Genomic DNA, 225190 nt, shown 5'->3' on the forward strand with positions numbered 1-225190 from the left:
GGTTTCCAGGTGGGTGTAGAGCTTGACCTTCCAGGTCCAGCGCACCACTTCGCCGAGCCATTTGTCGGCAGGGCGGTTCTGGTTCTGGATGCCGAACTGCTGGCCGATCATGCCTTCGCAGGGGTGCATGGTACCCGGCAGCTCGTCACCGACTTTCAGCGCGGAGCTGAGAATGCCTTCGTTGCGGCCGCGGAAAATCGCCAGGGCGCGGTGCGACGGCATGCTTTTCAGCGGTTCGTCGTGTTCGAAGTAGTCGCGGAACTTGGCGCCTTCCTCTTCCTTGCCGGCAATCACCCGGGCACTGAGGGTGGCTTCCTGCTTCAGGTAGTTGCGCAGCTTGTCCAGCAGGCTGGCGTCTTCGGCGAAGCGCTCCATGAGGATGTACTTGGCGCCTTCCAGGGCGGCCTTGACGTCGGCCACGCCTTTCTCGGCGTCGACAAAACGCGCGGCTTCGCTTTCCGGGGCCAGGCTCGGGTCGTTGAACAGGCCGTCCGCCAGTTCGCCGAGGCCGGCTTCCAGGGCGATCTGGCCCTTGGTGCGGCGCTTCTGCTTATAAGGCAGGTAAAGGTCTTCGAGGCGGGTCTTGGTGTCGGCCAGCTTGATCTCGCGGGCCAGCTCCGGGGTCAGCTTGCCCTGCTCCTCGATGCTGGCGAGGATGCTGATCCGCCGTTCGTCGAGTTCTCGCAGGTAGCGCAGGCGCTCTTCCAGATGACGCAGCTGGGTGTCATCGAGGCTGCCGGTGACCTCTTTCCGGTAACGGGCGATGAAGGGCACGGTGGAGCCTTCATCCAATAGAGCGACGGCCGCTTCGACCTGTTGTGGGCGTACACCGAGTTCCTCGGCAATGCGGCTGTTGATGCTGTCCATAAAACCACCTGACAAATTGTGAAAGCAGGCCCGCGGGGGCATGAATAAGGCCCGGCGAGTCTGGTTGAGCGGCCTGGCCCGCGCCGCCACCTGGATCAAAAGGCTGCCTGTTGACCCGTGAAATCGAAAAAATACTGCCGGCCGAGGCAAATAAATAAACCGGCCGCTGTCGTACTGATCAGATATTGCCCAACACAAAAGGCGGCGCATTATACCCAGCGTTAGTCGTTGCGGGGTGATCGCCAGCCTCAGGCCGACAGCGGGTTTGCTGGCGATAGAGGAAAAATCTGCTAACAATGCACACGGTGCGTATAACGGCAGCTACGCCATAATGCGCACCGAGATTAGAGGAGCATCCAATGAGCAGCACTGCACAAACTGCTGAAGGCGAAAAAATTCTTATTGTTGACGACGATCCGGGGCTGAGCAGCCTGCTGGAGCGCTTTTTCGTCAGCAAGGGCTACCGTGCCCGCGCAGTCCCGAACACCGAGCAAATGGACCGCCTGCTGGGTCGCGAAGTGTTCAACCTGGTGGTCCTCGACCTGATGCTGCCCGGCGAAGACGGCCTGACCGCCTGCCGCCGCCTGCGCAGCGCCAACAACCAGATCCCGATCATCATGCTCACCGCCAAGGGCGACGAACTGAGCCGGATCAAGGGCCTGGAACTGGGCGCCGACGACTACCTGGCCAAGCCGTTCAACCCCGATGAGCTGATGGCCCGGGTCAAGGCCGTGCTGCGTCGCCAGTCGGCTCCGGTGCCCGGGGCTCCCGGCAGCGAAGACGAAAGCGTGACCTTCGGTGACTACGAGCTGTCCCTGGCCACCCGCGAGCTCAAGCGCGGCGCCGAGGTGCACATGCTCACCACTGGCGAGTTCGCGGTGCTCAAGGCCCTGGTGATGAATGCCCGCCAGCCGCTGACCCGGGACAAGCTGATGAACCTGGCCCGTGGTCGCGAGTGGGACGCCCTGGAGCGTTCCATCGACGTGCAGATCTCCCGCCTGCGCCGGATGATCGAGCCCGACCCTTCCAAGCCGCGTTATATCCAGACCGTCTGGGGCGTGGGTTATGTATTCGTGCCGGATGGCACTGCGACCAAGTGATCAGTGATGTGTAGGAGCGAACGCCCGGGCCGGTAACGACCCGGGCGTTCGCATTCCACAACGCTGCGAGTGCGACTCGCTCCTGCAAAGTGTGTATTGGCTGTCATGAAAACCCCGCTGTGGTTCCCCCAGAGTTTCTTCTCCCGCACCCTGTGGCTGGTGCTGATCGTGGTGCTGTTTTCCAAGGCGCTGACCCTGGTTTATCTGCTGATGAACGAGGACGTGCTGGTGGACCGGCAATACAGTCACGGCGTGGCCCTGACCCTGCGCGCCTACTGGGCCGCCGATGAGTCCAACCGCGACCAGATCGCCGAGGCCGCCGGCCTGATCAAGGTGGTGGGCAGCGGTGTGCCGGCCGGCGAGCAGCACTGGCCCTACAGCGAGATCTACCAGCGCCAGATGCAGGCCGAGCTGGGGGCCGACACCGAAGTGCGTCTGCGCATGCACGCGCCGCCAGCGCTCTGGGTGCGAGCGCCGAGCCTGGGGGATGGCTGGCTCAAGGTGCCGCTGTACCCCCATCCGCTGCGGGGGCAGAAAATCTGGAGCGTGCTCGGCTGGTTCCTGGCCATCGGCCTGCTGTCCACCGCCTCGGCGTGGATCTTCGTCAGCCAGCTCAACCAGCCCCTCAAGCGCCTGGTGTATGCCGCCCGGCAACTGGGCCAGGGGCGCAGCGTGCGCCTGCCCATCAGCGATACCCCGAGCGAGATGACCGAGGTCTACCGCGCCTTCAACCAGATGGCCGAGGACGTCGAGCAGGCCGGGCGCGAGCGCGAACTGATGCTGGCCGGGGTGTCCCACGACCTGCGCACGCCCTTGACCCGCCTGCGCCTGTCCCTGGAATTGATGGGCGATCACACTGACCTGACCGACGACATGGTGCGCGACATCGAGGACATGGACGCGATCCTCGATCAGTTCCTGGCGTTTATCCGTGACGGTCGCGACGAATCGGTGGAAGAGGTCGACCTCAGCGACCTGGTGCGCGAAGTTGCGGCGCCCTACAACCAGAACGAGGAGCGGGTGCACCTGCGCCTGGAGCCGATCCAGCCGTTCCCGCTGCGTCGGGTGTCGATGAAGCGCCTGCTCAACAACCTGATTGGCAACGCCCTGAATCATGCGGGGACCGAAGTCGAGGTGGCGGCCTACCTGTCCGGTGACACCAATGCGCCGTATGTGGTGTTGAGCGTGATGGACCGTGGCGCCGGGATCGACCCTTCGGAACTGGAGGCGATCTTCAACCCCTTCACCCGAGGCGATCGTGCTCGGGGCGGCAAGGGCACCGGCCTGGGGCTGGCCATCGTCAAGCGGATTGCCGCCATGCATGGCGGCAACGTCGAACTGCGCAACCGCCCCGACGGCGGCCTGGAAGCGCGGGTGCGCCTGCCCCTGGGCCTGCTGCTGCCCCGCGATGCGGATTGATGAGGGCTGCGCTCCTGCAGGCAGCACATAGCCCGTAGGAGCTGGCTTGCCAGCGAAAGGCCGGCAACGCGGTCCCTAGCCTTTGCCTTTGGTCCGGGTCATGTTCGGCCCGCCATTCTTCTCGATGTGCTCGATGATGATCCCCGCCACGTTCTTGCCGGTGGTGGTCTCGATGCCTTCCAGGCCCGGCGAGGAATTGACTTCCATCACCAGCGGCCCGTGATTGGAGCGCAGGATGTCCACGCCGGCCACGCTCAGGCCCATGACCTTGGCCGCCCGCAGCGCGGTCATGCGTTCTTCCGGGGTGATCTTGATCAGGCTGGCGCTGCCGCCGCGATGCAGGTTGGAGCGGAACTCTCCGGGCTTGGCCTGGCGTTTCATTGCTGCGATCACCTTGTCCCCCACCACGAAGCAGCGAATGTCGGCGCCGCCGGCTTCCTTGATGTACTCCTGGACCATGATGTTCTGCTTCAGGCCCATGAACGCCTCGATCACCGATTCCGCCGCGGTGGCGGTTTCGCACAGCACCACGCCGATGCCCTGGGTGCCTTCCAGCACCTTGATCACCAGCGGCGCACCGTTGACCATTTCGATCAGGTCGGGAATGTCGTCCGGGGAATGGGCGAAGCCGGTTACCGGCAGGCCGATGCCGCGCCGCGACAGCAGCTGCAGCGAGCGCAGCTTGTCCCGGGAGCGGGCGATGGCCACCGATTCGTTGAGGGGAAACACCCCCATCATCTCGAATTGGCGCAGCACCGCGCAGCCATAGAAAGTCACCGAGGCACCGATCCGCGGGATCACCGCATCGAAGCCCTCCAGGGGCTTGCCGCGGTAGTGGATCTGCGGCTTGTGACTGGCGATGTTCATGTAGGCGCGCAAGGTATCGACCACTACCATTTCATGGCCACGCTCGGTGCCGGCTTCGACCAGACGACGAGTGGAATACAGACGCGGGTTACGCGACAGCACAGCGATCTTCATGCAACACCTGTGGCAGAGGTAGTGGATACCGGGAACACCGGTTTGTCTTGAACGTACTTGATACCCGGATTGACCACCAACTGGCCGTCGATCAGGGCCTTGGAACCCAGCAGCAGGCGATAACGCATGGCCTTGCGGCAGGCGAGGGTGAATTCCACCCGCCACACGCGATCGCCCAGGGCCAGGGTGGTGCTGATCACGTAGCGCACCTGGGCCTGGCCGTTGGAACTCTTGATGGTCTTCATCGCCACCAGCGGCGCTTCGCAGTGCCGGTGGCGCAACTGCACCACGCTGCCCAAGTGGGCATTGAAGCGCACCCACTGCTCGCCGTCGCGCTCGAAGGGCTCGATCTCGGTGGCATGCAGGCTGGAGGTACTGGCCCCGGTGTCGATCTTGGCACGCAGGCCGGCCACCCCCAGATCGGGGAGCGCCACCCACTCGCGCAGACCGACAACGGTCAAATGGTCAAATGTCTTCAAATAGGCAAACTCGTAATCAACCTTTCCAGGCCGTGGCGGGAACCTCGGCCAAGGCTTTGAATGCAGGCTTGGCGAACCAGAAACCTTGCATCAGATATATTCCACTGTCGGCGAGAAAGTCCCGTTCGCCGGCACTTTCAATGCCTTCGGCAATGACTGTAACGTTCAACTCCGCACAGATTGTGACAATCCCGCGGATGATTGCCTGGCGCACACGATCCTGATCGACATCACGCACCAGCGCCATGTCGAGCTTGATCAGATCGGGTTGGAAATCCGCCAGCAGATTCAGCCCCGAGTACCCCGAACCGAAGTCGTCGATGGCGGTCTTGAAGCCGAATTCGCGGTATTCACGCAGAATATGGGTCAAATGGCGATAGTTATCTGCGTGCTGGCTTTCCAGGGTTTCGAAAATCAGCCGGTCCAGGGGGAAACGCTGCTCGCGGGCGCTTTCCAAGGTGCTGCGAATGCACAGTTCCGGCCGGTACACGGCATTGGGCATGAAGTTGATCGACAGATGGCTTTGCATCCCCAATTGCGCTGCGATGGTGATGGCCTGGGTGCGGCAGCGCTGGTCGAAACGATAGCGGTTGTGGTCGTCGACCTGCTTCAGCACCGTGTCTGCGCCTTCGCCGTTGATCCCGCGGACCAGGGCTTCGTGGGCGAAGATCGAGCGGTCCCGCAAGTCGACTATGGGTTGGTAGGCAAAGGCGAAATCAAAGCCCAGTGGCTGGCTCTGCTGGCAACCCTCGCAGCGCATTCCGGGCGAGGTCAATGAAGTGGGGAAGTCAGTCACGGGGACTCCTCGCGTGTCAGGGCGCAACCTGGGTTATTTTAGGTGAGCGGCAGGGTTTATGAGAGCCCGTTTGCGGGCTGTTCAGTTGCGACATTTTTCAGCAAGAGGAATTCCAGTGGCGCACAAGCAGGAAGAAGAGGACAAGGTTCGTCTGGATAAATGGCTGTGGGCGGCGCGCTTCTACAAGACCCGCGCCCTGGCCAAGGCGGCCATCGAAAGCGGCAAGGTGCATCACCGTGGCGAGCGCTGCAAGCCGGGCAAGGAACCGCGGGTGGGTGACGAGTATGAGATCCGTGCCGGCTTCGATGCGCGCACGGTGGTGGTCCAGGCGTTGTCCATCGTGCGTCGTGGCGCTCCCGAAGCGCAGACGCTCTACGCGGAAACCGAAGCCAGCATTGCCAAGCGCGAAGCCGCTGCGGCAATGCGCAAGGCCGGGGCCCTTGGGATCAGCACCGACGGCAAGCCAAGCAAGAAGCAGCGCCGTGATCTGTTCAAGTTCCACGGCAGCAGCCACGAGTGAAACCGTAGGAGCCGGCTTGCCGGCGAAGGCGCCTTCAAGGCCCATTCGCCGGCAAGCCGGCTCCTACAGGTCTGCTCAGCGCAGCAGGCTGCTGGCGCGCACCACGCTCATGCGCGATAGCAGCGGCATCCGGCTCAACAGGTTGAACAGCGGATGGGTCAGGCGCAGCAGGAAGTTCGACATCCGCGCCGCATACGGCGTGTAGAAGCCCCAGCCGAGGGCCAGCACTGCCAGCAGCACGCCGCCAATGTAGTCGTCCTGGCCCCAGTGCGCGCCTGCCACCAGGCGCGGCATCATGAACAGCAGGGTCAGGCCCCAGACCACCAGGAACTGGCCGACGCTGCGGCTGAAGATACCCATGAACAGGCCCCAGATCAGCAGCACCGAGGCGTGGTCCCCAGGGAAGCTCTGGCTGGAACGGTCCTTGAGCTCCCAGGTTTTTTCCAGGCCGGGGAAGTAGTCGCTCATGTGCACCGCGCCGTCGATCACCATCGAGGGGCTGTTGTGCTGCCAGCCCATGATCGCCACCAGCTTGGAAAACAGCGCGCGAATCACCACCATAAGAATCAGGATCGAGAGAAAGCCGAAAAACGCTCGGCGCACGTCTGCCGCCTTGAACACCCAGTCACCACGAATCAACAGGCCGAGCATGATCAGGCCGACCACAATGTCGAAGGGCCGCAAGCTGGCCACGGCCCAGATGTGCAGCCACGTGGAGTTCGTGGCAAGGGGAGCGTTGAGGTGGTTGAACAGCCACTCGTCGAAGATCATGCAGAACATTTGTCCGGTCGGCCACAACCAGAATCCCAGCAGGGCCAAAGGGAGTAAATTGCACAGAACCAGCTTGCCGAGGTTCCACCTTGCTTGGAACAAACCCGGATTGTTCATAAAATATCTCCAATCACCGTAAAAACTGCACCTTCATGGTGCAAAAAAGCTAATTTTCGGTGCTTGTCACCTTTTTGTCATCATTCAGATACCCAGACCTATGACTGATTTGCCGGATACCGACTTCACCCAACGCTTCATCTTTGATGAGAGCGACGCCCGTGGCGAACTGGTGGCGCTGGAGCGCAGTTACGCTGAAGTCCTTGCCAAACACCCCTATCCCGAGCCGGTTGCGCAATTGCTCGGCGAGCTGATGGCGGCGGCGTCGTTGCTGGTCGGCACTTTGAAGTTCGATGGCTTGCTGATTCTCCAGGCGCGCTCCGAAGGCCCGGTGCCGCTGCTGATGATCGAGTGCTCCAGCGACCGTGAGATCCGCGGCCTGGCTCGCTACGACGCGTCGCAGATCGCCCCCGACGCGACCCTCGCCGACCTGATGCCCAACGGCGTCCTGGCCCTGACCGTGGACCCGGCCCAGGGCCAGCGCTACCAGGGCATCGTCGACCTCGACGGCGCCACCCTGGCGGAATGCTTCACCAATTATTTCGTCATGTCGCAGCAGACCGGCACTCGCTTCTGGCTCTACGCCGACGGCCGCAGCGCCCGTGGCCTGCTGCTGCAACAGCTGCCTGCCGACCGCCTGCGCGACCCGCAAGAGCGCGAGGACAACTGGCAGCACCTCACCGCACTGGCCAGCACCCTGAGCGCCGATGAACTGCTGAGCCTGGACAACGAAACCGTGCTCCACCGCCTGTACCACGAAGAGGCCGTGCGCCTGTTCGATGTACAGCCGCTGCGCTTTCGCTGCAGCTGCTCGCGGGAGCGCTCGGGCAATGCGCTGGTCAGCCTGGGCCTGGAAGATGCCCAGGAGCTGGTGGTGGAGCATGGTGGCCGCATCGAGATCGATTGCCAGTTCTGCAACGAGCGCTACCTGTTCGATGCCGCTGATATTGCGCAATTGTTCGCCGGAGCGGGTGTCGACACACCGTCAGATACTCGTCACTAAAACGATTCAGCGCAGGTAAATCACCTGGCAAACGCCGGAATTACGCCGTGCTGACGGGAGGGCCCTACTATTTTCGGGCTTTTCTGGCATAATCCGGCGCACTTTTTTCGCGGTAGTAGTGCGCGAGTTTCTACTACAAAACGTTTGGAGCACTCGGCCAGTGGCCGATGGGGAACCTCATGACGCAAGCCAATAACGCCGTGTACACCGATCTGAGTGTGGATGATCTGGTCAAAGAAGCCCTGAACCGTGGTGAGGGCGAGCTGGCCGATACCGGCGCTCTAGTGGTTCGCACCGGTCACCGCACCGGCCGTTCGCCGGTGGATCGTTTCATCGTTGAAGAGCCCAGCACCCAGGACGCTATCGCCTGGGGCCCGATCAACCGCAAGTTCCCGGCGGCCAAGTTCGACGCCCTGTGGGACCGCGTTGAAGCCTACCTGGGCGAGCGCGAGCGTTTTGTTTCCCACGTGCATGTAGGTTCCGATCCGGCCCACTACCTGCCGGTGAAAATGACCACCGAGACTGCCTGGCACAACCTGTTCGGCCGTTGCCTGTTCATCAACCCGGAGCAGTACAACGCCGGTGGCAAGGACGAGTGGCAGATCCTCAACGCGCCGAACTTCGTCTGCGAGCCTGAGCGTGATGGCACCAATTCCGACGGCACCGTGATCCTCAACTTCGCGGCCAAGAAAGTGCTGATCGCTGGCATGCGCTACGCCGGCGAAATGAAGAAAGCCCTGTTCTCCGTACAGAACTTCCTGTTGCCTGCTGTGGACGTGCTGCCGATGCACTGCGCGGCCAACATGGGTGAAGACGGCGACGTGACCCTGTTCTTCGGCCTGTCGGGCACCGGCAAGACCACCCTGTCGGCCGACGAAAGCCGTTACCTGATCGGTGACGACGAACACGGCTGGGGCGTGGGCGTGGTGTTCAACATCGAAGGCGGTTGCTATGCCAAGTGCATCGACCTGTCGGAGAAGAACGAGCCGGTGATCTGGAAAGCCATCCAGCACGGCGCGGTCCTGGAAAACGTCGTACTCGATGCCAACAAGAAGGCCGACTACGCCGACGACAGCCTGACCCAGAACAGCCGTGCGGCCTACCCGCGCGAGCTGATCGAAAAACGCGCACCGAAGAACCTCGGTGGCGAGCCTAACGCGGTGATCTTCCTGACCTGCGACCTGACCGGCGTACTGCCACCGGTGTCGATCCTCAGCGAAGAACAAGCCGCCTACCACTTCCTGTCCGGCTACACCGCTCTGGTGGGCTCGACTGAAATGGGTTCGGGCTCGGGCATCAAGTCGACCTTCTCCACTTGCTTCGGCGCACCGTTCTTCCCGCGTCCGGCGGGCGAATACGCCGAGCTGCTGATCAAGCGCATCCGCGGCTTTGGCTCCAAGGTCTACCTGGTCAACACCGGCTGGACCGGCGGTGGCTACGGCGTTGGCAAACGCTTCAACATCCCCACCACCCGTGGCGTGATTGCAGCGATCCAGAGCGGCGCGCTGATCGGTGCCGAGACCGAGCACCTGGACATCGTCAACCTGGACGTGCCAAAAGCCGTGCCAGGCGTCGAAACCGGCCTGCTCAACCCACGCAACACCTGGGCTGACCAAGCCGCCTACGATGAAGCCGCCAAGGCATTGGCCGGCCTGTTCACCGAGAACTTCAAGAAGTTCGACGTGAGCGACGCGATCAAGGCTGCCGGTCCGAAGGCGTAAGCCTCGACCCGCAATGAAAAAGCCGCCCTTTGGGGCGGCTTTTTTGTGCGCGGCGGTTTTGCCGGTGCATCGGGCGTTGCGCCTGATCGGCAGCTGCTCCAGATCACCGCGGGGCCTTCCTCGGCCGTATATGCCGGCGCCGCCTGGGCTGCACGTGGCTCAACCCTGCAAGTGCAGGAGCAGCGCCCCGAGCAGTACCAGCACCCCCCCCGTCACCTGCAGCGGCGACAGGCGCTCCTTGAAGAACAGATAGCCCAGTACCGCGGCGATGCCGCCGGACAAGGTACTGATCACCGTCACCACCGACACCGAGCCGTTCATGGCGCCCCAGGAAAAGGCGAAGAAGGCGCTGAGGTTCATCAGGCTGGTGGACGCCAGCAGGCCGCAGTTTTTCAGCGGCGGGATCTTCAATCCGTCCGCAATCTTCAACACCATCAGCAGCATCACGCCGCTGCCCACCCCATAGCCCAGCCAGAGCATGCCGATCGGCCCCAGTTGCGGCAGGGTGTAGCGCCCCTGCAGCCAGAAGCTGGTGCCATACAGGGTCGCCGACAGCAGGGCGTAGAAGATCGAGCGGCCGGCGTCGGTGCTGTGGGGCAGCTTGGGGCCGGAGTGGATGCCGGAAAGGATCACCCCGATCACGCACAGCAGGATGCACAGCAGCTGGATCAGGCTGATCTGTTCACCGCTGGCCCAGGACAGCAGGGTGGTGACCACGCCGTAGGAGGTCACCAACGGCGCGACGATGGAGGCTTTGCCCAGGGCAAAGGCCTTGCCCAGGGCCAGGGCGCCGGAAACGATGAAGGCCGCGGCGACCACGCCCATCAGCCAGACCTCCAGAGGGGCGGTCATGGCCTTGAAGAGGAAGGCGGGGAAGACCGTCAGCAGCAGGCACATCAGGGCAAAACCCAGGGCCTGGCTGAAGAACACCGCACGCTTCACGCCCACGGCGCGGACGTTGATGCCCACGAGAAAATCGGTGACGCCCCAGAGCAGGGCGGCAAGCAAACCCATCAATACGTCCACGGCCTGTCCTTGCGTGTTGCCGTGAACCCTAGAGGCCTTCCAGCGCCTGCGTGTCCCAGCGTTGATCCTTGATTGCCCGATACAGCATGCCGATGGTCAGTGGGACCTTGTCGCCCCGGCCCTTGGCTCGGCGCTTGAGGAACACATCGTAGCCTTCGGGCTGGAAGTAGCGATAGCTGTCGAAGTCGACAAAATCGATCACGAATTGCTCTTCCAGGGTCTGCAGCAAATGCCGGGCATCGGCGCCATCACAGCCCAGGTCGAAGTTGATCGCAGTGCTCAGGCGCAGGGTCTTGCGCTCGGGCAGGCCGATTTCCTCATGCAGCAACTGCATCAGCTGGCGCATGGCGGCATCGTCGGGAAAGTCGGGGGCGAGGTGCATGCTTGAGGTTCACTGTCTGCTCATGAGGGCTGCAGTGTACGGTGATTCAGTGAGCGGACTTCAACTGGCGAAGAAGATGAGCCCAGCATCTGCCGGGCACTTTGTGCCTCTGCCTGGGGTCTGTGTTTTGGACAGCGTCGCCCTGCATTTTCAAGGCCCGGGCCGAGCATTGGCGGGCAAAACTGTGTATGGTTCGCGGCTGGCGGAGGGACGGGCTCCGAGCTCGGGCCCTCTTCATTTACAGGGATTTTGTTATGGCAGTTTTACGCCTGGTGGCGTTGTTGTGGCTGGGGATGCTGGCGAGTGCGGTGCAGGCCGGGTCCTTGTCGATCGAGGTGCTGGACGCGGTGGTCAAGGGCGCTGTGCTCGCCGATGCCGAGGTGACGGTGCAGCAAGGCACACTCAAGAGCACGGGGCGTACCGACACCCAGGGGCGGTTGACCCTGGCCACCGAGGCCGTCGATAGCGCCGTCAGCGAGTTGCTGATCCGCAAGCTCGGCTACGCCGACCTGCGTACCCAGTGCCCTTGCCAGGGCCTGAGCTATGCCCTGAGCCCGGTGCTGCAGGATCCCGACAGCCTGCGAGTGGTATTGAGCTGGAGTGCACCGGGGGAGGACCTCGATGCCTATCTGGACTATCCCCACAAGCTGTTGTACTTCGCCACCGGCAAGGGCCCGGGAGCCCGGCTGGATGTTGAAAGCAGCGACAGTCATGGCCCGGAAACCATCACCCTGGAAAAGCCGCAGGCCAACGACAACTACCTCTTTGCCGTGCATGACTTCACCAATGGCAACAACCCCGATTCCCTGCGCCTGGGCCGTAGCCAGGCGCGAGTCTACGTCTATCGGGGGCCGACGCTGATGCGCAGCTATCAGGTGCCGCAGAACCGCCGGGGCAATCTGTGGGCGGTGTTTCGCCTGACCGCCGATGGCCGCCTGCAGGACATCGACCGGCTGCTGCAGAGCAACCTGGAACCGGGTTCGGTGATGAGCGACCTGGAGCCCTTGCTCGATCCGGCCAGGACGATTGCCGAGGTGGTGCCCAAGGACACCGGGCCAGTGGATGCCAGGAGCCTCAACCAGATCGGTGAGGAGCGCTACCGCAAGGGCGACTTCGGGGGCTCGACCATCTACTACCGCGAGGCCATCGAGATGGACCCCGGCTACGCCCAGGCCTACAGCAACCTGGCCCTGGCCCTGCGCAAGAACAGCCGGCCCGACGAGGCCATTCTCGCCGACCGTCAGGCCATCGCTCTGGCCAGTGGCCCAACGGCGCCGACGGTGCGTGCCAGCGCCTATTACGACATGGGGCGGGTCTATGAAGACGCCGGCCTGTTGCCTCTGGCCCTGGAGCACTATCAGAAGGCCCGGGAACAAAAAGCCAACGCCGTCTATGACAAGGCGGTGGAGCGGCTGCAGAGCCGCTGATCACACAGGCAAGAGTTATCTCCACAACGCGCCGGCAGTGGCGCGTTGTGTATTTATGGAGGTTGATATGCGAATTCGTCTTTTCCCCTGGTTGCTGGCGCTGTGCCTGGCCACGGGAGTGGCCCAGGCCGCTGGCCCATTGGCCTTTGCCACCATCGACCGTAGCGGCTGGCCGACCCCGCTGATCAATGCAGCGGATTTCGATACCGCCTCGCGGGCTGAGATCCTGATGTTCGGCAAGGCCCTGCTGGCCAGCGAGGCGCTGGACGAAAAGGCCTTGAAGCAGCGGCTCGGGGTCAAGCAGCTGGACCTCAAGTCGATCGATCAGGTACGCCAGCGTTTCTGGAGGTTGCTGCTGAACAACTATCAGTTGGCCAGCCGTGACTGTGAGGGCGAGGCGTTCTGCCTGGCAGTGCGCAACCTCGCGCAGTTGCGCCAGCTGGCGGCCAGCTTCACGGGACGCAGCAAATCCACCTACGGCCCCTGGGCCGAAGCCAGTGCCCGGTTCCATCAGCAATACCTGAACGAGCAACTGCGGCTGGCGGCGTTGTTTCCCACCGTGAGCAGTGAAATCCAACGTATCGATCCGGCCGAAATGCTGGGAGATGAACTGGAAGACCGGCAGTTCCTGCTGACCTTCGATGATGGCCCGAGCCCACGCGGCGGGCGCACGGATGAGTTGCTGGAAGTACTGCGGGCCTACGACCTGCATAGCCTGTTCTTTGTCCTGGGGGACTCGTTTCAGGCGCGCTTGAGCCAGTCTTCGGCGGGGCAGATGCGTGAGTTGTATGACAACCAGTGTGTTGGCGTACACGGTTGGGAGCACAAGTCCCATTCCTCGTGGGGAGCCTGGCAGAACTCGGTGATCCACAGTGCCAACCTGGCCAATCGCACCCTGGCGGACGAATACCAGCCGCGGTTTCGCCCGCCCTACGGGCAGCGTCGCAGCGACAGCGCCGGGTTCTTCAAGGCCCAGGGCCTGCAACTGATGTTGTGGAACATCGATTCCCAGGACTGGAGCAGGAAGGTCAGTGCCCAGGACGCCATCCAGCGGGTCCAGACGCTGATGCTGCTCTGGCGGCGCGGCATCATTCTGTTCCATGACACCCATGCCAAGGCGGCCCAGGCCGTGCCGGCGCTGTTCGAAGCCAATCAGCACAATGGCGTGCAGTGGCTGGATTGCCGGAGCCTGCGCTAGGTTTTCGACCCTGCACCCGTTGCTGCCGCAGCACCCGTCCGTTCATGCAGGAAGCGCGGGTGCAGGAGACGGCCGGCCGGTTGAATCTTTTGCGTCCGGTATCATCCGGTAGCCCTTTTCCCGCTACCTTTACTCGACCCGCTGGCCCGTCACGCTAGTCTTCAGTGACAGGTCAGCGGTCAACGGAGTGACCCTCATGCACAGCACCCTCGAACAGGTCTTCGGTTATCCACGGTTCCGTCCGGGCCAGGAGGCTGCGGTCAGCGCGGTGCTGGCCGGGCGCTCGGCGGCGGCGATCTTTCCCACTGGCTCGGGCAAGTCCCTGTGCTATCAATTGCCGGCCTTGCTGTTGCCACACCTGACCCTGGTGGTCTCGCCCCTGCTGGCACTGATGCAGGACCAGCTGGCCTTCCTTCAACGCCATGGCATTGCCGCGGCCAGCATCGATTCGGCGCAGAGTCGCGATGAGGCCAATGAGGTCATGGCCCGGGCCCGCTCCGGTGAACTGAAGATCCTGATGATCTCCGTGGAACGCCTGAAGAACGAGCGCTTTCGCAACTTTCTGCAGCAGGTGCCGATCTCGCTGCTGGTGGTGGACGAGGCCCACTGCATCTCTGAATGGGGTCACAACTTCCGCCCCGACTACCTGAAGCTGCCGGACTACCAGCGCCAGTTCAACATTCCCCAGGCCCTGCTGCTGACGGCCACGGCGACCCCCAAGGTGATCGCCGACATGCAGGCCAAGTTCGCCATCGCCCCAGACGATGTGGTGACCACCGGTTTCTACCGACCCAACCTCAACCTGCTGGTGGAACCGGTACGTGGCGCGGACAAGCGCCGGCGGCTGGTGCAGTGGATGAGCGAGCGAGCCGGACAGGCGAGCATTGTCTACGTGACGCTGCAGAAGACCGCCGAGCAGATCGCCGAGCACCTGAGCCAGCAGGGCATCGCCGCCGAGGCCTACCACGCCGGCTTGCCCCATGAGCAGCGCGAGTCGATCCAGCGGCGCTTCATGGCAGGACGCAGCCTGTGCATCGTCGCCACCATCGCCTTCGGCATGGGCATCGACAAGAGCGACATCCGCAACGTGGTGCATTTCGACTTGCCCAAGTCCATCGAGAACTACAGCCAGGAAATCGGGCGTGCCGGCCGTGATGGCCAGCCGTCGGATTGCCTGGTGCTGGCCAACCGCGACAGCCTCAACGTGCTGGAGAACTTCGTCTATGGCGATACCCCGGAGTTGAGCGGCATTCGTTGTGTGCTCGACGAGCTGCAGGCCTCGGCGCCGGACGGCCAGTGGGAGTTCCTGCTCGGGCCCCTGGCGGACCAGAGCAACATCCGCCAGCTGCCGCTCAAGACCTTGCTGGTGCAGTTGGAGCTGCGCGGCCTGATCGCGCCGCGCTACGCCTATTTCGCCGAGTACCGTTTCAAGTTCCTCCTGGAAACCCAGGACCTGCTGGCGCGTTTCGAGGGCGAGCGCCGGAACTTCGTCGAAGCCATCATCCACACCTCAAGCCGTGCCCGGACCTGGGCCACGGTGAATTTCGACGCGCTCTATGACCAGTACCAGGCGCCACGCAACCGAGTGGTCAAGGCCTTGGACTACTTCCAGGAAAAGGGCTGGGTGGAGCTGGAAAGCAAACAGATGACCGAGGTCTACAGCCTGCTGCAGACGGACTTCGATGCCGCCGCCTTGAGCGCAGACCTGCACGGCTATTTCACGCGTCATGAGGCCAGCGAGATCGCGCGGATCCACGCCATGCTCGATCTGTTCGCCACCGAGCAGTGCCTGGGGCATCGCCTGGCGCAGTATTTCGGTGACGAGCAGGCGCCCCGGCGCTGCGGGCACTGCTCAGTCTGCCATGGCCAGGTGGCGCACTTGCCAGAGCCTCCGGCCCTGTCGGCACTTGTGGATAAGAACTTCGACGGGCTGTGTGCCGACTTTATCCACAGGCATCAGCAGCACAGCGGCGCTGTGCCCGGGGCGGAGCGGCTGACGCGTTTTCTCTGTGGTATCAGCGTGCCGCTGTTCACCAAGCTCAAGGCCCGGGGCATTCCCGGCTTCGCGGCGCTGGAGAATTACCCCTATGCCGCGGTGCGCGAGTGGTGCGAGTCCCATTTGCCCGGCTGACAACGGGATAAAAAACTCTCCGGCCGCCTGTGGCGAGGAAACGTGCTTGCGCTTGGCCGGTCGTCTTACTGAGGTGCAGTGGGGGTAAAACCCTCTTCTGATTCCCGTACCGAGCGAGTGCTGCAGGCCATCCAGGCGCCTGCGCCAGCGCGAACCAAGGTGGTCAGAACCTGGTCTTTCGCGAGCAAAGCGTGGCTGGCATTCTTCCGCAAAATCCATTCGCTGAATGCTGCTCATCACAGGAATAAATTTCAAAAATGATACTCGCCTGACTATGGTGGTGGCTGTCTTCGAATTGCCTACAAGAGAGCCAGCATGAGCCAGACAGCATTCGACATTCAGCGCGCCGCAGTGATCGGCGCCGGCACCATGGGCCGCGGTATCGTCATGTGCCTGGCCAACGCCGGCCTGCCGGTACTCTGGCTGGACAACAATGCGCAGATGCTTGAGCAAGCATTGCAGGCGGTGGCCGAGACCTACGCCCACAACCTGCGTCAGGGGCGGATCGATCAGGCCGAGGCCGATGCGCGCCTGGCACGAATCAAGCCCGTGGCGGATTATCCACAGCTTGCCGAGGTGGACCTGGTGATCGAGGCGGTCTACGAGAACCTCGAACTCAAACAGCAGATCTTTCGCCAGCTGGACGCCACCCTCAAGCCCGGGGCGATCTTGGCCAGCAATACTTCGGCCCTGGATATCGACGCGATTGCCGCTGTTACCCAGCGGCAATCCCTGGTGCTGGGGCTGCACTTCTTCAGCCCGGCACACATCATGAAACTGCTGGAAGTGGTGCGCGGCGCCAAGACCGCGCCGGCGGTGCTCGAAGCGGCCCTGGCCCTGGGCGAGCGGATGGGCAAGGTCAGCGTGGTGGCCGGCAACTGCTTCGGCTTCATTGGCAATCGCATGCTCAATACCTATGTGCTGGAGGCCCGCAAGATGCTCCTGGAAGGGGCCTTCCCCTATCAGGTGGATGCGGCGCTGCAGGGCTTCGGTTTCGCCATGGGGCCGTTTCGCATGTATGACGTGGTCGGCATCGACCTGGGCTGGCGTGCCCGGCAACTGGATGGCGTCGGCCAGGCTGCGCCTGAAGTGCAGGTCGACAACCGCCTGTGCGAGCTGGGGCGTTTCGGCCAGAAGAGCGGCGACGGCTACTACCACTACGAACCGGGCAGTCGCCAGGCCGAACATGATCTGCAGGTCGATGCCCTGGTGCAGCAGGTCAGCGAAGGCCTGGGGTATCAGCGTCGGGACATCGGCCCTGAGGAAATCCTCGAGCGCTGCCTGCTGGCGCTGGTCAATGAAGGCGCAAAGATCCTCCAGGAAGGCATTGCCCGCTCGGCCCATGACGTCGATCGGGTGTACCTCAACGGCTACGGCTTTCCCCGGGAGCGGGGTGGCCCGATGAGCTGGGCGAATACTCAGGGGCTTGGGCGGATTCGCCAGCGCCTGTTGCACCTGCAGGCCGAGCACGGCGCGCATTGGCGCCCGGCGCAACTGATCGACGAGTTGGCGGCGGCAGGAAAAGGGTTTGCCCAGGCGTAGCTGCTTGGGGTGAAATGCCGGGCGATCAATCGATCGCCCGGTATCGAGTCGATGGGAGAAACCTGCATGACCGAGTCCATGCCGCAACGCGGCGGCTACCGCCATTTCCAGCCGATCATCACCCGCTGGCATGACAACGACGTCTATGGCCATGTGAACAACGTCACCTACTACAGCTTCTTCGACACGGCAGTGAACACCTACCTGATCGAACAGGGGGGGCTGGACATCCATGATGGCGAGGTGGTGGGGCTGGTGGTCAGTTCGGCTTGCGACTACTTCGCGTCCATCGCCTTTCCCGAGCGTATCGAGATCGGCCTGCGAGTCGGCAAGCTGGGCAACAGCTCGGTGCAATATGAGCTGGCGGTGTTCAAGGCGGGAGAAGCGGATGCCTGTGCGGCGGGGCGTTTCGTCCATGTGTTCGTGGACCGGGCCTCGAACCAGCCCGTGCCGATTCCGCCCGCATTGCGCGTGGCCCTGGAGCAGCTGCTACCCGCCTGAATGCAGGTAGCCGCTGTCTTCAATCTGGGTCATTGCCCCTGGTTGTGAAGGGCGAGGTCGCAGCCCTGAAGGCCGGTATCGGCCATGAGGTTGCCGGCCTGGGTCCTGCTGCGCCGCCACCTGCTACTGAGGCCGCGGCGCGGTCCGGGTGATCAGTCGCGATAGTGACGGTGCTTGCGATGCCCATAGGCATGGCCCCGGCCACGGTGGCCATCGCGGTAGTAGCGGCGGTCGTCGCGGCCACGGTAGTTGCGATCTTCCCGGGCACTTTCATTGCCCATGTAGTTACCCAGCGCGCCGCCGGCGCCACCGCCTGCTGCTGCGCCGATCAGGCTGCCGGTGTTGCCCCCCATGCTGCGCCCGACGACGTTGCCGCCGGCAGCACCCAGGGCACCGCCAATGGCTGCCTGGCCACGGCTGCGCTTGTCGGCACCCACCGCACTGCCGCCCGCGCCGCCCAGGGCTGCGCCGATGGCCGAGCCGGTATTACCGCCGATCTGCTGACCGACCACCGAGCCTAGAACCCCGCCCAATGCGCCGCCCACACCTGCTTCGGTGGTGCCGCCGGCAGAGGCTGCGCCACTGATCAGGCCAAGGGACAACAAGAGAATCGAGGAGAACTTCATAGAGGAGCCTCAAAGGGATGACGGCGCGATCCTGAGGCTGTATCACCACGCTTACAAACGAAATCCGACGAATAGCACGAGTTGTACACAATCTCGTAACTTACTGTTTTTATTGCGGAACTTAAGTGATTTTTGCGGGTCTTTAGCTACTTCGGAACGGCCGCTTTTATGCAAAAGCGGCCTTTTTTGTGCCCGCGATTCAAGACCGCGAAGAGGCGCTCGCCAGCTTACCTGTCAAGCGTAGGAGCTGGCTTGCCAGCGAAGAGGCCCTCAAGTCAGGCATCAGGCCGAGCGGGCCATGATCAGGCCGCTGTCGCTGGCCGCCTCCAGGCGGATGGCGATGAACTTCGACGTCGGGGTGTGGCTGCCGTCACCGGTACTTTCCAATGGCACCAGCGGGTTCACCTCCGGGTAGTAGGCCGCAGCCTGGCCCGCCGGAATATCGAACGCCAGCAGGGTGAAGCCCTTGACCCGACGCTCGCGACCGTCATCCCAGAGCGACACGATATCGGCCTTCTGCCCCGGCTTGAAGCCCAGGCGGATGATGTCCGCCTCGTTGGCGAACAGCACGTCGCGCTGGCCCTTGACCCCACGATAACGGTCATCGAGGCCGTAGATGGTGGTGTTGTACTGGTCATGGGAGCGCATCGACTGCAGGATCAGGTCCGGCAGTTGGCCGGTGGCCCGGGTGCGTTCGTGGATCAGGTCCTTGGGCAAGGCATTGGCGCGGAAGTTGGCGCGCCCCGAGGGGGTGTTCCACTGCCGCGCCCCGGCGCTGTTGCCCAGGTAGAAACCACCCGGGTGCTTGAGCCGCTCGTTGAAGTCCTTGAAGCCGGGAATGGTGTCGGCGATCAGGTCGCGGATGCGCCCGTAGTCCGCCGCCAGCCAGTTCCAGTCCACCGGGCGGCTGCCCAGCGTCGCGGCGGCGATACCGGCGAGGATCCATGGCTCGGAGCGCATGTGCGCCGACAATGGCTGCAACTGGCCGTTGGAGGCGTGGACCATGCTGAAGGAGTCTTCCACGGTCACGGCCTGCGGGCCGCCTGCCTGCTGGTCGATGTCGGTGCGGCCCAGGCACGGCAGGATCAGCGCCTGCTTGCCGTGGGCCAGGTGGCTGCGGTTGAGCTTGGTACTGATCTGCACGGTTAGGTCGCAGTTGCTCAGGGCCTGGAAGGTCCGTGGGCTGTCCGGGGTGGCTTGGGCGAAGTTGCCCCCCAGGCCGATGAACACCTTGGAGCGGCCTTCGAGCATGGCGTGAATCGCCTCGACCACGTTGTGGCCGTTCTCCCGAGGGACCTTGAACTGGAAACGCCGCTCCAGGGAATCGAGGAAGGCCACCGGCGGGCGTTCGTTGATGCCCATGGTGCGGTCGCCCTGCACGTTGCTGTGGCCGCGTACCGGGCACAGGCCGGCGCCGGGCTTGCCGATATTGCCCCGCAGCAGCATCAGGCTGGCGATTTCCTGGATGGTCGGTACCGAGTGGCGGTGCTGGGTGATGCCCATGGCCCAGCACATGATCACGTTCTTGCCCTTGGCGTACATGCGCGCCGCTTGTTCGATTTCCACCAGGGTCAGGCCTGATTGCTCGACGATCTGTTCCCAGGGGGTGTCGTCGACCATGCCCAGGTAGTCGAGCACGTTGGCGGTGTGCTCATTGAGGAAAGCATGGTCGAACACCGCCGGGGCGCCGAGTTTCTGCGCGTCGCGCTCCCACTGCAGGAGGAACTTGGCCATGCCCCGCAGCAGCGCCATGTCGCCGCCCAGGGCCGGGCGGAAGTAGGCGGTGTTGGTTGGGCGGTTGCCGTTGGTGAGCATCTCGATCGGGCTTTGCGGGTGCTGGAAACGTTCCAGGCCGCGCTCCTTGAGCGGGTTGATGCACACCACCTGGGCCCCGCGCTTCACTGCTTCGCGCAGCGGCTCGAGCATTCGCGGGTGGTTGGTGCCGGGGTTCTGGCCCCAGACGAAAATCGCGTCCGCGTGTTCGAAGTCATCGAAGGTCACGGTGCCCTTGCCGACCCCGACGCTTTGCGCCAGGGCCACGCCGCTGGCCTCGTGGCACATGTTCGAGCAGTCGGGGAAGTTGTTGGTGCCATAGGCGCGCACGAACAGCTGGTACAGATAGGCCGCTTCGTTGCTGGCCCGGCCCGAGGTGTAGAACTCGGCCATGTCCGGGTTGGGCAGGTTGTGCAGGTGCTTGGCGATCAGGCTGAAGGCGTTCTCCCAGCTGATGGGCTGGTAGCGGTCGGTCTCGGCGTTGTAGCTCATGGGCTCGGTCAGCCGGCCCTGGTACTCCAGCCAGTAGTCGCTCTGCTCCAGCAGCGAAGTGACGCTGTGCTTGGCGAAGAAGGCCGCGTCCACCCGGCGCTTGGTGGCTTCCCAGTTGACCGCCTTGGCGCCGTTTTCGCAGAACTTGACCATGCCGCTTTCCGGCGAGTCGCCCCAGGCGCAGCCCGGACAGTCGAAACCGCCGTTCTGGTTGGTCTTGAGCATCATGCGGATATTCTTCAGGGCGTTGTCGCTGGTCAGCCAGGCCTGGGCCACGCTGATCAGGGCACCCCAGCCACCGGCCGGGCCCTTGTAGGGCTTGTAGCGGGCCACCGGCTTCTGATCGGCTTGATGATGTGTACTCACGGGCGACTCTCCATCGCGGGCTGTCGACCCGCGGCGCACTTCACGGCGGCAGGTGGACAAGGTTGAGGCGCTGATCACGCGACCATCGCCTGGCCAGGCTGGTGGCTTCCGCTTGCGAGCGCTTGAGGGGGCTGTGGGTCTGGCGGGCGGCAAACGCCTGGCGGCGTTGCGGGGGCGGGAGCCATGCAGGCCGGGCACTAGCGTTCGTTAAGGGACCAGCGGCGTAGTGGGGCCAAGACTAAGCGCGGCAATCTGTCGCGTCTAATTGCTAGTACTGATCCCTTGATAGATGGCGTCGATCAAGCCTCGTTGAACGATTCCTGATAAAGCGCGAAGCAGGCTTGCGCCAGGGCGGAGCGCGGCGCGCTGCGTCGCATGATCAAGCCCAGGCGGGCCAGGGTCTGGGCATTTTCGATGGGTTGCAGGCGCAGGTGTTCGGTGAGGGCTTCCAGGCCGCTGTCCAGGGGCATCACCGCGCAACACAGGCCGCCGTGGACCATCTGCACCAACTGATGGACGGCATCGGTCTGCAGCACTGGCTGTGGATGCAGGCCGCGGATGTGGAAGTTGTGGTCGATGGATTGGCGAAAGTGCATGCCGCTGGTGAGCAGGCCCAGGGGCAGTTCGATCAAGGACTCCCAGCTCAGGGGCTGCTCGCCGAAGCTGAAATGCCGCTGGTCGTACAACAGCCCCATGCGGGTCTGGCCCAGGGCCAGCGAGTCGAAGTGCTCGCTGTCCAGGCGCTCCAGGTAAGACACGCCGAGGTCCAGGCGGTTGCTCGCCAGCTGTTCGAGAATCTGCTCGGAACTCAGGGACGAGAGCTCGAAGCGCAGGTTCGGGTGTTCACTGTGCAAGCGTTGCATCAAGGGCAAGGGATCGAAGCTCGACAAGGGCACCACGCCCAGTCGCAAGGTGCCCACCAGGCTGCCCCGGCACGCGGCGGCTTCGGCCAGCAGGCCGTCGTAGGCCGTGATCACGGTACGAGCCCAGGCCAGGACCCGCTCGCCGGGAGCGGTAAAGCCTTCAAAGCGCTGGCCACGGTTGACCAGGGGCAGGTCGAGCTCTGCCTCGAGGCTGCGCAGCCGCATGGACAGGGTCGGCTGGGTGATATGGCAGCGGGCCGCGGCCTGGCCGAAGTGACGGGTTTCGTCGAGGGCGATGAGGAATTTCAGCTGCTTGATGTCCATCGTCGCTCCGGGGCGGCAAAAGGTCGGGATTCTACCGCGCGGGCGCGACCTTGGGTCACTGGTCGCCCGGGAACCTCACCCGGTCAGGCTGGTCTAGTCTTTCGCGTCTGGATCTATCAACCAAGGAGTGTGCGACATGAGCATTTTCAGCTTTGTGAAAGAAGCCGGTGAAAAACTGATCGACTTGCTGACCCCGGGTAACGCCAATGCCAGCGAGCAACTCAAGGAGCACATCGCCAAGGTCGGCCTGGGCAATCCCAATGTCCAGGCCACCGTGGAAGGCGACAAGGTCATCGTGAGCGGCGAAGTAGCGAGCCAGGAAGAGAAGGAAAAGATCCTTCTGGCCCTGGGCAATATCGCCGGTGTCGGCAGTGTCGAGGACCAGATCACCGTGACCGGTCCGGTCGTGGTGTCGGCGGTGTTCGTGACCGTGAAGAAGGGCGACACCCTGAGCGCCATCGCCAAGGTGCAATACGGCGATGCCAACAAGTACAACAAGATTTTCGAGGCCAACAAGCCGCTGCTGTCCCACCCGGACAAGATCTATCCGGGGCAGGTCCTGCGTATTCCCGAGTGATCGGTTAGCCGCGCGTGCGGGCAAGCCTGCTCCACTGGAGCAGGCTTGCCCGCAAAGGCATTCACAGCCCTGCGATCAGTTCCCGATAGTCTCCCAGCGCCGCGAATTCCGCGGTGTCCTTCGGCCCTTTGCGGCTGTCTGGCTGGCTCACCGCCAGTAACTGCGCCACGCCAAAGTCCCGCGCACTGCGCAGGATCGGCAAGGTGTCGTCGATGAACAGGCTGCGGGCCGGGTCGAACTGGATATCGGCCTGCAGGGCGTCCCAGAACTGCGGGTTTTCCTTGGGGAAGCCGTAGTCATGGGAGCTGATCAAGCGCTCGAAGTAGGGCGCCAGCTCGATCCGTTCCAACTTCAGCGACAGGGAATCACGGTGGGCATTGGTGATCAGTATCACTCGCTTGCCGGCCTGCCTGAGCGCGGCAAGAAAGGTATCGGCATCCGGGCGCAGGGCGATCAGGTGGGCGGTTTCCAGCTTCAGTTCGCGCACCGAGAGTTTCAGCTCGGCGCTCCAGAAGTCCAGGCAATACCACTGCAACTGCCCGGCGTTACGCTCGAACAAGGGCTGCAACTCCAGCTCGGCCATGGCCCGACTGACCCCGTGCAACTCGGCATAGCGCTGGGGCAGGTGCTCCATCCAGAAGTGGTTGTCGTAGTGCAGGTCCAGCAGGGTGCCGTCCATGTCCAGCAGGACGGTATCGATTTCATGCCAGGGCAGTAAGGCCATCGAACACTTCTCCAGCAATCAGAAAACAGCCGACCGCCAGGGTCGACAAGGCTAGGGGGGCAAGGGAAATCCACTGACCGCAAGGATAGAGAAAATACCCTGGCGGCAACGGTCACACGCAGTAAACAATCCGTCCCGGGGCCTGGGGGCAGGCACGCAATCTGCAACCCAGTCACTTTAAAACAGGCTGTATAGTAACCCGCTATCGCCAAGGAGCCCGTTATGCGCCAGAAACCCACCGTACTCGCCCGCGAGATCGTCGCCACCAGTCGTCTGTTCTGTGTCGAAGAGGTGCAGTTGCGGTTCTCCAATGGCGCCGAGCGCACCTATGAGCGCCTGGTGGGCAAGGGCGCCGGCTATGGCGCAGTGATGATCGTGGCGATGCTCGATGCGGAGCACGCGGTGCTGGTGGAGGAATACTGCGGCGGCACCGACGCCTACGAGCTGTCCTTGCCCAAGGGCCTGATCGAGCCGGGCGAGGACGTCCTGGCGGCGGCCGAGCGCGAGCTCAAGGAGGAGGCCGGGTTTGGCGCGCGGCAACTGGAGCACCTGACCGAGCTGTCGTTGTCCCCGGGCTACATGAGCCAGAAGATCCAGGTGGTGCTGGCCACCGACCTGTACGAAGAGCGCCTGGAGGGCGACGAGCCGGAGCCGATGCGGGTCGACAAAGTCAACCTGCGAGAGCTGGCCAGCCTGGTGCAGAATCCGCAATTCAGTGAAGGCCGGGCCCTGGCCGCGCTGTACCTGACCCGCGACTTGCTGAGCCAGCGCGGAGTCTTTCAAGCATGAGCGAGATCAGCATGAACCTGCCCCACCCTCTGCTGGCACCGGTGATCGACCTGGCGCTGCGCGCCGGCGAGGCGATCCTGCCGTTCTGGCGCGCCGATGTGGCGGTCAATCACAAGGCCGACGAGTCCCCGGTGACTGCCGCGGACCTGGCCGCCCACCACTTGATCGTGGCCGGCCTGACCGCGCTGGCTCCGGACATCCCGATACTCTCCGAGGAAGATGCCGACATCCCCCAGGCGACCCGGGCCGGCTGGCAGCGCTGGTGGCTGGTGGACCCGCTGGACGGCACCAAGGAGTTCATTTCCGGCAGTGAGGAGTTCACCGTCAACATCGCCCTGATCGAACAGGGACGGGTGGTGTTCGGCGTGGTGTCGATGCCCACCAATGGGCGTTGCTACTTTGGTGGCGCAGGCCTGGGGGCTTGGCGGGCGGATCGGGGGCAGTCGCCCCAGGCGATCCAGGTGCGCGAACAGCCAGGTGCGGGGGAAGCCTTTACCGTGGTGGCCAGCCGTCGTCATTCGAGCCCGGAGCAGGAACGGTTGCTCAGTGGCCTGGGGGCGGCCCTGGGCGAGCTGCAACTGGCCAATATCGGCAGTTCGCTGAAGTTCTGCCTGCTGGCCGAAGGGGCGGCGGATTGCTATCCGCGCCTGGCGCCCACTTCGCAGTGGGATACCGCGGCGGCCCAGGGCGTGCTGGAAGGCGCCGGGGGCGAGGTGCTGGACATGACCGGTGTGCCGTTCTGCTACCCGCCCCGGGAGTCGTTGCTCAATGGCTTTTTCCTGGCGTTGCCGGCCAAGGCCACCTGGCGGGCGAAGCTGTTGGCGCTGTGTGATTGCAACGGGGCTGCACAGGCGCAGTAAAGCGGCTTTCCAGGTCTTTCCGGAGAGTCCCGGCGTCAGGGTCTGGGGCCGCTTTGCGGCCCAGCGGAAGCAGGCTCCCCCCGCCACAGTGTGGCGTCAGCGATGCAGGACGTACTGGCCACTGAAACGCACGGCATCTGCGTCCTGGCCGGCGTTGACCACGCGGGTGTCCAGGGTCAGTCGGGCCCGGCCGTAGCGCTGGTACATGGCAAGGAATTTCTTCCAGACCTTTTCATCCGGTGCGCCGCAGATCGCCACCGCATCGCCGGTGACCGGCAGCGGGTAGCTGATCTGCCCTTCCTGAATGACGATGTGCCCATCCTCGATCCCGACTTCCTTGAGCCGCAGGTGCAGCCAGCCCCAACCGGCCAGGACCGCGCCGCAGTACAGGCTGCCGCCGAACATGGTGCTCTTGTGGTTGACGTTGGCCTCCAGGGGCAGGTGCAGGCGCAACTCTAGTGCCTGCCAGTCGAGGACCTTGAGCCCCATGTCCCGGGTCAGGGGAATGTCGTGATGGAGGATGGATTCCAGGTATCGACTGTCGCGGTTCATGCACGGGCCTCAAGGGTCAAGGGAGTAACGGTGGGGCTCATTCGGATTCGTCGCCGGGCTGGCTGGCGCCACCGTCGGCGAAGTTCAAGCCATGCTTGCGCAGTTTGTCGTGCAGGGTCTTGCGGGGAATGCCCAGGGCTTCGGCAAGGCTGCGCATCGAGCTGTGGGGCTGGGCCAGTTCGGCGGCGATCAGGCTCTTCTCGAAGTGTTCCACCTGCTCGCTCAGGCCGCCTGCGATCACCTTGGGAGCGACAGCGGCGCCGTGCGGCGGGTCGTTGTGGTCCAGGGCCAGCTCCAGGCCCAGGGCAAAACGCTCGGCGGCGTTCTGCAGTTCGCGCACGTTGCCCGGCCAGTCGTGGCGCAGCAGCAGGGCACGATGCCCGGGCTGCAGCTCCTGGGGCGGCAGGCCGTGGCGGGCACTGGCTTCGTCGGCGAAATGCTGGAACAGCATCAGTGCGTCTTCACCCCGTTCACGCAGGGACGGAATGCGCAGCGGGGCGACATTCAGGCGGTAGTAGAGGTCGGCGCGAAAGCGTCCCTGGTCCGCGGCCTGGCGCAGGTCTTCCTTGGTCGCGGCGATGATGCGGATATCCAGGGGGATCAGCTGGTTGCCCCCCAGGCGCTCCACCACCCGCTCCTGAAGCAGGCGCAGCAGCTTGACCTGGACATCCAGGCTCATGCTTTCGATTTCATCGAGAAACAGAGTGCCGCCATTGGCGAATTCGAACTTGCCGATGCGGCGTTTCTGCGCGCCGGTGAAGGCCCCCGGCTCGTGGCCGAACAGTTCGCTTTCCACCACCGACTCCGCCAGGGCACCGGCGTTGATCGCCACGAACGGACCGTTGCGCCGCCCCGACAGGTCATGCAGGGCGCGGGCCACCACCTCCTTGCCGGCTCCGGTCTCGCCAAGGATCAGCACGTCTGCCCGGGTCGCCGCCAGGGCGCCGATCTGCTGGCGCAGGCGCAGCATCGGCGCCGACTGGCCCACCAACCGCGCACTCAGCTCCTGACGGTCGCTGAGGGCCAGGCGCAGGCTGCGGTTGTCGAGCACCAGGCGGCGCCAGTCCAGGGCCCGGCGCACGCTGTCCAGCAGGGCATCGCTGGCGAAGGGTTTTTCCAGAAAGTCATAGGCACCGGCGCGCATCGCCTGCACCGCCAGGGGCACATCGCCGTGCCCGGTGATCAGCAGCACCGGCAGTTCCGGATCCTGGGCATGCAGTTGGTTGAGCAGCTCCAGGCCGTCCATGCCGGGCATGCGGATATCGCTGACCACGACCCCCGGCCAGTCCCGCTCCAGGCGCGGGGCCAGGCCCTGGGCCTCGGCCAGGGACAGCACCTTGAGTCCGGCCAGGTCCAGGGTCTGGCTCAAGGCCTGGCGCAGATGGGGATCGTCATCGATCAGTACCACCTGCAGCTGGGGATCGAGGGAGTCGGGGCGGGTCATCGGTCACTTTCCAGGTCGTGTCATGGCCGGCAACGCCAGGCCGGGCGGTGAGGTGGATAGCTTATGGCAAAGCCTGTCGGGGTGCTTCATACCCCGCGATCCTCGGAGGGTTGCAGGTTTACCCCCGGTGCCCCGGCGCGCAGGCGCAGGGTGATCAGGGCGCCGCCCTCGGGGTGATTGGCGAACGACAGTTCGCCGCCAAAGGCACGCATCAGGGTGTCGCAGATCGCCAGGCCCAGTCCCAGTCCCTGGGTGCGCGTCTTGGTGGTATAGAACGGCTCGCCGGCGCGCCCCAGGGCCTCCAGGCAAAAGCCCGGGCCATTGTCACGGATGCACAGGTTGACGCCCGCGGCGGTGGATTCGGCACTCAGCCAGAGTTTGCGCGGCGGGCCCTTTTCGGTCAGGGCGTCCAGGGCATTGGCCAGCAGGTTGCCGAGTACCTGGCGCAGGCGGGTTTCCCCGGCTTCGACCCACAGCGTGGCGGCCGGCAGGTCGCGGATCAGTTCCACCTCCATGGCCCGGCGGCGCTTGGCCAGCAGGGCCAGGGCATCGTCCAGGGCTGGCTGCAGGGCGACGCTTTCCGGGGCGTGGTGGTCGCGCCGGGCGAAGGCCCGCAGGTGGGTGATGATCGAGGCCATGCGCCCGGTCAGCTCGCTGATCAGCTTGAGGTTGCCCCGGGCTTCATCGGTGCGCTGGTGGTCCAGCAGCACTTCGGCGTTCTCCGCGTAGCTGCGGATCGCTGCCAGGGGCTGGTTGAGCTCGTGGCTGATACTCGCGGACATGGTGCCCAGGGCCGAGAGCTTGCCGGCCTGGACCAGATTGTCCTGGGCGCGGACCAGTTCCTGCTGGGCGGTCTCACGCTCCAGCACTTCTTGTTTCAGGCGTCGATTGAGGCTCTCCAGGTCACTGGTGCGCTCGGCCACACGCATCTCCAGCTCCCGTCGGGCCTTGGCTTCGAAGGCGATCCGCTCCAGGTAGTGGCGACGACGCTGCATCATCAGGCCCAGCAGCAGCATCAGTACCAGCAGCGCAGCGGCGCCCACCGCGACCACGGTGCGCACCGGACGATCGATCAGGGTGCGCGGGGCGAGGATGCTGACGCTCCAGCCGGTTTCCTCGATCTGCTGGGTCTGGGTCAGCCAGGCAGCGGGGTTGAGATTCAATGGCCGTGGGGCGCGGGTCGGGTAGGGCTGGATGGCGACGATGGCCTGGCTCTCCTCGGCGCTCAACGGCCGGGTCGAGCGAAAGCGCCATTCCGGGCGCGAGGTGAGGATCACCACGCCGTTGTGGTCGGTCATCAGCAACTGTTCCGGGGTTTTGCCCCACAGGCTCTCGGTGTGATCCAGATCGACCTTGACCACCAGCACGCCAAGAACTCGCTCGCCATCGCGCACGGCCGCGGCGAAGAAATAGCCCCGCTTGGCCGAGGTGGTGCCCAGGCCGAAGAAGCGCCCGAGGCGTCCGGCCATGGCTTCGCTGAAGTAGGGACGAAAGGCGAAATTGCGCCCGACGAAACTGTCGTGCTTGTCCCAGTTGGACGCTGCCAGGGTGTTGCCCCGGGTGTCCATCAGGTACATGACCTCGGCCCCGGTCTGGGCACTGATGTTTTTCAGCAGGCGATTGGCATTGCCTTGGGTCACGCTATCGTCCGGTGCGCCCAGTACCGAGCGCAGTGCCGGCAGGTCGCCGAGAATCTGCGGAAGCACTTCGTAGCGGTGCAGGGTGCCCAGCAGGTTGGCCACGTAGAGGTCGAGGGTCTGGCGATTCTGGCTGGCCAGTTCGTTGCGGTAATAGCGTTCGGCCAGGTGCTCCAGTGGCCACAGCAACGGCGCCAGGCACAGGGCCAGTAGCGCCAGGCTGCGCCAGCGGGGACGACGGGGAAGGGGTGCAGTCATGGGAAGGGCGCCTGTGGATACAGGCGCATTATGCCTAGCCCTGCTCGGCAAGACACTCGCGCAATGCGGTGTGCCAGTCCGGTTGGATCACTCCCCACTGCTGCGCCAGCCGACTGCAGTCCAGCCGCGAGTTCAGTGGCCGGGGTGCCGGTGTCGGGTAGGCGCTGGAGGGGATGGCTTCCAGTACCGCGCAGGGTTTGCCCATGGCCAGCAGCTGCTCGCCAATGGCCTGGGCGAAGCCGAACCAGGACGTCTCGCCATGGGCGGTGAGGTGGTAGGTGCCCCAGGCTCCGGGGTTGCCGGCCTGCCAGCGTTCGATCAGGGCGCGGGTGCTGTTGGCGATGGTACCGGCCCAGGTCGGAGCACCGATCTGGTCGGCGACGATGCGCAGCTCCGGTTTTTCCTGCAGCAGGCGTTGCATGGTCAGCAGGAAGTTCTTGCCGTGGCTGGAATAGACCCAGCTGGTGCGCAGGATCAGGTGCTGGCCCTGGACCAGATTGATCGCTCGCTCGCCGGCCAGCTTGCTCTCGCCATAGACACTCAGCGGATTGGGCTCGTCGTCTTCCACGTAGGGCGCGTCCTTGCTGCCATCGAACACGTAGTCGGTGGAGTAGTGAATCAGCGGGACGCCCAGTGCCTGGGCCTCCTGGGCGAAGATTCCGGGGGCGGTGGCGTTGATCGCGAAGGCCAGGTCCGCTTCGCTCTGGGCCTGGTCGACGGCGGTGTGGGCGGCGGCGTTGATGATCAGGTCGGGACGGATCGCCCGGACCTGCTGGCGAATCTGCTCCGGGTGAGTCAGGTCCAGTTGGTCACGGCCCAGGACCACCAGTTGGCCCAAATCGCCGAGGCGCTGTTGCAGCTCGCGGGACACCTGGCCGTGCTGGCCGCTGATCAGGATTTTCAGGGGAGTGCTCATGGGAACAGGTCGGCCTCAGTCAGCAGGGTTCCTGCCTGATCCTTGGCGGACAGTTGCGGGGGGGCGCTGAGCTCCCAGTCGATGGCGAGTGTCGGATCGTCCCAACGGATACAGCGCTCGGCAGAGGGAGTGTAGTAGTCGGTGGTCTTGTAGAGGAACTCGGCGAAGTCGCTGAGCACCACGAAACCATGGGCGAAGCCTTCGGGAACCCAGAGCTGGCGATGATTCTGGGCCGACAGGCGCACCGCCACCCACTGGCCGAAGTGCGGCGAGCTGCGACGGATGTCCACGGCCACGTCGAGTACTTCGCCCTGGGTCACGCGCACCAGTTTTCCCTGGGTGTTCTGCAACTGGTAGTGCAGCCCGCGCAGCACGCCCTGCTGCGAGCGTGAGTGGTTGTCCTGGACGAATTGAGTATCGAGGCCCGTGGCTTCGGCAAATGCCTTGGCATTGAAGCTTTCGTAGAAAAAACCACGCTCGTCGCCAAACACCTTGGGCTCGATAATGAGCACGCCCGGGAGTTCAGTCTGAATGACATTCATTGATTTTCCCCGGCCAAGGTGAACAGGTACTGGCCGTAGCCGGTCTTGCCGAAATAGGCGGCGCGCTCCAGCAGGTGCTCACGGCTGATCCAGCGGTTCTCGTAGGCGATCTCTTCCAGGCAGGCGACCTTCAGGCCCTGGCGGTGCTCGATGGTCTGCACGTATTGGGAGGCCTCCAGCAGGCTGTCGTGGGTGCCGGTGTCGAGCCAGGCGAAGCCCCGACCGAAACGCTCCACATGCAGGTCGCCACGCTTGAGGTAGGCGTTGTTGACGTCGGTGATCTCCAGTTCGCCACGGGGCGAAGGCTTGACCGCCTTGGCGATCTGCACCACGTCGTTGTCGTAGAAATACAGGCCGGTGACGGCGTAGCTGGATTTCGGCTGCTTGGGTTTCTCTTCGATGGACAGGGCGCGGCCCTCGCTGTCGAAGTCGATGACCCCGAAACGCTCCGGGTCCTTGACCCAATAGCCGAATACGGTGGCGCCGCCAGGACGCTGGGCGGCATTGCGCAGTTGTTCGCCGAAGTACTGGCCGTGGAAGATGTTGTCGCCGAGGATCAGGCACACCGGATCATTGCCGATGAACGCCTCGCCGATCAGGAAGGCCTGGGCCAGTCCATCCGGCGACGGCTGCTCGGCATAGCTGAAACGCACGCCGAACTGGCTGCCGTCACCCAGCAGGTTGCGGTATTGCGGCAGGTCATGGGGGGTGGAAATGATCAGGATGTCCTGGATGCCGGCCAGCATCAGCACCGAGATCGGGTAGTAGATCATTGGTTTGTCGTAGATCGGCAATAGCTGCTTGGAAACGCCGAGGGTGATGGGGTGCAGGCGGGTACCGGACCCGCCCGCCAGAACAATGCCCTTGATCATGCAATCAGATCCTTGATGTCGGTGGAGCCCAGGCGTTCGCCCTGATAACTGCCGTCCTGTACCCGGCGGCACCACTCGAGGTTGTCCAGGTACCACTGCACGGTCTTGCGCAGGCCACTGTTGAAGGTTTCTTCCGGGACCCAGCCCAGTTCGCGCTCGATCTTGCCGGCGTCGATGGCGTAGCGCAGATCGTGGCCGGGACGGTCCTGAACGAAGGTGATCAGGTCGGCGTAGTGGGCCAGGCCCTGGGGTTTTTCCGGGGCCAGCTCTTCCAGCAGGCTGCAGATGCCACGCACCACGTCGATGTTCTTCTGTTCGTTGTGGCCGCCGATGTTGTAGGTCTCGCCCACCACGCCTTCGGTCACTACCTTGAACAGAGCCCGGGCGTGATCTTCGACATACAGCCAGTCACGCACTTGCAGGCCATTGCCATAGACCGGCAGTGGCTTGCCTGCCAGGGCATTGAGGATCACCAGTGGAATCAGCTTCTCGGGGAAGTGGAACGGGCCGTAGTTGTTGGAGCAGTTGGTGATCAGCACCGGCAGGCCATAGGTACGCTGCCAGGCGCGGACCAGGTGGTCGGACGCGGCCTTGCTGGCGGAGTAGGGCGAGCTGGGGGCGTAGGGCGTGGTTTCGGTGAACAGGTCATCGACGCCATGCAGGTCGCCGTAGACCTCATCGGTGGAAATATGGTGGAAACGGAAGGCGGCTTTTTCCGCTTCGGGCAACTGCTGCCAGTAGGCGCGTGTCGCTTCCAGCAGGCTGTAGGTCCCGACGATATTGGTCTGGATGAAATCCGAGGGGCCGTCGATGGAGCGGTCGACATGGGATTCGGCCGCCAGGTGCATGATCGCGTGGGGTTGGAAGCGTGATAGCACAGCGCTGACGGTGGCCTGGTCGACGATATCTGCCTTGACGAATTCGTAGCGGCTGTTGCTGGCGATGCTCTCAAGCGACTCCAGGTTGCCGGCGTAGGTCAATTTGTCCAGATTCAGCACTTCGTGTTCCGTGTGTTGAATCAGATGGCGGATCAGGGCCGAACCGATAAAACCGGCTCCGCCGGTGACAAGAATGCGCATGTGAAGTGGCCTGTATCCTTAAAAGATCATGTGCTGCAGAAATGCAGCATAGCTTGTCGACACAACGCCTGTGGCGCAATAGGCGCAGCCCACCGATTGCATTCCGGGCGGGCGAAATCCGATCAAAACCAGGCATGCGACCGTCAGGGGCATCGTGCGTTCAGCGTTTTTGGGGGTTGCGCAACGCCTTGGGCAGTGGCGATATAAGCGGCTGACAATAATTCCAGGGGACGTTGTATGTTGCTCGCCACTTTGATCCACCGCGCCAGCCTGCCCAGCCCGCGAGTGACTGCACAGCAAGCGCTGGAACTGCTGCAAACCCATTACGGCCTGCACGGCACCTTGCAGACCCTGGGCAGCCAGCAGGACCTCAACTACCGCGTCGACAGCCCGCAAGGCCGCTTTGTCCTGAAAATCTGCCGCGGCGACTACGCCGCCCTGGAACTGCAGGCGCAGCACGCCGGCCTCAAGCATCTGCAACAGCTCCCGGGGCTGCGGGTGCCTCGGGTCATTGCAGCAAAAGACGGCGCCGAGCTGCTGTCCCTGGAGATTGCCGGGCAAGCACTGCATGTGCGATTGCTCGACTATATAGACGGCCGCTCCCTGACCCATCTGCCGCACCTGGGCCGTGAACTGGTAGCGGGCCTCGGGCGGCTCTGTGGCCAGATGGACCTGGCCCTGGCGGATTTTCAGCATCCGGGCCTCGAGCGCACCCTGCAGTGGGATGCCCGACACGCCCAGGCGCTGATCGGCCACCTGTTACCGATCATCACCGAGCCGCAGCAGCAGGCTCGCATTCGCGAAGCCGCGCAGCGCGCCGAGCGCCGCCTGCAGCCACTGCTGGAGCAGTTGCCGGTGCAGGCGATCCACATGGACATCACCGACGACAACGTGGTCTGGCAGCGGGATGCGGCGCGGCATTGGCAGTTGCAGGGGGTGATCGACTTCGGTGACCTGATCCGCACCTGGCGCATCACCGATTTGTCGGTGACCTGTGCAGCGCTGCTGCATCACGCCGAGGGCGATCCGCTGCGCATCCTGCCGGCGATCCAGGCCTATCACCAGGTCAACCCGCTGCAACGGGCTGAGTTGCTGGCACTCTGGCCGCTGATCGTGGCCCGGGCCGCGGTGCTGGTGCTCAGTGGCGAGCAGCAGGTCAGCATCGATCCCGGCAATGCGTATTCACGCGCCAACCTGGCCCACGAATGGGAAATCTTCGAGGTCGCCAGTTCGGTGTCGTTCGAGCTGATGGAAGCGGCGATCCTCACGGCTGTCGGCCAGACGTTGCCGGCCATCGGCAGCGAAGGCTTTGCCCCGCTGCTGCCGAGCCTGGTGGGCCGCGAGTTCGCCCTGATCGACCTGGGAGTGCTCAGCCCGCATTTCGAGGCCGGCAACTGGGAGCAGCCGGGAGTCGACGACCGCCTGCTGGCGGAAGCGGGCGCCGCCCATGGCCTGGCGGCCAGCCGCTATGGGCAGTACCGCCTGTCGCGCACCCGCCATGACTGTGCACTGGAACCGCAGACCTGCCCATTGCATGTGCAGTTGCAGGTTCCAGGGGGCACGGCGGTGGAGGCGCCATTCGCCGGTGTCCTGCATCGCGCCGAAGAGGGGCTGTGGCGCCTGGATGGCCCGACCCTGAGCGTGCACCTGTGGGGCGTCGAGCCTTCGCTGCATTCGGGAGCTGCCCTGGTCAAGGGCCAGGTGCTCGGGGCAGTGGGCAGCGAGGGGCGGCTCAAAGTGCAGCTGTGTCGCGCCGCCGAGTTGCATCCGCCACTGTTCTGCACGCCCTCCCGGGCCCCGGCCTGGCAGGCGCTGTGCCCCTCTCCGGCGGCGCTGCTGGGCCTGGCCTGTGACGCCGAGCCGGAACTGGACCCGCAGCGCCTGCTGGCCCGCCGCGATGCCAGTTTTGCTCGCTCGCAAAAGCATTACTACGTCGATCCGCCGCGCATCGAGCGGGGCTGGCGCAACCACCTGATCGACATGCAGGGACGCTCCTACCTGGACATGCTCAACAACGTCGCGGTGCTTGGTCACGGTCATCCACGGATGGCCAGCGAAGCGGCGCGACAATGGTCGCTGCTCAACACCAATTCACGCTTTCACTATGCCGCGATTGCCGAGTTCTCCGAGCGTCTGCTGGCCCTGGCGCCCGACTCCATGGACCGGGTGTTCCTGGTCAACAGCGGCACCGAGGCCAATGACCTGGCGATCCGCCTGGCCTGGGCCTACAGCGGCGGGCGCGACATGCTCAGCGTGCTGGAGGCCTACCACGGCTGGTCGGTGGCGGCGGACGCGGTATCGACCTCGATCGCTGACAACCCCCAGGCCCTCACCAGCCGCCCGGACTGGGTGCACCCGGTGACGGCGCCCAACACCTATCGCGGCGAATTCCGTGGCCAGGACAGCACCCCGCAGTACCTGCGCAGCGTGGATCAGCAACTTGACCAGCTGGACGCACAGAAGCGCCAGCTGGCCGGGTTCATCTGTGAGCCGGTGTATGGCAACGCCGGGGGCATTTCGTTGCCGCCTGGCTACCTGAGCGAGGTGTATGAGCGGGTCCGTGCCCGAGGCGGGGTGTGCATCGCCGATGAGATCCAGGTGGGCTACGGGCGCATGGGCCGGTTCTTCTGGGGCTTTGAAGAACAGGGCGTGGTGCCGGACATCATCACCATGGCCAAGGGCATGGGCAACGGCCAACCCCTGGGGGCGGTGATTACCCGGCGCGAGATTGCCGAGGCGCTGGAAGCCGAGGGTTACTTCTTTTCTTCATCCGGCGGCAGCCCGGTCAGTTGCCGCATCGGCATCGCCGTGCTGGATGTGATGCAGGAGGAAGGTCTCTGGGAGAACGCCCGGGTGGTCGGCGAGCACTTCAGGCAGCGGCTGGAAGCCTTGAAGGATGTGCATCCGCTGGTGGGGGCGGTGCATGGCTCGGGTTTCTACCTGGGGTTGGAACTGATCCGCAATCACCAGACCCTGGAGCCAGCCACCGAGGAAACCACCTTGCTCTGCGAGCGCCTGCGGGAGCTGGGCGTGTTCATGCAGCCCACCGGCGATCACCTGAACATTCTCAAGATCAAGCCGCCGATGGTCACCACCCGGCAGAGTGTGGATTTCTTCGTCGACATGCTGTCCAAGGTACTGGGCGAAGAGCTCTAGAGGCGAGCGTTGCAGGCCCGCCCATCGGCAGACGATAGGCGGGCTGATAGAAAACCCGATTGTTATCGGGTTTTTGTTGCGTATTTTTCTGGTTTCATATTTTTCTAGCTTTTAAAGTCGATATTTATCGGATATAAAGTGGCCGTAGTCGGGCGCGAACTTTCCCTGCCCGAGTCTTTTCCATGGCTGTCATCCACCGCCTCGTATTCGCCCAGGAGTTGATCCATGAGCCGTATCGTTACCGTCGCCGCTACCCAGATGGCTTGTTCCTGGGACCTTGAGGCCAACCTCGAAACCGCTGAACGGCTGGTGCGTGAAGCTGCCGCCAAGGGCGCGCAGATCATCCTGCTCCAGGAGTTGTTCGAAGCCCCGTACTTCTGCCAGAAGCCCAACCCGGACTACCTGCAGCTGGCCACCACCGTCGAGGCCAACGTGGCCATCGCGCATTTCCAGAAAGTCGCCAGGGAGCTGCAAGTGGTGCTGCCCATCAGCTTCTACGAGCTGGCCGGGCGGGCGCGTTTCAACAGCATCGCGATCATTGACGCCGATGGCAGCAACCTCGGGATTTATCGGAAAAGCCACATTCCGGATGGCCCTGGCTACCACGAGAAGTACTACTTCAACCCGGGGGATACCGGCTTCAAGGTGTGGAACACCCGCTACGCGAAGATCGGCGTGGGCATCTGCTGGGACCAGTGGTTCCCCGAATGCGCCCGCAGCATGGCGCTGCAAGGGGCGCAGATCCTCTTCTACCCCACCGCCATCGGCAGCGAGCCTCACGACAAGAGCATTTCCTCGCGCGATCACTGGCAGCGCGTGCAGCAAGGCCATGCTGGGGCCAACCTGATGCCGCTGATTGCCAGCAACCGCATCGGCAACGAAGAGCAGGACGGCTACGACATCACCTTCTACGGTTCGTCCTTCATCGCCAACCAGTTCGGCGAGAAGGTTCAAGAGCTCAACCAAACCGAAGAAGGTATCCTTGTGCACAGCTTCGACCTCGACGAGCTCGAGCACATCCGCAGCGCCTGGGGCAGTTTCCGTGACCGTCGTCCGAACCTCTATGGCGCGCTGAAAACCCTCGACGGTTCCCTGGAGTCCTGAACACTATGAGCACTTTGCACAGCACGCCGCGCGCCGACGGTTTCCATATGCCGGCCGAATGGGCGACCCAGACCCAGACCTGGATGATCTGGCCCGAGCGTCCGGACAACTGGCGCCTGGGCGGCAAGCCGGCCCAGGCCGCCCATGCGGCGGTGGCCAAGGCCATCGCGCGTTTCGAACCGGTGACCGTGGCGGTCTCGGCGGCCCAGTACGAAAACGCCCGGGCGCGCCTCGACGTCCCCAACATCCGTGTGGTGGAGATGTCCAGCGACGACGCCTGGGTACGCGACACCGGCCCGACCTTCGTCATCAATGACAGCGGCGAAGTGCGCGGCGTGCACTGGGGGTTCAACTCCTGGGGCGGCTTCGAGGGCGGCCTGTATTCACCGTGGAACCGCGATGAACAGGTGGCCAGCAAGGTGCTGGAGATCGAACGTTGCCAGGAGTATCGCACCGAGGGTTTCGTGCTCGAAGGCGGCTCGATTCATGTCGATGGCGAAGGCACCCTGATCACCACCGAGGAATGCCTGCTCAATCACAACCGCAACCCGCACCTGTCCCGCGAAGAGATCGAGGCGGTGCTGCGCGAGCACCTGGCGGTGGAGCAGATCGTCTGGTTGCCGGACGGCCTGTACAACGACGAAACCGATGGCCATGTGGATAACTTCTGTTGCTACGTGCGTCCGGGCGAAGTGTTGCTGGCCTGGACCGACGACCCCCAGGACCCGAACTATCCCCGTTGCCAGGCGGCCATGCAGGTGCTGGAAAACAGCCGCGATGCCAAGGGGCGCTCCTTCAAGGTGCACAAGATGCCGATTCCCGGGCCGTTGTATGCCACCGAGGAAGAATGTGCCGGCGTCGATGCGGTGGACGGCACCCAGGAGCGCAACCCTTCGGTCCGTCTGGCGGGCTCCTATGTGAACTTCCTGATCGTCAACGGCGGGATCATCGCGCCAAGCTTCGACGACCCGATGGACGCCCAGGCCAAGGCCATCCTGCAGAACCTGTTCCCCGAACATGAAGTGGTGATGGTGCCGGGGCGCGAACTGTTACTGGGGGGCGGCAACATTCACTGCCTTACCCAACAGCAGCCGGCGCCACAGCGGGTTTGAGTGCCGTTGTAACAGCGTTTGTCGATGGTCTGACGGCATTGGCTCCGGCCCGTGCCTGAGGCTTTCCAGCAAGCCCGCAGCCCAGATGGGTTGCGGGCTTTTTCATGGGCCGCCTGTCGGCGTGCCGGACACATTGGCACAGCTCTTGTATCCGCCCAATGGTCATTCTGAGACGGGTGGAACTCTGTTGTTCTGTCATAAACCTTGGATAAGTTAAGCCGCTCAGGAACCAGGAGAGAGCGCTGGAATGAATATGGTCAGCGAGCGGGCGTCCCATCCCTTGGCAATGAATAACGAGTCGTTGCAGGCTCTGGTGCAATGGTTGAAGTCCAATGGAACGCGTCAGATCAGGGAACCTGATCCGCGCCGGATCATCATTGAACGCTACCCCGCTGGATTGCTCAGCGAGGCGGAACTGCAAGCGCTGTGGGATGTGGTGAAAGGATAGAAAGACAGCGGATTGTCAAAAGGCGCTGCCGGGAGGGCGGCGCTTTTTTTTGCCTGTCGGTTACTGGCGGGAAGCGCCCTGGTGTTACCCAGGGTTGGGCTCGGCCAGGGTGCCCGGTACGTGGGGGCGCTGCTCTCGAGCATCGTGCAAAGACCCCGCGGCAGGGCCGCAGGGCGAGGGCGGATGTCAGAAGCGATAGTTGCCGGTGACCACCAGGCTGCGAGGGTCGCCGGGTTGAATCTGGAACGCACTGGTGGCGGAGCTGTAGTACTCGCGGTCGGCGATATTGTTCAGCGCCGCGCGTACGTCCCAGTCTTTGTGCCGGTAACCGGCCAGGGCGTCCCAGCGACCATAACCGGGCAGTACCACGGTGTTGGTGCTGTCGGCGAAGCGGTCGCCCACCAGGGTCAGGCCGGTCTCGGCGTACCAGCCCAGCTCCGGTTTCCAGGTGATGAACAGGCTGCCGTTACGCTTGGCCACGTTGTTGACGCGCTTGTCCTCGAAACCGTTGTTGTCCTTGACCACCACCGCGTCCTGCAGGCCGATGCCGCCGCGCAGGTACCAGTTGCCGACGAGCTTGCCGTTGGCGGTCAGTTCGATTCCCCGGGAGCGTTGCAGGCCGGTGAGCAGGGTGATGTTGCGGTCGATCGGGTCGGTGGTGCGGCGGTTGTAGAGCTCCAGCTCATACACCGCCAGGGTGGTGCTCAAGCGTTCGTCGAGCCAGTCGCTTTTGACCCCGACTTCCTTCTGCCGGGTCAGCTCCGGGCTCAGGTCGTTGCCGTTGCCGGCAGCATTCGGGGTGATGCCGATCAGGCCCCCACCCACAGGTGCGAACGACTTGCTCCACGAGGCATAGAACGAGTGGTGTTCCAGCGGGGTCCAGACCACCCCCAGGCGCGGACTGACGCTGTGGCTGTCGCGGCTGTCGGAGAGCCCGTTCTTGCAGTTGGTGGTCTCGACCTCGAAGTTGTCGTAGCGCAGGCCAGCGAGCAATTGCCATTGATCGTTGAGGCGCAGTTGGTCCTGCACATAGAGCGCCCGGCTTTGCACTTCAGTGTGGTTGTTGCTGGATACCTGCATCCGGCCCGTGTGGCTCTGGTAGGGATTGGGCGCGTACAGGTCCACCGAGGGCACGGCCTGGCTGCCGGGGCCGGAGGTGGCGGCGTTGTAGAGGATCGGATCACGGCGCTGGCTGCCGATCTCGATGCCGGTGAGCAGGCGATGCTCCAGGCCGAAGGTGTCGAAACGGCCTTCCACTTCGCTGTTGTTGAAGATGTTGCGGGTCTTGAGGTCCTGTTGCCAGCGCTGGCGCAGCACCTGTGCGGTTTTTGCGTTGTAGCCATATTGGTAGGTGTTGTCGAAATCGCTGTCGAGCTTGAACACCCCCAGGGTATGGCGCAGTTGCCAGCTGTCGTTGAGCTCGTAGGTCAGCTTGGAGCGCAGGGACTGGGACTTGTCATCGATATAGTCGCGGTGGTCACCGTAGGTAGTGTCGCGGCTGACGTCCGCCGGGCGCCCATTGACTCCGGGAATGCCACGGTCCGGCGTGCGGTTGTAGCGGCTGTATTCGTATTGCACCAGCCAGTTCAGCTCGGGTGTCAGCTGCCAGCTCATGGAGGGCGCGAACAACTGCCGGTTGCCACTCACGCCGTCGCGGAAGCTGTTCCGGTCCTCGTTGCCCAGGTTCAGGCGCAGGCTGATGTTCTCTGCCGGGTCGGCGCTGAGGTCGGCGTACAGGCTGCGCAGGTCCTGGCTGCCGCCCTGGACTTCGACGCTGGAGCGCCGGCCGAACTCCGGCAACTTGCTCACCCGGTTGATGATCCCGCCCTGGCTGCCGCGACCGTAGAGCACTGCCGCCGGGCCCTTGAGCACTTCGATGCGTTCGATGTTGTGCAGGTCGCGCACGTATTGGCTGTCGTCGCGAATACCGTCCAGATAGAAGTCGTTGCTGGCGTCGAAACCGCGGATTCGCAGGCTGTCAAAGCGTGTGTCGGAGCCGCTGCTGACGTTGGGGATGCCGCTCAGGGCTCTGCCCAGATCATTGACGCCGTAGTCCAGCACGTTGGCGGTCTTGATCGTGTCAATGGCCTGGGGCACGTAGCGTGCTGGCGTCGAGGTACGGGTCGCGGTACTGATTTCCTTGACCCGTGGATCATCGGGGTCGGCCTCGGCTTCGGCGCTGATGGAAGTCGTCGGCAGGGTGGTACTGGTGGCGCAGGCAAAACCTGCGGTCAGCAGGGTACAAAGACCCAGAGACAGGGGGGTGAGGCGGAAATGGGCAGGCATCTGAAGCGCATCCGAGAGGAGGGAAATCTAGAGGGTGCGAATGATAATGATTGATATTCGCTCATGTTGATTATTCGGTATAAGTTCCCTTGCGCAATTGTTGCGAATTGTTTCTCTCTGGTAATTGCCCGCATACGGGAGCCAGGCCCCCCGATTCGACCGGTTACAGAAACAGACTAAAAGTCATATCGAGGTTTTTCCCGTGGCATCCGCGGCCTAGTCTTGGCCTCACCGAATTTCAAGATCCTGCTGGAGCCCTGTATGTCCTCGGCCACTCTTCACTACATCTACGATCCTCTTTGCGGCTGGTGCTATGGCGCCAAGCCGCTGGTGCAGGCCGCCCAGGCGGTGGTACCGGTGGTGGCGCACGCCGGCGGCATGATGACCGGGCGCAATCGTCAGTCGGTGTCGCCGCAGTTGCGTGATTACGTCATGCCCCATGATCGGCGGATTGCCGAATACACCGGGCAGCCCTTCGGCCAGGCCTATTTCGAAGGCCTGCTGCGCGATCATTCGGCAGTCTTCGATTCGGCGCCGCCGATTGCTGCGGTGCTGGCGGCCCAAGCCCTGTCCGGCCGTGGCCTGGAACTGCTGGGGCGCTTGCAGACTGCGCATTACCTGGAAGGCCGGCGGATTGCCGACCGCGAAGTGCTGCTGGAACTGGCTCAGGAGCTGGGGTTTGCGCCCGAGGCGTTCGCGCAAGCGTTCGATCAGGCTGGAGCCCGGGATCTGGACGAGCATATAAAGGCCAGCCGGGCGCTGCTGGCAAAAGTGGGCGGCCAAGGCTTCCCGACCCTGGCTCTGGAGCAGGACGGGCGCTTCCAACTGCTCGACATCAGCCCCTGGCTGGGTAAACCCGAGGCGTTTGCCCAGTGGCTGAAGACCTCCCTGGGCGCGGACTCGAGCCCTCACGATGGCGTGGTCCAGGCTTGTGGCCTGGAAGGTTGTGCACTTTGAACTCACCTGACCTGCGAGGAATCACCCATGGATAACCTAGCGTTGATCAAAAGCACCTACGAAGGTGCCAACTCCCAGGAAAATGCGCGAAACACCGCGGCCGCCCTGGCCCCTGATGCCCGCTGGACCGAGGCGGCGGGTTTTCCCTATGCCGGCACCTATGTCGGTTTCGAGGCGGTGCTGGAGCATGTCTTCAAGCGCCTGGGTTCGGAATGGCAGGATTTCACCTTCAAGGTCGAAAATTACGTGGCTCAGGGCGACAAGGTGTTCGCCTATGGCAATTACCAGGGCATCTATAACGCCTCGGGCAAGCCGATCGATGTGCGCGTGGCCCATCTGTGGACGCTGAAAGACGGCAAGGTCACCCACTTCGAACAATTCGTCGACAGCCACAGTGTGCAGTTGGCAATGCTCTAGCCTGCGGTTCTTAGAATATTTTCAGCTATTCAAAGACGATTCACGAAATTGACACCTTGTTAAGGGCGCAGATAGGATTCGCCCCAACGCCTGTGGCCAGGAGCCATATTTCAGAATAATAAAAGGCCCGTCGCGATCACCCGCGGACGGGCTTTTTTGTTTCGACGGTAGAAGAGCGCTCAAGCGCCATAACCACAAGGGCCCACAGCGCGTCATCAAACCGTAATAAGGAAAATAAAATGTTGAAACAGCGGATCTGCTTGGTTGCACTGGGGATTTTGAGCGCTACACAGGCCATGGCTGAAGGCCAGGCCGACGCCAAGGGTTTTGTTGAAGACAGCAGCCTGAAAGTGCTGTTGCGCAACGCCTACATCAATCGTGACTACAAAGATGGCAACCCGGACAAGGCTGAATGGGGCCAGGGTTTCATCGGCACCTTCTCCTCGGGCTTCACCCAAGGCACCGTGGGCGTGGGCGTTGACGCCTTCGGCCTGTACGCACTGCGCCTGGACGGCGGCAAGGGTCGCAGCGGTGCCGGCGGCATCGACTTCTTCAAGCAGGGTGACAGCGGTAGCGCTGCAGATGATCTGGCCAAGGCCGGTGCTGCAGTCAAGTTCCGTTTCTCCAACACTGTGCTGACCTACGGTGACCAGATGCCGGCCCTGCCGGTGCTGAACTACGACAACTCGCGCCTGCTGCCGGAAAGCTACACCGGTACCCTGATCACCTCCAAGGAGATCAAGGGCCTGGAGCTGAACGCAGGTCACTTCACCGCCGAGTCGCGTAAAAGTGCCGAAGGCCGTGACAGTGGTGGCCTGAAGTCGATCAACGTATTGGGCGGTAGCTACCAGTTCACCGAGCAGTTCAAGGGCGCGCTGTACGCTTCCGACGTCGAAGACGTGCTGAAGAAGCAATACATCAACCTGAACTACGTATTCCCGCTGGCCACTGACCAGTCCCTGACCCTGGACTTCAACGGCTACCGTACCGAGCTGGACAAGTCCTACGCGCAGAAGGCTAAAGCAGGCGGCGAAGACAACAAGATCTGGAGCCTGGCGGCCACCTACGCCATGGGCCCGCACTCCTTCACCCTGGCGCACCAGCGCAGCACCGGTGACAGCAACCTGGGCTATGCCTACGGTGGCTACCAGCGTGGTCAGAACCGCGTGGGCGATGGCGGCAACACCATCTACCTGGCCAACTCCTACTGGTCCGACTTCAACGCTGAAGACGAGCGCAGCTGGCAGCTGGGCTACGGTCTGGACTTCGGCGCCTTCGGCGTACCGGGCCTGACCTATAACGTGGCCTACGTACGTGGCGACAACATCACCACCTCGACCTCCACCGGCGGCAGCGAGCGGGAAATCTTCAACCAGTTCAAGTACGTAGTACAGAGCGGCCCGGCCAAAGACCTGAGCGTGAAAGTACGCAGCTCGGTACTGCGCGTTTCGCAGAAGTCTTCCGAGTACAACGTGGGCGGCAACGAGCTGCGTGTGTTCGTCGACTACCCGATCAACGTGTTCTGATCAGCGTTTGATCGCGACCTGAGCGCAGGTTGCTGCAACGAAAAAGCCCCGACTGGTTCGGGGCTTTTTTATGCCTGGGTTTTGCATTTTTTGATTGCCGCCTGAGAGGGCAGGTAAGTGTCTTCGTACCACTGCCTTTTCAAGACGTCGCCTTGATGTTTGTAGGCAATCATCTCCTTCCAGTGATCGTTGGCCAGCTCGAGGACTTTGCGCGCAATGGCCTGCACCGAGAAGACCAGGTACTGGTTGTAGTCAGGGCCCAGAAGACTCATCAGCTTGTCGAGTTGGATTGTTTGCGCCTGGCTGGAATGGTCGGCCAGTAGCCTGTTCAAGATGATGGTCGGGATAACCAGAATGACGCACCCGTTGATGCCGTCGAAGTCAGGGTATCCGTCATGCAGTTGATAAAGGATATAGACATAGATGTCCGCCCAGCGCCGTGTGACGTGGTCACAGCGGTACTCCTGAGCGTCCCAGGTTTTCATCCAGGCGCTCTTGGGTGCCAGGGGAAGCTGGGTTTTCAGCTCTGCGCGGCGAGCGAGCAGGGACAGCCTTTGCGCAGTGCTAGGTACCTGCTTGCTTTTTACTTCCACCCCCCAGCCGTTCCTGAAACTCTGACAAAACAGCTCCTTGTTCTCGGCCACAGGGGTTTGAATGTTCGGGTATCGATCAAGCACCGGCTGGGGATAGCCGAGGAAGATATCCGCCACATCATTCTCGCCATTGTCCTCGCTGGCCGGATCGAACAACACGTTGCTTCGGTAGTTGCTGGGTCTTTGAGTGGGGCTGTAATTGAGCTTGCCGAGCGGTGGATTCTCTTGTTCGAACTGCTTGATCGCCGAAATGATGCACGACTCATAGACACGCCCGATCCAACTGGGATTGTTCTTGAGGATCTTGAGCAGTCTTTGTGGCAGTTCCATGGTCATGGCGGTCCCGAAGGGTGAGGCGAGGTCGGGATTTTCGGCGACTGGTTGGCTGATATCAATCTTGTTACAGTCCGCCGGCCCTTTTCTTTTCACGGATGATTTCGATGTTCCGTACCCTGTTATCCGGCCTGTGCCTGCTGGGCGTCGCCAGCATTGCCCATGGCCAGCAGGCAACCTCGCCCGAGCAGTTGCTGACCCAGTTCTCCCGCTGCGACGGGCAATTCTTCCAGGCCCTGAACACCGTCCAGCCGCCGCCCGCAACCCTGAGCCTGGTCAAGTACGGTCCGGTTAGTGCGCCCAAGGTACTCAACCCCTTGCAGGAAGGCGGTCGCTACCAGGCCTTTGAACAGCCGCTGGTGATCAAGGGGGTGCGCCTGGTGGGTTACTACAACGAGGCCCAATCATTGAAGTCGGTGGGCAACCTGCTGTTCTGGGGCTTTGTCGCCGAAGGCGAACCCAAGGACGTGACCGCAGCGCTCAAGCCGCTGCTGGTGGACAGCGTGCGCCTGAGGGCGGATCGCAGTGCAATGACCCGCGTGGAAATCCGCCGTGTCGGCGACCCGATCCAGCAGTGGCGCACCGAAGGCCTGGCCGGCGGTGGCGTGGCTACGCCATTCGGTTTCGTCGAGCGGGTATTGAGCATCGACAAAGGCACTGCCAGCGCGCCGATCTCTGGCCGCACCACGATCTTCTGCAGCCTGCAGGGCACGGTTACCGCGCCGCTGCTGCAGGTGTATCGCCCAGACCTCAACGCCCATCTGCTGGATTGAAAACCATGCCTTCATTGTCTGTTCGCGGGTTGAGCCTGCTCCTGTGTTCCCTGGTCATGGCCGGCTGCGCCAGCCTGCAGAGCCAGGACCAGATCAACTACGCCCATTGCCGTCTGGTCGGGCAGGCCTCCAAGGCCGAGAAATTTGACGTGGTGCTGCAAGAGGCCGACCTGTGCCTTGAGAAGAACCAGCTGAGCAAGCCCATGCAGAGCCTGGTGTACTGGCTAAAGTCCGATGCCTACGCCAGCTTCAAGCGGTATCCGGAAGCCATCAGTGCCAAGGAGAAATCCATCGAGCTGGGGCCCCAGCCCGATGCCCGCGCCGTGCTCGATCTGAGCCGCCTGTACCGCGAGGCGGGCAACCCGCAAAAGGCCCTGGAACTGGTGCAGTCCAACCTCGACGCCAACCTGGGCGAGGCGGGCAAGGGCGCCGGTTTCAACATGCCGACCTACTATCACCTGGGCCAGGCACTCTACGATTTGGGGCAGTATCGCGAGGCTGCCGAAGCCTACAGCGCCGGCCTGCTGAAACAGCCGGACTATGCCTGGGCCTTCTACCACCGGGGCCTGGCCTACGACAAACTCGGCCTGACCGATGATGCCCGCAGCGACTTCGCCACGTTCGCCAAACTGGTGAACCAGAAGTACGTCGAGCCTCAGCACCAGGCCAAGCTGGCCGAGTACAAGATCAGCCTGCCGTGAGTCGTGCCTTGATCGGGTAAACGCCCGGGCTCGGCGGTTCGCGAGCCCTGGCGTTTGGCGCCCGTGGCCTTCAGTCGTCGGGATTGAGGGCGAATTTCAACTGGTTGCCCTCCAGGTACACCACCGCCTCACGGCCATGGATATCCACCGGCCGTGCCGAGATCGCCTCATGTTCCGGGACGATCTTGGACAGCAGCTTGCGCTGCACATCCACCCGCCAGATACAGGCCCTGGGCCCCTCGTTGTCGAAGTACATCACCGGGCGGGTTTCGCTCCAGGTCGGGTTGACAATGCTCCAGCCCGACTCGACGTCGTTGTGCTCGGTGACGTTCTCCGAATAGGTGCCGTTGCTCTGCTGGTCGTAGTCCAGGGACAGGCTGTAGTTTTCTTCATTGAGGCTCTGCGCCACCCGCGCCCAAGCGTGGCGCTGAGTGTTGGAGAGCGACTGGAACAGCCGTTGGCTGGCTTCGGGGGCACTGCGCGAGCCCAGGCGATAACTCATGCCCTGCTGCAGTTCGTCGCCGATGCGCTGGCGATAGTAGAACACCCCGTCGACTATCCCGGCGTAGCGCGGCCCCTGGTCGTTGGACCCCGGCAGGGCCCAGCCGACAAAGCGCACATCCCGGGCGATGGGATGCAGGCCGGGCTGGTCGTCGACGTACTCGTACAGGGTGCCGACATAGCCGCTCAGCCCCTGTTGATACTGGCCGACAAACAGCACCACATGCAGTACCCCGCCCATCACCTGGGCATCGACAATCTGCTGGTCCCCTTGCGGTGGCGCGGCGCTGAAGGTGGCGAGGGTATAGCGCTGCCAGCCGTCGGGATCCAGCAGGCTGTACTGACTGGTGGGCGGCTGCGGCAGCAACTGGCCCTTGGCCGGGGCTGGCGGGATCGGCAACGGTTGCGGCGCGAGCATCTTCAACTGGGCCCGGTAGGCCGCTGCCAGGCAATCGCTGGAGTCGCAGGTGTCGCGCACTTCCTGCAGCCAGCGCGCCTGCAACAGGCGAAACACCTTCAAGTGCTTCAGTGCCTTGTAGCGGCTGTTCAGCTCATCGTCGCTGGCGGACAGGCTCGGAGTGTCGCAGACCGTCTTTTCCATCAGGGTCGAGGCCTTGTTGCAGTCGAAACCGGCGGCGTCGACAGCGGGCACGAACACCGCCAGGGACAGGCCCATGACTGCCAGGGACAGCAGGGGTAACTTCATCGAAACATCCTTGTGGGGAAGCGCGGAGAGGGTCAGGGAGACTGGAACGTTTGCAGGTAGGCCAGCAGATTATCGATCTTTTCCTCATCGCTCAGGCCCCAGAAAATCATCCGGGTGCCGGGCACCACGGCTTTCGGGTCTTCGAGGTACTGGATGAGTTTTTCCCGGGTCCAGACGATGCCCGAGGATTTCATCGCCGTCGAGTACTGGTAGTCCGCGGCGCTGCCTGCGCTACGGCCGATGATGCCGTTGAGCTGCGGTCCGAACGAACTGCGCACCGAGGGCCCGATATTGTGGCAGCCGCTGCACAGCCGCTTGAACAGCTTACCGCCGGTTTCAGCGTCGCCGGCCAGGGCCGGGGCGCTGAACAGCATGGAGTGGAGCGACAGGGTCAGGATCGATACGACGATGGGCTTCATGGGCGGCCTGCATGCAACGGGAGTCGGCGGCTATTGGATCATGAAGCGCATGCCTGGTGGGAGCCTTGCCATGCAAGGCTCAGAAGCGCCCGCTGATCCCCAGCAGTGGCCCCTTCTGGACAATATCGTAGACAAACCCGTCATGGCGATAATTGACCCCCATGGCCCGGTAGCCGGCCACTGCCGAAAAGCCCGGCAGGAACTCCCAGCCCGCCAGTGCTGCCAGGTCCCAGTCTTCCCGCGACTGGCCGGCGCCCACCATGCCCCAGGACGACAACCAGAACCGCTCATTCACCGCGTAGTGCCCGCGCAGGCCGGCCATCGCGTCGGCCCAGGTGGCCTGGTCGGAGCCCGACAGGCCGCTGGCCGGTCCACCGTGCAGGGTGATGCGGGTGCTGCTGTACCAGATGCGCACGCCACCGGCGATGTCCAACCGATGGTCGTTATCCCCCAGCACCTGGTAGCCACCCCCCAGGAAACCCGAGGCGGTCTTGCTTTGCACTTCGAGCTTGGAGGCATGGACGCTCGCGGGCAGCCGGTTGCGGGTGTCGGTGTCGATGTACATCAGGTCGGCGAGCACGCTGTAGGGGCCGCGCCGTGCCTCGCCCATCAGCATCACCGACATGTCGACACTGCGCGCGATGTCCGAGAAGTCGGACTTTATGAATTGGCTCCCGGTGTTGCGGTGGCCGACGTGCCCGCGGATCCCGGCGCCCCACACGTAAGGGCCGCCGTTGAATCGCCAGCCATCGTCGTCTGCTGCCTTGGCCACGAGCGGCAGGCCGGCTCCGGCGGCCGTCAAGGCAGCGAGCAGCAGTGCCAGGCAGGTGTGCCGATGGGGCAACGCTGAAGGCCGGTGGTCACGGTGGATCATGCTGTTTCTCCGATCAGTGCTGGGTCAGCTCAAGAGCCACGCTTTCTGCCGCGCAGTCCTCGGCAGGCTTCAGACCGGCCTGTTGCGCCGCCTTGACCTCCTCCTTCGCGGCCGCCAGGTCTGCCAGGAACGCCGGATTGCCATGCAGGCTGGCCACCGTGGCAGCCCCCATGATGCGGCCAGCGTCCACGTCGCTCTGCCAGTGGGCATCGCAGATGACCCGGCTCTGGCCGTATGACAGGCCGCGGGTCATCAGTTCGGTGGCGCGAGCCGGGTTGATCTCGGCCAGGACCAGGCCCCAGGCCCAGCCTGCGGCGGAGTGGCCGGAGGGCCAGGAACCGTCCGTGCGCAGCAGGGGCTCCATGTCCTTGCGGCACGTCCCTTCGTCATGCACCACGAAGGGGCGGGTGCGGTTGTAGGCATTCTTGCCGGCGTAGGTGGAACCACCCGCATCCGTCAGGGTGCGCTGCATCAAGGTATAGAGATGGGGTGTGCTGTTTTCGCTGATCGGCGTGCCCATTGCGCAAGAGAAGGTTTTCGCCGGGCCGGGGAATGACAGCTCCGCATCGTTTGCCGCCAGCTTCTCGCGGCTTGTGCCACGCAGCGCCAGCGCCGCACGCCGTGCTTCTTCATCCCGCGCCAGTGCTGCAGAGCCCGGTTTTGGCGGGGCCCCGAGCAGGGCCAGGCGCACGGGCAAGTCAGCGGGGTCAAGGTAGCCTGGTGCCAGCTTGAAGTGAGGGTCGGTGACTTTCGTGGCAGCCTCCTCGGCCGGCGCCCATCCCGACCACAGCAAGCCGGCCAGAGACAGCGTCACCGCCAACGGTTGAGGTGTTTTTTTCATCGCTCGCTTCCTTCTCTGTCCATGACCACGGCTATCAAAACTGGTACAAGGCGTTCAGGTAGGCCCCGGCCCCGACCTTGTCACCGGTCAGCGGGCTGTCGCGGGCGTCGGAGACCAGGGCGTAGGTCTTGATGCCGCCCTCCAGCGCCAGCTGTGGTTGCCATTGCCAGGTGAGGCCCAGCTTCAGGGTCACGTCCCGCATTCCGCCCCCCGGGTGGTACTCATCGAACCGGGTGCGTGCGGCTTGCTGGGCCGTGACGCCGAAGCGCGCCATCATGTCGTTCTCGTTGCTCCAGGTGCCGTAAAGCGTCGAGTCCAGGGTCAAGGTCGAAGACAGCGGGTAGGTGGTGGCGACCCCGGCTTCCAGGTACGCCGTGCGCCCCAGGCTTTCGCCACCGTAGTTGCGGTCCTGGGTCGATTGCAGGCCGCGCACGAACAGTCGGCCGGCCGGCAGGATCCAGTACGCTTCCGCCCCCACCAGGGCGGTGCTGTCCAGGTTGCCCATTCCTTTCAAGTAGTCATCCCGGCCGTCCAGGGTATGGATTCGCTCCTTGCGTCCCTGGTCATAACCGATCAGCAGCGCCACCCCGAAAGGCGCCAGCCCTGGCAAGTCCCAGCGCAGGCCCTCGGGGAACGCCGCGGTAAAGGTGCCCCAGTCCTGGGTGGGCATGAGCGCCTTGAGTTTCAGTGAAGGGAAGGCCGCGTAGTGGGAGGAGCCTTGGTACAGCGGGCCAACAGCCAAGCCACCGCCTACCGTCACGGATGGTGCACCGGCTGAATCGTCCGGGGCCGCGTGGGCAGGCGGCACCAGCATCAATGCAAGGGCTGCACTTAGGGAGAACAACACGGGAGACCTGAAAGAATGTGAATGATCTTTGAGTGTCATTGTTCATTTCCTTGGGTGTGAACTCTGTAGTGCAGAGCCATTCCTGAGTTGATAAGTACTCTTCAACTTGGAAGTGCTGGTATCTGAGGCGAATGCAGGCCTGTAAAGCCGCGACGCAAGACGCTGGCCTGATTGATCACCACAGGGCGTTTACAAGTGTCGAGGGCAGTAGTCCGTCATTCCGACAAACCTGCACTTGCTCGAATAATCGAATCTATAAAGCGACCGGCTCTGGCTGGGGAAAGCGCCATTGGCCACTGAGTATTTCGTTGCTCGGTCGATAGAGCCTGACCGTATAGTTCCAGCCAGGTGTCGTAACCAGACAATTAACGGTCTTTGCGTCGCAACCACCGAACTGGATGACAATTGAACCGTCAGCACTTTTCTTGGCAGTGAGGTTGTTCAACGAATAGGCGTCATAGGGGTTTTTCTGAAAGTACCCCTCTGCGTTGTAAACACTCACAGACCAGAAACTCTTGACCGGCACCTGTTCAACCTTGAGGCGGTAGACGGTTTTCCCATCGTTGTGCGGCAATACTGCTCCGAGGTAGATGGCGTCCCTGCTCGGGTTGCCGCCCCAGCCCGTAGCGGTTCCAATCAAGTGCCGGATCGGATCGACCCTGCCTTTGGGACCAAAGGACTGGTTGTAGTCGGGAAGGGTCGAACCCAGGACAGCCAGGGCATCACGCATTTTTTTCTGGCTCACCTGATCCCACTTCGGAACCATGAACTCCCCCGGCCTGGCCTGGCTGACCTGGATTGCGTCCTGCAGTGCATGCACCTGCTCAAGGTCGTTGCGATCCGAGGGGTCGAAGAACAGTCGGATCGCGACAAATACATAGCGTGTGCCGATCTCCTCTTTCGCCAACGTATGGCGGCCGGGCCCGTAAATGACGGCCGGCACAAAGTGATCTTCGTTGACCACTTGCATCGACATGAACCTCTTACCGGCTTCAGGCAATGTGACGGTCACCGGGCCAGCATCGAGATCGAACACCGCTGACGAATACAGCGTGTCCCTGTTCATTCGGATGACATCCTGAGCATCGATGGCAACCGGTTCGCGGCTATGAACAAACCGGCCCAAGCCTCCACTCTTCACACTCTTGCCCATATAGAGATCGGACTCGGCACGTGCAAAGTTATCGACACTTACCGGTATCGTCGTGTCAGCGAATGACTGCGCATTTGCACTGGCAAAAGTGGCCAGCGTCAGGGCGACGATGCAGGCCGTGGATGAATCGGGCATGTAAACCTCTAGCTCTTTTAAGTGGGCATTACCTTTTCAGACTGTATAAGAACACCCCGTTGGAAACTTGCCATTTGGTGCCAAAAGTACCGCGAGCAAGTGCTGCGAAGGCCGCCACTGAAAGGCGCCCAATAGTGGGGCGGGAGGGTCAGGCGAAGAGCTTAGCGATCATCTTTCAAGAGGGTGCGGTAGCGCGACGGCGAGCTTCCGGTCCAGCGCTTGAAGGCTCGGGTAAAGTGCGCCTGATCACTGTAGCCAACCATGTAGGCAATTTCGGTTGCGCTGTACTTACCACAGGCAATCAGTTGTAGCGCTTCGCTACGACGGGTCTCGTCCCGCAGGTCTTCGAAGTCGATGCCGCAGTATTTGAGACGCCGCTGTAGGGTTCGCGAAGACAAGCCGATGTTGCTTGAAATAGCGGTAAGTTTGGATCGATCCTGATCCCCGATCCGCTCGATCAGCACGCCGGCGGCTTGCGCGGTCGACTTCAAGGCCTCGGTGACTTTCCAGGCCTCATCCCGGCTGGGTTGCAGCGGTGTGTCGAGCAATTCACGGTCGAACTCGATCATGTTGTGCTGCGCGTTCATGTGCAGATTCGGCCCCAGGTATTCCTCCAGCGCCTCATCTCCTCGTTGCCTCGGGTTTTGCAGGTGCACACGGATGGCGCATGGCTCACCGGACATGAGCGGTACTTTTCTCAGCAGCGCCAGAGTGCCGAGAATGACCTGCTGCGGATCTGCCCCGTGCTGTCCGGTGAACTGCTGGATCAGTTTCGTCGTACGGCCTTCGGTGACGATTCTTACGTCGCTTCCTTGATGCAGTAAGTCTGTATGGATCGCCGCCACTGCGCACGCCTGAGCCAGAGTGGACGAGCCCAGGATCAACTCGCCCCAGGCGCCGAGTGAGCGTACTTCGATCAGGTGCCCCACCGTTGCACCGGCGAAAGGGTCCTGTGCGACCGCGGCCATTTCATTGGCTATATGAAAGCAGGTCGCCCGTGGCACCCAGGCATCCGGGTATTGAAAAACCTGAGGGGAAATACCGTACCGCCGGAAGAACTCCAGTGGCGACACCCCACGCATGCTCAGGTAGGGCGCTATTTGCTGAAGCGTGCTGAGTTTGATGGAGGGCGTTGCATGGGTCATGAGCGTTTGCACCTGGTTTGAAGGCAATGCACGTGAATACCGTCCGGGTCCGCAGGGAAACACTAGCGCAAAACCTTTGCCACAGTCGTGCCGACGACCGTGCAGTAAACACAAGGGGCGAATCAGCGACAACATCGGCGTTTCCCGACCTGCTGACCGCACCTTGTACAGAGGGGGGCAGGCAGGGCACGGCTGCAACAAGGATGAGGCCATTGTGCCAATTCAGCTGAAGCCAGGGGCTGTCAGTGGGTTGAGCGCGTGCCCGTGGCCTGCGAAGGGCGAACCAAGGTTCCTGAGGGGGAGCCTGTGTTCGTTGGGTGAGGGAGGGGCTGGTGGGGGAGTCTGAAGCTCTCCGATACCGGAATCAAAAACGCAGCTGAAGGCGTTGGCGCAGTTTTTTTGATCCCGGAAACAACAAAGCCCTCGCATCGCTGCGAGGGCTTTGTTTTGTATGGTGCCGGCACCAGGAGTCGAACCCGGGACCTACTGATTACAAGGAAGGTGCTTTAAACAACAGAAACAAGGAGTTAACGCTGTTTCTGTTACGTGAGAGGGTGGTGCATACCGCATGTTCAAGGGGGGTAGATGATGCTTGTTACGTGGAATCGATCCCCGAATCATCGGTGTTTCACACGCTAGCAGCAGGTGGTGCTTCGCCAGCACGTCTTCTGCGCATACTCTTTTGCGCGTCAATCACAACGTCGGAGAACGGTCGATCTGTGCGGTCTGTTACGGCCAAGCCAAAGCCAAACATACTAGGGGGCGGGTCCTCCTTTTTCAGCGACTTGTATGCCTTTTCCTGATGAGACAGTGTCTGGGTGACGACGGCGTCCTTAGAGCACTCGTCCAGGCGCGAGACTTCGTCCAAAATCAGTCTAAAAACTACCTCGCCGAACTCGAATGCTTCGTCGAAGTCAGGGAAGTAACCCTTGTGAATAACTCGATTGCGGAACTCAGACTGGGAGGGAGAAAGCACCGTCGGCGGCTGACCCTCCTTCAAGGTTCTCATGCCAATGTACATTCCAAGCTGTCGCTCTGACTGTGAGGCGACGGCTTTCCACATCGTCTCCAAATCGTTGGAGTTTACATTCGCGGCTGTCAATTGGACTCGAATAGAAAATTCATACAACCGCTCCAGTGCTGCGGCAAAGCTACTCACAGACTCTCGTAGATAACCGTCCGATAGAGCCTCTAAACCACTTTGGAAAAGCAGCTCAAAAGGAAGGTTGCTGAGAATTGCCACAAGCTGATGCCCCTCTGGGCAAGTGGCTCGATACAGATTTTTGTCCTGAACGAGCACAGATCTAGTCCGAACCAACATGCCCTCAGGTCCAAAGCCACCATCTGTCATAGAGGCAGCTAGCGCGCACTGAACGCAGGGAATTATGAGTTCCAAATTTTTTCTCCGTTATTGGCGGGTAGGGCAAACTGGTGGCTGAACCCTCTTATCTCATCTATTCAGCGGAAGGCGAAACGATTGGAGTACTGTAATCGTAGACGTCCATCATCTTCGGGTCACGATGGCCGCTGGCTTCCTGCTTGTCCGCTCTGTTACCTACGGTGTCAGTGATGCCGCGTCGTTTCAGATCGTGCAGCGCAAACCGTTGTTCCGGCGTAATGAAGTCGTCTACGAGTGCCAGGGTGATAAAGCGCTGCCAGGCAGTATCTAGGCTAGTTTTGCGCAGTGGCCCGCCATGGCTGGCCACGATGATGTGCCGGCGCGATGGAATGATCGGGATCGCGGTTTTGCGTTTGGCCCATATCTTGGCTCGATAGGCCTTCGCGTTTTCCCAGGCTGTACGCAGTCGTGGCGTCCAACGAACGATATTATTTCGGCTGCCCTTGCGGCGATTGGTCAGAATCCCGCTCTCCAGCTCGTTTTCGTCAGTGAGGGTCACGACCTCGATGCCGCGCAACCTGCAGAGGTATGCCAGTTCCATGACGTAGCCCAGGTATTCGGGACAGCCGCCTTTCTCATTGCGTTGCAGCAACCCCCTGGCGATCGCCCGGTCGATAAGGGCGTCCATGACCTGGTGGTTGGGGAGACGGCGCTGCTTGCGCTCTACGGGCGCCTCAATACCTAGGGCTGGGTTCACTTCCAGAAAGCCACGATTGCGACCCCACTGCAGCACACGGCGCAGATAGCGGAGCGCATGTGCGGCTTTCGATGGCGTGCCTTCGTCCGCGAGTCGGTCAACGATTCTTTGTACCAGGGCAGAAGTGAATTTCCGAACGGCCAGATCCCCCAACGGTTTTCCCAGCTTGGTGGGAATAGTCAGGAGAACGTCGCGGGAGTAGCAATAATCTTCATGGGTTTTCGAACTGAGCTTCTTGTACCGATCGCTTTCGTGGAACTGCGCACAAACGTAGTGGAGCGTTCCCCGGTCGACGTTGGAAGCCTCGTCCATGATTTGGTGTAGCTCTGCCAGCGAAACGATAGCCGGCGCTATGTTGCGCCGGCGCTGCGTGCTCGTCTCGTCACGATGAAGGGTGTACCAAACCCCTTCGTTTCGCTGATCAAAGTAAACGGCCGCTGGGAGAGCGGCCTGATCGATGTGGGAGGGGATGTGCGGATTGTGCTTCCGCTTCCTTGCTTTCCTCATAGGATGTCGGCGTCGTATCGCTCTGCAGCAGGCCTAAAGCACTTATCTCCCTCCCGCCGACGGGCTCTGCGTCCGTTTTTTGTGCAAGGTCAGGTGGTGGTGCAAACCATGCCCCCGCCCAGGCCCGCTGCGGGCTTTGTGGAGCGTTTGGTGATTGCACAAAGTGAAAGGTATTGCTGAGAAATGTCACACGTTTGCACGGCGTGCCATGACGTCTCAGATGATGAGGAAATTCTGAAGGCCCCGGCCTGTCTGGCCGCATGCCTAAAAGATCAGCCAAAACCGCTGTTTTCAGTTTCAGCGCAGCTCAAAAACCACGAGTTCTGTGCTCTGCGAAACGCCGGAGGGGAAAGCGCTGTAATCCCCTCCTGGCGGGGGCCGTATCGGGTTTACTGCGTTTCAGAGGCTTTCACTGCGTCTTTCTCGGCCTGGAATCGAACATGAGGGAGATCAGCCTCATTCAGCAACCGGCGATGTTCTTCCTCAACCACGGGGTGCAATAGGCCTTTAAGCAGTTGGGCAAGCTTCAACGCCGTTGCCTCGTCCACCCTCCTCACCGTGCCGGTGCGGGCCGAGGGTCGGCATAGCTCGCCTGCCGAGAGGCCAAGGGTCGCCAGGATGCCGCAAACATACCCGTCCAAGAACTCCGCTCTCTTGGTAAGAATTCGACTTTCTGGAGCTTCCTGATAGTCCCAATCTACACGCCAATGTCGATCGTCTTTAACGGCGCTGATCTTCGGTAGTGCTGCTTGGGGGGTGGGCTTACGCATTGCTGTTCTCCGGGTCGATCAAAGGACTGAGCGTGGTTTTCAGCATACCTTCGATGTTCCCGGAAAAACATTTTCTGGGTCACCCCGTCCTGACACGTAAGTGGCGTCTGCAGGTGACAAAAAGCCCTGGAACCCGCGTATTCCGTGGGGAGCGTCGCTTACAGTTGTGCCGTCTAAAAGCGTCAGCTGAGAGCGAATAGAAAAAATATCGTTATAAATCAATTGGTTATTAAGATGCTCGCTTACAGTACCAAACTGTGCGGCTCAGACGGTGATTCTACAGTCGACTTACGATTTTGATATCAGCTCAAGCCATTGATTTGTAAGGGTTTTAAGAGATTCTAAAATCTCACTTACACTTCTTACGCACTTTTGATGGGTGCACCGGAAAAAAATTCCCGTGTGTAGAGGGAGTGACACTCGACGTGTACAGACACTGCAGTGGCGCTGAATTTGCGGGGCTATTGGCTATCCTATGCTTGTCGATCGAAGCCTACTGCCAGACTCCAAGTAAACCTGAACTGCGTGCTGGAAAAACAGATTCAGCACCAGGTGCAGGTGAGTGCCCTTATGGTTACTCAAGAGCTTCGGTGTGGAGGCTCTTTGGATATTTGCGCCTAGTCCAGAATTTGTTGTTGAGCCACATACCCACGAATGCGCCTAGAAACGAATAGAAGAACAGTCCGGTGTCTGGATTGGTAGGGAAAAATGGTGGTCGCGGTCCATAGACCGCGGCGAGAAAGCCCCCTACGACCATAACAGCCGGAGACAGACTCCAGGCAAGCGAACGCAATTTCCCCGGCTTTATCTTTTGAGGTTTGGGGCGCGTGAACTGGCCAAGGTTTCGAAAACCCTGTGGAAGGCCTTTTAGGGTGCCCTTGATCCTGGGCTTTCGATCAGTACTGGTATGCAGAATTTCCACCACAACCCCATCGTTTTCATCGAGGAAATTGAAAGTGAATCCAATCTCATTAAGGTTGTGATCTGGAAGTGCGCGGAATGAGAAATCGTTTACCGCACGACTGGACTTAAGTACCGAGATGGATAGGATTTGACCGTCGTCTCCTACGTGGAACCGGAGGGGATCCTTATCAACGATGTCTTCACCGCTAACGGTGTTCTCGCCGCTGTTCCAGAAAATCAGTATGGATTTGGTTAGGCGGGGAATGCTGATGCCGTCGTATTGAACGACTATCTCTGGTGGTAGCGCATCTGAGGCGCTTCCCAGGAGATGCTCTCCTAGGTACACATAGGCCAAGCTGGTTCGTCTGCGAGTCCACAGGTATGTAAGGACCGCGAAGACGATACCTGCAATCCCAAGCAACGTGCCAAGCCAGCTTTTGTCCAGGAGGCCCTGCGCATAGTCGATCCACGACATTACCGTATCCCTACAGATGATGAGGAAGCGAAAACTGGTTGCTTGTTACGTGCCTTGTTACGTACGACGCAAAAAACAAAGGCCTGCATCGCTGCAAGCCTTTGATTTTAAATGGTGCCGGCACCAGGAGTCGAACCCGGGACCTACTGATTACAAGTCAGTTGCTCTACCAACTGAGCTATACCGGCGTGTTAGGGCGACGATTATAGCGATTGGCGAGGTTCTGTAAACCCCTGAAATCTGACTATTTTTGCAGGCCCCCGGGTTTTCGTCCGCCAGCTAAGGATTGGGTGACAGCTGCTGGTTCGAGGGTGACCCCGCGGGGTTTATTCGCTCATCCGCCTGGCGGGCCCCGGCTATGCCACAGGCAGCCACCTCCTCTGAGGTTATACAGGCAGTGTTCCAACCTGTTGCTCTGGCAGCTGGAGCTTTTATCTGTTCTTGCGCTTAATTGGTTTTTAAATATTATTTTTTAAATGAAGTGCGACCGTATGTCCCAAAGAGTGGAATTAAAAAACAACTGGTCTAAGTTTGATGGCAGGCCTTTGGGGAAACAGATATTTCCGAAGGTTTATAGGAGTTATGTCAATTAAATGGAGATCGTCATGTCGAAGGAAGCTATCAAGCACCACCATCTCACGGCTATCCAGCACCACGAAGCGGCAAAGAAGCATGAGGAGGCGGCCATCCACCACAAACACCTGGCAGAGCGCCACCAGTCGGCGGTCCACGCCCATGAGCACTCGCGGGATGGGGTGATTTCCAAGCTCAAGGGCGACTGGCGCAAGCACTTGGATGAATCCAAGAAGAAAGTTGATTCCGCCTACAAGACATCCGCACGGGCGCACAAGAAAACCAAGGAAGTTGCCAAGTAACAGCGCTCTTGGAATATCAGGCTGAAATTTGAACTTATTTAAATAATGCTTTGGGTTTTAGCCTGTTTCAAATGGACGCTGTATATCTGTACCTCCCTCCGATTTCCCATGCGAGACATGAAACACGGTTATCAGAGGGAGGTTTGACTCCCATAGGCCCGGGTATGTCTGCCGGGTTCCTTGGGTATTTGTATTGCCGCCGCTACGGCTTTCCTGCGCTCCCTTGCGCCACCGACTCGGCCAGGATGCACAGCAACTCGAACATCAATGTCGCCCCCACCAGGGCGGTGGCGCCGCCGAGGTCGAAGGGTGGCGAGACTTCCACCACGTCGGCGCCAATCAGGTTCAGGCCGCGCAGGCCGCGGATCAGTTGCTGGGCCTGGAGGGTGGTGATGCCGCCGATTTCCGGGGTGCCGGTGCCGGGGGCAAAGCACGGGTCGAGGGCGTCGACATCGAAGCTGATGTAGGTCGGGCCATCGCCCACCACGCGCCGGGCTTCGGCCAGGGTGGCTTCGACGCCGATGTCGGCGAACTCTTCCATGTGGATCACGCGAATCCCGCAGTCCTTGGCAAAGTCTTCGTCGTCGGCGGAGTAGATCGAGCCGCGGATGCCGATCTGCACTGTGCGTTTCGGGTCCAGCAGGCCTTCTTCGATGGCACGGCGAAACGGCGTGCCGTGGGTGTAGGGGTTGTCGCCGAAGTAGCGGTCGTTGGTATCGGAATGGGCATCGAAATGCACCATGCCGATGGGCCGGTGGCGAGCCAGGGCGCGGAAGATCGGCAGGGTCACCAGGTGGTCGCCGCCTACGGCCAGGGGCACTGCACCGGCTTCCTGGAGCTGGCTGAAAAAGCCTTCGATCTGTTTCAGCGAGTCCAGCAGGTCGATGGGGTTGACCGGCGCATCCCCAAGATCGCCGACCCGCACCAGGTCATACGGCGCGATGCGGCTGACGTGGTGCACCTTGCGCATCATGCTCGACTGGTTGCGCACCTCCCGTGGGCCATGCCGGGCGCCGGCGCGGTTGGTGGTGCCGCCGTCCCAGGGCACGCCCACCAGGGCGATCTGGACCTGCGCCGGGTCATCGAACAGCGGCAGGCGCATGAAGCTCGGGATACCGGCGAAGCGCGGCACCAGGGCGGCGTCCACGGGTTGGGGAAAGGGCTTGGACATGGGGTGACTCCTTGTTCGCAGTGAAGGGCTTATTCGGTGGCGCTGCGCAGTGCCGGTGCCGCCGGGCTCAGCAGGCTGACGCCGACAAAGGTCAGCAGGCTGACCCCCAGGCCGTAGTAGATCGGGGTGTTGGCCAGGATGCCGTCGTGGGCCATGAAGCCGATCACCGTCAGGCTGCCGGTGACCATGCAGGCGATGGCGCCCCTGGCCGATGCGCGCTGCCACAGCAGGGCACCCATGATGGGGACCAGCAGGCCGCCCACCAGCAGGTTGTAGGCGATGCTCAGGCCGGCAATCACGTCGTTGACCAGGCAGGCCATGACCAGCATCGCCAGACCCAGGCCGAGGGTGATCCAGCGGCTGCTGGCCAGGTGGTTTTCCCGGCCCTGGGTCAGGAAGCGGCTGTAGATGTCTTCCTTGAGCACCGTGGCCGAAGCCAGCAGGCAGGCGCTGGCGGTGGACATGATGGCGGCCAGGGCTGCGGCGACCACCAGCCCGCGCAGGCCGGCGGGAAGCACGCTGCGGGTGACTTCGGCGAAGGCGTTTTCCGCCACCGCCAGGTCCGGCAGCAACAGCTTGGCAGCGGCCCCCACCAGGGCACAGGCGGCCCCGTAGAACATGCAGTAGACACCGGCGCCGAGGCCGGCGTAGCGCACCACGTTTTCACTGCGGGCGGTGAACAGACGCTGCCAGATGTCCTGGCCGATCAGGGCGCCGAAGAAGTACAGCAGGAAGTAGGTGAGGATGGTGTCCAGGCCGATGTTGCCCAGCTCGAAGAAGCCCGCCGGCAGGTTGGCCTGCAGAGCTTCCAGGCCGCCGGCCTGGCCGACGCTCATGGGCAGCAGGACAAAGAAGATGCCCAGGGTCATGATCACGAACTGGATGATGTCGGTGAGGGTCAGCGACCACATGCCGCCGATCACCGAATAGAAGATCACCAGGCCACCACCGCAGAGGATTGCCGGGATGCGTGGAATGTCGAACACCACTTCGGTGATCGATCCGATGGCGATGGTGGCGGTAACTGCCACCATCAGATCGTAGGCGACCATCACGCAGCCGCCGATCAACCGCGAGGAGGCCTGGTAGCGTTGTTCGAGAATCTGGGTCACGGTGAACACCCGCAACTGGGCGATCTGCCGGGAGAACACCAGGCTCAGGATGATGATCCCCAGGCCCAGCATGAATACCAGCCACAGGCCGGAAATGCCGAAGCTGTAGCCCAGGCGTACCGAGCCGAGGGTGGAGGCGCCGCCGAGCATCACCGCCGACAGCGTGCCCAGGTACAGGGCCGGCCCGAGACGGCGCCCGGCCACCAGGAAGTCGTCCTGGCTCTTCACTTTGCGCATGCCCCACCAGCCGAGGCCGGCCATCAGCAGGACGTAAACCAACATGACTGCATAATCGAGTGTCATTACGGATGCTCCCTGGTTGTTTTTGTTGTTTCAGGCAGATCGGCCAAGAGTAGGCTGGACGCTTTGCGCCTTACATCTCCAGGGACACAAGCCGGCTTGCGTTTTGGAGCAAGTGGCGAGGCGGCATTTCTCTCTTGGTGGTGAGTGTGTGGGCGGGTGGCCGATAGCCTGCCCAGATCAGAAGCCAGGTTCAGTCAAAGGAAGAGTCAGCGATGGATGTCGGAAAATTTACCCTGGTGGCCGCGCTGGGGATGCTCGGTGCCTGCAGCGTGAAACCGGTGGTGCCCTATTCGGAGCCGCCCCTGGGAGTGCCGGTGGCGCAACTGCGGGTGATCACCAACGGTGAGGTGCGGGGCGACGTCTATGCCGGCTGCCAGGGTGATAGCCGGCGTCTGGCCAAGGCCGGGCGGTTCCTCAGTGATCACCAGCCGAACGTCAACGACCCGCAGTTCCCCCAGGTTCCCAGGCAGATCGACATGCTGCCCCGGTTCGCGCCAAAACTGCCGAGTTATGTAGGCGCAATCCGCATGGGCGAGGGGGCCTACAACGAAATTGCCACCGAGTACCGGGTACCGGCGGGACGGCCTTTCCTGCTGGAGGGCGGGGGCGTGGCGGCGGGCGGATATGGCAGCACCTATCGCAGCTGCCCCGAGGTGAAGAAGGTGGTGCTGTTCGAGCCGGGCAAGAGCTACGAAGCCTTCGTCGGCTTGAACTACGTTCCGGTGGCGGGCGGCGAGGTGCAGGCGCTGTGCGCGTTCGCCGTCTATCAGTTGCTGCCGTTGAGCAAACCGGGGGCGACCCTGCCGCTGGCGGTGCAATCCCGGCCGCCGGCGGAGCGCCGTTGCCCCGATCAGTGAGTGGTTGCGAGGTTGTCCCTGGCCTGTTGCAACAGGCCAGGGCGTGGTTTGCCTAGGCCTCCCAGCCGGCTTCGCTGACAGCTTTCTGCACCAGGGGATGCAGTTCGGCGCCTTGCTGCTGTGTCTGCCAGGCCAGCAGTTCCTTGCGCATGCCCGGGGTCCAGAACATCTGCATGTGGTTGCGCACGCTGAGCACCGCCTGCACCTGGTCCGGTTCATTGGCGAAGTACGAGGCAATCTGGTTGGCCATCTTGATCAGGCTGGCGGTACTCATCGGCGCACCTGTGCCTTGTCGCCACGGGAGCGGCGGCGTTCATCCAGCAGACGATGCTGTTCATCACTGAAGGCCTGGTAGCGTTTCTGCCATTCGGACGGGTGATAGACCCGGCTGACCTCCACCGCCGTGACCTTGTACTCCGGACAGTTGGTGGCCCAGTCGGAGTTGTCGGTGGTGATCACGTTGGCCCCCGACTCGGGGAAGTGGAAGGTGGTGTAGACCACCCCCGGCGCTACCCGCTCGGTGACCCGGGCCCGCAGCACGGTCTGCCCGGCGCGGCTGCCGATACCCACCCAGTCGCCTTCGTTGATGCCCCGGCTTTCGGCGTCGGTGGGGTGGATTTCCAGGCGGTCTTCGGCGTGCCAGGCAACGTTGTCGGTGCGTCGGGTCTGGGCGCCGACGTTGTACTGGCTGAGGATCCGGCCGGTGGTCAGCAGCAATGGATAGCGGCCGTTGACCTTCTCGTCGGTGGGCACGTAGCCAGTGAGCATGAAGCGCCCCTTGCCACGTACGAACTCATCGATGTGCATGGTCGGCGTGCCGTCCGGCGCGGCGTCGTTGCACGGCCATTGCAGGCTGCCGTGACGGTCCAGGCTGGCGTAGCTGACACCGCTGAAGGTCGGGGTCAGGCGGGCAATCTCGTCCATGATTTGCGAAGGATGGTGGTAGCTCATCGGATAGCCCAGGGCTGCGGCCAGGGCCAGGGTGCCTTCCCAGTCGGCCTTGCCGCCCAGGGGCTCCATGACCTTGCGCACCCGGGAGATCCGGCGCTCGGCGTTGGTGAAGGTACCGTCCTTTTCCAGGAACGAGGAGCCCGGCAGGAACACATGGGCGAACTTGGCGGTTTCGTTGAGGAAGATGTCCTGCACCACCACGCATTCCATGGCCGAGAGGGCAGCGGTCACGTGCTGGGTGTTGGGGTCGCTCTGGGCGATGTCCTCGCCCTGGCAGTACAGGCCCTTGAAGCTGCCCCCCAGGGCCGCCTCGAACATGTTGGGAATGCGCAGCCCGGGATCGGCCTGCAGGGTGACGTTCCAGGCCTGCTCGAACTGCTGGCGCACCGTCTGGTTGGAGATATGCCGGTAGCCCGGCAGCTCGTGGGGGAAGGAGCCCATGTCGCAGGAGCCCTGGACGTTGTTCTGGCCCCGCAGCGGGTTCACCCCCACGCCTTCGCGGCCGATGTTGCCGGTGGCCATGGCCAGGTTGGCGATGCCCATCACCGAGGTGCTGCCCTGGCTGTGCTCGGTCACGCCCAGGCCGTAGTAGATCGCGGCATTGCCGCCGGTGGCGTACAGACGCGCGGCGGCGCGGATATCCGCGGCAGGCACGCCGCAGATGGCCCCCAGGACTTCCGGCGAGTTGTCGGCACGGCTGACGAAGTCGCTCCACAGGGCGAAGGCCTCGGGCTCGCAGCGGGCGCTGACGAACTCCTGGTTGACCAGCCCTTCAGTGACGATCACATGAGCCAGGGCATTGAGCATGGCCACGTTGGTACCCGGGCGCAGGGCCAGGTGCAGCTCGGCGCGGGCGTGTACCGAGTCCACCAGGTCGATGCGTCGCGGATCGATGACGATCAGCTTGGCCCCTTCACGCAGGCGGCGCTTGAGCTGTGAGCCGAACACCGGGTGGGCATCACTGGGGTTGGCGCCCATCACCAGGATCACGTCGGCCTGCATCACCGAGTCGAAGCTCTGGGTCCCGGCAGATTCCCCCAGGGTTTGCTTGAGGCCATAGCCGGTGGGCGAGTGGCAGACCCGGGCGCAGGTGTCGACGTTGTTGTTGCCGAAGGCCGCCCGCACCAGTTTCTGCACCAGGTAGGTTTCTTCGTTGGTGCAGCGGCTGGAGGTGATGCCGCCAATGGAATCGCGGCCATATTTGAACTGGATGCGCCGCAGTTCGCTGGCGGCGTAGGTCACCGCTTCGTCCCAGCTGACCTCCTGCCACGGGTCGCTGATGTGCTTGCGGATCATCGGCTTGGTGATGCGGTCCGGGTGGGTGGCGTAGCCCCAGGCGAAGCGGCCCTTGACGCAGGAGTGGCCATGGTTGGCCTGGCCATTCTTGTCCGGAACCATGCGCACCAGCTGGTCGCCCTTCATCTCGGCACGGAACGAACAACCCACGCCGCAGTAGGCGCAGGTGGTGATTACCGCCCGCTCCGGCTGGCCCATTTGCACCACGCTCTTTTCCATCAGGGTCGCGGTCGGGCAGGCCTGCACGCAGGCGCCGCAGGACACGCATTCGGAGTCCAGGAAGTTGTCGCCACCGGCCGCCGCGACCCGGGATTCGAAGCCCCGGCCGCTGATGGTCAGGGCGAAGGTGCCCTGGGTTTCTTCGCAGGCGCGCACGCAGCGGTTGCAGACGATGCACTTGCTCGGGTCGTAGTCGAAGTAGGGGTTGGAGGTGTCTTTCTGATCCTGCAGGTGGTTGGCACCGTCGTAGCCGTAGCGCACTTCCCGCAGGCCCACCTGGCCGGCCACGGTCTGCAGTTCGCAGTTGCCGTTGGCCGAACAGGTCAGGCAGTCCAGCGGGTGGTCGGAGATGTACAGCTCCATCACGTTGCGGCGCAGGGTCGCAAGTTTCGGCGTTTGCGTATGCACCACCATGCCTTCGCTGACCGGGGTGGTGCAGGAGGCCGGGTAGCCGCGCATGCCGTCGATCTCCACCAGGCACATGCGGCAGGAGCCGAAGGCTTCCAGGCTGTCGGTGGCGCAGAGTTTCGGGATGCTGGTGCCCATCAGCGCGGCGGCGCGCATCACCGAGGTGCCCTGGGGCACGCTGATGCTGCGACCGTCGATGTTCAGGCTGATCTGCACCTGGCTGTCCCGGGCCGGGGTGCCAAGGTCAACGGCGTTGAGGTCGATGTCTGTGGCGGGGTCGAAAAGAGTGATCATTGCTCGGCCTCCGAGGGCTGCAGACCGAAGTCGGCGGGAAAGTGCTTCAGGGCGCTGGCCACCGGGTAGGACGTCATCCCGCCCAGGGCGCACAGCGAGCCGTATTGCAGGGTGTCGCACAGGTCCTTGAGGATCAGCGCCTGGTGTTCGCGCTCCTCGGCCTGGGGGGCGGCCAGCAGGCGATCGATGACCTCCACGCCGCGGGTCGAGCCGATGCGGCACGGGGTGCATTTGCCGCAGGATTCCTCGGCGCAGAACTGCAGGGCGAAGCGCGCCATGCGGGCCAGGTCGAGGCTGTCGTCGGCCACCACCACGCCGCCATGGCCGAGCATCGCGCCCATGGCGGCGAAGGCTTCGTAATCCAGTGGCGTATCGAACTGCGCAGGCGGCACCCAGGCGCCCAGGGGGCCGCCCACTTGCGCGGCCTTGAGTGGCCGGCCACTGGCAGTGCCACCGCCGTAGCCTTCCACCAGCTCGCGCAGGGTCAGGCCAAAGGCCCGTTCCACCAGGCCACCGTGGCGCACATTGCCCGCCAGCTGGAAGGGCATGGTGCCCAGGGAGCGGCCCATGCCGTAGTCGCGATAGAACGGCGCGCCCTTGGCCAGGATCAGCGGCACCGAGGCCAGGGTCAGCACGTTGTGCACCAGGGTCGGTTGGCCGAACAGGCCTTGCAGGGCCGGGATCGGCGGCTTGGCGCGAACCAGGCCGCGCTTGCCCTCCAGAGAATCCAGCAGGGCGGTTTCCTCGCCGCAGATATAGGCCCCGGCACCGACCCGCACCTCCAGGTCGAAGGCCTGGCCGCTGCCGCCGGCATTGGCTCCCAGGTAACCGGCATCCCGGGCGATTTCCATGGCTTCGCGCAGGGTCGCCACCGCCTGTGGATATTCCGAACGCACGTAGATGTAACCGTAGCTGGCGCCGACCGCGAGGCCGGCAATGGCCATGCCCTCGATCAGCAGGAACGGGTCGCCTTCCATCAGCATGCGGTCGGCGAAGGTGCCGGAGTCGCCTTCGTCGGCGTTGCACACCACGTACTTTTGCTGCGGCGGCGTGTCACGCACGGTGCGCCACTTGATCCCGGCAGGAAAGGCCGCGCCACCGCGACCGCGCAAGCCGGAGTCGAGCACGGCGGTCACGGTCTGGTCGCCCCCCAGGGCGATGGATTGGGCCAGCCCCTCGAAGCCGCCGTGGGCCCGGTAGTCCGCCAGGGACAGTGGCCGGGTGATGCCCGCGCGGGCGAACAGCAGGCGTTGCTGGCTCTTCAGATAGGGCAGGTCTTCCACCCGGCCCAGGGCCAGGGGGTGGTTGCTGGCATCACCTTGCAGGGCATCGAGCAGCGAGGGGACATCGGCGGCAGTCAGCGGGCCGAAGCCCAGGCGGCCGTCCGGGGTGTCGACTTCCAGCAGCGGCTCCAGCCAGTACAGGCCGCGGGAGCTGGTGCGTTGCAGTTGCAGGTTGCGCGGTTCGGCCTGGGTGGCGATGGCTGCGGCCACTTGGTCGGCGCCCACGGCCCGGGCCAGGGAATCACAGGACAGGTAGAGGCTGGGCATCACGCATCCTCCAGGCAACGCTCGAGCAGCGCGTCGAGGCGCTCGGCACTGACCCGCGCATGCATCTGGCCGTCCAGTTCCAGGGCCGGTGAGCAGGCGCAGGCGCCCAGGCAATACACCGGCCGCAGGCTGATGCTGCCATCGCTGCTGCTGCCGTGGTCGTCCAGTTGCAGGCGCTCGCGCAATTGCGCGGCCAACTGTTCGGCGCCGCGGCTCTGGCAGGATTCGGCGCGACACAGGCGCAGGATGTGCCGTGCCGGTGGGGTGGTCCGAAAGTCGTGGTAGAAGCTGATCACCCCGCGTACTTCCGCTTGGCTCTGGTTGAGGGCGTGGGCGATTTCGGGGATGGCGAGATCGGGGATATAGCCGAGCTCTTCCTGGAGGGCGTGGAGGATCGGCAACAGCGCACCCGGGACGCCCTTGTGGCGTTCCAGCAAGGTGTGGATCACAGGCAGGTGCAGCGTTTCATCAGGCATACAGCAATCCTCACGGTCACGGACACACCTGGTGGTTGTCGGCGGTCCGAAAGTGTCGGCTGCGGCACTTGTTGCCACGTCACGGTAGCGCGGCGGTTCAGGCCGGTGGCCATGCACCCTGAATGGGCATCTTGTTGTACCCGGCGCGGTCGTTGCCGCACCTGTTCAGGGCATAAAGGGCAGCTTGACACGCTGCCTTTGAATCATCCGCACGAAAGCGACTTGCTCAGTTCCAAATACGACTACCCGTTGAGTCTAGAAGAGCCTGGACAAGCCGGCGCGCGGAGCCGCCGACTATCGGATAAACGCCGGCGCTGAGTGCTGACTTCGGTCAGTTGCGCGATGAATAGACAGGCACGAAGGGAGGGCGGGCCAAGAGGCTGTTATGGCGAGGGTGCTTGCTCCTGCTCGGGCGCGCAGCGGCCGTAGCGCCTGCGTCCGCGGTTCGTCGGCAGCAACCGCGACGCAGGCATTGGGCTGGCTTTGCCAGCCAGCGCGAGCAAGCGCCCTCGCCACAGGGGGCGCTAGGGGCGAGCGCGGCGCTGGGCGGCGTACTGCAAGGCCAGGCGGCCCATGAGCACCAGCAGGGTCAGGCCGATCAGCAGCACGGAGATCGCAGCCACGCTCGGATCGACGTTATCCCGCAGCCCGCTCCAGATCCGCCGGGGCAGGGTGTTGACGTCAACGCTGGTGATGAACAGGGTCACCGCCACCTCTTCCCAGGACAGGGCGAAGCTCAGCAGCGCAGTGGAGAAGATCCCCAGCTTGAGGTTGGGCAGCATCACCAGGAAGGTGGTCTGCATCAGGCTGGCGCCGAGGTTGCGCGAGGCCAGTTCGATGCGCCGATCGACCTGGCTCAGGGCCACGAGCATGGTCACCACTCCGTAAGGCACCACCATCACCACGTGGGCGATCACCACCCCCGGCAGGGTGTCGTAGCCCCAGCCCGGGGCAATGCGCCCGAGGTTGGTTTCCATGAAATACAGCACCAGCGCCGAGATCACCGGTGGAATGGCCATGGGCAGCAATACCAGGCCGATCAGCAGGGTCGCCAGGCGCGAGCGCAGGTACCAGATGCCGAGGCTGAAGCTCACCGCCAGCAAGGTCGCGATAACGCTGGTGGCGCTGGCGATCGCCAGGCTCTGGCCGATGCTCGACAGCCAGTCGGGATTGCTCAGCAGCGCCTCGTAGTGACGCAGCGACCAATTGCCGTCGGGCATCGACAGGTAGCGCTTGGCGGTGAAGGAAACCGGGATCACCGTCAGCAGCGGGAACAGCATGAAGGCCATGGCGACCACGGCGATCAGTCGGGTACTCAGGGCAGTGCGATGTGTATTCATAGTGACCTCAACCCACCAGTCGATTGACACGGGTGATGCGCATCAGCAGCCAGATCAGCGCGCTGACCAGGGTCAGCAGCACCAGGCTCAGGGCGGCGCCCAGGCCCCAGTTGCTGGTCTGGAACATCTGCAGGAACACGTACTCGGCGATCATCACCGTCTGCCCGCCCCCCAGCAGCACCGGCGTAATGAAGAAGCCCAGGCAGAACACGAAGACCATGATGAAGGCCCCCAGCAACCCCGGCAGGGTCTGCGGTAGCAGCACTTGCCAGAAGGTGCGCAGGGCGCCGGCCCCCAGGCCGCGCGAGGCCAGCAGCACGCGCTGGTCCAGCTGGCGCATGCTCGACAGCAGGGGGAACAGCGCATAGGGGATCATGAAGTGCAGCATGCCGATCACCACCCCCAGTTCGTTGCGGGTCAGTTGCAGGGGATGATCGATCCAGCCCATGGACAGCAGGCTGTCGTTGACCACGCCGTTGCTGCGCAGGGCGATCAGCCAGCCGAAGGCGCGCACCAGTACCGAGATCCAGAACGGGATGAACACGCAGATCTCCACCATGCGCTGCCAGAACGGCGGGCTGAACACCCAGCAGTAGGCCAGCAGGTAGCCGATCACCAGGGCCAGCAGGCTCACGGTCAGGCACAGGCGCAGGGTGCGCAGGAGCATGTCGTGGATCGCCGGGTCAGTGGCAATGCGCTGGTACTGCTCGATCCCGGGCTCGGGCAGGGTGAAGCTCCAGCTCACCACGCCGAAGAACGGCAACAGGTAGAACACCACCAGCAGCAGCGGCAGGGGAAACAGCAGCAGGCTGCGTTCCAGGCGCGCGGTTCGGGTTGTACTCATGGTCGACGGCTCACTTGGACAGGTGGGTCAGGTACTGCTCCAGGGTGCTGGAGTAGTGGTCGGCGTACCACTGGGTGTCGAGGAAGATCTGCTTCTTCATGTTGGCTTCGGAGGCGCAGTTGATCTCCCGCTGTTCGGCGCTCATCAGTTGCTGGGTGGCGGCGTTGGACGGACCGTTGCCCAGGGCCTCGAACAGCTTGAGCTGGCCGGCCGGTTGCAGGGCGTGCTGGATGAACTGCATGGCCGGGGCCTTGCCCGCCGGGTTGTCCTTGAGCACGCCCCAACTGCTGGCATTGAGGAAGGCGTTATCGAAACCCCACTTGATGCGCCCTTCGCTGTCTTCGTGCAACAGGGTGGCGCGGGTGTGCCAGATGGCGCCCATGGAGGCTTCGCCCTCGATCATCAGTTGCTGGCTCTCGGCGCCCGAGCCCCAGAACGACAGGACATGGGGCTTGAGCTCGTCGATCTTGCGCAGGGCCCGGGGCACGTCCAGCGGGTACAGCTGGTCGGCCGGGACGCCGTCGGCCAGCAGCGCCGCTTCGAGCATGCCGTTCATCCACTTGTAGAGGGTGCGCTTGCCGGGGAATTTCTCCACGTTCCAGAAATCCGCCCAGTTCTTTGGACCGTTGTCGCCGTACTTCTGGCTGTCCCAGGCGATCACGTAGCTGAACAGGTAGCCGGCGATGCCGTGCTCGTGGGACAGCGAAGGCGCCACCAGGTCGCGCTGCACCATGCTGTAGTCCAGGGGCTGCAACACCTGGTCGCGGCCCAGGGTCATGGCGCTGTAGCTGTCCACATCGACCACGTCCCAGCTTGGGCGGCCGCTGGCCAGTTGCGAGCGGATGGCGCCTTCGGTGGGGCCGGCGCCGTCGATGCGCACCGGAATCCCGGTGCTCTTGGTGAAGCTGTCGGTCCAGGCGCTGCGAAAGGCGTTCAGCGCATCGCCGCCCCAGTTGACCACCACCAGGGGCTTGTCCGCCGCCCAGCTGATGCCGCTGCGCAGCGCCAGGGGCACGGCCGCCAGCAGGCCCATGGCCTGGATGAAAGTGCGGCGGCTGACCTGTCCGCCACGGGCTTTTTCGATGAGGATTTCAATGCAGTCGCGTTGATGGTGCTGGCTCATGGGGCAAGTCCTCGCGAGGCCGACGCACTGCGCGACGGCCGATTATTGTTGGTTTTTTACGAAAACCCTGGGCAGAAGCTTGGGGGGTGGGCGCGCCGGCTCAGGCTTCCAGCAGGAAGCTGTTGCGCACCGGCCAGCTGAGCCACACCGGGGTGCCGCTGGGCAGGCGGGCACCGGGGTGGTCGCCGGGCACCGAGAGGTTCACCGGTGCCAGTTCCGGGCTGATGTTCAGCGCCAGATGAGTGCTGGAACCCTGGTAGACCCGCTCGCCGAGGCACGCCGGCAGCACATTGTGATCCCCCAGCTGCGGACGCTCGGTGTGCAGCATCATGTGTTCCGGGCGCACGGCCAGCAGTTGTGGCTGGTTGCTGATTTCACCCGAGGTTGCGGCGTGCAGCGGGTTGTCGCCGCAGCGGCCGCTGGCCTGGTTGCCATTGCGGGAAATGCCCTGCAGGGGGAACAGGTTCATCTTGCCGAGGAACTCGGCGACGAAGCGGCTGTTGGGGCGGTCATAGATGCCTTGCGGGGTATCGACCTGGGACAGCCGGCCCTGGTTGAAGATGGCGATGCGGGTCGACAGCGCCAGGGCTTCTCCCTGGTCATGGGTGACGAACACGAAGCTGGTGCCCACCTGGCGGTGGATGCGCTGCAACTCGGTCTGCAGCTGCTCGCGCAGGTTCTTGTCCAGGGCCGACAGCGGCTCGTCGAGCAGCAGCATGTCCGGTTCGAACACCAGGGCCCGGGCAATGGCCACTCGTTGTTGCTGGCCGCCGGACAGTTCGGAAGGTTTCTTGTGCAGGTGGGCGCCCAGGCCCACCACTTCGAGGATGTGCTTGACCCGACGCTGGCGCTCCTCGGCCTTGATCCCGCGGATCCGCAGCGGGTAGGCGACGTTGTCGGCAACGCTCATGTGCGGGAACAGCGCATACCCCTGGAACACCATGCCGTAGTTGCGCTTTTCCGCCGGGCGGCGGCTGATGTCGACCCCGTGCTCCAGCAACTTGCCGGCGCTGGGGCTGAGGAAGCCCGCGAGGATCATCAACAGGGTGGTCTTGCCTGAGCCGGAGGGGCCCAGAAGGGTCAGGAACTCGCCTTGGCGAACGTCGAGATCGATGCCATCCAGGGCGGTGAAGTTGCCGTAGTACTGGCAGATTCCTTGGGCGCTGAGTTGAGTCGAAGGACTACTGGACACTGCAGTGTTCTCCCAGATAACCGGCCTGAAAGATGAAGTTTTTATTGTGGTCGAAGCAGGCGGTGAGCTCATTATTGTGAAAAGCAACGCGACATCAATGGATTAATTTTTGTCTCATTGGTGAGTGAAATTATCCAGTCGCCGAAGCCTTCACGGCTCCAGCGGCGCCGTGTCGGTGATGCCCTGGGCGCTGGTCTGCAACTGGTTTTTCAGCCAGGCACTGAAGGCCTGGACCACCGCTCGCTCGGCCTTGGCCGGGTCGATCACCAGGAAGTAGCCACGCAGGGCACTGATGGCGATATCGAACGGGCGCACCAGCAGCCCGCGGGCCAGGGCATCGCCACTGAGCAGGTTGTCGCCAATGGCCACGCCCTGGGCGGCAATGCAGGCCGACTGCGCGCAATGGGCATCGGAGAAGGTGATGCCGCTGTCGGCATTGACCTGGGTAGCGCCTGCGGCCGCCAGCCAGACTCGCCAGTCGGTGGGGTCGCTCATGTGGATCAACGGGAAGTTGCTCAGGTCCTGAGGGCTGTTCAGGCCGCCGATGGCGTTGATCAGGCGCGGGCTGCACACCGGGGAGAAGCGCAGGGTGACGATCTGTTCCACCATCAGCCCCGGCCAGTCGCCGATGCCGTAGGCGATGAACAGGTCCGCCTCGGCGTCGCTGGTGTCGTCCTGGGTGCGGGGGCTGACCACCTGCAATTGCACCTGGGGGTATTGGCGCAGGAAGCCGTTGATGTGATTGCACAGCCAGAAACTGGCGAACCCCGGGTTGCAGCTGATGCGCAATTTGCCGGACACCTGCTGGCCGTCGAAGCGCCGGCCGGCGTCCTGGATATCGGCCAGGATGCGCCGCACTTCGCGGGCATAGCATTGGCCCTGGTAGGTCAGGCCGATGCCGCGTCCGACCCGTTCGGTGAGGGCGAAACCCAGGCTCTGTTCCAGGCTGATGATCTGGTGGCTGATGGCGCTGCGGGTCAGGCTCAGCTGCTGGGCCGCGGCAGTCACGCTGCCCAGGCGGGCTACCGCGTCGAGGGCGCGCAGGGCGGTGATCGAGGGATAACGCATGCTACCTCCGGGTCGGGGGAAACCTGTCTTCGACGGCGTCCGGTCGGCCTGCGCGGCGGTGCCGGGGCGAGGCGCGGGGGCCGAGGATGCCGGCCGCAGTATGGGCCGCGGCGCTGCAGAAATGGTCAATTTTCTTTGACATTGATGGCGAAAAAATTCGATTGATGTAATCCGCGCTTCACCAATACTGAGCCTCGATCCGGCCCCCAGCCGACCGGACAACCCCCATAACAACAAGAGGTCCCGTCGGCCTGGAGCGGGCGCTGCTGTGCCCCGCCGCCAGCCGGCAGGAACCTGGATAACCAGGAGTGCCGCGGATGTCACGCTACAAGGAATTCGCTCTCGATTGGGTCGAGCGCCATCGCCAGCAACTGTCGGACTGGCACCAGATCATCTGGCATTACGCGGAGCCTGCGTTTCGCGAATACAAGTCCTGCGCCTGGTATGTCCAGTTGCTGGAGGCCGAGGGGTTCACTGTCGAGCGCGCCAGTGGCGGCATGCCCACGGCCTTCTGCGCCACCTTCACCCAGGGCCAAGGGCCGGTGCTGGCAACCTACGGCGAGTACGACGCGGTGCCCGGCAACTGCCAGGCTGCGACCACGCGCAAGATGCCTCGTGATGGCTTGTCGCGCTTCGCTCCGGGCCACACCGACCCGCACTCGGCCCTGGGCATCAGCGCCCTGGGCGGGGCCCTGGCGGCGAAGGCGACCATGGTCGAGTTCGGCCTCCAGGGCAGCATCCGCTTCTTCGGCGAGCCGGCGGAAAAGCTGCGGGCCTCCAAGCCGGTGCACGCGGCCAAGGGCTATTACAACGACCTGGACGCGGCCATCAGCTTTCACCCCACCTACATGCTGCCGCTGAACAACACCACCACCTGGGACACCCACTGCGGTATCGCCTACGCCTACATCTACAGCTTCACCTGCGTCGATCCGGAAAACTGGATCGCCGCTGACCGCTACAGCCCGATTCCGCAGAATCACCTGGCGGCCCGTGCCCCGGGGGCCAACGACGCTCTGGTGCATTTCTACACCCTCAACGAAAGCCTGCGCCGCTCGACGCTGCCGTTCACTGGCCTGTGGAGCTACAACGAAGCGATCCTCACGGCGGGCCAGGCCACGGCCGACAACCTGCCGCCGCACCTGTCGCAGATCCAGTACCTGCTGCGCTGCGACTCCATCGAGCAGGCCGAGACCATCTCCCAGGTCATGGACAACAACGCCGCCGCGGCGGCCATGGCCACCGGCTGCCAATGGAAAAAGACCTGGGTGTGCAAGTCCCGCGGCGGCCTGCCCAATCACGTCATGGCCCAGGCCACCTACGACAACCTGGCGGCGGTGGGCGCTCCGCAGTGGGACGAAGAAGCCCGGGAGATCGCCCGCGAGATCCAGCGCAACCTCGGCCTTGAGGCGATGGACAAGCCTTTCCTGCCCGCCACTGAAGCGCTGATCGAGCCTCAGGAATGCGAGCGGCAAATGCGCCTGCAGATGCCCGCCTGGCAGAACTACCTGACCTCCGACGACTACCCGGAATACACATGGCATTGCCCCACCGTGCGCCTGCTGGTGGCCCGGCCGATGCTCAGCGCGCCGCCCGGGACGGTGTATCCGGACTGGGTGTCCAACGCCCTGGGCGGCATTCGCCAGACCATCGACCCGATGATCGAGGTCGCCGCCAAGACCATTGCCGGCACCCTGGTGGACCTGCTCACCGATGAGGCGTTGCTCAGCGCGGCCAAGGCCGAGTTCGTCGAGCGCACCGGTGGCGGGATTGGTGGCAGTCGCTGGCAGGCGCCGCTGTTGCCCAAGGACTTCCAGGTGCCCCACGATTTCCGCTGGCCGGAATACATCAGCACGGCCCGAGGCGAAGAGTGGTGGATTCCGGCACGGGCCGATGAGTAGGAAGCGGCATCGGGCCCTTGCCTGAGGTCGTTCCCTGGCACCTGAGCGAAGGTCGTTATGCCCATTCGCTCAGGTGTTTATGCACAACGGATGGGTTGCCAGGGCCGGGAGCTGTCGGATTTGTGGAGCCGTTCTCACCTTTATGCAACTGGCTGTTTTTTCGGGCTTTTATTTTGTGAACAAAAAATGACCAATCGCTGATTGGCCTGCAATGCCCTGCATTTGTGGGCTTTGCCAGGATTCCATCAACAGACTTATCCACAGGTCGCGACAGCCTGTCGCAGAGGCGCACAGCATGCTCATCAAGCCAATGGCGTACGGCTACCGGGAGGCTGGAACGAGCACACTGCGGTTATACCCCTGTGGTGTGTCCGGGCCGGAACCTATTGGGTCGTTGTGGCCGGGATGGACAGTTCATGACGAAACAGGTTGTTGGGGTCTATTGAGGCCTTCAGGTTGCAAAGGGTGTTGATCAGTTCCGTATTCCAGCCGTAGTACAGGTTCAACCAGTCGGGGTCTACAGCGCCTGTATCGGTGTACTTCATGTCGACATCGGGGTAGTTGATATAGCAGCCATCGTAGGCGGGTCTTTTCGGCTTGCCGCCGTGTACGGCATTGAAGATGTTGCGAATCCAGGCTATTTGCACCCTGTCCTCGGCAGCATGGGTCCAGTACGTCTGGTATTGGGTTTTAAGCAGTGAGCTTCGTTGAGGAACTGCGGTCGTTCCCATGCCGTTTTTATTGATCGCCCCGCCGTAGGAATCGATCTGTACCAGTGACTGGCTGAAGCGTTTGTCTGGCGTAGCTTCGGTCAAGTGCGTCAGCAACGCGTTGCAGGCCTGATCGGAGAACTGTTCGACCTGATAGTCGGACTTGTATTTGCCCCGCTGATTGTTGCCCGAGCCGTTAATCATTTGAGTGACGTACAGCCAATCCATTGCCGTGTGTTCCGCTACCGCCCCGCTGAATTTTCTGCCGGCAAGCGGGTGTCGCAGCGGTGCAATGTTGGGGGCGATGAAACCGTCATGGAGGGTCGGCGTGATGCCCGCCGCGGCATTCATCTTGCTGATGAAGTCATTGAGCGGGATATCGTTTGCGCCGCCGACCAGGCCATTGGGACCGGTGTATTGGATCGCCAGCACTACATGGTCGGAGGTATCCACATGGTTCAGTTTCAGCAGGGTGAACAAGCCACCATTGCCAATCCCTTCCACTGGGCTGGTCGCGGCGGCGTCGTTGTCCGAGAACCATTGCCAATAGGCTTTCAGGAAGTTCGAGAAGTTGGGAATCAGCTCTTTCCACGGGTAGGCCAGGGGAATCCAGTAGGCTTTTTGCGGGGCTTGGGGAAGTTGGTCGAAGTAGTAGCCGATGATGATGCCGAAGTTGCCACCGCCGGCGCCGCAACAGGCGGTGAACAAGGCCCTGTCGTTGTTCGATGGGCTGTCTGCGCGAACATGCCGGAACTCCAGTTGCCGCGAGTTTTCCACAGGCACAAGAATGTCGACGCCGGTAACCCAGTCCACGGTCAGGCCCTGAAGGCGCGATAACAACCCGTAACCGCCGCCGCTGATGTGCCCGCCGACACCGACTGAATAGCATGAGCCGCCAGGAATGGTGCGCCCGGCCTGCTTGTACAGCGACAGGTAGCCGTCCCAGTTCTGATTGCCGGTCAAAGCCATGAAGCGATACTTCCTGTTCTGGCTGTCCCAGGGAGACGTGATGGATTGGCCTTCGTCGTACTTCAGGCCTTTCATTTCACCAATGTCGATAATTGCCAGGCTTTCTGTCTCGCCGCGCAACTTGTTGGAAACAAAACCCTCGTAGCAGTGGCCACCGCTGCGCACCGTGATGCGATAGCCGTCACGCAGTGCGGTATTGGCTGCCGCCAGAACTTCATCGGGCGTTGTACATACATAAATCCGCTGTGCGCCCTGTTCGATACTGGGCGGCCAGCGCAAGTTGAAACCCTTTTGCAGGGTTTCGTAGGTGTGTGCCTGATGGTCGATGACGTTCATGGTTAACTCCCTGTAGGTGATGGTGAACTTGGCGACTTCCTGTCGAAAAATGACCGCTTTCGTTGCGCCCGAGCTGTTGCCTGAGTGCTGCCTGTTTCTGCACGCCTTAGAGACTAGTAGGCGTAATCGGCTTGGTTTTTTTCTTTCGTGACCTTGAGGACCATTCCTCGGCTTGATCGGCAACGTTCAATGGGTTGTCCGAGGTCCGTTTGTGAGGTCACTGGTCGCAGGGGGCAGGCACCACGCGCATCGGCCAGAGCCGGCGCGGCGGGAGGTTAGGGGCGTTGTGCCAGCAGTAGCAGATTGCGCGGGGTCAGGGGGGCCTCGCAGAAGGTTCCGAGGCGCACGGCATAGCCCTGCTCCTGCAGGAACAGCCCACGGTCCAGCACCAGCCACAGTTCCAGGGGGCGGCGGAACAGGCCGCGCAACAGTTCCAGGTTGCGCACCTGGGCCAGGCGCTGCCAGCCGGCGGCTTCGAGGGCGGCCCAATCCTGGCAATCGACTGTGGATAAGTCCTTGAGGGCGGCGAGATCGCGGCAGTAGGCGGCGAAAGGTTTGTCCAGCCAATGGCTGGGCAGGGAAGGGGTCGGCAGGTATTCGTCGATGCCACGCACTTGCCGTTGCAGCAGGTCGAATGCCAGGCGCCGGGCCATGGACGTGTCGCGCTGGCGCCGGACCCGGGCGCCGGCCGTGACGGTTTCGCTCATGGGCAGGGCCAGGTCTTCCAGGGACAGTTCCAGGCTGGACGCCAGGGCGGCTGTGGATAAGCCCAGGTAGCGGCTGGCGCGGGTGCGGTTGTAGCAGCAGGGGGCGATGGCCAGCTGTGGACAACCCTGCTGGCTGGCCAACTGGATCAAGCGCACATGCAGATCGCCGCACGCGTGCAGGGCCACCGGACTGTGTTCGGCGCCCAGGTGCCGGGCCGTGTCATCGGCCAGCACGTCCTGTTGCCGATGGTGGGCGGGCAACCCGTGGTGCCGGCTCAGTTGCTCGCCGCTCTGGATCAGCGCCGGGTCGTATTCCAGGCAGGTCAGTTGCTGCCCGGGTTGCAGCAGGCGCCTGCCGAGGTGGCCCTTGCCGGAGCACCAGTCGAGCCAGTGAGTTGGCTCGCGGTCGAATTGCAGGCAGGCGGCGAAGGCTTCGATCTGCTGCCATTTGCGTCCGGGCACGTCGACGTTGAGGCGTGGGTGGTGCGCGGGCAGTGCCTGCATGGGGAGTTCGCCCACTGCGCCGAGTGCTCGGGCCTGCTCCGCCAGTTGGACAAAGGGGGCCGGTGCCTGGAGTTGCTGCGGGTGGTTGTGGGCCGCCTCGGCATCGTCCAGGGAGCGCTGGCGCAGCCAGTGGGCGAGCTCGGGATGCCGGGCCTCCCAGGGCAGGTACGGGTGGTTGAACGGGCGCGGACGCCAGAGCGCCTGGTGCTCAAGCAGGAAATCCCCGAGGGCCTGGAAGCGAGTCAGCAGCGCGGGGCCTTGGAGGATCGGGGGCATGGGCGTTGGGTCCGGGCAGGCCCGCTCCCTGGCGGGAGCGGGAGAAGGTCAGCGTCCCTGGCAGGCGTCGACCCGCAGCCAGCGTTCCAGTTGGCGGAAGGCCTGGACCAGGATGAACGACATCAACAGGTAGAACACCCCGGCGGTAAAGAACATGTCCACCGTCAGGTAGTTGCGGGCAATGATGGTGCGGGTCATGCCGGTCAGTTCCAGCAGCGTCACGGTGCTGGCCAGGGAGCTGGCCTTGAGCATCAGGATCACTTCGTTGCTGTAGGCCGGCAGGCCGATGCGCGCCGCCCGCGGCAGGATGATGTAGAACAGTGCCTTGGGCTTGGACATGCCCAGGGCCCGTGCGGCTTCGATCTCGCCGGGCGGAATGGCCTGGATCGCGCCCCGCAGGATCTCGGCGATGTAGGCCGCGGTGTGCAGGGTCATGGTGGCGGTGGCGCACCAGAACGGGTCACGCAGGTAGGGCCACATGAAGCTCTCGCGCACCGCATCGAACTGCGCCAGGCCGTAGTACACCAGGAACAGCTGCACCAGCAGCGGCGTGCCGCGAAAGAAGAAGATGTAGGCGTAGGGCAGGGCGCGCACGTACCACAGCTTGGACGAGCGGGCGATGCCCAGCGGAATGGCCAGCAGCAGGCCGAGGATCACCGCGATGCCTACCAGCTCCAGGGTCAGCGTCGCGCCCTGGATGAATTTCGGCAGCCATTTGTAGATGACTTCCCATTCCATTACGTCGTCCTCACAAAGCCGCGGGCGGCGCGTTTTTCCAGGAAGTGCATGCCGGTCATGGCCAGTACGGTCAGGCCCAGGTACATGAAGGCCGCGACCATGAAGAAGGTGAAGGGATGCTTGGCGAAGGTCACGGCGTTCTGCGCGTGGCGCATGATTTCCTCAAGACCGATCACCGACACCAGGGCGGTGTCCTTCATCAGGATCATGAACAGGTTGCCCAGGCCCGGCAGGGCGATGCGCCACATCTGCGGCAGGATCAGGCGGGTGAAAATCCGCCATTTGGACAGGCCCAGCGCGGTGCCGGCCTCGCGATGGCCCTTGGGGATGGCCAGGATCGCGCCGCGGAACACTTCCGTGGCATAGGCGCCAAAGCACAGGCCGAGGGCAATCACCCCGGCGAGAAACGGGCTGAGGGCCAGGTCGGGGTTGCCGAAATACTCCCCCAGCGCGCTCATCATGTTCACCGTGCCGTAGTAGATCAGCAGCACCCACAGCAGCTCCGGGACGCCGCGCACGATGGTCGAGTAGGTTTCGCCAAGCCAGCGCAGCGGCTTGTACGGGGAAGTCTTGGCCAAGGCGCCGAGCAGACCGAGCACCAGCCCCAGGCATAACGCCGAGAGGGCCAGCTTGACGGTCATCAGCGCGCCGGCGGCGAGCGCCGGGCCGAATCCGTAGAGATCGATATTCATGGGGTCTGGATGGCTTTGCTAAGGACCGGCGCCCAGGGGGGAGCGCCGGTCAGGCAAGTCAGTATCAATAGATGCTGAACGGGAAGTACTTGTCGTTGATCTTCTTGTAAGTGCCGTCGGCGACGATTTCCTTCAGGGCAGCGTTGAGCTTCTCGCGCAGTGGATCTTTCTTGCGTACGGCAATCCCGATCTTGTCGCTTTCCACCATAGGTTCGCCCTTGAACTCATAAGGCTTGCCGGCATCGCTCTTGAGCCACTCGTAGTTGACGTACTTGTCGGCCAGGATCGCGTCGAGGCGGCCGGACGTCAGGTCCAGGTAGGCGTTTTCCTGGGTGTCGTAGAGCTTGATGGTGATGTCGTCGCCCAGGTTGTCTTCCAGCCAGGTGCCGGCCAGGGTCGCCCGTTGTGCGCCGATGATCTTGCCCTTGAGCGAGGCCTTGTCGGTCTTGAACTCGGTCTTGGCTTTAGGCGCGATGAACTGCAGCTTGTTGGAGTAGTACGGGTCGGTGAAATCCACCGCCTGCTTGCGCTCGTCGGTGATCGACAGCGAAGAGATCAGGAAGTCGAACTTCTTCGCGTTCAGGGCCGGGATGATGCCGTCCCAGTCGGAGGTGACCACGGTGCACTCGACCTTCATCTTGGCGCACAGGGCGTCGCCGATGTCTTTGTCGAAGCCCACGACCTGGCCGCTGGCATCCTTGTTGTTGAACGGCGGGTAGGCCGCCTCGATGCCCATCTTCAGGGTCTCGGCGGCAGCGCTGGCGCTGAAGGCCAGGGTGACGGCAGCGGCCAGGAGGATTTTCTTATAGCTCTGCATGCGTGTAGCTCCGTTAGCGGTTGCTGGACATGAATTGTTTGCAGCGTGCCGAAAGCGGGTTCTCGAAGACCTGCTGTGGCGATCCCTGTTCTTCTACCAGACCCTGGTGCAGAAACACCACTTCGCTGGAGACCTGGCGGGCAAAGCTCATTTCGTGGGTGACCAGCAGCATGGTACGGCCTTCTTCGGCCAGGGCGCGGATCACGTTGAGCACTTCCTGGACCATTTCCGGGTCCAGGGCCGAGGTCGGCTCGTCGAACAGGATGACCTTGGGTTGCATCGCCAGGGTGCGGGCGATGGCGGCGCGCTGCTGCTGGCCACCGGACAGCTGGGCGGGGTAGGCATGGCGCTTGTCGGCGATGCCGACCTTGGCCAGCAGGGCCTCGGCCACTTCGATGGCCTCGGCCTTGCTCTGGCCCAGCACCCGGCGCGGTGCCTCGATGATGTTGTCGAGCACGCTCATGTGCGGCCAGAGATTGAAATTCTGGAAGACGAAACCGATTTCGCTGCGCAGGCGGTTGATCTGCTTGCCGTCGGCGGCCACCAGCTCGCCGTTTTTCGCGGCCTTGAGCTTGAGCTCTTCGCCGGCCACCAGGATCTGGCCCTGGTGCGGGTTTTCCAGCAGGTTGATGCAACGCAGGAAAGTGGACTTGCCGGAGCCGGAGGAACCCAGGATCGATATCACGTCACCGTCGCGTGCGGTCAGCGAGATACCCTTGAGTACCTCCTGAGTGCCGTAGCGTTTGTGCAAGTTGCGGATTTCAAGCGCGGGCGTGGCCTCAGCCATGTGCGGTCCTCATAGAGTTCATTGTGCTCCTGCTGTTGGCGGCCTTCCTGGCGAGGCGCCAAGCTAGCATAGGGTTCAAAGCGCAGCCAACAGCGCTACCGGAGGTAAACAGACGGTGTGTGGCAGGTTGTCGCATCAGCACAGGAGACTGTCGCCCCATCAACAACCGAACGCCCGTTTGAACCCTGAATCCGCCTGAAATCCGATAGGTGTCGCGTAAAAAAAGGCGCGATGGTGCCAGCTTTGGCCGGGTGTTGGAAGGGTTAACGGGCCAAAGGTCATGGATCTGCACTCTAATCGCTCATCACCTGCTTTTCGGGTGTGTTTTTGGTGCACGGTTTCGTCCTGTAAGTTGAGTCGCCCGGTAACGAAATGGCGAAATGCCATTGTTCTCAATGACTTGGGATTTCCATCGGTCGGCTCGCCAACCCCGCTTGGCCGGGACCCTGTAACATTTTGGCGCAATTCTTGCGTGCGAAATAAAGAACGCCCTGTTGATTTCTTTTTACGAGAACGAATGCGGACTGGGTGGAGTTACTCTTTATTTCGTTGCAAAGGTGCTTTTATGAGCGGTACGCAACTCTCCAATGACCTCGAACAGGGGCTCAAACCGCGGCATGTGACCATGCTGTCGATTGCCGGCGTGATCGGCGCGGGCCTCTTCGTCGGTTCCGGCCATGCCATCGCCGAGGCCGGTCCGGCCGTACTGCTGGCCTATGCCGCCGCTGGCACCCTGGTGGTGCTGGTCATGCGCATGCTGGCGGAAATGGCCGTGGCCTCGCCGGACACCGGGTCGTTCTCGACCTACGCCGATCGTGCTATTGGCCATTGGGCCGGCTTCACCATCGGCTGGCTGTACTGGTGGTTCTGGGTGCTGGTAATCCCGCTGGAAGCCAACGCCGCCGCCACTATCCTGCATGCCTGGTTCCCCAATGTGGCGATCTGGGTCTTTACCCTGGTGATCACCCTGCTGCTGACCGCCACCAACCTGTTCAGCGTGAAGAACTATGGCGAGTTCGAGTTCTGGTTCGCCCTGATCAAGGTGGTGGCCATCATCGGCTTCGTGATCCTCGGCCTCGCCGCCATCTGCGGCTTGCTGCCCAACAGCCAGGTCAGCGGTGTGTCGCATCTGGTGGACACCCAGGGCTTCATGCCCAACGGCATGGGCGCGGTACTGGCCGCGATGCTGACCACCATGTTCTCTTTCATGGGCACCGAGATCGTCACCATCGCCGCGGCGGAATCCCATAACCCGGGCAAGCAGATCTCCAAGGCCACCAACTCGGTGATCTGGCGGATCGGCCTGTTCTACCTGGTGTCGATCTTCATCGTCGTGGCCCTGGTGCCATGGAATGACCCGAGCCTGGCCCAGGTCGGCTCCTACCAGACCGTGCTCGATCGCATGGGCATTCCCAATGCCAAGCTGATCGTTGACCTGGTGGTGCTGGTGGCCGTGACCAGTTGCCTGAACTCGGCGCTCTACACCGCCTCGCGCATGCTCTTCTCCCTGGGCAAGCGTGGCGACGCCCCGGCTGCGGCCAAGCGCACCAATGCCAGCGGCACCCCTTACTGGGCGGTGATCCTGTCTACCGCGGCGGCCTTCCTCGCGGTGTTCGCCAACTATGTGGCCCCGGCTGCGGTGTTCGAGTTCCTGCTGGCCAGCTCCGGCGCCATTGCTCTGCTGGTGTACCTGGTGATTGCCGTGTCGCAACTGCGCATGCGCCACAAGCGCATGGCCGCCGGCGAGAAGATCGCCTTCCGCATGTGGCTGTTCCCGGGCCTGACTTACGCGGTGATCGTGTTCATCGTCGCGGTGCTGGGCATCATGCTGTTCCAGGAAGAGCACCGGGTGGAGATCCTCGCCACTGGCCTGCTGAGTGTCATCGTCATCGCTGCCGGCCTGTTGGTGGCTCGTCGGCGCAAGGCCGAGCGCAACGGTGCCCTGGCACTGAACTGACGCTTTGCCCCGCTGTTGGTGAAAAAGGCCGCGCTCAGAAATGACCGCGGCCTTTTTCATCTGCGAATGCAGCTTGGCGGTTCTGCTGGCGGCGGGCCGAGGCTCACTCGCGGCCTGGCAACGGGGCGCTTTACCCACCCGGGGCGCCTGCTGATAATCCGCCACTCGGTTAGCTTGGGATGCAGCGATGAACGACCTGGATATGGATCATGCCGAGTGGGAACTGCTCGACCTTGAATGGCATCAAGGGTTCGCCTTCGTGGACGGGGCGCTGTTGGTGGAGGAGCGAGCCCGGGACGTGTACCTCCTGCTGCAGCGTGAAGGGCGGACCCCGGCTGAGCAGGCTTGCCAGGCGGCGACCGAGCAATTCCCGGCTTCCCCCCTGGTACAAGGCGAGCCGCTGTGGCGACATCGTGTTCATCGGCACCTGCTGCGTGATGCGCGAGCCGATTATTATGCGTTGCCCCGCTACTTCGCGCGTTATGGCTACCACCCGTTGCAGGTGTTGCCGGTGCGCGTGTGTCGGGGCTTGCAGAGCCTGGGCCATGACCATTGGCGTGATCAGGGTCGTGCCTATTTCTGTCACGACTACGGGCAGGAAGTGATCGAGGGCGCGCAGCCTGAGCGCCTGGCGCTTGTGCACCCGGTGCCAGAAAACTGGCCCGCGGGCTCGGTGCTGTTCAGTGATGGGGCCAAGGTCTTCCTCGGCGCCCGGGCGATCGCCAGCGCGGAGCAGCAGATACGCGGTACCAACCATCCGGCTTATCAAGTGATCAGCGGCCAGGTCTGCCGGGGCGGCGCTGTGCTGCATCAGAAGGACGGTTCGCCATTGCCGATTGCCAATCCCGATGGCTTCCAGATGCTGGCCAGGCGCTGGGGGACGGATGGGCATTCGGTGATCGTCCAGGCGCAGCAGGGCTCGAGCATTGCCTACGAGTATTTCTACCGCATCGACAACGTCGATCTGGCGACTTTCAGCGTGCTCAACGAGCGCTACGCCAAGGACGCACAGCGGGCTTACTACCTGACCGGAAAAACCCTGCGCTATGTCGGTGACTTCCGCCTGCTGAACCGTGTTCAGTCGCTGTTCGACGCCGGTGGCCGGATCTTGAGCCAGAGCGAAACGGCGGACCCGTACTTTGCCGTGGACGATCAGTTCGTCTACTGCAATGGCACCCGCCTGCGTGGTGCCGATGGCCCGAGCTTTCGCCACCTGGGATTCGATTACTACGCTGACCGGCATCGCGTCTACCGGCGCAGCAAGCCGCTGGACGTGGATGTAGAGAGCTTTGTGGTGGTCCAGCTGGAGCGTGGCGAATACAACTATTCGCCGTTGCTGGTGGGTGACAGGCACGGCCCGCTGGGTTCGGACGGGGTGATCGATGGCACCATGCTGCAAGAGTGGTCGGCGTACTTCGAGGCGCATCCGCAGGTGCAAGGCTATTGGTGGCATCGCTTGCAGGCGCCATCGGCGTCAGCAGCCCAGGCCTTGCGTGCCATCGGCGCCGGGTTCGAGCTGGGGAGCCAGGTGCACTTCCATGGCCGCCCCATCAATGGTCTGGATGCCGGCAGTTTCAAGTTGCTGGACACACACCTGTGTGGCGACGCCAACGGCCTGTATCTGATCCCCTTTCATCGCGCCGAGACCCAGGTGCCGGAACGATTCTCTTCGGCCTGCGCCGATCAGTACCGTGCCCTGGGCGGCCCGTACCTGACAGATGGCCAGAGGGTTTTTTGCCACAGTGTGTTTTATCAGGTGCCTGAGCCGATGGCCAAAGCGGATCTGGCCAGCTTCGAGTCATGCGGGCAGGGCTGGGCCCGAGACAAGGCGGCGGTGTATTACTACGGCACAAGAAAGAAGCCCCTCGACCCGGCGCACACTCGCTTCATGGGCAGCTACGCCTTCACCGCGACACTGATGTTTGCTGCCGGCAAACCGCTGGACGTGGCATTCAGCCCGGAAGAAGTGACGGTTCCACATCCGGACTTTCTGCAATTGGGCACGCGCAAGCTGTTCTGTGGTCGGCGGCCGGTGAGTGCCAAGCGCATCGACCTGGCCAGCCTGGAGTTTGTTGCCCAGCGCTATGCCCGGGACAAACAGCGCTTCTACCTCTACGACGGGTACGCGACCCTCAGCGAAATCAGTGCCGAGCAGTACCACCAGGCACTGACGAAGGCTCCGGCAGGGGATGCCGGTTTTGAGAGTTTGGCGTTCTGAAAGGCAAAAAAGGCTGCCTTCAACATTGACGGCGGCCTTTTTACTGGATTTGTGACTTGTTACATGGCGTTTCATGGACAGCCCGCTGGCGAAATAGTAGCCTGCGCGCTCTTCGATAAGAGCTCTTGCGTGCCAGCGTGAGAGGAGCTAAGGAATAGCGCTGTAGTACAAGGGAATGAACGCTTGTCGGGATTCTAAGTCCGCCTTCTGTTTCTGCCCCCCTTGATCCGCGTGTGCCACCCCTGCTCCTGTATTGTCCGTGCCTGCTTGTGCTGTGGCCGACAGTCCCGCTCGAAGAATGAGCATTCAGGGTTCAATGGTGATCGCCCGGCCATTGCTCCCTCAAAAAAGGGCGGCAAGGAGACGCGCATGGCGTTCACTAAAATCATCTTCAAAAACCCGAACACCGGAGCCATCAAGGAAGCGCCAGTTGGTTTCTCCTGGACCGTGTTCTTCTTCGGCTTCATCCCGGCGCTGTTTCGCGCTGACTGGAAATGGGCTGCCATCATGTTCCTGCTGGCCATGTTCACCTTCGGCCTGAGCAACCTGGTGTTCATGTTCATCTACAACAAGCTGTATGTGCGTGACCTGATCGGCTCGGGCTTCAAGGCCCAGTCCATCGCCAGCGGCGACCTGAACTTCGCCAGCTCGCGCATCGGCATGGAAATCCCTCGGCTGGAAGCGGCCTGAGCATCAGGCCGGCTCTCGAGCTGAAACAGAAAAGGGCGCATTCATTGCTGAATGCGCCCTTTTTTCATGCCTGAATCCAGGCAAGCCTCAAGCCTCAAGCCTTGAGCTTCAGGCTTCAGGTTTTGCGTTTTGCTCTTCAGGGCTGAACAGGGCCTGGGAGGCGGCGAGGTAGTCGGCCTGGAAGGCTTCGGATTCGATCCAGGCCAGGGCCGTGGCTTCGTCGGCTTCGGTGGACCAGTTGCGGTACTCGATCAGGGCCGCAAGGATGAAATCCGTCGCGCCTTGTTCACCTTCCTGCTCATACACCAACTCCAGCAGCGGGTCCGCGAGGAAGGCTTCGCACAGGGCTTGCTGGCTGGTCTTCTCGGCATTGCGCATTTTCACGAACAGCTCGGTCAGGTCCACCGACTCGAAATCCAGGCGCTGGTCATTGGGGTCCAGGTCGGCTTCCGAGGTCGGAGCGGTGCGCTTGGCGCGGTTCTGCTTGGCCTTGGCTTTGGCCCGGGCGGCACGTTTGTGTTGTTTGTCCAGAGAGGCCATCGGCGTCTTACCTTGTTGCGAAGAAGTTCAGCGCGGGCCTGGCGGCAGGCTCGCGGCATGTCAGGCGGGCAAGGATGCCAGTAAATCCGCGATCCGGCATCTGCCGCCGAGCCGCAGCCAGGAACTGCAGGCTGGATGAATAGCCCGCGGGTGCCCGGGTGCTGGGTCTTTTGTCGGGTTTTTCCCATTCAGTGGGAATCCGATTTCATTCACCGGGAAACTCCATGCACCATGGCCGCAAGAGGCCGCTATGAACTACAACACGCCGACTGACCGCTTACTGCAAATTCTCGTGGCCCTGGGGCAATCCCCCGAGGCGATGTCCGCCAAGGCCTTGTCGCAGGATCTGCAGCAGCCCTTGAGCAGCACCTACCGTCACCTCAAGACCCTGTTGCGCTGGGGGCTGGCCGAAGACAACGGCCAGGGCCGTTATGTGCCCGGGCCGACCTGCCTGCAACTGGCGAAGAAATTCGACCGTGAAGGCTTGCTGGTGACCCTGGCCAAGCCGGAGCTGAAGCGCCTGGCCGAACTCAGCCAGGAAAGCGTGGCGCTGATGGTGCCGAGCAACGGGCAGGCGATCTGCATCGAGCTGGTGGACAGCCCCCAGCCCCTGCGCTGCTGCTATCAGAAGGGCTTGGCCCAGCCATTGCTGCTGGGGGCTTCGGCCCGAGTCCTGCTGGCCTACATGGAGCCTGAGCGCAGCCTGCCGATCCTGCAGCAGCAGGGCATCGAGCAAGCCGAGTATCCGCGCTACCTGGAAGGGTTCGCGGCGATCCGCCAGGCCGGCCATGCGGTCAGCCTGAGCGAGATCGATGAAGGGATCTGGGGTGTCAGCGCGCCCTTGCTCGACAGTCGCGAGCGCTTGCAGGGCGCCATCAGCCTCATGGCGCCGGCCTTTCGTGCCGAGCAGAACCGCGAGCGGCTGATCCGCTGGACCCGTGAAGCGGCGCAGCGCCTGAGCGCCCGGCTTGATTGAATTGACTGGAGCAACCCGATGACGATCCACATTCCCATGCACCTGTGGCAGGGCCGCACCGACCTGGCCGAAGGCGCTGCTGCGCGGCGCTGGCACCAATGGGTGCAGCCCGAGGCGCCCGGGCAGGCCGCCGGTGTCGCCTTGCTAGGGCTGGCCTGTGATGAAGGGGTCAAGCGCAACCAGGGGCGCCGTGGTGCCCGCCAGGGGCCTGAGGCCCTGCGCGTGGCCCTGGCCAACCTGGCCTGGCACGGCAGCTGCGGCTTGTACGATGCCGGTGATGTGAGCTGCCAGGGCACCGAGCTGGAAGCGGCGCAGCGGGATTACGCCCAGCGCCTCAGCCAGTTGCTGGATCAAGGGCATCTGCCTCTGGGGCTCGGTGGCGGCCATGAAATCGCGTTCGCCAGTTTCAGCGGCCTGGCCCGGCACCTGGAGCGCCAGGCGCTTCGTCCGCGGATCGGGATTCTCAATTTCGATGCGCACTTCGACCTGCGCCATGCAGCCCAGAGCAGTTCGGGAACCCCGTTCCGGCAGATCGCCGAGTACTGCCAGGCGGCGGACCTGCCCTTCAACTATTGCTGCCTGGGGGTCAGTGAGCTGAGCAATACCCAGGCGTTGTTCGACCAGGCACGGCAGCTCAAGGTGCGCTACCTGCTGGACCGCCAGATGCAGGGCTGGAACATGCCGGCGATCGAGGCCTTCCTCGATGGGTTTCTCGACGGTATCGATGTGCTCTACATGACCTTGTGCCTGGACGTACTGCCCGCCAGCCAGGCTCCCGGGGTCAGTGCCCCGTCGGCCCACGGCGTCGATGTCCAGGTGGTCGAACACCTGGCCCGGCGCGCCCAGGCCAGCGGTAAGCTGCGGGTCGCCGATATTGCCGAACTCAATCCCGGGCTGGATCACGACCAGCGTACGGCTCGCGTGGCCGCGCGCCTGCTGGCCAGCCTGATTCACTGACGGGGCACAGAACCCCGCTGACCGACACCCCAACGACAAGAAGAAGAGATACCAAGCATGCTGACTTTTGAACTGGACGCGCTGACCACGCTGGCGCTGGCCCTGATCCTGCTGGGGGTGGGCGCGCAGCTGAAAAAACGCAGTCGCTGGCTGACCCAGCTCTGTGTGCCGTCACCGGTGATCGGTGGTTTCGGCTTTGCCCTGATCGTCTGGTTGCTGCGGGACCAGCAACTGCTGGCCATCAAGCTCGACACGGCGATCCAGACGCCCTTGATGGTGGCCTTCTTCACCACGGTCGGCCTGGGCGGCAGCCTCGGCCTGCTGCGCCGGGGCGGCAAGATCCTGTTCGTCTACCTGGGGGCCTGCTGGTCCCTGGCGCTGCTGCAGAACCTGGTAGGGGTCGGCACGGCCAAGGCGCTGGGCATTGATCCGCTGCTGGGCATCATGGCCGGGGCGGTGTCCCTGGAAGGCGGTTTCGGTGCTGCCGCGGCCTTTGGTCCCATCGCCGAGAACCTCGGTGCGGTCGGCGCCACCACCGCGGCGCTGGCAGCGGCAACCTTCGGCATGGTGGCTGGCGGCCTGCTGGGCAGTCCCTTGGCGCGCTGGTTGATCGAGCGCAACAAGCTGGTGATCCAGGCCGACCAGGTCAGCAGCCTGCAGCACCTGGAAAGCGCTGCGAGCACGCCGGTCGCTCCGCTGGATGCGCCGACGCTGTTGCGCCTGCTGACCTGCATCCTGGTGATCATGGTGCTGGGCTTCTGGATGGGCAGCGCCCTCAATCAGCACCTGGGGATTGTCCTGCCCAGCTATGTCGGCGCGATGTTCGTGGCGATCATCCTGCGCAACCTCAATGACCGCGCCCAGGTCGTCGAGATTCCCGACAGCGCCGTGAGCACCGTGGGCGATGTGTGCCTGGGAGTGTTCCTGACCATGGCCATGATGAGCCTGAAGTTCTGGGAGCTGGAGCAACTGGGGCTGCCGTTGCTGGTGATCCTGGTGGTGCAGGTGCTGATCATGGTCCTGCTCTGCGTGTTCGTGCTGTTTCGCCTGTTCGGCGGTAACTACGACGCCGCGGTGCTGTGTGCCGGGTTCATGGGCCATGGCCTGGGCGCGACGCCCAATGCGGTGGCCAACATGGGAGCGATCTGCGACCACTACAAAGTGTTTTCCTACAAGGCCTTCATCATCGTGCCGCTGTGTGGTGCGGTGCTGATCGACATCGTGGCGATCCCGATCATCACCTGGTTCATCAACGCCTTTGCCTGAATCCAGGTTCAGCGAGGGCGTGGCACCTGGCGCCCGGGGCTCTGGCGATCCAGCTCGCCGTGGCGCAGCCAGGCCAGGGCCAGGGGCCAGAGCCGGGTCTGGAAGCGGCTGTGGAAGAAGGCGAAATGGCCGATCTCGGTTTCGCCGATGTCTGCAGGGTCGATGCGCAGGTGAGTGCATGGGCTGTTGCGGTAGTAGCCCAGCAGGCGTTCGATGGCCGGGATGGTGCCGAAGGGGTCGTCGCTGACGCTGATGGCCAGCATTGGCGCCGTGACTCGACTGAACGGCAGTGAGTCCTCGTGGCCCTGGAGGGTTCTGCCACTGGGGCGGCCCTCGTAGCGCGAGTGCGGAGTGCACCAGTCACTGACCACTCCGGCCGGGGTGTCTTCCATCCAGCCCAGGCGCTTGCCGGGAAAGTAGCCGTAGAACCAGGTCAGCAGGGGCATCAGCAGGTGCCACTTGCCGAGCATGCGCCAGCGCAGCTTCGGGGCGTAGTCGCGCCAGTAGGCGAACTGCGCGCCCATGGTCACCACCCGCCGGACCACCCCCGAAGAGGCGCCAAGGCCCACTGCGCAGCCGCCAAAGCTGTGGCCGACCACATCGATTGGCTGGCCGGGAAACTCGCGCTGAGCGCGCTTGAGGATGGCCTCGTAATCCAGCGTGCCCCAGTCCGACCAGGAAGCCTTGAAGCCCTTGAGCGAGGCTGGGCGCGATTCGCCGATGCCGCGGTAGTCGTAGGTCATGACATCGAAGCCATGGGCGAACAGATAGTCGGCAAAGCGAAAGTAATAGCGGCAGCGCACCGAGGTGGCGGCATTGATGATCACCACGGCACGGCCAGGGTCCGGCTGGGCATGGCGCCAGGTAAAGCCGCCCAGCATCACGCCGTCCTGCGCAGGCTCACTGAAGGTTTCACTGGGGCCGCTCACAGGTTCGATGACGGCAGGGCGGGTGGCTGGCAGGTCGGTTGGGGGCAGCAGGGACATGGGCGGTTGTTCCTGGGTGGCTGGAGCGGGGCGGGGCCGCGACCGCGCTCAGCGACGGTTTTTTTGTGCGTTCATTAATACCCGGCCGATCCACAGCGCGGCAACTGCCAGTGCTCCCAGCAGCAGGGTGGAGGTGCCTTGCCAGAGCAGCTCGAAGTAGAACTTGGTGGGCTGCAGCGCCTGGCTGTAGGCGAGCTTCGGGCCGGCGCGGTTGCTGGTGACGATCTGGCCGTCGATCAGTGCGCTGATCAGTGTCCAGCCCAGCAACCCGGTGAGCGCCAGCAGCACGCAGCCGATCAGCAGGAACAGCCAGGCTCCACTGCGGGTTGTTTCGCGCTTGGGGTGGGGCTGGGGGACTCGGGTCTTCTTCTGGCTCACGGCAGGCAGGTCCTTTGCGGCATCAGGGGCGCGGTGCCTGCAACTTTACTCCCAGGCGGGCCCATGGGAATAATCCGGGCCCGGTTGGGTCCGGGTGTCCCTATTGGTCGATGGAGCCTTGAGCATGGAAGTGAAGAATCAAATGAGCCCGGAGCAATGCCAGGGCATGGACGATATCCGCCGGGAAATCGATGCCCTGGATCGGGCCGTCATTGCCTTGCTGGGCGCGCGCTTCCAGTACGTGCTGGCGGCTTCGAAGTTCAAGACCTCGGCGGCTTCGGTGCGTGCCGAGGAGCGTTTCAACGCCATGCTCGCTACCCGCCGCGAGTGGGCGCGGGTTGAAGGCTTGAATCCGGACGCCATCGAGAAAATGTACAGCGACCTGGTCAAGCACTTCATCGAGCAGGAGCTGCGCCATTGGCAGGCCGCCCAGCCATCAGCCTGAGCTGGTGAGGCTGGGCTGTCGCCGTCCAGGCGTTTGCCGCGCACAACCGGAGGTTGGGTCGAGCAGGAACAGTTCCAGCGGACGGCTCGCTGCGATGAGCATGAGGCGCGGCTTTCATGGCCAGATGATGGAGGCTGTCTAGTACTATGGCCGTCCCTTTTCCAGCGGTCGATTCCCCCCATGCCTGAGTACCAGCCAACTGCTGACAATGGGCGCATCCAACTGTTTGCCACCCACCTCAGCCTGTGGGCTGACGGCGTGGAGCTGGCGACCCTGGCCACGCCCGAGAGGAAGCCCTTTCGGGTGTTGCGCTATGGCTGGGTGCTGCTGGTTGCAGGCTTGCTTGGCGCGGTGGCGCTGGGCAACCAGGCGCTGGCGCTTGGCTTTGGCGCCTTGATCCTGTTTGTGCCGCTGATGGTCCTGGGGATCGCCGGACGGCTGTACCCGCCGGCTCGTGCCGATGCCTGGTTCGATGCCCACGGCCTGCACCTGGTGTGCGGCACACGGCAAGCCCCGGGCAGCGTTTATCAGTACTTCATTCCCTTTGCCGACATTTCCCGTGTGGCGACCCTGGATCAGTCCATCGATCTCGGTTGGCGAGGGCAGGTGCAGTACCGCACCTATCTTGTCGAGAGCCAGCAGGTCTTCGCCGGGCCGACAAGCATCCACATCAGTACCCAGGGCAGTCTGGGCGCGCTGCGTGCGGTGCTCGAGCGTCTTCAGCGGTTGCCCGCGGCGGCACACATTGTCGTGCCGCCGACCAGGCATTACCCGGTGCCGTCCAGCTCGTAACCCGTCTGAGCGCCATTGCGCAACGTCAACCAGATCGAGCGGTTGCGGATCGCCAGGGCTGCGGTGCCGGATCTGCGTGGTGGGGGGTAATGGCTGGAGGATGGGCCTGAATTACAGGCAACAAAAAACCCGCACTAGGCGGGTTTTTTGGTTGCTTTCACGTGGTGTAGAACACCACCTGAAAACTGAAGGTGGTGCCCAGAGACGGAATCGAACCGCCGACACGGGGATTTTCAATCCCCTGCTCTACCGACTGAGCTATCTGGGCAACGGGGCGCATTAAACGGGTTTTTCGGGGGGGCGTCAAGCAAGTTTTGAAAAAAAGTTTAATTATTACCGCCGCTTACGGCCCGACCCCGATTTTCCGCGGGTTTACTCCGCTGGCGGCACGTAGCCTTCGGCCTTGGCGTATTCCTCGCCGGAGAAGTACTTGTCCATTTCCGCCTGGAGGAATTTGCGGTCCTCGGCGTTCATCATGTTCAGGCGCTTTTCGTTGATCAGCAGGGTCTGGTGTTTCTGCCAGTCGGCCCAGGCCTTGGCCGAGACATGTTCGAAAATATCCTGGCCCTTGGCGCCGGGGTACGGAGGGCGTTCCAAACCTGGCAGTTGTTCTTGGTACTTGCGGCACATTACGGTGCGGGTCATGACAACTCTCCTGCATTCAAGACTTCGGCCGCGCGCTTGAGCAGCTTCTTCACCGGGGCGGCAAGGCCCAGGCGCGGCGGGGTGGCGAGGTTATACCAGAGCCAGTCGGCCTCGGCGACGTGCAGCGCCGACTCTTCGACCCGGATCAGCCAGGGCTCGATGGCCAGTTGGAAGTGGCTGAAGGTGTGGACCAGCCCGGGCATCTCCTGCTGCTGGCCCAGTTCCAGGGAATGCTGCAGGGCCAGGTGCTGGATATCGTCCAGGTCATCCAGTTCCGGCAGGCTCCACAAGCCGCCCCAGAGGCCGCTGGAGGGCCGTCGATACAGCAGGATGGCGCCATCGCGGTTGGCCAGCATCGGCATCAGGGTGCGCTTCTGCGGGACTTCCTTGCGCGGCTTGGGAATCGGGTAGCGGGTTTCCAGGCCGAGCATGTGGGCTTCGCAGCCGCGCTCCAGGGGGCACAGCAGGCAACTGGGCTTGCTGCGGGTACAGAGGGTGGCCCCCAGGTCCATCATCGCCTGGGTGTAGTGGTTGACCCGGCTGTGGGGGGTGAAGCGCTCGGCGGCGGCCCACAACTGCTTGGCCACCTTGGGCTCGCCCGGGTAGCCCTCCTGGGCGGTGAAGCGCGCCAGCACGCGCTTGACGTTGCCGTCGAGGATCGGTGCCCGCAGGCCCATGCTGATGCTGGCGATGGCGCCGGCGGTGGACAGGCCGATGCCCGGCAGCTCGGTGAGCTGCTCCACGTCCCGGGGAAACTCACCGCCGTATTCGGCCATGACGATCTTCGCGGTCTTCTGCAGGTTGCGCGCCCGGGTGTAGTAGCCCAGGCCGGTCCACAGGTGCAGTACTTCATCTTCCGGGGCTTCGGCCAGGGCCTGCACCGTGGGCAGGGAGGCCATGAAACGGTCGAAGTAGTTGAGCACGGTGCTGACCTGGGTCTGCTGCAGCATGATCTCCGAGACCCACACCCGATACGGGTTGATGCCCTGTTGCCAGGGCAGGTCGTGGCGGCCATGGCGGTCGTACCAGTCCAGCACCGCCGGTGCAAATGCCTCGGCTCTCATCGCTTGAACAGCCCCTTGAGTGCGTTCTTCAGTTCCGGGCTGACCTTGTCACCGAGCTTCTCGTCGATCTTGTCCTTGAGGCGGTCGCCGGCCAGCTTGGCCGCGACCTGGCCCAGGCCGTCCTTGTCCAGGCGGCAGGCCTTGGCCCCGAGCTCCAGCGGGCCCCGGCAGCGCAGCGGCAGCTCGATGCCCTTGAAGCGTTCGCCCACCTGGCAGGCCGGGTCCGGGTTGGCGCTCAGGTCGCCCTCGACGATGATGCCGACCCGGTAGTCCATGCCCAGCACCCGCAGGTCGAGGTCGCCATTGCCGTTGACGGTCATGCCGGGGATGCGCACTTTCAGGTCCGGGTTGCTGGCTACGCCGTTGCGCAAGGTCAGGTTGCCCTTGAGCTCCTGGAACGGGGTGTCCTTGCCACGGGGTGTGCTGCCCAGGTTCTTGCGGTTGAGCACGGCGATGCCCTGGCACAGTTGCTGTTCCAGGTTGGCATTGAGCAGTACGCCATTGTTGATGACGAAACTGGCCGTGCCGTTGAGGCTGTCGATCAGTGCCTTCTGGCTGTTGCCGCTGCCGCTCAGGTTGCTGTTGAGCGTCACCAGGCCCTTGACCGGAGGCTTCTGCCCCTGGCTTTCGAGGATGCGCTCCACGGGCACCCGGGTGATCTTGGTCTGCAGGCTCAATTGCGGGGTGCTGGGGCGCAGGTCCAGGTTGCCGCTGGCGTCGAAGCTGCCGTTGTACAGCTCACCGCGCAGGCTGGAGAGTTTCAGCAGGCCGCCCTGGCCGCTGGCCTTGAGGGCGGCGTTGTGGATCGGTAGTTGGTCCAGGGTCAGTTGGCCGAAGCTCAGGTCGGCATCGACATCGAGCTTGCTCAGGCGCTCCACTGGCAGCAGCCGGTCGGTGCTCCAGGCGCCCTTGGTCGGGGCGTTGGGCAGCGGTGTGGTGCCGGCCCCGGCCATGGCGTCGGCTTCGCTGCTTTGCACTTCGGCCTTGCGCGCGCTGGCGGCGCTGTTGGCCTCGGCGGATTTAGGTGGCAGGTAGCGGTCGACATTGAAGGTGTCGCCCTTGAGCTGGACGCGCAGGGACTGCTTGTCGAAGTCCTCGACGGCCAGGCGGCCGCTGAAGGTGCTGTCGTCGAGCTTCAGGTTAAGGTCTTCCAGGGCCAGGCTGGTGGGCGTGCCCTGTAGGCGGCTGACCAGCTCGACCTTGCTCAGGCTGCCTTCGGCCATGGCTGGCAGGGTCTGGCCGATACTGTCGACGAACTTCGCCAGGTCGAACTGGGCGATGGACAGGCCACCGCTGATCTGCGGGGTCTTGTCCAGGTCATTGACCTTCAGCTCGCCCAGGGCGCGCAGCTGGTTGAGGGAGACCTTGAGGCCGGTCCATTGGCCGACGTTGGCAGCCTGGTCCAGCAGCAACTGGCCCTGGGCGGCGAAGGTGACGGTCTTGCCTTGCAGCGGATCGCCGGCCACTTCGCCGGACAGGCGCATGTCTTCGAACTGGTAGCGCTGCAGCGCGCGGTCGAAGCGCAGCTCGCCATTGAGTTCGGTGCGCACGCGCACCGCTGGCTGGCTGCTGGCCAGGAAGGCGGTGAGCTTGACCGGGGTGTTGGTGGCTTCGTGGATCGGGCCGGTGCTCAACTGGATGCTTTCGGCGGTGAATTGCTTGCCGGTCTGCTCATCGTTGTATTCGATCCGGGCGTTGTTCACCGTCAGGCTGTCGATGTCCAGGCGGATCGGCTGCGCGGGTTTTTCCGGGGCTGGGGTGGCCTGGCCGGTTTCGGCGGTACTGGTGGCGGGGATCTCGGCCTGCTTGTCGGCAGGGGCTGCCTTGCCGATGTCCTGCCAGTTGCCGTGGCCGTCCTTGTCGCGGTTCAGACGCAGGTTCAGGCCCTCGACCCGGACGTCGCTCATCTGCACTTCACGGCGCAGCAGGGGCAACACGCGGACCGACAGTCCAAGCATCTGCAGGTCGGCGAAAGGCTGGGTCGGGTTGGCCAGGGTCGCGACCCCGGCGTCATGCAGTTCCAGGCCAAGCCAGGGGAACAGGCTCCAGCCGATGTCGCCATTGAGCGTCAGCTCGATGTGGGCCTTGTCGCGGGCAATCTGGCGAATCTCGTCTTTGTAGTCGTTGGGATCAAACAGGTGGGTCAGGGCAAAGCCCAGAGCCACGATGATCAGCAACAGCCCGAGAATTACCAGACCCAGGATTTTGCCGAACGCTTTCATGGGCGAGTCCTTGTATGTCGAATTCAAAATTTAGCCGGGGAGTATAGCGCCCTGAACCTGGCGACTGGTCACCCAATGCGCTTACAGATTTTTCAACGCCAGCTGCAGTTTTGCCGCCAGGGCCCGGGCTTGCGGGTCTCCGGTGGGGGCCAGCAGATGCAGGGTGGCGCCTTGTGCCAGGGCAATTTTTTGCACCTCGCGCACCAGGCGCTCGGCGATGCCGCGACGCCGGGTGATCTTGCGCACACAGAGTTGGGACAGGTGCCAGCCGCCCGAGTGCCGTTGCAGGCGCGCTGCCCCCAGCAGTCGCTCGTTGAGGCGAGCGACGACCAGCTCGCCGCCCAGCAGGCCGTGCTCGATCAGTTGCAAGGCATCGCCATGGGGCGCGAGCAGCCAGTGCGGGGCGTCCTGGTAGATTTTCTGCAGGTCCTGCTGATCCTGGTAGCTGGCGTTCTGCAGGGGTTCGACAACGATGGTCATGGGGCCTCCTGGTGGAAGAAGGAAGGGGCGGGGCCGTTTGCCGGCTTGCCAGCAAGAAGGGAGGCTTGGGCCCAGGTCGCGGTCAACCAAGGGCTCGCGTGGTTATCGGTGGCAAGGACTTTGCTCCTGCCTGGTTGGCCGGCGTTCCGGGGCGTGCTTCCTGGCCGGCCGCGGCGCTGGAGCAGTCGCTGTAAAAAAAGCTGATGTCAGTCTGGTTTTTTAGCCGGGCGCAAATGGTAACCTCTCGCGGTTCGTCCGTCCTTCTGCGACTTAATGTCGCGTCTGCTCGCAAGGGAGCTTTACTCAATAGAACGACCGCGCCTGCGTGCCAAGGTCGTCGTAGGGGAGTGGCCGATGAACAATTCTAATAATTGGGGGAAACATCCATGAGCACTAGCAACGCGGCGGCCAGTCCGTCTGCTCAGCCAGCGTTCTTGTCCAAAGAACGCATCATCGCCAAGCCCGGTTTCAACCGCTGGCTGGTACCACCGGCCGCCCTGGCCATTCACCTGTGCATCGGCATGGCCTACGGCTTCTCGGTGTTCTGGCTGCCACTGTCCAAGGCCCTTGGCATCAGCGCGCCTGTGGCCTGCGCGCCGGACATGGGGTTTATCGCCCAGGTCTTTTCATCCCAGTGTGACTGGCCGATCTCCATGCTCGGCTGGATCTACACCCTGTTCTTCATCTTCCTCGGCTGCTCGGCGGCGATCTGGGGCGGCTGGCTGGAACATGCCGGCCCGCGCAAGGCCGGTGTGGTGTCGGCACTGTGCTGGTGCGGCGGCCTGCTGATCTCCGCGCTGGGGGTCTATACCCACCAGATCTGGCTGATGTGGATCGGCTCCGGGGTGATCGGCGGTATCGGCCTGGGCCTGGGCTACATCTCCCCGGTGTCGACCCTGATCAAGTGGTTCCCGGACAAGCGCGGCATGGCCACCGGCATGGCGATCATGGGGTTTGGCGGCGGTGCCATGGTCGGTGCGCCGCTGGCGGCGGCCCTGATGGGCCACTTTGCGACCCCCACCAGCGTAGGCGTATGGCAGAGCTTCCTGGTGATGGCCGCGATCTACTTCGTGTTCATGATCGGCGGTGCGTTGACCTATCGGGTCCCGCCTACCGGCTGGAAGCCTGAAGGCTGGAGCGCTCCGGCGAAAAAGGCCGCCAATGCGATGATCACTCACCGCCATGTGCACGTGAATGTGGCGTGGAAGACCCCGCAGTTCCGCCTGGTGTGGCTGGTGCTGTGCCTCAACGTTTCGGCGGGTATCGGCATTCTCGGCATGGCTTCGCCGCTGCTGCAGGAAGTGTTTGGCGGCAAACTGCTGGGCAACGACCTGGCCTTCGGCCAACTGGACGCCGGGCAACTGGCGTCGATCGCCGCCATCGCTGCGGGCTTCACCGGCCTGCTGAGCCTGTTCAACATCGGCGGGCGCTTCTTCTGGGCATCGTTCTCCGACTACCTGGGCCGCAAGAACACCTACTTCGTGTTCTTCGCCCTGGGCTTTGCCCTGTACGCGCTGATTCCGAACCTTGGCCACCTGGGCAACATCGCCCTGTTCGTGGCGGCGTTCTGCATCATCCTGTCGATGTACGGCGGTGGTTTCGCCACAGTGCCGGCCTACCTGGCGGATCTGTTCGGCACGCAGATGGTCGGTGCGATCCACGGTCGCCTGCTGACGGCCTGGGCTGCGGCCGGGGTGCTGGGGCCGGTGCTGGTGAACTACCTTCGCGAGTACCAGCTGAGCATCGGCGTCGAGCGCGCCGCGGCCTACGACATCACCCTGTACATCCTCGCCGGCCTGCTGGTGCTGGGCTTCCTGTGCAACCTGCTGGTGCGCCCGGTGGCCGACAAGTACTTCATGACCGACGAGCAACTGGCCGCCGAACAGGCGATGGGCCACGACAAGGGGGCTGACAGCAGTGTCGTCCTGGAGTGGAAGGCCTCGTCGGCGAGCCTGCCGGTGGTGATCGCCGCCTGGCTGGCCGTGGGCATTCCCCTGGCCTGGGGCGTGTGGGTCACCCTGCAAAAGACCGCGGTGCTGTTCCACTAGGCCGTGGTTGGATGCTGGAGGAACAGGGCGCTTGCGCCCTGTTCTGCTTTCTGGGGCTGCCGGCGCAGCTTCCCGCTGGCTTGTCATGACAGGTACAGCCCCGCAGCCATTGGTTCGCGCCGGTCAGGAGATTGTCCGTCATGTTTCTGTTTGGCCGCCTGCGGGCCTATACTATTCGCCTTTTTCGCCCAATGATTTTGCGGAGCTGGTGATGGCCGAACGTAAGGCATCTGTCGAGCGCGACACTCTGGAGACCCAGATCAAAGCCTCGATCAACCTGGATGGCACCGGAAAGGCCCGATTCGATATCGGCGTTCCCTTCCTTGAGCATATGCTGGACCAGATCGCCCGACACGGGCTGATCGACCTGGATATCGAGAGCAAGGGCGACCTGCATATCGACGACCACCACACCGTGGAGGATGTCGGTATCACCCTGGGCCAGGCGTTCGCCAAGGCCATCGGCGACAAGAAGGGCATCCGCCGCTATGGCCACGCCTACGTGCCGCTCGATGAAGCCTTGTCCCGCGTGGTGATCGACTTCTCCGGCCGCCCCGGCCTGCAGATGCACGTGCCGTTCACCCGCGCCACCGTGGGTGGCTTTGACGTCGACCTGTTCCAGGAATTCTTCCAGGGCTTCGTCAACCATGCGCTGGTCAGCCTGCACATCGACACCCTGCGCGGCACCAACACCCACCACCAGATCGAGACCGTGTTCAAGGCCTTCGGTCGTGCACTGCGCATGGCGGTGGAACTGGACGAGCGCATGGCCGGCCAGATGCCGTCGACCAAGGGCGTGCTGTAATGCAGACCGTCGCCGTCATCGACTACGGCATGGGCAACCTGCACTCGGTAGCCAAGGCCCTGGAACACGTAGGGGCCGGCAAGGTACTGATCACCAGCGACGCGGCGGTGATTCGCGAAGCCGACCGGGTGGTGTTTCCCGGGGTGGGCGCGATCCGCGACTGCATGGCTGAAATCCGCCGCCTGGGGTTTGATGCCCTGGTGCGTGAAGTCAGCCAGGACCGTCCCTTCCTGGGGATCTGCGTGGGCATGCAAGCCCTGCTGGAGCACAGCGAAGAGAACGACGGCGTCGACTGCATCGGCCTGTTTCCCGGCCAGGTGAAGTTCTTCGGCAAGGGCCTGCATGAAGACGGCGAGCACCTCAAGGTGCCGCACATGGGCTGGAACGAGGTGAAGCAGGCGGTGGACCATCCGCTGTGGCACAGCATCCCGGACCTGGCGCGTTTCTACTTCGTGCACAGCTACTACATCAACGCCGGCAATGCCCGGCAGGTGGTGGGTGGCGGTCACTACGGCGTGGATTTCGCCGCGGCGCTGGCCGAGGGCTCGCGCTTTGCCGTGCAGTTCCACCCGGAAAAGAGCCACACCCATGGCCTGCAGTTGCTGCAGAACTTTGCTGCCTGGGACGGTCGCTGGTAATGGCCAAGAAAAAACCGCCGATCCTGACCCTCACTCCCGAACAGGAGAGCGAGGCCAATCACAAGATCAAGCGGTTCATGGAGGATCGCTTCGAGCTCGACCTGGGTTCGTTCGAGGCCGCCGAGATTCTTGAGCTGTTTACCCGGGAAATTGCTCCGCACTATTACAACAGAGCGATTTTCGATGTGCAGACGCACCTGAAGGAGCGCTTCGAGAGCATCGAAAGCGACCTCTGGGCGCTCGAAAAGAACTAGGGCAGCGGCAAGCTTCAAGCTGCAAGCTGCAAGAAGTAGAAACACGTGCCTGCTTGCAGCTAACCGCTTGCAGCTTGCAGCTCTTTTGACGAAGGAAAAAGCATGCTGATTATTCCCGCTATCGATCTCAAAGACGGTGCTTGTGTGCGTCTGCGCCAGGGCCGCATGGAAGACTCCACGGTGTTCTCCGATGACCCGGTGAGCATGGCTGCCAAGTGGGTCGAAGGCGGTTGCCGTCGTCTGCACCTGGTGGACCTCAATGGCGCCTTCGAAGGTCAGCCGGTCAATGGCGAAGTGGTTACCGCGATCGCCAAGCGCTACCCGAACCTGCCCATCCAGATCGGTGGCGGCATCCGTTCCCTGGAAACCATCGAGCACTACGTCAAGGCCGGTGTCAGCTACGTGATCATCGGCACCAAGGCGGTGAAGGATCCGCAGTTCGTCGCTCAAGCCTGCCGTGCATTCCCGGGCAAGGTGATTGTCGGCCTGGACGCCAAGGACGGTTTCGTCGCCACCGACGGCTGGGCCGAGATCAGCACCGTGCAGGTCATCGATCTGGCCAAGCAGTTTGAAGCCGACGGCGTGTCCGCCATCGTTTATACCGACATCGCCAAAGACGGCATGATGCAGGGCTGCAACGTGCCCTTCACCGCAGCCCTGGCGGGTGCGACCAGGATTCCGGTGATCGCCTCCGGCGGCATCCACAACCTGGGCGACATCAAGACCCTGCTGGACGCCAAGGCGCCAGGAATCATCGGCGCCATCACCGGCCGGGCGATTTATGAGGGCACCCTGGATGTGGCAGAAGCCCAGGCTTTTTGTGATGGCTACGCGGCCAGCAGCAAGGCATAAGCGGCAGGCGGCAAGTGGGACGCGTGGCTGCTATCCGCTCTTGCTTGTCGCTTGAAGCTTGTCGCTTCTTAATCGGAGATTAAGTCTATGGCGTTAGCCAAACGCATCATCCCTTGCCTGGACGTGGACAACGGCCGGGTGGTCAAGGGCGTCAAGTTCGAGAACATTCGCGATGCCGGCGACCCGGTGGAAATTGCCCGTCGCTACGATGAACAGGGTGCCGACGAGATCACTTTCCTCGACATCACCGCCAGCGTCGACGGCCGTGACACCACGCTGCATACCGTCGAGCGCATGGCCAGCCAGGTGTTCATCCCGCTGACCGTGGGCGGTGGCGTACGCACCGTGCAGGACATTCGCAACCTGCTCAACGCCGGCGCGGACAAGGTCTCGATCAACACCGCCGCGGTGTTCAACCCGGAGTTTGTCGGTGAGGCCGCGCAGCATTTCGGCTCCCAGTGCATCGTGGTCGCCATCGACGCGAAGAAGGTCTCCGGCCCGGGCGAAACCCCGCGCTGGGAAATCTTCACCCACGGCGGGCGCAAGCCTACCGGCCTTGATGCGGTGCAATGGGCAAAGAAAATGGAAGGCCTGGGTGCCGGTGAGATCCTGCTCACCAGCATGGACCAGGACGGCATGAAGAACGGCTTCGACCTCGGGGTGACCCGGGCCATCAGCGATGCCCTGGGCATTCCGGTGATCGCCTCCGGCGGTGTCGGCAACCTCCAGCATCTGGCCGACGGCATCATTGAAGGCCACGCCAGCGCAGTGCTGGCGGCGAGCATTTTCCACTTCGGTGAATACACGGTACCCGAGGCCAAGGCCTACATGGCCCAGCGCGGGATCGTTGTGCGATAGCCACTGGACAGCATGGCGGGCTCACGGCACTCTTGAGCACGCCATGGATTCAGGTAGCCCGTTATGTTCAAGCGTCTTCTTGTGGTTGTCGCCAGCGTCTCGCTCCTTCTTGGCGGCCTAGCCCGCGCTGCTGAAACCGCCGGCACCTCCCTGGTGCTGCTGACGGAAAACTTCCCCCCCTACAACATGGCCAAGAACGGCAAGAACTTCGCCCAGGACGAGAACATCGACGGCATCGCGGTGGACATCGTCCGCGAAATGTTCAAGCGGGCCGAGGTCAACTACAGCCTGACCCTGCGCTTCCCCTGGGAGCGCATCTACAAACTGGCCCTGGAACAGCCGGGCTACGGCGTGTTCGTCATGGCGCGGCTGCCGGACCGGGAAAAGCTCTTCAAGTGGGTCGGCCCCATCGGCCCGGATGACTGGATCATGCTGGCCAAGGCGGGCAGCAAGATCAGCCTCGAATCCCTGGAGCAGGCGCGCCAATACAAGATCGGCGCCTACAAGGGCGATGCCATCGCTGAAACCCTGACTAAGCAGGGCCTGGCGCCCCAGGTGGTGCTGCGTGACCAGGACAATGCGAAGAAGCTGGTATCGGGGCAGATCGACCTGTGGGCCACCGGTGACCCGGCGGGACGCTACCTGGCCAAGCAGGAAGGTGTCAGCGGCCTCAAGACCGTGCTGCGCTTCAACAGTGCCCAGTTGTACCTGGCCCTGAACAAGGACGTGCCCGACGAGGTCGTGGCCAGGCTCCAGGCCGCCCTCGACGCGATGCGCAAGGAAGGACTGGTAGAAGAAATCATGGGGCGCTATCTCTAGAGATCAGCGGCAAGTTGCAAGCGGCAAGCTACAAGTAACAGCCGGTCGGCGGCGCTTTGCTTGCAGCTTGCAGCTTGAGGCTTGAGGCTTGAGGCTTGAGGCTTGCCCTATCTGTACTTGCCGTTCTTGCCGTGAGCCGCTGTGGCCTGGTTGCTGCGCAGGCTGATCATTGACTTGATATCGATCCACTCGATGCCCTGGGCCTTGAGCTTGGGCAGTTCGCGTTCAAGCACTGCCAGGGTCTGCGGGTAGGGATGGCCGATCATCACCGCCGTACCCTGTTTGTGGGCCAGCTTGATCGCGGTCAGCAGTTGCTGGGCAATCGCCGTTTCGGTGCGCTCGTCATCCAGGAACACGTCCCGGGACACACTGGCCAGGCCGATCTTCTGTGCCTCGGCGGCGGCCACGGTCTGCGCGCTGGTGCGGCTGTCGACGAAGAACTTGTGCCGGCGCTGCAACTCACTCATCAGCCAGGCCATGGCCGGACCTTGAGCGGTCATGCGGCTGCCCATGTGGTTGTTGATGCCGCTGGTGTAGGGCACGGCCTGGAAGGCGGCATCCAGGCGTTTGTGCAGCTCTTCGATGGGCAACTCCGGGTGCCAGGCGAAAGGCCCGGTGGCCGGGTCCATGGGCATGTGCAGGATGACGATCTTGCCAGCGCGATGGGCTTCCCGGGCGAACTCGGCGGCGTGGGGGGTGTCGGGCATGATGGCCGTGGTCACCGGGCCGGGCAGGGCCAGTACGCGGCGGTCCCGGGGCAAATTCTGCCCGAGGTCGTCGATGATCAGGCTCAGGTAGGCCTTGGGGGCCGCGGCTGTGGGTTCGGCGGCTTGGCTCGCAAGGGGCAAGAGACACAGCAGGCTGAGCAGCGGGGCCCGGAGTGAGCGGAACAGGGGGGAGCAGCGGGAAATCATCGGGATCGGGATCAGGCCTTTAGGGGGATGGGCGCCCTGGCGGGCGCTTCGCTGGCGAGCCAGCTCCTACACAAGCCGGCTCCTGTAGGAGCCGGCTTGCCGGCAAAGGGTTCAATCATTTGCCGCGGGTGATGCTCAACCCCTTGAGCAGGCTCAGCGCCTGGGCCAGCTGGTAGTCGTCATCCTGGGGCATCGGCTTGGCCTTGCTCGCCGAGCTGCTTGGCTTGTCGGCACCGCCGTTGCCGTTGCCCAGGTGACCCTGGAGGTCGGCTTCCTTGAAGTACTCGCCGTCCTGGGATTCGCTGGTAATCTTGGCGCGGCGCACCTCGATGTCCGGGACGATGCCCTGGGCCTGGATCGAACGGCCGTTGGGGGTGAAGTACAGCGCGGTGGTGATCTTCAGCGCCCGGTCGTTGTTCAGCGGCAGCACGGTCTGTACCGAGCCCTTGCCGAAGCTGGTGGTGCCCATCAGCACCGCGCGTTTCTGATCCTGCAGGGCGCCGGCGACGATTTCCGAAGCCGAGGCGCTGCCACCGTTGATCAGCACCACCATCGGCACGGCCTCGCTTTCGTCCTTGCCGGTGGCAGAGAAGCGCAGCTCGGAGTTGGCGATGCGGCCCTTGGTGTAGACGATCAGGCCCTTGGTGATGAAGTGGTCGACCACTTCCACGGCGGCCTGCAGCACGCCGCCCGGGTTGTTGCGCAGGTCGAGGATGATGCCGTTGAGCTTCTTGCCGTTGTCCTTGCGCAGCTTGGCCAGGGCCTTGGAGACTTCCTCGCCGGTCTTGACCTGGAACTGGGTGATGCGGATGTAGCCGTAGCCCGACTCCAGCAGCTGGCTCTTCACGCTTTTCACCTGGATGGTGGCGCGGGCCAGGGTCACGTCGAACGGCGTGCCGCCGTCGCGCACCAGGGTCAGGGTGATCTTCTGGCCGATCTTGCCGCGCATCTTGTCCACGGCTTCGGTCATGGTCTGGCCGCGGGTCGGCTGGCCGTTGATCTTGACGATCAGGTCGCCGGCCTGGATCCCGGCCTTGGATGCAGGAGTGTCGTCGATCGGCGAGACCACCTTGATGAAGCCGTCTTCGGCGCCAACTTCGATGCCCAGGCCGCCGAACTCGCCGCTGGTGCTTTCCTGCAGCTCGGCAAAGTCCTCAGGGCCCAGGTAGGCCGAGTGCGGATCGAGGTTGCTGAGCATGCCCTTGATGGCGTTCTCCAGCAGGGTCTTGTCGTCCACAGGCTCCACATAGGCGGCCTTGATGCGGTCCATGACTTCGGCAAAGGTGCGCAGTTCTTCCAGCGGCAAAGGTGCCTTGGTGGTCGCGGCGGTGGCTGATTGAGCGGTTTCGGCGGCAAACGCCAGAGGCGCTCCGATCACCAGGGCGATCGTCAGGGCCAGCGAGGTAAGGCGGGACAAATGCAGCATGTCGAACGAACTCCTAATTTAGATGCGACGCTTATCCTTGCGCGTGGCACCACTGTGCCGGGTCGCTGGGGCGGCCCTGCTGACGAATTGCAAAGTACAGCGCAGGAGTGTCCTGTCCGCCACTATTACCCACAGTGGAGATGGACTCTCCGGCCTTGACCACATCACCGGCTTCCTTGAGCAGCGTCTGGTTGTGCCCGTAAAGGCTCAGGTAGCCGTTGCCGTGATCGAGGATCACCAGCAGGCCGGCGCCCCGCAACCAGTCGGCGAACACCACCCGGCCACCGTGCACGGCGTGCACCTGGCTGCCGGCGGCGGCGCTGATCATCACGCCATCCCACTTGGAGCGGGAGTCGTCGCCACGGGTTTCACCAAAGCGTGCCAGCAATCGACCATCAACGGGCCATGGAAGTTTTCCCCGGGACGAAGCAAAAGCGCCGCCAAAGGACGGGCCGCTGCTGGAAACCAGGGCGCCAGGGGTTGATCTGGCCGGCTTGCGCGGTGCATCGCTGGCGTCGGCCTGGGCCTCACGCAAGCGCTTTTTTTCGGCTTCCTGCTGGGCAATCAGCGCTTTTTGACGCGCTTCCTCTGCCTCGCGGGCCTGGCGTGCCAGGGTTTCTTCAATGGTTTTCAGCACCTTGCCCAGGTCGGCCTGGTCCTGCTCGCGGGCCTTGAGCTTGTCGTCCCGGGCCTTCACGTCGTTGTTGAGCTTGGCCAGGGCCAGCTGACGCTCCTTGCGCACCTTGTCGAGTTCTTCACGCTGGGTGTCGAGGCTGCTTTTCTGCACCAGCAACTGGGCCTGCTGCAGGGAAATGTCTTTTTCCACATTGGCCAGTTGGCGCAGGGTCTCGTTGAAGTTCTTCAACTGCTCCAGGCGCGCCTGGCTCAGGTAGTCGTAATAGGTCAGGGTACGGGCGAATTTTTCCGGATTCTGCTGGTTGAGCAGCAGCTTGAGGTATTCCTGGCGGCCGTTCTGGTAGGCGGCGCGGGCCTGGATGGCGATCAGTCGTTGCTGTTCAGTGCGCGCGCTCTGGAGTTTTTTTTTCTCCTCATCGAGTCGCTGCAGCTCGGATTCGCTTTTCTTCAGCTCTTTTTGCAGGGCTTCGACCTGTTTCTCCAGCTTGCCCATCTCGGTCTCGGTGCCGCGCAGTTCTTTCTGCACGCCGGACTTTTCTTCCTGCAGTTTGCCCAGGAGCTTTTTCAGCTCGGCAATGTCCTGACGCGTGGCGTCCAACTGTTGTTGGGTTTGCGCGCGCTCATCGGCGAAAGCCGGTTGGAGCAGGCAGATCAGGGCAAGGGTAATCAGGGCGCGAAGCATAGAGGCGGGCGACACCAGGGAAAGGGACGGTCTAGTATGCCCGCCCATCGCTGCAAAAAAAACGCCTCAAAGCCAACTGCTTTGAGGCGTTCGTCATAAAAAGCCGTTTCCGGGCGGTTATTGGGCCTTTTGCTATCAGGGGGCGGGCGATTGCCGCCCCAGGCGGTGATGGAGTGCGGCCCATTGCTGGAGCGCGCAGTGGCTGAGCGCCGTCGGCCATCAACCCTGAACAGGGGCCGGGTCCGGGGCTGCCGGCGCTTCATTTTGCGCGGCCGCCGGTTGTCCCGGTGCCTGGTCGTCCTGTCGGGTGCGCAGCACCACGATGCCCGGGATGTGCTGCACGTACTCCATGAAAGGTGCGTCCATGACCTGGCGCTGCATTTTCTTGGACGAGGCATTGCGCAGCACCGGGCCTGCGGCGGTCCTGACAAAGAGCCCGGTATGGGTCACGTCCAGGCCCGGAAGGTCGGTGTAGATACCGATGTAGTCGCCGGTCTGCAGGCGGCTGAGCAGTTGCTCGTCGATCGAGGTGCTGGGTATGTAGGTAATCTCGCGTTCGACCAGGGGCAGGCCCGGCAGGTACAGGTTTCCGTTGGCCTGCTGGTTGAGGTGTTTCGTCACGGTCACCGAGTCGCTGCTCAGTTGCGCGGTCAGGTCGTCGGTCAGCGGGTGTCCGGCATGGGCCCAGTCGGTGAAGAAGTGCCGGCGCTTGACGAAGTTCACCTCTGTGTCCTGGTAGCGGGTCTGGATCAGGTTGTGGATGAAGCTGTCCCGGTCGGTGGACTTGCGCACCGCCTCGACGTAGTCCAGGTAGGTGAAGCAATCCAGGCCCCTGAAGTCGACCACCAGTTTTTCGGCCGTGGTTGCCGAACCTTCCAGCCGGCCCGCGGCATAAGGCGTGTGCATGAATTCCCGCGAGATCCGCTCGTTGAGCTGGCCTGTGGGGGCGGAGCCCGCCTGGTGGCGGATCTCAAGCAGCTTGCCCAGTTTCTCGGAGGTGTAGGCATCCATTGCTACTTGGGGCAGCCGGGCCTGGGGTGCAACCGCGTCAGCCTGGGTTTTGGATTCGACGTGACCAGGGTGTGCGCAACCTGCCAGGACGGATGCTAAAAAAATCATGGCGGTCTTGTTCATTCGCTTTCCCTTGTGCGCCAGTGGCTCCAATTGATAATTGTTTGCATTTATAAAGCGATAGCAAAGATTGCGCTACCTGAATTCGCCCATCGGCTGGAGAAATTGCCGGCTGCCCTCGTTTTGCAGGGCGATGGCAGGTTTGGTCGTCGCTGGTTGAATCGTGCTCGGGGCTGGCCTGGCCGCTTTCCAGGCAGGCCCGATGCAAAAACGCCCGATACCAGGTATCGGGCGTTGCCAGGGGGCGCAGGCGTTGGCCTGCCTCAAGCGTCCAGCAGTATCGACTTGCCGGTCATCTCTGCGGGCTGAGCAAGGCCCAGCAGCTTGAGCATGGTCGGCGCCACGTCCGCCAGGACTCCGCCCTCGCGGACCTTCAGCGGACGCTTGCCGACATAGATGAAGGGCACCGGTTCGGTGGTGTGGGCGGTGTGGGCCTGGCCGGTGGACTCGTCGGACATCTGCTCGACGTTGCCGTGGTCGGCGGTGATCAGCGCTTCGCCGCCCACCTTCTCCAGGGCGTCGACAATGCGGCCGACGCACAGGTCCAGGCATTCCACGGCCTTGACCGCCGCGTCGAACACCCCGCTGTGGCCAACCATGTCGCCGTTGGCGTAGTTGACGATGATCACGTCATAGCGCTGGTGCTCGATGGCATCGACGATCTTGTCGGTGACTTCCGGGGCGCTCATTTCCGGCTGCAGGTCGTAGGTGGCGACTTTCGGCGACGGGATCAGGATGCGCTCTTCCCCTGGGAACGGCTCTTCACGGCCGCCGGAGAAGAAGAAGGTGACGTGGGCGTACTTCTCGGTCTCGGCGATGCGCAGCTGGGTCTTGCCGTTTTTCGCCAGGTAGTCGCCCAGCACGTTTTCCAGGCTGCCCGGGGCAAAGGCCGAGGGGGCGGGGATGCTGGCGGCGTACTGGGTGAGCATGACGAAGCCGGCCAGCTTTGGCTGACGCGCACGTTCGAAGTCCTTGAAGTCGTTCTCGACGAAGACCCGGGTCAGTTCGCGGGCACGGTCGGCGCGGAAGTTCATGAACACCACGGCGTCGCCGTCCTCGACCTTGACCGGCTCGCCGATGGTGGTGGCCTTGACGAATTCGTCGCTCTCTTCACGTGCGTAGGCGGCTTGCAGGCCTTCCTGGGCGCTGGCGGCGTTGAACTGGCCCTGGCCGTCGACGATCAGGTTGTAGGCCTGGGCCACGCGGTCCCAGCGGTTGTCGCGGTCCATGGCGAAGTAACGGCCGATCAGGCTGGCGATGCGGCCCTTGCCCAGGGTCTTGAAGGTTTCATCCAGCAGTTCGATGGACGACTGGGCGCTTTTCGGCGGGGTGTCGCGGCCATCGAGGAAGGCATGCAGGTAGATCTTCTCGGCGCCGCGCTTGAAGGCCAGTTCAGCCATGGCGATCAGGTGGTCCTGGTGGCTGTGTACGCCGCCGTCGGACAGCAGGCCGAGGATGTGCACCGCCTTGCCGGCATCCACCGCCTTGTCCACGGCCGCGCAAATGGTCGGGTTCTCGAAGAACTCGCCGTCACGGATGGCCTTGGTCACCCGGGTGAAGTCCTGGTACACCACGCGGCCGGCACCGAGGTTCATGTGGCCGACCTCGGAGTTGCCCATCTGCCCGTCCGGCAGGCCGACGTCCATGCCCGAGCCCGAGATCAGGCCGTTGGGCATGCTGGCGCACAAGCGGTCCAGGACTGGCTTCTTCGCTGCGTAGACGGCGTTGGATTCGTGGCTTTCGCTGTGACCGAAGCCATCCAGAATCATCAGGACCAAAGGTTTAGGCGTGGTAGTCATGGCGTCCACTCGTGGCTGGATAGGAAAGAGTTGAAAAGGAGGTGTTGAAAAAGGGAGTGGCAGTTTAATGCGAAGTTCCGGTGGCGTCACCGCCGGGCGGGGTTTGGCCGACCCTGAGGGCTGTGTATACTGGCCGACATTTTAACGCCCTGGAACCTCCTAGATGGTTGCTCACCTGATTCAATTCGTCACTGAACACTACTTGCTCGCCGGTGCCTTCGCTATCCTGCTGGCCCTGTTGATCGCCCATGAATTGAGCCGCGGCGGCCGCAGCCTCAGCACCCGCGAACTGACCGCGCTGGTCAATGGTGAGCAGGGCGTGGTGATCGACCTGCGTCCGTCCAAGGACTTCGCGGCCGGGCATATCGTCGGCGCGCTGAACATTCCCCAGGACAAGCTGATGTCGCGCATCGGCGAACTGGAGAAGCACAAGGCCAAGACCATCATCCTGGTGGATGCCCAGGGCCAGCACGCTGGCACCCACGCTCGCGAGCTGATGAAGTCCGGCTTCACCGCGGCCAAGCTGTCCGGTGGTATCTCCAGCTGGAAAGCCGACAACCTGCCATTGGTGAAGTAATGTCCAAGGTCATCGTCTACTCCAGTGATTACTGCCCTTACTGCTCGCGGGCTAAGCATCTGCTCGGGAGCAAAGGCGTAGCCTTCGAAGAGATCAAGGTCGATGGCAAGCCCCAGGTGCGCGCCGATATGGCCCAGAAGGCCGGACGCACGTCCGTGCCGCAGATCTGGATCGGTGCCACCCACGTAGGTGGTTGTGATGATTTGTTTGCCCTGGAGCGCGCCGGCAAGCTCGACGCGCTGCTGGCGGCCTGAAACTCCTAACCCTATAGACCTAAAGATCAAGAAGGATCTGAGATGACTGAGCAACAGAACACTGCAGCTGCCGAAGACGAAACCGCACCGCAATTCTCCCTGCAGCGCATCTATGTGCGTGACCTGTCCTTCGAAGCGCCGAAAAGCCCGGCGATCTTCCGTCAGCAGTGGGAGCCAAGCGTCGGCCTGGACCTGAACACCCGTCAGAAGGCTCTGGAAGCCGACTTCCACGAAGTGGTGCTGACCCTGTCCGTGACCGTGAAGAACGGCGACGAAGTGGCCTTCATCGCTGAAGTGCAACAGGCCGGTATCTTCCTGATCAAGAACCTGGACGAGGCTTCCATGAGCCACACCCTGGGTGCCTTCTGCCCGAACATCCTGTTCCCTTACGCTCGCGAAGCCCTGGACAGCCTGGTGACCCGTGGTTCGTTCCCGGCCCTGATGCTGGCTCCGGTGAACTTCGACGCGCTGTACGCCCAGGAACTGCAGCGCATGCAGTCCGCCGGCGAGAACACCGTTCAATAAGAGCGTCGCCCGTGCATGAAAAAAGCGCCTGTAATGGCGCTTTTTTCATGCACGGGCGAAACCTGCAGGAGCGGGCTTGCCCGCGAACGCCAGGCCCTACTTGAACCCCAGTTGCCGCCAGCCTTCATAGACCGCCACGGCCACGGTGTTGGACAGGTTGAGGCTGCGACAGCCTTCGCGCATCGGCAGGCGCAGGCGCTGTTCGCCCGGCAGGGCCTCCAGGACCTCAGCAGGCAGGCCGCGGCTTTCCGGGCCGAACAGGAAGGCGTCGCCTTCCTTGAAGCTGGCGTCGTGGAAGGGCCGCGAGCCCTTGGTGGTGAAGGCGAACAGGCGAGGGTGGCCGAGGCTTTCCAGGCAGCTGGCAAGGTCGGTGTGACGCTGCAGGGTGGCGTATTCGTGGTAGTCGAGGCCGGCGCGGCGCAGGCGCTTGTCGTCCATTTCGAAACCCAGCGGCTCGATCAAATGCAGGTGGCAGCCGCTGTTGGCGCACAGCCTGATAACGTTGCCGGTATTCGGCGGAATTTCTGGTTGAAAGAGGATGACGTGAAACATGCACGGCTCCGAAGAGAAAGACAGGCTGCATTCTACGCCTGAAGCGTACTCGCGGCCGAAGCTAATGCTGCGGGTGTTCGGCTCCCTGGCGATCGCCGGGATGATGGTGGGCCTGATGATCGGTCGCCTGACCCAGCCCGATCCCGTCGAGTTGCAGCAGGTTGAAGTCGCCCCCGATGGCCTGGTGTTGTGGTTCAACCACGAGCCCAAACTTCACGGTGAACATGTCGATGGCGCCGTAGCGTTGCTGATCGATGCCCAGGGGCATCGGCAAAACGGCCAGTTGCAGGTCAATCGGAAGCAGGTGAACTGGCGAATCCGCCTGGCGGACCAGGGCCTGTTGCTGAACCTGGTGGCGGCCCGGCCGTTGCGCGGTGATTGGGGCGGGGATGAGGTCGATGGGCGCTGGCGCCTGACGATCCACCTGCGGGAGGAATAAAGAGGGAATCCCCGGCCTGCCTGTACCGGGTTCCCGAAAGCCTAGCCCTTCGCTGTGGGCGGGATGGGCCGGGTGTTAAAGAGGGAATCCCCAGCCTGCCTGTACTGAGGTTCCCGAAACGCTGGGCTCGTTGCACGGCGCGTGCAGAGCCCGGTGTTAAAGAGGGAATCCCCGGCCTGCCTGTACCGAGGTTCCCGAAAGCGTGGCCCGTCGCTGTGGGCGGGATGGGCCGGGTGTTAAAGAGGGAATCCCCAGCCTGCCTGTACTGAGGTTCCCGAAACGCTGGGCTCGTTGCACGGTGCGTGCTGAGCCCGGTGTTAAAGAGGGAATCCCCGGCCTGCCTGTACCGAGGTTCCCGAAAGCGTGGCCCGTCGCTCTGAGCGGGATGGGCCGGGTGTTAAAGAGGGAATCCCCAGCCTGCCTGTACTGAGGTTCCCGAAACGCTGGGCTCGGCCCACGGTGCGTGCCGAACCCGGTATTAAAGCGGGGAGTCCCCGGCCTGCCTGTACCAAGGTCCCCGAAACTGGGTAGCGAGAGGGTTATTGCAGGGGCCGTGCCAATTTTGCCGGGGGCGGGTTCAACTGCCTGGATAAACAGCACAAAGCCCCGTATTCCGGGGCTTTTGCGTTTTCGAAGGAGGGGTTTTCAGATGTGGAGCCCAGGTTTTGCTTGTGCCCGATTGCGCTGCGTTGCGCCTTCTGGCAGTGCATGCAACCCATCCTGGTGCACGCTGGACCTTGTTGTAGGAGCCGGCTTGCCGGCGAAAGCGCTTGTCAGCGCGTTGCAAGGGGCAAGGGCCTCTTCGCTGGCAAGCCAGCTCCTACGCAGGGGGGAGGGCTTCAGCCTTCTTCTCCCTCATCCTCGTCGCCACCATCGACCTTCATTCCCAGTTCCTTGATCTTGCGGGTCAGGGTATTGCGCCCCCAGCCCAGCAGGACCGCTGCATCGCGCCGGCGACCGGCAGTGTGCTTGAGGGCAGTCTCGATCATGATCCGTTCGAAACTCGGCACGGCGCTGTCCAGAAGGTTCGATTGGCCCCGGGCCAGGGCCTGGTCGGCCCATTGGCGCAACGCCTGTTCCCAGTTGGTCACGGGGGCCGAATCCTGGGGCAGGCTCAGCAGCTCCGGCGGCAGGTCGCTGATGTGCACTTCGCGCCCCGAGGCCATCACGGTGATCCAGCGGCAGGTGTTTTCCAGCTGGCGCACGTTGCCGGGCCACGGCAGGTTCTTCAGGTATTCCTCGGTTTCGTTCTTCAGCAGCTTGGGTTCCACCGCCAGTTCCTGGGCGGCGCGGCTGAGGAAGTGTCGGGCCAGGGTCGGGATGTCTTCGCGACGGTCTGAGAGGCGCGGGATATGGATACGGATCACGTTGAGGCGGTGGAACAGGTCCTCACGGAACTTGCCGGCGTGCACCAGGGTTTCCAGGTTCTGGTGGGTCGCGGCGATGATGCGCACATCGACCTTGACCGGCGTATGCCCGCCGACCCGGTAGAACTCGCCATCGGCCAGGACGCGCAGCAGGCGGGTCTGGGTTTCCGCCGGCATGTCGCCGATCTCGTCGAGGAACAGGGTGCCGCCGTCGGCCTGTTCGAAGCGTCCGCGGCGCAGGTTGGCGGCGCCGGTGAAGGCGCCTTTCTCATGGCCGAACAGCTCGGACTCCATCAGGTCCTTGGGGATCGCCGCCATGTTCAGGGCGATGAACGGCGAGGCCGCCCGCGGGCTGTGGCGGTGCAGGGCGTGGGCCACCAGCTCCTTGCCGGTACCGGACTCGCCGTTGATCAACACCGTGATGTTGGAATGGCTGAGACGACCGATGGCTCGAAACACCTCCTGCATCGCCGGCGCTTCGCCGATGATCTCCGGGGTGCGGGTCAGGGGCGGGGCGACCTCCAGGCCTTGTTGTTCCTGGGCGTGCTGGTTGGCGCGCTTGACCAGGGACACCGCCTCATCGACATCGAACGGCTTGGGCAGGTACTCGAAGGCGCCGCCCTGGTAGGAGGCGACGGCACTGTCCAGGTCGGAGTGGGCGGTCATGATGATCACCGGCAGGCGCGGGTGCTGTTCGCGAATCCGCGCCAGCAGGTCGAGGCCGCTCGCCCCGGGCATGCGAATGTCGGAAATGATCACGTCGGGAGCCTGGCGGGCCAGGCGGCTCATCACCCCGTCGGCACTGTCGAAGCTCTGGGTGGTCATGCCTTCCTGCTGCAGGGCTTTTTCCAGGACCCAGCGGATAGAACGGTCGTCATCGACGATCCACACGGTTTCACTACGGCTCATGTCGATGGGGCTCCTTGTTCCAGTGGCAGAAAGATCGAGAAGGTGGTGTGGCCGGGATGGCTGTCACATTCGATCAGGCCCTGGTGCTGGCTGATGATGTTCTGGGTAATGGCCAGGCCCAGCCCGGTACCGTCCGGACGGCCGCTGACCATGGGGAAGAAGAGCGTGTCCTGCAGCTCGGCGGGTATCCCCGGGCCGTTGTCGATGATCTCGATCTTGGTCACCAGGCGATGGCGCACATGGCCGATGGTGAACTGGCGCATGGTGCGGCTGCGCAGGGTGATGCGCCCCAGGCGCAGTCCATTCTGGCTGCTGATGGCCTGCATCGCGTTGCGCACGATGTTGAGCACCGCCTGGATCATCTGCTCGCGGTCGATCAGTACGTCGGGAATGCTCGGGTCGTAGTCCCGGACCAGGGTGATGCAGCCCTGGCTTTCGGCCTCCACCAGGCTGCTGACCCGCTCCAGCACTTCATGGATGTTGGTCAGCGCCAGGGACGGCAGCTTGTTCGAGCCGAGCATGCGATCCACCAGATTGCGCAGGCGGTCGGCCTCTTCGATGATGACGTTGGTGTAGTCCTTGAGGCTTTCCTCGGGCAGTTCCCGGGCCAGCAGTTGCGCGGCGCCGCGAATCCCGCCCAGGGGATTCTTGATCTCGTGGGCCAGGCCGCGCACCAGCATCTTGCTGGTTTCCTGCTTGGACAGCTGGGCCTCCTCCTTGGTGATCCGCAGCAGGCGGTCTCGGGGGTGCACTTCCAACAGCAGCAAGGTGGCGCCATTGCTGAGGATTGGCGTCACCGCATAGTCGACGGTCAGGGTCTGGCCGGTCAGGGCGGTGAGCATCGCCTCGCGCTTGGTGAAGGGGTGCGCCTGTTCCACGGCCTGGCGCAGGGAGCTCAGGGCTTCGGCCGATTCGGTGAACAGTTCGCTGATGAATTGCCCATGGCTGCGTTGGCCACTGATGGCCAGGAGCATTTCCGCCGCCGGGTTCATGTACTCAAGGCGCAGGTCGGCGTTGAGCAGGATGGTGGCGGTGGTCAGGTTGTCCAGAAGCAGACGGTGCAGTGGATCGCTGATGGTCATGGGTAGACGTTGACCTCTTTTGAAGCAAGACGATTCAGGGCCGGCCCCGAAATGCGCGCACGGGTTAAGCGCTGATGTGGAGAAAATGCAAAAACCAAACCAAGGCTCCGAAAAGAAGCGTTCGAGCCTTGAAACAGGCGTTTCAAGCCCAATTGCGTGGCGCTTTGCCAGCTCTGGAGGGTATTTTCGAACCAAAATGGGCTGGCAATGGTTCCGGGGTGCATGGTGTTGCACCAATATAGTGCATGATTCCCCAAGGTGCTCGCCGGGTGCGCAGCAGCAGCGGAATCAACGCCCGTTTTTCAGCGGTGGCTGACGGGGAGCGGGTTTAGAGTGTTCGGACTCGATGTTTCAGGATTCAGGATGGAGCCATGGAAAACGCCACTTTGCTGTTCCAGCTTCCCGACGATGACACGCTGTACCAGGCGCTGCTGGAGCGTGATCCGGCCTATGAGGGCTTTGCCTACGTCGGGGTGAAAAGCACCGGTGTGTTCTGCCGCCTGACCTGTGCGGCACGCAAGCCCAAGCGTCAGAACAGTGTGTTTTTCAGCTCCATCAAGGGCTGCCTCGAAGCGGGTTTCCGTGCTTGCCTGCGCTGTCGCCCCCTGGAGCGGGCCGGGGCCCAGGAGCCCTGGGTCAAGACCCTGCTCGACGCCCTGGAGCATGACGCCGAGCGCCGTTGGTACGAGGGCGACCTGATCCGCCTGGGGCTGGACCCCTCCACCGTGCGGCGGGCGTTCAAGCGTTACTTCGGGGTGACCTTCCTGGAAATGGCCCGTCTGCGCCGCATGGGCCAGGGCATGCAGCAGTTGGCTTCGGGGGAGCCGGTGATCGAGGCGCAGCTCAGTGCCGGCTTTGATTCCGACAGCGGCTTTCGCCGGGCCTTCGCGCGCCTTGCCGGCCAGCCGCCATCAAACCTGCGGGGGCGCGAGCTGCTCAAGGTGGATTGGCTTCAGACCCCGATCGGTGTGATGCTGGCGGTGGCCGACGCCCAGGTTTTGCATCTGCTGGAGTTCTTCGATCGTCCGGCCCTGGCCGCCGAGTTGCAGAGCCTGCAGAAAAACAGCGGTTCGAGCATCGGCTTCGGACGCTTTGCCCCCATCGATCAGATCGAGGCGCAATTGCAGCGCTACTTTGCCGGGGAGTCCGGGGACTTCACGACGCCCCTGGCGATGAACGCCTCGCCTTTCACCCGCACGGTCTGGCAGGCATTGCGGGCGATCCCCCTGGGCAGCACCTGCAGTTATGCCGAGGTGGCGAGCCGGATCGGCTCGCCCTCGGCGATACGTGCAGTGGCCCGGGCCAATGGGGCCAACCCGATCGCCATCGTGGTGGCCTGCCACCGGGTGATTGGCAGCGACGGCTCCCTCACCGGCTATGGCGGTGGCCTGTGGCGCAAGCGCTGGCTGCTGGAGCACGAGCGCCGGATGCGCCTTTCCCGGGGAGAGTCAGCGAGCGGCTTGTAGCTGGTTCAGGCAAGTGCCTGCGGCCGGTTCCGCCGGGGCGTCGGCAGCGAGCTGAGGGGGCACCTGCCCGGCCTGCCGGGCCAGCTCATCGGCATCCGCCTGCTCCGCTGTGGACAGCTCGGAGGCGTTGTGGCCGATACGCTTGAGCAGCAACAGCATGCACACCAGCGAGACCAGGGTGTAGCAGGCCGAGGCGATGGCCACGCCGACGATGCTGCCGGTGCTGTTGAGGATGCTCTGGGCCAGCACCGGGGTGGCGCCCCCCACCAGCAGTGAGCACAGCTGGTAGGAGATCGACAGCCCGCTGTAGCGCACCCGGGTCGGGAAGGCCCGGGCCAGGATGCCGCCCACCGCCCCGTAGAACATCGAGTGCGGCACCGTGGCCAGGCACATGCCGAGCACGGCAATCCAGTAGGTGCCGGTCTCCACGGCGAAGAACATCATCGGCATCAGCAGCAACTCTGGCACCACCATCAGCACCATCGCCTTGCGCATGTCGATTCGCGATACCAGTACTGCGCCCAGAGGCTGGGTGATGAACTGCACCACCAGGGCGATGACGATCACGCTGAGGAAGCTGCCCTGGCTGTAGCCCAGCTCCTTGGTGGCCCAGGACAGGGCGAAGGTGCTCTTGAAGTAGGTGACATGGATGATCGGCAGCACCCCGGCGCCCAGCAGCACGATGCGCCAGTGGCTGCGCAGGACTTCGAGAATCGGCAGTTTGACGGTCTTTTTCTGCTCGATCAGGCGCTTCATGTCATCGGACTCCTCGAGCTTGAGGCGGATGATCATGCCGACGATCACCAGCACCGCCGAGAGCAGGAACGGAATGCGCCAGCCCCAGAGCAGGAAGTCCGGCGCTGGCAGGGCGCTGAGGCCGAAGAACACCAGGGTCGCCAGCAGGTTGCCGGCCGGAGAGCCTTGCTGGGCGAAGGCGGCATAGAGGATGCCCTTGCCCTTGGGCGCGCTTTCGCTGGCGATCAGGATTGCCCCGCCCCATTCGCCACCCACGGCGATGCCCTGGATGATTCGCAGTGTCACCAGGGCGATCGGCGCCCAGATGCCGATCTGCAGGTAGCCGGGCAGCAGGCCGATGCAGGTGGTGGCCACGCCCATCATGATCAGGGTGATCACCAGGGTGGTCTTGCGGCCGATCTTGTCGCCCATGTGGCCGAAGATGATGCCGCCGATGGGGCGGGCGATGAAGCCGGCCCACAAGGTCAGGAAAGACAGCAGGGTGGCGGTGCCCGGGGGCAGGTCGGCGGGGAAGAACACCTTGCCGAACACCAGGGCGGCGGCGATCCCGTAGGCGTAGAAGTCGTACCACTCGATGGTGGTGCCGATGAACGAGGCAACGCCCGCCTTGCGGGCTTTCTTGTGGGCGGCAGCTTCCAGGGCGGCGGTCATGTTCAACTCCTGCTTGTTATTTTTATAGGCACCGGCGGCGGGCGCATGGACCTCATGCACGGTCCGACCGCTGGCAGCCTATACAGGCGGGAATCGAAAAATATAATGATTAAATCTTATGGTTTGATACGTGATTTCGTATCGCCAGGCGAGGCTCAAGGCCCCGTGGTTACGGGTGGCAGCAGGGACTTGAGCGTGCCGAGGAAATTCTCGGCGGCGGCCGATGGCTTGGCCTCCAGGCGAATCGCCAGGATCTGCGAAGGCGCGCCCGGGCCTTCGATCTCGCAGTAGCGCACCCCCGGCTGGCCGATCATCGCCAGGGTCTGGGGCACCAGCGCCACCCCCATCTCATGGGTGACCATTGCCACCACGGTTTGCCAGAGCCGGGTTTCGTGACGGATGCGCGGGCTGAAACCGGCCGCCACGCAGCGGGCGATGATCAGGTCGTGATAGTGCGGCGAGACTTCCCGGGGAAACAGGATGAAGTCGTCGTTGGCCAGTTGTGCCAGGTCGATGCGCGACACCTGGGCCAGTCGGTGCCCCAGGGGCAGGCAGCACAGAAAGGGTTCGGCCAGCAGCGTTTCGCTGTGAATGCCGGCGGCAAAGGTGCCGCCATGCACGAAGCCGAGATCGATCTGGCCGCGCTGCAGGGCCTGGGCCTGGTCGGCGCTGTTCATTTCCATCAATACGATCTCGGTGTCCGGGTGGTCGCGTTCGAAGGCCTTGACCGCCTGGGGCAGCCCGCGGTGCAGGATCGAGTTGACGAAGCCCAGGCTCAGGCGTCCGGCAAAACCCTCGGCCGAGCGCTGGGTCAGGCGTCGTGCCTGCTCGGCCCGCAGCAACAGGTAGCGCGCCTCCTCCAGCAACACCTGGCCGGCATTGGTCAGGCTCACGGACTTGTTGTTGCGGTTGAGCAACTGGATATCCAGCTGCCCTTCGAGTTTCTTGATGTCGAAGCTCAGTGCCGGTTGCGAGATGCACAGGCGGCTGGCGGCACGCCCGAAGTGCAGCTCTTCGGCCACCGCGACGAAGTAGCGCAGTTGTTTGAGGTCCATGGCGATCCCGGTTTCTACGATATTGTTTTCTTATCGTAGTTGATGAATTTTGTATTAGATACTTATCGATGGCGGCTCTAGTCTCGGCCTACAAAAATCAGGAGACGCGCCATGACCGCCGAGCCCCGCCCCATTGAAGACAGCCTGAACATCCCCGACAGCCGGGGCATCAACCTTTTCCAGTGCGATGCCGGCCTGGCCGCGTTGCTCAAGGTTTACCTGCCGCCCTCGGTCTATCAGCAATGGCTGCCCAGCCTGCAGCGCCTGGGCGCCCGGGCCGGCGCAGAACTCGATGTACTGGCCCTGTCCGCGGACAAGCACCCGCCGGTGCTGCAGCCGCGCACCCGCCGTGGCGAGAACCTGCAGAGCATTGCCAAACACCCGGACTACGTCGCCCTGGAACGGGTGGCCTACGCCGAGCTGGGCCTGGCCGCCATGAGCCATCGGCCCGGTGGCCCGCCGCCGTTGATCAAGTACGCCCTGACCTACCTGTTCGTCCAGGCCGAGTTCGGCTTGTGCTGCCCGGTGAGCATGACCGACTCGCTGACCCGGACCCTGTGCAAGTTCGGTACGCCGGAACTGGTGGCGCGTTACTTGCCATCCTTGCAGTCCCAGGATTTCGAGCAGTTGTTCCAGGGGGCGATGTTCATGACCGAACAGGCTGCCGGCTCCGATGTCTCGCGTACCGAAACCTGTGCCCGGCTGGAAGACGGCCAGTGGCGCCTGTTTGGCGAGAAGTGGTTCTGCTCCAACCCGGATGCCGACCTGGCCATGGTCCTGGCGCGGCCGCAAGATGCGCCCGCGGGCATGGCCGGGGTCAGCCTGTTCCTGCTGCCGAAGGTGCTGGCGGACGGCTCGCGCAACCACTACCGGATCCAGCGCCTGAAGGACAAGCTGGGCAGCCGCTCCATGGCCAGTGGCGAAATCACCCTGGAAGGCGCCAGCGCCTATTTGATTGGCGAGGTGGGCCGCGGCTTTCAGCAAATGGCCGACATGATCAACATGTCGCGACTGTCCAACGGCGTGCGTGCGGCGGGGCTGATGCGGCGCGGCCTCAACGAGGCCCTGTTCATCGCTCGCCAGCGCAAGGCGTTCGGCAAGCACCTGATCGAGATGCCGCTGATGCAGCGGCAACTGCTGAAGATGATGCTGCCCACCGAACAGGCGCGCTCGATGTTCATGCAGATCGCCACCCTGCTGCCACGGGCCGATGGCGGTGACGAGACGGCGCGCAAGTGCGTGCGCATCCTCACCCCGTTGATCAAGTTCCGCGCCTGCCGGGATGCCCGCCGAGTGACCGGCGATGCCATGGAGGTTCGGGGCGGCGTCGGCTACATCGAAGAGTGGAGCGATGCCCGTCTGGTGCGTGATGCCCATCTGGGGTCGATCTGGGAAGGCACCAGCAATATCGTCGCCCTGGACATTGCCCGGGCGGTGACGCGCGAGCAGGCATTGGAACCGCTGCAGGGGTATCTGGCCGGGTTGCTCGCCGAAGCCGATTTGCCCCAGGCCAGCCGCGTGCTGTTCGACTCGGCCCTGCTGCGCAGCGTGACCTGCTTTCACAACGTGGCGCAACAACGCCGGGACGAGCAGGTGCGCCAGGCCGGCAGTGTCCTGTACCACCTGGCCAGTGCGATTTTCATGGCCTGGGAAGCAACGCGCCAGGCGCCGGACTATCGGCGCCTGGCCCTGGCGCACCTGGTGCTGGTGCACAAGGTCCTGCCCCGTGACCCCTTGAATCTGGATGCGCCGATCGACGCCGAGCTGCTGGCGCGCCTGGCCACCGAGAGCCCGCTGTCCCAAGCCGAAGCCATGCGCCTGCTGCCGGCCTGAATGACCTTTGTGCAACTCACCGGAGTACTTTCATGACGCTTGCCCAAGGGGCCCTGACGGGCCTGAAAGTCATCGACCTCAGCCGTGTGCTCGGTGGTCCCTACTGTTCCCAGGCCCTGGCCGACCATGGCGCCGAAGTGATCAAGCTGGAGCCCCTGAGCGGCGACGAAACCCGGGGCTGGGGGCCACCTTTCGAAGGCGCCGACGCTTCGTACTATCGCGGCGTCAACCGCAACAAGCAGGGAATTGCCGTCGACCTGTCCCGCCCCGAAGGCCTGGAGTTGCTGATGCAACTGCTCGAAGGGGCCGACGTGCTGATCGAGAACTTCAAGCCCGGCACCCTGCGACGCTGGGGCATCGGTTATGCCGAAGTGCTGAGCCAGCGTTTTCCGGCGTTGATCCACTGCGCGGTTTCCGGCTTTGGGGAGGATGGCCCCCTGGGCGGCTTGCCCGGCTATGACGCGGTGATCCAGGCCATGGCCGGATTGATGAGCGTCAACGGCGAGGACGAGGGTGGGCCGTTGCGCATCGGCCTGCCGATCGTCGACATGGTCACCGGCCTGAATGCCCTGGCGGGGATTCTCCTGGCGCTCAACGAACGTCAGCGCAGCGGCCTGGGCCAGTCCCTGGACATTTCCCTGTACGACTGTGGCGTTTCGTTGCTGCACCCGCATTTGCCGAACTATTTCGCCGCCGGCAAGACCCCGCGGCGCACCGGCAACGCCCATCCCAACATTGCTCCGTACGACAGCTATCGCACAGCTGGCGAGCCGATCTTTCTCGCCGTCGGCAACGACCGCCAGTTCACCCGCCTGTGCCAGGAGCTGGGAGCCTGCGAGTTGCTGGATGATCCGCGCTTCGCCAACAACGGCCAGCGCTCGGTCAATCGCGAGGCCTTGAAGCACCAGCTGGAACGGCACCTGCAAGCCCATGATGGTCCCTCACTGGCCCAGCGGTTGATCGGCCTTGGGGTGCCTTGCGGTTCGATTGCCACCGTCGATCAGGTCGTGGCTCATCCCCACACCCGGCACCGCGGGCTGCTGGTGGAGATCGACGACTACCGGGGCATTGGCTCTCCGGTGAAGCTCTCGCGTACCCCGGCCAGCTACCGCAGTGCCCCGCCGACCCTGGGGCAGCATACCCGTGCGGTGCTGGAGGGGCTGGGGCTGGATGAGCCGACCATCGCCGCTCTGCTGGCCAGCGGTGTGGTACGGGGTTGAGGCCGGCGCAGGATCAGGGCCGGCGGGCTCGCAGCAGGGTGAAGGTGAGGTCCGGACTCTGCTGCAAGACTTGCTGCTGGCCGTCGAGCACCTGGACTGCCAGGCGATGCTCGCCCCGGTCGAGGTTCACCAATGGCAGGCTTGGCCCAGGCGTGGCGAGGCCATAGGGCTTGCCGTCCAGTACCAGGCGCAGGCGGTGGGACGCCTGCAGCTCCGGTTGCAACTCCACCTGCACGCTGAAGCTGCCATTGTTGGCCCGCAACGCAGCGTGCTCTGGCACTCCGCTCAACTGCAGCCGGGCGTAGGGCCTGGGGGTGGGTGCTTGCGCTGGCGCTGTTTCCCGGGGCAGCGGCGTGGGGCTCGGCATGCGATTGACCACGGACGTCTCGATCGACGGGTGCCCGGTCTTCGGCGGCTGGTCGCTGTAGGCGCGATGGCCCGTCCCATCGGTGTACTGATAGATCTGGGCGATGGCCGGCAGGGTGGTTATCCACAGCAGGCAAAAGACTGCGGCCCGCATGACAGTGCTCCCGGCCGCGCGGGCCTTCGCTGGAAAGGCTCCAGCATAGGGCGCCACACCCATTGGCGTGGCCGTGGTTAACCTTTGAACACACATAACTCGGCCGTGGCGCGGATCATCGCCAGTTGGCGCAGTGGGTCGGTGCTGCTGGTCTTGTTGGCCTGGGCCAGCCATTGCGGGCATTGCGGGTCGGTACGGTGAGGGCTGAAATCGGCCAGTTGCTGCAACAGGCGCTTTTGTAACCGATCGAGTTGCGGACGAATCTGCCCGACCAGGTCCGCCCGTGGCGTATCCGGCGCCTTGCCCTGCAGGTGCCAGGTGGAAAGCCTGGCGTACTGCACCAGTTTGTTGGCTTCGATCTGGGCCGCGAAGAATGGCTCCACCACCTCCTGGCCCAAGTGATAGGTGGCGGCCTGGCTCGCGGCCCCGGCGATCACCTGCTGTTCCCGCGGGCGGTCTTCCACGGCCTTGTGACTGTCCCATTTGCTCAGGGCCACCTGATCGGCAATGTCCAGGCGCTCGCCAATGCTGGCCAGCAGCGGGGCGAGGGCGGTCGGGGCGTCGGCGGCACGGGCGGCGGTGGCGGTGGCGAACAGACTGCAGGTCAGTGCCAGGTACAGCGTGAGGCGTGAGGGCATGGGGAGGCTCGGCTATTGTTCAATGAAGTGGCGCCCATGATGCACGCAACCGCCCTGCACCGGTCAAACCTGCATCCCTCGCCAGCCAAGACTCCGGCTATTTTGCAGGCATAAAAAAAGCCTCCCGAAGGAGGCTTTTTCATCACGCCGCTCGCGCAGGCGCTACCGGATCAGCAGCTGTAGTACAGCTCGTATTCCAGTGGGTGTACGAAGGTACGGACCTTGATTTCTTCTTCGCTTTTCAGGGCGATGTAGGCGTCGATGAAGTCGTCGCTGAAAACGCCGCCTTTGGTCAGGAACGCGCGACCTTTGTCCAGCTCTTCCAGGGCTTCCTTCAGGCTGCCGCAAACTTGTGGGATCTCTTTGGCCTCTTCAGGCGGCAGGTCGTACAGGTTTTTGTCAGCAGCGTCGCCAGGGTGGATCTTGTTCTGGATACCGTCCAGGCCGGCCATCAGCAGGGCAGCGAAGGCCAGGTACGGGTTGGCAGCCGGGTCCGGGAAACGCGCTTCGATACGGCGGGCCTTGGGGCTCGACACGTAAGGAATGCGGATCGAAGCGGAACGGTTGCGCGCCGAGTAGGCCAGCATGACCGGGGCTTCGAAGCCTGGCACCAGACGCTTGTAGGAGTTGGTCGCCGGGTTGGTGAAGCCGTTCAGGGCCTTACCGTGCTTGATGATGCCGCCGATGAAGTACAGGGCGGTATCGGACAGGCCGGCATAGCCTTCACCCGCGAAGGTGTTCTTGCCGTCTTTCCAGATGGACATGTGCACGTGCATGCCCGAGCCGTTGTCGCCGTACAGAGGCTTGGGCATGAAAGTGGCGGTGCGGCCGTAGGCATCGGCCACGTTGTGCACCACGTACTTCAGGGTCTGGGTTTCGTCGGCTTTCTTCACCAGGGTGTTGAACTTGACGCCGATTTCGTTCTGGCCGGCAGTCGCCACTTCGTGGTGGTGAACTTCGACGGTCAGGCCCATTTCTTCCAGTGCGTTGCACATGGAGGTACGGATTTCGTGGTCGTGGTCGAACGGTGGAACCGGGAAGTAGCCGCCCTTGACGCCAGGACGGTGGCCCTTGTTACCGCCTTCGATGTCCTGGTCGGACATCCACGAACCTTGCTCGGAGTAGATCTTGAACATCGAACCGGAGATGTCGGACTTGAATTTCACCTGGTCGAAGATGAAGAACTCTGGCTCTGGACCGGCGAATACGGTGTCGCCGATACCGGTGGCCTTCAGGTGCTCTTCGGCGCGCTTGGCGATGGCCCGTGGGTCGCGGTCATAACCCTGCATGCTCGAAGGTTCGATGATGTCGCAGACCAGGATCAGGGTCGGTTCTTCGGTGAAGGGGTCCAGTACGGCAGTGCTGTCGTCCGGCATCAGGATCATGTCGGAGGCTTCGATGCCTTTCCAGCCAGCGATGGAGGAGCCGTCGAACATCTTGCCCGCTTCGAAGAAGTCTTCATCCAGCGCATCACGAGCCGGCATGGTCACGTGATGTTGAGTGCCCTTGGTGTCAGTGAAGCGCAGATCAATCCATTTGACGTCATGATCTTTGATGAGTTGAACCGACTTCGACATAGTGTCCTCCGGGTGGCTTCGGGCTTGGTGTTGGAGTGCCCTTAGAATGTGGGTGATGCCGGCGCGAATACTCTGCCATGGCAACCTGCCTCACAAGGGAGCAAATTGCATGCCAGTGCCCCGAGATGGGTTTTCTGCCCCAAAATCACGCTTTATACGGCGGATTCGGTCAAATGCCGGCATCTGGCGCACTGCAATGTAGCGTCTTTGCCAATAAATGACCCGTTTTGGTGCATCGAAAACCTTCTGCACATTAACTGGTTAAACCTTGAGCAATTTCCGCTATAATCCGCGCCCCCCTTTTTCGGCTGGCCCAGCGCGCGCTGTTTTCATGAAACTAATCGTTAAAGTTTTCCCGGAAATCACCATCAAGAGCCGCCCGGTTCGGACGCGTTTCATCCGTCAGTTGGCGAAGAACATCCGTGCCGTGCTCCGCGACCTGGACCCGGCCGTGGTGGTCAATGGTGTATGGGACAACCTCGAGCTGGAAACCGCCGTCAGCGAGCCCAAGGCCCTGAAGGACATGACCGAGCGCCTGGGCTGCATGCCCGGCATCGCGCATTTCCTGCAGGTCGACGAGTACCCTCTGGGCGACTTCGACGACATCGTTGCCAAGTGCCACCAGCACTTTGGCGAGTCCCTGGCGGGGAAGGTTTTTGCCGTGCGCTGCAAGCGTGCCGGCAAGCATGAATTCAGCTCCATGGACGTGGAAAAATACGTCGGCAGCCAACTGCGTCGGCAGTGCGGCGCCGCCGGAATTTCCCTGAAAGCGCCGGAAGTTGAAGTGCGGATGGAAATTCGCGACCAACGGTTGTTCGTGATCCACAGCCAGCACAATGGCATCGGCGGCTACCCGCTGGGCGCCCTGGAACAGACCCTGGTGCTGATGTCCGGCGGTTTCGATTCCACGGTGGCGGCCTACCAGATCATGCGCCGCGGCCTGATGGGGCATTTCTGCTTCTTCAACCTGGGCGGGCGTGCCCATGAACTGGGCGTGATGGAAGTCGCGCACTATATCTGGAAGAAGTACGGCAGCTCCCAGCGCGTGCTGTTCGTCAGCGTGCCGTTCGAGGAAGTGCTCGGGGAAATCCTCGGCAAAGTCGACAACAGTCATATGGGCGTCATTTTGAAGCGTATGATGTTGCGTGCCGCGTCGAGCATCGCCGACCGCCTGCACATCGACGCGTTGGTCACCGGCGAGGCGATTTCCCAGGTGTCCAGCCAGACCTTGCCGAACCTCTCGGTGATCGATTGCGTGACCGACAAGCTGGTGCTGCGTCCGCTGATCGCCAGCCACAAGCAGGACATCATCGACCTGGCCGTGGAGATCGGCACCGCCGACTTCGCCAAGCACATGCCGGAGTACTGCGGGGTCATCTCGGTGAACCCCAAGACCCATGCCAAGCGCCATCGCGTCGAGCATGAAGAGAAAGAATTCGACATGGCCGTGCTCGAGCGTGCGATCGAGCGGGCCAAACTGGTGCCGATCGATCGGGTGATCGATGAGTTGGGCCAGGATGTGCAGATTGAAGAAGTCAGTGAAGCGCTGGCCGGTCAGATCGTCATCGACATCCGTCATCCGGATGCCGAGGAAGATGACCCGCTGGACTTGGCTGGCATCGAAGTAAAAGCGCTGCCGTTCTATGCATTGAACGCCCGCTTCAAGGAACTGGACCCTACGCGCCAGTACCTGCTGTATTGCGACAAAGGCGTCATGAGTCGCCTGCATGCTCACCATCTGCTCAGTGAGGGACATGCCAATGTGCGCGTTTATAGACCGAGCTAAGTGCCCGGGGATGTTTGCCTGTGGCTTGCGTCACCGTCCCCCCGACGCCGCCGTAAAGCTGTAACGGCAAAGCCTGACTCTATTGTTAATCGCTGCCATAACTTGTCAGCACACCGAATCCTCTGATCGAGATACACAAGTGATCGAAAATCTACGCAACATCGCCATCATCGCCCACGTTGACCACGGTAAAACCACCCTGGTAGACAAACTCCTGCGTCAATCCGGCACCCTGGAGCGCAACGAGCTCAACGACGAGCGCGTGATGGACTCCAACGACCAGGAAAAAGAGCGCGGCATTACCATTCTGGCGAAAAACACCGCCATCAACTGGAACGGCTACCACATCAACATCGTGGACACCCCGGGCCACGCCGACTTCGGCGGCGAAGTTGAGCGCGTAATGTCCATGGTCGACTCCGTGCTGCTGCTGGTCGACGCTCAAGACGGCCCTATGCCGCAAACCCGTTTCGTGACCAAGAAGGCTTTCGAAGCCGGCCTGCGTCCAATCGTGGTGATCAACAAGGTTGACCGTCCGGGCGCGCGTCCTGACTGGGTTCTGGACCAGATCTTCGACCTGTTCGACAACCTCGGCGCTACCGAAGAACAGCTGGACTTCAAAGTCGTCTACGCCTCGGCCCTGAACGGCATTGCCGGTCTGGACCACACCGAAATGGCCGAAGACATGACCCCGCTGTACCAGTCGATCGTCGACAACGTGCCAGCGCCAAGCGTTGACCGTGACGGTCCGTTCCAGATGCAGGTTTCCGCTCTGGACTACAACAGCTTCCTGGGTGTGATCGGCGTTGGCCGTATCGCTCGCGGTCGCGTCAAGCCGAACACCCCGGTGGTGGCCATCGACGTCAACGGCAAGCGCCGCAACGGTCGTATCCTCAAGCTGATGGGTCACCACGGTCTGCACCGTGTAGACGTTGAAGAAGCAGCTGCCGGCGACATCGTCTGCATCAGCGGTTTCGACGAGCTGTTCATCTCCGACACTCTGTGCGACCCGACTGTTGTCGAAGCGATGAAGCCACTGAGCGTTGACGAGCCAACCGTTTCCATGACCTTCCAGGTCAACGACTCGCCATTCTGCGGTAAAGAAGGCAAGTTCGTGACCAGCCGTAACATCAAGGAGCGTCTGGACAAGGAGCTGCTGTACAACGTTGCTCTGCGCGTTGAAGAAGGCGACTCGGCTGACAAGTTCAAGGTTTCCGGCCGTGGTGAGCTGCACCTGTCGGTACTGATCGAAACCATGCGTCGCGAAGGCTTCGAGATGGGCGTTGGCCGTCCTGAAGTGATCATCCGTGAAGTTGACGGCGTGAAGCAGGAACCCTTCGAAAACGTCACCATCGACATCCCTGAGGAATCCCAGGGCAAGGTCATGGAAGAAATGGGCCTGCGTAAGGGCGACCTGAGCAACATGGTTCCGGATGGCAAGGGCCGTGTACGCCTGGAATACAACATCCCGGCTCGTGGTCTGATCGGTTTCCGTAACCAGTTCCTGACCCTGACCAACGGTGCAGGCATCCTGACCTCGATCTTCGATCGTTACGCTCCAATGAAGTCCGGCCACATGTCCGGCCGTCAGAACGGCGTACTGGTATCGGTAGAAACCGGCAAGGCCCTGACTTACTCCCTGGAAACCCTGCAGGCGCGCGGCAAGCTGTTCGTCGAGCACGGCCAGGAAATCTACAACGGTCAGATCGTTGGTCTGAACAGCCGTGACAACGACCTGGGCGTCAACCCTACCAAGGGCAAGAAGCTCGACAACATGCGTGCTTCGGGTAAAGACGAAACCATCGCCCTGGTTCCACCTGTTCGCTTCACCCTGGAACAGGCTCTGGAATTCATCCAGGACGACGAGCTGTGTGAAGTGACTCCTAAGTCCATCCGTCTTCGCAAGAAGATCCTGGACGAAGGCGAGCGTACCCGCGCTGCCAAGAAAGCCAAGAACTGAGTCTTTAGTTCCGGCTGAATGAAAACGCCCCCGGCCTTGCGGTCGGGGGCGTTTTTTTTCGCCCGGAGAAAACGCCGAAGCCTCAGTTGTAGCCGCTGCCGAGCCTGCGATACAGCGACCGCTCGCGCAGCGGCCGCCAACCCGGGCGGCGAGTGCTACCTGAACGGTCGTGGTGGCTGTTTTGCGGCTGCATTGCAGCCGATCGCAGTTGCAGCCTCGGGGCGGCTACAGCAGCGACGGGGGGAGGCTCAGAAGCGTTCCAGGGTCCGGCTGCTGGTATTGGTCGGACGCACCTGGGGCTTGGGCTTGTAGGCGCAGTAGCCCGGACGCGGACCGATCTTCGGGTGGTTGCGGCAGGTGTCCGGGCGCTTGTCATAAATGGTGCACAGGCGGCTTTTACGATCCAGATACAGGCAGTCGTTGTTGCTCATGCGCTGCAGGGTGAAGATTTCCGACTTCTGGTTGTAGCGCTCGACGATGCCTTCCTTCTGCAGGCGCTTGGCGATGTTCTTCGCCGGCTCGCCGCGTTCGAATTCATCGACGATGCCAATGCGGATCAGGTCCTTGATCTTCACTTCCACCGGCAGGGTGCAGCAGCTGGACATGCAGGAACCGCACATGGGCGCAGAGTATTTGGCCCAGGTATCGAGACGATCGATTTCCGCGGCGGCGATCAGGTTGGACTTCATCAAGGTGGTTTTTCCGGCATGTTCCAGGGCGCGCGATCATACCGGGACTGGTGGATTTTTGAACAACTTTGTGTCGGATTTTTCGTCATGTGGCGCCGTTCAATGCCTGGCGGCACGGCATCTGCATCTTTTCCCCGGCTGGCGCAGAAGACTCTCTCTTTGACCGAGCCATTTGAAACAGCGTCGAACCAGAGCCTTTGCCTTCTGTCAGACCGACTAGGCTCAGACAATTCCATGCTCACTGTGTATCTCGTCAGAGGTCGTATCGATGACTCAGGAACCCCTTGTTCGTGACGCTGAGGTGGCCGCTTTCCGCGAAGCCGTCTTGACCAAACTCACCTACGCGGTAGGCAAAGACCCGGATCACGCCTTCGACCACGATTGGTTCGAGGCCATTGCCCTGGCCGCGCGGGACCATATGGTCGACCACTGGATGGATCACACCCGGCAGATCTACCGCAAGGGCCAGAAGCGGGTGTACTACCTGTCCCTGGAGTTCCTGATCGGCCGCCTGCTGTTCGACAGCCTGAGCAACCTCGGGCTGCTGGAGGTGGCCCGCGAGGCCTTGACCGACCTCGGGGTGGACCTGGAGCGCATCCGCTTGCTCGAGCCCGATGCGGCCCTGGGCAATGGCGGCCTCGGGCGCCTGGCGGCGTGCTTCATGGAGAGCATGTCGACCCTGGGCATCGCCGGGCATGGCTACGGCATTCGCTATGAACATGGGCTGTTCCGCCAGGCCATCGTCGACGGCTGGCAGCAGGAGCAGACCGAGCACTGGCTGGATTTCGGCAACCCCTGGGAGTTCGAGCGCCCGGAGGTGATCTACTCCATCGGTTTTGGCGGCAGTGTCGACACCGTGACCGACGAGACCGGCAACAGCCGACAGGTCTGGTGGCCGGCGGAAACCGTGCGCGCGGTGGCCTACGACACGCCGGTGGTGGGCTGGCGCGGGGCCAGCGTCAACACCCTGCGCCTGTGGCGGGCCCGGGCCATGGAAGACCTGCACCTGGAGCGCTTCAACGCCGGCGACCACCTGGGGGCGGTGGCAGAAGTGGCCCGGGCCGAAAGTATTTCCCGGGTGCTGTACCCGGCCGACAGCACCGAGGCCGGCCAGGAGCTGCGCCTGCGCCAGGAGTACTTCTTTGTTTCGGCATCGCTGCAGGACCTGTTGCGGCGCCACAAGAACATGCACGACTCGGTGCTCAGCCTCGGCGAGCATGCGGCGATCCAGCTCAACGACACCCACCCGTCTATCGCCGTGGCCGAGCTGATGCGCCAGCTGGTGGACCTGCACGGCATTGCCTGGGATGCAGCGTGGCAGGTCACCGTGGAAACCCTGTCCTACACCAACCACACCCTGCTGCCCGAAGCCCTGGAAACCTGGCCGGTGGGCCTGATGGAACGCATGCTGCCGCGGCACATGCAGATCATCTACCTGATCAACGCCCAGCACATCGACGCCCTGCGGGCCAAGGGCCTGCATGATTTCGACGTGCTGCGGGCAGTGTCGCTGATCGAGGAAGACAACGGCCGCCGGGTGCGCATGGGCAACCTGGCGTTTCTCGGCTCCCACAGCGTCAACGGCGTGTCCGGGCTGCACACCCAGTTGATGCGCAGCACGGTGTTCTCCGAACTGCACAAGCTGTACCCCGAGCGGATCAACAACAAGACCAACGGCATCACCTTCCGCCGCTGGCTGTATCAGGCCAACCCGCAGCTCACCGAGATGCTGGTGGAGGCCTTGGGCCCTGAGCTGCTGGACAGCCCAGAGGAACTGCTGCGCGGGCTTGAGCCCTTTGCCGAGAAGCCGGCGTTTCGCAAGCAGTTCGCCGAGCAGCGCCTGCACAGCAAGCGCGCCCTGGCGGCGATCATCCACGAGCGCCTGGGCATCGCGGTCAACCCGGCGGCGCTGTTCGATGTGCAGGTCAAGCGCATCCACGAATACAAGCGCCAGTTGCTCAACCTGCTGCACACCGTGGCGCTGTACCAGGCGATCCGCGCCGAGCCGGAAACCGACTGGGTGCCGCGGGTGAAGATCTTTGCCGGCAAGGCTGCCGCCAGCTATCACCAGGCCAAGCTGATCATCAAGCTGACCAACGATATCGCCCGTACGGTGAACAACGATCCGACCGTGCGCGGGTTGCTCAAGGTGGTGTTCCTGCCCAACTACAACGTCAGTCTGGCGGAGAGCATCATTCCGGCCGCCGACCTGTCGGAGCAGATTTCCACTGCGGGGTTCGAGGCCTCGGGCACTAGCAACATGAAGTTCGGCCTCAATGGCGCCCTGACCATCGGTACCCTGGACGGCGCCAACGTCGAGATGTGCGAGCAGGTCGGCGCCGAGCACATGTTCATCTTCGGCCTCAGCGCCCAGCAGGTGGAGGCACGCAAGCGCAACGGCGAATTCAGTGCCGGGCCGGACATCGCGGCTTCCCATCGTCTCAACGATGTCTTGCAGGCCATCCGGGGCGGGGTGTTCTCCCCGGATGATCCGTCGCGCTACACCGGGCTGATCGATTCGCTGATCGACTACGACCGCTTCCTGGTCTGCGCCGACTTCGATGCTTACTGGAGTGCCCAGGCGCGGGTCGAAGAGCGTTGGCACGACACCAAGGAGTGGTGGCGCTCGGCGGTGCTCAACAGCGCGCGGATGGGCTGGTTCTCCTCGGACCGGACCATTCGCGAATACGCCACGCAGATCTGGAAGGCGCTGGACTGATTGACCAGGAAAACTCTGGAACTGTGCGCGAGGCCCAACGTTTGTTGGGCCTTGTCGCTATACTGACGCGGTTTTTTAGCCCTCTGTTCGTGTCTTTTGGCGGATATTCAACTTCAAACACAAGCGCATGCCTGCCTGCAGGCGTAGGCTGGCCGCAATGACGCCAGGGCAAGGCGCATAACAAAACGCTGCTCCTGTCCTTCAATGGACTGCTTAGGGATGTCGACACATGCAATGGATGTTCATGGTGTTGGGGGTCGTGCTGGGCTGGATCGTTGACGAGTCGTTCGGCGATGCCCTGATTGGCGCGTTTGTGGGCCTGGCCATCGGCTTGGCCTTGCGTCTCGGCACTGTGCAGCGACAGGTCGCCGGCCAGCAGCGTGAACTGGAGCAGGCCAAGGTGGCCCTCTCCACGCTGGGGCAGCGACTGGCTCAGCTCGAAGCCGCTGGCCCTCCACCTGCCGAGCCAATGCCCGAGCCGCAGGCTGCCGCCAGCCATGCGCCGGCTCCGGAACCGGCCAGCGCCTTCAGCCCGGCAGCAGAGTCGGCACCGCTGCCAGAGTTCATTCTCGACGAAGTCCAGCCCGTTGCACCGGCACCCGCTGCGGTGGAGCTGGTCTGGGAGCTGCCGGCCGCAGTACGGCCGGCAACCGACAGCAGCCAGCCCTTGCCCGATTCGGTCTGGCAATCCCAGGTGCCACCTGCGCCTGGGCAGCCACTCGAGCCTGCGCCAGCGCTTCCACGGGAACCGAACCTGATCGAACGCGCCATCAACGGTGCGCGCAACTGGCTGTTCGGCGGCAATACCGTGCTGCGGGTCGGTGCGGTGCTGCTGTTCCTCGGCCTGGCCTTCCTCCTGCGCTATGCCACTGAAGGCATGGTGGTGCCCATCGAACTGCGTTACGCCGGGGTCGCCGCCTGCTCCCTGGGCCTGCTGGGCCTGGGCTGGTGGCTGCGCCGACGCAACAGCAGCTACGCCTTGATGCTGCAAGGCACCGGGATCGCGGTGTTGTACCTGACGGTGTTCGCGGCGATGCGCCTGCACCCGTTGCTCGACCCTTCCGCCGCCTTGGGCCTGCTGGTGGCGGTGACGCTGTTTTCGGCGATCCTGGCCGTGACCCAGGATGCCCTGGGCCTGGCGGCCGCTGCGGCGCTGGGCGGGTTTGCCGCGCCGATCCTCACCTCCACCGGCGCCGGCAGCCATGTGGCGCTGTTCAGCTACTTCGCCCTGCTCAACGCCGGCATCCTGGCCATCGCCTGGTTCAAGGCCTGGCGCCTGCTGAACCTGATCGGCTTTGTCGGCACCTTCGGCATCGGTTTTGCCTGGGGCCTGCGTTCCTATGCCCCGGAGCTGCTGTGGAGTACCGAGCCGTTCCTGATCCTGTTCTTTGTCATGTACCTGGCCATCGGCCTGCTGTTCACCCGGCGCAAGCTGCAGGAGATGACCGATGCACCGGCGGACGACAGCCGCCAGGCGCTGCTGCACTGGTCGGCGCGCAAGGGCGACTACGTCGACGGCACGATGTTGTTCGGTCCGCCGCTGGTGGGGTTCGGCTTGCAGTTGGCGCTGGTTCAGCACCTGGAGTTTGCGGCCTCCTTCAGTGCCCTGGCGCTGGGCCTGATCTACATGCTGCTGGCCCGGGTGCTGTTGGGCGGGCGGGCCATGCTGCTGGGTGAAACCTGCCTGGCCCTGGGGGTGATTTTCGCCAGCCTGGCGATTCCCCTGGGCCTGGATGCACGCTGGACCTCCGCCGCCTGGGCCGTGGAAGGCGCGGGAATATTCTGGCTCGGCCTGCGCCAGCAACGGCCGCTGGCTCGGGCATTCGCTCTGTTGCTGCAAGTGGGTTCGGCCCTGGCCTTCCTCAGTGAGCTGCGCCCCGGCGATACCAGCCTGCTGGCCGGGGCGCCGTTGGGGGCATTGCTGCTGGGCATCGCGTTGCTGTTCAGCTTCGAGCAGCTGCGGCGGGCGCAGAAGACCCAGGTAGCGAGTTGGGAGCAGGGCATTGCGCCGATCCTGGCGGTGGCCGGGCTGGCCTTCCTGTACCTGCTGGCGCCGTTGTTCCTGTTCACCCAGGGCACCGCCATCAGTTGGGCGCTGGCCGGGTTGGCGACGCTGTTCGTCGGCCTACGCCTGCAATCGCGGACCTTCCTGTTCACCGCCTTCGCCGTGCAGCTGTTGGGCGGCGCGCTGTTCCTGATGCGCCTGCAAGGCGCCGGCGGCGATGCCGGTGCGGTATTCAGTGCTGGCTGGAGCGGCTTGATGAGCGCTTCGCTGATTGGCCTGGCGCTGATCGGCGGCATGCTCCTGGCGGCCCGCGATGACATGGTGCGCAGTGACCCGCGGCTGCTGCGGGGCCTGTCCCTGGTGCTGCTGGCCGGGTTGATGATGATCAACCTGGCGGTGCTGTTCGTCCTGCCCTGGAACACCGCCAGTGGTGTCTGGGCGGCCAGCGGCCTGCTGATCATCTGGCTCAGCCTGTACCTGCAGCAGCGGGCCAGTTTTGTCTTCGGCCTGGTGCTTCAGGTGATTGGCGGCAGCACCTTCCTGCTGGCCGGTTCGGACGGGTATTTCGTGGCGCTGGCGGATGCTGCGCGGCCCCTGGCCAATGGCGACTTCTGGACGCCGATGGTCCTGGCCCTGGCGGCCCTGGTGGGTGCCTGGCGTTTGCAGCGGGGCAACCATGGCTCGGCCTTCGATGCCTTGAGCCTGGGCCGTCTGTCCGACCTGTTGCTGGCCTGGGGCGCTTGCTGGTGGGCCTTTACCTGGCTCAAGGAAGTGCTGCGCTTCGCTCCGGCCCATTGGCAGGCCAGCCTGCTGTTGCTGATTGCCGCGGCTAGTGTGCTGCTCTGGGCGCTGCTGGCGGTACGCCTGAAATGGTCGTCCCTGGGCTTGCTGTGCAGCCTGTTGATACCGGCCGCTGGCCTGGTGCTGCTGGCGTCCTGGGCGCCGCGCTATCACCCGGCGGCGGATTTCGGCTGGCTGGCCTGGACCCTGCTGTTCGCCGTGCACTTCTTCAGCCTGCGGCGCCTGGCGGCGCTGTTGCCGGAACGGGTGGCGAGCATCGCCCATGTGCTGGGCTGCTGGTTGCTGATCGGCGTGCTGGCCCTGGAACTGCGTTATGGCCTGCTGCTGTTGTCCGAGCAGTACAACGCCTGGCGCTGGCTGGGCTGGGCGCTTCTGCCGAGCCTGTACCTGGTGGCGATGGCCGCACCGCGCAACTGGCCGTGGCCGGTTTCCGCCTATTCCCGGGAATACCGTCTGTATGCCGCACTGCCCCTGGCGGTGTTGATGCTCGGCTGGTTCTGGCTGGCCAATACCTTCAGCGATGGCCGAGCCGAGCCGCTGCCCTACCTGCCGCTGCTCAACCCGCTGGAGCTGGGGCTGCTGTTCGCCCTGTTCGGCGTCTATGTCTGGTCCCGCAGCGCGGTGCAGGAACTGGCGATCCGCGCCGATTACGCCGAACGCGCCACGCAACTGGTGGCGGGGCTGTCGCTGTTCGCCTTCTTCACCGTGCTGGTGATGCGCGCGGCGCACCATTGGAGCGGCGTGCCGTTCCAGGCGGATGCGTTGCTGGAGTCGATGATGGTCCAGGCCGGGCTGTCCATCGTCTGGACCCTGATTGCCCTGGGGTTGATGATCGGCGGCCATCTGCGCCACCGCCGCGAAGTCTGGCTGATTGGCGCCGTGCTGATCGCGCTGGTGGTGGCCAAACTGTTCCTGGTGGAGCTGAGCAACCGTGGCGGCCTGGCGCGGATCGTCTCGTTTATCGGGGTGGGAGGATTGCTGCTGGTGGTGGGCTATTTCGCCCCGTTGCCGCCCAAGCGTGTCGAGGCTGAAGCCGAGCCCGGCAAACCGTTGAATGAAGGAGTGTCGTCGTGATTTCGAAGCTGAGCCTGGGCTGGTTGGGGGCTGTTGGCCTGTGTGTGGCGCTGTCTGCCGTGGCCCAGGACAAGCCGGGGGATTTCAAGTCCCTGGTGCCCTTGAACCTGAGCGGCGAAGGCCCCTGGTATCGCCTGGAGTTGCCGCTGGCGGTGCAGCTGCATGCCAGCCAGACCGACCTGCAGGATATTCGCGTGTTCAACGCCGCCGGCGAGCCCCAGGCCTATGCCCTGGTGCGCCAGCAGGCGCAAACCCGCGAGCAGCGCCATCTGACCGAGGTGAAGTGGTTCCCGCTGTACAACTCGGTGGATGCTGCCGACAGCCCCCCCAGTGTGCGGGTGCAGTCCACCAGCAATGGCACCCTGGTGGAGGTCCAGCCCTCCACCCAGCTGGAGGCCGGCGAGGAAGTCCTGCGCGGCTGGCTGCTGGACGCCAGTGCGATCAAGGCGCCGTTGCAGCAACTGGTGCTGGACTGGACCAGCGAGCGCGACGGCTTCCAGCGCTTCAGCATCGAGGCCAGCGACGACCTGCAGCACTGGCAGGCCTGGGGTGAAGGCCAGGTGGCGCGCCTGTCGTTTGCCGACGAGCGGGTCGAGCAGCATGAAGTGGCCTTGCCCGGGCAGACGGCGCGCTACCTGCGCCTGTTGTGGAACACCCCGCAGGCGGCGCCGGTGCTGACCTCGGCGCAATTGCAGAGCAGCACCACCAGCAGCCTGCCGTCGCCGCTGGTGTGGTCGCAGCCCCTGGGCGGCAGCAGTTCCAAGGCCGGCGAATACACCTGGCAGTTGCCCATGGGCCTGAACCTGGAGCGGGTGCGGATTGCCCTGACCCAGGCCAACAGCCTGGCCCCGGCCACGCTCTATGGGCGGCGTGAAAGCAGCCTGCCGTGGCAGCCCCTGGGCAACGGCCTGCTGTATCGCCTGACCCAGAGCGGCCAGGACGTGCAACAGAACGAACTGCAGCTGCCGGGGCAGACCGTGCAGCAACTGAGGCTGGTGGTGGACGAGCGCGGCGGCGGCCTGGGGGCCGAGGCCCCAAGCCTGGAGTTCGCCGTGCGCGGCACCCAGCTGGTGTTCCTGGCCCGGGGCGAGGGGCCTTACACCCTGGCCCTGGGCAACCCTACCGCGAGCGCGGCCAACCTGCCCCTGGCGACCCTGATCCCCGACTACAGCCCGCAGCGCCTCAAGCAGTTGGGCCAGGCCCGGGTCGAGGGCACGATGCAACTGACGTCGGCGACTGGCGCACCTGCCGCTGCCGTGGCGGCCGGCGGGCCGGACTGGAAGAAGATCGGCCTGTGGGCGGTATTGCTCCTGGGGGTGCTGGCCCTGGGCGGCATGGCCTTCAGCATGTTGCGCAAACCGGCAGCCTGAGGCGAGTACTTGTGGCGAGGGCGAGGGCGAGGGCTGCCGCTGGGGCGGCCGGTGCTCCGGGGCGCAACCGCGCCAATGGCAACAACCCCATTCCTGCAGCCAAGCGACGACGGCAGGTTTTACGAGCGCGGCGCGGCCGAGCGGGAGCCAGCTCCCGCGCCACGGATGCCCGGCGTGTCTGGGGTTTTTGACTACGCTGAAACCGGCGCCTGAACTCTATCTGCCGGTTCCCTGTCTGAGAGGAGGAAATGCGCCTCGACTCGCGTTAAACTGCGCGGGTTTTTAGCCCCCCATTCCTCCGGAGCCTTCCATGTCCCGCGTTACCCTGAGTCGCTATTTGATTGAGCAGACCCGCAGCAACAACACTCCTGCCGATCTGCGCTTCCTGATCGAAGTGGTGGCGCGTGCTTGCAAGGAGATCAGCCACGCTGTGTCCAAGGGCGCCCTGGGCGGTGTCCTGGGCAGCATGGGTACTGAAAACGTGCAGGGCGAAGTGCAGAAGAAGCTCGACGTGATCTCCAACGAGATCCTCCTCGAAGCCAACGAATGGGGCGGTCACCTGGCCGGCATGGCGTCCGAGGAAATGGACAACGCCTACCAGATCCCGGGCAAATACCCGAAAGGCGCCTACCTGCTGGTGTTCGACCCGCTGGACGGTTCGTCGAACATCGATATCAACGCGCCGGTCGGCACCATCTTCTCGGTGCTGCGCTGCCCGAACGAACACCTGAGCCAGAACGAAGCCCTGAACGAAAAGGCCTTCCTGCAGCCAGGCACCCAGCAGGTCGCCGCCGGTTACGCCATCTACGGCCCGCAGACCATGCTGGTGCTGACCCTGGGCGACGGCGTCAAGGGCTTTACCCTGGACCGTGAAATGGGCAGCTTCGTACTGACCCACGAAGACATCAAGATCCCGGAGTCCACCCAGGAGTTCGCGATCAACATGTCCAACCAGCGTCACTGGGAAGCGCCGGTACAACGCTATGTCGGCGAACTGCTGGCAGGCGAAGAAGGCCCGCTGAAGAAAAACTACAACATGCGCTGGGTCGCCGCGATGGTCGCCGACGTGCACCGTATCCTGACCCGCGGCGGTTTGTTCATGTACCCACGTGACAGCCGTGAGCCGGAGAAACCGGGCAAGCTGCGCCTGATGTACGAAGCCAACCCGATGTCCTTCCTCATCGAGCAGGCGGGCGGTGCTTCCAGCAACGGCCACCAGCGCATCCTCGAGATCAAGCCTGAAGGCCTGCACCAGCGTGTGGCGGTGTTCCTCGGTTCGAAAGAGGAAGTGGCTCGCGTAACCGCTTACCACAAGGAATAAACCATGCTTGCGCCCTGGCAGCCTCTGCTCCAATGGTGGTTCGGTCTGGCCGATAAACCGGCCGAGATAGTGGCTGACAAGGGGCGCCTGTGGTTTGGCAAGCGCGACAGCCAGGACCTCGAGGCCCGCGAGCGCTTCGGTGACCTGGTGGAGCAGGCCCTGGCCGGCGGCTTGAGCGAGTGGGCGCAGGATCCGCAAGGTTGGCTGGCCCTGGTGCTGCTGCTCGATCAGTTGCCGCGCATGATCTACCGCGACACCCCCAAGGCGTTCGCCGGCGATCCCCGGGCCCAGGCACTGGTGGCCCAGGGCATCGCCGCGGACCTCGACCGGCGCCTGCCGGCCATGCGGCGCAGTTTCATCTACCTGGTGTTCGAGCATTGCGAGCACCTGGCAGTGCAGAACGAAGGGGTCTCGCGCTTTGCGGCCCTGCACGATGAACAGCCGGCCGAAGATCGCCCGGTGTTCGCCGACCATCTGGACTACGCCGAACGGCACCAGAAAGTCATTGCCCGCTTCGGGCGCTTCCCCCATCGCAATGAAATCCTCGGCCGTGAATCCACCGCCGAAGAACTGGCGTTCCTGAATGAGCCCGGTTCGCGCTTCTGACGGCCGGCCAGCATCACTTCTCCATTCGCCATAGGCGCTTCATCAGCAGTGACTGCAGATCCTTGCGTGTGTCGGCACTGATGCGGATAAAGACCCTGTTCTCCCGCACTTCGTAGATCACCCGGTTCATGCCCCACAGTACCTGGCGCTAGTGGCGCAGATTGAGCTGCTGGATTTCGTCAGCTACCACGCCAGGCTTGGGTAGGGAATCGACTGGTCAGGTAGTGTCTGAGCTCTTTGAGGTCGTGTTCTGCCGAATGCAGAATGACCACCTTGAATATCATTGCGGGTCGTCCTGCTCCTGCTCGGCAAACACCTGCCCTGTATCACGCAACTGGCCGGTTTCAATCTCCCGGTGGCCCAGGGCCAAAAGCTTCAACATGGCCAGGGGCGCTTGCTGTTCCTCAAAGCTTTGTACATCCATGACCAGCCGCTTGGCTTCAGCATTCTGGGTAACAACCAACGGCTCGCCGTCCGTTGCTTGGCGATCTCGGCGGTGTGGTTTTTCAGGTAACTGATGAGCGTGACCTGGGATGAAAGCTTCATGGGGCAGCTGGAAAGGCAGGGCCGAGCTTAGTCTTAATCCAGTTCTGTTGGGGGCGTACAGACCCGTGACTGTAGTGCTGAATGTCCGCGATCGAATGATTTCGCCGGCACGCCGGCTCCTGCGGGAGGGTGGCAGGAGCCGCTTGCCGGCGAAGTGGTTTCTCAGATCCGGAAGCTGCCCACCAGGTGCTGCAGGCGCTTGGCCTGTTGTTCCAGGTCGGCGCAGGCGCGCAGGGTAGCCTGCAGGTTTTCCACCCCTTCCTGATTGAGGGTGTTGATCTCGGTGATGTCGACGTTGATCGACTCCACCACCGCGGTCTGCTCTTCGGTGGCGGTGGCCACCGACTGGTTCATGCCGTCGATCTCGCCGATGCGCTGGGTCACGCTGCTCAGGCGCTCGCCAGCCTGATTGGCGATGCCGACGCTGCTTTCGCTCTCGCGCTGGCTTTCGGTCATGGTGCCCACCGCTTCGCGGGCGCCCACCTGCAGTTCTTCGATCATCTTCTGCACTTGCTGCGCCGAGTCCTGGGTGCGGTGGGCGAGGTTGCGCACTTCGTCCGCCACCACCGCGAAGCCACGTCCGGCTTCACCCGCCCGCGCCGCTTCGATGGCGGCGTTGAGGGCCAGCAGGTTGGTCTGTTGGGAAATGCTGGTGATGACCTCGAGGATCTGCCCGATGTTCACCGTGTTGCTGTTGAGGGTCTCGATGTTGTCGCAGGAGCTGCTGATCTTTGCCGACAGCTGATGCATGGCTGCGATGGTCTGGTCCACCACCTGCTGGCCGTCTTGCGCCAGGCTGCGGGCGTCGCTGGAATGCTGGGAGGCGAGGGCGGCGTTCTGGGCGATTTCCTGGGCGGCGGCGCCCAGTTGATTGATGGCCGCGGCCACGCTGCTGGTGCGTGAGGCTTGCTGGTCGGAGTTGAACATCGACGAGTTGGAGGCCGCTACCACCCGCAGCGCCACTTCGTTGACCTGGCCGGTGGCGGAGGAGACTTCACGGATCGAGCTGTGGATGCGCTCGACGAAGCGGTTGAACGACAGGCCCAGGGTGCCGAATTCGTCGTGGCCGTGGATCACCAGGCGCTTGGTCAGGTCACCTTCGCCTTCGGCGATGTCATGCATGGCCCGGCCCATCAGGTGCAGGGGCTGCATCAGCATGCGGATCAGCATGCCCAGCAGGCCGATGATGATCACCACCGCAATCAGCATGGCAATGATCGCCGAGGTGCGAAATTCGCTGAGCATGCCGTAGGCGGTGTCCTTGTCCAGGACCAGGGCCACGTACCAGTCGGCCGAGGGCACGCCATTGATGTGGGTGAAGGAGATCAACTGGGTCTTGCCATCCAGTTGCACTTCCTTCAGGCCGGGACTGATGCGCGGCGCGCCAGCGGGATAGGCCTCGGCCAGGCTCTTGAGCACCTGCTTGCTGTCGGGATGGATCAGGATCTTGCCATCGGCGCTGACGATGAAGGCCTGGCCATGACCGCCGAAGTTCAGGGAGTTGATGATGCTGCTGATGTTCGACAGGTCGATGTCGGCACCGGCCACGCCGATCATCTGGTTCTGGTGCTGCACCGGGGTGGCGACGGTGATCACCAGCTTGCCCGACGAAGCGGCGATGTAGGGTTCGGTGACTATGGTCTGCTGGGCGCTGTTGGCTGCCTTGTACCAGCCGCGGGAGCGGGGGTCATAGTCGGCGGCGCGGTTGCCGGCGGGCACCGAGAACATCACGCCGTCCTGGCCGCCGAAGTAGCTGAGCTGGAAGTTGCCGGTGTAGGCGGGCAGGCCGATGCTGCGCTTCAGGCTGTCGGTGCCGCTGCCATCGACGGCGATCTGCTGGGCCAGGGACTGCAGCAGCTGGATACGGCTTTCCAGCCAGGTCTGGATGTTGCTGGTGGTCAGGCTGCCCAGCTCCTGCATCGATGATTCGGTACTGCTGCGCAGGGCCTCGCGCTGTCGATAGTCGTTGAACAGAATAAAACAGGCGAACGCGACGGCGACCACAAGGGCGGCGGCCAGCAGGATCTTGTGGCTGAACTTCATATTTCTGGTCATTAAGTGAACTACCGCGAGGGGCTGGTCAACGAGGGGCGTCAATTTGCCACAGTGGAGGGCTTTGCGCTGCAGTTATGTCGACTGGCCAGCATCGAACATGAGGCTGTCGCCGGGAAAGCCGACGAAGTGCAGGCAGCGGGAAAAAGGTGATTGATTTGCAGAGGAAAATGCCCGAGTCGCCAGGCAACAAATACCCGGCGCTGCGGGGAACCAGATGGGGGTTTTCTCTTCTAAGCTTCTGGTTGGCCGCCAGGCCTTCCCCCTTTTGTCCAGGAGTTCACCATGTCCCTGCGTTCTCTCGCTCTGTTGTCGTTCTGCGTGCTGCTGGCCGCGTGCAGCAAGGTCAATCAGGAAAACTATTCCAAGCTTTCGGCGGGCATGCCCAAGGCCGAGGTAGAACAGCTGCTGGGCAAGCCAACGGACTGTTCAGGCGCGCTGGGCATGTCCAGTTGCACCTGGGGCGACAAGAACAGCTTTATCAGCGTGCAGTATGCCGGTGACAAGGTGCTGATGTTTTCCGGGCAAGGCCTGAAGTAAAAACCGGGGCTTCGGGCCCACGGGAGAAAAATAATGATGCGTTTTGTATTCACTCTTCTGGTCGGCCTGCTTTTGGCCGGCTGCGCCACGTCCCGGGACGATTCGCTGGCGCCCAAGACCGTCAACCACGTCGATCTCAAGCGTTACCAAGGGACCTGGTACGAGCTGGCGCGGTTGCCGATGTATTTCCAGCGCAACTGCGCGCAATCCGAGGCTCGTTACACCTTGCTCCCGGATTCCACTGTGGCGGTGCTCAATCGCTGCCTGACCCCGCAGTGGAAGTGGGAAGAAGCGCGTGGCACGGCGACGCCGCAGGTGCCGGGCAAGACCGACAAGCTGTGGGTCCAGTTCGACAACTGGTTCTCGCGGCTGCTGCCAGGGGCGACCAAGGGCGACTACTGGGTGCTGTATGTCAGCGATGACTACAAAACCGCGATTGTCGGTAACCCCAACCGGCGCTACCTGTGGCTGCTGTCGCGTACGCCGGAAGTCAACGAGACGGTGCGTGAAGAGTTGCTGAGCAAGGCTCGCCAGCAGGGTTATGACACCACCCGGCTGATCTGGCGGGTGTCGGATTCGGCCATGGCCCAGACTTCGAAATAAGCTCATCCGTAGGAGCCGGCTTGTCGGCGAAGGCGCTCGTGAGAATGCTTTCGCCGGCAAGCCGGCTCCTGCGGGTTGGGGTCAGTTGAGCAGGTCGCGCAGGACCTGGGTGAAGGCCCGGCTACTGTCTTCTTCGGCAGCGTGGCGCCCGTCACGCACCAGCCACTGGCCACCCACCATCACGTCCCTCACCTGGCGGTCGCCGCCGGCAAACAGCCAGCGGTTGAGAATCCCGTCGCCATCGGCGGTGGCCAGATAGGGGTCGTTGCCATCGAGCACCAGCCAGTCGGCGCGCTTGCCCACCGCCAAGGCGCCGATGGCCTGCCCCAGGGCCTGGGCGCCGCCGTCCAGGGCTGCGTCGTACAGGGTCCGGCCGACCATGGGCTGGTCCGGGCGATACAGGCGGTTGCGCCGCTGATCCCGCAGGCGCTGGCCGTACTCCAGCCAGCGCAACTCTTCCACCAGGCTCAATGACACATGGCTGTCGGAACCGATACCCAGACGGCCCCCTTGAGCGAGGAAGTCCACCGCCGGGAAGATGCCGTCACCCAGGTTGGCCTCGGTGGTCAGGCACAGGCCGGCAATGGCCTGGCTCCTGGCCATGAGGCTGACTTCCTCGGCGTTGGCGTGGGTGGCGTGCACCAGGCACCAGCGTTGATCCACCGCGACGTTTTCATACAGCCATTGCAGCGGACGCCGCCCGCTCCAGCCCAGGCAGTCATCGACTTCCTTCTGCTGTTCGGCAATGTGGATGTGCACCGGGCATTGCTGGTCGCTGGCGGCCAGCACTTCGCTGATCTGTTGCGGGGTGACCGCCCGCAGGGAATGAAAGCACAGGCCCAGTCGCTGGTTGGCCTGCTGGGCCAGCAAGGGCTGCAGGTGTTGCTGCAGCTTGAGGTAGTTGTCCGTGCTGTTGATAAAGCGGCGCTGGCCATCATTGGGTGCCTGGCCACCGAATCCCGAGTGGCTGTACAGCACGGGCAGCAGGGTCAGGCCGATACCGCTGCTGGCGGCTGCCTGGCTGATGCGCCGGGACAGTTCGGCAGGGTCGGCATAGGGCTGGCCGTCGGTGTCGTGATGCACGTAGTGGAACTCGGCCACCGAGGTATAGCCGGCCTTGAGCATCTCGATGTACAGCTGGCGAGCGATGATCTCCAGCTGTTCGGGGCTGATCTTGCCCACCAGGCGGTACATCAGGTCGCGCCAGGTCCAGAAGCTGTCATTGGGATTGCCGGCCACTTCCGCCAGCCCGGCCATGGCCCGCTGGAATGCATGGGAGTGCAGGTTGGGCATGCCCGGCAGCAGCGGGCCCTTGAGCCGTTCAGCACCTTCTGCGCTGGCATTGGCCTGCAGGTGAGTCAGTCGCCCGTCGGCACCGACCTCAAGACGTACATGGTTGGCCCATCCATCAGGCAGCAGTGCGCGCTCGGCAAAGAAGGCGGACATGGTTCAAGCACCCCATCGTAGGTTGTTTGTTATTTGTATATACATATACAGACGTTTGCCTGCCCGGTAAACTCCGGCAAGCTAGCCTCTTTCTCCGACCAACAAGGACCCATCGTGCCGACTCCGACTGCCACCTCGCTGCTGGCTGCCCATCTGGGCGATAGTCCGGCGCCCTTGTATGCCCGCGTCAAACAGATGATCACCCAGCAGATCGAGAGCGGAAACTGGCCGCCGCACTACCGTGTCCCGTCGGAAAGCGAGCTGGTCAGCCAACTGGGCTTCAGTCGCATGACCATCAACCGCGCACTGCGGGAGATGACTGCCGAAGGCATGCTGGTGCGCATGCAGGGCGTGGGCACTTTCGTCGCCGAGCCCAAGAGCCAGTCGGCGCTGTTCGAAGTGCACAACATCGCCGACGAGATCGCCTCCCGTGGCCATCGCCACACCTGCCAGGTCATTACCCTGGGCGAGGAGGCTGCCGGCTCCGAGCGTGCCCTGGCCCTGGACATGCGCGAAGGGCAGAAGGTCTTCCATTCGCTGATCGTGCATTTCGAGAACGACATCCCGGTGCAGATCGAGGACCGCTTCGTCAATGCGCTGGTGGCACCGGAGTACCTCAAGCAGGATTTCACCCTGCAGACTCCTTATGCCTACCTGTCCCAGGTGGCGCCGCTGACCGAGGGCGAGCATGTGGTGGAGGCGATTCTCGCCGAGCCCGAGGAATGCCGGCTGCTGCAGATCGAGCGGGGCGAGCCTTGCCTGCTGATCCGCCGTCGCACCTGGTCCGGGCGCCAGCCGGTGACGGCCGCGCGCCTGATCCACCCCGGTTCCCGTCACCGCCTTGAAGGACGCTTTCATAAATGACCCAGTCCACGCTGTTACGTGCCGCCGACTACCCGCGCATGCCCTGGAAGAACGGCGGTGGCAGCACTGAAGAGATCGCCCGCGATGCCGGCGCCGGCCTGGATGGCTTCGGCTGGCGCCTGTCGATTGCCGACATTGCCGAGTCCGGTGGTTTTTCCAGCTTTGCCGGGTATCAGCGGATCATTACCGTGCTGCAGGGCTCGGGCATGCAGCTCAGGGTCGATGGCGAGGAGGTGCGGCCCTTGCTGCCCTTCGATCCATTCGCCTTCAAGGGCGACAGTCAAGTGGACTGCACCTTGCTCGACGGGGCGATCCGCGACTTCAACCTGATCTATTCCCCCGAGCGCTACAGCGCCCGTTTGCAGTGGCTCGATGGCCAGCAGCGGTTCTTTACCCAGGCGCACAGCGTGCTGGTGTTCAGCGCGGCCGAACAGGTGGGGGTGGATGTCAATAACGCGCCCGTGCAGGCCTTGGGTCGTTATGACTGCCTGCACCTGGACGGCAATCTCCAGGTGCTGGAAATCGCCCTCGACGGGCATTGCTGCGTGATCGAGCTCAGCGGCGTCTGATCCATCCGCGGTTTCCCCCGGCCTGGGGGCATTGCAGAACTCCCTCTCTCCCTTGATCTGTACCTCGGTCCGCCCCGGACCGAGGCGTTCGATGCTGGGCAAGGCCTAGCCCCTGTGTTCCCCCGCATGCTGTTTCTTCTGTGCAGCAAATTGTTACCGAACGCCCCAATACGGCGCAAAGGCGGGTTCTGGTAACAGCGGCGCGCCTGGCGAAAACCGCCAGTCCCCAAAAACCTGTCTAGCCAAAGCCCCGTGCCACAAGGGTTGCAGATTATTTCCGAGGTTTATCAGATTCCTCTCGATGGAGTTGGCCGCTTGATTGCATATGCTTGTATGTACAAGTAAATATGTGTGCGTAAGAGTCGATGGAATCCTCTTCGCACCTTGGACTCATCGCCGAGGAGTTTTTCCGTGACTGACAGCAAACCTACGAAATACCGGAACGTCGAAATTCGCGCTGCCCGTGGCAACAAGCTGACCGCCAAGAGCTGGCTGACCGAAGCGCCGCTGCGCATGCTGATGAACAACCTCGACCCGGAAGTTGCCGAGAACCCCAAGGAACTGGTGGTCTACGGCGGTATTGGCCGCGCAGCGCGCAACTGGGAGTGCTACGACAAGATCGTCGCCGCCCTGACCGAGCTGAATGACGACGAAACCCTGTTGGTGCAATCCGGCAAGCCGGTGGGCGTGTTCAAGACCCACAGCAACGCGCCGCGGGTGCTGATCGCCAACTCCAACCTGGTGCCGCACTGGGCCACCTGGGAGCACTTCAACGAACTGGATGCCAAGGGCCTGGCCATGTATGGCCAGATGACCGCCGGCAGCTGGATCTACATCGGCAGCCAGGGCATCGTCCAGGGCACCTACGAGACCTTCGTCGAGGCCGGCCGCCAGCACTACAACGATGACCTCAAGGGCCGCTGGGTCCTGACCGCAGGCCTCGGCGGCATGGGTGGCGCCCAGCCCCTGGCCGCGACCCTGGCCGGCGCCTGCTCGCTGAACATCGAGTGCCAACAGACCAGCATCGATTTCCGCCTCAAGACCCGCTATGTCGACGAGCAGGCCAAGGACCTGGACGACGCCCTGGCGCGCATCGCCAAATACACTGCCGAAGGCCGTGCGATCTCCATTGCCTTGTGCGGTAACGCCGCCGAGATTCTTCCGGAAATGGTCCGTCGCGGCGTGCGCCCGGACATGGTCACCGACCAGACCAGCGCCCACGACCCGCTCAACGGCTACCTGCCGGCCGGCTGGACCTGGGACCAGTACCGCGAGCGCGCCAAGACCGAGCCTGCGGCGGTGGTCAAGGCGGCCAAGCAATCGATGGCAGTGCACGTCAAGGCCATGCTCGACTTCCAGAAGCAGGGCATCCCGACCTTCGACTACGGCAACAACATCCGCCAGATGGCTCAGGAAGAGGGTGTCGAGAATGCCTTCGACTTCCCCGGTTTCGTCCCGGCCTATATTCGTCCGCTGTTCTGCCGCGGCATCGGTCCGTTCCGCTGGGCTGCACTGTCGGGTGACCCGCAGGACATCTACAAGACCGACGCCAAGGTCAAGGAACTGATCCCCGACGACGCCCACCTGCACAACTGGCTGGACATGGCGCGCGAGCGCATCAGTTTCCAGGGCCTGCCAGCACGTATCTGCTGGGTCGGCCTGGGCCTGCGCGCCAAGCTCGGCCTGGCGTTCAACGAAATGGTGCGCAGCGGCGAACTGTCGGCGCCGATCGTCATCGGCCGCGACCACCTGGACTCCGGTTCCGTGGCCAGTCCGAACCGTGAAACCGAATCCATGCAGGACGGTTCCGATGCCGTGTCCGACTGGCCATTGCTCAACGCCCTGTTGAACACCGCCAGCGGCGCGACCTGGGTTTCCCTGCACCACGGCGGCGGCGTCGGCATGGGCTTCTCCCAGCATTCGGGGATGGTCATCGTCTGCGACGGTACCGACGAAGCGGCCGAGCGCATCGCCCGGGTCCTGCACAACGATCCGGCCACCGGGGTCATGCGTCACGCCGACGCCGGTTATCAGATCGCTATCGATTGCGCCAAGGAACAGGGCCTGAACCTGCCGATGATCACCGGCCAATAACCACCCCCTCTCTGTAGGAGCCAGCTTGCTGGCGAAGCAAGCAGCGCGGTGCGTCAGACACAGCGCCGCGCGAGCAAGCTCGCTCCTACAGCTGACATCGTCTGCAGTGCCCATAGAGGTTCGACGTCCATGGCTTCATCGAATGATCGTGCAAGCAACAAACCGTTGATCGAAAGGCGTTCGATCGACTACATCCCGGAAGCGGAAAGACACGGTCGTCTGTTGAGCCAGTTCACCCTGTGGCTGGGTGCCAACCTGCAAATCACCGCGATTGTCACGGGTGCCCTGGCGGTGGTGTTGGGCGGTGATGTGTTCTGGTCGTTGATCGGCTTGCTGGTCGGTCAATTGCTGGGAGGCGGGGTCATGGCCCTGCATGCGGCCCAGGGCCCGCAGCTCGGGCTGCCGCAGATGATCTCCAGCCGCGTGCAGTTCGGCGTCTATGGCGCGGTGATTCCCCTGGTGCTGGTGTGCCTGATGTACGTCGGCTTTTCCGCCAGCGGTTCGTTGCTGGCCGGGCAGGCGGTGGCGCAACTGCTGCACGTTGAAGACTGGGTCGGCATCCTGCTGTTCGCCGGCTCGATCATGGTCTTCACCATCTTCGGCTACCGGGTGATCCACGGCATCGGCCGGATTGCCAGCGTGCTCGGCGTGGTGGCCTTCATCTATCTGTTCTACAAGTTGCTGGCAGGCAACGACATCGCGGCCCTGCTCGGCAACAAGCATTTTTCCCTCGCCAGCTTCCTGCTGGCGGTGTCGCTGTCGGCCTCCTGGCAGATCGCCTTCGGCCCCTATGTGGCGGATTACTCGCGTTACCTGCCGCGCAGCACCTCGGCGGCCAAGACCTTCTGGGCAGTGGGCCTGGGTTCGGTGATCGGCGCTCAGGCCTCGATGGTCTTCGGGGTGTTCGCCGCGGCCCTGGCCGGGTCGCAGTTCGCCCACCACGAGGTGTCGTTCATCGTCAGCCTCGGCGGTACCGGGATCGTTGCCGGCCTGCTGTATTTCGCCGTGGCCTTCGGCAAGGTCACGGTGACCACCCTGAACGCCTACGGCAGCTTCATGTCGATCGCCACCATCATCAGCGGCTTCCGTGGCAGCCGGCATATCGGCAGCGGCGTACGCCTGCTCTACATCTTCATCATGGTGTCGCTGGCCGCCACCCTGGCGCTGCTGGGCAAGGATTCGTTCCTCAAGGACTTCTCCGCCTTCATCCTGTTCCTGCTGGCGTTCTTCACGCCCTGGAGCGCGATCAACCTGGTGGACTTCTACTGCATCACCAAAGAGCGCTATGACATCCCGGCGCTGTCCAACCCGGACGGTCGCTACGGTCGCTGGAATGTCATGGGCATCAGTATCTATGTGTTCGGCGTGCTGATTCAGATGCCGTTCATTTCCACCCACTTCTACACCGGCCCCCTGGTGGCGAGCCTGGGAGATACCGACATCTCCTGGATCATCGGCCTGGTGGTGCCCGCGGCGTTGTACTACGTCTGTGCGAAGAAGTGGCATGGCGCGGTGCCCGAGCACCTGATCCTGCCGGTAGAGCAGGACGCGCCCATCGAACAAAAGCTGAGTGAGGCCGGCCGCGCAGCTGCGGTGTGAGTCTTGACGGGACGTGGACAGGGCTGGATGCCTCTTAACTGCCGTAAGCCAACTCATGATTAGGAGCGTCACACAATGAAAATGCATAAGACCCTGCTGACCACGTTGCTGTCCATGGGCCTGCTGGCCGCTTCCGGCGCCCAGGCCGCGGGCTGGTGCGAGTCGGGCAAGGCGGTGAAGTTCGCCGGCCTGAACTGGGAAAGCGGCATGCTGCTGACCGACGTGATGCAGGTGGTCCTGGAGAAGGGCTACGGCTGCAAGACTGACAGCCTGCCAGGCAACTCCATCACCATGGAGAACGCCCTGGGCAGCAATGACATCCAGGTCTTCGCCGAAGAATGGGTGGGCCGCAGCGAGGTGTGGAACAAGGCCGAGAAGGCCGGCAAGGTGGTGGGTGTCGGCGCGCCAGTGGTGGGAGCCATCGAAGGCTGGTACGTGCCGCGCTATGTGATCGAGGGCGACGCCAAGCGCAAGCTCGAGGCCAAGGCCCCGGACCTGAAGAACATCGCTGACCTGGGCAAGTACGCCAGTGTCTTCAAGGATCAGGAGGAACCGACCAAGGGGCGCTTCTACAACTGCCCGGCGGGCTGGACCTGCGAGCTGGACAACAGCGAGATGCTCAAGAGCTACGGCCTGGAAAGCAGCTACACCAACTTCCGCCCGGGCACTGGCCCGGCCCTGGATGCGGCGGTGCTGTCGAGCTACAAGCGCGGCGAACCGATTCTCTTCTACTACTGGTCGCCGACCCCGCTGATGGGCCAGGTGGACCTGGTCAAGCTCGATGAAAAACCTGGCGTGGACAAGAGCGTGACGGTCAAGGTCGGTCTGTCGAAGACCTTCCATGACGAGGCCCCGGAGCTGGTGGCCGTGCTGGAGAAGGTCAACCTGCCGATCGACCTGCTGAACCAGAACCTGGCGCGCATGACCAAGGAGCGCATCGAGTCGCCGAAACTGGCGAAAGTGTTTCTCAAGGAACATCCTGAAGTCTGGCATGCCTGGGTCAGTGAAGAGGCGGCCAGGAAAATCGACGCGGCCTTGTAGGTGGAGCCTTCCCGGAGATCCCACGGGATCTTCGGGAGCTGCGCCATCCTCCACCTGATCGAGAGTTTCTTATGTTTCCAGAAAGCTTCACCTTTTCCATCGCCGACTGGGTCAACGGCTGGGTCGACTCCCTGGTGACCAACTATGGCGACGTGTTCCGGCACATCTCCGACACCCTGCTGTGGGCCATCGTCAACCTCGAAGGCCTGCTGCGCATGGCGCCCTGGTGGCTGATGCTGGCGATTGTCGGCGGCATCGCCTGGCACTCGACGCGCAAGCTGCTGACCACGGCGGTGATTGTCGGCCTGCTGTTCCTGGTAGGGGCCGTCGGCCTGTGGGACAAGCTGATGCAGACCCTGGCGCTGATGCTGGTGGCCACGCTGATCTCGGTGCTGATCGGCATTCCCCTGGGGATCCTCTCGGCCCGCAGCAACCGCCTGCGTTCGGTGCTGATGCCGTTGCTGGACATCATGCAGACCATGCCCAGCTTCGTGTACCTGATCCCGGTGCTGATGCTGTTCGGCCTGGGCAAGGTGCCAGCGATCTTCGCCACCGTGATCTATGCCGCGCCGCCGTTGATCCGCCTGACCGACCTGGGCATCCGCCAGGTGGACGGCGAAGTGATGGAGGCGATCAACGCCTTCGGCGCCAACCGCTGGCAGCAGCTGTTCGGCGTGCAACTGCCCCTGGCCCTGCCGAGCATCATGGCCGGGATCAACCAGACCACCATGATGGCCCTGTCGATGGTGGTGATCGCCTCGATGATCGGTGCCCGTGGCCTGGGCGAGGATGTGCTGGTGGGCATCCAGACCCTCAACGTCGGTCGTGGCCTGGAAGCCGGGCTGGCGATCGTGATTCTGGCGGTGGTGATCGACCGCATTACCCAGGCCTACGGTCGTCCACGCCATGAGGTGAGCAAATGAGCAGCCCAGCCGTCAGCAAGATCGAAGTGAAGAACGTCTTCAAGATTTTCGGCAGCCGTTCCGCCGACGCCCTGGCGATGATTGGCCAAGGCCAGGGCAAGGACCAGGTGCTGGCCGAAACCGGCTGCGTGGTCGGGGTCAATGACCTGTCCCTGAGCATCGGCACCGGTGAGATCTTCGTCATCATGGGCCTGTCCGGTTCCGGCAAGTCGACCCTGGTGCGCCACTTCAACCGCCTGATCGACCCCACCAGCGGGGCGATCCTGGTGGATGGCGAGGACATCCTGCAGTACGACATGGAAGCCCTGCGCCAATTCCGCCGGCACAAGATCAGCATGGTGTTCCAGAGCTTCGGCCTGCTGCCCCATCGCAACGTCCAGGACAACGTCGCCTACGGCCTCAAGGTGCGCGGCGAGAACAAGTCGCTGTGCGCCGAGCGCGCCCTGCACTGGATCAACACCGTGGGCCTCAAGGGGTACGAGAAGAAGTACCCGCACCAGCTGTCCGGCGGCATGCGCCAGCGGGTCGGCCTGGCCCGGGCCCTGGCCGCGGACACCGACATCATCCTCATGGACGAAGCCTTCAGCGCCCTCGACCCGCTGATCCGCGCGGAGATGCAGGACCAGTTGCTGGAACTGCAGAAGACCCTGCACAAGACCATCGTCTTCATCACCCACGACCTGGACGAGGCGGTGCGCATCGGCAACCGCATCGCGATCCTCAAGGACGGCCGCCTGATCCAGGTCGGCACGCCGAAGGAGATCCTCCACTCGCCGGCGGATGAGTACGTCGACCGCTTCGTCCAGCGCCGCGCCGCGACGGTGTAGGAGCCGGCTTGCCGGCGAATGCCCCACCACAGATTTCACGATGAGGTTCCCGATGTCCCTGGCTGAAAAGATCGTAATCGCCGACGCCCCCCTGGGTTGGCAGGATGTTGCTGCCGTTGCCCGGCACGGCGCGCAGCTTGAGTTGACGGACTCGGCCTGGGCGCGGATCGACAACGCCCAGGCCATCGTCCGTCGGGTGGTCGACAGCGGCGAGCGCGCCTATGGCATCAGCACCGGCCTTGGAGCCTTGTGCAACGTCATGCTGACCGGCGAGCAACTGAGCCAGCTGTCGCGCAATACCCTGCTCAGCCACGCCTGTGGCGTGGGCCCGGCGCTGGCCGATGAGCAGACCCGGGCCATCCTCTGCGCCGCGATCATCAACTACAGCCATGGCAAGTCCGGCATTCACCGGCAAGTGGTCGAGGCCCTGCTGGCGTTGCTCAATCGCGGAATCACCCCGCAGGTGCCGTCCCAGGGTTCGGTGGGCTACCTGACCCACATGGCGCACATCGGTGTCGCCTTGCTCGGCATCGGCCTGGTCAGCTATCGCGGACGGGTGGTCTCGGCCGAAGTGGCGATGGCGGAGGAGGGGCTGCAACCCGTGCAGCTGGGGGCCAAGGATGGCCTGTGCCTGGTCAACGGCACGCCATGCATGACCGGCCTCGGTTGCCTGGCCCTGGCCGACGCCAGCCGCCTGCTGCAGTGGGCCGACGTGATCGGCGCCATGAGCTTCGAGGCCCTGCGCGGCCAGATCGCCGCCTTCGACCCCGAGATCATTGCCCTCAAGGCCCATCCCGGGATGCAGGTGGTGGGCCGTAACTTGCGGGTGCTGCTCGAAGGCAGTGAGGTGATTGCGTCCAGCCAGGGTATCCGTACCCAGGATGCCCTGAGCATCCGCTCGATTCCCCAGGTGCACGGCGCCGCTCGGGATCAGTTGGCCCATGCGGCGAAACAGCTGGAAACCGAGCTCAACGCCGCCACCGACAACCCGTTGCTGCTGGGCACGCCGGAGCAGTATCGGGTGGTTTCCCAGGCCAATCCCCACGGTCAGTCGGTGGCCCTGGCGGCGGATCTGCTGGCGATTGCCATGGCCGAGATCGGCTCCATTGCCGAGCGTCGCCTGGATCGCCTGATCAATCCTCATGTCAGCGGCTTGCCGGCGTTCCTGGTGGCCGAGCCCGGGGTCAACTCCGGGATGATGATCGTGCAGTACGTGGCCGCCTCGCTGTGCGCGCAGAACCGCCAGCTGGGGCAGCCGGCGGTGCTCGACAACTACGTGACCTCGGGCCTGCAGGAGGATCACCTGAGCCTGGGCACCAATGCCGCGCTGAAGCTGCACCAGGTGCTGGAGAACTGCACCCAGATCCTCGCCATCGAGTACCTGCTGGCAGCCCAGGCTTTTGAATTTCTCAAGCAGCAACGCTTTGGAACGGGGACCGGGATTGCCTGGTGCCTGCTGCGCGAGCGGGTCCCGGCCTATGACCAGGATCGCTGGCTGGCGCCGGATATCTCCAGTGCGGCGTCGCTGCTCAAGGACCCGCAACTGCTGAACAAACGTTTTTCCAAGGTGCAATAAACGAATTTCCCCATAGCCAGCGTGCCAAGGCGTCACCCGCTCGATACAGCGCGTGACGACGGATAACGGAAGCTTCCGGAGCGACTGGCAGTTATTACAAAACTCTCAAAAGGAGCATGAATGTGACTGCGCTAAACCTGATTCCCGGCCAACTGACCCTGGCCCAACTGCGGGCCATCTATCAGCAGCCGCTGACCCTGACCCTGGATGGCAGCGCTTCGGCGCAGATTGACGCCAGCGTTGCCTGTGTCGAGCAGATCCTTGCCGAGAACCGCACCGCCTACGGGATCAACACCGGTTTTGGCCTGCTGGCTTCGACCCGCATCGCCAGTGCCGATCTGGAAAACCTCCAGCGCTCCCTGGTGCTGTCCCATGCCGCTGGCGTGGGCGAGCCGATCAGCGACGAGCTGGTACGCCTGATCATGGTGCTCAAGGTCAACAGCCTGAGCCGTGGCTTTTCCGGTATCCGCCGCCAGGTGATCGATGCCCTGATCGCCCTGATCAACGCCGAGGTCTATCCGCACATCCCGCTCAAGGGCTCGGTGGGGGCTTCCGGTGACCTGGCGCCACTGGCCCACATGTCCCTGGTGCTGCTGGGCGAGGGCAAGGCGCGCTACAAGGGCCAATGGCTGGAAGCGACCGCAGCCCTGGAAGTTGCCGGTCTCAAGCCCCTGACCCTGGCGGCCAAGGAAGGCCTGGCACTGCTCAACGGCACTCAGGTTTCCACTGCCTTCGCCCTGCGCGGGTTGTTTGAAGGTGAAGACCTGTTCGCCGGCGCCCTGGTGTGCGGCGGCCTGACCGTGGAAGCGGTGCTCGGCTCGCGCTCGCCCTTCGACGCACGGATCCATGCCGCTCGCGGCCAGCGCGGCCAGATCGACACCGCTGCCGCCTACCGTGCGCTGCTGGGGGACAGCACCGAGGTTTCCGCGTCCCACCAGAACTGCGACAAGGTCCAGGACCCGTACTCCCTGCGTTGCCAGCCCCAGGTCATGGGTGCCTGCCTGACCCAGTTCCGCCAGGCCGCCGAAGTGCTGGTGGTGGAAGCCAACGCGGTCTCGGACAACCCGCTGGTGTTCGCCGCCGAAGGCGACGTGATTTCCGGTGGCAACTTCCACGCCGAGCCGGTGGCCATGGCCGCCGACAACATGGCCCTGGCCATCGCCGAGATCGGCTCCCTGAGCGAGCGTCGCATCTCGCTGATGATGGACAAGCACATGTCCCAGCTGCCGCCGTTCCTGGTGGCCAATGGCGGGGTCAACTCCGGCTTCATGATCGCCCAGGTGACTGCCGCGGCCCTGGCCAGCGAGAACAAGGCCCTGGCCCATCCGCATTCGGTGGACAGCATCCCGACCTCAGCCAACCAGGAAGACCACGTCTCCATGGCCCCGGCCGCCGGCAAACGCCTGTGGGAAATGGCCGAGAACACCCGCGGCGTGCTCGCTGTGGAATGGCTGGCGGCCTGCCAGGGCCTGGACCTGCGCGAAGGCCTGAAAACCTCGCCGGCCCTGGAAAAAGCCCGCGCTACCTTGCGCGAGAAGGCCGCGTACTACGAGAAAGACCGTTTCTTCGCGCCGGACATCAACGCCGCGAGCGAACTGCTGGCCTCGCGCTGCCTGAACGATCTGTTGCCTGCCCGGTTGTTGCCGAGCCTGTGATGGGCGGCGGCCGGCCTGTCATGCGGTGTTCGCTAGACAGGGACGGCCCATGAGGGGATGCGTTACCCGCAAGACAGAGCTGGAGCAGCTGCTCCAGTCACCCTGCGCAGCCGCGCAGGGTGGTCCTGTCCGATAACAATAAAAGGGACGAAGACATGCAATCGCAAGAGAAAGGCTTACGCCGGGGCCTGACCGCCCGCCACATACGTTTCATGGCTCTGGGGTCGGCGATCGGCACCGGGCTGTTCTACGGCTCCGCTTCGGCGATCCAGATGGCCGGTCCGGCGGTACTGCTGGCCTACCTGATCGGTGGCGCGGCCGTGTTCATGGTGATGCGCGCCCTCGGGGAGATGGCGGTGCACAATCCGGTGTCCGGCTCGTTCGGCCACTACGCCAGCCAGTACCTGGGGCCGCTGCCGGGCTTCATTCTGGGCTGGACCTACGCTTTCGAGATGCTGATCGTCTGCCTGGCGGATGTCACGGCCTTCGGCATCTATATGGGCTTCTGGTTTCCCGAGGTGGCGCGCTGGGTCTGGGTGCTGGCCATCGTGCTGTTCATCGGCGGCCTGAACCTGTGCAACGTCAAGGTGTTCGGCGAGATGGAGTTCTGGCTGTCGCTGCTCAAGGTTGGCGCGATTGTCGCGATGATCCTCGGCGGCTTCGGCATCATGCTGTTCGGTATCGGCAGCGCTGCCAGCGAGCAGGCCACCGGCGCCAGCAACCTCTGGGCCCATGGCGGCTTCATGCCCAATGGCATCTCCGGGTTGATCGCTTCTTTCGCGGTGGTGATGTTCGCCTTCGGCGGTATCGAGATCATCGGTGTCACCGCCGGTGAGGCCCAGGATCCGAAGCGGGTCATTCCCAAGGCGATCAACGCGGTGCCGTTGCGCATCCTGTTGTTCTACGTGCTGACCCTGTTCGTGCTGATGTCGATTTTCCCCTGGCCGCAGATCGGCACCCAGGGCAGCCCCTTCGTGCAGATCTTTGACAGCCTGGGCATCAGCTCGGCGGCGACCATTCTCAATATCGTGGTGATCTCGGCGGCAGTATCGGCCATCAACAGCGATATTTTCGGTGCCGGGCGCATGATGTACGGCCTGGCCCAGCAAGGGCAGGCGCCCAAAGGTTTTGCCCAGGTGTCCAAGCACGGCGTGCCGTGGATGACCGTGGTGGTGATGGCGGCAACCCTGCTGATCGGCGTGGTGCTCAACTACCTGATCCCGGAAAACATCTTCCTGGTGATCGCCTCCCTGGCGACTTTCGCCACGGTCTGGGTGTGGCTGATGATTCTCCTGACTCATGTGGCCATGCGCCGCTCCATGACTGCCGAGCAGGTGGCCAAGCTGGAGTTCAAGGTACCGTTCTGGCCCTGGGCACCGGCAGCGGCCATCGCCTTCATGCTGTTCATCTTCGGTGTGCTGGGCTACTTCCCGAAAACCCAGGCGGCGCTGGCGGTGGGCGTGGTGTGGATTGTTTTGCTGGTGGTGGCCTATATGCTCTGGGTCAAGCCTTTGGCTGGCCAGGTGCAGCGGGTCAATGCCGATACTTCTTTACCTACTGATCATTAACGGAGGCCTTGGATGAAAACTCTTTGGCAACACTGCAACGTCGCCAGCATGGCCCAGGGTAGCTACTCGATCATCGAGGACGCGGCCATCGTGACGTCAGGGGCGCACATCGAGTGGATCGGCCGGCGCCAGCAGGCGCCGGTCGCCGATTACCACCAGGTCCAGGACCTGGCGGGCGCCTGGGTCACCCCGGGCCTGATCGATTGCCACACCCACACGGTGTTTGGCGGCAACCGCAGCGGCGAGTTCGAACAGCGCCTGCAGGGCGTGAGCTACGCCGAGATCGCCGCGGCCGGTGGCGGTATTGCCAGCACCGTGCGGGCGACCCGCGCGGCCACTGAGGATGAGCTGTTCGCCAGTGCTCGCAAGCGCCTGCTGAGCCTGCTGCGCGATGGCGTCACCAGTGTCGAGATCAAGTCCGGCTACGGCCTGGACTTGGCCAGCGAGCGCAAGATCCTGCGGGTCATCCGTCGTCTCGGCGAGGCGCTGCCGGTCAGCGTGCGCAGTACCTGCCTGGCGGCCCATGCCCTGCCGCCGGAATACGCCGAGCGCGCCGATGACTACATCGAGCACATCTGCAGCGAGATGCTCCCGGCCCTGGCGGCCGAGGGGCTGGTGGACGCCGTGGATGCCTTCTGTGAGTACCTGGCGTTCTCCCCGGCCCAAGTGGAACGGGTGTTCATTGCCGCGCAAAAGCTCGGCCTGCCGGTCAAGCTGCATGCCGAGCAGCTGTCGTCCTTGCATGGCTCGAGCCTGGCGGCGCGCTACCATGCGCTGTCTGCCGATCACCTGGAGTTCATGACCGAGGATGACGCCATCGCCATGGCGGCTTCGGGCACCGTGGCGGTCTTGCTGCCCGGGGCCTTCTACTTCCTGCGGGAAACCCAGTTGCCGCCGATGGACGCCTTGCGCAAGCACGGGGTGAAGATCGCCGTGGCCAGCGACCTCAATCCTGGTACCTCGCCGGCCCTGTCGCTGCGACTGATGCTGAACATGGCCTGCACCTGCTTTCGCATGACCCCCGAGGAGGCCCTGGCCGGGGTTACCCTGCATGCGGCCCAGGCCCTGGGCATGGAAAACACCCATGGTTCGCTGGAGGTGGGCAAGGTGGCGGATTTTGTCGCCTGGCAGATCGATCGTCCCGCCGACCTGGCCTACTGGCTGGGGGGCGACCTGGAAAAACGCGTCGTGCGACACGGCGTTGAAGTGACTGTGTAGGAGAAGGGTTGTGGATAAGGTTCTGAATTTCAAACAAGGCCGGGTGCCGCTGCTGATCAGCATGCCCCACGCCGGTACGCGCCTGACCCCGGCGGTAGCCGCCGGGCTGGTGCCCCAGGCGCAGAGCCTGCCGGACACCGACTGGCATATTCCACGGCTGTACCAGTTTGCCCAGGAACTGGGAGCCAGCACCCTGGCGGCCGAGTATTCGCGTTTCGTCATCGACCTGAACCGCCCGTCCGATGACAAGCCCCTGTACGTGGGAGCCACCACGGGCCTGTACCCGGCCACCCTGTTCGACGGCGAACCCTTGTTCGTCGAAGGGCAGGCGCCGTCCAGGGAAGAGCGCGAGCAGTACCTGCACGAGGTGTGGGGGCCTTACCACCGCACCCTGCAGGAGGAGCTGGCGCGGCTCAAGGCCGAGTTCGGCTATGCCTTGCTGTTCGATGCCCACTCCATCCGCTCGCTGATCCCGCACCTGTTCGAGGGCAAGCTGCCGGACTTCAACCTCGGCACCTTCAATGGCGCCAGCTGCGATCCGCAACTGGCCAGCCGGCTGGAGGCGATCTGCGCCGGCCACAGCGACTACACCCATGTGCTCAACGGGCGCTTCAAGGGCGGGCATATCACCCGCCACTACGGCAACCCGGCCGAGCATGTCCATGCCGTGCAACTGGAGCTGGCACAGAGCGCCTACATGGAAGAGTTCGAACCGTTCCGCTATCGCGAGGACCTGGCAGCACCGACCCAGGTGGTGCTCAAGGAATTGCTCCAGGGGCTGCTGGCCTGGGGGCAGGAACGTTACGCCTGACAGCAAGCGCTCCTACCGCGGGTACACGCCTTTGTGTAGGAGCGAGCTTGCTCGCGAAGCGCCTTCGATCCCAGCGCAAACCTGCGAACAACCCTGTTTTCTCCAAGGACATGCTCATTGCGTCATTCGGGTTTATGATGCCGGACGGCAGAATAAATGAAGTCCCCACCAGGGATGAACCCGACCTCCACGGAGCGCGTAATGCAGACTTTGTACCCGCAGATCAAACCCTATGCCCGGCACGATCTGGCCGTCGACAAGCCCCACGTGCTGTATGTCGACGAAAGTGGTTCACCGGAAGGTTTGCCGGTGGTGTTCATTCATGGCGGTCCCGGCGCGGGCTGCGATGGTGCGAGTCGTTGCTACTTCGACCCCAACCTGTATCGCATTGTCACCTTCGACCAGCGCGGTTGCGGCCGTTCCACCCCCCACGCCAGCCTGGAAAACAACACCACCTGGGACCTGGTGGCCGACCTTGAGCGGATTCGCCAGCACCTGGGCATCGACAAGTGGGTGCTGTTTGGCGGTTCCTGGGGCTCGACCCTGGCCCTGGCCTATGCACAAACCCACCCGGATCGGGTCCTCGGCCTGATCGTGCGGGGCATCTTCCTGGCCCGGCCCCAGGAGATCCAGTGGTACTACCAGTGTGGCGCCAGCCGCCTGTTCCCCGACTACTGGCAGGACTACGTGGCGCCGATTCCCCTGGAAGAGCGGCATGACCTGGTCAGCGCCTTCCACAAGCGCCTGACCGGCACCGACCAGATCGCCCAGATGCATGCGGCCAAGGCCTGGTCGGGCTGGGAAGGGCGCACCGCGACCCTGCGCCCCAACCCGTTGGTGGTGGACCGTTTCTCCGAGCCGCAGCGGGCGCTGTCGATTGCCCGGATCGAATGCCATTACTTCACCAACAACGCCTTCCTCGAACCTGACCAGTTGATCCGCGACATGGGCAAGATCGCCCATTTGCCCGGAGTCATCGTCCACGGTCGTTACGATGTGATCTGCCCCCTGGACAACGCCTGGGAGCTGCACCAGGCCTGGCCCAACAGCGAACTGCAGGTGATTCGCGACGCCGGTCACGCGGCGTCCGAGCCAGGCATCACCGATGCCCTGGTGCGCGCCACCGACCAGATGGCCCGGCGCCTGCTCGACCTGCCGCCTGAAGAAGCATGAAGGGCCTGTTGCAACGCGTGGCCGGCGCGCGAGTGGAAGTTGCCGGCGAGGTGGTCGGCGCGGTGGACCAGGGTTTGCTGGTGCTGGTGGCGGTAGAGCCCGGGGACACTCGGGCCAGCGCCGACAAACTCCTGCATAAGCTGCTTAACTATCGGGTGTTCAGTGACGCCGAGGGCAAGATGAACCTGTCCTTGGCCGATGTGCAGGGCGGATTGCTGCTGGTGTCGCAATTCACCTTGGCGGCGGACACCAAAAGCGGCCTGCGGCCGAGCTTTTCCACGGCCGCGCCACCGGCCCTTGGCGAAGAGCTTTTCGACTATCTGGTCGCCAAGGCGCAACAGTTACATGGCAAAGTGGCATCAGGGCGTTTTGGTGCTGACATGCAGGTGCACCTGGTCAATGATGGCCCGGTAACCTTCCTGTTACAGGCCTGAAAGCGTCTGAAACATCTTTTTCCGCTGTTTTACCGTGGAAACAGCTGTTTTTCGCGATAAATACTTTGTTACCCCTGATGCGTTGTAACGCGGGCTACTAGATAATCGCGCGCTACGGGGATCAGCGTTCGTTGGCCCATTTTGACTTAAGTAGAGACTTGTCCACGGCCGCTTGGGGAATCATTTAGCCCCATCGGAGTCGGAACAATGCTCGCCAACCTGGCATATAGATAGCTGGCCGTTGGTTTTTTGATCTGTTTTCGGCGAGGGTTGCTCGTGATTGTTAGTCCCTGTAATGCACCAAACTTGTTTGCCAAACGGTTACGAAACGCACTGGTGACGGGCTCTGCGCTGGCCTGCCTGTTCGGTGCTGGCCAACTCATGGCATTCAACCTGGATGACGTGTCGGCCAAAGCCAAGGAACTGGCCGGGCAGAAATACGAGGCTCCGCGCAGTAACCTGCCGAACGAGTTCCGTGAGATGAAGTTCGCGGATTACCAGAAAATCCGCTTCCTCACCGAAAAAGCCGAATGGGCCGATCAGAAAACCCCGTTCAAGCTGTCGTTCTATCACCAGGGCATGCACTTCGACACGCCGGTGAAGATCAACGAGATCAGCGCCAACACCGTTACCGAGATCAAGTACGACCCCAACCGTTTCGATTTCGGTGACGTGAAGTTCGATCCCAAGGCCACCGAGAAACTCGGCTACGCCGGTTTCCGGGTGCTGTACCCGATCAACAAGGCCGACAAGCAAGACGAGATCATGACCATGCTCGGCGCGAGCTATTTCCGCGTCGTCGGCAAGGGCCACACCTATGGCCTGTCTGCCCGTGGCCTGGCGATCGATACCGCCCTGCCGTCCGGTGAAGAGTTCCCGCGCTTCAGCGAGTTCTGGATCCAGCAGCCCAAGCCGACCGACAAGCACCTGGTGATCTATGCCCTGCTGGATTCGCCGCGCGCCAGTGGCGCCTATCGCCTGACCCTGCGCCCGGGCGCCGACACCATCGTCGACGTCAAGGCCCGGGTGTTCCTGCGTGACAATGTCGGCAAGCTGGGCCTGGCCCCGCTGACCAGCATGTACCTGTTCGGTGCCAACCAGCCGTCGAAAGTCCTCAACTACCGTCGCGAGCTGCACGACTCCAGCGGCCTGTCGATCCATGCCGGCAATGGCGAGTGGATCTGGCGTCCGCTGAACAACCCGAAACACCTGGCCGTGAGCAACTTCTCGGTGGAGAACCCGCGCGGCTTCGGCCTGCTGCAACGTGGCCGCGACTTCAGCCACTATGAAGACCTCGACGATCGCTACGACAAGCGCCCAAGCGCCTGGATCGAGCCCAAGGGCGACTGGGGCAAGGGCACCGTCGACCTGGTGGAAATCCCGACGGCAGACGAAACCAACGACAACATCGTGGCGTTCTGGAACCCGGAAAAACAACCTGAGCCAGGCAAGCCGCTGGACTTCGCCTACCGTCTGCACTGGACCATCGACGAAGCCGCCCTGCATTCCCCTGACAGCGCCTGGGTACAACAGACCCTGCGCTCCACCGGCGACGTCAAGCAGTCCAACCTGATTCGCCAGCCTGATGGCAGCGTGGCCTACCTGGTGGACTTCGAAGGTCCGTCCCTGGCGGCATTGCCGGAGAACGCCGACGTTCGCAGCCAGGTCAGTGTCGGCGACAACGCCGAGCTGGTGGAAAACAGCGTTCGCTACAACCCGGAAACCAAGGGCTGGCGCCTGACCCTGCGGATGAAGATCAAGGACGCGAGCAAGTCCACCGAGATGCGCGCTGCCCTGGTCCGTGATATTCCGCAACCCGAGCCGGCCAAGGCCTCGACGCCCAACTCCAATTCTTCCATTGCCAAGGCCGACAAGCTCGCCGCCAAGCAGCAGGAGAAGAAAGACAAGGAAGCCGCCGCGGCCGCTGCCAAGCAGGCGCAAGCCAAGCCGGCCCAAGAGGCTAAAGACGCCAAGAACGCCAAGGACAAGGACCACAAAGACGCCAAGCAGCCAGCGGCTGCAGAAGCGGCCCCAGCCACACCGGAACCGGTTAAAACTGAACAAGTCCTGACCGAGACCTGGAGCTACCAGTTGCCTGCCGATGAGTAACTCTCAACTACAGCCAGCGTCTCTTGCCGAGTACCTGGCGCACCTGCCGATGTCGGATGAGCAGCGCGCGGAACTCGCGGGCTGCCAGTCCTTCAGCGAACTGCACCAACGCTTGTCGTCATCGACCTTCGATGGCCCCACCGACGCCGCCCAGGCCTCGGTGGGCCCGCGCCTGAGCCTGAGCACCGCCGCTGAACTTGAAGACGCGGAAATGCTCGCGGTCGACGCTGAAGGCCGGGTCTGCCTCAAGGCCACGCCGCCGATCCGCCGGACCAAGGTGGTCCCGGAGCCGTGGCGCACCAATATCCTGGTGCGTGGCTGGCGGCGCCTGACCGGGCGCACCAATCCACCGGCACCGAAGAAGGACGAACGCGTGCTGCCGGCGGCCCGCTGGCGCACCGTGGGTTCGATCCGCCGCTATATCCTGCTGGTGCTGATGCTCGGCCAGACCATCGTCGCCGGCTGGTACATGAAAGGCATCATGCCGTACCAGGGCTGGTCCTTCGTCGACCTGGAAGAGGTCATGCACCAGCCGCTGATGCAGACCGCCCAGCAAGTGCTGCCTTATGCCCTGCAGACCAGCATCCTGATTCTGTTCGGGATCCTGTTCTGCTGGGTGTCCGCTGGTTTCTGGACCGCGTTGATGGGTTTCCTGGAACTGCTCACCGGCCATGACAAGTACCGGATTTCCGGTGCCAGTGCCGGCAACGAGCCGATTCCCAAGGACGCTCGTACCGCGCTGGTGATGCCGATCTGCAACGAAGACGTGCCCCGGGTGTTTGCCGGCCTGCGCGCGACCTTCGAGTCGGTGGCGGCCACCGGTGACCTGGACCGTTTCGATTTCTTCGTCCTCAGCGACAGTAACGACAGCGATATCTGCGTGGCCGAACAGCAGGCCTGGCTGGACGTCTGCCGGGAAGCCAAGGGCTTCGGCAAGATCTTCTACCGCCGCCGTCGCCGTCGGGTGAAGCGCAAGAGCGGCAACCTCGACGACTTCTGCCGCCGCTGGGGCGGCGACTACAAGTACATGGTGGTGCTCGACGCCGACAGCGTGATGAGCGGCGAATGCCTGACCAGCCTGGTACGCCTGATGGAGGCCACGCCGGATGCGGGAATCATCCAGACCGCGCCCCGGGCTTCAGGCATGGACACCCTGTATGCGCGCATGCAGCAGTTCGCCACTCGGGTCTACGGCCCGCTGTTCACCGCCGGCCTGCACTTCTGGCAGTTGGGTGAGTCCCACTACTGGGGCCACAACGCGATCATTCGCATGCAGCCGTTCATCGAGCACTGCGCCCTGGCGCCGTTGCCCGGTAAGGGTGCCTTCGCCGGTGCGATCCTCTCTCACGACTTCGTCGAAGCCGCGCTGATGCGCCGTGCCGGCTGGGGCGTGTGGATTGCCTACGACCTGCCGGGCAGCTATGAAGAGCTGCCGCCGAACCTGCTGGACGAGCTCAAGCGTGACCGGCGCTGGTGCCACGGCAACCTGATGAACTTCCGCCTGTTCCTGGTCAAGGGCATGCACCCGGTGCACCGTGCGGTGTTCCTCACCGGGGTGATGTCCTACCTCTCGGCGCCGCTGTGGTTCTTCTTCCTGGTGCTGTCCACCGCATTGCTGGCGGTCAACACCCTGATGGAGCCGCAGTACTTCCTCGAGCCGCGGCAGCTGTATCCGCTGTGGCCGCAGTGGCATCCGGACAAGGCCATCGCCCTGTTCTCCACCACTATCGTGCTGCTGTTCCTGCCCAAGCTGTTGAGCATCATCCTGATCTGGGCCAAGGGCGCGAAAGAGTTCGGCGGCAAGTTCAAGGTGACCCTGTCGATGCTCCTGGAGATGCTGTTCTCCATGTTGCTGGCGCCGGTGCGGATGATCTTCCACACCCGTTTCGTACTGGCCGCGTTCCTCGGCTGGGCTGCGACCTGGAATTCGCCGCAGCGTGACGACGACTCCACGCCGTGGAGCGAAGCGGTGCGCCGCCACGGTCCGCAGACCCTGCTGGGCTTCTGCTGGGCGCTGCTGGTGATCTGGCTGAACCCGAGCTTCCTCTGGTGGCTGGTGCCGATCGTCGGTTCGTTGATGCTGTCGATCCCGGTGTCGGTGATCTCCAGCCGGGTGGGCCTGGGCTTGAAGTCCCGTGATGAAAGCCTGTTCCTGATCCCCGAGGAATACGCCCCGCCCCAGGCGCTGCTGGCCACCGACCAGTACACCCACGAAAACCGCTGGCATGCGCTCAACGACGGCTTTGTCCGGGCCGTGGTCGACCCGCAGCAGAACGCCCTGGCCTGTGCCCTGGCGACGTCCCGCCACACCCAGGCCGAGCCGATCGAATGGCTGCGCCAGGAGCGGGTGCGCCATGCCCTTAAAGTCGGCCCACAGGCCTTGAACAACAGCGAGCGCCTGGCGCTGTTGAGCGATCCGGTGGCCTTGGGGCGCCTGCACCAGCAAGTCTGGAGCGAAGGCCACAGCGATTGGCTGAGTGCCTGGCGCCAGTCGGTGGAGGCCGATCCCCATGCGCCGCTGCTGCCGTTGCAGCCGCTGAACACGGCGCCGCAACCGGCTTGAAGCCAACGCCCTTGAGCTCCCACTCAAGGGCGTTTTGCTGTGTGCGACCAATAGTCCCCCATCCCCCTCTGTAACAACAAAAATCCTTGTGCAAATGGCCGAGTGCGTTAGCATCGCACCCGCAAATTTCTGTGCGTGATCGACAACGGCTTGATGTCCGAAGGTTTCCGTTCCAGGCCCGCTGCGCGCAGACACCACAATAAAATGGTTTCAGGGGACTTGAGATGAAGAAGTATCTTTCGCTGCTGCTGGCAGGTGCCGCAGCCATGCTGGCGGTCAATGCGGCCCAGGCCGGCGCCATCGACGATGCGGTCAAGCGCGGCACACTGAAAGTCGGCATGGACCCGACCTACATGCCGTTCCAGATGACCAACAAGCGCGGCGAGATCATCGGTTTCGAAGTCGACCTGCTCAAGGCCATGGCCAAGTCCATGGGGGTCAAGCTGGAGCCGGTTTCCACCGGCTATGACGGCATCATCCCGGCCCTGTTGACCGACAAGTTCGACATGATCGGCAGCGGCATGACCCTGACCCAGGAGCGCAACCTGCGCCTGAACTTCAGCGAACCCTTCATTGTGGTCGGCCAGACCCTGCTGATCCGCAAGGAACTGGAAGGCACCATCAAGTCCTACAAGGACCTCAACAGCGCCGACTACCGCATCACTTCCAAGCTGGGCACCACCGGGGAAATGGTCGCCAAGAAGCTGATCGCCAAGGCCAAGTACCACGGCTATGACAACGAGCAGGAAGCGGTGCTGGACGTGGTCAACGGCAAGGCCGATGCCTTCATCTACGACGCCCCGTACAACGTGGTGGCGGTGAGCAAGGTCGGCAATGGCAAGCTGGTCTTCCTCGACAAGCCGTTCACCTACGAGCCCCTGGCATTCGGCTTGAAGAAGGGTGACTACGACAGCATCAACTTCATCAACAACTTCCTGCACCAGATCCATGAAGACGGCACCTACGATCGCATCCATGACAAGTGGTTCAAGAGCACCGAGTGGCTCAAGGACATGGAATAACGCGGGTCGTGCGCTGCGCGCCGCTTTGCTGGTTGCGCGCCGTTTTCCTGCGCCGCCAAGCCGGCTCCTACGAGGGCATGTGTAGGAGCCGGCTTGCCGGCGAAAGCGTCTGATTTCGCCACACCCACCCCGGAACCTGCACAGTAATGAAACAGAAAAAAGCCCAATGGCCCTGGCACCTGCTGACGGTGCTGGTGTTGGTCGGCCTGGCCGGCTCCCTGTACTACGCCACCTCGCTGATGTCCTACGAGTGGCGCTGGAACCGCGTCCCGCAGTACTTCGCCTATCAGGCCGAAGAGTCCCAGCGGGCGGCGGAAATCTCCACGGTCGCCGAGGTCGTGCGCCAGGGCGGCAAGGCGCAGGTCACCCTGCGCGGTGACTCGGGTGCCGAGCAGCACCTGAGCGTCGATGAAAACAGCCTGCAGGTGGCTAGCGGTGATGACGTGGCCGAAGGCGATGTCATCGGCGTGACCCGGCACTGGGCCGCGGGCCCGTTGCTCTGGGGCCTGTGGACCACTTTGTGGCTGTCGGTGGTGTCCGGGGTGCTGGGCTTGCTGATCGGCCTCGGCACCGGCCTGTGCCGGCTGTCGAGCAACCCGACCCTGCGTGACCTGTCGACGATCTATGTCGAGCTGGTGCGGGGCACGCCACTTTTGGTGCAGATCTTCATCTTCTACTTCTTCATCGGCACGGTGCTCAACCTGTCCCGGGAGTTCGCCGGGATTGCCGCGCTATCGCTGTTCACCGGGGCCTATGTGGCGGAAATCGTCCGTGCCGGGGTGCAGTCCATTGCCCGCGGGCAGAACGAAGCAGCCCGCTCCCTGGGGCTGAGCGCCGGCCAGTCGATGCGGCATGTGGTGCTGCCCCAGGCTTTCAAGCGGGTGCTGCCGCCATTGGCCGGGCAGTTCATCAGCCTGGTCAAGGACACCTCGCTGGTGTCGGTGATCGCCATCACCGAACTGCTCAAGAGCGGCCGGGAGGTGATTACCACCTCGTTTTCGCCGTTCGAGATCCTGTTCTGTGTGGCGGGCCTGTATTTGTTGATCAACCTGCCGCTGTCGAAGATGGCCAGCCGGCTTGAGCGGAGGCTCGCGCAAAGTGATTGAAGTCCGCGATCTGGTAAAAGTCTTCAACACCCGCGGCCAGGTGGTGCGTGCGGTGGATAACGTCACTACCCAGGTGGCCAAGGGCGAAGTGCTGGTGGTGATCGGTCCGTCCGGGTCCGGCAAGTCGACCTTCCTGCGCTGCCTCAACGGCCTGGAGACGTTCGACTCCGGCTCGGTGAGCATCGACGGCCTGCAGCTGGCCGATCCCAAGACCGATGTGAACGCCTATCGCCGGGAAGTCGGCATGGTGTTCCAGCACTTCAACCTGTTCCCCCACATGACGGTGCTGGAAAACCTCTGCCTGGCGCAGAAGGTGGTGCGCAAGCGCGGCAAGCAGGAGCGCGAGGCCAAGGCCCTGGTGCTGCTGGAGAAGGTCGGCATTGCCCAGAAGGCCCACGAGTTCCCCTCGCGGCTGTCCGGCGGCCAGCAGCAGCGAGTGGCGATTGCCCGCGCCTTGGCCATGGAGCCCAAGGTCATGCTGTTTGATGAGCCGACCTCGGCCCTGGACCCGGAGATGGTCGGCGAGGTGCTGGACGTGATGAAGACCCTGGCCGTGGAAGGCATGACCATGGTCTGTGTGACCCACGAAATGGGCTTTGCCCGGGAAGTGGCGGACCGGGTGCTGTTCTTCGATCACGGCAAACTGCTGGAAGATGCGGCGCCGGATGTCTTCTTCGACGCCCCGAAAGACCCACGGGCCCAGGCGTTCCTGCGTCAGGTGCTGTAAAGCCTTCGCCGGCAAACCGGCTCCTACATTCCCCTGTAGGAACCGGCTTGCCGGCGAAGTGGGTCAGACCCGGAAGCGTCCCACCAGGCCCTGCAGATGGATCCCCAGGCGCGCCAGCTCGGCGCTGGAAGCTGCGGTTTCTTCGCTGGCCGATGAGGTCTGTTCAGACACATCACGCACATTCAGCACGCTGCGGTTGATCTCTTCCGCCACGGCGCTCTGCTGCTCGGCCGCTGCGGCGATCTGCTGGTTCATCGCCTGGATCGCAGACACCGTGCGGGTGATGTTTTCCAGTGAGCCGCCGGCGCGGCGGGTCAGTTCGACGCTGCTGTCGGTCAGGCTGCGGCTGGTGTCCAGGGTGCTGGCCACCTGTTGAGTACCGCTTTGCAGGCCGACAATCAGCTCGGCGATCTCTTCGGTCGACTGCTGGGTGCGTTGTGCCAGGCTGCGCACTTCGTCCGCCACCACGGCAAAACCGCGTCCGGCTTCACCGGCCCGGGCCGCTTCGATGGCCGCGTTGAGGGCCAGCAGGTTGGTCTGCTGGGCCACCGACTTGATCACGTCGAGGACGCTGCCGATCTTGTCGCTTTCCTGCTTGAGGTGGCCCATGGCTTCGGTGGAATGGCCCACCTCGCTGGCCAGGCGCTCGATCTGGGCGATGGCTTCGTTGACCACCCGGTCGCCCTCGCGAGCCTGCTGGTCGGCGGCCACTGCGGCCTCGGAAGCCTCTTCGGCGTTACGTGCGACCTCCTGCACCGTGGCGGCCATTTCATTCATCGCCGTGGCCACCTGGTCGGTTTCGACTTTCTGGCTGTTGACTCCGGCACTGGTCTGCTCGGTGACCGCGGACAGCTGTTCGGCGGCGCTGGCGATCTGGGTCACGCCGTCGCTGATGCCGCCGATCAGTTCCCGCAGCCCAAGGGTCATGCGCTGCATGGCCTTCTGTAGCTGGCCAAGTTCGTCGCGCCGGTCCACCGCGAGGTTCTGGCTGAGGTCGCCGGATGCGACGCGCTCGGCGGCCTTGAGGGTCTGTTGCAGGGGCTGGATGATCTGCCGGGTGATGGCCCAGGCGGCGACCAGGCCGAACACCAGGGCCAGCAGCGTGGCGATCAACAGGGTGCTTTGGGCCTGCGCGGCGTCGCTGTCGCGCTTGGCGGTCTGGGCGCTGGTCAGTTGCTTGCTCAGGTCCATCAGCCGGTCGCCCTGGGCGGCCATGCGTTGCAGGGCGTCGGCGCTGGCCACCTGGGAGGCGCCGAAGTCGCTGACCGCGGTGCGATAGTCCTTCAGCGAGGCAGCGGCCTGTTGCAGGTTGGCAATGTGCTGTTCCGGCAGCTTGGCGGGCAGGCTGTCCAGGTTATTCAGGGCATTGTCGATGGCGTCCAGCGCGGGTTGCCGGGCATCGGCCTTGCCGCTGTAGGTGTAGCCACGGACCTGGAAGCGGGCCTGCTGGAGCAGCTTGGAGAGTTCGATGACGCTGTTGAACTGGGTGACGCTGTCGCCTTGCAGCAGGGATTTCTCGACCTCGCCAACCCGAGCCACGGCATTGTCCGCGGTGGCGCCAAGCCTGGCGCGGGCGGCTTCGCGGCTGGCAGTGGCCCGGGTCATGTCGGCGAAGGCCTGTTGGTACTCGGTCACGGCGCTCAATTGCTGGTCGACCATGGCGATGCTTTCAGGTTGCTGCAACTGGTCGCGGGCTGCTCGCAAGCCGTCGTTGAGCTGTTTGAGAATATCGTTGACTGCCGCCGGGCCTTGTTCGCCGTGTTGCATCTCGTAGGAGAGGCGGGCGATGCGCAGGTCCTTGGTCATGGCGTAGAGAATGGAGATGTTGCCCAGCTTGTCGCCGCGGTCGATCACACGGCCCAGGCCGGTCCAGCCGGTGGCGGTAATCACCAGGGTGAGGAGCAGTACCAGGCCGAAGCCGATACCGAGTTTACGGCTGACGCTCACATTTCCCAGTTTTTGGGCTAGCCAACGGTACATGCTGCGAACTCCCTTTGAGCAGATTGTGCTTAACCATAGGCTATCGGCGGCAACAGGCATTCCTGTAGGTGCCGACGGCCTGGCAGGGGCGGTTTCCGGTGGAGGAAGACCCCGGCGGGCTGCCGGGGACGGGGCTCAGAACAGGCGTGAGAGCAGGGCCGTGACGGCGGTTTCGACCCGCAGGATGCGTTCGCCCAGCTGCACCGGTTGCAGGCCGGCCTTGCCCAGCAGATCGATCTCGTAGGGGATCCAGCCGCCTTCAGGGCCGATGGCCAGGGTCACGGCTTGTTCCAGGCCACGGGGGCAGGGCGGGTACTGGCCGGGGTGGCCCACCAGGCCCAGGGTGCCTTCGGTCAGGGCTGGCAGGCGGTCCTCGACGAAAGGCTTGAAGCGTTTTTCGATCAGCACTTCGGGCAGTACGCTGTCGCGTGCTTGTTCCAGGCCGAGGATCAGTTGTTCGCGAATGGCCTCGGGTTCCAGGAACGGGGTTTGCCAGAAGCTCTTCTCCACCCGGTAGCTGTTGACCAGCACCAGCCGGGGCACGCCCATGGCGGCAACGGTCTGCAGGACCCGACGGAGCATCTTCGGTCGGGGCAGGGCCAACACCATGGTCAACGGCAGCTTGGCCGGGGGCGGCAGGTCGAGGGTCACTTGCAGTTCGGCTTCGCCAGGTTCCAGGCGCAGCACCTGAGCCGAGCCCATCAGCCCGCCGATACGCCCGACCCGCAGGCTGTCGCCCACGGCCACGCGATGCACTTCCTGCATGTGGGTCAGGCGTCGGTCGCGCAGCACTACACGGTCGGCCGCGATGAAGTCGGCCTCCTCAAGCAGCAGCAGGTTCACGCTTGGGTCGCTGGCGGCTGGTCGTTGTGATCGTCAGCCGGCGCATCGTCCGGATGGTCGCCGCGCTTGCTGATCAGCCCGCCAAACAGCACGCCGATCTCGAACAGCAGCCACATGGGCACGGCCAGCAGGGTCTGGGAGAAGATGTCCGGCGGGGTGAGGATCATGCCCACCACGAAGCAGCCGATGATCACGTAGGGGCGGATCTTGCGCAGGTACGCCACGTTGACCACACCGATCCACACCAGCAGGACCACGGCCACCGGGATCTCGAACGCCACGCCGAAGGCGAAGAACAGGGTCATGACGAAATCGAGGTAGCTGGTGATGTCGGTCATCATTTCCACGCCGGCCGGGGTGGCGGCAGCGAAGAACTTGAAGATCAGCGGAAACACCAGAAAGTAGGCGAAGGCCATGCCGGTATAGAACAGCAGGATGCTCGACACCAGCAGTGGCACGGCGATACGTTTTTCATGCTTGTACAGGCCGGGAGCGATAAAGCCCCAGATCTGGTGCAGGATCACCGGGATCGCCAGGAACAGCGAGACCATCATGGTCAGCTTCAACGGCGTGAGGAATGGCGAGGCGACGTCGGTGGCGATCATCGTCGCCCCCACCGGCAGGTACTGGCGCAGTGGCGTGGAGACGATGGTGTAGATCTGCTGGGTGAAGGCGAACAGCCCGGCGAAGATGATGAAGATCGCCGCTACGCAGCGCAGCAGGCGGGTGCGCAACTCGGTGAGGTGCGACACCAGCGGCATGTGTTGGTCGTTCTCGGGGATATCGCTCATGGTGCTCGCGGCGGCAAAGTGGAGTCGTGGGAAGCCGTGGTGGCGGGTGTTGCCACTGGGGCTGCGGGCTCTGCGGTCGGTGCCGCAGCTTCGGGCGCGGGCACTTCGCTGGCTGGCGGCGCTTCGGCGACCACAGCGGCGCCTGGGGCGTGAATCGTCTGCTCGGCCACAGGCTCTACCGGAGTCGGCTGCTGCTGGGTCGGCGCGAGGATTTTCCGCGCTTCCTGCTCCAGGGACAGAATGTGCTCGTTGTGCAGTTGCCGGCGGATTTCGTCAGCACCGATTTCACGTTCAACTTCCTGTTTTATCGCGTTGAAGCTGCGCTTGAGGCGCCCGACCCACAGGCCGGCGGTGCGCGCAGCGCCGGGCAGACGCTCGGGGCCGAGCACCAGCAGGGCCACCAGGCCCACCAGCAGCAGTTCAGAGAAGCTGATACCAAACATTAGTCAGTGCTCACGAGTCTTTGCGGGTCGGCTCTTCGACTTTCTGCGCCTGCACATCAATGGTGTGCGGCTGGTTCAACGGTGCGCTTTGCTGCGGCTGAACCGGTGGCGCCGGCTGTGCGGTCGGTGGCACCACGGGATCGGCGGGCTTTTCATCGTCGTTCATGGCCTTGCGAAAGCCCTTGATCGATTCGCCGACGTCGGTGCCCAGGTTCTTGAGCTTCTTGGTGCCGAATACCAGTACCACGACCACCAGGATGACGATCCAGTGTTTCCAGTCAAAAATGCCCATGCTGCGTTTCCTCTTAGAAAGTTGTTCAGGCGGACGGACGCGAGGCTTTCTCGGCGTGTCCGGACAAGCCGAAGCGACGGTCCAGCTCATCGAGCACGGCCTGGGGATGCTGCCCCAGTTGCGCGAGCATGACCAGAGTATGGAACCACAGGTCCGCGGTTTCGTAGATCACATCGCTGCAGTCACCGCTGATGGCGGCATCCTTGGCGGCGATGATGGTTTCCACCGACTCTTCGCCGACTTTTTCCAGAATCTTGTTCAGACCCTTGTGATACAGGCTGGCCACATAGGAGCTATCGGCGGCAGCATCTTTACGCTCTTCCAGCACCTGGGCCAGACGGGTGAGGGTATCGCTCATGTCAGTGTCCTGCAGAATAAATCGCGTGCGGGTCCTTGAGGACCGGTTCGACGGTTTTCCACTCGCCGTCTTCATAGACGCGGTAGAAACAGCTGTGGCGGCCGGTGTGACAGGCAATGTCGCCGATCTGCTCGACCATCAGGATGATCACGTCAGCGTCGCAGTCCAGGCGCATTTCATGAAGCTTCTGCACATGCCCGGACTCTTCGCCCTTGCGCCATAGCTTGCCACGGGAACGTGACCAATAAATGGCGCGGTTCTCGGCAGCGGTCAGGCCCAGGGCCTCGCGGTTCATCCAGGCCATCATCAGCACGCGCCCGGTCTTGTGGTCCTGGGCGATGGCCGGCACCAGGCCGTCCGCGTCCCATTTGATCTGGTCCAGCCAATCTTTCATGTTCGACTCCGACAACCGGGCTCAACCCGCTGGTGACGCCTCGGCGATTGCGACAGTTTGCCAGCAGGTCGCGCCACTGGCTATCGACGAACGATCAGATACAAACCGACCGCAATCATGATGCCTGCGGGCCAGTGCCCCAGCTCATGCAATGGACCGCCGGCAGCCAGGACGGCACCGCCGCCCAGATGGGCGGTGCCCAGCAGGCGCAGGAACCAGTCGTCCTTGCGCTTGTGCCAGGGCGCCGGTGGATCGGCGGCGTGGGGCTGCGACATGCGTTCCAGCAGGTCACGGGTCATGTTGGCCAGGTGCGGCAGTTGTTCGATCTGGCTGTGGATATTGCCGAGCACGACTTTCGGGCTGACACGCTCGCGCATCCAGCGTTCGAGGAAGGGTTGCGCGGTGTTCCACAGGTCCAGTTCCGGGTACAGCTGGCGCCCCAGGCCCTCGATGTTGAGCAGGGTCTTTTGCAGCAGCACAAGCTGCGGCTGCACTTCCATGTTGAAGCGTCGGGCGGTCTGGAACAGGCGCATCAGTACCTGGCCGAAGGAAATGTCCTTCAGCGGTTTTTCGAAGATCGGCTCGCACACGGTGCGGATCGCCGCCTCGAATTCGTTGAGCTTGGTTTCCGCCGGGACCCAGCCGGAATCGATGTGCAACTGGGCCACGCGGCGGTAGTCGCGCTTGAAGAAGGCGAACAGGTTGCGTGCCAGGTAGTCCTGGTCTTCCGGGGTCAGGCTGCCGACGATGCCGCAGTCGATGGCAATGTACTGCGGGCTCCAGGGCTGCACGGTGCTGACGAAGATGTTGCCCGGGTGCATGTCGGCGTGGAAGAAGCTGTCGCGGAACACCTGGGTGAAGAAGATTTCCACGCCGCGCTCGGCGAGCATCTTCATGTCGGTGCGCTGGTCGGCCAGGGTGGCCAGGTCGGTGACCTGGATCCCGTAGATGCGCTCCATCACCAGCACTTTGGGCCGGCACCAGTCCCAATAGACCTGGGGCACATACAGCAGGGGCGAGCCTTCGAAGTTGCGCTTGAGCTGGCTGGCGTTGGCCGCTTCGCGCAGCAGGTCGAGCTCGTCGTAGATGGTTTTCTCGTAGTCGCTGACCACGTCCACCGGGTGCAGCAGGCGCGCATCGGCAGAAACCTTTTCCGCAGCCCGGGCGAGGATGAACAGCCACGCCAGGTCCTGGGCAATGATCTGCTTGAGCCCGGGGCGGATCACCTTGACCACCACTTCTTCGCCGGTCTTGAGCTTGGCGGCGTGGACCTGGGCCACCGAGGCCGAGGCCAGGGGCTCGATGTCGAAGCGGCTGAACACCTCGTCGATCTTCTTGCCCAGTTGCTCTTCGATCAGGGCCACGGACTTTTGCGAATCGAAGGGGGGCACCCGGTCCTGCAGCAGCATCAGTTCATCGGCGATGTCTTCGGGCAGCAGGTCGCGACGGGTCGAGAGGATCTGCCCGAACTTGATGAAGATCGGCCCCAGGTCCTGCAGCGCCAGGCGCAGGCGCGCGCCGCGGCTCAGGTCCAGGGGCTTGCGCGGGAACCAGCGCCAGGGCAGGGCGAAGCGCAGGGCCAGGAGAAACCAGGGCAGGGGCAGCTCGAACAGCAGGTCATCGAGACGGTAGCGGATCACAACGCGCTGGATGCGCAACAGGCGGCGGACGGCAAGCAGCTTCATGCGTTATCGCTTGGGTCAAGGGATCGGGAGAGGCGCTCGAAGCGCGCCTCGAGACGTTCCAGGTCGAGTTTGGCCTGGTCCAGCTCGCGAAACCGCGCTTCGGCTTCGCGCAGGCCGACCAGGGTCCGCGATTCTTCGGCGAGAAATTCGCCGAGGTTCTGATTGAGGCTGGCAAACCCCTGCTGATACCAGCGTGCGCGGCTGCGCACGTGGCCGCTGAACAGTTGAGTGGCCACCGGGCCGAGCCAGCGGGAGAGCTCGTACTCCCAGTCCAGCTCCAGGTCCTGGAGGATTGCCGCCAGGTCCAGCAGCACGCCACTGTCACCTTCAAGCTCCACTTCCGGGCCGTGCAGGACGCCAGTCTTGTCCTTGCTCAGGGCCAGGCGCACCAGGCTGGAGGCCGGTGCCCGCAGGGTGCAGTCCGGGTCCGCGGCCCACTGGCTGGCGAGCATCAGGCCCTCATCGCTGGGCAGGATGAACAGCTGCAGCGCCGGGCTGCGGCAATCCACGGCGATCACCTTGCCCGTGAGGTGCTGCAGGCGCGGCAAGGCCGTGCTGTCCAGACGCAGCACCCGATTGATGCCGGTCTCGACGCTGGCGAGCAGGCCGCTGAGCAACATCAGGGCTTGATGCCGCGGTGCAGGGCGACGATGCCTGCGGTCATGTTGTGATAGGTCACGCGGTCGAAACCGGCCTCGACCATCATCGACTTCAGGGTTTCCTGGTTCGGGTGCATGCGGATCGATTCGGCCAGGTAGCGGTAGCTTTCCGAGTCGTTGGTGATCAGCTTGCCGGCCAGGGGCATGAAGGCGAACGAGTAGGCGTCGTAGACCTTGGACATCAGCGCGTTGGTCGGCTTGGAGAACTCCAGCACCAACAGGCGGCCGCCAGGCTTGAGCACTCGCAGCATGGAGCGCAGGGCATCTTCTTTATGGGTCACGTTGCGCAGGCCGAAAGCGATGGTCACGCAGTCGAAGTGGTTGTCCGGGAACGGCAGTTTTTCCGCGTCGGCCTGGACGAACTCGACATTGCCGGCCACGCCCAGGTCCAGCAGGCGGTCACGGCCGACCTTGAGCATCGATTCGTTGATGTCCGCCAGCACCACCTGGCCGCTAGGGCCGACCAGTTGGGAGAAACGCCGGGTCAGGTCGCCCGTGCCGCCGGCGATGTCCAGCACGCGGTTGCCGGCGCGTACGCCGGACAGCTCGATCGTGAAGCGTTTCCACAGACGGTGCATGCCCCCGGAGAGCACGTCGTTCATCAGGTCGTACTTGGCCGCCACCGAGTGGAACACCTCAGCGACTTTTTCCGCTTTCTGGCTTTCAGGAACGTTCTTGAAGCCGAAGTGAGTGGTGGGTTCGGCATCGCTGCCTTTGCGCTGATCAGTCATATCGCTGTCACCAAAAGAGAATGCGGGACATTCTAATGCCGGTGGCGGCCTTTGTCTTGGCAAGGCTGAAGGTAAGATAGCGAACCGCCGGGACGTTTTGACGCACGCAGGGTCAAGATGCTTCAGGCAAGTCCCGAAACAGCAGGAGTCCTTAGATGGCCCGAATTAGTGTTGAACGTGCCCATGGCCTGGGTAAGCAGGCAGCCCGTGAAAAGGCCGACAAACTGGCGCAGAAACTGGCCGATCAGTATGGCCTTGAGCCCAAGTGGGCGGGGGATGTCCTGAATCTCAAGCGCTCCGGGGTCAAGGGGGCGGTGCATGTGGGCGAGGCATCCATCAGGATCGATGTGGAGCTGGGCCTGCTGATGTCGGCCATGAGCGGCACCATCAAGTCCGAGATCGAAAAGGCCCTGGACAAGGCCCTGGCCTGACCCCACCGGTAGGAGTCGGCTTGCCGGCGAATCCCAGGCACTGCAACGGTGCCAGGCAAAGAGCCTTTGCGGCGAGCCGGCTCCTACATGAATTCATGACATTCGTTAGGGTGCCGATTCTAATTTTTCTCTCTAGGTTGTGCCTCAGGTCCTCAATCCGAGGGCAGTTCCTCAAACCTTCTGCGCGTGAGGTGCACCATGGCCAAAGTAATTCTGAAGAAAAAAGTTGATGTTCAATCGACTGCTCTGAGCGAAGTCAAATCCTATGCCCGCAAGATCTGGCTGGCAGGCCTGGGTGCCTACGCCAAAGTCGGTCAGGAAGGCAGCGAGTACTTCCAGGAGTTGATCAAGGCGGGTCAATCCGTTGAAAAGAAAGGCAAAAAAGTTGTCACTGAACAACTTGAGGCCGCCAACAGTCAGATAGACAACGTCAAGGGCGATGTCACCACGCTCAAGGGCAAAGTCGAAGTGCAGCTGGACAAGGTCGAGAAGGCTTTTGACACGCGCGTCGCCAGTGCCTTGAATCGTATCGGCATTCCGTCTAAACATGACGTTGAGACACTCTCTGCTAAGCTCGATGAGCTGACGGCGTTGCTCGAACGTGTCGCGCGTAAACATTAAGGAGAACGGGATGGCTGGTAAAAAGAATACTGAAAAAGAAGGCAGCTCGTGGATCGGGAAAGTCGAAGAGTACTCCCGTAAAATTTGGCTTGCTGGTTTAGGCGTGTACTCGAAAATCGACTCCGACGGCAGCAAGCTTTTCGAGACGCTGGTCAAGGACGGCGAGAAAGCCGAGAAACTCACCAAAAGCGTAGTCGGCAAGAAAGTCGATGCCGCCAAGGACTCCGCAAGCTCGGCCAAGTCGCGCATCAGCGACGTCAAGGACCGCGCTCTGGGCAAGTGGGACGAGCTGGAAGGCGCTTTCGACAAGCGCTTGAACAGTGCCATCTCGCGTCTGGGCGTGCCTAGCCGCAATGAAGTGAAGGTGCTGCACGACAAGGTCGACACCTTGACCAAGCAGATTGAAAAACTCACCGGTGCCAAGGTTGCGCCAGTGGCAACCAAGACCGCCGCTGCCAAACCCGCGCCCAAGGCTGCCGCCAAACCTCTGGCCAAGCCCGCTGCCAAGCCGGCCGCCAAAGCCGCTGCCAAACCTGCCGCCAAGCCAGCAGTGAAAACTGCTGCGGCCAAGCCGGCTGCTAAACCGGCTGCCAAGCCTGTCGCCGCCAAGCCAGCGGCAAAACCTGCCGCGAAGCCGGCTGCCAAGCCAGCGCTGAAAGCTGCCGCCAAACCCGCGGCCAAGCCTGCGGCGAAACCGGCTGTGGCGAAAAAGCCCGTGGCCAAGAAGCCTGCGGCCAAACCTGCTGCTGCCAAGCCTGCAGTCGCGGCCAAGCCAGCCACGCCAACGGCCTCGGCCACCTCGGCAAACTCTGCCGCAGCGCCAAGCCCGGCCGTCACCCCGACTGCTGCGTCGACCCCAGCGACGCCAAGCAGCCAGTCCTGATTGCATCAGGAACACTGAAAACGCCCGGCCTGCAAAGGCCGGGCGTTTTTTATCGGCGAAGCAATCAGCAGGGCGGGTCTACCGCTGTTCATCCAGGTAGCGTAGCGCCATCTGCTCGGTGGCTAGTTTTGCCGGCGGCAACAGATGGGGAGCCACCAGCATCATGATCTGGTAGACCACCAGGCGCACTTCGCCCTCGCGATCGAGAATCCGCTGGTAGTCCAGGGAAAACAGCAAGGTCAGGGTGATTTGTTCCACCAGTTGCCCCAGGGCCTGGGTGCCACTGACCAGTTGCCCCATCGCCTTGAGCCGGGCCAGCAGGGAGGCCAGGGTGCGCTTGAGGGCATTGAGCAGGTTGCGGATGCCCTTGGCCAGTTTCGGCAGGCGCCCGGCGAGGTTGGACAGGTCCTGGAACAGGAAACGATAGTGGGCCAGGCGTTCGACGATCAGGTGCAGGAAAAGCCAGTAGTCTTCCGGTGCCAGCTGGGCGTCGGACGGGGGATCCAGCAACGGGGTCAACTCGTTCTGGAAGCGCTCGAACAGGCCAAGCACCAGCGGTTCCTTGCCGTGGAAGTGGTAGTAGAGATTGCCGGGGCTGATCCCCATTTCATTGGCCACCTCCATGGTGGAGACGTTGGGCTCGCCCTTCTGGTTGAACAGCTGCAGGGCACATTCGAGAATCCGGTCGCGGGTCTTCATCCTGACTTCTTGTCGGTCCATTGAGGGTGCGGCTCCGCGGTGGAGCCGGGTGCAAATGGGGCTTCAGCGTACGCGCACGTAGGTGCCCGGGGCCGCCTCCATCGGTGGGTAGTTCTGGTTGCCGAGAGTGGCCAGGGTTTCCCGTTGCGCCCCCGAACGCTCCTGGACCCATGCCAGCCACTGGCTCCACCAACTGCCGTCGACATGCTTGGCGTCGTAGTACCAGGCCCGAGGATCGCTGCTGAGCTTGGGGTTCTCCACGTAGTTGGCCTTGGGGTTGCTCGGCGGGTTGAGGATGCTCTGGACATGGCCGCTGTTGGACAGCACGAAGCGGCGCTCACCGCCCAGTAGCAGGGTCGAGCGGTAGACCGCGTCCCAGGGGGTGATGTGGTCGTTGATCCCGGCCACGCTGAAACTGTCCACCGTGACCTTCTGCAGGTCGATGGGGGTGCCGCACACCTCCAGTCCTCCAACATGGCTCAGCGGGTTGTGCTTGAAGAAGTCCAGTAGGTCACCGTGCAGGGCCGCGGGCAGGCGGGTGCTGTCGTTGTTCCAGTAGAGGATGTCGAAGACCGGCGGTTCCTTGCCCAGCAGGTAGTTGTTGACCCAGTAGTTCCAGATCAGGTCGTTGGGGCGCATCCAGGCAAACACCTTGGCCATGTCGCGGCCGTCGAGAACGCCCTGCTGGTAGGAGCGCCGCTTGGCTGCCTCCAGGGTCTTTTCGTCGGCGAACAGCGTGGCCGGGCTGTCCAACTGGCTGTCCAGCAGGCTCACCAGGTAGGTGGCACTGGAGACCCGACGCATCTGCCGCTTGGCCTGCAGGTGGCCTTGCAGGGCGGCAATGGTCAAGCCGCCGGCACAGGCCCCCACCAGGTTGACTTCCCGGCTGCCGGTAATGGCTCGGGTAACGTTCAAGGCTTCCTCGGCGGCTTCGACATAGGTCGACAGGCCCCATTCGCGGTGGCGCACATCGGGGTTGCGCCAGCTGACCATGAACACCTGCAGGCCGTTCTTCAGCGCGTACTGGACGAAGCTGTTGGCGGGGCTGAGGTCGAATATGTAGTACTTGTTGATCTGCGGCGGCACGATCAGGAGCGGCTTGGCGTACTGTTTTTCACTCATGGGGCTGTACTGGATCAACTCCAGCAGCTCGTTGCGAAACACCACCGAGCCAGGGGTGACCGCCAGGTTCTTGCCGATCTCGAAGGCGTGCTTGGTCACCTGGCTGGGCAGGCCGTTGTTGTGCAACAGGTCATTGACCAGATTGCCGATGCCGCGCACCACGCTGTTACCCCCGGTGTTGAAGATCTCCTTGAGCGCCAGGGGATTGAGCAGGGTGTTGGAGGGCGCCACGGCGTCGTTGAGCAGGGAGAAGGCAAAGTGCGCCCGAGCCCGGTCGTCTTCGCTCATGCCGCTGTCGTCGATCCAGTGCCGTACCTGTTTCTGCCAGCTCAGGTAGGCCTGCAGGCCCCGCTTATAGAAGGGGTTGAGGCTCCAGGCCGGGTCGGCGAAACGATTGTCCTTGGGGTTGGTTTTATGCAGGGTCTCGCCCAGCAGCACGCGCCCCAGCTGGCCACCCAGGGCCAGGGTATGACGGGCACTGTGCAACGGGTTGCGCAGGCTGTGGCTGGCAAGGCTGCGCAATGTGGAGAGCAGGTCCCGGCCGCGCAGGCCGGTGATCGCACTCTGCGCATTGATATACGCGGCAGGGGAGGGCAACGCGCCCTGCGCAGGTTTGTCTTGCATGAGTCAACACTCCTTCGTCAAACCACTAACAAGCAGACCAATCCAAGAGAGACAACATAGTCGCTCCCGGCCCTTCTTGCGCGCGACGATCCTGTCGACCTATGTCTTTTTATCGGGTGGGACGCAGAGGCTCGGGGTGCGGGTGCATGACTGCCCTCTGCCGTTCCTCCTGGAGAAACTTCATGATGATGGGGGCGACGGCTTCGGCCCGGGTGATCAGGAACAGGTGGCCGTCGTCGATGATGTGCAACTGGGCATTGGGAATTCGCCAGGCCAGCATGCGCATGTTGATCAGCGGGATCAGCGGGTCGTCATCCCCGGCCAGTACCAGGGTTGGCTGATGGATCTTGTGCAGCCAGTGGATGCTGGTCCAGCCCAGGCCGGCGAACAGTTGCCAGTAGTAGCCCAGCTTGCCGGCCGAGCGCACCTTGGCCGCGTGCTCGGCGGCCAGGCTCGGGTCGCGACGGAAGGAGCCGCCGTAGATCAGCGGCGCGATGCGCATGACATGGGAGGGCTGCACATAACGCCGCGGGCTGGCCATCATCCACAGCACCTTGGGTTTGCCCGGGACCATGAAGGCCCCGGCTGCGGTGGCGGCCAGCACCAGCTTCTTGCAGCGCTCCGGGTAGTCGTAGGCGAACTGCTGGGCCAGCGCTCCACCCCAGGACACACCGACGGCATTGACCTGGCCGTAGTCCAGGTAGTCGAGCATCCGCGCGGTCAGCTTGGCCAGGCCGGGGAACCGGTAGGGATGGCTTGGGGTCGAGGATCCGCCAACACCCGGCACATCGAAGGCAATGACCTCCAGATCCGGGTCCAGGGCCTGGACGAAGGGGAACACCAGCTCCAGGTTGGCGCCGATACCGTTGAAGATCAGCAAGGGCGTCAAGTGAGGCTTGCCGGGACGTACCGCGGTACGGATGGTCTGGCCATCCAGGTCGACGGTGCGGAAGATAAAGGAATGTGGCATGCCGTAGCCCTGTGAATTGAACCATTGGAGGCGCCGTCCCGGGCGACATCCGGATTTCCTGAGGCCTGGCCTCGTACCAAGAATAGGGCGTGGCGGCACCTCCTGGTGCCGCATCATGCAAAATCGGGTCTCAACGTTCGTGGACGTAGGTTCCCGGTGCCGCCTCGGCGGCCGCGTACTTCTTGTTGCCCAGCACGCTCGGTGCCGGCTTCAGTTCGCCCGAGCGCTCCGCTTGCCAGGCTTGCCAGTGCAGCCACCAGGAGTCGGTGTGCTTCACCGAGTTTTCCTGCCACTGGTCAGGGCAGGCGGGAATCTCGGTGCTGGTCATGTAGCGCGCCTTGGGGTTGCCCGGCGGGTTGAGGATGCTCTGGATATGGCCGCTGCTGGAGAGCACGAACTCCACATTGCCACCAAAGAGTTGCGCCGACTTGTAGCAGGACTTCCACGGGGTGATGTGGTCGTTGGTGCCGGCCAGGGAAAAGATGTCGGCGGTCACCTGCTTCAGGTCGATTGGCGTGCCGCACACCTCCAGCGCATCGGCCCGGGTCAGCGGGTTGTTCTTGAACATCTCGATCAGGTCGCCGTGGAACGCCGCCGGCAGGCGGGTGGTGTCGTTGTTCCAGAACAGGATGTCGAACACCGGCGGTTCGTTGCCCAGCAGGTAGTTGTTGACCCAGTAGTTCCAGATCAGGTCGTTGGGGCGCATCCAGGCGAACACCTTGGCCATGTCGCGTCCCTCCAGAACCCCGGCCTGGTAGGAGTGGCGCTTGGCCGCCTCCAGGGTCTGTTCGTCGACGAACAGCGCCACCTGGGTATCCAGGGTGGTGTCGAGCACGCTGACCAGCAGGGTCAGGGCATTGACTTTCTGTTCTCCCAACGCGGCGTAGTGGCCCAGCAGCGCGGTGCAGGTGATGCCGCCGGAGCAGGCGCCGAGCATGTTCACGTCCTTGCTGCCGGTGATCGCGGTGACCACGTCGACGGCCTCTTTCAGGGCCTCGATGTAAGTGGACAGGCCCCATTCCCGTTGCGCCTTGGTAGGGTTGCGCCAGCTGACGATGAAGGTCTGCACGTTGTTGCGCAGGCAGAAGCGCGCCAGGCTCTTGTCCGGGCTGAGGTCGAAGACATAGAACTTGTTGATCTGTGGCGGCACCACCAGCAGCGGGCGCTCGTGCACTTGCTCGGTGATCGGCCGGTACTGGATCAGCTCCAGCACGTCGTTGCGAAACACCACCGCGCCTTCACTGGTGCCGAGGTTCTTGCCCACTTCGAAGGCGTCCATGTTGACCTGGCTGGGCATGCCGCCGTTGTGCACCAGGTCCTTGGCCAGGTGGGACAGGCCGTCCAGCAGGCTCTTGCCGCCGGTTTCGAAGAAGCGCTTGACCGCGGCAGGGTTGGCCGCGCTGTTGGTCGGGGCCATGGCTTCGGTCATCAGGTTGATCACGAAGTGCCCGCGGCTGATGTCCTGTTCCGACAGGCTGCTGTCGCCGATCCAGTCGTGGAGCTCCTTGCGCCACGCCAGGTAGGTCTGCAGGTAGCGTTTGTACAGCGGGTTCTGGCTCCAGGCCGGATCACTGAAGCGACGGTCGTCGCCCTCCGGCTGCAGGGTCGATTTGCCGAACATCACGTTCTTCAGTTCAAGGCCGAAGTGCGCGACATGCTTGACGCTGTGGATGGGTTGTTTGATGGCCTGGGCAAGCACCATTCGAGCAGAGGTAAGCAGGTCCTTTCTACGCAAGCCGATGACTGGATTGAGCCCCAGGGTGTTTTCCGAGGCTTGGCGTTTCAGGTCATCGTTATTCTTGTTACTCATCTACGACGCTCCATTGTCCTGAGACGAGTACCGGACCTGCTGTGCAGTCACACAGCACGACGCCAGGTACTACTGCTCGGGTAACCGTTGATTGCGCACCGCTGCTTTTTGGTTGGCAAAGCTCTGCAGGGAACTTGCCAGATCCATTGGTTACCCGAGTTTAATTTTTTTCGCAAGCAGGCCATTCATTGGCCATACCGCCACGCATTCAAACAGATGGAATTAGAAAATGCCCTCTAAACAACTGGAGGCTTGAGCTAGAGCATCAGCTTGATGACGGACTGATGGGGATCGCGGGTTTTTCCGGCGGCCTTCAGCTCGGCCAGATAGTCGTTCCACAGGTCTTCCTGGCGCAGTGCCAGCTGATACAGGTAGTCCCAGGTGAACAGTCCGCTGTCATGGCCGTCGTCGAAGGTCAATTTCAGTGCGTACTGGCCGGCCGGTTCGATCTTGCTCAGGCCGACGCCGAGCTTGCCGAATTGCAGGATGGGTTTGCCGTGGCCCTGGACCTCGGCGGAGGGGGAGTGCACCCGCAGGAATTCCGCAGGCAGGTGATAGACCTCGTCCGGCCCGTAGGTCAGGCTCAGGGTCTTGGAGGCTTTGTGCAGATTGATACCGGTGGGGAGTTTGCTCATCAGTTGTAGTCCTTCCGGTAGGAGCCGGCTTGCCGGCGATCGGGGGGTGGCCCTATCGCTGGCAAGCCAGCTCCTACATGGGTGGCGAAGGCTTACAGGATATAACGGGAAAGGTCTTCGTTCTGCGCCAGTTCACCCAGGTGGCTGTTGACGTAGGCCGCGTCGATGCGGATCGGCTCTTCGTTGTGGGCGCTGGCCAGGTCGCCGGCGCTGAACGACACCTCTTCGAGCAGGCGCTCGAGCAGGGTGTGCAGGCGACGGGCACCGATGTTCTCGGTCTTTTCGTTGACCTGCCAGGCGATTTCCGCCAGGCGCTTGATACCGTCTGCCTGGAACTCGATGGCCAGGCCTTCGGTCTTCAGCAGCTCGCGGTACTGCTCGGTCAGCGATGCATGGGGCTCGCTGAGGATGCGCTCGAAGTCTTCCGGCGACAGGGCCTTGAGCTCGACGCGGATCGGCAGGCGACCTTGCAGCTCGGGGACCAGGTCGCTGGGCTTGCTCAGGTGGAAGGCACCGGAAGCGATGAACAGGATGTGGTCGGTCTTGACCATGCCCAGCTTGGTGTTGACGGTGCAGCCCTCGATCAGTGGCAGCAGGTCGCGCTGCACGCCTTCGCGGGACACGTCGACGCCGCCGGCATTGCCGCGCTTGGCCACCTTGTCGATTTCGTCGATGAACACGATGCCGTGCTGCTCGACGGCTTCCAGGGCCTTGGCTTTCAACTCTTCGTCGTTGACCAGGCGGCTGGCTTCTTCATCGCGCACCAGTTTCAGCGCTTCCTTGACCTTGAGCTTGCGGCTCTTGCGCTTGCCCTTGCCCATGTTGGCGAACAGGCTCTGCAGCTGGTTGGTCATCTCTTCCATGCCCGGTGGCGCGGAGATATCGACACCGGCGACTTCCGCCACTTCGATCTCGATTTCCTTGTCGTCCAGCTGGCCCTCGCGCAGGCGCTTGCGGAACAACTGGCGGGTGTTGGAGTCCTGGGCCGGTGCTTCGTCGCTGCTGAAACCCATGCGTGCCGGTGGCAGCAGGGCATCGAGGATGCGCTCTTCGGCGGCATCCTCGGCACGGTGGCGCACCCGGACCATTTCCTGTTCGCGGAACATCTTGATCGCCGCATCGGCCAGGTCACGGATGATCGACTCGACGTCGCGGCCGACATAGCCGACCTCGGTGAACTTGGTGGCTTCGACCTTGATGAACGGGGCGTTGGCCAGCTTGGCCAGGCGCCTTGCGATCTCGGTCTTGCCGACACCGGTCGGACCAATCATCAGGATGTTCTTGGGGGTCACTTCAACGCGCAGCTCGGCCGGCAGCTGCATGCGACGCCAGCGGTTGCGCAGGGCGATGGCGACGGCGCGCTTGGCATCGTCCTGGCCGATGATATGGCGGTTGAGTTCGTGGACGATTTCGCGGGGTGTCATGGACATAGTAATTGGCGGTCCTCAAGCAAGAATGAAAGCCGTGGCGCTAAGGCCGAAACAGGCTTATTCCGCGAGATCCTGCTCCTCGATGGTTTGAGTGTGGTTGGTGAATACACAGATGTCGCCGGCGATGCCAAGAGCGGTCTCGACGATCTCGCGGGCCGACAGGTCGGTCTTTTTCAGCAGGGCGCTGGCAGCGGCCTGGGCGTAGGCGCCACCGGAGCCCATGGCGATCAGGCCGTCTTCGGGTTCAACCACGTCGCCGTTGCCGGTGATGATCAGGGAGGCGTCCTTGTTGGCCACGGCCAGCATGGCTTCCAGGCGGCTCAGGGAACGGTCGGTGCGCCATTCCTTGGCCAGTTCGACGGCGGCCCGGACCAGATGGCCCTGGTGCTTCTCCAGTTGGCCTTCGAAGCGTTCGAACAGGGTGAAGGCGTCAGCGGTGGCACCGGCAAAGCCGGCGATGACCTGGCCGTGGTACAGGCGACGGACTTTTTTCGCGTTGCCTTTCATCACGGTGTTGCCGAGAGAAACCTGGCCGTCGCCGCCCATGACGACTTTGCCGTGGCGGCGGACTGAAACGATGGTGGTCAAGGGGGTGTCTCCACGCAGCGGGGCGAAAGTGCCCTGATGGAAACTCATATGGGGGTGGCGAGAGGTTTTTCAACTGCAAGGCCGGCAGAGAGACGAGTGGCGTGCAGTACTGGGTGCGCGAGCCCGGCCAGAGGCTGTGGCCGCAAGGCTGGCTATGCTGCGGCGAGCGTCAGGGGCCGACCCCGCTGTCGAAGCGGGGTGGCTGCTGCGTGCCGGCGCTCGGCTTCGGGTTGCAGTGCGCCGGCACGTCCTTTGACCTGACGGCAGCAGGCTCTCCCTTGACGGGGGATCAGCGGCTTTGGCGCTGTTGTAACAACAGGTTACTGAAGCCGGCGCCCGCCAGTTGTTTCTGGGCCACGGTCAGTTGTTCACGGTTGCTGAACGGACCAACCAATACCCGGTACCAGGTTTCTTCTTTTACCGTGCCGGATTCGACCGCAACCGACTGCCCGAGCAGGATGATCTGCGCGCGGACCTTGTCGGCATCGGCTTCCTTGCGAAACGAGCCGGCCTGGAGGAAGAACTTGGTCACCGGAGCCGCCTTGGCCACAGGGGGCGCTGGCGGCGGCGTGATCCCGGCCAGGGCCGCCTGGGCCCGGGCGGTGTCGATCTTCGCCGCTTCCGCCGGAGTCACCGGGGTGGTTGGCACCGTCGGCACCTGGGGCGTCGGCAGGGTTTTTTCCGGCACCGCCTCGGGCGGCACTATGACTTCCGATTCCGGCAGCAGGGTATAGAAGTCGTATTTGGGCTTCACCGGTTGCTGCGGGCTTGGCGGGGTCTTGTTGGCCTCGGCGATCTTGCTGGCTTTTTGCTGCTCGATCTTTTCGCGCTTGACGCTGTCGCCGCCCTTGCCGGGTTCGAGCTTCATCAGGAATACGATGAAGGCGCCAATGGTCAGGCCGATGGCCAGCCACAGCCAGCCCGGAATCGGCTGTTTGGCCGGGGCCTGGTAACGGCTGGCGCCACGCTTGGGTGCAGGTTTTTTCTTGGCAGCCAACTTACATTTGCTCCAGGACTTCAAGGCCCAGCAATTCCAGACCTTGCTTGAGGGTACGGCGAGTCAGCTCGGTGAGGCGCAGGCGGCTGTGCATCTGCGCCGGCGTCTGGGCCGCGAGGATCGGGCAGTTCTCGTAGAAGCTGGAGAACAGCCCGGCCACGTCGTACAGGTAGGTGCAGAGGGTGTGCGGCGTGCCTTTCTCGGCGACGCCGTTGAGGATCTCGCCAAACTGCGCCAGCTTGGCCGCCAGTTCCAGCTCATGGGCGGCGTCGAGGGTGATCTGGCCCTGCACTTCGCTGAAGTCCTTGCCCAGCTTGCGGAACACGCCGGCGGCGCGGGTGTAGGCGTACAGCAGGTAAGGCGCGGTGTTGCCTTCGAAGTTGAGCATCAGGTCGAAGTTGAAGCTGTAGTCGCTGGTGCGGTGCTTGGACAGGTCGGCATATTTCACCGAATCAATGCCCACCACCTTGGCAATGCGGCGCAGGTCGGCTTCCGGCAGTTGCGGATTCTTTTCCTTCACTAGGACGTAGGCGCGTTCTTCGGCCTCGGTCAATAGGTCGATCAGCTTCACGGTGCCGCCATCGCGGGTCTTGAACGGGCGGCCGTCGGCGCCGTTCATGGTGCCGAAGCCCATGTGCTCCATTTCCATCGGATGGGTCACGAAGCCGGCCTTGCGGGCCACGGCGAACACCTGCTGGAAGTGCAGGGCCTGGCGCTGGTCGACGAAGTACAGGGCGCGATCGGCCTTGAGCGTGCCGCTGCGGTAGCGCACGGCAGCGAGGTCAGTGGTGGCGTACAGGTAGCCGCCGCCGGCCTTGACGATGATCACCGGCAGCGGCTCGCCTTCGGCGTTCTTGAACTCGTCGAGGAACACGCATTGGGCGCCGTTGCTTTCCACCAGCATGCCCTGGGCCTTGAGGTCGTTGACCACATTGATCAGGTCGTCGTTGTAGGCACTCTCGCCCATCACGTCGGCCATGGTCAGCTTGACGTTGAGCAGCTCGTAGATCTTCTGGCAGTGGGACAGGGAGATGTCCTTGAACTTGGTCCACAGTTCCAGGCAATCCGGGTCGCCGGCCTGCAGCTTGACCACCAGGCCGCGGGCGCGGTCGGCGAAGGTTTCGGACTCGTCGAAGCGCTGCTTGGCGGCGCGGTAGAAGTTTTCCAGGTCCGACAACTCGTCGCTGGTGATGGGGTTTTCTTCCAGGTAGGCCATCAGCATGCCGAACTGGGTGCCCCAGTCGCCCACGTGGTTCTGGCGGATCACGGTGTCACCGAGGAACTCCAGGACCCGGGCCACGCCGTCGCCGATGATGGTCGAACGCAAGTGGCCGACGTGCATTTCCTTGGCCAGGTTCGGCGCCGACATGTCGATCACGGTGCGTTGTACCGGGCCGGCCTTGCGCACGCCCAGGTGCTCGTCACCGAGGGCGGCGTCCAGGCGTGCAGCCAGGGCCTGGGTGTTCTGGAAGAAGTTGATGAAGCCCGGGCCGGCGATTTCCGCCTTGCTCAGGTTCTCATCGGCCGGCAGCGCGGCAATGATCTTCTCCGCCAGGTCGCGGGGTTTCATGCCGGCCGGCTTGGCCAGCATCATGGCGATGTTGCTGGCGAAGTCGCCGTGGGTCTTGTCGCGGGTGTTTTCAACCTGGATCGCCGGCGTCAGGCCTTCTGGCAACACACCTTCGGTGACGAGTTGGGTGATGGCTTGCTGGATGAGCTGGCGAATGGTGTCTTTCATGGGCTTCTCTTTCGACCGCTGGCGCGGCGGCGCTTCAGTGCGCAGGTGGAAAAACTGGGTATTATCCGTTGCCGGAACGGGCTTGCCAACCATTGGCGGGCGAGCGGCAAGCGGCAGGCTATCAAGATAGAGCACTCTGCACGCCCGCCGCCGTGCCTTGCAGCTTAAAGCTTGAAGCTTGCCACTTATCTAGTACAAATCCACCGGATCCACATCCAGCGACCAGCGGACTTGTCGCCCGCTGGGCATCTGCTCCAGCACCAGCAGCCAACTGCTCAGCAGGCGGTGCAGGGGCGCCCGGGCATTGGCCTGCAGCAGCAATTGCGCGCGATAGCGTCCGGCCCGGCGCTCCATGGGGGCCGGCACCGGCCCCAGCAATTCGATGCCCCCCAGGTTCTGCTCCGTGAGCAAGCGCTCGGCTTCGCTACAGGCTTCATCGAGAAATCCTTCGGCCTGTCCCGGTTTGTGGGCCTCTGCTCGGAGCAGGGCCAGGTGGGCGAAAGGCGGCAGGCCGGCGGCCCGGCGCTCGCTCAGGGCCTGCTCGGCAAAGGCGAAATAGCCCTGTTCGGTGAGTTGCACCAGCAGCGGATGGTCGGCCAGGTGGGTCTGGATGATCACCTTGCCCGGTTCTTCGGCGCGGCCGGCGCGGCCGGCCACCTGGACAATCAACTGGGCCATGCGCTCGCTGGCGCGGAAGTCCCCGGAGAACAGGCCGCCGTCGGCATCGAGGATCGACACCAGAGTGACCCGGGGGAAGTGGTGCCCCTTGGCGAGCATCTGGGTGCCCACCAGGATGCACGGGTGGCCTTTCTGGATCGTGGCGAACAGCTGGTTCATCGCGTCTTTGCGCGAGGTGCTGTCGCGATCCACTCGCAGCACCGGGTAATCGGGGAACAGGATTCCCAGTCGCTCCTCGGCCCGCTCGGTGCCGGCCCCCACCGGCCGCAGGTCGACCTTGCCGCATTGCGGGCAGTGCCGGGGCACCCGCTCGACATGGCCGCAGTGGTGGCAGCGCAGCTCGCCGGAGCGCTGGTGCACAGTCATGCGTGCGTCACAGCGCTGGCACTCGGACATCCAGCCGCAGTCGTGGCACAGCAGGGTCGGGGCAAAGCCGCGCCGGTTGAGGAACACCAGCACCTGCTGGCCGGCGGCCAGGGTTTGGCCAATGGCTTGTTGCATGGGGCCGGAAATGCCGCTGTCGAGGGGGCGGCTCTTCACATCCAGGCGCAGGAAGCGCGGTTGCTTGGCGCCCCCGGCCCGTTCATTCAGGCGCAGCAGGCCATAGCGACCGATGTAGGCGTTATGCAGGCTTTCCAGGGATGGCGTGGCCGAGCCAAGGACGATCGGAATGTTTTCCTGGCGGGCGCGTACCAGGGCCAGGTCGCGGGCGTGGTAACGCAGGCCTTCCTGCTGTTTATAGGAGCCGTCGTGCTCCTCGTCGATGATGATCAGTCCGGGGTTCTTCATCGGCGTGAACAGGGCCGAGCGGGTGCCGATGATGATGTCGGCCTCGCCGTCCCGGGCGGCCAGCCAGGCGTCCAGGCGCTCGCGATCGTTGACCGCCGAGTGCAGCAGGGCGATGCGCGCGTTGAAGCGCTGTTCGAAGCGCGCCAGGGTCTGGGGGCCGAGGTTGATCTCGGGGATCAGCACCAGGGCCTGCTTGCCGGCTTCGAGGGTTTCGCGGATCAGTTGCAGGTAGACCTCGGTCTTGCCGCTGCCGGTGACCCCGGCCAGGAGAAACGCGTGGTAGCTGTCGAAGCCGGAACGGATGGCCTCGTAGGCGGCGCGCTGTTCGCTGTTCAGTGGCAGTTCCGGCTGGGCCAGCCAGTGTTCGTGGCGCGCCCCGGGGGCATGCTTGCGTACTTCCACCTGGACCAGGTCCTTGGCCAGCAGCAGGTCCAGGCTGTCCTTGCTCAGCATCAGCTTGCTCAGCAGCGTATGGGGCACGCCGTGGGGATGCTGGGCCAGGGTCGCCAGGGCCTCGCGCTGACGCGGGGCGCGGGCGATGCGCGGATCGTCGTGGCGGGCGCCGGGAACGATGGACCAGAAGCGCTCCTGGCGGGCCTCGGCCAGTTCGCCCTGGCGCAGCAGTACCGGCAAGGCCCAGCTCAGGGTGTCGCCCAGGCTGTGCTGGTAGTACTGAGCGGTCCACAGGCAGAGCTTGAACAGGGCTGGCGGCAAGGGCGGCGTGGGGTCGAGCAGGGCCAGTGCCGGCTTGAGCTTCTCGGCCGGGACTTCGCTGTGATCCGCCACTTCCACCAGGATGCCGATCATTTCCCGGCGGCCGAACGGCACCCGCAGGCGCATGCCCGGGTGCAACTGGGCACGCAGTACACCGGCCGGGGCACGGTAGTCGAACAGGCGGCGCAGGGGCGAGGGCAGGGCGAGGCGCAGAATGGCGTCGGGCACGCGGGACAGTCTCTTTGGGCGAACGGTAAATAGGCCTCGGAGCCTAACAGACGAGCGGTGGAGTGTCCTGCACAAGCGCGCGAGGTCCCCGCTGGCCGGGGGCTGATGCTGTTCAGGTCGGCAGTTGCGTGGCGCCCAGGGGCAAAGAGGGGGCTGTCAAGGTGGCCAGCGGTTTTTCTGATGGAGTGTCATCAGGATCTCTTGCGCGATTGACGCGGTCTGGTAGAATTCGCGCCCTAATTCGTGCGGTATTCAACAATAGTGTTGGGTGGCGGCACGCTAGCCTGAGGAATACACCATGAAAGCCGATATCCATCCAGTATACGAAGCCATTACCGCTACCTGCAGCTGCGGTAACGTCATCGAAACTCGCTCCACCCTGGCCAAGCCTCTGAGCCTGGACGTGTGCAACGAGTGCCACCCGTTCTACACCGGTAAGCAAAAGACTCTGGACGTTGGCGGTCGTGTCGACAAGTTCAAATCGCGCTTCGGTGCTTTCGGCGCAACGAAAAAGGCCTGAGGCTGATCGTTCTGGAAAGCCGATACCGACTTTCCTCGCTGATGAAAAAGGCGTCCCTAGCGGGCGCCTTTTTTGTGTCTGCGATTTGGCTGACAGCCGCCCAGGCATTTTGCCCGGCGCCCAAGGGGCTGGCCCCGGTCATTGTGCAGCGGGTGGTTGATGGCGACACCCTGCGCCTCAAGGACGGTCGCAGCGTGCGCATGATCGGTCTCAACGCGCCGGAACTGGCCGGCCGGGGGCGGTCCGCGGAACCCTTTGCCGTCGCGGCGCGGCAACGCCTGGAGCAGTTGGTGGCGCAGAGTGGTGGCCGGCTCGGCCTGTTGCCAGGGCGCGAGCGACGCGATCGCTATGGCCGCACCCTGGCTCACCTGTACGGTGCCAATGGCCGTAACCTCGAAGCGCAGTTGATTGCCGAAGGGCTCGCCTACCAGATCGCGGTGGTACCGAGCGTCGCTCTGGTGGCTTGCCAGCAGGCTGCTGAAAACCATGCGCGGCGAGCCAGGCTGGGGCTTTGGCGGCATTCGCCTGTACTGAAAGCGGAGCAGATCCGCCGCTCGGGTTTTGCCCTGCTCAAGGGGCGTGTGAGCAAGGTGCAACGCAATCGTGGCGGGCTTTGGATCACATTGCAGGGTTCGGTTGTATTGCGTATTGCACCCAATGTGCAGAGCAGGTTCGCGCGCGGGTTGCCCAGACGCCTGGTTGGGCGGCAGATCGAGGCACGGGGCTGGGTGGTGGAGCGCTTGCCTCGAGGGCAATCATCGGGGGGGTATTCACGCTGGATAATGTCTCTGAGTGACGGCTCAATGCTCAGACTTCTCTGATAAAGAGAAAATTGTAGACATTTTTTAAATGGATTGTGAACAGTTGAAAGCCTTGTACCCCGCGGCTCTTGGCCCAAAGTCGTACGCTAGGGGCCTTGACAGGGGTGACTGGCCAGTCTTGTGGGGACTATGCGACACGCGTATCCTCGGCGGTCCGTCTGTCCAACAGCAAAAAGCGGAATGCCCACATGTCTGATTTGAAAACTGCCGCTCTCGAATATCATGCCAATCCTCGTCCAGGAAAGCTGAGTGTCGAGCTCACCAAGGCCACTGCTACCGCTCGTGATCTGGCGCTGGCCTACAGCCCCGGCGTAGCCGAACCGGTACGCGAAATCGCTCGCGATCCGGAACTGGCCTACAAGTACACCGGCAAAGGCAACCTGGTTGCCGTCATTTCCGATGGCACCGCAATTCTCGGCCTGGGCAACCTCGGCCCATTGGCCTCCAAGCCAGTGATGGAAGGCAAGGGCGTACTGTTCAAGCGTTTCGCCGGCATTGACGTCTTCGACATCGAAGTCGACTCCGAAAGCCCACAGGCCTTCATCGACACCGTCAAGCGCATCTCCATCACCTTCGGTGGCATCAACCTGGAAGACATCAAGGCCCCTGAGTGCTTTGAGATCGAGCGCGCTCTGATCGAGCAGTGCGACATCCCGGTTTTCCACGATGACCAGCACGGCACCGCGATCGTGACCGCTGCCGGCATGATCAATGCCCTGGAAATCGCTGGCAAAACCCTGTCCGATGCCAAGATCGTCTGCCTGGGTGCCGGCGCCGCCGCCATCTCCTGCATGAAGCTGCTGGTGAGCATGGGCGCGCAGATCGAGAACATCTTCATGGTGGACCGTACTGGCGTGATCCACGCTGGCCGTGACGACCTGAACCAGTACAAGGCCGTGTTCGCCCACACCACCGACAAGCGCACCCTGGCCGACGCCCTGCAAGGCGCCGACGTGTTCGTTGGCCTGTCCGGCCCGAACCTGCTGAGCGCTGAAGGCCTGAAGTCCATGGCACCCAACCCGATCGTGTTCGCCTGCTCGAACCCGGATCCGGAAATCGCTCCAGAGCTGGCTCACGCCACCCGTGACGATGTGATCATGGCCACCGGCCGTTCGGACTACCCGAACCAGGTCAACAACGTACTGGGCTTCCCGTTCATCTTCCGTGGTGCCCTGGACGTTCGCGCCAAGCGCATCAACGAAGAAATGAAGATCGCTGCGGCCAACGCCCTGCGTGAACTGGCCAAGCTGCCAGTGCCACAGGAAGTGTGCGACGCCTACGGCGGCATCAAGCTGGAGTTCGGTCGTGAGTACATCATTCCGAAGCCGATGGATGCCCGTCTGATCACCGTGATCTCCGATGCCGTGGCCAAGGCCGCTATCGAGACCGGTGTTGCTACCCTGCCGTATCCGAAGAACTATCCGCTGAAAAGCGTGAACGACGTGTTCAACGGTTAACAGCAGACCCATAAAAAAACCCGGCCTTGGAGCCGGGTTTTTTTATGGGGGAGTTTCAAGCTGCAAGCTGCAAGAGGGGCTGTGTTGCTTTCTCTTGCGGCTTGTACGCGCCTCTTCGTCGGCCGGTAGCGGGCTGCGTGGGACGGCGCCATTGCCCAGCTCGTGGACCTAAGGCGTGGTTTTTTTGAACAGCTCGAAACAGGCATTGGCGCGGCCGATGTCGATCCGCAAACTGAGAGCCGTTAACAGCAGACCCATAAAAAAACCCGGCCTTGGAGCCGGGTTTTTTATGGGGGGTTTCAAGCTGCAAGCTGCAAGAGGGGCTGTGTCGCTTTCTCTTGCGGCTTGCAGCTTGCACTGCTGTCCTCTTAGAAGAGGTCGATCGGCGCCGCTTCGTCGGCCGGCAGCGGGCTGCCAGGAGCCGCGCCATTGCCCAGCTCGTTGACCGAGGGCGGGGTGTCTTCGCTCTTGAACAGTTCGAAATAGGCGTTCGGCGTGCCCGGGGTCGCGGCGCGGCCACTTACCGGGTCGACCCGCAGGCTGAGGATGCCTTCCGGTTCCGGCTGGGTGTGCGCCGGCTTGTCCTTGAGGGCGGCGCCCATGAAGCTCATCCAGATCGGCAGGGCCACGGTGCCCCCATACTCGCGGCGCCCCAGGCTTTCCGGTTGGTCGAAACCGGTCCAGACGGTGGTCACGTAGTCGGCGTTGTAGCCGGAGAACCAGGCATCCTTGGATTCGTTGGTGGTACCGGTCTTGCCTGCCAGGTCCGTGCGGCCCAAGGCCAGTGCGCGGCGACCGGTGCCCAGCTTGATCACGTCCTGGAGCATGCTGTTGAGGATGTAGGTGGTGCGCCCGTCAATGATTCGTTCGGCAATCGCCGGTGTCTGGACCGGTGCCTGGGTCGGGGTCTCGCCGGCCACGGTATTGACCGTGAAGCTTTGCTCCGGCGCGGCAACACCGCTGCTGGTGGTATTGCCAGTGGGGACGCTGGGCGGGTTGGCGCTGAACAGGGTTTCGCCGTTGCGGCTTTCGATCTTGTCGATGATGTACGGGGTGATCTTGTAGCCACCGTTGGCAAAGGTGCTCCAGCCGGTGGCGATCTCCATCGGCGTCAGGGTCGCAGTGCCCAGGGCCAGGGACAGGTTGCGCGGCAGGTCCTGCTTGTTGAAGCCGAACTTGCTGATGTAGTCGATGGTGTGGTCCACGCCCATGCTTTGCAGCAGGCGGATCGACACCAGGTTGCGCGACTTGTACAGCGCCTCGCGCATGCGGATCGGCCCGAGGAAGGTGTTGGTGTCGTTCTTCGGACGCCAGACCTTGTCCAGGTATTCGTCGACGAACACGATCGGCGCATCATTCACCAGGCTGGCCGGGGTGTAGCCGTTGTCCAGGGCGGCGCTATAGATGAACGGCTTGAAGCTCGAACCGGGCTGGCGCTTGGCCTGCATCGCACGGTTGTAGTTGCTCTGTTCGAAAGCGAAGCCTCCCACCAGTGCGCGGATCGCACCGTTTTGCGGGTCCAGGGTCACCAGGGCGCCCTGGGCCACCGGGATCTGGCTGAACTTCAGCGAGTTGTCCGCCTGGCGCTGTACGCGAATCAGGTCGCCGACCTGGACCACGTCCGCCGGCTGGCGAGGTGTCGGGCCCATGCTGTTGGTGTTGAGGAAGGGGCGAGCCCATTTCATGCTGTCCCAGGCTAGATGCTCCTCGCCGTTGCGGGTCAGTACCTGGGCGCCGTTCTTCTCGACCTGGGTGACAATCGCCGGCTCCAGCCCGCTGATGGTCCGCTGCTTGGTCAGTTCGGCGGCCCAGGCGGCGTGGGTCTTGCCCGGCAGGCGGGATTCCGGCCCGCGATAGCCGTGGCGCTGGTCGTAGGTCATCAAGCCTTCGTGGACCGCGGTATTGGCCATTTCCTGCAGGTCGCTGGGCACCGTGGTGGTTACCCGGAAACCTTCGGTGTAGGCGTCGCTGCCGTAACGGCCGACCATTTCGGCGCGGGCCATTTCGGCAATATAGGGGGCGTTCACTTCCGGCGTCGGCACGTGATAGCTGGCGTTCAGCGGTTCGTTGATCGCCTCGGTGTAGGCCGCCTCGTTGATCTTGCCGAGCTTGTACATGCGCCCGAGGATCCAGTCGCGACGCTCTTTGCTACGCGCCGGGTTGGCCAGGGGGTTGAAGCGCGAAGGCGCCTTGGGCAGGCCGGCGATCATCGCCATCTGCGCCAGGCTCACGTCACGGATGGACTTGCCGTAATAGACCTGGGCCGCTGCCTCGATCCCGTAGGCACGGTTGCCCAGGTAGATCTTGTTGACGTACAGCTCGAGGATCTCGTCCTTGGTCAGCTGCCGCTCGATCTGCAGGGCCAAGAGGATCTCGGTGGTCTTGCGCGAGAAGCTGCGCTCGCTGCTGAGGAAGAAGTTCTTCGCCACTTGCATGGTGATGGTGCTGCCGCCGGACTGGATGTGTCCGCTCTTGACCAGTTGGGTTGCGGCGCGCATCAGGCTGCTGGGGTCAACCCCGTAATGGTTAGCGAAGTTGTCGTCTTCAGCACTTAGTAACGCATTGATGAAGTTGGGGGGAATGTCGGCGAAACGTATGGGTGTGCGGCGCATTTCACCGAATTCGGCGATCAACTTGCCGTCGCTGCTGTACACCCGCAGAGGGATCTGCAACTGGATGCTTCTCAGGGCCTCTACCGAGGGCAGGCCGGGACTAAGATAGAGAAACGCACCGGAGAGGGCGAGGAGCAGCCCGCAGAACACCGCGACGATGGACCACCCGAAAAACTTCAGCAGACGAATCAAGGCTTTTGGATTTCCAGAGAAAGGAATGAATTAGGCGTCAGGGTATTCACGGTAATCAGGGACCGACCCACGCAGCAGGTAAAAGCGGAAAAAAACGCTGGGCATTATAAGCATTTTCCGAAGAGAGCGTCATTTGGCCGTCTGTCAAGATGCGGCGATTGAACGCAATGTCGCTTAAGGAGTCCGTAAGTCACGGATAGTCATAGGGAATTGGTCGTGCTTGGACTCTTCAGCAAAAAGCCGAGTTCCCTATTGGGGATCGATATCAGTGCGACATCGGTCACGCTTCTGGCCTTGAGTCGGCGGGGGCGGGGTTACCGGGTCGACGCCTATGCCAGGGAAGACCTGGCGCCCAACGCCTTGCAAGATCAGCACATCGCCGACCCCGAGGCCGTGGCAATGGCGCTGTCGAGGGCCTGGCTCAAGAGTGGCAGCCGGCTCAAGCGTGCTGCAGTGGCGGTGGCTGGCGAGGCGGTGATCAGCAAGCTGATCGAGATGCCGGCGGGGCTGTCTGCCGATGAACTGGAGCAACAGCTCAGGCTGGAGGCCGGCCAGTACATTCCCTACCCCCTGGAGGAGGCCGCCATCGACTTCGAGGAGCAGGGTATGGTCCCTGGCAATCCCCAGAGGGTCCGGGTGCTGCTGGTGGCCTGTCGCAATGAGCCGGTAGAGTCCCTGGAGGCGGTGCTGGCTCTGGCCGGCCTGACCCCCCGAGTGGTGGACACCGCACCGCTGGCCGTGGAGCGCTGCCTGGCGATGCTGGCAGCGCAGAGCCCGATGGCGTCCCAGGGTGCCATGGCATTGGTGGATATCGGCTCGAGCCTGAGCGTCTTCAGCGTGTTGCATGATCAGCAATTGATCTTCAGCCGGGAGCAGCTGTTCGGCAGTCGGCAACTGAGCGAGGCCCTCGAGCGGCGCTATGCACTGACATTGCCGGCGGCGTTGCAGGCCGAGCGCGAGGGGCGTCTGCCGGCGGGTTGCACCGAGGAATTGCTGCAACCGTTCGAGCAGGAGTTGCAGTTGCAGGTAACCCGATCCCTGCAGCTGTTCGCCGCATCGCCTGGACAGCAGCCGGTGACGCAGTTGTTGCTGGCTGGCGCCGCCAGTCGCCTGACCGGCCTGGATCGGCGGCTGACCGAGCGAATGGGAATCGCCACGGCGGTCGCCGATCCGTTCGTCGCTATGGCCTTGGGCGGTCAGATCGATGCCCGCGCGCTGGCCGACCAGGCGCCACAACTGCTGCTTGCCTGCGGCCTGGCCTTGAGGGGGTGTGACTGATGGCCGGGATCAATCTTCTGCCCTGGCGCGAGACCGAGCGTGCCTTGCGCCGCAAGCGCTTCCTGCTGGCACTGGCGGCCATGGTCCTGCTGGGGCTGGCTCTGGTGTTGCTGATCGATGGGTTTATCGCTCGGGCGATCGAGCGGCAACAGGCGCGTAACCACTATCTGGGGCAGGCGACTGCCCGACTGGATCAGCAGATCGCCAGCATCCACGAGCTCAAGGCCAGGCGTCAGCAATTGCTCGAACGGATGGAGGTCATCGAAGGCCTGCAGGGCAATCGTTCGGCCAGCGTGCGGATTTTCGAGCAGTTGGCGCGCAGCCTGCCCGATGGCGTGTACTTCACCGAAGTGGACCTGCAGGGGCAAAGCCTGAGCGTCAGTGGCGCGGCGGAATCGAACAATCGGGTATCCGATCTGATGCGCAACCTGCAGGCCGCGCAGGGTTTTGCCGCTCCCAGTCTGACCGAGGTAAAGAATGCGGCCCAGGCCGACCAGGGATTGGGCAACCTGTTCCGGCTCAGTGTGGAGCAAGTACCCCGGGTGCCCGAGGAGCCGAAACCATGAGCCTTGGGCAATGGCTGGCACAAATGCGCCGCACCGACCTGAGGGAGCTGGGGCTGGAAGACCTGGGTTCCTGGCCCGGCCCGGCCAAGACGCTGGCGGCGGCGATGCTGTTGCTACTGGTGCTGGTGGCGGGCTACAGCCTTTACCTGAGCCCGCATCTGGAGCAACTGGCCCGGCAGCGCCAAGAAGAGACCGGGCTCAAGCAGCAGTTCGCCGGCAAGGCCCGGGAAGGTGCCAATCTTGAACGCTACCGTGAGCAGCTCAAGGTCATCCAGGGCAGCTTCGATGCTTTGTTGCGCCAGTTGCCCAGGGGCACCGAAGTCCCGGGGCTGCTGGAGGACATCAGCCGGGTTGGTCTGGGCAGTGGCCTGGCGTTCGAAGAGATCAGGCTGCAGCCCGAGGAGAGCCGGCAGTTCTATGTCGAGCTGCCGATTCAGATCACCGTCACCGGGGCCTATCACGATCTGGCGACATTCGTCAGTGGCGTTGCCGGCCTGCCGCGCATCGTCACCCTGCATGATTTCCAGGTCCGGCCTGTGGAGGCCGGCCATCCCGACCGGCTGCGCATGAGCATCGAGGCGCGCACCTACCGCTATGACCGTCCGGGGCCGCAGTCATGAAGCGCGTGCGCTGGCTTGCGCCCGGGTTGTTATGGATGGGCCTGTGGGGCTGCGGCAGTGGCGAAGACTTCGCCGACCTGGATGCCTACATGAATGAAATGCGCCTGCAATCGCCTGGGCCAATTGAACCAACACCGGTAATCCGGTCTTACCCCTCATTCACCTACAGCGCTGGTGCACTGCGCAGCCCGTTCCAGCCACCGCAAAGAGCCGCGCTTGTCGCAGGCCCCCAGGGTGCCAGTGCGGTCCGGCCCGATCCTGACCGGCTCCGGCAATACCTTGAAGGCTTCGACATCGAGCAGATGCAGATGGTCGGGACCCTGTCCAACGCCTCCGGAAGCTTCGCCCTGTTGCGCGCGGCCGGTGGGATACACCGCTTGCAGGTGGGCGACTACCTGGGGCGCAACGAAGGACGGATCGTGGCCATCAGTGATTCACAGCTGGAGGTGGTGGAGATTGTTCCCGATGGAGCGGGAGCCTGGCAGCAGCGCCCGCGGACACTGCCCCTGAAAAAGCACTCTTAAGTGGGATCTGGAAAATGAACAGGATTGTTTCAGCCTTCGGCGTGGCGCTATGGATGGCGCTGCTGACGCCGCTGGTCGGCGCCGCCGAACTCAAGGGCGCCTCGGTCGGTGCACCGGGCCCGTTGCCCGCCGTTCGTGCGGCCGCCAACGAAAACATGCCGCGCTCGATCCAGGGCGTGGATTTTCAGCGCGGCGAGCGGGGCGAGGGTAACGTCCTGATCGACTTGTCGGATCCAGGGATCAGTGCCGACATCCAGCAGCGTGATGGCAAGATCGTTCTCGGCTTTGCCGGAACCCGGTTGCCCGAATCATTGCGGGTGCGCCTGGACGTCAAGGATTTCGCCACGCCGCTGCAGTTCATCAGCGCCGATACACAGAACGGGCGCACCACCATCACCCTGGAGCCCAGGGGGGCTTTCGACTATTCGACGTTCCAGACCGACAACCGGCTGACTATCAGTGTCCGCCCCCTGGCCGAGGCCGGGGCTCGGCGCGAGGGCGGGCGTCCAGCCTACAGGGGTGAAAAGCTCTCGCTGAATTTCCAGGACATCGAAGTGCGTTCAGTGCTGCAACTGATCGCCGATTTCACCGGCCTCAATCTGGTGGCCAGCGACACTGTTCAGGGCGGCATCACCCTGCGTCTGCAGAATGTGCCCTGGGATCAGGCTCTGGACCTGGTGCTCAAGACCAAAGGCCTGGACCAGCGCAAGATCGGCAGCGTGCTGCTGGTGGCCCCGGCGGATGAAATAGCCGCCCGGGAGCGCCAGGAGCTGGAGTCGCAGAAGCAGCTGGAAGACCTGGCGCCGCTGCGCCGGGAACTGCTGCAGGTCAACTACGCCAAGGCGGCAGATATTGCCAAGCTGTTCCAGTCGGTGACCGGCGCCGAGGAAAGGGCCGACGAGCGAGGTTCGATCACCGTCGATGAGCGCACCAACAACATCATTGCCTATCAGACCCAGGAGCGCCTCGACGAGCTGCGGCGCATCGTCACGCAACTGGACATCCCGGTGCGCCAGGTGATGATCGAGGCGCGCATCGTCGAGGCCAATGTCGACTATGACAAGAGCCTGGGCGTGCGCTGGGGCGGTTCGGTGCAGAACAGGGGCAACTGGAATGCCTCCGGCGTGCAGAGCGGTGCCAATGGTTCGTCCACCATCGGCACTCCGGGCAGCAGTGGCAGCAACACGCCTTTCGTCGACCTGGGAGCCACGGCCAACACCTCGGGCATTGGTATCGCCTACATCACCGACAATGTATTGCTGGACCTGGAACTGACCGCCATGGAAAAGACCGGCAATGGCGAGATCGTCTCCCAGCCCAAGGTGGTCACCTCCGACAAGGAGACTGCGAAGATCCTCAAGGGCACCGAGATTCCCTACCAGGAAGCCAGCTCCAGTGGCGCCACCTCGGTGTCGTTCAAGGAGGCCTCGCTGTCCCTGGAGGTCACGCCGCAGATCACCCCGGATAACCGCATCATCATGGAGGTCAAGGTCACCAAGGATGAGCCGGACTACCTGAACAAGGTCCAGGATGTGCCGCCGATCAAGAAGAACGAGGTCAATGCCAAGGTGCTGGTCAACGACGGGGAGACCATTGTCATCGGTGGGGTTTTCTCCAACACCCAGAGCAAGGTTGTAGATAAAGTGCCATTTCTTGGCGATGTGCCGTATCTTGGCCGCCTTTTCCGGCGTGACGTGGTGTCGGAGAAAAAATCCGAGCTGCTGGTATTTCTCACTCCGCGTATCATGAACAACCAGGCGATTGCTGTGAGTCGTTGATTCTGTGCGAAATTTGATTCTTGTTGGGCCGATGGGGGCTGGAAAAAGCACCATAGGCCGTCTACTGGCCAAAGAGCTGCGCCTGCCATTCAAGGATTCCGATAAGGAAATTGAACTGCGCACCGGCGCGAACATCCCGTGGATCTTCGATAAGGAAGGCGAACCGGGCTTTCGTGATCGCGAGCAGGCGATGATCGCCGAGCTGTGCGAAACCGACGGTGTGGTCCTTGCCACGGGCGGGGGCGCAGTAATGCGCGAAGCCAATCGTCGGGCATTGCATGCTGGCGGACGAGTGGTCTATCTGCATGCTTCGGTGGAGCAGCAGGTGGGGCGCACCGCCCGGGACCGCAATCGTCCCCTGCTGCGCACCGCCGATCCGGCCAAGACCCTGCGCGACCTGCTGGAACTCCGCGACCCGCTTTATCGGGAAATCGCCGATCTGGTGGTGGAAACCGATGAGCGGCCGCCACGAATGGTGGTGCTGGACATACTGGAGCGCCTGCAGCAGCTGCCACCCCGTTAATGCGCCGAGCGAAATGCGCTATTCTCGGCGTCGCGCCAGACCGCCAAGGTGTGGCGCAGAGCTATCGGGCTGCGTCACAAGACCAGGCGAGGCTCAACGTCAATACAAGGCAGAATGCCTGCTTCCATCTTCACTGTGGGGACACATGCAGACACTTAAGGTCGATCTAGGCGAGCGCAGCTACCCGATTCACATTGGTGCAGGACTGCTGGACCAGCCCGAGCTGCTGGTGCCGCATATCGCCGGGCGGCAAGTGGCGATCATTTCCAATGAAACCGTCGCGCCCCTGTACCTTGAGCGTCTGACCCGCAGCCTGGGGCAGTTCTCGGTAATCTCGGTGGTCCTGCCCGATGGCGAGGCCTACAAGAACTGGGAAACCCTGCAGCTGATTTTCGACGGCCTGCTCACTGCCCGTCACGATCGGCGCACCACCATCATCGCCCTCGGCGGCGGCGTGATCGGCGACATGGCCGGGTTTGCCGCCGCCTGCTACCAGCGTGGCGTGGACTTCATCCAGGTCCCGACCACCCTGCTGTCCCAGGTCGACTCCTCGGTCGGCGGCAAGACCGGGATCAACCATCCCCTGGGCAAGAACATGGTCGGTGCCTTCTATCAGCCGAACGTGGTGCTGATCGATACCGACAGCCTCAACACTTTGCCCCGCCGCGAGCTGTCGGCGGGCCTGGCGGAAGTGATCAAGTACGGGTTGATCTGCGATGAGCCGTTCCTCACTTGGCTGGAAGAGAATGTCGACCGCCTGCTGGCCCTCGACCAGCAGGCGCTGACCTATGCCATCGAGCGCTCCTGCGCGGCCAAGGCTGCGGTGGTGGGCGCCGATGAGCGTGAGTCGGGGGTGCGCGCCACCCTCAACCTGGGCCATACCTTCGGCCACGCCATCGAGACCCACATGGGTTATGGCGTCTGGCTGCACGGCGAGGCGGTGGCTGCTGGCACCGTAATGGCCCTGGAAATGTCCGCGCGCCTGGGCTGGATTTCCAGCCAGGAACGCGACCGCGGTATTCGCCTGTTCCAGCGTGCGGGCTTGCCGGTCATCCCGCCTGAAGAGATGACCGAAGCGGATTTTCTCGAACACATGGCAATTGACAAGAAAGTGATCGACGGTCGTTTGCGTCTGGTGCTGTTGCGCCGCATGGGCGAAGCCGTAGTGACCGACGATTATCCGAAAGAGGTTTTACAGGCCACGCTGGGGGCGGATTACCGCGTCCTGGCTCAGCTTAAAGGTTAATAAGATCCCGATGACTAGTTTGCATGCCGACGAGGCGTTCCTCGGCCATTACCAGTTGAGCCACGATCCTTTCGCTCCCCGGGTCCCTGGCTTCAAGTTCTTTCCTGCCCAGCGCAAGCCTGTGCTGGGGCAACTGCATCACCTGGCCCGCTACAGCCAGCTGTTGCTGGTGGTCACCGGCCCGCAGGGCAGCGGCAAGACCCTGCTGCGTCAGGCGCTGGTGGCCAGTACCAACAAGCAATCGGTGCAGAGCGTGGTGGTTTCCGCTCGTGGCGCCGGCGATGCCGCTGGCGTGCTGCGCCAGGTAGCCCAGGCGCTGAATGTGGCCCAGGCCGAAATCGGCGCGATCCTCGCCCAGGTGGTGCAACTGGCCCTGACCGGCCAGGAAGTCTATCTGCTGGTGGACGATGCCGAGCAGCTTGACGAGTCTGCGCTTGAGGCCCTGCTGGCCCTGGCGGCGGGCGCTCCGGAAGGCCGCCCTCACGTGTTCCTGTTCGGCGAGTCGTCGTTGATCGCGGCCCTGGACCAGTTGAGCACCGAAGAAGAGCGCTTCCACGTCATCGAGTTGCAGCCTTACGCCGAAGAGGAAACCCGTGAATACCTGGCCCAACGCCTCGAAGGTGCGGGTCAGGGCATCGAACTTTTCTCCGCAGATCAGATCAGTGATATTCACGAAAGCTCCGATGGCTGGCCGGGCAACATCAACCAGGTCGCCAGGGATGCAATGATCGAAGCCATGATCGCCAGCCGCTCTGCGGTCAAGCGTCCAAGTATGGGGTTCAACATGCCGAAGAAACACGTATTGGCCATTTCCGCTGTAGTGGTGGTGGCCGTGGCTGCAGCCTGGTTGATGCCGGGTCGCAGTAAGGCGCCAACCACCGGGGCTCCGGCCAGCGAGCAAGCGCAACTGCCTCTGGGGCAGACCCCGACACCGAATGCCAATGGCAGTCCATCGGTGGAATTTGCCGGCTCGTCTCAGCCGATGCCGCTGCCGTTGGTCGGCCAGTCACAACCGGTAATGCGCGGTCCCCTGGCTGAAGCCGCAGGCGGTATCACCGAGGGCGACGATGGCGTTCCTGTAGAAGGCTCCAGCGCCGTTCCGCCAACCGTGACTACTACGGCGCCACCAGCGGGTGCAGTGGCCGGCCCGGCACCGACTCCGGCGGCACGTCCGACTCCGGCCCCGACCCAGGTCGCCACTGCCAAGCCGACGCCTGCGCCCAAGCCGGTAGAGAAACCAGCCGCCGCCAAGCCTGCTGCAGCCGCCAAGCCGGCAGAAAAACCGGTCACCGTAGCCAAGGCTGCCGGTGGCAGCTGGTACGCCGGTCAGGCGCCAGGCAACTACGTGGTGCAGATCCTCGGCACCAGCTCGGAAGCCACCGCGCAGAACTTCGTCAAGGAACAGGGCGGCGAGTACCGCTACTTCAAGAAAGTCCTCAACGGCAAGCCGCTGTACGTGATCACCTACGGCAACTTCACAAGCCGCGATGCCGCGGTCAGCGCCATCAAATCCTTGCCAGCGAAGGTTCAGGCTGGTAAACCTTGGCCTCGCACTGTCGCTAGCGTTCAACAAGAACTGGCAACAACCCGCTGAAGATTCGGCGGCCTTACCCAGGCCGCCTCTCCCGGCAACCTCAAATTTCCGCATCGGCATGCTGCCTTCCAGGCCGCGTGCCTTGTGGTGTCTGCGTTACAGTAGTTTTTGAGTGGCGGCAGTCAGAACCAAAAAATTTTGACTAGCACGACATATCGCTTTAAAACGTTCATAAATGCGACATGAATTTGCGACAGATCGTCGCTAAATTTGTGGGGCTTTGTGTCGGTATGTACAATGACCTCCCTTTTGCCCCCGCAAAGCTGGCGTACGTTCGGCGCGGATTGCAAGTGGTTGAATTGAAAAGAAAATTGTCTCGATAAGAGGCAGCCTGGTGAGAAAGTGTCTATGAAAGCAGGTCTGTACCAACCCGATGAATTTAAGGATAACTGTGGTTTCGGCCTGATAGCCCATATGCAGGGCGAACCCAGTCATACCCTGTTGAAAACGGCCATCGAGGCCCTGACCTGCATGACCCACCGCGGTGGGATCAACGCGGACGGCAAGACCGGTGACGGTTGCGGTCTGCTGATGCAAAAGCCCGACCTGTTCCTGCGTGCTGTCGCCAAGGAGCACTTCGGCACTGACTTGCCCAAGCAATATGCGGTGGGCATGGTGTTCTTCAACCAGGATCCGGCCAAGGCCGAAGCCGCTCGCGAGAACATGAACCGCGAGATCCTCGCCGCCGGCCTGCAACTGGTGGGCTGGCGCAAGGTGCCGATCGATACCAGTGTGCTCGGGCGTCTGGCCCTGGAGCGCCTGCCGCAGATCGAACAAGTGTTCATCGGTGGCGAGTCCCTGAGCGATCAGGATTTCGCCATCAAGCTGTTCAGCTCCCGTCGTCGCTCCTCGGTGGCCAACGCCGCCGACACCGACCACTACATCTGCAGCTTTTCCCACAAGACCATCATCTATAAAGGCCTGATGATGCCGGCGGACCTCGCCGCCTTCTATCCGGACCTGGGTGACGAGCGCCTGCAGACCGCAATCTGCGTGTTCCACCAGCGCTTCTCCACCAACACCCTGCCGAAATGGCCGCTGGCCCAGCCATTCCGCTTCCTCGCCCACAACGGCGAGATCAACACCATCACCGGCAACCGCAACTGGGCCCAGGCCCGGCGCACCAAGTTCAGCAACGACCTGATGGACCTGGAAGAACTCGGCCCGCTGGTCAACCGCGTGGGTTCCGACTCCTCGAGCATGGACAACATGCTGGAACTGATGGTCACCGGCGGCATCGACCTGTTCCGTGGCGTGCGCATGATCATTCCGCCGGCGTGGCAGAACGTCGAAACCATGGACCCGGACCTGCGTGCGTTCTACGAGTACAACTCGATGCACATGGAGCCGTGGGACGGCCCGGCCGGCGTGGTCATGACCGACGGCCGCTACGCCGTCTGCCTGCTGGATCGCAACGGCCTGCGCCCGGCGCGCTGGGTCACCACCACCAATGGCTTCATCACCCTGGCTTCGGAAATCGGCGTGTGGAACTACCAGCCCGAGGACGTGATCGCCAAGGGCCGGGTCGGCCCGGGGCAGATCTTTGCCGTGGACACCGAGACCGGGCAGATCCTCGACACCGATGCCATCGACAACCGTCTGAAATCCCGTCATCCGTACAAGCAATGGCTGCGCAAGAACGCCCTGCGCATCCAGGCCACCATGGAAGACAACGACCACGGCTCGGCCTTCTACGATGTCGACCAGCTCAAGCAGTACATGAAGATGTACCAGGTCACCTTCGAAGAGCGTGACCAGGTGCTGCGGCCGCTGGGCGAGCAGGGCTACGAAGCGGTCGGCTCCATGGGCGACGACACGCCGATGGCCGTGCTGTCCCAGCGTGTGCGCACGCCGTACGACTACTTCCGCCAGCAGTTCGCCCAGGTCACCAACCCGCCGATCGACCCGCTGCGCGAAGCCATCGTCATGTCCCTGGAGATCTGCCTGGGTGCCGAGCGCAACATCTTCCAGGAGTCGCCCGAGCACGCCTCGCGCGTAATCCTCAGCTCGCCAGTGATTTCGCCCGCCAAGTGGCGCTCGCTGATGAACCTCGATCGCCCGGGCTTCGAGCGCCAGGTGATCGACCTCAACTATGACGAGAGCCTTGGCCTGGAAGCGGCGATCCGCAACGTGGCCGACCAGGCTGAAGAAGCCGTACGTGCCGGCCGTACCCAGATCGTCCTCAGCGACCGGCATATCGCGCCGGGCAAGCTGCCGATCCACGCGTCCCTGGCCACCGGCGCGGTGCACCACCGCCTGACCGAGAAGGGCCTGCGCTGCGACTCCAACATCCTGGTGGAAACCGCCACTGCCCGTGACCCGCACCACTTCGCGGTGCTGATCGGTTTCGGCGCCTCGGCGGTCTATCCGTTCCTGGCCTATGAAGTGCTGGGCGACCTGATCCGCACCGGTGAAGTGCTGGGCGACCTCTACGAGGTGTTCAAGAACTACCGCAAGGGCATCACCAAGGGCCTGTTGAAGATCCTGTCGAAGATGGGCATCTCCACCATCGCCTCCTACCGCGGCGCCCAGCTGTTCGAAGCCATCGGCCTGTCCGAGGAAGTCTGCAACCTGAGCTTCCGTGGCGTGCCGAGCCGGATCAAGGGCGCGCGTTTCGTCGACATCGAAGCCGAGCAGAAAGCCCTGGCGACCGAAGCCTGGAGCCCGCGCAAGCCGATCCAGCAAGGCGGCCTGCTGAAATTCGTCCACGGCGGCGAATACCACGCCTACAACCCGGACGTGGTCAACACCCTGCAAGCCGCCGTGCAGCAGGGCGACTACGCCAAGTTCAAGGAATACACCGCGCTGGTGGACAACCGTCCGGTGTCGATGATCCGCGACCTGTTCCAGGTGAAGACCCTGGACACGCCGATGGACATCAGCGAAGTCGAGCCCCTGGAATCGATCCTCAAGCGTTTCGACTCCGCCGGCATCTCCCTGGGCGCCCTGTCGCCCGAGGCCCACGAAGCCCTGGCCGAAGCCATGAACCGCCTCGGCGCGCGTTCCAACTCCGGTGAAGGCGGCGAAGACCCGGCGCGCTACGGCACCATCAAGAGCTCGAAAATCAAGCAGGTGGCCACTGGCCGTTTCGGCGTGACCCCGGAATACCTGGTCAACGCCGAAGTGCTGCAGATCAAGGTGGCCCAGGGCGCCAAGCCCGGCGAGGGCGGCCAACTGCCTGGCGGCAAGGTCAACGGCCTGATCGCCAAGCTGCGCTACGCGGTTCCCGGCGTGACCCTGATCTCGCCACCGCCGCACCACGACATCTATTCGATTGAAGACTTGTCGCAACTGATCTTCGACCTCAAGCAGGTCAACCCTCAGGCGCTGGTCTCGGTGAAGCTGGTGGCGGAAGCCGGGGTCGGCACCATCGCCGCCGGCGTGGCCAAGGCCTATGCCGACCTGATCACCATCTCCGGCTACGACGGCGGCACTGGCGCTTCGCCGCTGACCTCGATCAAGTACGCCGGTGCGCCGTGGGAACTGGGCCTGGCGGAAACCCACCAGACCCTGCGCGGCAACGACCTGCGCGGCAAGGTCCGGGTGCAGACCGACGGCGGCCTGAAAACCGGCCTCGACGTGATCAAGGCAGCGATCCTCGGTGCCGAGAGTTTCGGCTTCGGCACTGCGCCGATGATCGCCCTGGGCTGCAAGTACCTGCGCATCTGCCACCTGAACAACTGCGCCACCGGCGTGGCGACCCAGAACGAGAAGCTGCGCAAGGACCACTACATCGGCACCGTCGACATGGTGGTGAACTTCTTCACCTACGTCGCCGAGGAAACCCGCGAGTGGCTGGCCAAGCTTGGCGTGCGCTCCCTGGAACAACTGATCGGTCGTACCGATCTGCTGGAAATCCTCGAAGGCCAGACCGCCAAGCAGCACCACCTGGACCTGACCCCGTTGCTGGGCAGCGACCACATCCCGGCGGACAAGCCACAGTTCTGCCAGGTGGACCGCAACCCGCCATTCGACCAGGGCCTGCTGGCCGAGAAAATGGTCGAGATGGCCCGCTCGGCGATCAACGACAAGAGCGGTGCCGACTTCGCCCTGGACATCTGCAACTGCGACCGTTCCATCGGCGCACGGATCTCCGGTGAAATCGCCCGGCTCCACGGCAACCAGGGCATGGCCCAGGCGCCGATCACCTTCCGCTTCAAGGGCACGGCCGGCCAGAGCTTCGGCGTGTGGAACGCCGGCGGCCTGAACCTCTACCTGGAAGGCGACGCCAACGACTACGTGGGCAAGGGCATGACCGGCGGCAAGCTGGTGATCGTTCCGCCCAAGGGCAGCGTCTACAAGACTCAAGACAGCGCGATTATCGGCAACACCTGCCTGTACGGCGCCACCGGCGGCAAGCTGTTCGCCGCCGGCACCGCGGGCGAGCGTTTCGCCGTGCGCAACTCCGGGGCCCACACCGTGGTGGAAGGCACCGGCGATCACTGCTGCGAGTACATGACCGGTGGTTTCGTCTGCGTCCTGGGCAAGACCGGTTACAACTTCGGCTCAGGCATGACCGGTGGTTTCGCCTACGTGCTCGACCAGGACAACACCTTCGTTGACCGGGTCAACCACGAACTGGTGGAAATCCAGCGGATCAGCGGCGAAGCGATGGAAGCCTATCGCAGCCACCTGCAACGCGTGCTGAACGAGTACGTCGAGGAAACCGACAGCGAATGGGGCCGTAATCTCGCCGAGAACCTCGACGACTACCTGCGCCGTTTCTGGCTGGTCAAACCGAAGGCGGCGAGCTTGAAATCTCTGCTCTCCAGTACTCGTGCCAACCCGCAATAAAGCAGCTGCAAGTGGCAAGCCTCAAGCTGCAAGTGAAGCAGTGCGAGGTTTGCCGGGCATACGTGATCGACTTGCGGCTTGCAGCTAAGAGCTTGCAGCTGCTGTATAGAGGTTTTTGAAAATGGCTGAACGTCTGAATAACGACTTCCAGTTCATCGAGGTCGGTCGTAAAGACCCGAAGAAGAAACTGCTGCGCCAGCGCAAGAAGGAGTTCGTGGAAATCTACGAACCCTTCAAGCCCCAGCAGTCCGCCGACCAGGCCCACCGCTGCCTGGGTTGCGGTAACCCGTATTGCGAGTGGAAGTGCCCGGTGCACAACTTCATTCCCAACTGGCTCAAGCTGGTGGCCGAGGGCAACATCCTCGCCGCCGCCGAGCTGTCGCACCAGACCAACACCCTGCCGGAAGTCTGTGGCCGGGTCTGCCCGCAGGATCGTCTGTGCGAGGGTGCTTGCACCCTCAACGACGGCTTTGGCGCGGTGACCATCGGCTCGGTGGAGAAGTACATCACCGACACCGCCTTCGCCATGGGCTGGCGCCCGGACATGTCCAAGGTCAAGCCCACCGGCAAGCGCGTGGCGATCATCGGCGCGGGCCCTGCGGGCCTGGGCTGCGCCGACGTGCTGGTGCGTGGCGGCGTGACCCCGGTGGTGTTCGACAAGAACCCGGAAATCGGCGGCCTGCTGACCTTCGGCATCCCCGAGTTCAAGCTGGAAAAGACCGTGCTGAGCAACCGTCGCGAAGTCTTCAGCGGCATGGGCATCGAATTCCGCCTCAACACCGAGGTCGGCAAGGACGTGACCATGGAGCAACTGCTCGCCGAATACGATGCGGTGTTCATGGGCATGGGCACCTACACCTACATGAAGGGCGGCTTTGCCGGCGAGGACCTGCCAGGGGTGTACGACGCCCTGGATTTCCTGATCGCCAACGTCAACCGCAACCTGGGCTTTGAAAAGTCGCCGGAAGACTTCGTCGACATGAAAGGCAAGAAGGTGGTGGTACTGGGCGGCGGCGACACCGCGATGGACTGCAACCGCACCTCCATCCGCCAGTGCGCCAAGTCGGTGACCTGTGCCTATCGTCGTGACGAAGCCAACATGCCCGGCTCGCGCAAAGAGGTGAAGAACGCCAAGGAAGAGGGCGTGAAATTCCTCTACAACCGCCAGCCGATCGCCATTGTCGGTGAAGACAAGGTCGAAGGCGTGAAGGTGGTCGAGACCCGTCTCGGCGCGCCGGATGCCCGTGGCCGCCGCAGCCCCGAGCCGATCCCGGGTTCCGAAGAGATCATCCCGGCCGATGCCGTGGTCATCGCCTTCGGTTTCCGTCCAAGCCCGGCGCCGTGGTTCGAGCAGTTCAGCATCCAGACCGACAGCCAGGGCCGGGTCGTGGCCCCCGAGCAAGGTCAGTACAAGCACCAGACCAGCAACCCGAAAATCTTCGCCGGTGGCGACATGGTGCGCGGTTCCGACCTGGTGGTGACGGCGATCTTCGAAGGCCGTAACGCCGCCGAAGGCATCCTCGACTACCTGGGCGTCTGACGACGCCAGCAGCAAGCTTCAAGCTGCAAGCGACAAGTTGAAGGCATCAGCGCTTTCAGCTTGCGGCTTGTAGCTTGCCGCTTGCGGCTGTCTTTCTGTGCCGCGCTCTGAGAAAATGCCCCCACTTTTTTTCCGGATGCCGACATGACTGCCCTGAAGAACGACCGTTTCCTTCGTGCCCTGCTCAAGCAACCCGTAGACGTCACCCCGGTGTGGATGATGCGGCAAGCCGGGCGCTACTTGCCTGAATACCGCGCCAGCCGTGCCAACGCCGGTGACTTCATGAGCCTGTGCATGAACCCGGAGTTCGCTTGCGAAGTCACCCTGCAGCCTCTGGACCGCTACCCGCAGCTGGATGCGGCGATCCTCTTCTCCGACATCCTGACCATCCCCGATGCCATGGGCCAAGGCCTGTACTTCGAGACCGGTGAAGGCCCGCGCTTCAAGAAAGTGGTCAGCACCCTGGCCGACATCGAGGCCCTGCCGATCCCTGATCCGCAAAAGGACCTGGGCTATGTGATGGATGCGGTCAGCACCATTCGTCGCGAACTCAATGGCCGGGTGCCGCTGATCGGTTTCGCCGGCAGCCCCTGGACCCTGGCCACCTACATGGTCGAAGGCGGCTCGTCGAAGGACTTCCGCAAGTCCAAGGCCATGCTCTACGACAACCCGCAAGCCATGCACCTGCTGCTGGACAAGCTGGCGCAGTCGGTCACTTCCTACCTCAACGGGCAGATTCTGGCCGGTGCCCAGGCGGTGCAGATTTTCGACAGCTGGGGCGGCAGCCTCTCGGCGGCGGCTTACCAGGAGTTCTCCCTGGCCTACATGCGCAAGATCGTCAGCGGCCTGATCCGCGAGCACGACGGGCGCAAGGTGCCGGTGATCCTGTTCACCAAGGGCGGTGGCCTGTGGCTGGAAAGCATTGCTGACGCCGGCGCCGATGCCCTGGGCCTGGACTGGACCTGCGACATCGGCGAGGCCCGGCGTCGGGTCGGCAGCAAGGTATCGCTGCAAGGCAACATGGACCCCACCGTGCTCTACGCCAACCCGCAGGCGATCCGCAGCGAAGTGGCGCGCATCCTCGCGAGCTACGGCAAGGGCAGCGGCCACGTGTTCAACCTGGGCCACGGCATCACCCCGGAAGTGAAGCCGGAGCACGCCGGTGCTTTCCTGGAAGCGGTTCACGAGCTGTCGGCGCAGTACCACGCATAAGCGCCACCCCATGAAAAAACGCCCGGCACCTGCCGGGCGTTTTCATTGGCGCACCCCTTTTTTGTAGGAGCCGGCTTGCCGGCGAAGGGGCCCTCAAGCCCTGCACCTGCCTGACGGACGCCTTCGCCGGCAAGCCAGCTCCTACGAGGGCCCGGCGGTACGATCAGTGCTGTGTAGGAGCCAGCTTGCTGGCGAAGGGGCCTTCGAGATTTGCACCTGCCTGGCGGACGCTTTCGCTGGCAAGCCAGCTCCTACAGGAGCCCGGCGGTACGATCTGTTCTGTGTAGGAGCCAGCTTGCTGGCGAAGGGGCCTTCGAGATTTGCACCTGACTGGCGGACGCCTTCGCTGGCAAGCCAGCTCCTACGAGGGCCTGGCGGAACGATGAGTGCTGTGTAGGAGCCAGCTTGCTGGCGAAGGGGCCTTCGAGATTTGCACCTGACTGGCGGACGCCTTCGCTGGCAAGCCAGCTCCTACAGGAGCCCGGCGGTACGATCAGTGCTGTGTAGGAGCCAGCTTGCTGGCGAAGGGGCCTTCGAGATTTGCACCTGACTGGCGGACGCCTTCGCTGGCAAGCCAGCTCCTACGAGGGCCTGGCGGAACGATGAGTGCTGTGTAGGAGCCAGCTTGCTGGCGAAGGGGCCTTCGAGATTTGCACCTGCCTGGCGGACGCCTTCGCTGGCAAGCCAGCTCCTACGCAGGCCAGGCGTTACAAAGGCGGGAGTTTGGCCAGCTTCATGGCGATCAGCAGTGCGCCCACCAGCAAGGCACCGATAAACAGGCCGATACCGTTCCAGCCCGCCAGGTGCCAGAACACTCCACCGGCAGTGCCGGCAATGCTGGAGCCGGCGTAGTAGCTGAACAGGTACAGGGAAGAGGCCTGGCCCTTGGCCTTGGTGGCCCGGCGGCCGATCCAGCTGCTGGCCACCGAGTGGGCGCCGAAGAAGCCGAAGGTGAACAGCAGCATGCCGATCAGCACCAGGGACAACGGCGTCAGCAGGGTCAGGGCAATCCCTGCCAGCATCAGCACGATGGTGGCCCAGAGCACCCGGCGGCGCCCCAACTGGTCGGCCAGGGCGCCAATCTTCGCCGAGCTGTAGATCCCCGACAGGTACACCACCGAGAGCATCCCGACCCAGGCCTGGCTCAGTTGATAGGGCTCGGCCAGCAGGCGATAGCCGATGTAGTTGAACAGGGTGACGAAGGCCCCCATCAGCAGGAAGCCTTCGAGGAACAGCCAGGGCAGGCCAGCATCGCGAAAGTGCATGCTGAAACCCTCCAGCAGGCTGCGCGGGTGCAGCGAGCGAGGGCGGAAGTTGCGCGACTCGGGCAGGATGCGCCAGAACACCGCCGCAGCGATCAGCGCCAGCCCACCGATCACCAGCATCGCCGTGTGCCAGCTGACGAAGTCGATCAGCACCCCGGTGATCAGCCGTCCGCTCATGCCGCCAATGGCGTTGCCGCCAATGTACAGGCCCATGGCCAGGCCGATGTGCTGCGGGTGGATCTCTTCGCTCAGGTAGGTCATGGCCACCGCGGCCAGCCCGCTCAGGGACAGGCCCACCAGCGCACGCATCAGCAGCACCCCGTGCCAGCTGGGCATCAGCGCGCTGGCGATGGTGCACAGGGCGGCGGCGAGCAGGGCGGCGACCATCACCGGCTTGCGGCCGATGCGATCGGAAATCGGTCCGGTGATCAGCAGCCCGATGGCCAGCATGCCGGTAGCGACCGAGAGGATCAGGCTGCTCTGGGCGGCGTTGATGGAAAAGTCCCGGGACAGCAGCGGCATCATCGGTTGTACGCAGTACAGCAGGGCGAAGGTGGCGAAACCGCCGGAGAACAGCGCCAGCACCGTGCGCATGAACAGCGGCGTGCCTTTCTCGATATAGACCTCGTTGAGTTGGGCGACCACCTCGTCCAGGGGCGTGGCAGGGGGTTCGTGGGCAGGGGGGGCAACAACGGCAACAGCGGATTTCACGGGGGACCTCGGGGGGGAACGCAGCCGGTCAGGCAATGGAAAAAGCATATAGCTGGCTAATGATTCTTTCCAATATATTGTTCGACCTGTTTGATAGGTTTGAAGACTTAATGAGGTCCCCATGGAATTGCGTCACCTGCGCTACTTCATTGCCGTCGCCGAAGAGCTGCATTTTGGCCGCGCGGCCCAGGTGCTGGGCATCTCCCAGCCGCCCCTGAGCCAGCAGATCCAGGCGCTGGAGCAGGAGGTTGGTGCCCGTTTGTTCGAGCGAACCAATCGTCGGGTCGAACTCAGCGAGGCCGGACGCCTGTTCCTCGAAGAGGCGCGGCTGGTGCTGGCCCAGGTGGACAAGGCGGCGGATGTGGCGCGGCGCGCGCAACTGGGCGAGTTGGGGGAGTTGAAGATCGGCTTCACCTCGTCGGCTCCGTTCAACTCGACCATTCCCCAGGCGATCTTCGCCTTTCGCCAGCGCTTCCCTGCGGTGCACCTCAAGCTCAAGGAAATGAGCAGCACCCAGGTGGCCGAGGCGCTAGTGGACCAGTCGATCCAGGTCGGCATCATGCGGCCCTTGCCCCTGCCGGATTCGCTGTCGGTGGTGGAGCTGTTGCGCGAGCCGCTGGTGGCGGTGCTCAGCGCCAAGCACCCGCTGGCCGGTGGCAGTGAAGAGGGCCTGCATCTGGCGGCGCTGGCCCACGAGCCCTTCGTGTTCTTTCCCCGCAGCTATGGCAGCGGCCTGTACGCCCAGTTGCTGAGCCTGTCCCGGGATGCCGGGTTTACCCCGCATTTTGCCCAGGAGGCGGGCGAAGCCATGACCATCATCGGCCTGGTGGCCGCCGGGTTGGGGGTCTCGGTATTGCCGGCGTCCTACCAGCGCATGCGCATCGATGGCGTGGTCTATCGGCGCCTGCTGGACCCCGAGGCCATGTCGGCGGTGTGGCTGGTGCAGCGCAAGGACCAGAACTCGCCCATGGCCCAGGCCTTTGTCGAGCTACTGACGCGCAAGACCGGGGCCGCGCCCTGAGGGGAGGTTGGGCCGCACCGGGGCCTGGAGGTACACCAGGTCGCCGCGCAGGGCCACGCCGGCCATCAGCACCCCGGCGTGGCATTCGTAGGTGTTCAGGTCCTTGCGCACATGGTGCTTGTAGTAGCTGACGATATTGGTCACCGCGTTGGCGCCGACCCGCTTGGCCGCCGCTTGCAGGGTGATCAGGGCTGACTGCAGGGCCCATTCGCAGGCGTCGATGTCGCTCTTGTTGAAGGCATTGGTCTTCTTGTTGGTGGCCAGCTCAGTGACCTGGACCCTGAGCAGCGGCGGATGCGGGTTGCCCGCCAGGTAGAAGCTCACGCTACCGTCCAGGCGCCCGGCGCGCTGGGCATCGGCGACGACTTTCTCGAAGGGCATGTACATCAGGTTGGTGGCCTGGCTGGTGGGGCTCAGGACAGCTAGCAGGGCCAGGGCAATCAGCGCTTTCACTTGCATGGTCGGCTCCTTGACGGACGTGAAAGGGGTGCCACCGTCACGCCGGTCGAGGCCCGGCCGCGCAGCTTGGCTCCCGCAGGCGGCGATGCTCCGGCCTGCTGTTGCGAGTGTAGACGGCGATTGGCGCGCTTCCGGAAAAATCCCGGAAACGAAAAGGGCGCCCAAAAGGCGCCCTTCGCTGTCGACGGCAGGTCACTGGACCTTGGACAGATCCCCGCGCAGCGCGACGCCAGCCATGATGGCGCCGGCATGGCACTCATAGGTGGTGGCGTCCTTGCGCTCACGGCTCTTGTAGAAGCTGGCGATGTCGGTCACGGCATTGGCACCGACTTTCTTCGCCGCTTCGTGCAGGGTGATCAGCGCCGACTGCAAGGCCCACTCGCAGGCCACCTGGTCGGCCTTGCCGAAGGCATTGGTCTTCTTGTTGGTCACGGCGCCGGGGCTGAGCACGCTGACCTTGCCGGCCGGCTTGTTGCCCGCCAGGTAGAACTTCACGCTGCCGTCGATCTTGCCGGTGCTGATGGCCTCGGCCACCACCTTGTCGAAGGGCAGGTACAGGGCGGTATCCCGGGCCTGGCTGACGCCGGGCAGGGTGCACAGCAGCAGGGTGGCGGTGGCCGCCAGTGTCTTCAAACGCATCGCATTCTCCATGACATCAAGGGGGGTAAAGCAGCCCGGCGAGCGGGGTCGCCGGGAAGGAATCATTGGGCGGCCGGGAAGCTCTTGGCGGCGCCATCGGACAGCTGTTGTGCGGTCCGCTCGTTCTGGTTGTCCCGCAGTTCACGCAGGATGCCCTTGTCCAGCAGGCGCACCCAGCGGATGTAGTTCTTGTGGATCTTGCCGTCCTTGTAGTCCAGGTCACGGCTGTCGCGGTAGAGGATCTTGTAGTGGCTGGCGGAGTACTGGATATCGATCTCGGCGTGGAACTGTTCACGCACGGTGATCTCGGCCTGGATCAGCTCCGGGCTGATGCGCTGCACGGTCCACTTGCGGGCGACGAGGTTCTTCAGGATCGCCTGCTTGACCTGTTCCTGGTCGGCCTGGATGGTGGCCGGGATGATGCGGTTGGGGGTGTACATGCGCTTGCTGGTACAGGCGGTGACGCTCAGCAGAGCAAGGACGATGAGGGTGGCGCGAAACAGCGAAGACATTCCATTTCTCCAGTGAGGTGAGGCATCAGGACCAGCGGCGGAAGATCAACGAGGTGTTGACGCCGCCAAAGGCAAAGTTGTTGTTCATTACGTATTCGTGGCTCATGGCGCGAAAGCCGCCCTGCAGGTAGTCCAGCTCGCCGCAGCGGGGGTCGACCTGGTCCAGGTTGCAGGTGTGCACATACAGGTCGCGGTTGAGCATCTCGATGCTGAACCAGGACTCCAGGGCGCCACAGGCCCCCAGGGTGTGGCCAAGGAAACTCTTCTGCGAGCTGATGGGCATGCGGCTGCCGAACAGGCTGCTGGTGGCCTGGGTCTCGGCGATATCGCCCTGCTCGGTGGCGGTGCCATGGCCGTTGACGTAGCCGATGGCCGCCGGGAACAGGGCCGCATCCTCCAGGGCCAGCTCCATGGCCCGACGCATGGTGAGCTGCTCGGGACGGGTAGTGTGCTGGCCGTCGGCATTGCTGCCGAAGCCGACGATTTCCGCATGGATCCGCGCGCCCCGGGCCAGGGCATGCTCCAGCTCCTCGAGCACCAGCATGCCGCCGCCTTCGCCGATCACCAGGCCGTCGCGATCGCAGTCGTAGGGCCGGGGACTGGTGTGCGGCGCATCGTTTTTCAGGCTGGTGGCATACAGCGCGTCGAACACCATGGCTTCGGTGGGACACAGTTCCTCGGCGCCGCCGGCGAGCATCAGCGGCAGGCGGCCGAACTTGATCGCCTCGTAGGCGTAGCCGATGCCCTGGCTGCCACTGGTGCAGGCGCTGGAGGTGGGAATCAGGCGTCCGGTGAGGCCGAAGAAGATGCTGATATTGGCCGCGGTGGTGTGGGGCATCATGCGCACGTAGGAATTGGCGTTGAGCCCCTCGGCCACCGAGTTCAGCAGCATGTTGCCGAAGGCCTTGATCTCGTCGGTGCTGCCGGTGGAGGAACCGCAGGCCACCCCCATGCGCCCGTCCTTGATCGACGGGTCGCCCAGCAGCCCGGCGTCGGCCAGGGCCTGCTCGGCGGCGCCCACGGCCAGGCGCGAGACCCGGCCCATGCTGCGCAGTTGCTTGCGGGTCCAGTGTCCGGGCACCTGGAAGTCGTCAATGGGGCCGGCCAGGCGGGTGTTGAGTTCGCTGAAGCGGTCCCATTCGTCCATGCGCCGGATGCCACTGCGGTTGGCGCCGAAGCGCTCGGCGATGCTGGCCCAGTCGCTGCCCAGGGAAGTGATGCCGGCCATGCCGGTGACGACCACGCGTTTCATCAGCACAGGCCCCCGTTGACCGAGAGCACCTGGCGAGTGATGTAGCCGGCTTCGGCGGACATCAGGAAGTTCACCGCGCCGGCCACTTCTTCCGGGGTGCCCATGCGCTGGGCCGGGATCATTTTCAGCAGTTCGTCCACTGGCACGTTTTCATCCAGCATGGCGGTGTCGATCAACCCGGGGGCCACGCAGTTGACGGTGATCTTGCGCTTGCCCAGCTCGATGGCCAGGGCCTTGGCGGCGCCGATCAGACCGGCCTTGGAGGCGCTGTAGTTGACCTGGCCACGGTTGCCGATCAGCCCCGAGACCGAGGTGATGCAGATGATCCGCCCCGGTGCGCGACGACGGATCATCGGCATCATCACCGGGTGCAGGACGTTGTAGAAACCGTCGAGGTTGGTGCGCAGCACCTGGTCCCAGTCCTCTTCGCTGAGGGCCGGGAAGGCACCGTCGCGGGTCAGGCCGGCGTTCAGCACCACGCCGTAATAGGCACCGTGGGCCTCGACGTCGGCTTCCAGAGCGGTCCGGCAGGCATCCCGGTCCGAGACATCGAATTGCAGGATGCGGGCGCTGCGGCCCAGGGCCTCGACCTCGCCCTTGACGGCGTCGGCGTCGCTGCGGCCACTGCGGCAGTGCAGCACCAGGTCATAGCCGGCCTGGGCTAGACGCAGGGCGATGGCCCGGCCGATGCCACGGCTGGAGCCGGTGACCAGTACGGAGTCAGTCATGACGGGGTTCCTGTAGAAGAGGCAGGTGTTTCATGCAGGTAGTCGGCGGCCTGGGGCGGGCGGAACACGTTCAGGCGCGCGCTGGCGGCAATGCCGGGGCCACTGAGGTGGCACTCGAACACGCCCATGCCGTTGTCGTCTTCCAGAGAACGCAGGGCATGGATCTCCAGGGTGCTGCCGACGGCAAAGTGCTCGACATTGCATTCGAATTTACGGGTGCCCAGAAGGAAGCCCAACTCCACCGGCAGACCCTGCTGGCGGGCGCGGCAACCGGCATAGGCGGCCACGCTCTGGGCCATCAGCTCGACCCCGACCCAGGCCGGCAGGCTGCCGTCGGCGCGGTTGAACAGGCCGCCGGGGCGAACTTCGAGGCGGGTGCGGATCTGTTCTTCATCAAAGGCCAGGACCTGATCGATGAGGATCATGTCTCCGGCGTGGGGCAGCAACTCGGCGAGCGGCCGGTCAATCATGGGGCGTCTCCGATAATCAGGCTGACGTTGTTGCCGCCGAAGGCAAAGGAATTGCTCATCAGGCGGCGCGGGGCGTGACGGGGCAGGCGGTCGGCCGGGGTCACCCAGCGCAGCGCCGGCAAGGCAGGGTCGGGCTGGGCATCCCAGACATGGGGCGCCAGTGCCTGGTCGGGGTTGTCGGTGCCCAGGCTCAGCCAGCAGAACGCGGCCTCCAGAGCGCCCGCCGCCCCCAGGGTGTGGCCGCTCATGGGTTTGGTCGATGAGCAGGGCAGGTCCGCGGGGAACAGTTGCGCCACGGCCAGGCTTTCCATGGCGTCGTTGTGCTGGGTGGCGGTGCCGTGCAGGTTCAGGTAATCGATCTGCTGCGGCTGCAGGGCCGCACTGCGCAGGGCCTGGTTCATGGCCTGGAGCGCGCCGCGACCATCGGGGGCCGGGGCGGAAATATGGTAGGCGTCGGAGCTGGCGCCCCCGCCCAGCAGGGCGATGGACGGCTGCGCGCCGGGGTCCCGGGTCATCAGGAATAGCACCGCCGCTTCACCGATGTTGATCCCGTCGCGGTTGCGCGAAAACGGGTTGCAGCGTTGCCCGGAGACCGCCTCCAGGGCCGTGAAACCGTTGAGGGTGAGCTTGCACAGGCTGTCGACGCCGCCGCACAGCACGGCGTCGCACAGGCCCAGGTCGAGCAGGCGCCGGGCGCTGATCAGGGCCCGGGCACTGGAGGTGCAGGCGGTGGAGATCACGTAGGCCGGGCCGCTCAATTGCAGCCACTCGGCGAGAAAGTTCGCCGGGGCGCTGAGCTCCTGCTGGCGGTAGTCGTAGTCCGCCGGGAACTGCCGGTCTTGCAGGTAGCGGGCGATGCCGCGGCTGGCTTCGTCGATCCCCGAGGTGCTGGTGCCCAGGACGATGCCGATGCGGCCACGGCCGTAGCGCCGGATCGCCTGCTGGATGTCGTCCTCGATCTGTCGCGAGGCTTCCAGCAGCAGTTGGTTGTTGCGACTGTTGTGGGGCTCGAGCCCCGCCGGCATGCAGGGCAGCGGGCCGCGTACGGTCGCCACCGGCAGGGTGCGCCCGGGTACCCAGTGGCTTTCCTCGCGCAGGCCCGAGCAGTCGCCGGCAAACAGGCTGCGGGCGACTTCCCGGCGACTGCGGCCCAGGGCGCAGATCACCCCGAGGGCGTTGAGGTAGGCCGTCATGGCGTGGCCTCGGTGCTCAGTGCAGTGATGTGGTAGTACGGGCCTTGGGGCAGGTTCAAGGTGAAATCCAGAGCGTGTTGATAGTCGACCCGCCAGCGCGGGCCGAGGCTACGTTGGGCGCCCTGTTGCCGGGCGTCCGGATAATTGGCCGTCAGCTCGGCAGTGGGCGTCAGGGCAAACAGCAAGGCCGCGAACAGCTCCCGGGCTTCCGGATTCGGTGGCAGCAGGCCGTCGGCCTGCCAGTGTCCGCCCACCAGGCGCTGACGGGCCTGGGGAATGCCCAGGGGGTCCATCAGTGACCAGCGCAGGCCCGGGCCTTCGGCCTGGATCACCAGCAGCCAGTCCTGGCGCTGGTCCTGTAGCTGGCGCTGGACGTGGAGCTGCAACGGCAGCTCCAGCGAGGGCGTGCGCTCGGGCAGCGGAGCCTGACTGACGCAAGCGCTCAGCAACAGGACACAACCGAGCAGCAGGGCACGGATCATTCGGACAGGCCTTCCTCGGCAACAGGGGGAGCGAGCGGCTTGCGGGCCACCACATTGACCAGGGTTTCCTCGCGCTGGCCCACCGGCGGCGGCCGGCGCAGGCCAAAGCGCTCCAGCAGGCCGAAGTCCTTGGCGCGGCTCCACCACAGGTAGGGATAAGACACGTTCTGCGGGCCGAATTCAAAGCCCTGCCGACCAATCATCTGCAAATATTCGCCGGCGCTCTTCTGCACGTGCATCGGGTGGCGGAACAGCCAGCGGATCACCCAGGTGTCGATGTAGGCTTCGGTGGATTCGGCGAACAGCAGGTAACCCCCGGGCTTGAGCACCCGGTAGAACTCGGCCAGGGCCTTTTCCTGTTCCACCAGGTGGTGGAAGGTCTGGTGGCAGAACAGCAGGTCGACGCTGGCATCGGCCAGTTCCAGGGTCGCGCAGTCGCTGCCGATCAACTCCACCTGCATCTGCTGGCGCCGGGCTTCCTCGGCGCTGAGCTTGAGGCTGTGGGGATCGGCGTCGAGGCCGATCAGGCGTTGCGGGGCGAACACCTGGCGCAGGTACTGGAACGACTTGCCCTGGCCGCAGCCGGCATCCAGCAGCACCGGGTTGCGCGGCAGCTCGGCGTCGAACAGCGAGCGCAGGTCATTGATCGCCACCCGCAGCACATGGTGCTGCCAGGTGTGGCTGCGCAGGAACCAGAAGCCGAAGCGGGTTTCCTCGACGTAGCTGGCGCTCAGGTACTGGCTGCTCTGGTCATTCATGCGTTGTCCCTCGCGCAGACTTCCGACAGGGCCTTGAGTCGGCGCCGGGGCTCGCTGACAAAGGGGTTGCGCTCATCCCAGGCATAACCGGCGAGGATCGAGCTGATCATGCGGCGGATCTCCGGCGAGCTGCCCGGATGGTAGATCACGTCCTGGAAGGTGCCGGCGTACCAGCCCTCGACGTAGCAGCGGAAGGTGTCGACGCCGCGCTTGAGGGGTTCGGCGAAATCGCTCTGCCAGTCCACGCACTCGCCCTGCAGCTGGCGGTGCAGTACGGCAGCGGCCATGCTCGAGGAGCGCATGGCGATGGTCACTCCAGAGGAGAACACCGGGTCGAGAAATTCCGCGGCATTGCCCAGCAGGGCAAACCCGGGCCCATGCAGGGTGGTGACGTTGGCCGAGTAGCCGCCGATGGTCCGTGCCGGGGTGTCCCATTCGGCGTATTGCAGGACCCTGGCCAGGCTCGGGGTCTGGGCGATGAAACCGCGCAGGCAGGCATCGAGGTCGGCGTCGCGGCCGGCGAAATGCTCCTCGGCGGCCACCACCCCCACCGAGCAGCGACCGTTGCTGAAGGGGATGCTCCAGAACCAGATGTCACGGTGTTCCGGGTGGGTGGTGATGAGAATCTTGTCGCGGTCGAAATGCTCGCAGTCGATGCGATCCTCGACGTGGGTGAACACCGCCCGGCGCACCGGGAAGCTGGATGGCGCTTCCAGTTCCAGCAGCCGTGGCAGGACCCGGCCGTAGCCGCTGGCGTCGAGGATGAAGTCGGCCTCGATGCGGTACTGGCTACCGTCTTCGCGGCGGCAGTCCAGGTACGGCAGCGGGCGTTCGACGTCCACTGCGACGATCTCTTCGCCATAGCGGATCTCCACCCCTTGCAGGGCGGCCTGGTCGGCCAGCAACTTGTCGAAATCGGCCCGCTGCACCTGGAAGGTGGTGGGTTTGCCTTTGCTGAAGGTGTCGCCGAAATCGAAGGTGCTGTAGTGCTCGCCCCAGGCGAAGGCCGCGCCGTTTTTCAGCTGGAAGCCGGCGGCCTGCACGGCCTCGAGCATTCCGGCTTCCTCGACGAAGTCCAGGCAGTGGGACAGCAGGCTTTCACCAATGGAGAACCGCGGGAAATGTTGCCGCTCGACGATCAGCACGTCGTGGCCCTGGCGCTTGAGCAGCGCGGCCGCGATGGCCCCCGAAGGGCCGGCACCGATCACCACGACCTGGCGACGTTCCATTTCAACTGTTGGCACTGGGGCTCCTTGCCGGTTTGGCGATATTCAGGTTCAGGGAGGCCACGTTTGCCGGGGCCAGGGGAATTCGCTGCAGCCCGGCCAGGGCCGGCAGCAGGGTGGCGATCAGGCCCATGAGCATCAGCGCGAAGTACAGCGCCGGGCTGATCAATTGCTGTTGCAGCAGCAGGTTGAGAAAGACGATCTCGCTCAAGCCGCGAATGTTCAGCAGCAGGCTTTCCCGCCAGCGGCTGGCGCCCTCGAAAGCCGCGCCGGCCCAGGCCAGGCCCAGCCAGTTGCCCAGCAGCTTGCTGGCGATCGGCAACAGCAACAGCGCCGCCAGCTGTACCCAGCCGAGGCTGCCCATGGCGCTGTGCACATCGATCTGCACGATGCCGAAGGTCAGGATCAGCGGGATGGCGACGTAGGTCTGCAAGCGGTGCATCCAGGCAGCCTGTAACGGCAGCACCAGCGCCAGCTTGAGGGCGGCCATGCACAGCAGGTAGCCGATGCCGAGGATCAGCGCATTGAGCCGGTAGTGCTCGGCCAGCACCAGCAGGCCGAAGAAGCCCAGGCTGTAGAGCAGCGGCTGGCGCAGGCCCAGGCCGCGCAGCAGCAGGGGCAGGCAGGCGCCGGCCAGGGGCAGCAGCAGGCTGGCGAGGTGCAGGCTGCCCTGGGCCAGGGCGAACAGGCTCCAGCAGGTCAGGTCGATGAGGATTGCGCTCTGCACCAGGCGCCGGGTGGCGGCGGGCGGGTACTGGATGTGCCGCAGGTACAGGTAGAGCACCGGGATCGCGGTGATGGCGAACAGCAGGCCGACGGCCAGGGAGCTGATCCAGGGTTGCGCCGGCAGCAGGCAGAAAGCCGTGGCCAGGCCGCAGGCGAAGGGAATGCCGAAGCTTGGCACGGCGATCTTCAGGCTCTGGCGGTCCAGGCGCAGGTCGATCACGTCACTGAGGATATGCCCCAGCAGCAGGGCAAAGCCCAGGCTGTACAGGTGCCTGAGCCAGGGCGGCGAAACCAGTTGTGCGCCGCTGAGCTGCCAGTGCGGTTCGATCCACAGCAGCATCAGCAAGGGCAGGCCGAAGGTCGCCAGCAGCAGCTGGCTGACAATCGGAATCAGGCCCAGGCGCCGGCCGATGTGGGTGGCCAGGGCAAACAGCGCCAGGGCCAGCAGCCAGAACAGCAGGGTCAGCATGGCGCACGCTCTGCTTCGGGCGCCGGGTGCGGCGTGTGCCCGGCCCAGGGCGCGAGGATGAAGCTGAAGGCCAGCCCGAGGCTGACCGCCAGGCCGAAGTTGCTCACCGCCGGAGTGCTGGAAATTGCCAGCAGGCCGAACGACAGCCAGGTGGTCAGGGCCGCCAGCAGCGTGCCCAGCAGGCTCACCGCGGCGCCGCCGATCTGCTCGCGCATGAGGATCGCGTAGTCGACGCTGATGGCCGTCACCAGCAGCAGGCCGAACAGGCTGAACAGGGTCAGCGGCTGCCCCAGCCAGCCGAGGCTGGCCAGGCTGCACAGGGCCGCGAGCAAGGGCAAGGCCACCAGGCGCAGGGCACCGCCGACGCCGAAGGGCAGAATCAGCAGCAGCACGATCAGCCCGCAGGAGGCCAGCTTGAGCTCGGCGGCGCTGACCTGGGTGGCGGCGAACACCCGGTTCAGTTCACCCAGGCGGTCCACCAGTTGCACCCCTGGCAGGTCATCGGCCTGGATGCGCAGCAGGGTGGCGTCGTTCAGCCCCTGCAGGTTGACCATGGCGGCCACGCCGTTGGCGTTGGCTCCCAGCCACAGCGGGCGATAGGGCT

Annotated in this window: 198 protein-coding genes, 2 tRNA genes and 4 pseudogenes (2 of these 204 only partly in view); 93 read left to right on the forward strand and 111 right to left on the reverse strand. The window is 63.4% G+C overall.

Going from position 1 to position 225190, the window contains the following annotated elements:
• Positions 1-867: the start of a Tex family protein gene (locus ACZ5BO_RS02600; RefSeq protein WP_025128475.1), read on the reverse strand. Its footprint begins 1458 nt before the window's first position; only the first 867 of its 2325 coding nucleotides appear in the window; the start codon lies at positions 865-867; its stop codon lies off the left edge, out of view.
• 359 nt (positions 868-1226) lie between these two features.
• Here ACZ5BO_RS02600 and ompR point away from each other — a divergent pair, with 359 nt between their 5' ends.
• Together ompR and ACZ5BO_RS02610 are read left to right on the forward strand one after the other, a co-directional pair.
• Complete coding sequence (gene ompR / locus ACZ5BO_RS02605) at positions 1227-1967, forward strand: osmolarity response regulator transcription factor OmpR (protein ID WP_025128474.1); 741 nt, start codon at positions 1227-1229, stop codon at positions 1965-1967.
• Positions 1968-2072: 105 nt separating this feature from the next.
• The gene (locus ACZ5BO_RS02610; protein WP_025128473.1) at positions 2073-3386 is read left to right on the forward strand and encodes an ATP-binding protein; all 1314 of its coding nucleotides are present in this window, start codon (positions 2073-2075) and stop codon (positions 3384-3386) included.
• A 75-nt stretch (positions 3387-3461) separates the two neighbouring features.
• On the opposite strand, the gene rimK is transcribed toward ACZ5BO_RS02610, so the two are convergent.
• From rimK to rimA, 3 genes are read right to left on the reverse strand one after another with little or no spacing between them, the layout of a single operon-like run.
• Complete coding sequence (gene rimK, locus ACZ5BO_RS02615; protein WP_007931744.1) at positions 3462-4367, reverse strand: 30S ribosomal protein S6--L-glutamate ligase; 906 nt, start codon at positions 4365-4367, stop codon at positions 3462-3464.
• Positions 4364-4846 (reverse strand): retropepsin-like aspartic endopeptidase RimB, encoded by a 483-nt coding sequence (gene rimB / locus ACZ5BO_RS02620; protein ID WP_025128472.1) that lies wholly within the window; start codon positions 4844-4846, stop codon positions 4364-4366. The genes rimK and rimB overlap by 4 nt, the downstream gene beginning before the upstream one ends.
• Before the next feature lie 16 nt (positions 4847-4862).
• The gene (rimA, locus tag ACZ5BO_RS02625; RefSeq protein ID WP_464698101.1) at positions 4863-5642 is read right to left on the reverse strand and encodes a S6 modification regulatory phosphodiesterase RimA; all 780 of its coding nucleotides are present in this window, start codon (positions 5640-5642) and stop codon (positions 4863-4865) included.
• 115 nt (positions 5643-5757) lie between these two features.
• Here rimA and ACZ5BO_RS02630 point away from each other — a divergent pair, with 115 nt between their 5' ends.
• Positions 5758-6162 (forward strand): RNA-binding S4 domain-containing protein, encoded by a 405-nt coding sequence (locus ACZ5BO_RS02630; protein ID WP_464698103.1) that lies wholly within the window; start codon positions 5758-5760, stop codon positions 6160-6162.
• Positions 6163-6237: 75 nt separating this feature from the next.
• Here the strand turns inward: ACZ5BO_RS02630 and ACZ5BO_RS02635 are convergent, their stop codons facing one another.
• Positions 6238-7050: a phosphatase PAP2 family protein gene (locus ACZ5BO_RS02635; protein WP_464698105.1), complete on the reverse strand. Its 813-nt coding sequence runs from the start codon at positions 7048-7050 to the stop codon at positions 6238-6240.
• A gap of 100 nt (positions 7051-7150) precedes the next feature.
• Between ACZ5BO_RS02635 and hslO the strand changes: the two genes are divergently transcribed.
• On the forward strand, positions 7151-8053 hold the full coding sequence (gene hslO, locus ACZ5BO_RS02640) for an Hsp33 family molecular chaperone HslO (RefSeq protein WP_025128468.1): 903 nt from the start codon (positions 7151-7153) through the stop codon (positions 8051-8053).
• A 179-nt stretch (positions 8054-8232) separates the two neighbouring features.
• The gene (locus ACZ5BO_RS02645; RefSeq protein ID WP_025128467.1) at positions 8233-9774 is read left to right on the forward strand and encodes a phosphoenolpyruvate carboxykinase; all 1542 of its coding nucleotides are present in this window, start codon (positions 8233-8235) and stop codon (positions 9772-9774) included.
• A 159-nt stretch (positions 9775-9933) separates the two neighbouring features.
• Here the strand turns inward: ACZ5BO_RS02645 and ACZ5BO_RS02650 are convergent, their stop codons facing one another.
• Together ACZ5BO_RS02650 and ACZ5BO_RS02655 are read right to left on the reverse strand one after the other, a co-directional pair.
• Positions 9934-10788: an EamA family transporter gene (locus ACZ5BO_RS02650; protein ID WP_464701175.1), complete on the reverse strand. Its 855-nt coding sequence runs from the start codon at positions 10786-10788 to the stop codon at positions 9934-9936.
• A gap of 40 nt (positions 10789-10828) precedes the next feature.
• Positions 10829-11182 (reverse strand): DUF1493 family protein, encoded by a 354-nt coding sequence (locus ACZ5BO_RS02655; protein WP_025128465.1) that lies wholly within the window; start codon positions 11180-11182, stop codon positions 10829-10831.
• Positions 11183-11436: 254 nt separating this feature from the next.
• Between ACZ5BO_RS02655 and ACZ5BO_RS02660 the strand changes: the two genes are divergently transcribed.
• From ACZ5BO_RS02660 to ACZ5BO_RS02680, 5 genes are all read left to right on the forward strand, one after another.
• Positions 11437-12609, forward strand: a complete 1173-nt coding sequence (locus ACZ5BO_RS02660) for a YfaP family protein (protein ID WP_464698108.1) — start codon at positions 11437-11439, stop codon at positions 12607-12609.
• 67 nt (positions 12610-12676) lie between these two features.
• Positions 12677-13807, forward strand: a complete 1131-nt coding sequence (locus ACZ5BO_RS02665; RefSeq protein ID WP_025128463.1) for a polysaccharide deacetylase family protein — start codon at positions 12677-12679, stop codon at positions 13805-13807.
• A gap of 196 nt (positions 13808-14003) precedes the next feature.
• The gene (locus ACZ5BO_RS02670; protein WP_464698110.1) at positions 14004-15938 is read left to right on the forward strand and encodes a RecQ family ATP-dependent DNA helicase; all 1935 of its coding nucleotides are present in this window, start codon (positions 14004-14006) and stop codon (positions 15936-15938) included.
• Between the two features lie 315 nt (positions 15939-16253).
• Entirely contained in the window at positions 16254-17480 is a 1227-nt protein-coding gene (locus tag ACZ5BO_RS02675; protein ID WP_464698112.1) for a 3-hydroxyacyl-CoA dehydrogenase, read from the forward strand.
• Positions 17481-17546: 66 nt separating this feature from the next.
• Positions 17547-17981 carry an acyl-CoA thioesterase gene (locus tag ACZ5BO_RS02680; protein ID WP_464698114.1) on the forward strand — a complete coding sequence of 145 codons (435 nt, stop codon included), beginning with the start codon at positions 17547-17549 and terminating at the stop codon, positions 17979-17981.
• A gap of 152 nt (positions 17982-18133) precedes the next feature.
• On the opposite strand, the gene ACZ5BO_RS02685 is transcribed toward ACZ5BO_RS02680, so the two are convergent.
• The 3 genes from ACZ5BO_RS02685 to ACZ5BO_RS02695 all read right to left on the reverse strand — a co-directional run bounded on the left by ACZ5BO_RS02685 (position 18134) and on the right by ACZ5BO_RS02695 (position 22425).
• Complete coding sequence (locus tag ACZ5BO_RS02685; RefSeq protein WP_025128459.1) at positions 18134-18607, reverse strand: glycine zipper domain-containing protein; 474 nt, start codon at positions 18605-18607, stop codon at positions 18134-18136.
• Positions 18608-18889: 282 nt separating this feature from the next.
• Positions 18890-21238: an FdhF/YdeP family oxidoreductase gene (locus ACZ5BO_RS02690; RefSeq protein ID WP_464698116.1), complete on the reverse strand. Its 2349-nt coding sequence runs from the start codon at positions 21236-21238 to the stop codon at positions 18890-18892.
• 299 nt (positions 21239-21537) lie between these two features.
• On the reverse strand, positions 21538-22425 hold the full coding sequence (locus tag ACZ5BO_RS02695; protein WP_025128457.1) for a LysR family transcriptional regulator: 888 nt from the start codon (positions 22423-22425) through the stop codon (positions 21538-21540).
• A 136-nt stretch (positions 22426-22561) separates the two neighbouring features.
• Here ACZ5BO_RS02695 and lysM point away from each other — a divergent pair, with 136 nt between their 5' ends.
• Entirely contained in the window at positions 22562-23002 is a 441-nt protein-coding gene (lysM, locus tag ACZ5BO_RS02700; RefSeq protein WP_025128456.1) for a peptidoglycan-binding protein LysM, read from the forward strand.
• A gap of 61 nt (positions 23003-23063) precedes the next feature.
• On the opposite strand, the gene yrfG is transcribed toward lysM, so the two are convergent.
• Positions 23064-23726: a GMP/IMP nucleotidase gene (gene yrfG / locus ACZ5BO_RS02705; protein ID WP_464698119.1), complete on the reverse strand. Its 663-nt coding sequence runs from the start codon at positions 23724-23726 to the stop codon at positions 23064-23066.
• Between the two features lie 222 nt (positions 23727-23948).
• On the opposite strand from yrfG, the gene nudE reads away from it, so the two are divergent.
• Positions 23949-24515 (forward strand): ADP compounds hydrolase NudE, encoded by a 567-nt coding sequence (gene nudE / locus ACZ5BO_RS02710; RefSeq protein WP_025128454.1) that lies wholly within the window; start codon positions 23949-23951, stop codon positions 24513-24515.
• A gap of 11 nt (positions 24516-24526) precedes the next feature.
• Entirely contained in the window at positions 24527-25375 is an 849-nt protein-coding gene (gene cysQ / locus ACZ5BO_RS02715) for a 3'(2'),5'-bisphosphate nucleotidase CysQ (protein WP_025128453.1), read from the forward strand.
• A 96-nt stretch (positions 25376-25471) separates the two neighbouring features.
• Here cysQ and ACZ5BO_RS02720 read toward each other — a convergent pair whose 3' ends face one another.
• From ACZ5BO_RS02720 to rfbB, 7 genes are all read right to left on the reverse strand, one after another.
• Positions 25472-25927: a YiiD C-terminal domain-containing protein gene (locus ACZ5BO_RS02720; protein ID WP_025128452.1), complete on the reverse strand. Its 456-nt coding sequence runs from the start codon at positions 25925-25927 to the stop codon at positions 25472-25474.
• Between the two features lie 37 nt (positions 25928-25964).
• The gene (locus ACZ5BO_RS02725; RefSeq protein ID WP_464698122.1) at positions 25965-27371 is read right to left on the reverse strand and encodes a sigma-54-dependent transcriptional regulator; all 1407 of its coding nucleotides are present in this window, start codon (positions 27369-27371) and stop codon (positions 25965-25967) included.
• Positions 27372-27457: 86 nt separating this feature from the next.
• Positions 27458-29266, reverse strand: coding sequence for a sensor histidine kinase (locus tag ACZ5BO_RS02730; protein WP_025128450.1), 1809 nt, complete (start codon positions 29264-29266; stop codon positions 27458-27460).
• A gap of 34 nt (positions 29267-29300) precedes the next feature.
• Positions 29301-30182 carry a dTDP-4-dehydrorhamnose reductase gene (rfbD, locus tag ACZ5BO_RS02735; RefSeq protein ID WP_025128449.1) on the reverse strand — a complete coding sequence of 294 codons (882 nt, stop codon included), beginning with the start codon at positions 30180-30182 and terminating at the stop codon, positions 29301-29303.
• A complete protein-coding gene (gene rfbC / locus ACZ5BO_RS02740) occupies positions 30179-30724 on the reverse strand; it encodes a dTDP-4-dehydrorhamnose 3,5-epimerase (protein WP_025128448.1) in 546 nt (181 codons plus the stop codon). Before rfbC ends, rfbD begins: the two co-directional genes overlap by 4 nt.
• On the reverse strand, positions 30721-31596 hold the full coding sequence (gene rfbA, locus ACZ5BO_RS02745; RefSeq protein WP_464698125.1) for a glucose-1-phosphate thymidylyltransferase RfbA: 876 nt from the start codon (positions 31594-31596) through the stop codon (positions 30721-30723). The genes rfbC and rfbA overlap by 4 nt, the downstream gene beginning before the upstream one ends.
• Positions 31593-32675 carry a dTDP-glucose 4,6-dehydratase gene (gene rfbB, locus ACZ5BO_RS02750; protein ID WP_464698127.1) on the reverse strand — a complete coding sequence of 361 codons (1083 nt, stop codon included), beginning with the start codon at positions 32673-32675 and terminating at the stop codon, positions 31593-31595. The genes rfbA and rfbB overlap by 4 nt, the downstream gene beginning before the upstream one ends.
• Positions 32676-32912: 237 nt before the next feature.
• Here rfbB and ACZ5BO_RS02755 point away from each other — a divergent pair, with 237 nt between their 5' ends.
• From ACZ5BO_RS02755 to ACZ5BO_RS02770, 4 genes are all read left to right on the forward strand, one after another.
• Positions 32913-35831, forward strand: coding sequence for an aminotransferase (locus ACZ5BO_RS02755; protein ID WP_464698129.1), 2919 nt, complete (start codon positions 32913-32915; stop codon positions 35829-35831).
• Between the two features lie 225 nt (positions 35832-36056).
• Positions 36057-36935 (forward strand): N-carbamoylputrescine amidase, encoded by an 879-nt coding sequence (gene aguB, locus ACZ5BO_RS02760; RefSeq protein ID WP_464698131.1) that lies wholly within the window; start codon positions 36057-36059, stop codon positions 36933-36935.
• A 5-nt stretch (positions 36936-36940) separates the two neighbouring features.
• Complete coding sequence (gene aguA / locus ACZ5BO_RS02765; RefSeq protein ID WP_025128443.1) at positions 36941-38047, forward strand: agmatine deiminase; 1107 nt, start codon at positions 36941-36943, stop codon at positions 38045-38047.
• Positions 38048-38294: 247 nt separating this feature from the next.
• A complete protein-coding gene (locus tag ACZ5BO_RS02770; protein WP_025128442.1) occupies positions 38295-38495 on the forward strand; it encodes a hypothetical protein in 201 nt (66 codons plus the stop codon).
• A gap of 186 nt (positions 38496-38681) precedes the next feature.
• Here the strand turns inward: ACZ5BO_RS02770 and ACZ5BO_RS02775 are convergent, their stop codons facing one another.
• On the reverse strand, positions 38682-40781 hold the full coding sequence (locus ACZ5BO_RS02775; RefSeq protein WP_464698133.1) for a TonB-dependent receptor: 2100 nt from the start codon (positions 40779-40781) through the stop codon (positions 38682-38684).
• A 261-nt stretch (positions 40782-41042) separates the two neighbouring features.
• Between ACZ5BO_RS02775 and ACZ5BO_RS02780 the strand changes: the two genes are divergently transcribed.
• The 3 genes from ACZ5BO_RS02780 (at position 41043) to ACZ5BO_RS02790 (ending at position 43681) form a co-directional block, all read left to right on the forward strand.
• A complete protein-coding gene (locus tag ACZ5BO_RS02780; RefSeq protein WP_464698135.1) occupies positions 41043-41738 on the forward strand; it encodes a DsbA family protein in 696 nt (231 codons plus the stop codon).
• 27 nt (positions 41739-41765) lie between these two features.
• The gene (locus ACZ5BO_RS02785; RefSeq protein WP_025128440.1) at positions 41766-42155 is read left to right on the forward strand and encodes a nuclear transport factor 2 family protein; all 390 of its coding nucleotides are present in this window, start codon (positions 41766-41768) and stop codon (positions 42153-42155) included.
• 239 nt (positions 42156-42394) lie between these two features.
• On the forward strand, positions 42395-43681 hold the full coding sequence (locus ACZ5BO_RS02790) for an OprD family porin (RefSeq protein ID WP_025128439.1): 1287 nt from the start codon (positions 42395-42397) through the stop codon (positions 43679-43681).
• 68 nt (positions 43682-43749) lie between these two features.
• Here ACZ5BO_RS02790 and ACZ5BO_RS02795 read toward each other — a convergent pair whose 3' ends face one another.
• A complete protein-coding gene (locus ACZ5BO_RS02795) occupies positions 43750-44610 on the reverse strand; it encodes a hypothetical protein (protein WP_464698138.1) in 861 nt (286 codons plus the stop codon).
• A 104-nt stretch (positions 44611-44714) separates the two neighbouring features.
• On the opposite strand from ACZ5BO_RS02795, the gene ACZ5BO_RS02800 reads away from it, so the two are divergent.
• Positions 44715-45380, forward strand: a complete 666-nt coding sequence (locus tag ACZ5BO_RS02800) for a hypothetical protein (RefSeq protein WP_256244330.1) — start codon at positions 44715-44717, stop codon at positions 45378-45380.
• 5 nt (positions 45381-45385) lie between these two features.
• A complete protein-coding gene (locus tag ACZ5BO_RS02805) occupies positions 45386-46081 on the forward strand; it encodes a tetratricopeptide repeat protein (RefSeq protein WP_025128436.1) in 696 nt (231 codons plus the stop codon).
• 70 nt (positions 46082-46151) lie between these two features.
• Here ACZ5BO_RS02805 and ACZ5BO_RS02810 read toward each other — a convergent pair whose 3' ends face one another.
• The 12 genes from ACZ5BO_RS02810 to ACZ5BO_RS02865 form a co-directional block, all read right to left on the reverse strand.
• Entirely contained in the window at positions 46152-47288 is a 1137-nt protein-coding gene (locus ACZ5BO_RS02810; RefSeq protein WP_464698141.1) for a lysozyme inhibitor LprI family protein, read from the reverse strand.
• 32 nt (positions 47289-47320) lie between these two features.
• Positions 47321-47707: a c-type cytochrome gene (locus ACZ5BO_RS02815; RefSeq protein ID WP_025128434.1), complete on the reverse strand. Its 387-nt coding sequence runs from the start codon at positions 47705-47707 to the stop codon at positions 47321-47323.
• Between the two features lie 79 nt (positions 47708-47786).
• On the reverse strand, positions 47787-48581 hold the full coding sequence (locus ACZ5BO_RS02820; protein WP_464698143.1) for a hypothetical protein: 795 nt from the start codon (positions 48579-48581) through the stop codon (positions 47787-47789).
• Between the two features lie 13 nt (positions 48582-48594).
• Positions 48595-49422 carry an acid phosphatase gene (locus ACZ5BO_RS02825; RefSeq protein WP_464698145.1) on the reverse strand — a complete coding sequence of 276 codons (828 nt, stop codon included), beginning with the start codon at positions 49420-49422 and terminating at the stop codon, positions 48595-48597.
• A 34-nt stretch (positions 49423-49456) separates the two neighbouring features.
• The gene (locus ACZ5BO_RS02830; protein WP_464698147.1) at positions 49457-50308 is read right to left on the reverse strand and encodes a MipA/OmpV family protein; all 852 of its coding nucleotides are present in this window, start codon (positions 50306-50308) and stop codon (positions 49457-49459) included.
• 214 nt (positions 50309-50522) lie between these two features.
• Positions 50523-51557 (reverse strand): DUF1254 domain-containing protein, encoded by a 1035-nt coding sequence (locus tag ACZ5BO_RS02835; protein ID WP_025128430.1) that lies wholly within the window; start codon positions 51555-51557, stop codon positions 50523-50525.
• Between the two features lie 161 nt (positions 51558-51718).
• Positions 51719-52702, reverse strand: a complete 984-nt coding sequence (locus ACZ5BO_RS02840) for a helix-turn-helix domain-containing protein (protein WP_025128429.1) — start codon at positions 52700-52702, stop codon at positions 51719-51721.
• 628 nt (positions 52703-53330) lie between these two features.
• Positions 53331-53945 carry a hypothetical protein gene (locus ACZ5BO_RS02845; protein WP_464698149.1) on the reverse strand — a complete coding sequence of 205 codons (615 nt, stop codon included), beginning with the start codon at positions 53943-53945 and terminating at the stop codon, positions 53331-53333.
• A 211-nt stretch (positions 53946-54156) separates the two neighbouring features.
• Positions 54157-55305 (reverse strand): site-specific integrase, encoded by a 1149-nt coding sequence (locus tag ACZ5BO_RS02850; RefSeq protein WP_464698151.1) that lies wholly within the window; start codon positions 55303-55305, stop codon positions 54157-54159.
• Positions 55306-55694: 389 nt separating this feature from the next.
• Positions 55695-56075 carry a hypothetical protein gene (locus tag ACZ5BO_RS02855; protein ID WP_464698153.1) on the reverse strand — a complete coding sequence of 127 codons (381 nt, stop codon included), beginning with the start codon at positions 56073-56075 and terminating at the stop codon, positions 55695-55697.
• Between the two features lie 574 nt (positions 56076-56649).
• A complete protein-coding gene (locus tag ACZ5BO_RS02860; RefSeq protein ID WP_464698155.1) occupies positions 56650-57453 on the reverse strand; it encodes a hypothetical protein in 804 nt (267 codons plus the stop codon).
• A 112-nt stretch (positions 57454-57565) separates the two neighbouring features.
• A tRNA-Thr gene (locus ACZ5BO_RS02865) sits at positions 57566-57641 on the reverse strand.
• A gap of 417 nt (positions 57642-58058) precedes the next feature.
• Here ACZ5BO_RS02865 and ACZ5BO_RS02870 point away from each other — a divergent pair.
• Positions 58059-58328, forward strand: a complete 270-nt coding sequence (locus ACZ5BO_RS02870; RefSeq protein WP_177330262.1) for a hypothetical protein — start codon at positions 58059-58061, stop codon at positions 58326-58328.
• Positions 58329-58530: 202 nt separating this feature from the next.
• On the opposite strand, the gene speB is transcribed toward ACZ5BO_RS02870, so the two are convergent.
• Both speB and ACZ5BO_RS02880 read right to left on the reverse strand, forming a co-directional pair.
• Complete coding sequence (gene speB / locus ACZ5BO_RS02875) at positions 58531-59499, reverse strand: agmatinase (protein ID WP_464698157.1); 969 nt, start codon at positions 59497-59499, stop codon at positions 58531-58533.
• 29 nt (positions 59500-59528) lie between these two features.
• On the reverse strand, positions 59529-60914 hold the full coding sequence (locus ACZ5BO_RS02880) for a sodium:solute symporter family protein (protein WP_025128426.1): 1386 nt from the start codon (positions 60912-60914) through the stop codon (positions 59529-59531).
• 212 nt (positions 60915-61126) lie between these two features.
• Here ACZ5BO_RS02880 and ACZ5BO_RS02885 point away from each other — a divergent pair, with 212 nt between their 5' ends.
• Complete coding sequence (locus ACZ5BO_RS02885) at positions 61127-61771, forward strand: amidase (RefSeq protein WP_464698159.1); 645 nt, start codon at positions 61127-61129, stop codon at positions 61769-61771.
• 52 nt (positions 61772-61823) lie between these two features.
• Here the strand turns inward: ACZ5BO_RS02885 and ACZ5BO_RS02890 are convergent, their stop codons facing one another.
• The 9 genes from ACZ5BO_RS02890 to ACZ5BO_RS02930 form a co-directional block, all read right to left on the reverse strand.
• Complete coding sequence (locus ACZ5BO_RS02890; protein ID WP_025128424.1) at positions 61824-62045, reverse strand: formate dehydrogenase subunit delta; 222 nt, start codon at positions 62043-62045, stop codon at positions 61824-61826.
• On the reverse strand, positions 62042-64939 hold the full coding sequence (gene fdhF, locus ACZ5BO_RS02895) for a formate dehydrogenase subunit alpha (protein WP_464698161.1): 2898 nt from the start codon (positions 64937-64939) through the stop codon (positions 62042-62044). The genes ACZ5BO_RS02890 and fdhF overlap by 4 nt, the downstream gene beginning before the upstream one ends.
• The gene (locus ACZ5BO_RS02900; protein WP_025128422.1) at positions 64936-66489 is read right to left on the reverse strand and encodes a formate dehydrogenase beta subunit; all 1554 of its coding nucleotides are present in this window, start codon (positions 66487-66489) and stop codon (positions 64936-64938) included. The genes fdhF and ACZ5BO_RS02900 overlap by 4 nt, the downstream gene beginning before the upstream one ends.
• On the reverse strand, positions 66489-66965 hold the full coding sequence (locus ACZ5BO_RS02905; RefSeq protein WP_025128421.1) for a formate dehydrogenase subunit gamma: 477 nt from the start codon (positions 66963-66965) through the stop codon (positions 66489-66491). Before ACZ5BO_RS02905 ends, ACZ5BO_RS02900 begins: the two co-directional genes overlap by 1 nt.
• A gap of 524 nt (positions 66966-67489) precedes the next feature.
• A complete protein-coding gene (locus ACZ5BO_RS02910; protein ID WP_025128420.1) occupies positions 67490-68305 on the reverse strand; it encodes an ABC transporter permease in 816 nt (271 codons plus the stop codon).
• A 7-nt stretch (positions 68306-68312) separates the two neighbouring features.
• Positions 68313-69149, reverse strand: coding sequence for an ABC transporter permease (locus tag ACZ5BO_RS02915; protein WP_025128419.1), 837 nt, complete (start codon positions 69147-69149; stop codon positions 68313-68315).
• Positions 69150-69159: 10 nt separating this feature from the next.
• On the reverse strand, positions 69160-70272 hold the full coding sequence (locus ACZ5BO_RS02920; protein ID WP_025128418.1) for an ABC transporter substrate-binding protein: 1113 nt from the start codon (positions 70270-70272) through the stop codon (positions 69160-69162).
• Between the two features lie 100 nt (positions 70273-70372).
• Positions 70373-71464 (reverse strand): ABC transporter ATP-binding protein, encoded by a 1092-nt coding sequence (locus tag ACZ5BO_RS02925; protein ID WP_464698165.1) that lies wholly within the window; start codon positions 71462-71464, stop codon positions 70373-70375.
• A gap of 150 nt (positions 71465-71614) precedes the next feature.
• A complete protein-coding gene (locus ACZ5BO_RS02930) occupies positions 71615-72532 on the reverse strand; it encodes a LysR substrate-binding domain-containing protein (protein WP_464698167.1) in 918 nt (305 codons plus the stop codon).
• Positions 72533-72849: 317 nt separating this feature from the next.
• On the opposite strand from ACZ5BO_RS02930, the gene ACZ5BO_RS02935 reads away from it, so the two are divergent.
• Positions 72850-74433 (forward strand): zinc-binding metallopeptidase family protein, encoded by a 1584-nt coding sequence (locus ACZ5BO_RS02935; RefSeq protein ID WP_025128415.1) that lies wholly within the window; start codon positions 72850-72852, stop codon positions 74431-74433.
• A 383-nt stretch (positions 74434-74816) separates the two neighbouring features.
• On the opposite strand, the gene ACZ5BO_RS02940 is transcribed toward ACZ5BO_RS02935, so the two are convergent.
• The 6 genes from ACZ5BO_RS02940 to ACZ5BO_RS02965 form a co-directional block, all read right to left on the reverse strand.
• Positions 74817-76448, reverse strand: coding sequence for a BBE domain-containing protein (locus ACZ5BO_RS02940; RefSeq protein ID WP_464698169.1), 1632 nt, complete (start codon positions 76446-76448; stop codon positions 74817-74819).
• A 275-nt stretch (positions 76449-76723) separates the two neighbouring features.
• Complete coding sequence (locus ACZ5BO_RS02945) at positions 76724-77935, reverse strand: methyltransferase (RefSeq protein ID WP_464698171.1); 1212 nt, start codon at positions 77933-77935, stop codon at positions 76724-76726.
• A gap of 48 nt (positions 77936-77983) precedes the next feature.
• Positions 77984-78673 (reverse strand): ABC transporter permease, encoded by a 690-nt coding sequence (locus tag ACZ5BO_RS02950; protein ID WP_025128412.1) that lies wholly within the window; start codon positions 78671-78673, stop codon positions 77984-77986.
• Positions 78673-79365, reverse strand: a complete 693-nt coding sequence (locus ACZ5BO_RS02955; RefSeq protein WP_025128411.1) for an ABC transporter permease — start codon at positions 79363-79365, stop codon at positions 78673-78675. The genes ACZ5BO_RS02950 and ACZ5BO_RS02955 overlap by 1 nt, the downstream gene beginning before the upstream one ends.
• A gap of 64 nt (positions 79366-79429) precedes the next feature.
• Positions 79430-80182 carry an ABC transporter substrate-binding protein gene (locus ACZ5BO_RS02960; protein WP_025128410.1) on the reverse strand — a complete coding sequence of 251 codons (753 nt, stop codon included), beginning with the start codon at positions 80180-80182 and terminating at the stop codon, positions 79430-79432.
• A gap of 13 nt (positions 80183-80195) precedes the next feature.
• On the reverse strand, positions 80196-80969 hold the full coding sequence (locus ACZ5BO_RS02965) for an ABC transporter ATP-binding protein (RefSeq protein WP_011058719.1): 774 nt from the start codon (positions 80967-80969) through the stop codon (positions 80196-80198).
• A 565-nt stretch (positions 80970-81534) separates the two neighbouring features.
• On the opposite strand from ACZ5BO_RS02965, the gene gabP reads away from it, so the two are divergent.
• From gabP to ACZ5BO_RS02980, 3 genes are all read left to right on the forward strand, one after another.
• Positions 81535-82926, forward strand: coding sequence for a GABA permease (gabP, locus tag ACZ5BO_RS02970; protein WP_015633814.1), 1392 nt, complete (start codon positions 81535-81537; stop codon positions 82924-82926).
• A 187-nt stretch (positions 82927-83113) separates the two neighbouring features.
• A complete protein-coding gene (locus tag ACZ5BO_RS02975) occupies positions 83114-85144 on the forward strand; it encodes a DKNYY domain-containing protein (protein ID WP_464698176.1) in 2031 nt (676 codons plus the stop codon).
• Positions 85145-85513: 369 nt separating this feature from the next.
• Positions 85514-85834, forward strand: a complete 321-nt coding sequence (locus ACZ5BO_RS02980; RefSeq protein WP_025128407.1) for a hypothetical protein — start codon at positions 85514-85516, stop codon at positions 85832-85834.
• Positions 85835-85942: 108 nt separating this feature from the next.
• On the opposite strand, the gene ACZ5BO_RS02985 is transcribed toward ACZ5BO_RS02980, so the two are convergent.
• Positions 85943-86374 carry a hypothetical protein gene (locus ACZ5BO_RS02985; protein ID WP_025128406.1) on the reverse strand — a complete coding sequence of 144 codons (432 nt, stop codon included), beginning with the start codon at positions 86372-86374 and terminating at the stop codon, positions 85943-85945.
• Between the two features lie 250 nt (positions 86375-86624).
• Here ACZ5BO_RS02985 and ACZ5BO_RS02990 point away from each other — a divergent pair, with 250 nt between their 5' ends.
• From ACZ5BO_RS02990 to gltS, 3 genes are read left to right on the forward strand one after another with little or no spacing between them, the layout of a single operon-like run.
• Entirely contained in the window at positions 86625-87350 is a 726-nt protein-coding gene (locus tag ACZ5BO_RS02990) for an IclR family transcriptional regulator (protein ID WP_025128405.1), read from the forward strand.
• Between the two features lie 18 nt (positions 87351-87368).
• Positions 87369-88307: a formimidoylglutamase gene (hutG, locus tag ACZ5BO_RS02995; protein ID WP_464698179.1), complete on the forward strand. Its 939-nt coding sequence runs from the start codon at positions 87369-87371 to the stop codon at positions 88305-88307.
• Between the two features lie 57 nt (positions 88308-88364).
• The gene (gene gltS / locus ACZ5BO_RS03000; RefSeq protein ID WP_464698181.1) at positions 88365-89573 is read left to right on the forward strand and encodes a sodium/glutamate symporter; all 1209 of its coding nucleotides are present in this window, start codon (positions 88365-88367) and stop codon (positions 89571-89573) included.
• Positions 89574-89581: 8 nt separating this feature from the next.
• On the opposite strand, the gene ACZ5BO_RS03005 is transcribed toward gltS, so the two are convergent.
• Both ACZ5BO_RS03005 and ACZ5BO_RS03010 read right to left on the reverse strand, forming a co-directional pair.
• Positions 89582-90559: an alpha/beta hydrolase family protein gene (locus tag ACZ5BO_RS03005; protein WP_464698183.1), complete on the reverse strand. Its 978-nt coding sequence runs from the start codon at positions 90557-90559 to the stop codon at positions 89582-89584.
• A gap of 48 nt (positions 90560-90607) precedes the next feature.
• Positions 90608-90937, reverse strand: coding sequence for a hypothetical protein (locus ACZ5BO_RS03010; protein WP_464698185.1), 330 nt, complete (start codon positions 90935-90937; stop codon positions 90608-90610).
• Between the two features lie 124 nt (positions 90938-91061).
• On the opposite strand from ACZ5BO_RS03010, the gene ACZ5BO_RS03015 reads away from it, so the two are divergent.
• A complete protein-coding gene (locus tag ACZ5BO_RS03015; protein ID WP_464698187.1) occupies positions 91062-91382 on the forward strand; it encodes an isochorismate lyase in 321 nt (106 codons plus the stop codon).
• Positions 91383-91562: 180 nt separating this feature from the next.
• Positions 91563-92174 carry a hypothetical protein gene (locus tag ACZ5BO_RS03020; protein WP_025128399.1) on the forward strand — a complete coding sequence of 204 codons (612 nt, stop codon included), beginning with the start codon at positions 91563-91565 and terminating at the stop codon, positions 92172-92174.
• 192 nt (positions 92175-92366) lie between these two features.
• Here ACZ5BO_RS03020 and ACZ5BO_RS03025 read toward each other — a convergent pair.
• The 5 genes from ACZ5BO_RS03025 to ACZ5BO_RS03045 all read right to left on the reverse strand — a co-directional run bounded on the left by ACZ5BO_RS03025 (position 92367) and on the right by ACZ5BO_RS03045 (position 96585).
• A tRNA-Phe gene (locus ACZ5BO_RS03025) sits at positions 92367-92442 on the reverse strand.
• A gap of 104 nt (positions 92443-92546) precedes the next feature.
• A complete protein-coding gene (locus ACZ5BO_RS03030) occupies positions 92547-92819 on the reverse strand; it encodes an oxidative damage protection protein (protein WP_025128398.1) in 273 nt (90 codons plus the stop codon).
• Positions 92816-93883: an A/G-specific adenine glycosylase gene (gene mutY, locus ACZ5BO_RS03035; RefSeq protein WP_464698190.1), complete on the reverse strand. Its 1068-nt coding sequence runs from the start codon at positions 93881-93883 to the stop codon at positions 92816-92818. Before mutY ends, ACZ5BO_RS03030 begins: the two co-directional genes overlap by 4 nt.
• Positions 93880-96105, reverse strand: a complete 2226-nt coding sequence (locus tag ACZ5BO_RS03040) for an AsmA family protein (RefSeq protein ID WP_025128396.1) — start codon at positions 96103-96105, stop codon at positions 93880-93882. The genes mutY and ACZ5BO_RS03040 overlap by 4 nt, the downstream gene beginning before the upstream one ends.
• An 81-nt stretch (positions 96106-96186) precedes the next feature.
• Positions 96187-96585 carry an acetyl-CoA sensor PanZ family protein gene (locus tag ACZ5BO_RS03045; protein ID WP_464698192.1) on the reverse strand — a complete coding sequence of 133 codons (399 nt, stop codon included), beginning with the start codon at positions 96583-96585 and terminating at the stop codon, positions 96187-96189.
• Positions 96586-96971: 386 nt separating this feature from the next.
• On the opposite strand from ACZ5BO_RS03045, the gene ACZ5BO_RS03050 reads away from it, so the two are divergent.
• The 7 genes from ACZ5BO_RS03050 (at position 96972) to ACZ5BO_RS03080 (ending at position 102859) form a co-directional block, all read left to right on the forward strand.
• Positions 96972-98633, forward strand: coding sequence for an OFA family MFS transporter (locus ACZ5BO_RS03050; protein WP_025128393.1), 1662 nt, complete (start codon positions 96972-96974; stop codon positions 98631-98633).
• A gap of 211 nt (positions 98634-98844) precedes the next feature.
• Positions 98845-99438: an imidazoleglycerol-phosphate dehydratase HisB gene (gene hisB / locus ACZ5BO_RS03055; RefSeq protein WP_025128392.1), complete on the forward strand. Its 594-nt coding sequence runs from the start codon at positions 98845-98847 to the stop codon at positions 99436-99438.
• Positions 99438-100076, forward strand: a complete 639-nt coding sequence (gene hisH / locus ACZ5BO_RS03060; protein WP_025128391.1) for an imidazole glycerol phosphate synthase subunit HisH — start codon at positions 99438-99440, stop codon at positions 100074-100076. The genes hisB and hisH overlap by 1 nt, the downstream gene beginning before the upstream one ends.
• On the forward strand, positions 100076-100330 hold the full coding sequence (locus tag ACZ5BO_RS03065) for a DUF2164 domain-containing protein (RefSeq protein WP_029978342.1): 255 nt from the start codon (positions 100076-100078) through the stop codon (positions 100328-100330). The genes hisH and ACZ5BO_RS03065 overlap by 1 nt, the downstream gene beginning before the upstream one ends.
• 102 nt (positions 100331-100432) lie before the next feature.
• Positions 100433-101182: a 1-(5-phosphoribosyl)-5-[(5-phosphoribosylamino)methylideneamino]imidazole-4-carboxamide isomerase gene (hisA, locus tag ACZ5BO_RS03070; protein WP_025128389.1), complete on the forward strand. Its 750-nt coding sequence runs from the start codon at positions 100433-100435 to the stop codon at positions 101180-101182.
• 87 nt (positions 101183-101269) lie between these two features.
• Positions 101270-102040 carry an imidazole glycerol phosphate synthase subunit HisF gene (hisF, locus tag ACZ5BO_RS03075; RefSeq protein ID WP_025128388.1) on the forward strand — a complete coding sequence of 257 codons (771 nt, stop codon included), beginning with the start codon at positions 101270-101272 and terminating at the stop codon, positions 102038-102040.
• A gap of 63 nt (positions 102041-102103) precedes the next feature.
• A complete protein-coding gene (locus ACZ5BO_RS03080; RefSeq protein WP_025128387.1) occupies positions 102104-102859 on the forward strand; it encodes a substrate-binding periplasmic protein in 756 nt (251 codons plus the stop codon).
• Between the two features lie 107 nt (positions 102860-102966).
• Here the strand turns inward: ACZ5BO_RS03080 and ACZ5BO_RS03085 are convergent, their stop codons facing one another.
• The 5 genes from ACZ5BO_RS03085 to gpmI form a co-directional block, all read right to left on the reverse strand.
• The gene (locus ACZ5BO_RS03085) at positions 102967-103773 is read right to left on the reverse strand and encodes a divergent polysaccharide deacetylase family protein (protein ID WP_464698196.1); all 807 of its coding nucleotides are present in this window, start codon (positions 103771-103773) and stop codon (positions 102967-102969) included.
• A 115-nt stretch (positions 103774-103888) separates the two neighbouring features.
• The gene (locus ACZ5BO_RS03090) at positions 103889-105199 is read right to left on the reverse strand and encodes a S41 family peptidase (protein ID WP_025128385.1); all 1311 of its coding nucleotides are present in this window, start codon (positions 105197-105199) and stop codon (positions 103889-103891) included.
• A 31-nt stretch (positions 105200-105230) separates the two neighbouring features.
• Positions 105231-106517 (reverse strand): murein hydrolase activator EnvC family protein, encoded by a 1287-nt coding sequence (locus ACZ5BO_RS03095; protein ID WP_025128384.1) that lies wholly within the window; start codon positions 106515-106517, stop codon positions 105231-105233.
• A 219-nt stretch (positions 106518-106736) separates the two neighbouring features.
• A complete protein-coding gene (locus tag ACZ5BO_RS03100; protein ID WP_025128383.1) occupies positions 106737-107651 on the reverse strand; it encodes a DUF1460 domain-containing protein in 915 nt (304 codons plus the stop codon).
• Between the two features lie 260 nt (positions 107652-107911).
• Positions 107912-109447, reverse strand: coding sequence for a 2,3-bisphosphoglycerate-independent phosphoglycerate mutase (gene gpmI, locus ACZ5BO_RS03105; RefSeq protein ID WP_464698199.1), 1536 nt, complete (start codon positions 109445-109447; stop codon positions 107912-107914).
• Between the two features lie 163 nt (positions 109448-109610).
• Here gpmI and ACZ5BO_RS03110 point away from each other — a divergent pair, with 163 nt between their 5' ends.
• The 3 genes from ACZ5BO_RS03110 to secB are packed head-to-tail and all read left to right on the forward strand — an operon-like array spanning position 109611 to position 110803.
• Positions 109611-110024, forward strand: a complete 414-nt coding sequence (locus tag ACZ5BO_RS03110; protein ID WP_025128381.1) for a rhodanese-like domain-containing protein — start codon at positions 109611-109613, stop codon at positions 110022-110024.
• On the forward strand, positions 110024-110278 hold the full coding sequence (gene grxC, locus ACZ5BO_RS03115) for a glutaredoxin 3 (protein ID WP_025128380.1): 255 nt from the start codon (positions 110024-110026) through the stop codon (positions 110276-110278). The genes ACZ5BO_RS03110 and grxC overlap by 1 nt, the downstream gene beginning before the upstream one ends.
• Positions 110279-110320: 42 nt before the next feature.
• The gene (gene secB / locus ACZ5BO_RS03120; RefSeq protein WP_025128379.1) at positions 110321-110803 is read left to right on the forward strand and encodes a protein-export chaperone SecB; all 483 of its coding nucleotides are present in this window, start codon (positions 110321-110323) and stop codon (positions 110801-110803) included.
• 96 nt (positions 110804-110899) lie between these two features.
• On the opposite strand, the gene ACZ5BO_RS03125 is transcribed toward secB, so the two are convergent.
• Positions 110900-111355: a tRNA (cytidine(34)-2'-O)-methyltransferase gene (locus tag ACZ5BO_RS03125; protein WP_025130229.1), complete on the reverse strand. Its 456-nt coding sequence runs from the start codon at positions 111353-111355 to the stop codon at positions 110900-110902.
• On the opposite strand from ACZ5BO_RS03125, the gene ACZ5BO_RS03130 reads away from it, so the two are divergent.
• The gene (locus tag ACZ5BO_RS03130; protein ID WP_025130230.1) at positions 111354-111794 is read left to right on the forward strand and encodes a hypothetical protein; all 441 of its coding nucleotides are present in this window, start codon (positions 111354-111356) and stop codon (positions 111792-111794) included. The genes ACZ5BO_RS03125 and ACZ5BO_RS03130 overlap by 2 nt on opposite strands.
• Before the next feature lie 839 nt (positions 111795-112633).
• Here ACZ5BO_RS03130 and ntrC read toward each other — a convergent pair.
• From ntrC to ACZ5BO_RS03145, 3 genes are read right to left on the reverse strand one after another with little or no spacing between them, the layout of a single operon-like run.
• Positions 112634-114070, reverse strand: coding sequence for a nitrogen regulation protein NR(I) (ntrC, locus tag ACZ5BO_RS03135; protein ID WP_025130231.1), 1437 nt, complete (start codon positions 114068-114070; stop codon positions 112634-112636).
• The gene (gene glnL, locus ACZ5BO_RS03140) at positions 114067-115152 is read right to left on the reverse strand and encodes a nitrogen regulation protein NR(II) (RefSeq protein WP_025130232.1); all 1086 of its coding nucleotides are present in this window, start codon (positions 115150-115152) and stop codon (positions 114067-114069) included. Before glnL ends, ntrC begins: the two co-directional genes overlap by 4 nt.
• Entirely contained in the window at positions 115149-115376 is a 228-nt protein-coding gene (locus ACZ5BO_RS03145) for a hypothetical protein (RefSeq protein ID WP_464698203.1), read from the reverse strand. The genes glnL and ACZ5BO_RS03145 overlap by 4 nt, the downstream gene beginning before the upstream one ends.
• Positions 115377-115523: 147 nt before the next feature.
• On the opposite strand from ACZ5BO_RS03145, the gene ACZ5BO_RS03150 reads away from it, so the two are divergent.
• A complete protein-coding gene (locus ACZ5BO_RS03150) occupies positions 115524-116618 on the forward strand; it encodes a bifunctional transcriptional activator/DNA repair enzyme AdaA (protein WP_464698205.1) in 1095 nt (364 codons plus the stop codon).
• Here the strand turns inward: ACZ5BO_RS03150 and ACZ5BO_RS03155 are convergent.
• Complete coding sequence (locus ACZ5BO_RS03155; protein ID WP_464698207.1) at positions 116601-118025, reverse strand: MFS transporter; 1425 nt, start codon at positions 118023-118025, stop codon at positions 116601-116603. The two genes, ACZ5BO_RS03150 and ACZ5BO_RS03155, sit on opposite strands and share 18 nt — an antisense overlap.
• A 155-nt stretch (positions 118026-118180) precedes the next feature.
• Positions 118181-119080, reverse strand: coding sequence for a LysR family transcriptional regulator (locus ACZ5BO_RS03160; RefSeq protein ID WP_025130235.1), 900 nt, complete (start codon positions 119078-119080; stop codon positions 118181-118183).
• Between the two features lie 111 nt (positions 119081-119191).
• Between ACZ5BO_RS03160 and ACZ5BO_RS03165 the strand changes: the two genes are divergently transcribed.
• Together ACZ5BO_RS03165 and ACZ5BO_RS03170 are read left to right on the forward strand one after the other, a co-directional pair.
• Positions 119192-120913, forward strand: coding sequence for an acyl-CoA dehydrogenase family protein (locus tag ACZ5BO_RS03165; RefSeq protein WP_025130236.1), 1722 nt, complete (start codon positions 119192-119194; stop codon positions 120911-120913).
• A 32-nt stretch (positions 120914-120945) separates the two neighbouring features.
• Positions 120946-122133: a CaiB/BaiF CoA transferase family protein gene (locus tag ACZ5BO_RS03170; protein WP_464698210.1), complete on the forward strand. Its 1188-nt coding sequence runs from the start codon at positions 120946-120948 to the stop codon at positions 122131-122133.
• 13 nt (positions 122134-122146) lie between these two features.
• On the opposite strand, the gene ACZ5BO_RS03175 is transcribed toward ACZ5BO_RS03170, so the two are convergent.
• The 3 genes from ACZ5BO_RS03175 to glnA all read right to left on the reverse strand — a co-directional run bounded on the left by ACZ5BO_RS03175 (position 122147) and on the right by glnA (position 124868).
• A complete protein-coding gene (locus ACZ5BO_RS03175) occupies positions 122147-122653 on the reverse strand; it encodes a DUF4124 domain-containing protein (protein ID WP_464698212.1) in 507 nt (168 codons plus the stop codon).
• Between the two features lie 77 nt (positions 122654-122730).
• A complete protein-coding gene (locus tag ACZ5BO_RS03180) occupies positions 122731-123291 on the reverse strand; it encodes a chorismate mutase (protein ID WP_025130239.1) in 561 nt (186 codons plus the stop codon).
• Between the two features lie 170 nt (positions 123292-123461).
• On the reverse strand, positions 123462-124868 hold the full coding sequence (gene glnA / locus ACZ5BO_RS03185) for a glutamate--ammonia ligase (RefSeq protein ID WP_025130240.1): 1407 nt from the start codon (positions 124866-124868) through the stop codon (positions 123462-123464).
• 331 nt (positions 124869-125199) lie between these two features.
• Between glnA and thiI the strand changes: the two genes are divergently transcribed.
• Both thiI and typA read left to right on the forward strand, forming a co-directional pair.
• A complete protein-coding gene (gene thiI / locus ACZ5BO_RS03190) occupies positions 125200-126654 on the forward strand; it encodes a tRNA uracil 4-sulfurtransferase ThiI (RefSeq protein WP_025130241.1) in 1455 nt (484 codons plus the stop codon).
• 139 nt (positions 126655-126793) lie between these two features.
• Positions 126794-128614 (forward strand): translational GTPase TypA, encoded by a 1821-nt coding sequence (gene typA, locus ACZ5BO_RS03195; protein ID WP_025130242.1) that lies wholly within the window; start codon positions 126794-126796, stop codon positions 128612-128614.
• A gap of 248 nt (positions 128615-128862) precedes the next feature.
• Here typA and ACZ5BO_RS03200 read toward each other — a convergent pair whose 3' ends face one another.
• Positions 128863-129303, reverse strand: coding sequence for a YkgJ family cysteine cluster protein (locus tag ACZ5BO_RS03200; protein WP_025130243.1), 441 nt, complete (start codon positions 129301-129303; stop codon positions 128863-128865).
• Between the two features lie 268 nt (positions 129304-129571).
• Between ACZ5BO_RS03200 and ACZ5BO_RS03205 the strand changes: the two genes are divergently transcribed.
• From ACZ5BO_RS03205 to ACZ5BO_RS03225, 5 genes are all read left to right on the forward strand, one after another.
• Entirely contained in the window at positions 129572-132022 is a 2451-nt protein-coding gene (locus tag ACZ5BO_RS03205) for a glycogen/starch/alpha-glucan phosphorylase (RefSeq protein WP_464698215.1), read from the forward strand.
• A 229-nt stretch (positions 132023-132251) separates the two neighbouring features.
• A complete protein-coding gene (locus ACZ5BO_RS03210; RefSeq protein ID WP_464698217.1) occupies positions 132252-135902 on the forward strand; it encodes a DUF2339 domain-containing protein in 3651 nt (1216 codons plus the stop codon).
• Positions 135899-137272, forward strand: a complete 1374-nt coding sequence (locus tag ACZ5BO_RS03215) for a DUF3999 domain-containing protein (protein WP_464698219.1) — start codon at positions 135899-135901, stop codon at positions 137270-137272. The genes ACZ5BO_RS03210 and ACZ5BO_RS03215 overlap by 4 nt, the downstream gene beginning before the upstream one ends.
• A 310-nt stretch (positions 137273-137582) precedes the next feature.
• Entirely contained in the window at positions 137583-138593 is a 1011-nt protein-coding gene (locus ACZ5BO_RS03220; protein WP_025130247.1) for a class 1 fructose-bisphosphatase, read from the forward strand.
• A 3-nt stretch (positions 138594-138596) separates the two neighbouring features.
• The gene (locus ACZ5BO_RS03225; RefSeq protein WP_025130248.1) at positions 138597-139199 is read left to right on the forward strand and encodes a DUF924 family protein; all 603 of its coding nucleotides are present in this window, start codon (positions 138597-138599) and stop codon (positions 139197-139199) included.
• Positions 139200-139479: 280 nt separating this feature from the next.
• On the opposite strand, the pseudogene ACZ5BO_RS03230 reads toward ACZ5BO_RS03225, so the two are convergent.
• The 3 genes and pseudogenes from ACZ5BO_RS03230 to ACZ5BO_RS03240 all read right to left on the reverse strand — a co-directional run.
• Positions 139480-139745 (reverse strand): annotated as a pseudogene (locus tag ACZ5BO_RS03230) (prevent-host-death protein).
• A gap of 162 nt (positions 139746-139907) precedes the next feature.
• Positions 139908-140672 carry a methyl-accepting chemotaxis protein gene (locus ACZ5BO_RS03235; RefSeq protein ID WP_464701177.1) on the reverse strand — a complete coding sequence of 255 codons (765 nt, stop codon included), beginning with the start codon at positions 140670-140672 and terminating at the stop codon, positions 139908-139910.
• Positions 140673-140765: 93 nt separating this feature from the next.
• Positions 140766-141800, reverse strand: a pseudogene (locus ACZ5BO_RS03240) (HAMP domain-containing protein); the annotation flags it as partial.
• Positions 141801-142082: 282 nt separating this feature from the next.
• Here ACZ5BO_RS03240 and ACZ5BO_RS03245 point away from each other — a divergent pair.
• Together ACZ5BO_RS03245 and ACZ5BO_RS03250 are read left to right on the forward strand one after the other, a co-directional pair.
• Positions 142083-142337: a hypothetical protein gene (locus tag ACZ5BO_RS03245; RefSeq protein ID WP_011058771.1), complete on the forward strand. Its 255-nt coding sequence runs from the start codon at positions 142083-142085 to the stop codon at positions 142335-142337.
• Positions 142338-142370: 33 nt separating this feature from the next.
• On the forward strand, positions 142371-142940 hold the full coding sequence (locus tag ACZ5BO_RS03250) for a lipocalin family protein (protein ID WP_025130251.1): 570 nt from the start codon (positions 142371-142373) through the stop codon (positions 142938-142940).
• 81 nt (positions 142941-143021) lie between these two features.
• Here ACZ5BO_RS03250 and ACZ5BO_RS03255 read toward each other — a convergent pair whose 3' ends face one another.
• Positions 143022-144386 carry a formimidoylglutamate deiminase gene (locus ACZ5BO_RS03255; RefSeq protein WP_464698222.1) on the reverse strand — a complete coding sequence of 455 codons (1365 nt, stop codon included), beginning with the start codon at positions 144384-144386 and terminating at the stop codon, positions 143022-143024.
• 195 nt (positions 144387-144581) lie between these two features.
• Here ACZ5BO_RS03255 and hutC point away from each other — a divergent pair, with 195 nt between their 5' ends.
• The 19 genes from hutC (at position 144582) to ACZ5BO_RS03350 (ending at position 168265) form a co-directional block, all read left to right on the forward strand.
• Positions 144582-145250 carry a histidine utilization repressor gene (hutC, locus tag ACZ5BO_RS03260; protein WP_256244710.1) on the forward strand — a complete coding sequence of 223 codons (669 nt, stop codon included), beginning with the start codon at positions 144582-144584 and terminating at the stop codon, positions 145248-145250.
• Positions 145247-145819 carry a HutD/Ves family protein gene (locus ACZ5BO_RS03265; RefSeq protein WP_464698224.1) on the forward strand — a complete coding sequence of 191 codons (573 nt, stop codon included), beginning with the start codon at positions 145247-145249 and terminating at the stop codon, positions 145817-145819. The genes hutC and ACZ5BO_RS03265 overlap by 4 nt, the downstream gene beginning before the upstream one ends.
• Before the next feature lie 411 nt (positions 145820-146230).
• The gene (hutU, locus tag ACZ5BO_RS03270) at positions 146231-147913 is read left to right on the forward strand and encodes a urocanate hydratase (protein WP_025130255.1); all 1683 of its coding nucleotides are present in this window, start codon (positions 146231-146233) and stop codon (positions 147911-147913) included.
• A gap of 129 nt (positions 147914-148042) precedes the next feature.
• The gene (locus ACZ5BO_RS03275) at positions 148043-149512 is read left to right on the forward strand and encodes a purine-cytosine permease family protein (RefSeq protein ID WP_025130256.1); all 1470 of its coding nucleotides are present in this window, start codon (positions 148043-148045) and stop codon (positions 149510-149512) included.
• 75 nt (positions 149513-149587) lie between these two features.
• On the forward strand, positions 149588-150553 hold the full coding sequence (locus ACZ5BO_RS03280; protein WP_025130257.1) for an ABC transporter substrate-binding protein: 966 nt from the start codon (positions 149588-149590) through the stop codon (positions 150551-150553).
• A gap of 71 nt (positions 150554-150624) precedes the next feature.
• Positions 150625-151476 carry an ABC transporter permease gene (locus ACZ5BO_RS03285; protein WP_025130258.1) on the forward strand — a complete coding sequence of 284 codons (852 nt, stop codon included), beginning with the start codon at positions 150625-150627 and terminating at the stop codon, positions 151474-151476.
• Complete coding sequence (locus ACZ5BO_RS03290) at positions 151473-152303, forward strand: quaternary amine ABC transporter ATP-binding protein (RefSeq protein ID WP_464698228.1); 831 nt, start codon at positions 151473-151475, stop codon at positions 152301-152303. The genes ACZ5BO_RS03285 and ACZ5BO_RS03290 overlap by 4 nt, the downstream gene beginning before the upstream one ends.
• Positions 152304-152355: 52 nt before the next feature.
• A complete protein-coding gene (locus ACZ5BO_RS03295) occupies positions 152356-153879 on the forward strand; it encodes an HAL/PAL/TAL family ammonia-lyase (protein ID WP_025130259.1) in 1524 nt (507 codons plus the stop codon).
• A gap of 116 nt (positions 153880-153995) precedes the next feature.
• Positions 153996-155534: a histidine ammonia-lyase gene (gene hutH, locus ACZ5BO_RS03300; protein WP_029978558.1), complete on the forward strand. Its 1539-nt coding sequence runs from the start codon at positions 153996-153998 to the stop codon at positions 155532-155534.
• Positions 155535-155689: 155 nt separating this feature from the next.
• A complete protein-coding gene (locus ACZ5BO_RS03305) occupies positions 155690-157102 on the forward strand; it encodes an amino acid permease (RefSeq protein WP_025130261.1) in 1413 nt (470 codons plus the stop codon).
• A gap of 12 nt (positions 157103-157114) precedes the next feature.
• Entirely contained in the window at positions 157115-158320 is a 1206-nt protein-coding gene (gene hutI, locus ACZ5BO_RS03310) for an imidazolonepropionase (protein ID WP_464698231.1), read from the forward strand.
• A gap of 10 nt (positions 158321-158330) precedes the next feature.
• A complete protein-coding gene (hutG, locus tag ACZ5BO_RS03315; RefSeq protein ID WP_464698233.1) occupies positions 158331-159131 on the forward strand; it encodes an N-formylglutamate deformylase in 801 nt (266 codons plus the stop codon).
• 201 nt (positions 159132-159332) lie between these two features.
• Complete coding sequence (gene pip / locus ACZ5BO_RS03320; RefSeq protein ID WP_025130264.1) at positions 159333-160304, forward strand: prolyl aminopeptidase; 972 nt, start codon at positions 159333-159335, stop codon at positions 160302-160304.
• Positions 160301-160738, forward strand: coding sequence for a D-aminoacyl-tRNA deacylase (gene dtd / locus ACZ5BO_RS03325; protein ID WP_025130265.1), 438 nt, complete (start codon positions 160301-160303; stop codon positions 160736-160738). The genes pip and dtd overlap by 4 nt, the downstream gene beginning before the upstream one ends.
• A 276-nt stretch (positions 160739-161014) precedes the next feature.
• Positions 161015-162847 (forward strand): glucan biosynthesis protein G, encoded by a 1833-nt coding sequence (locus ACZ5BO_RS03330; protein WP_464698236.1) that lies wholly within the window; start codon positions 161015-161017, stop codon positions 162845-162847.
• Positions 162840-165410 carry a glucans biosynthesis glucosyltransferase MdoH gene (mdoH, locus tag ACZ5BO_RS03335; RefSeq protein ID WP_464698238.1) on the forward strand — a complete coding sequence of 857 codons (2571 nt, stop codon included), beginning with the start codon at positions 162840-162842 and terminating at the stop codon, positions 165408-165410. Before ACZ5BO_RS03330 ends, mdoH begins: the two co-directional genes overlap by 8 nt.
• Positions 165411-165634: 224 nt before the next feature.
• The gene (locus tag ACZ5BO_RS03340; RefSeq protein WP_025130268.1) at positions 165635-166432 is read left to right on the forward strand and encodes a transporter substrate-binding domain-containing protein; all 798 of its coding nucleotides are present in this window, start codon (positions 165635-165637) and stop codon (positions 166430-166432) included.
• A gap of 146 nt (positions 166433-166578) precedes the next feature.
• Positions 166579-167538 (forward strand): amino acid ABC transporter permease, encoded by a 960-nt coding sequence (locus tag ACZ5BO_RS03345; RefSeq protein ID WP_025130269.1) that lies wholly within the window; start codon positions 166579-166581, stop codon positions 167536-167538.
• Complete coding sequence (locus tag ACZ5BO_RS03350) at positions 167531-168265, forward strand: amino acid ABC transporter ATP-binding protein (protein WP_025130270.1); 735 nt, start codon at positions 167531-167533, stop codon at positions 168263-168265. Before ACZ5BO_RS03345 ends, ACZ5BO_RS03350 begins: the two co-directional genes overlap by 8 nt.
• A 63-nt stretch (positions 168266-168328) precedes the next feature.
• Here the strand turns inward: ACZ5BO_RS03350 and ACZ5BO_RS03355 are convergent, their stop codons facing one another.
• The 11 genes and pseudogenes from ACZ5BO_RS03355 to ubiE all read right to left on the reverse strand — a co-directional run bounded on the left by ACZ5BO_RS03355 (position 168329) and on the right by ubiE (position 176441).
• The gene (locus tag ACZ5BO_RS03355; protein WP_371261332.1) at positions 168329-169201 is read right to left on the reverse strand and encodes a methyl-accepting chemotaxis protein; all 873 of its coding nucleotides are present in this window, start codon (positions 169199-169201) and stop codon (positions 168329-168331) included.
• A pseudogene (locus ACZ5BO_RS03360) lies at positions 169187-170305 on the reverse strand (methyl-accepting chemotaxis protein); the annotation flags it as partial. The pseudogene ACZ5BO_RS03360 and the gene ACZ5BO_RS03355, both read right to left, overlap by 15 nt.
• Before the next feature lie 75 nt (positions 170306-170380).
• Positions 170381-171088 (reverse strand): 16S rRNA (uracil(1498)-N(3))-methyltransferase, encoded by a 708-nt coding sequence (locus tag ACZ5BO_RS03365; RefSeq protein WP_464698241.1) that lies wholly within the window; start codon positions 171086-171088, stop codon positions 170381-170383.
• Positions 171085-171879, reverse strand: a complete 795-nt coding sequence (gene tatC, locus ACZ5BO_RS03370) for a twin-arginine translocase subunit TatC (RefSeq protein WP_025130273.1) — start codon at positions 171877-171879, stop codon at positions 171085-171087. The genes ACZ5BO_RS03365 and tatC overlap by 4 nt, the downstream gene beginning before the upstream one ends.
• A complete protein-coding gene (gene tatB, locus ACZ5BO_RS03375; protein ID WP_025130274.1) occupies positions 171876-172322 on the reverse strand; it encodes a Sec-independent protein translocase protein TatB in 447 nt (148 codons plus the stop codon). Before tatB ends, tatC begins: the two co-directional genes overlap by 4 nt.
• Before the next feature lie 10 nt (positions 172323-172332).
• Positions 172333-172614, reverse strand: a complete 282-nt coding sequence (locus ACZ5BO_RS03380; protein WP_025130275.1) for a twin-arginine translocase TatA/TatE family subunit — start codon at positions 172612-172614, stop codon at positions 172333-172335.
• Between the two features lie 25 nt (positions 172615-172639).
• A complete protein-coding gene (locus ACZ5BO_RS03385; protein WP_011058798.1) occupies positions 172640-172972 on the reverse strand; it encodes a phosphoribosyl-ATP diphosphatase in 333 nt (110 codons plus the stop codon).
• Between the two features lies 1 nt (position 172973).
• Entirely contained in the window at positions 172974-173366 is a 393-nt protein-coding gene (gene hisI / locus ACZ5BO_RS03390; protein WP_025130276.1) for a phosphoribosyl-AMP cyclohydrolase, read from the reverse strand.
• A gap of 80 nt (positions 173367-173446) precedes the next feature.
• Positions 173447-175051, reverse strand: a complete 1605-nt coding sequence (gene ubiB, locus ACZ5BO_RS03395) for a ubiquinone biosynthesis regulatory protein kinase UbiB (RefSeq protein WP_025130277.1) — start codon at positions 175049-175051, stop codon at positions 173447-173449.
• On the reverse strand, positions 175048-175671 hold the full coding sequence (locus tag ACZ5BO_RS03400; RefSeq protein ID WP_025130278.1) for a ubiquinone biosynthesis accessory factor UbiJ: 624 nt from the start codon (positions 175669-175671) through the stop codon (positions 175048-175050). The genes ubiB and ACZ5BO_RS03400 overlap by 4 nt, the downstream gene beginning before the upstream one ends.
• Positions 175671-176441, reverse strand: a complete 771-nt coding sequence (gene ubiE, locus ACZ5BO_RS03405; RefSeq protein WP_025130279.1) for a bifunctional demethylmenaquinone methyltransferase/2-methoxy-6-polyprenyl-1,4-benzoquinol methylase UbiE — start codon at positions 176439-176441, stop codon at positions 175671-175673. The genes ACZ5BO_RS03400 and ubiE overlap by 1 nt, the downstream gene beginning before the upstream one ends.
• A gap of 155 nt (positions 176442-176596) precedes the next feature.
• Here ubiE and ACZ5BO_RS03410 point away from each other — a divergent pair, with 155 nt between their 5' ends.
• The 3 genes from ACZ5BO_RS03410 (at position 176597) to ACZ5BO_RS03420 (ending at position 178376) form a co-directional block, all read left to right on the forward strand.
• Positions 176597-176872, forward strand: coding sequence for a polyhydroxyalkanoic acid system family protein (locus ACZ5BO_RS03410; RefSeq protein WP_025130280.1), 276 nt, complete (start codon positions 176597-176599; stop codon positions 176870-176872).
• Positions 176873-177070: 198 nt separating this feature from the next.
• Positions 177071-177493, forward strand: a complete 423-nt coding sequence (locus ACZ5BO_RS03415) for a phasin family protein (protein ID WP_464698247.1) — start codon at positions 177071-177073, stop codon at positions 177491-177493.
• Positions 177494-177503: 10 nt separating this feature from the next.
• On the forward strand, positions 177504-178376 hold the full coding sequence (locus ACZ5BO_RS03420) for a phasin family protein (RefSeq protein WP_464698249.1): 873 nt from the start codon (positions 177504-177506) through the stop codon (positions 178374-178376).
• 78 nt (positions 178377-178454) lie between these two features.
• On the opposite strand, the gene ACZ5BO_RS03425 is transcribed toward ACZ5BO_RS03420, so the two are convergent.
• The 10 genes from ACZ5BO_RS03425 to ACZ5BO_RS03470 all read right to left on the reverse strand — a co-directional run bounded on the left by ACZ5BO_RS03425 (position 178455) and on the right by ACZ5BO_RS03470 (position 191398).
• A complete protein-coding gene (locus tag ACZ5BO_RS03425; RefSeq protein WP_025130283.1) occupies positions 178455-179075 on the reverse strand; it encodes a TetR/AcrR family transcriptional regulator in 621 nt (206 codons plus the stop codon).
• A gap of 63 nt (positions 179076-179138) precedes the next feature.
• Positions 179139-180821 (reverse strand): class II poly(R)-hydroxyalkanoic acid synthase, encoded by a 1683-nt coding sequence (gene phaC, locus ACZ5BO_RS03430; RefSeq protein ID WP_025130284.1) that lies wholly within the window; start codon positions 180819-180821, stop codon positions 179139-179141.
• A 109-nt stretch (positions 180822-180930) separates the two neighbouring features.
• A complete protein-coding gene (phaZ, locus tag ACZ5BO_RS03435) occupies positions 180931-181791 on the reverse strand; it encodes a poly(3-hydroxyalkanoate) depolymerase (RefSeq protein WP_025130285.1) in 861 nt (286 codons plus the stop codon).
• A gap of 130 nt (positions 181792-181921) precedes the next feature.
• Complete coding sequence (gene phaC / locus ACZ5BO_RS03440) at positions 181922-183601, reverse strand: class II poly(R)-hydroxyalkanoic acid synthase (RefSeq protein ID WP_025130286.1); 1680 nt, start codon at positions 183599-183601, stop codon at positions 181922-181924.
• A 257-nt stretch (positions 183602-183858) separates the two neighbouring features.
• Positions 183859-184236: a gamma-butyrobetaine hydroxylase family protein gene (locus ACZ5BO_RS03445; RefSeq protein WP_025130287.1), complete on the reverse strand. Its 378-nt coding sequence runs from the start codon at positions 184234-184236 to the stop codon at positions 183859-183861.
• Positions 184237-184328: 92 nt separating this feature from the next.
• The gene (gene hslU, locus ACZ5BO_RS03450; protein ID WP_025130288.1) at positions 184329-185666 is read right to left on the reverse strand and encodes an ATP-dependent protease ATPase subunit HslU; all 1338 of its coding nucleotides are present in this window, start codon (positions 185664-185666) and stop codon (positions 184329-184331) included.
• A gap of 57 nt (positions 185667-185723) precedes the next feature.
• A complete protein-coding gene (hslV, locus tag ACZ5BO_RS03455; RefSeq protein ID WP_003186641.1) occupies positions 185724-186254 on the reverse strand; it encodes an ATP-dependent protease subunit HslV in 531 nt (176 codons plus the stop codon).
• Between the two features lie 289 nt (positions 186255-186543).
• Positions 186544-187251 (reverse strand): SPOR domain-containing protein, encoded by a 708-nt coding sequence (locus tag ACZ5BO_RS03460; protein ID WP_025130289.1) that lies wholly within the window; start codon positions 187249-187251, stop codon positions 186544-186546.
• Position 187252: 1 nt separating this feature from the next.
• Complete coding sequence (gene argS / locus ACZ5BO_RS03465; RefSeq protein ID WP_464698255.1) at positions 187253-188989, reverse strand: arginine--tRNA ligase; 1737 nt, start codon at positions 188987-188989, stop codon at positions 187253-187255.
• A 189-nt stretch (positions 188990-189178) separates the two neighbouring features.
• Positions 189179-191398: a primosomal protein N' gene (locus ACZ5BO_RS03470; RefSeq protein ID WP_464698257.1), complete on the reverse strand. Its 2220-nt coding sequence runs from the start codon at positions 191396-191398 to the stop codon at positions 189179-189181.
• 298 nt (positions 191399-191696) lie between these two features.
• Between ACZ5BO_RS03470 and rpmE the strand changes: the two genes are divergently transcribed.
• From rpmE to ACZ5BO_RS03485, 3 genes are all read left to right on the forward strand, one after another.
• Positions 191697-191918 carry a 50S ribosomal protein L31 gene (gene rpmE / locus ACZ5BO_RS03475; RefSeq protein ID WP_011058815.1) on the forward strand — a complete coding sequence of 74 codons (222 nt, stop codon included), beginning with the start codon at positions 191697-191699 and terminating at the stop codon, positions 191916-191918.
• A 41-nt stretch (positions 191919-191959) separates the two neighbouring features.
• Positions 191960-192739, forward strand: coding sequence for a thermonuclease family protein (locus ACZ5BO_RS03480; protein ID WP_464698259.1), 780 nt, complete (start codon positions 191960-191962; stop codon positions 192737-192739).
• 188 nt (positions 192740-192927) lie between these two features.
• Complete coding sequence (locus ACZ5BO_RS03485) at positions 192928-194196, forward strand: malic enzyme-like NAD(P)-binding protein (RefSeq protein ID WP_025130293.1); 1269 nt, start codon at positions 192928-192930, stop codon at positions 194194-194196.
• Between the two features lie 368 nt (positions 194197-194564).
• On the opposite strand, the gene ACZ5BO_RS03490 is transcribed toward ACZ5BO_RS03485, so the two are convergent.
• Positions 194565-196997 carry a penicillin-binding protein 1A gene (locus ACZ5BO_RS03490; RefSeq protein ID WP_464701180.1) on the reverse strand — a complete coding sequence of 811 codons (2433 nt, stop codon included), beginning with the start codon at positions 196995-196997 and terminating at the stop codon, positions 194565-194567.
• 219 nt (positions 196998-197216) lie between these two features.
• Here ACZ5BO_RS03490 and pilM point away from each other — a divergent pair, with 219 nt between their 5' ends.
• From pilM to hemE, 11 genes and pseudogenes are all read left to right on the forward strand, one after another.
• Positions 197217-198278 (forward strand): type IV pilus assembly protein PilM, encoded by a 1062-nt coding sequence (gene pilM, locus ACZ5BO_RS03495; protein WP_464698261.1) that lies wholly within the window; start codon positions 197217-197219, stop codon positions 198276-198278.
• A complete protein-coding gene (locus tag ACZ5BO_RS03500; protein ID WP_025130296.1) occupies positions 198278-198844 on the forward strand; it encodes a PilN domain-containing protein in 567 nt (188 codons plus the stop codon). The genes pilM and ACZ5BO_RS03500 overlap by 1 nt, the downstream gene beginning before the upstream one ends.
• Entirely contained in the window at positions 198841-199464 is a 624-nt protein-coding gene (locus tag ACZ5BO_RS03505; protein ID WP_025130297.1) for a type IV pilus inner membrane component PilO, read from the forward strand. The genes ACZ5BO_RS03500 and ACZ5BO_RS03505 overlap by 4 nt, the downstream gene beginning before the upstream one ends.
• Positions 199461-199988 carry a pilus assembly protein PilP gene (locus ACZ5BO_RS03510; RefSeq protein WP_464698264.1) on the forward strand — a complete coding sequence of 176 codons (528 nt, stop codon included), beginning with the start codon at positions 199461-199463 and terminating at the stop codon, positions 199986-199988. Before ACZ5BO_RS03505 ends, ACZ5BO_RS03510 begins: the two co-directional genes overlap by 4 nt.
• Positions 199989-200083: 95 nt before the next feature.
• Positions 200084-201766: pseudogene (locus tag ACZ5BO_RS03515) on the forward strand (type IV pilus secretin PilQ); the annotation flags it as partial.
• Positions 201767-201770: 4 nt separating this feature from the next.
• Positions 201771-202289, forward strand: coding sequence for a shikimate kinase AroK (gene aroK, locus ACZ5BO_RS03520; RefSeq protein ID WP_025130300.1), 519 nt, complete (start codon positions 201771-201773; stop codon positions 202287-202289).
• 145 nt (positions 202290-202434) lie between these two features.
• Entirely contained in the window at positions 202435-203535 is a 1101-nt protein-coding gene (gene aroB / locus ACZ5BO_RS03525; RefSeq protein ID WP_025130301.1) for a 3-dehydroquinate synthase, read from the forward strand.
• 10 nt (positions 203536-203545) lie between these two features.
• Entirely contained in the window at positions 203546-205129 is a 1584-nt protein-coding gene (locus tag ACZ5BO_RS03530) for an SPOR domain-containing protein (protein ID WP_025130302.1), read from the forward strand.
• A gap of 348 nt (positions 205130-205477) precedes the next feature.
• Positions 205478-209923 (forward strand): glutamate synthase large subunit, encoded by a 4446-nt coding sequence (gene gltB / locus ACZ5BO_RS03535; protein WP_464698267.1) that lies wholly within the window; start codon positions 205478-205480, stop codon positions 209921-209923.
• 121 nt (positions 209924-210044) lie between these two features.
• Positions 210045-211463 (forward strand): FAD-dependent oxidoreductase, encoded by a 1419-nt coding sequence (locus ACZ5BO_RS03540; RefSeq protein ID WP_464698269.1) that lies wholly within the window; start codon positions 210045-210047, stop codon positions 211461-211463.
• A 144-nt stretch (positions 211464-211607) separates the two neighbouring features.
• Positions 211608-212675 carry a uroporphyrinogen decarboxylase gene (hemE, locus tag ACZ5BO_RS03545; protein WP_025130305.1) on the forward strand — a complete coding sequence of 356 codons (1068 nt, stop codon included), beginning with the start codon at positions 211608-211610 and terminating at the stop codon, positions 212673-212675.
• A 707-nt stretch (positions 212676-213382) separates the two neighbouring features.
• Here the strand turns inward: hemE and ACZ5BO_RS03550 are convergent.
• Complete coding sequence (locus tag ACZ5BO_RS03550) at positions 213383-214651, reverse strand: MFS transporter (protein ID WP_464698271.1); 1269 nt, start codon at positions 214649-214651, stop codon at positions 213383-213385.
• Between the two features lie 121 nt (positions 214652-214772).
• Between ACZ5BO_RS03550 and ACZ5BO_RS03555 the strand changes: the two genes are divergently transcribed.
• On the forward strand, positions 214773-215672 hold the full coding sequence (locus ACZ5BO_RS03555) for a LysR family transcriptional regulator (RefSeq protein WP_025130307.1): 900 nt from the start codon (positions 214773-214775) through the stop codon (positions 215670-215672).
• On the opposite strand, the gene ACZ5BO_RS03560 is transcribed toward ACZ5BO_RS03555, so the two are convergent.
• From ACZ5BO_RS03560 to ACZ5BO_RS03615, 12 genes are all read right to left on the reverse strand, one after another.
• Positions 215640-216131, reverse strand: coding sequence for a hypothetical protein (locus ACZ5BO_RS03560; RefSeq protein WP_025130308.1), 492 nt, complete (start codon positions 216129-216131; stop codon positions 215640-215642). The genes ACZ5BO_RS03555 and ACZ5BO_RS03560 overlap by 33 nt on opposite strands.
• A gap of 192 nt (positions 216132-216323) precedes the next feature.
• Positions 216324-216770, reverse strand: a complete 447-nt coding sequence (locus ACZ5BO_RS03565; protein WP_025130309.1) for a hypothetical protein — start codon at positions 216768-216770, stop codon at positions 216324-216326.
• Positions 216771-216832: 62 nt separating this feature from the next.
• Entirely contained in the window at positions 216833-217282 is a 450-nt protein-coding gene (locus ACZ5BO_RS03570; RefSeq protein WP_025130310.1) for a hypothetical protein, read from the reverse strand.
• Between the two features lie 25 nt (positions 217283-217307).
• Positions 217308-218534, reverse strand: a complete 1227-nt coding sequence (locus ACZ5BO_RS03575) for a beta-ketoacyl-ACP synthase (RefSeq protein ID WP_464698274.1) — start codon at positions 218532-218534, stop codon at positions 217308-217310.
• Positions 218534-219262 (reverse strand): 3-oxoacyl-ACP reductase FabG, encoded by a 729-nt coding sequence (gene fabG / locus ACZ5BO_RS03580; RefSeq protein ID WP_025130312.1) that lies wholly within the window; start codon positions 219260-219262, stop codon positions 218534-218536. Before fabG ends, ACZ5BO_RS03575 begins: the two co-directional genes overlap by 1 nt.
• Positions 219259-219732: a hotdog family protein gene (locus ACZ5BO_RS03585; RefSeq protein WP_464698277.1), complete on the reverse strand. Its 474-nt coding sequence runs from the start codon at positions 219730-219732 to the stop codon at positions 219259-219261. Before ACZ5BO_RS03585 ends, fabG begins: the two co-directional genes overlap by 4 nt.
• Positions 219729-220925, reverse strand: coding sequence for a beta-ketoacyl-[acyl-carrier-protein] synthase family protein (locus tag ACZ5BO_RS03590; RefSeq protein WP_464698279.1), 1197 nt, complete (start codon positions 220923-220925; stop codon positions 219729-219731). Before ACZ5BO_RS03590 ends, ACZ5BO_RS03585 begins: the two co-directional genes overlap by 4 nt.
• Positions 220922-221407: a hypothetical protein gene (locus ACZ5BO_RS03595; RefSeq protein ID WP_025130315.1), complete on the reverse strand. Its 486-nt coding sequence runs from the start codon at positions 221405-221407 to the stop codon at positions 220922-220924. The genes ACZ5BO_RS03590 and ACZ5BO_RS03595 overlap by 4 nt, the downstream gene beginning before the upstream one ends.
• Complete coding sequence (locus tag ACZ5BO_RS03600; protein WP_025130316.1) at positions 221404-222165, reverse strand: class I SAM-dependent methyltransferase; 762 nt, start codon at positions 222163-222165, stop codon at positions 221404-221406. Before ACZ5BO_RS03600 ends, ACZ5BO_RS03595 begins: the two co-directional genes overlap by 4 nt.
• Positions 222162-223409, reverse strand: a complete 1248-nt coding sequence (locus ACZ5BO_RS03605; protein WP_464698282.1) for an NAD(P)/FAD-dependent oxidoreductase — start codon at positions 223407-223409, stop codon at positions 222162-222164. The genes ACZ5BO_RS03600 and ACZ5BO_RS03605 overlap by 4 nt, the downstream gene beginning before the upstream one ends.
• Complete coding sequence (locus ACZ5BO_RS03610) at positions 223396-224586, reverse strand: cation:proton antiporter (RefSeq protein ID WP_464698284.1); 1191 nt, start codon at positions 224584-224586, stop codon at positions 223396-223398. The genes ACZ5BO_RS03605 and ACZ5BO_RS03610 overlap by 14 nt, the downstream gene beginning before the upstream one ends.
• Positions 224580-225190: the end of an MMPL family transporter gene (locus ACZ5BO_RS03615; protein WP_464698286.1), read on the reverse strand. Its footprint extends 1732 nt past the window's final position; only the last 611 of its 2343 coding nucleotides appear in the window; the start codon falls outside the window, past its right edge — the gene reads right to left on this strand; the stop codon is at positions 224580-224582. The genes ACZ5BO_RS03610 and ACZ5BO_RS03615 overlap by 7 nt, the downstream gene beginning before the upstream one ends.

The sequence above is a fragment of the Pseudomonas sp. FFPRI_1 genome (genome assembly GCF_055384485.1).

What these genes read in the sequence shown, in the direction of transcription:
- ompR (WP_025128474.1), top strand. Translation starts at nt 1,227, where the DNA reads ATGAGCAGCACTGCACAAACTGCTGAAGGCGAAAAAATTCTTATTGTT.
- ACZ5BO_RS02610 (WP_025128473.1), top strand. Translation starts at nt 2,073, where the DNA reads ATGAAAACCCCGCTGTGGTTCCCCCAGAGTTTCTTCTCCCGCACCCTG.
- rimK (WP_007931744.1), bottom strand. Translation starts at nt 4,367, where the DNA reads ATGAAGATCGCTGTGCTGTCGCGTAACCCGCGTCTGTATTCCACTCGT.
- ACZ5BO_RS02635 (WP_464698105.1), bottom strand. Translation starts at nt 7,050, where the DNA reads ATGAACAATCCGGGTTTGTTCCAAGCAAGGTGGAACCTCGGCAAGCTG.
- hslO (WP_025128468.1), top strand. Translation starts at nt 7,151, where the DNA reads ATGACTGATTTGCCGGATACCGACTTCACCCAACGCTTCATCTTTGAT.
- ACZ5BO_RS02645 (WP_025128467.1), top strand. Translation starts at nt 8,233, where the DNA reads ATGACGCAAGCCAATAACGCCGTGTACACCGATCTGAGTGTGGATGAT.
- ACZ5BO_RS02650 (WP_464701175.1), bottom strand. Translation starts at nt 10,788, where the DNA reads ATGGGTTTGCTTGCCGCCCTGCTCTGGGGCGTCACCGATTTTCTCGTG.
- ACZ5BO_RS02655 (WP_025128465.1), bottom strand. Translation starts at nt 11,182, where the DNA reads ATGCACCTCGCCCCCGACTTTCCCGACGATGCCGCCATGCGCCAGCTG.
- ACZ5BO_RS02660 (WP_464698108.1), top strand. Translation starts at nt 11,437, where the DNA reads ATGGCAGTTTTACGCCTGGTGGCGTTGTTGTGGCTGGGGATGCTGGCG.
- ACZ5BO_RS02665 (WP_025128463.1), top strand. Translation starts at nt 12,677, where the DNA reads ATGCGAATTCGTCTTTTCCCCTGGTTGCTGGCGCTGTGCCTGGCCACG.
- ACZ5BO_RS02670 (WP_464698110.1), top strand. Translation starts at nt 14,004, where the DNA reads ATGCACAGCACCCTCGAACAGGTCTTCGGTTATCCACGGTTCCGTCCG.
- ACZ5BO_RS02675 (WP_464698112.1), top strand. Translation starts at nt 16,254, where the DNA reads ATGAGCCAGACAGCATTCGACATTCAGCGCGCCGCAGTGATCGGCGCC.
- ACZ5BO_RS02680 (WP_464698114.1), top strand. Translation starts at nt 17,547, where the DNA reads ATGACCGAGTCCATGCCGCAACGCGGCGGCTACCGCCATTTCCAGCCG.
- ACZ5BO_RS02685 (WP_025128459.1), bottom strand. Translation starts at nt 18,607, where the DNA reads ATGAAGTTCTCCTCGATTCTCTTGTTGTCCCTTGGCCTGATCAGTGGC.
- ACZ5BO_RS02695 (WP_025128457.1), bottom strand. Translation starts at nt 22,425, where the DNA reads ATGGACATCAAGCAGCTGAAATTCCTCATCGCCCTCGACGAAACCCGT.
- lysM (WP_025128456.1), top strand. Translation starts at nt 22,562, where the DNA reads ATGAGCATTTTCAGCTTTGTGAAAGAAGCCGGTGAAAAACTGATCGAC.
- yrfG (WP_464698119.1), bottom strand. Translation starts at nt 23,726, where the DNA reads ATGGCCTTACTGCCCTGGCATGAAATCGATACCGTCCTGCTGGACATG.
- nudE (WP_025128454.1), top strand. Translation starts at nt 23,949, where the DNA reads ATGCGCCAGAAACCCACCGTACTCGCCCGCGAGATCGTCGCCACCAGT.
- cysQ (WP_025128453.1), top strand. Translation starts at nt 24,527, where the DNA reads ATGAACCTGCCCCACCCTCTGCTGGCACCGGTGATCGACCTGGCGCTG.
- ACZ5BO_RS02720 (WP_025128452.1), bottom strand. Translation starts at nt 25,927, where the DNA reads ATGAACCGCGACAGTCGATACCTGGAATCCATCCTCCATCACGACATT.
- ACZ5BO_RS02725 (WP_464698122.1), bottom strand. Translation starts at nt 27,371, where the DNA reads ATGACCCGCCCCGACTCCCTCGATCCCCAGCTGCAGGTGGTACTGATC.
- ACZ5BO_RS02730 (WP_025128450.1), bottom strand. Translation starts at nt 29,266, where the DNA reads ATGACTGCACCCCTTCCCCGTCGTCCCCGCTGGCGCAGCCTGGCGCTA.
- rfbD (WP_025128449.1), bottom strand. Translation starts at nt 30,182, where the DNA reads ATGAGCACTCCCCTGAAAATCCTGATCAGCGGCCAGCACGGCCAGGTG.
- rfbC (WP_025128448.1), bottom strand. Translation starts at nt 30,724, where the DNA reads ATGAATGTCATTCAGACTGAACTCCCGGGCGTGCTCATTATCGAGCCC.
- rfbA (WP_464698125.1), bottom strand. Translation starts at nt 31,596, where the DNA reads ATGATCAAGGGCATTGTTCTGGCGGGCGGGTCCGGTACCCGCCTGCAC.
- rfbB (WP_464698127.1), bottom strand. Translation starts at nt 32,675, where the DNA reads ATGCGCATTCTTGTCACCGGCGGAGCCGGTTTTATCGGTTCGGCCCTG.
- ACZ5BO_RS02755 (WP_464698129.1), top strand. Translation starts at nt 32,913, where the DNA reads ATGTTGCTCGCCACTTTGATCCACCGCGCCAGCCTGCCCAGCCCGCGA.
- aguB (WP_464698131.1), top strand. Translation starts at nt 36,057, where the DNA reads ATGAGCCGTATCGTTACCGTCGCCGCTACCCAGATGGCTTGTTCCTGG.
- aguA (WP_025128443.1), top strand. Translation starts at nt 36,941, where the DNA reads ATGAGCACTTTGCACAGCACGCCGCGCGCCGACGGTTTCCATATGCCG.
- ACZ5BO_RS02770 (WP_025128442.1), top strand. Translation starts at nt 38,295, where the DNA reads ATGAATATGGTCAGCGAGCGGGCGTCCCATCCCTTGGCAATGAATAAC.
- ACZ5BO_RS02775 (WP_464698133.1), bottom strand. Translation starts at nt 40,781, where the DNA reads ATGCCTGCCCATTTCCGCCTCACCCCCCTGTCTCTGGGTCTTTGTACC.
- ACZ5BO_RS02780 (WP_464698135.1), top strand. Translation starts at nt 41,043, where the DNA reads ATGTCCTCGGCCACTCTTCACTACATCTACGATCCTCTTTGCGGCTGG.
- ACZ5BO_RS02785 (WP_025128440.1), top strand. Translation starts at nt 41,766, where the DNA reads ATGGATAACCTAGCGTTGATCAAAAGCACCTACGAAGGTGCCAACTCC.
- ACZ5BO_RS02790 (WP_025128439.1), top strand. Translation starts at nt 42,395, where the DNA reads ATGTTGAAACAGCGGATCTGCTTGGTTGCACTGGGGATTTTGAGCGCT.
- ACZ5BO_RS02795 (WP_464698138.1), bottom strand. Translation starts at nt 44,610, where the DNA reads ATGACCATGGAACTGCCACAAAGACTGCTCAAGATCCTCAAGAACAAT.
- ACZ5BO_RS02800 (WP_256244330.1), top strand. Translation starts at nt 44,715, where the DNA reads ATGTTCCGTACCCTGTTATCCGGCCTGTGCCTGCTGGGCGTCGCCAGC.
- ACZ5BO_RS02805 (WP_025128436.1), top strand. Translation starts at nt 45,386, where the DNA reads ATGCCTTCATTGTCTGTTCGCGGGTTGAGCCTGCTCCTGTGTTCCCTG.
- ACZ5BO_RS02810 (WP_464698141.1), bottom strand. Translation starts at nt 47,288, where the DNA reads ATGAAGTTACCCCTGCTGTCCCTGGCAGTCATGGGCCTGTCCCTGGCG.
- ACZ5BO_RS02815 (WP_025128434.1), bottom strand. Translation starts at nt 47,707, where the DNA reads ATGAAGCCCATCGTCGTATCGATCCTGACCCTGTCGCTCCACTCCATG.
- ACZ5BO_RS02820 (WP_464698143.1), bottom strand. Translation starts at nt 48,581, where the DNA reads ATGATCCACCGTGACCACCGGCCTTCAGCGTTGCCCCATCGGCACACC.
- ACZ5BO_RS02825 (WP_464698145.1), bottom strand. Translation starts at nt 49,422, where the DNA reads ATGAAAAAAACACCTCAACCGTTGGCGGTGACGCTGTCTCTGGCCGGC.
- ACZ5BO_RS02830 (WP_464698147.1), bottom strand. Translation starts at nt 50,308, where the DNA reads ATGACACTCAAAGATCATTCACATTCTTTCAGGTCTCCCGTGTTGTTC.
- ACZ5BO_RS02835 (WP_025128430.1), bottom strand. Translation starts at nt 51,557, where the DNA reads ATGCCCGATTCATCCACGGCCTGCATCGTCGCCCTGACGCTGGCCACT.
- ACZ5BO_RS02840 (WP_025128429.1), bottom strand. Translation starts at nt 52,702, where the DNA reads ATGACCCATGCAACGCCCTCCATCAAACTCAGCACGCTTCAGCAAATA.
- ACZ5BO_RS02850 (WP_464698151.1), bottom strand. Translation starts at nt 55,305, where the DNA reads ATGAGGAAAGCAAGGAAGCGGAAGCACAATCCGCACATCCCCTCCCAC.
- ACZ5BO_RS02855 (WP_464698153.1), bottom strand. Translation starts at nt 56,075, where the DNA reads ATGCGTAAGCCCACCCCCCAAGCAGCACTACCGAAGATCAGCGCCGTT.
- ACZ5BO_RS02860 (WP_464698155.1), bottom strand. Translation starts at nt 57,453, where the DNA reads ATGTCGTGGATCGACTATGCGCAGGGCCTCCTGGACAAAAGCTGGCTT.
- ACZ5BO_RS02870 (WP_177330262.1), top strand. Translation starts at nt 58,059, where the DNA reads ATGTCGAAGGAAGCTATCAAGCACCACCATCTCACGGCTATCCAGCAC.
- speB (WP_464698157.1), bottom strand. Translation starts at nt 59,499, where the DNA reads ATGTCCAAGCCCTTTCCCCAACCCGTGGACGCCGCCCTGGTGCCGCGC.
- ACZ5BO_RS02880 (WP_025128426.1), bottom strand. Translation starts at nt 60,914, where the DNA reads ATGACACTCGATTATGCAGTCATGTTGGTTTACGTCCTGCTGATGGCC.
- ACZ5BO_RS02885 (WP_464698159.1), top strand. Translation starts at nt 61,127, where the DNA reads ATGGATGTCGGAAAATTTACCCTGGTGGCCGCGCTGGGGATGCTCGGT.
- ACZ5BO_RS02890 (WP_025128424.1), bottom strand. Translation starts at nt 62,045, where the DNA reads ATGAGTACCGCCAGCCTGATCAAGATGGCCAACCAGATTGCCTCGTAC.
- fdhF (WP_464698161.1), bottom strand. Translation starts at nt 64,939, where the DNA reads ATGATCACTCTTTTCGACCCCGCCACAGACATCGACCTCAACGCCGTT.
- ACZ5BO_RS02900 (WP_025128422.1), bottom strand. Translation starts at nt 66,489, where the DNA reads ATGCCCAGCCTCTACCTGTCCTGTGATTCCCTGGCCCGGGCCGTGGGC.
- ACZ5BO_RS02905 (WP_025128421.1), bottom strand. Translation starts at nt 66,965, where the DNA reads ATGCCTGATGAAACGCTGCACCTGCCTGTGATCCACACCTTGCTGGAA.
- ACZ5BO_RS02910 (WP_025128420.1), bottom strand. Translation starts at nt 68,305, where the DNA reads ATGAATACACATCGCACTGCCCTGAGTACCCGACTGATCGCCGTGGTC.
- ACZ5BO_RS02915 (WP_025128419.1), bottom strand. Translation starts at nt 69,149, where the DNA reads ATGAGTACAACCCGAACCGCGCGCCTGGAACGCAGCCTGCTGCTGTTT.
- ACZ5BO_RS02920 (WP_025128418.1), bottom strand. Translation starts at nt 70,272, where the DNA reads ATGAGCCAGCACCATCAACGCGACTGCATTGAAATCCTCATCGAAAAA.
- ACZ5BO_RS02930 (WP_464698167.1), bottom strand. Translation starts at nt 72,532, where the DNA reads ATGCGTTATCCCTCGATCACCGCCCTGCGCGCCCTCGACGCGGTAGCC.
- ACZ5BO_RS02935 (WP_025128415.1), top strand. Translation starts at nt 72,850, where the DNA reads ATGTCACGCTACAAGGAATTCGCTCTCGATTGGGTCGAGCGCCATCGC.
- ACZ5BO_RS02940 (WP_464698169.1), bottom strand. Translation starts at nt 76,448, where the DNA reads ATGAACGTCATCGACCATCAGGCACACACCTACGAAACCCTGCAAAAG.
- ACZ5BO_RS02945 (WP_464698171.1), bottom strand. Translation starts at nt 77,935, where the DNA reads ATGCCCCCGATCCTCCAAGGCCCCGCGCTGCTGACTCGCTTCCAGGCC.
- ACZ5BO_RS02950 (WP_025128412.1), bottom strand. Translation starts at nt 78,673, where the DNA reads ATGGAATGGGAAGTCATCTACAAATGGCTGCCGAAATTCATCCAGGGC.
- ACZ5BO_RS02955 (WP_025128411.1), bottom strand. Translation starts at nt 79,365, where the DNA reads ATGAATATCGATCTCTACGGATTCGGCCCGGCGCTCGCCGCCGGCGCG.
- ACZ5BO_RS02960 (WP_025128410.1), bottom strand. Translation starts at nt 80,182, where the DNA reads ATGCAGAGCTATAAGAAAATCCTCCTGGCCGCTGCCGTCACCCTGGCC.
- ACZ5BO_RS02965 (WP_011058719.1), bottom strand. Translation starts at nt 80,969, where the DNA reads ATGGCTGAGGCCACGCCCGCGCTTGAAATCCGCAACTTGCACAAACGC.
- gabP (WP_015633814.1), top strand. Translation starts at nt 81,535, where the DNA reads ATGAGCGGTACGCAACTCTCCAATGACCTCGAACAGGGGCTCAAACCG.
- ACZ5BO_RS02975 (WP_464698176.1), top strand. Translation starts at nt 83,114, where the DNA reads ATGAACGACCTGGATATGGATCATGCCGAGTGGGAACTGCTCGACCTT.
- ACZ5BO_RS02980 (WP_025128407.1), top strand. Translation starts at nt 85,514, where the DNA reads ATGGCGTTCACTAAAATCATCTTCAAAAACCCGAACACCGGAGCCATC.
- ACZ5BO_RS02985 (WP_025128406.1), bottom strand. Translation starts at nt 86,374, where the DNA reads ATGGCCTCTCTGGACAAACAACACAAACGTGCCGCCCGGGCCAAAGCC.
- ACZ5BO_RS02990 (WP_025128405.1), top strand. Translation starts at nt 86,625, where the DNA reads ATGAACTACAACACGCCGACTGACCGCTTACTGCAAATTCTCGTGGCC.
- hutG (WP_464698179.1), top strand. Translation starts at nt 87,369, where the DNA reads ATGACGATCCACATTCCCATGCACCTGTGGCAGGGCCGCACCGACCTG.
- gltS (WP_464698181.1), top strand. Translation starts at nt 88,365, where the DNA reads ATGCTGACTTTTGAACTGGACGCGCTGACCACGCTGGCGCTGGCCCTG.
- ACZ5BO_RS03005 (WP_464698183.1), bottom strand. Translation starts at nt 90,559, where the DNA reads ATGTCCCTGCTGCCCCCAACCGACCTGCCAGCCACCCGCCCTGCCGTC.
- ACZ5BO_RS03015 (WP_464698187.1), top strand. Translation starts at nt 91,062, where the DNA reads ATGGAAGTGAAGAATCAAATGAGCCCGGAGCAATGCCAGGGCATGGAC.
- ACZ5BO_RS03020 (WP_025128399.1), top strand. Translation starts at nt 91,563, where the DNA reads ATGCCTGAGTACCAGCCAACTGCTGACAATGGGCGCATCCAACTGTTT.
- ACZ5BO_RS03030 (WP_025128398.1), bottom strand. Translation starts at nt 92,819, where the DNA reads ATGACCCGCACCGTAATGTGCCGCAAGTACCAAGAACAACTGCCAGGT.
- mutY (WP_464698190.1), bottom strand. Translation starts at nt 93,883, where the DNA reads ATGAGAGCCGAGGCATTTGCACCGGCGGTGCTGGACTGGTACGACCGC.
- ACZ5BO_RS03040 (WP_025128396.1), bottom strand. Translation starts at nt 96,105, where the DNA reads ATGAAAGCGTTCGGCAAAATCCTGGGTCTGGTAATTCTCGGGCTGTTG.
- ACZ5BO_RS03045 (WP_464698192.1), bottom strand. Translation starts at nt 96,585, where the DNA reads ATGACCATCGTTGTCGAACCCCTGCAGAACGCCAGCTACCAGGATCAG.
- ACZ5BO_RS03050 (WP_025128393.1), top strand. Translation starts at nt 96,972, where the DNA reads ATGAGCACTAGCAACGCGGCGGCCAGTCCGTCTGCTCAGCCAGCGTTC.
- hisB (WP_025128392.1), top strand. Translation starts at nt 98,845, where the DNA reads ATGGCCGAACGTAAGGCATCTGTCGAGCGCGACACTCTGGAGACCCAG.
- hisH (WP_025128391.1), top strand. Translation starts at nt 99,438, where the DNA reads ATGCAGACCGTCGCCGTCATCGACTACGGCATGGGCAACCTGCACTCG.
- ACZ5BO_RS03065 (WP_029978342.1), top strand. Translation starts at nt 100,076, where the DNA reads ATGGCCAAGAAAAAACCGCCGATCCTGACCCTCACTCCCGAACAGGAG.
- hisA (WP_025128389.1), top strand. Translation starts at nt 100,433, where the DNA reads ATGCTGATTATTCCCGCTATCGATCTCAAAGACGGTGCTTGTGTGCGT.
- hisF (WP_025128388.1), top strand. Translation starts at nt 101,270, where the DNA reads ATGGCGTTAGCCAAACGCATCATCCCTTGCCTGGACGTGGACAACGGC.
- ACZ5BO_RS03080 (WP_025128387.1), top strand. Translation starts at nt 102,104, where the DNA reads ATGTTCAAGCGTCTTCTTGTGGTTGTCGCCAGCGTCTCGCTCCTTCTT.
- ACZ5BO_RS03085 (WP_464698196.1), bottom strand. Translation starts at nt 103,773, where the DNA reads ATGATTTCCCGCTGCTCCCCCCTGTTCCGCTCACTCCGGGCCCCGCTG.
- ACZ5BO_RS03090 (WP_025128385.1), bottom strand. Translation starts at nt 105,199, where the DNA reads ATGCTGCATTTGTCCCGCCTTACCTCGCTGGCCCTGACGATCGCCCTG.
- ACZ5BO_RS03095 (WP_025128384.1), bottom strand. Translation starts at nt 106,517, where the DNA reads ATGCTTCGCGCCCTGATTACCCTTGCCCTGATCTGCCTGCTCCAACCG.
- ACZ5BO_RS03100 (WP_025128383.1), bottom strand. Translation starts at nt 107,651, where the DNA reads ATGAACAAGACCGCCATGATTTTTTTAGCATCCGTCCTGGCAGGTTGC.
- gpmI (WP_464698199.1), bottom strand. Translation starts at nt 109,447, where the DNA reads ATGACTACCACGCCTAAACCTTTGGTCCTGATGATTCTGGATGGCTTC.
- ACZ5BO_RS03110 (WP_025128381.1), top strand. Translation starts at nt 109,611, where the DNA reads ATGGTTGCTCACCTGATTCAATTCGTCACTGAACACTACTTGCTCGCC.
- grxC (WP_025128380.1), top strand. Translation starts at nt 110,024, where the DNA reads ATGTCCAAGGTCATCGTCTACTCCAGTGATTACTGCCCTTACTGCTCG.
- secB (WP_025128379.1), top strand. Translation starts at nt 110,321, where the DNA reads ATGACTGAGCAACAGAACACTGCAGCTGCCGAAGACGAAACCGCACCG.
- ACZ5BO_RS03130 (WP_025130230.1), top strand. Translation starts at nt 111,354, where the DNA reads ATGCACGGCTCCGAAGAGAAAGACAGGCTGCATTCTACGCCTGAAGCG.
- ACZ5BO_RS03125 (WP_025130229.1), bottom strand. Translation starts at nt 111,355, where the DNA reads ATGTTTCACGTCATCCTCTTTCAACCAGAAATTCCGCCGAATACCGGC.
- ntrC (WP_025130231.1), bottom strand. Translation starts at nt 114,070, where the DNA reads ATGAGCCGTAGTGAAACCGTGTGGATCGTCGATGACGACCGTTCTATC.
- glnL (WP_025130232.1), bottom strand. Translation starts at nt 115,152, where the DNA reads ATGACCATCAGCGATCCACTGCACCGTCTGCTTCTGGACAACCTGACC.
- ACZ5BO_RS03145 (WP_464698203.1), bottom strand. Translation starts at nt 115,376, where the DNA reads ATGCACCCCGGAACCATTGCCAGCCCATTTTGGTTCGAAAATACCCTC.
- ACZ5BO_RS03150 (WP_464698205.1), top strand. Translation starts at nt 115,524, where the DNA reads ATGGAAAACGCCACTTTGCTGTTCCAGCTTCCCGACGATGACACGCTG.
- ACZ5BO_RS03155 (WP_464698207.1), bottom strand. Translation starts at nt 118,025, where the DNA reads ATGACCGCCGCCCTGGAAGCTGCCGCCCACAAGAAAGCCCGCAAGGCG.
- ACZ5BO_RS03160 (WP_025130235.1), bottom strand. Translation starts at nt 119,080, where the DNA reads ATGGACCTCAAACAACTGCGCTACTTCGTCGCGGTGGCCGAAGAGCTG.
- ACZ5BO_RS03165 (WP_025130236.1), top strand. Translation starts at nt 119,192, where the DNA reads ATGACCGCCGAGCCCCGCCCCATTGAAGACAGCCTGAACATCCCCGAC.
- ACZ5BO_RS03170 (WP_464698210.1), top strand. Translation starts at nt 120,946, where the DNA reads ATGACGCTTGCCCAAGGGGCCCTGACGGGCCTGAAAGTCATCGACCTC.
- ACZ5BO_RS03175 (WP_464698212.1), bottom strand. Translation starts at nt 122,653, where the DNA reads ATGCGGGCCGCAGTCTTTTGCCTGCTGTGGATAACCACCCTGCCGGCC.
- ACZ5BO_RS03180 (WP_025130239.1), bottom strand. Translation starts at nt 123,291, where the DNA reads ATGCCCTCACGCCTCACGCTGTACCTGGCACTGACCTGCAGTCTGTTC.
- glnA (WP_025130240.1), bottom strand. Translation starts at nt 124,868, where the DNA reads ATGTCGAAGTCGGTTCAACTCATCAAAGATCATGACGTCAAATGGATT.
- thiI (WP_025130241.1), top strand. Translation starts at nt 125,200, where the DNA reads ATGAAACTAATCGTTAAAGTTTTCCCGGAAATCACCATCAAGAGCCGC.
- ACZ5BO_RS03200 (WP_025130243.1), bottom strand. Translation starts at nt 129,303, where the DNA reads ATGAAGTCCAACCTGATCGCCGCCGCGGAAATCGATCGTCTCGATACC.
- ACZ5BO_RS03205 (WP_464698215.1), top strand. Translation starts at nt 129,572, where the DNA reads ATGACTCAGGAACCCCTTGTTCGTGACGCTGAGGTGGCCGCTTTCCGC.
- ACZ5BO_RS03210 (WP_464698217.1), top strand. Translation starts at nt 132,252, where the DNA reads ATGCAATGGATGTTCATGGTGTTGGGGGTCGTGCTGGGCTGGATCGTT.
- ACZ5BO_RS03220 (WP_025130247.1), top strand. Translation starts at nt 137,583, where the DNA reads ATGTCCCGCGTTACCCTGAGTCGCTATTTGATTGAGCAGACCCGCAGC.
- ACZ5BO_RS03225 (WP_025130248.1), top strand. Translation starts at nt 138,597, where the DNA reads ATGCTTGCGCCCTGGCAGCCTCTGCTCCAATGGTGGTTCGGTCTGGCC.
- ACZ5BO_RS03235 (WP_464701177.1), bottom strand. Translation starts at nt 140,672, where the DNA reads ATGTTCAACTCCGACCAGCAAGCCTCACGCACCAGCAGCGTGGCCGCG.
- ACZ5BO_RS03245 (WP_011058771.1), top strand. Translation starts at nt 142,083, where the DNA reads ATGTCCCTGCGTTCTCTCGCTCTGTTGTCGTTCTGCGTGCTGCTGGCC.
- ACZ5BO_RS03250 (WP_025130251.1), top strand. Translation starts at nt 142,371, where the DNA reads ATGATGCGTTTTGTATTCACTCTTCTGGTCGGCCTGCTTTTGGCCGGC.
- ACZ5BO_RS03255 (WP_464698222.1), bottom strand. Translation starts at nt 144,386, where the DNA reads ATGTCCGCCTTCTTTGCCGAGCGCGCACTGCTGCCTGATGGATGGGCC.
- hutC (WP_256244710.1), top strand. Translation starts at nt 144,582, where the DNA reads ATGATCACCCAGCAGATCGAGAGCGGAAACTGGCCGCCGCACTACCGT.
- ACZ5BO_RS03265 (WP_464698224.1), top strand. Translation starts at nt 145,247, where the DNA reads ATGACCCAGTCCACGCTGTTACGTGCCGCCGACTACCCGCGCATGCCC.
- ACZ5BO_RS03275 (WP_025130256.1), top strand. Translation starts at nt 148,043, where the DNA reads ATGGCTTCATCGAATGATCGTGCAAGCAACAAACCGTTGATCGAAAGG.
- ACZ5BO_RS03280 (WP_025130257.1), top strand. Translation starts at nt 149,588, where the DNA reads ATGAAAATGCATAAGACCCTGCTGACCACGTTGCTGTCCATGGGCCTG.
- ACZ5BO_RS03285 (WP_025130258.1), top strand. Translation starts at nt 150,625, where the DNA reads ATGTTTCCAGAAAGCTTCACCTTTTCCATCGCCGACTGGGTCAACGGC.
- ACZ5BO_RS03290 (WP_464698228.1), top strand. Translation starts at nt 151,473, where the DNA reads ATGAGCAGCCCAGCCGTCAGCAAGATCGAAGTGAAGAACGTCTTCAAG.
- ACZ5BO_RS03295 (WP_025130259.1), top strand. Translation starts at nt 152,356, where the DNA reads ATGTCCCTGGCTGAAAAGATCGTAATCGCCGACGCCCCCCTGGGTTGG.
- hutH (WP_029978558.1), top strand. Translation starts at nt 153,996, where the DNA reads ATGAATGTGACTGCGCTAAACCTGATTCCCGGCCAACTGACCCTGGCC.
- ACZ5BO_RS03305 (WP_025130261.1), top strand. Translation starts at nt 155,690, where the DNA reads ATGCAATCGCAAGAGAAAGGCTTACGCCGGGGCCTGACCGCCCGCCAC.
- hutI (WP_464698231.1), top strand. Translation starts at nt 157,115, where the DNA reads ATGAAAACTCTTTGGCAACACTGCAACGTCGCCAGCATGGCCCAGGGT.
- pip (WP_025130264.1), top strand. Translation starts at nt 159,333, where the DNA reads ATGCAGACTTTGTACCCGCAGATCAAACCCTATGCCCGGCACGATCTG.
- dtd (WP_025130265.1), top strand. Translation starts at nt 160,301, where the DNA reads ATGAAGGGCCTGTTGCAACGCGTGGCCGGCGCGCGAGTGGAAGTTGCC.
- mdoH (WP_464698238.1), top strand. Translation starts at nt 162,840, where the DNA reads ATGAGTAACTCTCAACTACAGCCAGCGTCTCTTGCCGAGTACCTGGCG.
- ACZ5BO_RS03340 (WP_025130268.1), top strand. Translation starts at nt 165,635, where the DNA reads ATGAAGAAGTATCTTTCGCTGCTGCTGGCAGGTGCCGCAGCCATGCTG.
- ACZ5BO_RS03345 (WP_025130269.1), top strand. Translation starts at nt 166,579, where the DNA reads ATGAAACAGAAAAAAGCCCAATGGCCCTGGCACCTGCTGACGGTGCTG.
- ACZ5BO_RS03355 (WP_371261332.1), bottom strand. Translation starts at nt 169,201, where the DNA reads ATGCAGCGCATGACCCTTGGGCTGCGGGAACTGATCGGCGGCATCAGC.
- tatC (WP_025130273.1), bottom strand. Translation starts at nt 171,879, where the DNA reads ATGAGCGATATCCCCGAGAACGACCAACACATGCCGCTGGTGTCGCAC.
- tatB (WP_025130274.1), bottom strand. Translation starts at nt 172,322, where the DNA reads ATGTTTGGTATCAGCTTCTCTGAACTGCTGCTGGTGGGCCTGGTGGCC.
- ACZ5BO_RS03380 (WP_025130275.1), bottom strand. Translation starts at nt 172,614, where the DNA reads ATGGGCATTTTTGACTGGAAACACTGGATCGTCATCCTGGTGGTCGTG.
- ACZ5BO_RS03385 (WP_011058798.1), bottom strand. Translation starts at nt 172,972, where the DNA reads ATGAGCGATACCCTCACCCGTCTGGCCCAGGTGCTGGAAGAGCGTAAA.
- hisI (WP_025130276.1), bottom strand. Translation starts at nt 173,366, where the DNA reads ATGAAAGATTGGCTGGACCAGATCAAATGGGACGCGGACGGCCTGGTG.
- ubiB (WP_025130277.1), bottom strand. Translation starts at nt 175,051, where the DNA reads ATGAAGCTGCTTGCCGTCCGCCGCCTGTTGCGCATCCAGCGCGTTGTG.
- ACZ5BO_RS03400 (WP_025130278.1), bottom strand. Translation starts at nt 175,671, where the DNA reads ATGTTGCTCAGCGGCCTGCTCGCCAGCGTCGAGACCGGCATCAATCGG.
- ubiE (WP_025130279.1), bottom strand. Translation starts at nt 176,441, where the DNA reads ATGACTGATCAGCGCAAAGGCAGCGATGCCGAACCCACCACTCACTTC.
- ACZ5BO_RS03410 (WP_025130280.1), top strand. Translation starts at nt 176,597, where the DNA reads ATGGCCCGAATTAGTGTTGAACGTGCCCATGGCCTGGGTAAGCAGGCA.
- ACZ5BO_RS03415 (WP_464698247.1), top strand. Translation starts at nt 177,071, where the DNA reads ATGGCCAAAGTAATTCTGAAGAAAAAAGTTGATGTTCAATCGACTGCT.
- ACZ5BO_RS03420 (WP_464698249.1), top strand. Translation starts at nt 177,504, where the DNA reads ATGGCTGGTAAAAAGAATACTGAAAAAGAAGGCAGCTCGTGGATCGGG.
- ACZ5BO_RS03425 (WP_025130283.1), bottom strand. Translation starts at nt 179,075, where the DNA reads ATGAAGACCCGCGACCGGATTCTCGAATGTGCCCTGCAGCTGTTCAAC.
- phaC (WP_025130284.1), bottom strand. Translation starts at nt 180,821, where the DNA reads ATGCAAGACAAACCTGCGCAGGGCGCGTTGCCCTCCCCTGCCGCGTAT.
- phaZ (WP_025130285.1), bottom strand. Translation starts at nt 181,791, where the DNA reads ATGCCACATTCCTTTATCTTCCGCACCGTCGACCTGGATGGCCAGACC.
- phaC (WP_025130286.1), bottom strand. Translation starts at nt 183,601, where the DNA reads ATGAGTAACAAGAATAACGATGACCTGAAACGCCAAGCCTCGGAAAAC.
- ACZ5BO_RS03445 (WP_025130287.1), bottom strand. Translation starts at nt 184,236, where the DNA reads ATGAGCAAACTCCCCACCGGTATCAATCTGCACAAAGCCTCCAAGACC.
- hslU (WP_025130288.1), bottom strand. Translation starts at nt 185,666, where the DNA reads ATGTCCATGACACCCCGCGAAATCGTCCACGAACTCAACCGCCATATC.
- argS (WP_464698255.1), bottom strand. Translation starts at nt 188,989, where the DNA reads ATGAAAGACACCATTCGCCAGCTCATCCAGCAAGCCATCACCCAACTC.
- rpmE (WP_011058815.1), top strand. Translation starts at nt 191,697, where the DNA reads ATGAAAGCCGATATCCATCCAGTATACGAAGCCATTACCGCTACCTGC.
- ACZ5BO_RS03480 (WP_464698259.1), top strand. Translation starts at nt 191,960, where the DNA reads ATGAAAAAGGCGTCCCTAGCGGGCGCCTTTTTTGTGTCTGCGATTTGG.
- ACZ5BO_RS03485 (WP_025130293.1), top strand. Translation starts at nt 192,928, where the DNA reads ATGTCTGATTTGAAAACTGCCGCTCTCGAATATCATGCCAATCCTCGT.
- ACZ5BO_RS03500 (WP_025130296.1), top strand. Translation starts at nt 198,278, where the DNA reads ATGGCCGGGATCAATCTTCTGCCCTGGCGCGAGACCGAGCGTGCCTTG.
- ACZ5BO_RS03505 (WP_025130297.1), top strand. Translation starts at nt 198,841, where the DNA reads ATGAGCCTTGGGCAATGGCTGGCACAAATGCGCCGCACCGACCTGAGG.
- ACZ5BO_RS03510 (WP_464698264.1), top strand. Translation starts at nt 199,461, where the DNA reads ATGAAGCGCGTGCGCTGGCTTGCGCCCGGGTTGTTATGGATGGGCCTG.
- aroB (WP_025130301.1), top strand. Translation starts at nt 202,435, where the DNA reads ATGCAGACACTTAAGGTCGATCTAGGCGAGCGCAGCTACCCGATTCAC.
- ACZ5BO_RS03530 (WP_025130302.1), top strand. Translation starts at nt 203,546, where the DNA reads ATGACTAGTTTGCATGCCGACGAGGCGTTCCTCGGCCATTACCAGTTG.
- gltB (WP_464698267.1), top strand. Translation starts at nt 205,478, where the DNA reads ATGAAAGCAGGTCTGTACCAACCCGATGAATTTAAGGATAACTGTGGT.
- ACZ5BO_RS03540 (WP_464698269.1), top strand. Translation starts at nt 210,045, where the DNA reads ATGGCTGAACGTCTGAATAACGACTTCCAGTTCATCGAGGTCGGTCGT.
- hemE (WP_025130305.1), top strand. Translation starts at nt 211,608, where the DNA reads ATGACTGCCCTGAAGAACGACCGTTTCCTTCGTGCCCTGCTCAAGCAA.
- ACZ5BO_RS03555 (WP_025130307.1), top strand. Translation starts at nt 214,773, where the DNA reads ATGGAATTGCGTCACCTGCGCTACTTCATTGCCGTCGCCGAAGAGCTG.
- ACZ5BO_RS03560 (WP_025130308.1), bottom strand. Translation starts at nt 216,131, where the DNA reads ATGCAAGTGAAAGCGCTGATTGCCCTGGCCCTGCTAGCTGTCCTGAGC.
- ACZ5BO_RS03565 (WP_025130309.1), bottom strand. Translation starts at nt 216,770, where the DNA reads ATGCGTTTGAAGACACTGGCGGCCACCGCCACCCTGCTGCTGTGCACC.
- ACZ5BO_RS03570 (WP_025130310.1), bottom strand. Translation starts at nt 217,282, where the DNA reads ATGTCTTCGCTGTTTCGCGCCACCCTCATCGTCCTTGCTCTGCTGAGC.
- ACZ5BO_RS03575 (WP_464698274.1), bottom strand. Translation starts at nt 218,534, where the DNA reads ATGAAACGCGTGGTCGTCACCGGCATGGCCGGCATCACTTCCCTGGGC.
- fabG (WP_025130312.1), bottom strand. Translation starts at nt 219,262, where the DNA reads ATGACTGACTCCGTACTGGTCACCGGCTCCAGCCGTGGCATCGGCCGG.
- ACZ5BO_RS03585 (WP_464698277.1), bottom strand. Translation starts at nt 219,732, where the DNA reads ATGATTGACCGGCCGCTCGCCGAGTTGCTGCCCCACGCCGGAGACATG.
- ACZ5BO_RS03590 (WP_464698279.1), bottom strand. Translation starts at nt 220,925, where the DNA reads ATGACGGCCTACCTCAACGCCCTCGGGGTGATCTGCGCCCTGGGCCGC.
- ACZ5BO_RS03595 (WP_025130315.1), bottom strand. Translation starts at nt 221,407, where the DNA reads ATGATCCGTGCCCTGCTGCTCGGTTGTGTCCTGTTGCTGAGCGCTTGC.
- ACZ5BO_RS03600 (WP_025130316.1), bottom strand. Translation starts at nt 222,165, where the DNA reads ATGAATGACCAGAGCAGCCAGTACCTGAGCGCCAGCTACGTCGAGGAA.
- ACZ5BO_RS03610 (WP_464698284.1), bottom strand. Translation starts at nt 224,586, where the DNA reads ATGCTGACCCTGCTGTTCTGGCTGCTGGCCCTGGCGCTGTTTGCCCTG.